Raw genomic sequence first — 165,513 nt, 5'->3', positions numbered from 1 at the left:
CTCCGCTAAACACGGGGGCTGCGCGGCGGACACGCCGACGTCACCGCAATGCCACGCCATTTTGCAGAACTTGACGCACACAACTACAGCAATTGCCGGCTGACGGCCGCAGTGCGACCCGTCGGGGCGAGCTTCTCTCGTTTGGGAGGGCTACGGACCATATGGTGTTGGTAGCACCGTCAATGAAGCCCGACGCCCTGCTTCTGAAGCCAATAGTTTGCGACTTAAGGCCACACCCGCGAACGCATTGGCAATCTACCATCGTGTCCCCGAGGCACCCGCCCGCCGGTGTTTGTCGGCGGCGGGGCACTGGCTTGTGGCCCCCTATGAGACGCGCTCTGCCGACACCCTCGTTCACAGTCCGGACCACCTCATGCCGGGTCGCTCTAGCCGCCAAAACCCAAATCACTCTAAGACGACCGAGTTCCGACCCTTGCAGTCGATCAGTTGCGAGCGTCGCATGACGCGATCTGACCCTGAGCTGCCCTTCGTCAGCCCATTTCACTGCCCGATAGCCGACATTCGCGGCAATCGGCACTGATCCCTTGCTGACCTTCTCCAAGACGATCCCCAAGGGCAAGTCGTGGCCCCAATGGGGACAATCGACAGGCGCGATCACCCTATGTAGCTGCTTGACGATCGAGCCTCGAAGTCAGCCTGATAGACTTTTGAAATGGGCGGCATAAAATTCGCTTTTCTGCTTTCAATGAAAGCAACGCGAAATGGCCGAAGAACGCGCCCAACGCCGCCTTGCCGCCATATTGGCTGCCGACGTGGTGGGCTACAGTCGACTTCTGGACCTGGACGAGCAAGGAACGTTGGCCGCTTTAAGGAGGAGGAGGAAGGAAATCCTCGAACCACTCGTCCGCGACCGTCATGGCCGTATTGTGAAAGTGATGGGTGATGGCGTTCTGGTCGAGTTCGGAAGCGCGGTGAACGCCGTGTCATGCGCCGTGGACCTTCAGAAGCGGATGGCGGCCGCAAACGAGGGTGTGACCGCCGACCGGAGAATCTACCTGCATATCGGCATCAATCTGGGCGATGTCGTTGTCGAGGACGGCGATCTGTTCGGCGACGGCGTCATTGTCGCAGTGCGGCTCCAGGCAATGGCCGGGGCAGGAGATGTCTGTGTGTCCGGCAGCGTCTACGACCAAGTCAAGCGGAAGCTCGATTGCGGCTTCGACGAACTTGGTCCGCAAGCGATCAAGAACGTCACCGAACCAGTGTCTGTCTACCGGATCCGGCTGTCGACCGCATCGGACGATGGCGGGCTCGCGGAGAAAGCGCCTCTGCAGCTCCCCGCCAAGCCCTCCATTGCCGTCCTCCCCTTTATGAACATGAGCAATGATCCGGAGCAGGAGGCATTTGTCGATGGCCTCACCGAAGACTTGATCACGGATCTGTCGAGGACAAGCGAGTTGTTCGTCATCGCCAGCAACTCGGCATTTGCATACAAAGGCAGGCACGTGGATGTGCGTCGCATCGCGCGAGAACTGGGAGTTCGCCATCTTCTTGAAGGTAGTGCACGGCGGGCCGCTGGACGGGTGCGTATCAACGCCCAACTGATCGACGCGATCGCGGGTGACCACCTTTGGGCCGAAAGATTCGACCGGAGTCTAGAAGATATCTTCGCCGTTCAGGACGAGGTGACCGGCAAGATTGTCGAGGCTCTGGTTGGCCGCCTGACCACCGCGCCGGCGCGCAACAGACCGAGCAACCTGGAGGCCTATGATCTCTGTGTGCGTGCCCGGGCCCTTGGCCTGCAAACGGCGCTCACCGCGAAAGAGGCCATTTTGCTGCTAGACCGGGCAATCGCGCTCGACCCGGAATACGCGGAGGCGCACCGTTGGCTGGCACTCAACCTCTGGCTGGGCTGGGAGTTCTGGGACGAACCGATGGACCCCAACCGCGCAAGAGCGCTCGCCGAAGCACAGCTGGCGGTCGAACTCGACCCGAACGACGCCGGGAACAGATGGGTATTGGGCGTCATACTGGGACATGAGAGTCGCTGGGTGGAATCGGATGCCGAATTCGATGCTGCCCACGAGCTGGACCCCAACCACGCCGACGCTTGGGCAATGCAGGCCGAGTTGACGACGGAAAAGGGGCGACCTGCCGAAGCCATAGAGCAGGTCCGCAGGGCACTGCGACTCAACCCTCACCCGCCCGGTTGGTATTACTGGATGTTGGGCCAGGCCCAATATGCCATGGGCGACTACGAATCCGCGATCCAAACGCTGAGCAGGCCCGAAACCTATCGCACGACTTCACGACGCCTGCTTGCAGCAAGCCTTGCGCAACTTGGCCGTTTGGAGGAAGCGCGCTGGGAGGCGAAAATGTTCATGATAAGCAATCCGCACTTCACCATCCGGCACTGGTCGGATTCGCAGCCATTCCCAGCCGAAGACGTGCGACGGCATATCGTGGAGGGCTATCGCATGGCGGGGCTGCCAGAATGACTGTCATTGGCTATACCTTCGGCCTGCTGTCGACAGGCGTCCCAAGGGCTGCCGCAGCAGCGAACATTTGGTCTTCTGACGGAACGAAATTCGCCATATCGTGCGTTTGTTTCGCCTCACGGTGTGCTTGAACATGGCCAGTGAAGACTTTCGGCACCGGATAGCGCGACGCGAGGACCTCGCTTCCATGATTGCGCTCATGGATGCAGCGATCTCCGAACTCCAGAAACCGTTTCTCGACGATGACCAGATCCGATCCAGCCGCGCAATCATGGGGCTGGACACGCAGCTTGTCGATGATGGCACCTATTTCGTCGTGGAGCACGACGGCGTCCTGGCAGGGTGCGGTGGCTGGAGCCGGCGCCCGACCATGTATGGTGGTGATCAGTCACCGGGACGCAACGCGGCACTGCTTGATCCAGCCACGGACGCGGCGCGTATCAGAGCCATGTATACGCATCCGGACTTTGTCCGGCGAGGCGTCGGCCGCCTTATCCTTTCGCTGTGTGAACGTGCCGCTAAGGCTGAGGGCTTCCGCCGTGCCGATCTGGCAGCCACGATGGCAGGAGAGCCGCTCTATCGAGCCTGCGGCTACCAACCCGCCGAGAAATTCGTCGATGACCATGGCGGCGCTCCGGTTCCGATCCTGATGATGAGCAAGACGCTCTGAGCTACGCTCAAAGGCCACTCGCTCGCGGCCGGCACTCGCTCCGGCCAGTATGGCAGGAGGAGGATGCTGGAGATTGAACCAGGCCATCTCGAACGAAACAGTACTTCGCCTGTACTTCCGCTCCATGGTCGAGTCGCGACCGACGTGGAGGTTTTCGCGAACGTCTCGAGATGGCGCACGTGGTAGGGTGGCGCGTTGAGTTTAACCGGATCAAACGACCATCCGCTTCGGGTCCGCATCAGGTCGTAGCGAGAACGACCGCAATGGTGAAGCGCCATGATTGTCAGCAAATGGCGCTCTGTGCTCATTCCCGCCGACTAATTCAAACGGCAAGTTCCGCCCATCTGGGCCATTGGCGGCAGCCAGTCTGATTGAGTTTTGACCCTAATCCTCAAACGCGGCCCTCAGCGTTTCGAACGTCGCAAACACGCCCAATGCAGCGCCCTCGGGATTCTTGGTCGGTGGCAGAGCTTCAGCTATCCGGCGCACCAAGGTCGTCTCAGAACCGGCTGGAGCGTTCTTTCGGCTGAGGCGACTTCAAGCCGTGACAGGAGCATTCCGGATCAGCGGGAAGTCGCGCGGCGGTCTCCAGCGCGACCCGCGAGGCTGTCATGGAGAGACTGGGCAGCACGTCCTCCTGCAGCAATTTCTGGCGATTGCGATCCATATAGTCGTTGAAGCCCGCCGTCACGAACGCGCAAGGCACGAAACACGCGCCGATCTCGCGCGACAAGGTCGCCTCAGGGGCGATGGAATGGTTGAGTACATCCGCCCCCATGCCCCGATATGCCAAGGCTTCGGCAGGCGTTGTCAGCCGGGGCCCATAACAATGGGCAGCCACCAACTGCTGTTCGATGCCATAAACGCGGCATTCGGCTGGCCAATGACGGCGGGCCGTTTCGACCAGAACCGCCGCACATCTTGGACACACGATTTGCTTGCCCGAACAGTCGAAGCTCTGGCGGTCAGGAAGCAGTGAAAACGGGGTCTGCGTCAGTTCAATGATATCGGCGGTCACCACCATGTCGCCCGGCTGGATCGCCTTGTTGACGGCGCCTACAGTCGAGCAGGCGAGAACTTGCCGTACACCCGCCCGCATCAATACCCAGAACGCGCGGCGATGGCAGGAATGGTCGATACGGTCGCGGGGATTGCCGTGCGAATACATGCACAGCGCGCGTTTTGCTCTCCCTTCCGCTGTGATCGACGCATCGAACTCGAGCAGCTTCCAGTTGTCGGTGCGACCGAAAGGTGTTTCAAAACTCATGTCGCGCCGCAAGGTGCGCACACCATCGAATTCGACATCTTCCGGGAAGGCAAGCCCCCAGTTTGCCGACCCGGTGATGATGGCCAACCCTACCTGAGGGATGTCCGTCGAATGATCCGTCAGATCGTCGGCTGCATGGTAATTGGTGGGCATGTTTCCAGTCTCGGTCAGGATTTTTGGCGAAGGGTCACAATCAGGACCACGGCCACGACGATGACGGTCCACAATGTCGAGATCGCCGCAATGGTCGGATCGATCTGATCGCGCAGCGACAGGAACATAAGCTTCGGCATCGTGCTATTGCGACCACTTGCGATGAAGATCGAAATCACGGACTCGTCGAGCGAAGTCAGGAACGCCATTAATGTCGCCGACAGCAAGCTGATCCGAAGTTGCGGAACGATGATTCCGCCAATGGACCTGGCCCAGTTTGCACCGAGGCTGCGCGCCGCCTGAACCTGGTTCCAGTCAAAGCGGGCGAGAGCGGGTAGCAACACAATGCAGGCGACCGGAACGGCCAGCACCACATGTCCGACCAGCACACCGAATAGCGTTCCGATCAGATGTTGTGCGGCCAACACAAAGAAGAGACCGATCGCAAGCAGGATACCTGGGGTGATCGAGGGGGTCAGCAGGACGCTCTGGATGGCCGCAGCGGTCTTTCCGCCCAGCCGATTCATTGAAATGCAGGCGAGCAGCGCGAAAGGCACCGCGATCAACGCCGTCAACGTCCCAAGGATCAAACTCGTTCTGAGCGCGGCCATCCACGTTGCCGAGCCGAAGAAGTTCTCGTACCAGCGCAACGAGTAGGCGTGCGGCGGAAACTCGAGGAGATTCGACGCCGAAAAGGAAAGCGGCACCACCACGAGCGTCGGCAGCATCAGAAATGCCATGATAAGAGCGGCAAAGCTCCAGAGCAAAATGCGGGCGAGCCTGTTTTGCGGATAGGCTTCAAGCATGGGAGGCTTCCACGGTGTTCTGGGCCACCAGACGGCGTGCCGCCAGCAACATCACACCGATCAGCGCCATAAGTACGAGGAGCAGAATGCCCAGGACGCTTGCCGATCCCCAGTCCTGAAAGGTCGATAGTGTACGCTCGATCCGGGTAGAGAGCGGATTTACCTTGCCGCCGCCAAGCACCGCCGGCGTGATGAAAAAACCTATGGCGTAGATGAGGACGATGATCGAACCCGAGAAGATGCCGCCCGCCGAAAGCGGCATAATGACTGTGCGGATGACCTGCCTGAGAGTGGCTCCCATGCTCGCAGCCGCGCGAATGAGATTTGGGTCGATATCGCGCATCGCAGCATAAACAGGCAGCAGAAAAAGTGGCAGCATGTAGTGCACCATGCCGATGAGCGTTCCCGTGAAGTTGTAGACCAGCGGCAATGGCTCCGCCGTCAGGCCTGAACCGGTCAAAGCCGCGTTGATCAGGCCGTCGCGCCGCAAGAGCACGAGCCAACCATAGGTACGCACCAGAATAGAGGTCCACAGCGGCAGCATGACGAACGCCATGAGCACGTTGGCCAGCCTTGGTCTGATGCTGGCCAGAGCCAGCGCCAGAGGGGTACCGAGAACAATGCAGGCCGCCAGCGTACCCAAGGACAGTTCGAGGGTCGTGACGAGCGCCGACCATGTCAGTCCGCTCGAAAGGACCTTCTCGTAATTGCCGACGGTGTACTCACCCCCGGTGGTCAGGAAGGATTGCCGGATGATCCAAAGGATGGGCAGTATCGCCGCCAGTCCAACGATGAACAGCGCCGGGAGCGAAAGTGAAAGAAAAAACCGCCGCTCGCGCCGCGCATCCGCAGCGAGCGCCGGGTCCCGGACGACGATCACGCCATCGCTCCCGGTATCGCGTGAACCTTCGCTGCTGGTGCATATGCGGTCATCCGCTGACCGGCGGCAAGCTCGGCGCAGCCGCCGGCCAGCGCTGCCGGAATGCAGACAAGAACCTCTTGCCCGCCGTCAAGCGCCAGCGTCAAAAGCCAGTTCTCGCCGCGGAACGCTTTGGCGCGCAGTATTCCTTCGAGAGCCACTCCGTCTCCCCCGACGAGCTTCGCATCAAGATGGAAGCTTTCGGCGCGGATCATCAGAGTTTCGCGTGATGCTTCGGCGCCGTCGATTCTGCGCGCTGAGCCCGGGGCCACAATGTTGGCCTCGCCCATGAACTCCGCGACGAAGCGGGTCGATGGACGATCATAAATCCGCTGCGGCGTATCTATCTGCTGGATGCGGCCAGAATTCATCACCGCAATCCGGTCAGACATAATCAGCGCTTCGCGCTGGTCGTGGGTTACATAGATTGTGGTGATCCGTAGATGATCATGCAGACGCCGGATCTCATACTGCATGCTCTCGCGCAGGTTCTTGTCGAGCGCCGACAGCGGCTCGTCCATCAACATCACGCGCGGTTCGAAGACGATAGCCCGCGCCAATGCCACCCGTTGACGTTGGCCGCCGGATAGTGCGGCAATATTGCGCTCCGCCAGACCATCCAGCTTCACGCGGGCCAAGGTATCAAGCGCCCGCTGACGCGCCTCCGCTCTCGGTACCTTGCGCAGCACCAGCGGATACGCGACGTTCGCCATGACATTCATGTGGGGAAACAAGGCGTAATTCTGGAATACTATGCCGATGTCTCGTTTGTTGGGCGGCAGGCGGGTGATGTCTCGATCGCCCAAGAAAAGTTTACCGGAATCCGGCCGGACAAAACCGGCCAGAGCCATGAGTAACGTGGTCTTGCCCGATCCCGATGGCCCTAGCAGCGTGAGGAATTCGCCAGCCTGGATGTCGAGCGAAACATCATCCAGTGCGACGTAGGACCCATAAGCCTTGTGCACGCTTTCGATGGTGATCGCGAGCGACTTCATCATGTGCTCCAGCCTTGAAGCGCGTCGCGTTCGACTGGCTTCACGCGACGCGCTTTAGGTTCTTGTTTTCATGCATGTCGTTGTCGCGCGCTGCACATTTTTGCGCGACATGCGTTAGAGCTGAGAGTCAGCGGGCCATCATTTCATCGAAGGCTCTTTGGGCAGCCTCGCCATTCTTGACCCACCATTCTGAATTGGAAAACACCGAAGTGCCAGCATTTTCAGGCGCGGTCGCAAGGGTCTTCAGACGGTCCTCGGGAATAAGGCCACCCTCATATGCCGCAGGATTGACGGGGCCGTAGGCAATGAAATCGGTCAGCTTGGCAACCCGCGCGGGCTGCGTCATCGCTGCGATGAGTTTCATGGCGGCCTCCTTGTTCGGCGCTCCCTTCGGCACCCCAAGGCAGTCCGTGCCGATGACCGAACCCTTGAACGTGTAGTCAGCCGCGCCGCCATCGGCTTTCACGGTTTGGGCCCGTCCGTTCCAGGTAATGACCAAATCCGCCTCACCATCTTTCAGCAACTGCGCGGACTGAGCCCCCGAGGTCCACCACACGGCGACGTTTGGTTTGATCGCTTCAAGCCGCTTGATGGCGCGCTCTAGCCCTTCCGGCGTGCTGAGCACGGAATAGACGTCCGCCGGTGCCACGCCATCGGAGAGAAGCGCGATCTCGATCGAGTCTTGCGCATTGGCGCGCAACGCGCGACGGCCAGAAAATTTGGCAACATCCCAGAATTCCGCCCACGTCTTCGGCGGGTTCTCGCCATAGGTCTTGGTGTTCCACGACATGACGGTGCCATAGGAGTCAAACGGATAGCAGTAGTCGGACTTTGCACCTACCGGCACGGATTTCGGATCGATGATCTTGTAGTCGAGCGGCTCCAGCAGCGATTGTGCGGCCGCCTGGGCACCTTCCGGTGAGCCCAGGTGAATGACGTCGGTCGTGACCGCACCCGAGGTGACCTGCATCTTCAAGGCGGCCAGGCCGTCGCTTAGGGTCTCCTCGCGGACATCATAGCCAAGCTCTTTTGCAGCAGGGCCCCACATGGCTTCCTTCATGGCGTTACCATAATCCCCACCTGCGGTCGTGATGGTGACTGTTTGCGCATGAACGGGCAGGGCAGCCGAGATTGCGAATGCTGTTAAGGAAATGCGTAGCCAAGACATAGGTTCTCCTCCCCAACTTTATCAAACATCGCTCAAAAGAGCCATTATTTTGTAATCGTAACGTTACGATTGCATCTCAATGCGCTGGAGTCAAGCTGCTTCCTACGGGAGTTTCGATTGACCGGGATGTCGAATTCGGTAACGTTATGGCGGTCAGCAAATCAGCCGGCGCTTTCGCAAATGAAGTCGGGCGAACAATGGCCAATCTAAAGCAGATCGCCGCGGAACTTTCCCTCTCGGTGACCACGGTGTCCCGCGCTCTGAAGGATGGGCCGGAGGTGCAGCCCTCGACCATAGCCCGCGTCAAGGAGGCGGCTAAGCGGGTCGGCTATTTACCAAATCATCATGGTCGCGCGCTCAAAACCGGTCGAACGCAGACGCTGACGGCAGTACTCCCGATGGAAACACGAGACCATCTGTCCGATTTGTTGAAGCTTCCTTTGATCGAAGGCATGACGCTGGCGGCGCGGCAAGCCGGTTATAGTCTGTCCATCTATTCCACCACTCCCGACGACGATCCCGTTGAGAGTGTGCAGCGGCAGCTTCAGGCGCACAGCGCAGACGGCCTGGTCATCACGCGCCTGGTGTCGGCTGATCCGCGCGTCAAGCTGCTGCTGGATAAACGCATGCCGTTCGTCGCGTTTGGAAGAACCGACCTGGATATCGCGTATCCTTATGTCGATGTCGACAATGAACAGATTGCCTACGAGGCGACCCGGCGGCTCATGGATAAGGGCTGTCGACGCATTGCGCTGCAACTTCTCGTTCCGGAGGACCAGGCGAGTGCCATGCGTCTTTCCGGGTATGGAAGGGCAATGGCCGAGGCCGGTATTCCGATCGACCAATCGTTGATCGGTCATGGCATGTTCACCATGGAATCGAGCGCAGGCTGGTTCGATCGCTTGCTGGCGTCATCATATCCGCCAACGGGCCTGGCGTGCGCCAACGAACTGGGCCTTCTGGGAGCGTTGCACGCTCTCGGCAAGCGGGGTCTTACACCAGGCCGCGACGTCCACATCGTCACCCGTGACAGCACGCGGCTGGCACGCTTCCTGCCGGCAAAGATCGGAGTTCATTCCGTGGATATGGCGGGTGTTGGACGCAAACTTATCGAAGTCCTGGAGAGCCGGATCATCAATCCGCTTGGGCCGGTGGAGACAGTCTTGGTGCAAGGTAGATTCGAGCCGGCCGAATAATCCGGGCTGCCCTCAGGGGGCCACCTCGTCTTGAACCGGCCGGATCAGCGCCTTTGCGGCAACTGCTCCCGCCGCAAGGATACGATCCGACAATTCCGTCCCTTCCACGGCGCGCGCGAGTTGAAGCGCGCCGATGAGCGTTGCAAACATGCCCAACGCAGCGCCCTCGGGATCGTTCGTCTGCGGCAGAGCTTCAGCTATCTGGCGCACCAGGGATTGAGCGCGCTCGGCATAGAGGGCTCGCGTTTCAGGCGGCTGCCGCGCGATTTCCGGCAACAACGCGGCCGAAGCACAGCCCTTTCCAGGATTGTCCCGGTGCTCGGCCGACAGATATGCCTCTATGGCCATTTCCGGGCCGCCGGCGTCCAACGCTTCCTGCACTTGATGCGACTGCGCGTCCAAGGCCGCCGCCACGCTTTCACGGACGAGCTCCGCCTTCGACTGGAAGTGCGGATAGAAGGCGCCGTTCGTCAGCCCGGCGTCGCTCATGATGGTTGCCAGCCCGGACGCCGCGATGCCGTCAGATCGAAAACGTTCGGCGGCGACCTCCATGATCCGGCTGCGTGACGCGTCTTTTCGGCCCTTTTCGTAGCGCATGGTCTTTCTTTCCTGTCCTGCTATTGCATTATGCTCATAATCTGATATTACGACCATAATTCAATTCGTGGAAATAAGCTAGACCTCTCGAACCTGGAACATCAAAAATGAATGGGAATTCTGAAAAGACCGCAATCGTGACCGGAGCCTCCTCGGGCATCGGCCGCGCCAGCGCCGAGGCCTTGGCGCGGGCGGGTTTCACTGTCTTCGGGACAAGTCGCCGCAAGACCAGTAATGGTCCGGGCGGAGTGACCATGCTGGCATGCGACGTGACCGATGATGCGGCCGTCAATGCGCTCGTTGCCAACGTGCTCGCGCAGACCGGCCGGATCGATCTCCTGGTCAACAATGCCGGTGTCGGTCTGCTAGGAGGCGCCGAGGAATCCTCGGTCGCACAGGTACAAGCCCTATTCGACGTCAATCTGTTCGGCGTCATGCGGATGACCAATGCGGTGTTGCCGTCGATGCGGCGGCGCGGCGACGGGCGCATCATCAATATCGGCTCGATTCTGGGACTGGTACCCGCGCCATACTCAGCTCATTACTCGGCGGTCAAGCACGCGCTCGAAGGCTATTCGGAATCGCTCGACCACGAGGTGCGCGCCTTCAACGTCCGCGTTTCCGTCATCGAGCCGGCATTCGTCCGCACCGTCTTCGACCAGAACGGCATCGAGCCGGATTCGCTGTTGAAGGAATACGATCGGGCTCGAGCCGGGCTCAAGGCGCTGCTGGGCGATGTGATGCCCAAGGCCGATCGGCCGGAAGTGGTGGCGGATGTGGTTGTCAAGGCAGCGACCGATGCCCGTCCGCGGCGGCGCTATACCGCTGGCAAGGCAGCGCGCCAGGTCAGCCTGCTGCGCCGCTTTGCCCCCGCGGGGATTTTCGACAAGAGCCTGCGCAAGCAGTTCCGACTGCCGGTCTGAATAACGGCGAGGCAGAGGATTTCACGCACATGCGACTAGCAACTACGACACATTTGGCCAGGCCCTACGAAACGGAGGCGCCAAGCATGACACATAGATCCAATCGGTCGCCGCGTTCACCGGCGTTGTTCCAGGACGCACCAACGCGCTCGGTCGATGTCGGCGGCACAGCCTTTGCTTACAGGGAACTCGGGCCCAGGACGCGCGTGCCGGTGATCCTGCTCAACCATCCGGCTGCTCAGCTGGACAATTTTGATCCGCGCATCGTCGATGGCCTCGCTGCGACCCGGCGGGTAATTGCCTTCGACAATCGCGGCATCGGTGCTTCGGGTGGCAAAACTCCGTCGACCATTTTCGGCATGGCGCGGGATGCGGTCGCCTTTGTCCGGGCGCTGGGGTTCGAAGAAGTCGATCTCTTCGGCTTTTCACTCGGCGGCTTCGTGGCGCAAGAGATTGTGCTGACCGAGCCCAAGCTTGTGCGCAAACTCATCCTGGCTGGCACGGGGCCGGCCGGTGGGCAAGGCATCGACAAGGTGACGCCGCTGACGATCGTGGACATGATCAAGGGCGCGCTGACTTTTCGGGATCCGAAGTACTATCTCTTCTTCACAAGAACGCCGAATGGCCGCCGTGCCGCAAACGCATTTCTGCAACGGTTGAAAGAGCGCCGGAATAACCGGGACAAAGCGGTATCGCTGAGCGCGTTCGGCGCGCAACTCAAGGCGATCAAGGCCTATGGACTCCAGGCGCCTCAAGACCTGAGCACCATCCGCATTCCCACTTTGGTTGCGAATGGCGACCAGGACAGGATGGTGCCGAGCAGCAATACCTACGATCTCGCCGGGCGTATCCCTGGGGCGCATCTGGTCATCTATCCGGATGCCGGGCATGGCGGGGTATTTCAGAACTACGCCGATTTTGTCCCGAAGGCCCTGTCCTTCCTCGAGGCTGAGGCCTTGCCGCAGGGCGGCTATGCAGCTGAAAACGTTCGGCTTGTTTCGTCCTGAACAGCAACAGACATTCTTAGAAAGTAACTGCCATGAAGGCATTCGTTGTCGATAAGTATAATAAAAAGGGCACCCTGCGGCTGGCCGAAATGCCGGAGCCGGAGCTCCACGACAGCGATGTCTTGGTCGAGGTCCATGCCGCAGGGGTGAACCTGCTCGATTCCAAGGTCAGAACCGGGGAATTCAAGCTCATCCTGCCCTACCGCCGGCCCTTCATCCTGGGCCACGACGTGGCTGGGAAGGTTATCCGCGTGGGATCGAAAGTCAGCAAGTTCAAGGCAGGCGACGAGGTCTATGCGCGGCCGCGCGATGGCCGGATTGGGACATTCGCCGAATTCATTGCCGTGAATGAGGCCGACGTAGCCTTGAAGCCCGAGAATCTCAGTATGGAAGAGGCGGCGTCGATTCCCCTGGTCGGTCTCACCGCCTGGCAGACGCTCATCGAACGGGCAAACCTGAAGAAGGGACAGAAGGTCTTCATTCAGGCTGGTTCCGGCGGCGTCGGGACATTTGCTATTCAGTTAGCCAAGCACCTCGGCGCGACCGTTGCGACAACCGCGAGCGCGGCGAGTGCCGATCTGGTCAAAAGTCTCGGCGCCGATGTCGTCGTCGATTACAGGAAAGACGACTTCGAGAAAGTTCTGTCGGGCTACGATGTCGTCTTGAACAGCCAGGACGCCAAGACACTGGAAGAATCCCTGAGCGTGCTGAAACCGGGTGGCAAGCTCATCTCCATCTCCGGTCCACCGGATCCCGAATTTGCCAGGGAAAAGGGACTGAACTTGATGCTGAGGCTGGTGCTGCGCTTCCTGAGTCGCGGAATTCGGGCCAAAGCCAAGCGCCGTGGCGTGCAGTTTTCGTTCCTTTTCATGTGGGCGCAGGGCGATCAGCTGAGCAAAATCACCGCTCTCATCGAAGCCGGCGCGATCCGCCCGGTTGTGGATCGGGTCTTTCCATTCGAAGCGACCAATGACGCTCTGGCCTATGTCGAAACAGGACGCGCCAAGGGCAAGGTCGTCATCAAGGTCAGATAGCAGTTGCCTCGAACGCAGCCTTGAGCGTCTCGAACGGCGCCAGGGCGCCGCGCACCTGCACGACGGCGGCGGCGACGCGATGGGCGCGCAGCACCGCCTCTGCCGGGGCATGGCTGGCAAGGCGAGCGGCGAGATAGGCGCCGTTGAAGGAGTCGCCGGCCCCGGTGGTGTCGACCGGGGTGGCGACGTGTACCGCCGGCACCGATTGCAAGGTTCCGTTTTGCGCGATCAGCGCCGGTTCCTCGCCGTTCTTGACGACGACTTCGCCGACCAGCTTTCGCAGCCGTTCAGCTGTTTTCTGCGGTGTCGTATCACCAAACAGCATCTGCTCGTCGGGAAAGGTCGGGAGCGCGATGTCGGCGACGGCGAGCGCCTCGAGGATCGCGGCCTGCGCTTCCTCGCTTTGGCGCCATAGCCGCGGCCGGTAATTGGGGTCGAAGGCAATCAGCGAGCCGGCCGCGCGCGCCTTGGCCACGGCCGTCAGCAGCACCTCGCGGGCGTCGTCGTCGAGGATTGCCAAAGTGATTCCGGAAAAATAGACAAGCGCCTGGTTTTCAAGGCTTTTCTGCAAAGCGGCTGGGTCCGAAGCCAACTGCCTTGCGGCCGCATCGGCCCGCCAATAGGTGAAAGAACGTTCGGCGCCGGTCAGCGTGATCGCATAGAGGCCGGGGCGGGCGCCCGCTATCACCGGGCTGGCGCCGATGCCGATGCCGCTCTCGGCCAGGAACTTGATCTGGTCGCGTGAGAACGGGTCGTCGCCGAAGGCCGACACATAGGTCGCCGGCCGCTCGCCGCTCAAGGCATGCAGAGCCCACAAAGTGTTGAACGTGTCGCCGGCAAAGCCCATGCGCCAGTTCGGCCCGGCCTGGTCTGAAAGCTCTAGCATGCACTCGCCGATCGAGGCGATGCCGTTTCCTGCCATGAAGTACTCCTCCATCCTGCAATTGCGGTGCTGTAGCTTTTTGCAGCCGGCAGCGCCATGCTTGGCGACGGCGGATTCTTGCACTGGGCGCGATTTCCCACAGGGGCGTGGGACGCGATCTGCCCAGCGAAACGTTATCCGCAGAACAGGAATGGGTTTGGCATCGTTATGGCGTTATCTTCTTGGAGGCCTCGGCCTGGCTGCCTTGCTCGCCGGCGTGCTGGCAATCGTCTATCTGACGGCGCCGCGTGCGCCGCAACCAAGCTCGGATGTAGGCCGTTCCAAGACGACGGCGAACAAGCTGTTCGCGGCGACTTTCGAGCCCGAGAAGGGCGTCATTCGGCAGGGCGAAATGGAATCCTGGCTGCTGACGCTGAAAACCGTCGAGGGTGCGCCGGTGGAAGGTGCTGCGATAACGATTTCCGGCGGCATGCCGCAGCACAAGCACGGTCTGCCGACCAGCCCGCAGGCGACCGATTACCTCGGCGAGGGACGCTATCGCATCGACGGCGTGAAATTCACGATGAGCGGGTGGTGGCAATTGCATTTTGCCATTTCCGCTGCGGCCGGTTCGGACACTGTCGTCTTCAATGTGGTGCTGTGAGCCACTGATGAGCCGGTTTCCCAGTCTTCTCGCGTTGGTGGTGGTGGCCGTGCTTGCCGGCTGCGGCAGACCGGAGTTTTCCGATGCCGAAAAGCAGACCATCGCCTCACTGGCCCTGTCCAAGCTGCCGCCGCTGAAGCCCGATACCACCAATCGCTTCGCCGATGTGCCGGCCGCCGCGGCACTCGGCTCGACGCTGTTTTTCGACACCGGGATGAGCGGCGACGGCACGGTATCGTGCTCGACCTGCCACAAGATCGACCGGCAGTTCCAGGACGACCTGCCGCAAGCGGTCGGCGTCGGCCGCACCAACCGTCGTACCATGCCGTTGGCCGGCGTCGCGCATGATCCCTGGTTCTTCTGGGACGGGCGGCGCGACAGCCTGTGGGCGCAAGCGCTGACACCGCTCGAAAATCCGCTGGAGCAGGCCGGCAACCGCGCCGCCTTCGTGCATTACATCAAGGCCCGCTTCGGCGAGCGCTACGAGCGCATCTTCGGGCCGCTGCCTGACCTTTCGGGCGTGCCGGCCAATGCCGGCCCGTTCGGCACCGATGCCGAGAAGGCGGCCTGGAACGCCATGCCCGCCAGCCAAGCCGAGGAGGTCAACCGCGTCTTTGCCAATATCGGCAAGGCGATCGCCGCCTTCGAGCGCTCGATCGCGCCGCCGCAGACACGCTTCGACCGCTTTGCCCTCGACCTGGCTGCGGGCGCCGAGCCGAAAGGCGACGCCGCCTTTTCGTCGGAGGAAATCCTCGGCCTGAAATTGTTCATCGGCAAGGCCAATTGCGTGACCTGCCACAACGGCCCGCGTTTTACCGACGGCAGCTTCCACAATACCGGCGTGCCGCCGGTCGCGGGCCTGCCGCCGGATCGCGGCCGCGTCGAGGCGGTGGCGCAGGTCGAGGCCGATCCGTTCAACTGTTTCGGCGCCTTTCGCGACGGCGATGCCAGCGCCTGCCGCGAGTTGCGCTTCATGGTCAAGACCGGGCCGGAACTCGTCCGCGCCTACAAGACGCCGTCGCTGCGCGGTGCCGCCACCCGTCCGCCCTACATGCATGCCGGGCAGTTTTCCTCGCTGGACGAGGTGGTGGCGCATTATTCGAAGGCGCCGGCAAGTGTCGAGGGTGTGTCAGAGGTCCACCCGCTGCAGCTTTCGGATCGCGAACGCGCGGCGCTGGTGGCGTTCCTGAAGACGCTGGCGGAGTGAGGGTGGCGGGGTAGCGATCCTTCGCGCCCCCCTCTGTCCTGCCGGACATCTCCCCCTCTAGTGGGGAGATTGGCAGCTTCGGTGCGCCGTTCACTCCTGCGACGTTTAGAGATTGGCGAAAGCGGCAGTGACAACCGATCTCCCCCCTGGAGGGGGAGATGTCCGGCAGGACAGAGGGGGGGCGCTGTCCCGCCGGCGTTTCCTACCGATCCTTCACCGTCTCCATCGCGACAAACGTCGAGGTCTGGGCTACGTGCGGCAGGGCGGAGATGCGCTCGCCAAGCACGCGGCGGTAGGCGGCGATGTCGGTGGTGCGGACCTTCAGCAGATAGTCGAAGCTCGATGCCATCATGTGGCACTGCTCGATCTCCGGCACCGCCTGCACGGCGCGGTTGAAGGCGTCGAGCGCGGCCGAGCGGGTGTCGGACAGTTTCACCTGGACGAAGGCGACATGGCCTTCGCCCATGCGCTCACGGTCGATGATCGCCTGGTAGCCCCTGATGAAGCCGTCCTTCTCCAGCCGTTTGACTCGTGCCTGCACCGGCGTCTTCGACAGGCCGACTTTAGCCGCCAGGTCCGACATGGAAAGCCGGCCATTGCTGCCCAGAGCCGACAGGATGTTCCTGTCGATCCGGTCCAATTGGTCTTCTGTCACTGGATTCCTGGTCGAATTGGAGGTGATCAGTCCTAATGATAGATCGATCGATCTGTTCTGTCGACTTCTTTGGACCGACTGCAATCCCTACTTATGTTAGCTTGCGCCGTTCGGTCCGGTGACCGCCGGCCCGCTCCCTTATGCTCGCTCTACAGGACCGCCATGCCAGCGCTCGACACCATCCGCCAGCAGATCCGTGCTAATTATTTGCCCGACGAAGACCAGGCGGTGAAGCGGCTGGCCGAGGCGGCCGGGCTGTCCGCGCAAGACCGCAAGGCGATTTCGGCCCGTGCCGCCGATCTAGTGCGGGCGGTGCGCGGCTCGTCCGATCCGCGGCTGATGGAGGTCTTCCTGTCCGCCTATGGCCTCTCGACCAAGGAGGGCGTGGCGCTGATGTGCCTGGCCGAGGCGCTGCTGCGCGTGCCCGACACCGAGACGATGGACGACCTCATCGCCGACAAGATCGCGCCGCACGACTGGTCGGCGCATTCGGGCGGCTCGAGCTCGATCTTCATCAATGCATCGACCTGGGCGCTGATGCTGACCGGCCGCGTGCTCGACGAAGGCGAGGGCGGCATCGAAGGCACGCTGCGCGCCATGGTGCGCCGGCTCGGCGAGCCGGTCATCCGCAAGGCGGTCGCGGCGGCCATGCGCGAGATGGGCGAGCAGTTCGTGCTTGGCCGCACGATCGCCGAGGCGGTCAAGCGCGGCCGGCCGATGACGCAGAAGGGCTATCTCTATTCTTTCGACATGCTGGGCGAGGCGGCCCGCACCGAGGCCGATGCGCTGCGCTACCTCAAGGCATATGCCGATGCGATCTCTTCGCTCGATGCCGGCGCCAACGGCCCCGACATCCGCCAGAACCACGGCATTTCGGTAAAACTGTCGGCGCTGCATCCGCGCTATGAAGTGACGCAGAAGGAAAAGATGCTGCCCGTCATGGCCGAGCGGCTTTGGTCGCTGGCGCTGGCGGCGCGCCATTCGCGCATGGGCCTCAACATCGACGCCGAGGAGGCCGACCGGCTCGACCTGTCGCTCGACGTCATCGAACGGGTACTGGCCGAGCCGGAGCTTGCCGGCTGGAACGGCTTTGGCGTCGTCGTCCAGGCCTACGGTCCGCGCGCGGCCTTCACCGTCGACTGGCTCTATGCGCTGGCGAAGAAATACGATCGCACCATCATGGTGCGGCTGGTCAAGGGCGCCTATTGGGACACCGAGATCAAGCGGGCTCAGACGCTCGGGCTCGACGGCTATCCGGTTTTTACCCGCAAAGCCAACACCGACGTCTCCTACCTGGCCTGCGCGAAGAAGCTTTTGTCGATGACCGACCGCATCTATCCGCAATTCGCCACCCACAACGCCCACACCGTCGCCGCCATCCTGTCGATGACGACGGAGCGCGATACATTCGAGTTCCAGCGGCTGCACGGCATGGGCGAAGCACTGCACGAGACGGTGCGCAAGGCCGAAGGCACGCGCTGCCGCATCTATGCGCCAGTCGGCGCTCATTCCGACCTGCTCGCCTATCTGGTCCGCCGGCTGCTCGAGAACGGCGCCAATTCCTCCTTTGTCCACCAGCTCACCGACGAGGAAGTCGAGCCGGAGGATATTGCTCGCGACCCGCTCGACACGGTGGAGAAACAAGGCCCCGCGGCCAATCCGGCGATCGTGCCGCCGTCGGCGATCTTTGGCCCCGGCCGGCGCAATTCCAAGGGCTTCGATATCACCGACACGCCGACGCTGGCGGCGATCGACAAGGCCAGGGCCGAGTTCGCCGGGCCGGACCGCTGGCACGCCAAGCCGGTCAGCCGCGCCGCCGGCTACGGCAAGCAGCGTCCGGTGGTCAATCCTGCGAAACCTTCGGAAGTGGTCGGCACGGTCAGCGAGGCCGGCGCCAAGCAGGTCGAGACCGCCGTGCGCATCGCCGTCGAGGCACAACCGGCATGGGCAAGACGCCCGGTCGCCGAGCGCGCTGCCATCCTCAACCGGGCGGCCGATCTCTACGAGGCGAACGCCGTCGAGTTCTTTGCGCTCGCCGCCCGCGAAGCCGGCAAGTCGCTCGCCGACGGCGTTGCCGAGGTGCGCGAGGCGGTCGATTTCCTGCGCTACTATGCGGCCGAGGCCGCCAATGCCGAGGCGGGCACCGAGGCGCGCGGCGCCATCGCCTGCATCTCGCCGTGGAATTTTCCGCTCGCCATCTTCACCGGCCAGATTGCAGCGGCACTCGTCACCGGCAATTCGGTGATCGCCAAGCCAGCCGAACAGACGCCGCTGATCGCCTTCCGCGCTGTCCAGCTGCTGCGCGAGGCCGGCGTGCCGGAAGACATCATCCAGCTTCTGCCCGGCGACGGCCCCACGGTCGGCGGCCCGCTGACCGCCGATCCGCGCATTGCCGGCGTCTGCTTCACCGGCTCGACCGAGGTCGCCAAGCTAATCGAAAAGCAGCTCGCCGACACCGCCGCGCCTGACGCCATGCTGATTGCCGAGACCGGCGGCCTCAACGCCATGATCGTCGATTCCACCGCACTTCCCGAACAGGCGGTGCGCGACATCCTCGCCTCCGCTTTCCAGAGCGCCGGCCAGCGCTGCTCGGCATTGCGCATTCTCTACGTGCAGAAGGACGTCGAGAAGAAGATGCTTGAGATGCTGAAAGGCGCGATGGAAGCGCTCAGCCTCGGCGACCCGTGGCGGATATCGACCGATGTCGGCCCGGTCATCGATGACGAGGCGCAAGCGTCGATCCGTGACTATTGCACCAAAATGGGCCTGCAGGGCCGGCTGATCGCCAAGCTCGAAGCGCCGAAGGACGGCCGCTTCGTTGCGCCGCACGTCTTTCGGGTCAAGGGCATCGAGGAGTTGGAGCGCGAGGTGTTCGGGCCGGTGCTGCATGTCGCCACCTTCGATGCCGACGAGATCGATGCGGTGATCGCTGCGATCAACCGCAAAGGCTATGGCCTGACCTTTGGCCTGCACACCCGCATCGAAGGCCGCGCCCAGCATTTCGTCGATGGCATCCATGCCGGCAACATCTACGTCAACCGCAACCAGATCGGCGCCGTCGTCGGCGCGCAGCCGTTCGGCGGCGAGGGCCTTTCCGGCACCGGGCCGAAGGCCGGTGGCCCACATTATCTCCGGCGCTTCCGCAAGGGGCCGGAAGCCGGCACCCATCTTGCCGAAGGCCGCAAGGTGACGGCGACCGAGCTCGCCGACAATCTGCCGGACCCGGCCTTTGGCGGCTGGTCGACGCGGCCGGATCGCGTCGCCATCCTGAGGAAACATCTGCGCGGCAAGGGTGCCGCGGCTATCGGCACTGCCGCCGGCATCGATTTCGGCCAGGTCGACCTGCCCGGGCCGACCGGCGAGGCCAACACGCTGTCGCTGTCGCCGCGCGGGCGCGTGCTGTGCCTCGGTCCCGACGCGGATACGCTGCTTGCGCAGACGATCCAGGCGCTGGCCGCCGGCAATGCCGTGCTCGCCGTCGCACCCGGCGCGCCGGCGGCACTTTCATCATTGACCGGCAAGGGCCTGCCGCTGGCGGCGATCGACGGCCGGCCGGACCCGGTCGAAGCGCGCTCGCTGCGGGTCGATGTCGTGGCCTTTTCCGGCACGCCCGAGGCCGCGCGCATCGTGCGCAAGGTCATCGCCGAGCGCGCCGGCCCGATCGTGCCGCTGATCAGCGAAGTCTATTATCCGGCCGCCTACGCCCACGAGCGCGCAGTCTGCGTCGACACCACGGCGGCGGGCGGCAATGCCAGCCTGCTGGCCGCGGCCTGAGGGTTTCGCCAGGGCTCGCGTGTCGCGGGCAGGGCAAATCGCTTGGGGTTGCGCTGTCCCTCACCCTTACCCTCTCGCTGTGAAGAACGGGGAGAGGGGTCGCCAGCGTTGCGTCCACGCCCCTTCTCCCCGGGGCGGCGCCGACTTTGATGCCTGATGAGAGCGATAGCTATCTGATACCGAGCGGCACTTCGAACTGCCAGGCCGAGCGACCGGCTCCGTCTGGAATAGGGGGAAAGGGAGAAGCCCGGCGGACTGCGTCGAGTGCGGCCTTGTCCAGCGCGGCAACACCCGAACTGCCCGTCAGCCTGGCCGACCGGACGCTGCCGTTCGAGCCGACGGTAAAGGCAACCGTAGCTGTGCCGGTGGCGCGCGTGCGTGTCGAATTGAAGGCCCGCACCAGTTTTGACCTGATCTTGCCGGGATAGTTCGTGACGGCTGCATTGCCGATGCCTGATTTGCCGCCCCTGCTGGCGGTCAGGATCTTGCCGTCCTTCCTGGCGTCGGCCATGCCGCGCGCGACATCCGTTTCGTCACGGCCGCCGGAGCCGGCTTTTTTCTTCTTGGTGTCGGCTTTGGCCGCAGCCTTGCCCGCCTTCTTGCGCAGGGCCGGCTTTTCAGGCTCGTTTGGTTCGACCTTCCTGGCCGGCTTGCTCTTTGCGGTTGCCTTCTTCGGCTGCCTGGGCTCAGGCTTGTTCGGCCTCGGTTCTTCCGCCGCGACGACGGTCTCGGCCGTCTCAACCGTTTCGGCCGGCGCCGGGTCGGCTGGTGCCGGTGCGCTTGTCTCGGCAGGCTCGGCCGTTTCGGCCGCGCTGACTGGCGGCGGCACGGCATTGTCGTCGGCAGGCACCAGCCTGTCGGTCGCAAGAACGTCGGGCGATGGGTCCTGGCGCGCCGGCTGGACAGGTTGCGCAGGCTCAGTCCGGTCGGCAACGGCAGCGGTTTCCATGGCGGCCTCGTTGACCGGCTCAACCACTTCTTTGTCCGATGTCTCCGCCGCATCGGTGACCGGCTGGAGCGTCTCCTCTGCCGCGGCCGCCTGCGCCTCGACCGTTTCGACCGGCTTGGCGTCGAGCATGGTCACCATCGTCACGTTGGCCACTTCCGGATCGTCTCCGACATCGCCGGCCGCCTGCTGCGGGTCGGCGCCGAGCAGCATTTCGCCTTGCTGGTCGGCACCTTCGATGCTTGGCCGGTCGTCCGGCAGCGTGAGGAAGGCCAGCGCCACCGCCACGTGGAATGCGCAAGAGCAGGCGATCGCCACCGTCCAGTTGCGGCGCCGCCGCGTCTGTCGTGCCTGCCGCAATGGCTCCATAGGTACCGCAGTCAAGTCGCCGTCGGCATCGGCGATGTAACTGTCTTCCGGCCTGTCGCGCGGCGAAACACGCAGCGCCCCGCGCGGGATGGCGAAATCCGGATCGTCCGGTTCCGGCGGCAGGAAACCGGCCAATGGCCACGCGACGGGGTTTCGTGCGAATGCGGGTTCCGGTCCCAAAATTCAGACCCCGAAGGCGATGCCGGTCCTGGTCTGCGTCTTCAGCCCGCGCATGCAGGCATTCGGCTCGGCGCCGGCGCATTCCGTGGCGCTGTTGATCAACACGCGGCTGACCTTGCCGCAATCCGTGCCGGCAAGATCGAAACGCGTCACCTTGGTCTTGCCTGCCGGCAGCTCCTTGAAATCGAGTACCGTCAGCCGGTCGACAACGCCGGCCCCGTTGAACAGCGCGATCTCGAACGCCGCCTTGGAAAGACCGGCGCCGAGATTGTTGGTGACCACGAAGGTAAGGCGGCAGCCCTTGTCGGAAGGCTGCGCGCCATTGAGCTCGAGGATCAGCGCCGGTGCTTGCTGCTGTGTCCATGCCGGAGCCGCCGCAAGCAATATTGCCAGCACCGCGGCGAACAGACGAAGGGATGCCGTCATGCCTGTCATTGTCGTCAGCCTCCAAACCTCATCGTCGCCGCCAGCTTCAGGGTGACGCCGGGCTCGTAGACGACGCTCGTCGTCGATGCGTTCAGCGGGTTGGCGTATTTGACGTCGAACAGATTGTCGGCGCGGAAATCGACCTTGAAATTGTCGGTCGCCTGGTAGCTGGCGAAGGCATTGACCAGTGTATAGTCCTTGGCCACCGGGTTGCCCTGCGGCTTGCCGTTGTACTGCACCTCGCCGCCGATGGTCAGCCTGTCCTCGAGGAAGCGAAAGCCGAGTTGCCCGGTGATCTGGGAGGAGGGGACGGTGACAAGGTCTGCCCGTTCGCCTTCATAGGAAATCGTGTGGCCATCGGTGAACGACGCCGAAAGCCCGGCAAAGCCCCAGGCGGCATCATAGACGCCCTCCATCTCGAAGCCGTGGATCCTGGCCTTGGCGAAATTCTGATACTGGAAGCAGATCGGTATGCCCGGACCGAACGGGCAGCCGCTGGTCGGGTCGAACGGCGAGAGCGTCACGCCGTCGATGTAATCGTCGACATTGTTGTTGAAATAGGCCGCCTTCAGCCGCAGCGCGTCGTCGGCCTCAATGACGCCGTTGGTACTGTAATTGACGCCGAATTCCACGGTCTTGCCGGTTTCAGGCTTGAGATCGGGATTGGGGAGGAACGGGAAGCTGACGCCGGCCGGATGATTGCCGCTGATCAGGGTCTCCGACAGCGACGGAGAACGGTAGCCTTCCGCATAGGTGCCGTAGAATTGCAGGCCGGAAAGGCTGGCGGTTTCGAAGGGCGAAATGCCCACTGTGATGCGTGGCGACAGCCGGTCGCCAGAGGTTTCGCCGACATCACTGTCGAGCTTATAGCTGTCGTAACGCAGCCCGGCGATGACCTCGAGCCAGTCCCAGGTGAGCTTGTCCTGAACGTAAGCGCCGGAGACGTTCCTGTTGCCCGAGGGCGTATAGAAGCTGTCGCCGCCCGCCGTGCCGCCTGTCTCGACATCGTCGCCAACCCAGTCGCCGCCATAGGTCAGCTCATGCGCGATTCCAACGGTCTCGAATCTCGACGTGTTCCAAATGTCGATGCCGGAGGTGCCGATGTCGAACGTCGATTTCGAACCCGCCGGCAAAACCACGGGCAGACCGGTGACCGGATCAAACCGGTTTTGCGCCACAAGGGTCGTCAGATCGAGCTTGGTCTTGTTGTAGGACGCGTTGATGTGGAGGTCGAGCCAGCTCTTGTCTTCGTCGGTGATGTTGTAGCGGGCCGTGAAGGTATTCGCCTTCAGGTCGGCGTCGTTCACCGGCGCGCTGCCGCTGGTCTCGGTCCATCCGTCGTTCGAGCCGATCCAGCCCAGCTTCAGCTCGCTGTTTTCGCTGGGGCGGATGGTCGTCTTGAGGAGGCCGCTCAAGACGTCGAAGCCGGTGCCCGCTACAGTGTCGCCGCCGCCATGCTTGTAGTCGTCATAGTCGCGGTAGACGATATTGCCGAGCACGTCCCAGTTCTCGTTGATCCGATAGGCGCCGGTGGCGCTGGTGGTCCAGCCTTTGCCGTTGGTTTCGTAGCGCCCAGTTGCGGATACCGCCCAGGTCTCGTCCGGCTTGAGGAAATCCTGCGCATCCTTGGTGTCGAAAAATACGACGCCGCCGATCGCCCCGGAGCCATAGGTGTTGGCGACCGGGCCGCGGATCACATCGACGGATTTGATCAATTCGGGATCGATGTAGAAGGTCGATTGCGTACCGTGATCCGAGCGCTGGAAATTCTGGCGGGCACCGTCGACGATGACGGAGACGCGGCCGAAATCCTGCAGGCCGCGGATGTTGATGCTGGAACTGACACGCCTTGCGTCGGCCTGGACGGCGACACCCGGCACACCGAACAGCATTTCGTTGGGCGTCGTCGCCATGCGGCGCTCGAGCTGTTCCTCGTCGACATGGCTGGCTGAAGCAAGCGACTCGATCGCCGTCTCGCCGGTACGGCTGAGGATCAGGATCTTGTCGAGCAGTGTGGTACCCGCCGGGGCCGGCTTTACCTTTTCGGGCTGTTGAGACGGGTCAGTCTGCTGCTGGTCGGCTGCCGGTTGGGCGGCCTGCTGGGCGCCGGCCGGTGTTGCGAGCAGCGGGATCGCCGCCGCGCCGGCCAGCAACGCGGCCATTTTGCTTGTCATAGAACAATGTGTCAGGCCGCTGCCCGCCAGCCGTCCCCAATTCGCCAACCCCATGCTGCAACTCCAAGAATCCATGTTCGATGCTGGCTGGCTTGGGGCTCGCTGGCATTTTTCATCGCGTCCGGCGTCTTAAATGTTGACTCATTTTCTCCGGTATTGCACTGCTAGATAACATGATTATTCGAGTCAAGAATTGAATCGGCATTTCACGCAGGCGCCGAGCCAGATGCCCGGCACAGGAAAAGGGATCGAACCAATGAACACGCACAATCCCAGCGACTTTCGCTATCGCGTCCGCCGTTCCGACGAAAATTCCGTCCGTTTCGACCGGATCCAATCGGCCGTGAGAACGCTGTCCAGCAACACGCTGTTCCAGGGCGAGCACGAGATCGGCATCGAGCATCATGGTGCGCTGTACCGGCTGAAGATCACCCGGCAGGGCAAGCTCATCCTCAACAAGTAGGTGGTAGAAATGGACCAGCGCGTAAAACCCGCCCCACACGAGATCCGGCGGGCACGGGCAGACAATCCGAAAATGCGCGAGCGCGACCTCGCCGCCCAGCTCGGTATTTCGGAGGCCGAACTGGTCGCCGCGCATTGCGGCGACGGCGTCGTGCGCGTCGAGCCGCGTGTCAACGACCTTTTGACTTGCCTCGAAGCTGTCGGTGAGGTGATGGCGCTGACCCGCAACGAAAGCGCGGTGCACGAGAAGATCGGCGTCTACGACAAGGTCGTCACCGGCAATCACAATGCCATGGTGCTCGGTGAGAATATCGACCTGCGCATTTTCCCAAAAGTCTGGGCGCACGGCTTTGCCGTGGAAAAGCGCGATGGCGCCGACATCCGCCGCAGCCTGCAGTTCTTCGATACCGCAGGCGAGGCGGTACACAAGGTGCATCTCAGGCCAGCCTCCAACCTTTACGCCTATCAGAAACTGGTGGCCGGGCTGGAATCGCCGAACCAGGAGCCGACGGTGGCGATTTCAGCGGGCACGGCCGACGAGACCGAGACTGCGGACAACCCGGCGAGCATCGACGATCTGCGCGACCGCTGGAGCCATCTGACCGACGTGCATCAGTTCTTCGGCATGCTGAAGACACTGAAGATCAGCCGCCGACAGGCGGTGCGCATGGTCGGCCAGGACTACGCCTGGCTGGTCGACAAGGATGCGGTGAACGCCATGCTCAACCACGCCGCTGCTGGCGCCATGCCGATCATGTGCTTTGTCGGCAATCGCGGCTGCATCCAGATCCATTCCGGCCCCGTCGCCTCGATCAAGCCGATGGGACCATGGCTCAACGTGCTCGACGAGACCTTCCATCTGCACCTGCGGACCGACCACATCGATGAGGTCTGGGCCGTGCGCAAGCCGACCAAGGACGGCTATGTCACGTCGCTCGAAGTCTATGGCGCCGACGGCAAGATGATCATCCAGTTCTTCGGTAAGCGGCATGAAGGCGAAAGCGAGCGCGAAGACTGGCGCTTTCTGGCCGAAAACCTGCCGCGTATCCCAAGCCCGACCGCAGCTTGAGGAAAACGACGATGGTTCTTTTCTCCAGGCTGGCATCGGTCTCCAGGTCGGCGCTTGGTCCTGTGGCCGCTGTTTTCCTGGCCTTCGCCGCGCTGATGACGGCTCAAGCCGCCGAGGGCATCGCGACTTTCGCCGATCGCTCGAGGATCGTGGCTATTGGCGGCTCGATCACCGAGATCGTCTACGCGCTCGGTGAACAGGATCGTCTTGTCGCGCGCGATTCGACCAGCCGCTATCCGCAAGCGGCGGCGGAACTGCCTGATGTCGGCTACATGCGCCAGCTGTCGCCGGAGGGTGTGCTGTCGGTCAATCCGTCGGGCATATTGGCCCTGCACGGCAGCGGACCGAAGGAAGCCGTCGACGTCTTGAAGAAATCAAGCATCCCGTTCATCGAGGTGACCGAGCGCTATGATAATCAAGGCATTCTCGAAAAGATCCACATCGTCGGCAAGGCGCTCGGCACCGAGGCCAAGGCCGATGCGCTGGCGGTCCAGATCGATGCCAGGCTGAAGGCAGCCGAAAAGCAGACCGCCTCGATCAAGGATCGCAAGCGCATCCTGTTCGTGCTGTCGATGCAGGGCGGCAAGCTGCTTGCCGCCGGCAGCGACACCGCCGCCGACGGCATCATCAAGCTTTCGGGCGGCATCAACGCCGTCGACGGCATTGCCGGCTACAAGCAATTGTCGGACGAGGCAGTCATCACCGCCAGGCCCGACGTGATCCTGATGATGAACAATGCCGGACCGGCCACCGCGGATGACGAATTGTTTTCGAACCCTGCCGTGGCTTCGACGCCGGCGGGTGCCGCCCGCAAGCTGATCCGCATGGACGGCGGCTATCTGCTCGGCTTCGGCCCGCGCACGGCCGACGCCATCCACGACCTCGCCGTCTCGCTCTATGGCGGCCAGGTCACGGATTGAGCGCGATGGCCGATCATTCGATCGCCGGTGCGGCGGGCATCATGGCGACGGCAGCCGAGGGTGACCGTTCGCGGCGCGCCCGCCTCGTCGTCGTGCTGCTCTGCGTCGGGCTGGCTATCGCCGTGCTGTTGTCGCTGACCTCCGGCGCATCCGATGCCTCGGCCATCGGCGTCATGCATGACTGGCTGTTCGGCGCGTTGCCCGGCGACGCGGCGTTGAGCGCCCGCGACCACCTGATCATCCATGACATCCGTCTGCCGCGCATCATTATGGGCGTGCTGATCGGCGCATCGCTTGCCGTCTCCGGTGCCGTCATGCAGGGGCTGTTCCGCAATCCGCTGGCCGACCCCGGCCTGATCGGCGTTTCGGCCGGATCGAGCCTCGGTGCGGTCGCCGTCATCGTGCTTGGCTCGACCATGCTGGCGCCGCTGACTTCGGCGCTCGGCACGCTGGCTCTGCCGCTGGCTGCGTTCTGCGGCGGGTTGGCGACGACATTGCTGCTCTATCAGGTTGCGACACGGCAAGGCCGAACCTCGGTCGCCACCATGCTGCTCGCCGGCATCGCGCTGGCGGCGCTTGCCATGGCGCTGACCGGCATCCTGATCTTCATGGCCGACGACCGGCAATTGCGCGACCTGACCTTCTGGCAGCTCGGTTCGCTGGGCGGCGCAACCTGGCAGAAGATCGGCTCGGTCGGGCCGGTCATCGTGCTGGCGCTGGCGGCAATGCCGTTCCTGGCGCGCGGCCTCAACGCGCTGGCGCTCGGCGAGGCCACGGCCGGCCATCTCGGCATTCCGGTTCAGCGGCTGAAATACACCGCGATTGTCGGCGTCTCGGCAGCGGTCGGCGCGTCGGTCGCCGTCAGCGGCGGCATCGGTTTCGTCGGCATCGTCGTGCCGCATCTGCTGCGTCTGCTGATCGGCTCCGATAACCGTTACCTGCTGCCGGCATCGGCCCTGCTTGGTGCGGCGCTGCTGCTTTTGGCCGACGCCGTCGCCCGCACCATCGTCGCCCCGGCCGAATTGCCGATCGGCATCGTCACCGCTGTCGCCGGTGCGCCGTTCTTCCTGTGGATCCTGCTGCGCAAGCGCGGCGTCATCGACCTGTGAAAGTTTGCCTATGATCGAAGCGCGCGATGTCTCGGTGGCGATCGGCGGCAAGCGCATCGTCGCCAACGTCGATTTCGAGGCGCGGCCGGGCGAAGTCGCGGCCATCGTCGGCCCCAACGGTTCGGGCAAGACGACCTTCCTCCGAGCACTGTCCGGCGATCTTGGCTATTCGGGAGAGGTCACCGTCAACGGCCGCAATCTATCCGCGATGAAGCCGGTCGAGGCGGCGACGGTCCGTGCGGTGCTGCCGCAGGCGACGACGCTGTCCTTCCCGTTCACCGTGCGTGAGATCGTCAGGCTAGGCCTGGTCGGCGGGCGCTCCGGCGCGTTGCCCGGCGAGGACCAGCGCCTGCCCGAACGGGCGCTGGCTCGCGTCGACCTCGACGGTTTTGCCGGCCGCTTCTACCAGGAGCTGTCCGGCGGCGAGCAGCAGCGCGTGCAGCTTGCCCGCGTTCTGTGCCAGGTCTGGGCGCCGGTGCTTGACGGCAAGCCGCGCTATCTGTTCCTCGACGAGCCGGTGTCCAGCCTCGATATCAAGCACCAGCTGATCATCATGGACATCGCCCGCGATTTCGCCAGACGCGGCGGCGGCGTGGTCGCCATCCTGCACGACCTCAATTTGACGGCGATGTATGCCGACCGGATTTTCGTCATGCATCGCGGCAGGCTCGCCGCTACAGGTTCGCCGCAACAGGTGCTCAGCGACGAGCTGATCGAAAAGGTCTTCGATTGCCGGCTGAAGGTCGGTGTGTTGCCGGCGGCAAACATGCCGTTCGTATTGCCGCAGTCGGTCTGTTGATATTCAGGTGATGCCGGCCTGCAAATGGCGGTTTCCTGCGCTTCCGGTACTCACGTACCCAAACGTACGCTCCGTTCCGGTTCTCGGAACCCACCATTTTCGGCTCGGCCTGACCTGAATCTCAACAGACCTCACCAACTGAGATGCGACCAAAATCAGGCGGCCGGCGCCCTTTGCACCAGCATGTCGATGCCGAGCAGGTGGCGCACATTCGGGCGCGCCGCCACCAGATCGGCGATCGTGTAGCGCGACAGCACGGCGAAGAAGGCGTTGAGCGCTTCGCGCAATGCCGAATTCAAGGCGCAGCTGTCGACCAGCGGACATTCGGCGGCGTCGTTCTCGAAGCACTCGGCCATGGCAAAGCTTTCCTCCGTCACCCGCACGACATCGAACAGGCTGATTGATTCGGCCGCGCGGCCGAGCCTGACGCCGCCATTCCTGCCGCGCACCGTTTCGATCAGGCCGTTTTCGACCAGCGGCTGCAGGATCTTGAACAGGAAAAGTTCCGATACCGAATAGGCGGCGGCGATCTCGGGGATGCGGCTCAACCGCTCGGTGTTGGCGGCGCAATACATCAGAATGCGCATGGCGTAGTTGGTCTGACGGGTAAGCCGCATTGTGTCCTCACATAACAGTGGTTGGCGTCAATATGGCCTATAGTTTGGAACAATTCCAGACTGGCGCTGCATAATAGATGAATTCCGGCGTCAAGTTTGCGTGCACGATTGCGCGCACCGGAACCAGCGGCGCGCTTTCTGGGGCAGGCGACACTAGATAAGTTCGCATACACGATCAGGAGCGGCCCATCATGTCACGACCAGCCCCGGCATTTGCATCCGTCGCGTCCGTCCGGTTCGACGCCGATGCCGACGCCAAGCTTTCGGCGCTCAGGCGCACCAAGTTCGTTGCCGCCGCAGCGCTTGCGTTTTGCGTGCTGGTCTTTGCGGTGGCGAAATCGCTCGAGAGCCGGCATGCGTGGTTGGGCTTCGTCGCCGCTTTCGCCGAGGCGGCGACGATCGGCGGCCTGGCGGACTGGTATGCGGTGGTGGCGCTGTTTCGGCGGCCGCTTGGCCTGCCGATCCCGCATACGGCCATCATCCCGGAAAACCAGAATCGCATCGCCGACAATCTCGGCCGCTTCATCGAGGTGAATTTCCTGGCGCCGGAACCGGTGCGCGAAAAGCTCGCCGAGGTCGACTTTTCCGCGCTGGTCGCGGACTGGCTGGCCGACCCGAACCGCGCCGCCGATTTGTCGCGCTTCGTCGGCCGGCTGGTGCCGCAGACGCTGGCGGCGGTCGAGCAATCCGGACTGCGCGGCTTCGTCACCAGCCGTATGCTGGAGCAGATCGAAAAGGTGCCGCTGGCGCCGCTCGCCGCCGAGCTGCTGTCGGCGCTGACTGACGATCGCCGCCACCAGAAATTATTCGACGAGTTCACCAAGGTGGTCGGCCGCTTCCTGAGCGACGAGCAGGCGCTGGCGACGATGCGCGAGAAGATCCGCGAGGAACTGCCGTCGCTGTTCAACCTGTTTCGCGCCGACGCCTATCTGTTGAAGAAGATCATTGCGTCGGCCGGCTCGCTGCTCGATGAGGTGCGGGCCGATCCGCACCATCCGATGCGAGCCGAATTCGACCTTTTCGTCGAAACCTTCGTCGAGCGGTTGAGGACATCCAAACAATATGCCAGGCGCGCTGAAAAGCTGAAGCGCGATTTCCTTGCCCGGCCAGAGCTCAGCGCGCTGGCCGGCGATATGTGGGACAGCCTGCGGCTGTTCATCGAACAGGACGCCAAGGCGCCGAATTCGATGATCCGCGACCATCTCGCCACCATGTTCGTCGAGGTCGGCCGCCATCTTGCCGACGACGCGCAGATCAGGGCCGACATGAACCAGGGGTTCATCGTGGCGCTGGCGTCCTTCGTCGAAAGCCAGAAGAGCGGCGTGTCGAAGTTCATCGCCGACCAGGTCAAGCGCTGGGACCTCGCGCAACTGACAAGGCTTATCGAAATGAATATCGGCAAGGACCTGCAATATATCCGCTTCAACGGCATGATCATCGGTGGCCTTGCCGGGCTCGTGCTCTACACTGCCGAACGGCTGTTTCTTGTCGGCTGACTCGTCCGAATGGACCGCTGAGCTTCGCTGCACTATCTTCCGTGCAGTGGCGGCGTTCACGGCAACAAGGGGAGAGAACCAGCATGGCAAAACGACCGGAGTCCGAGTCCTTCATCGACATGTTCGGCAAGTTCGGCCGCGACCTGAAGCTGCCGAATGTCGACGTCGAGGCGATCCTCGCCCACCACGCCAAGAACCTGGAAGCGCTGGAGAAGTCGGCACGGGCGAGCGCCGCTGGAGCCTCGGCGCTGTTGTCAAGGCAACGCGAGATGCTGCAGGACACGCTGCGCGAAATCACCGACATGGCACAAAGCTACAGAGCGCCCGGCAATCCGCAGGAAATGATGCAGAAGCAGGCGGCGTTCGCCAGGAAATCCTTCGAGACCGCGCTGAAGAATGCCGGCGAGATGGCCGAACTGGCGAGGGCGTCCGGCACCGAATCGATCGAAATCCTGCGCAGCCGCATCAAGGAGGCGATGGAGGAGATCCGCGCCGGCCACGACAAGAGGTAGCTGTTCCCCGGCAGCACACTTGCCGGCGGCGAAGACTGGCGGTTCGCGGGCCGAAGATTATGCGCTGGAATCGCATTGGCGAATTGACAGGGGCGGCCCGTCGTGGTCCGGAACAGGCAAGCGATCGGGAAAGCAGGAATGACGCAGATACGGCCGAGGACGCCGCCGACCTTCGAGCAACTCAGGGCGATGGCCGGGCAGGAATTAGGCGTCTCGGACTGGACGCTGGTCGATCAGCACCGCATCGACCAGTTTGCCGAATGCACGGGCGATCATCAATGGATCCATGTCGATCCCGAGCGGGCGAAGCGGCAAAGCCCGTTCCGCACCACGATCGCGCATGGCTATCTGACCCTGTCGATCATCGGCGCGCTGGCGCTCGAGATGGGGATCGTACCCGAAAACACGCAGGCCGCGTTCAATTACGGTTTCGACAAAGTGCGCTTCGTGGCGCCGGTCAGGGTCGGCTCGCGAATCAGGCTGCGCACCACGCTGTTGTCGATGGAAGACAAAGGTCCGGGGCAATATCTAATGAAGGCCGCCAATACGGTCGAGATCGAAGGCGAGCAGAGGCCGGCGCTGACCGCCGAGACGCTCGTCATGCTTTACGCACGCCGCAAGCGGGCCGGCACCTGAGAGGTCAGCCTCAGTTTTGCGGCAGCGCAATCAACGCGACATCGCCTCTTCAAGCGCCCTGAAAATCCGGTCATCTCCGGACTGCGCGACGTTGAAGCGCATGAAACGGCTGGCCGACCGAGACAGGCTGAACGCATTGCCGGGCGCAAGCACGACGTTGGCCGACAAAGCGTGACGGGCGACATCCGCGGCATCTATCCCCTCCGGCAGCCTGCACCACAAAAACATGCCGGCGGGCTGATCTATCCATGGCACGATGCCGATCGCCCTGAGGCGGGTGCCGGTTTCTTCCATGGCGCGCGTGAGCCGCGCGCGCAGCAGATCGACGTGCTTGCGATAGAGGCCGTCCTTCAGCAGCGTCAGTACCAGTTCGGATGCAAGCCGACCGCTGCCAAACGACGTGGCGATCTTGAGATCGATCAATCCTTCCATCCAGTTGCGAGGAGCGGCGATGAAGCCGCAGCGCACCGATGCCGACAGCGTCTTGGAAAAGCTTCCGATATGAATGACCCGGCTGAGGCCGTCGAAGGCCGCCAGCCTGGGCGCGGACGTGTGTTCGAAATCGGCGAAGATATCGTCCTCGATGATCGTCAGCCCCGACGGGTCGGCGAGCTTCAGCACCCGATGGGCAACGACCGGGGACAATATGGCGCCGGTCGGATTGTGGAGCGCCGAATTGGTGATGTAGAGGCGCGGCCGATGCTCGTTCAGTGCCTGCGCGAACAGCTCGATGTCCGGACCCGAGCGCGTGTAGGGGACGCTGATCACCTTGGCCCGATGGGCGCGCAACAGGGCATGGAAGTTGAAGTAGCAGGGATCGTCGACCAACACCGTGTCACCCGGTTCGAGCAGGAACCGGCACAGCAGGTCGATCGCCTGGGTGCCCGATTCCGTCAGCATGATCTGGTCCGGAGAGGCTTCGATGCCGTGCTCGGCCATGCGCCGCGCCAGCAGATTGCGTAGCGCCGGCAAGCCGAGCGGCGTGCCGTAGTCGGTCAGCGCGGCGTCGTCGGCGCGGGCCGTCGTCCGCAGTGCCCGGCGCAATCCAGCCTCGGGCATCCATGTTGCCGGCAGCCAGCCGCAACCCGGTTTCAGGACGCCGTCGCCGGCTTCCAGCGATTGGCGCGAGACCCAGAGCGGGTCGACGGCACGGTCAAGCCTGGGGCCGATCTCGGCCAGCGACAACGGAGCCAACGGTCCGGCGGCATAGAAACCCGAGCCGGGCCGCGAGCGGATCATGCCTTCCGCCGCAAGACGCTCATAAGCTTCGACCACGGTGGATTTGGAAACCTGCATGGCCTTGGCGAACGCCCGGATCGAAGGCAGCCGCATTCCCGGTGTCAGGCTGCGCGCGGCGATCCTGTGCCTGATCGTCGCCATGACGCTTTCGACAAGCGTCCGGCTGCCTTCATCAGTTGTCGTCTGCTCGTCCATCCGTACTGCTCGCCCTACCATGACGGTTTTATCAAACTGTACCTGATTGTCTCTGGCGGAGCCATACGCCCGGCCCGATAGAGGGCGAAATCAGCGGGGCATCGATGGACAAGGCGGCGAGTAGTTGGGCGGCGAGTGGCTGGATCAACGGGTTCATAGGCGTGCTGATCTTCAGCGGTTCGCTTCCGGCGACGCGCGTGGCGGTGATGGATTTCGATCCGGTGTTCGTAACGGTCGCCCGTGCGGCTTCGGCGGGCATCCTCGGCCTGGCGCTGCTGCTCGTTTTTCGTCAGAAGCGCCCGGAGCGGCGAGATCTGTTCCCGCTGGCGATCGTGGCGCTTGGCGTCGTGGTCGGTTTTCCCCTGCTGACGGCGCTGGCGCTCAAGCACATCACGTCGGCTCACTCCATCATTTTCGTCGGCCTGTTGCCGTTGGCGACCGCGATCTTCGGTGTGGTTCGAGGCGGCGATCGCCCGAAGCCGGCGTTCTGGCTGTTCTCGTGCCTCGGCAGCGCCCTTGTCGCCGGTTTCGCAGTCACGCAAGGCCTGTCGGTCTCGCCGCTCGGCGACATCTTGATGCTGGCCGCCATCATCGTGTGCGGATTGGGCTATGCCGAAGGAGCGGCGCTGTCGCGCAAACTCGGCGGTTGGCAGGTGATTTCGTGGGCGCTGGTGCTGTCGCTGCCCCTCATGCTGGCGCTGACGTTCATCACCATGCCGCCGTCGCTCGAAAGTGCCGGCAGGGGCGCATGGATTGGTCTGGCCTATGTCTCGCTGTTCAGCATGCTGATCGGTTTCGTGTTCTGGTATCGCGGCCTGGCGCAAGGCGGCATCGCCGCGGTCGGGCAGTTGCAACTGCTGCAGCCCTTCTTCGGCCTGGGGCTGGCGGCAGCGCTGCTGGATGAGCAGGTCAGTCCCGCCATGATCGCCGTCACCGCCGCCGTCGTGCTTTGCGTCGTCGGTGCCAAGAGATATGCGAGATAGGTGCGCCGGCTGCCGGAGTTGCATGCGAACCGGGTGGAATCCTCAAGGATGCTTGGCAACGATATCAGTTCGCCCGGCAGTGGCGCGGGCTGAAAATACCGCAAGGATCAGCGCCATCAGCACCAGGCCCGTCGCCACCTGGAAGGTGACCTGCATCCCTCGTGCCGCTGCCGCAGGTGCCAACACTGCCAAGCCAGTGCCTTCCCCAGCCGATGCGAAGGCAAACACTGCGCCCATCACGGACGCACCGGTGATCAGGCCGAGATTGCGCGACAGATTGAGCAGGCCGGAGACGACGCCGCGCTGGTCGGATGCGACGCCCGTCATCACGGCCGAATTGTTGGAGGTCTGAAACAGGCTGTAGCCGGTGCAGACGATGATGATCGGCACGACATAGCCGGCAATACCGAATTCCGCCCGCGACAGAGCAAAGGTGCCAATAGCGAGATCGAACAGGCCGACGATCATGATCCGGTTCGCCCCGAAACGATCGACCAGGCGTCCGGCCGGCAGCGCCGCCAATGCGGTAACCAGAGGGCCGGTCGACAGAACCAGCCCGACCATGGCTGCGTCCAGCCCGAGCGCGCGCGACAGATAGAATGGTGCGACCACCAGCGTCGCCATCATCACCGTGGCGACGATCAGGTTCATGGCGAGGCTTGCGTTCAACGCCTGGTCGCGGAACCTCGCAGGTTGGATCAAAGGGTTCTGGACCCTTGTCTGCGCAATGACAAACAGCAGGCCAGCCACGGTTGCGGCAATCAGCAAGCCGACATTGAGAGAACCAAAACTGCCACGCCCAAGGGTCATGGCGAGCGCATAGGCGGCTAGCGTCAGCGCGAGCAAAGCCGTGCCGATCCCGTCGAAACCGCGCCGACCTGGCGTCTTTTTTCCGGCCGACAGGAAGCGCCAGGCAAGCGCAAAGGCCAGCACCCCCAACGGCAGATTGATGAGGAAGATCGCGCGCCAGCCGAGGCCGGCAATCAACAGTCCGCCAAGCGAGGGGCCAAGCGTGGTGCCGATCGCCGACATGGCGCCGAGCAGGCCCATGACGCTGCCGGTTTTATCCCGGGGAACCGCGTCGGCGACAAAGGCCAGCGTCAGAGCCATCATAATGGCCGCGCCGAGCCCCTGTGCCGCCCGTGCGGCGATCAGCAGCCAGAGCGTCGGCGCGAGCCCGCAAAGCACCGATGCGAAGGTGAACAGGGCAATGCCGCCGAGCAATAGCGGTCGGCGGCCGAATATGTCGGCGAGCCGCCCGGCGCTGACAATCAAGGTGGTGATGGCGAGCAGATAGGCCAGGACGACCCATTGCACGAGCTGGAACGATGCGCCGAACGCCTGCATCAGCGATGGCAGCCCGACGCTGGCGATGCTGGTGGCGAGCGACGACAGCAGCGTTGAAAGCGACAGGCTTGCCAATGCCCATCGGGCCGAGCGGACGCTCACCGGGGCCACGTCATTCCCGATCTTTTCAGCCCCGGCCTTTTCAGCCCAAGTCTTTTCAACGATCGATGCCACGGTGAACTCCTCTGCCGGCAAGCCCCAAACCGGAGCTGTCGGAAGCTATTCCCTCGCATGATGTGGCGGAAGGCGCAGTATCTGCATCTTATTCGTGCACGAAACGCCACATCACGGCCGAGCTGTGCTATGGTCCTTCCATGTCGTCACCCGATCTCAATCTGCTTGTCGCCCTCGAAGTGCTGCTGAGCGAGGGCAGTGTGGCGCGTGCTGCCGCGCGGCTGCGCCTCAGTCCCTCGGCGATGAGCCGGACGTTGGCGCGGTTGCGCCAGGCGACAGGCGACCCATTGTTGGTCCGGGCCGGCCGTGGCCTGGTTGCGACGCCGCGCGCGCTCGAATTGCAGCAACAGGTAGGCCGAGTCGTCCAGGATGCGGAAACGCTGCTGCGCCCGGCCAAGCTCCTCGACCTCTCTGCTCTCGACAAGGTCTTCACGCTGCGCGCCAACGAAAGTTTCGTCGAGGAGTTCGCACCGCGTCTTCTGACCAGTGTCGAAGCGGATGCACCTGGCGTGCGGCTGCGTTTTGCGCCGAAATCCGACAAGAACGACATGTCGTTGCGTGACGCGGCGGTTGATCTCGAAATCGGGGTTGCCAGTGAAACGAGTCCTGAAATGCGCATTCAGGCGCTGTTTCGCGACCGCTTCATCGGTGCGGTGCGAACGGGTCACAGGCTGGGCGAGGGCCCAATGACGCCGGAACGCTATGCGGCCGGCCGCCACATCAGCGTTTCGCGGCGTGGCCGCGAAAAGGGCCCGATCGACGAGGCCTTGAAACTGCTCGGTCTCCAGCGGACGATCGTGTGCATGGTTTCCAGCTTCTCGGCCACGCTCGCCATGGCGCGCGCCTCCGATCTGATCGCCAGCGTCCCCGAACGGCACACGCTGGGCGCGCGCACGGGCATGTACAGCTTCCCGTTGCCGGTCGATATCGAGGAGGTCACCATTTCGATGCTGTGGCATCCGCGACTCGATGCCGATCCGGCACAACGCTGGCTGCGAGCCTGCGTGCGGGAGGTCTGCGCGTCGTTTCGCTGATCCAGACTCAGGGCGTGATCTAGAATCTGGTCACCACGCCGATGCCTATGCCTTCGAAGCCGCCCATCGCCATCAATGCGGCCGGCGCTTCTTCGAGGCTGATCTTCTTGCCGACCAGCAGTTCGGGTTTCAGCTTGCCGGTGCGGATCATCTCCATCATCGCCTGGTAGCGGAAGGCCTGCATGCCGTGGCTGCCGCGGATTTCGAGCTCGAATGCGATCACCTTGTCCATCGGTATCTGCGGCCTGGCATGGTCGCCGAGCATCAGGCCGACCTGCACGTGGCGGCCGCGGCGGCGCAGGTTTGCGATCGAGTTGAACGAGGTACTGGGGTGGCCGAGCGCGTCCATCGACATGTGCGCGCCGCCATTGGTGATCTGCTTGACCGCCTTGACCACGTTCGGCGTCTTTGCCGCGTTGATCGTCGCCACCGCGCCGATCTTTTTGGCAAAGTCCAGCTTCTCGTCGGTGAGGTCGATGGCGACGACATTGGCGCCCATGGCGCTGGCGATCATGATCGCCGACAGGCCGACGCCGCCGCAGCCGTGCACCGCCACCCATTCGCCGGGCGTCACCCGGCCCTGGTCGACGATGGCGCGGAACGAGGTGACGAACCGGCAGCCGAGGCTGGCGGCGGTGGCGAATTCCATCTCGTCGGGCAAGCGCACGAGATTGGTGTCGGCATGATCGATGGCGACATATTCGGCGAACGAACCCCAGGCGCTGAAGCCGGGCTGGAACTGATGTTCGCACACCTGGTGGTTGCCCGACGTGCATTCGAAGCAGCGGCCGCAGCCGACGGCAAACGGCACGGTGACGCGCTCGCCGCCCTCCAGCGGGTCACCTGGTTGCCTGCGGAGACCACGACGCCGGCCAGTTCGTGGCCCGGCACATGCGGCAGGCGGATGCTGTCGTCGTGGCCCATCCAGCCATGCCAGTCGCTGCGGCAGAGGCCGGTCGCCTCCACCTTGATGACGACGCCTTCCGGTGCCGGCTCCGGATCGGGAACGGTCTGGATCGTTGGCGTTTCGCCGAACTTTTCGAAGACGACGGCTTTCATCGGCAGTTCCTCATCACTTCATGCAATTTGCGGTCTACTCGGCATCGATCTGGTTCTCAGGCGCGGCCTTCTGGAACGCCGGCAGCGCCATGCAGGCGGCATTGATGCGCGAGATCGTCGGGTAGGGCGTCATGTCGACGCCGAAGCGGGCATTGCTGGTGACCTGTGCGACCAGGCAGATGTCGGCCAGCCCCGGCGTGTCGCCATGGCAGAATGTCTTGGTCTCGGGCGAGGAAGCCAGAATCTTTTCAAGCGGCTGGAAGCCTTCATTGACCCAGTGCCGGAACCAGTTGACGACATCCTGGTCGCCGGCGCCGAACAGTGTGCGCAGCGAGGTCAGCACGCGCAGATTGTTCACCGGATGGATGTCGCAGGCGATCATCTGCGCCAGCATCCTGACGCGGGCGCGGCCAGGCGCATCCTTGGGCAGCAGCGGCGGCTCAGGCGTGGTCTCGTCGAAATATTCGATGATCGCCAGCGATTGCGTCAGCAGCGTGCCGTCGTCCAGGACCAGTGCCGGCACCAGCCCTTGCGGATTGACCGCGAGGTAGGCGGGTTCGAGATGCTCGCCGTGGCGCAAATGATGCGGCACGTAGTCGTAGGACAGGCCCTTCATCTCCAGCGCGATCCGCACCCGGTAAGAGGTCGAGGAGCGGTAGTAGTTATGGAGGACGATGTCGCTCATCGGATCGGTTGGCCGATGGTCAGTTCGATTTCGCCGATGCCGTCGACGCCACCGGTGATCTTTTCGCCCGGCCCGACGGCGCCGACGCCAGCCGGTGTTCCGGTGAAGATCAGGTCGCCGGGCTTAAGCTCTAGCGCCTCGCTGCAAATCGAGACGATGTCGGGAACCGGCCAGATCAGTTCGGCAAGGTCGCCGTCCTGCCTGATCTCGCCGTCGACCGCGAGCCAGATGCAGCCCTTTTCGGGATGACCGGATTTTTGCGCCGGGACCAGCGGGCCGCAGGGCGCTGAACGGTCGAAGGCTTTCGACCAGTCCCACGGCCTTGCCGCCTTTTTCGCCTCGTCCTGAAGGTCGCGGCGAGTCAGGTCGACGCCGACGCCGTAGCCCCAGACATGGTCCAGCGCGCGCTCGCGCGGGATGCGAAAGCCGGCTCTGCCGATCGCGACGACCAGCTCGATTTCGTGATGCAGGTTTTGGGTCAGTGGCGGGTAGGGGATCGTGGTGCCCGAACCGACCACCGAGTCGACCACTGCGTCGCCTGGTTTGGTGAAGAAGAAGGGAGGGTCGCGCTCGTCATTGCCGAGCTCGCGGGCATGGGCTGCGTAGTTGCGGCCAACGCAGAAGATCCGGCGCACCGCAAAACGCTCCGGCGAGCCGGCCACGGCCACCGACGGGGTTGCGGGCAAGGGAAGGACGAAGCCGGTCATGCACTGTCTCTGTTTCAGTGGATATGTCGCCGGCACATTCGACCGATTTGGCCGGTCGGGCAAGGCATTGCATCGCGCAAAGGCTAGGCCTGCCGCACGGTGCCGCGGAAATCGCCGGTACATTTTGCTCTGCCGGCCAGATGGCAATGTACCATTTGGGAATAAGCCGGCCACGGCGCGAAGCGCCTGCCGCCAACGCCTGAGACTGTCGACCGTTGGTTTCGGGGAACGGACGTGACAGCCCCTTTCGGTCCGTCCTGTGCTTCGGGCGTGTCGTTATCTCGCACTTGCACAAAGTTCTGGTGCGCTGCAATATAGCTGGAGGAATGCGGCCTCCAGCCCGCCTTTCGCAGGTTCAATGAAGGGACCGGCATGACGGACATTTCCGCGACGCGTCTTGTCGTATCCAGGCCTGTGGCCGACAGCTCGGCAAGAACCAGGCTTGCCTATCTCGACGGCTGGCGCGGCCTGTCGATCGCGCTGGTGCTGATCGGCCATTTCTTCCCCGTTCCCGGCATCAATCTCGGCGTCCTGGGCGTCGAATTCTTCTTCGTGCTCAGCGGCCGGCTGATGGCCGAGATCCTGTTTGTCGAATACTATCCGCTGAAGAAATTCTTCAAGCGCCGGTTCTCCCGCATCTACCCGGCACTACTCATCTTCGTCGTCGCCGCGATGGTTGCCTTGTCCGGCACATTCATCGCCTTCAAATGGAAGGCGGCGCTGACGGCGCTGACGTTCACCTACAACTATGCCGGAATTCTCGTCACCCGCGCCGGCGCGCTCGACCATATCTGGTCGCTCTGCGTCGAAGAGCACGCCTATATCATCCTGGCGCTGATCAGCGTCGTCGTCTCGGGGCGGTCCCGGGTCATCATGTTGCTCGGTGCATTGTCGGTGCTGGCCATGGCAAACGGCGCCATCTCCTACTGGGTGCTCGCAATAGGCTACGAGGGCACCTATTGGCGCACCGACGTGCACATCGCCTCGATCCTGCTGTCGGCGGTGATATGCCTGCTCAAGGCCGACGACAGGCTGCCGGCGCTGCTCAAGGGGCCGCATGTCGCCCCGGCGGCCTCAGTAGTGGCTGTGCTCCTTTTCATGGCTGCCGTGCCAACCCCGATCCACTATCTGGTCGCGGTGCCGCTGTTGGCACTCGCCGTCAATTTGCTCGACTTCAGCAGCCGGTATCTGACCGGGTTTCTATCGTCCCTGCCGATGACGATGCTGGGGCTGTGGTCGTATTCGCTCTATCTTTGGCAGCAGCCCTTTTATCAAATCGTCGACATAAAAGGCAGTTCGCCGTGGTTGATGCTTGCGGCGGCGTTCGCTTGCGCGCTGTGCAGCTACTACATCATCGAAAAGCCGGCCCGCTCCTGGCTGAACCGCAATTGGTAGGGCGAACGGCGCCCGCCGTTCAGCCGGCGATCCGTCTTGCATAATACCGCACGGCTTTCCTGCCGCCGTGGATTACCGCGTCGCCCACTTCCGCAAAGCCGAGTGCGGCATGGAAGGCGTCCGAAGCCGGATTGGGTGGCTCGGCATTGACTTCGCAGGTGACGATCGCCTGGCCCGCGCGTGACGCCTGCTCGAACAGATCCTCATACAGCCGGCGGGCATGGCCGCGGCCGCGCGCTTTGGCGCCGACCACGACGCGGTCGACGTAGACGAACCGCGGATAGCGCTCGCGAAACCACAGGAAGTTGGGGCTGTCGTAGCTCGCGTCCTGGTCGAAGGTCATGATGAAGGCTTCGAGTGCACCGATGCGGCGCGTGTAAAACGCTTCGCCGAGCAGGAAGGACAGGCGCTCAGGTTCGAGCCATGATAATTCCGCAGCGTGCTCGTTGTTGAGCGCGAGGATGGCGGGCTCATCCTGCGGCGAAACCCGTTCGATCGGCAAACGCATTTCGATCATGTTTTTTCTTCGATCTTCCAGGATCATGTCCGGGCAGCGGCGATGGTCGCCGCCACCAGCGCCTCGTCGGTCACGGTGTTGCGGTATTCGCGGTCGAGGTCGGTGCCGCCCATGCCGACTTTCGGGTTGCGGTAGCGCATGGCACTCGGCACGTCCTTGAGCGCGGCGAAGTGCATTTCGCTCAACCCGGTTTTCCTCCGCACCTTGCTGATGTTCTCGGGATCAAGCCCGCCGCAGCCGAGGATGATGATGCGGTCGCCGGCCTGCCTGACAAGCTCGGCGAGCAGGTCCGCGCCTTCCAGTGCCGTGTCGCGCTGGCCGCTGGTCAGCACGCGGCCGACCTTGCAGCGGATCAGCGCTTCCAGCGCCTCGGTCGGGTCGCGGGTCATGTCGAAGGCGCGGTGGCAGGTGACGTTCAAGCGTCCCGCCGCCTTAACCAATTCGCTCATGCGCTGTTCGTCGATAGTGCCGTCGGCAGCGAGGCAACCGACGACGACACCGGCGACGCCGAGCTCGGCAAGCGCGCCGACATCGGCGAGCATCGAACGATATTCGGCTTCGCCATACAGAAAATCGCCGCCGCGCGGCCGCACGATGACGTGGAACGGGATCGTCGCCAGCTCGAGCGCGGCGCGCACCGTGCCGAAGCTCGGCGTGATGCCGCCCTCGATCAGGCTGGCACAGAGCTCGACACGGTCGGCGCCTGCGGCTTGCGCGGCCAGCAGGCCGTCTATGCCTTCGACGCAGATCTCGATCAACGGGAGGCGAGGGCGTTCGGTCTCGGTCATGGGCGATCCGTCGATGATTTCAGCTGGCCAGCGGTAGCATCGGGCATGGTGCGATGAAAGCCGGAAGTGTTGGCTCAATGTGCTTGCGGGCGCGCCTGCCATTCCGCCGCTTGACACATTCATAACTTAAGCGTTATACGTAACTCATAGCTGGTGGGTTATTGGTTCTCATGGAGAGCGCGTTGTTGATAGCCCAGCCAAACCGCAAACAACGGGTCCGAAGTCATGACTGAAGCAACCACAATCGAAACCAAATCCATTGTCGTCGAGCGTCTGATCCCGCATGCGGCTGAAAAGATATGGCGCGCACTGACCGTGCCGCATCTAGTTGCCGAATGGCTGATGGAGAACGACTTTGCGCCTGAGCAAGGCCATCGCTTTACCTTTCGCGCGACGCCGGTGCCTGGCTGGTCCGGCGTGACGAACTGCGAGGTGCTGAAGATCGAGCCGCCACGCCTGCTAGCCTACAGCTGGGGCGACGGCACCGAATCCGACAGCGGTCTGAAGACCGTGGTGACATGGTCGTTGACGCCCGAAGGTACAGCGACGCGGGTGCGCATGGAGCATTCCGGGTTCCGGTCCGAGGACGAGCGCGGCTACATCGGCATGGGAAGCGGTTGGCCGCGCATTCTCGAGCGGCTTGAGCGGGTGACTGCCTCGCAAAGCTGAAGATCCCGGCGCTCGCCTTGCCGCAACGCGGCGGCCGGCGAACTGACAGAACCAAGACATATCGAGACCCCGGATGTTCGTCGTCCGGGCTTGAAAAAACACGCCCGAAGGAGACCACTATGCAAGCACGATTGAAAAACCCGGTGGTGCTCATTCCCGGCGCCTTGCAGGCGCTGCTCGCGCTGGACAAGTCTACGGAAACGGCTGACCTGTCCTATGTGACGCGCAAGCTCGTCCATTTGCGCGCCAGCCAGATCAACGGATGCAGCCTCTGCGTCGATATGCATGCGCGCGAATTGAAGAAGGCCGGCGAAAAGGACGAACGCATCTTTGCCGTGTCCGCATGGCGGGAGACACCCTACTTCACCGACGCCGAACGCGCCGCGCTGGCACTGACCGAGGCGGCAACCCGGTTGGCCGACCGGCCGGATCCGGTGCCGGATGCAGTCTGGGACGAGGCCGCCCGGCACTATGACGAAAAGGCGCTTGCCGCCCTGGTCGTCCAGATTGCCCTGATCAACGCATTCAACCGGCTCAACGCAACCACCAGGCAGATGGTCGGCGCCTGGGGCTGAACGGGGCCGGATTCTCGAAAAGCCACATCAGATCCGCAGCTTGTGCGAATTCGCGCGGACGAAGTCGATGAAGGCCCGCAGCTTCGGTGGCACGAGGCGGCGGCTGGGATAATAGAGGTGGAGCGGCTCGTAAGCGGGACAGAAAGGCTCCAGCACCTTGACCAGCGCGCCTGAGGCGAGAAGCGGCGCGGCGAGGCCCTCGACCGCGAAGGCGAGGCCAAGCCCTTGCGCGGCGGCGGTAATGCACAGCGGAAGCGTGTTCACGACCAGGCATGCGTCCGGCGTGAATGCGACTTCGCGTCCCTCCACAATGAACTCCCAGGGCGAAATCGCGCGCGTGCGGGTCAGGGCGAATGCGATGCAGCGATGGGCGGCGAGGTCGGCCGGCCGCTTCGGTGTGCCGTTGCGCGCCAGATAATCGGGGCTACCCACCGCGACCATCTGCAGTGGCCCGCCCAGACGCGCGCCGATCATGTCTTTCTCGAGAAGTTCGCCGATGCGCAGGCCGGCGTCGAAGCCATCGGCGGCGATATCGACGAAGCTGTCGTCGAAAATCAGACTAAGCCGCACTTCGGGATAAGCATCCATGAACGGCCGCATCAGCGGCTCGATCAGCAGCGGAGCGGCGATCCACGGCAGGCTGAGCCGCAGCGTGCCGGCGGGACGATCGCGGCTGTCGCGCAGAGCCGCACCAGCCGCCCAGATATCTTCGGCTGCCGGACGCACATGGTCGAGGTATTGGGCGCCAGCTTCGGTCAAGCCAACGCTGCGGGTCGTCCGGTTGAGCAGCCGCACCCCCAGGCGCTCCTCGAGCCCCTTGACCGCCTCGCTCAACGAGGCCGGAGCGACGCCGAGCTCGGCGCCGGCGCGGGTGAAGCTTTTGGCCTCCGCAACCTTGACGAAGGCGACGATGCCGCTGAATTGGTCGAGGCGCATTGTAAGGATTTTCCAAATAGCCCTATCGAACTCTACTGGTTTTTCCGGCGAACGAAAGGCGTCATGTTGGGTCCGACGAACGGGCCTCGGTGTTGGGAACGGCTCGAACGGGCAAGGAGACAGGACCGATGACCAGGCTTGCTTTACTCGCCGCCGGCACTCTTCTGGCGGTGTCTGCCGCCCCGGCGCACAGCGGGCCACTGGAAGACCGCAATATCCAGCTCATCAAAGACTACTACGCAGCTTACGCGACCGGCAATCCCGAGGCCGTGCGGCCCTTCCTCGCGCCCGACATCGTGTGGCGCATTCCCGGTCATCATCCGCTCGCCGGCGACAAGCGCGGGCCGGACGAGGTGGTCGCCTTCTTCCGCGGCCTGGCCGATGGCAAGTTCAAGGCCGAGCCGATCTTCTTCCAGGCGCAAGGCGACCTCGTGGTCGACGTCCATCGCGGCTGGTCGAATGTCGGCTCAGGTCCCGAGATCGACCAGTTCTACGCGCTGATGTTCCGCATCACGGACGGCAAGATCGCCGAGGCACAGAATTTTTTGACCGACATGTACCAGTCGGACGCTTTCTACTGGGCGCATTACCCGCTGAAGCCACTGCCCAGCCGACTGGCTGGCGAGCGCTGAGACGGCGGTCTTTCTCGCAACGCGCCGCGCTTCTCATTCCAAGCCAAAGGAGACTTGCGATGCTTAAAACCCTGACACTTGCCGTAGCAACCACCGCCGCGCTCGCCGCCTCCAATGCCTTCGCCGCACCGCGCGTCGAGCGCGTCGCTTTTGCCTCGTACGGTGAGCAGATCATCGGCGAGCTCTATCTCCCGGAGGATCTGGACGCGGCGAAACCTCGGCCGGCGCTGGTCGTGACCGGCGCCTGGATGACGGTGAAGGAACAGATGCCGGCCCGCTACGCCCGCGAGATGGCCGATCGCGGCTTCGTCGCCTTGACCTTCGATTTTCGCGGCTGGGGCGAAAGCGGCGGCGTGCGACGCCAGTACGAGGATCCTTACGCCAAGATCGCCGACATCGAAGCGGCGGTTGCCTATCTCGCGAGCCGGCCCGAAGCCGATCAGGACCGCATCGGCGGGCTCGGCATTTGCGCCAGCTCCGGCTACATGGTCACCGCCGCCGCCGAAAACGCCGCGATCAAATCGGTCGCCCTCGTTGCGCCCTGGTTGCAGGATGCCGAAGTGGTCGAGCAGGCCTATGGCGGCCGGAATGGCGTCTTCAGGCTTGAGGCCGTGGGCGATGCGGCCAAGGCTGAGTATCGCCGCACCGGCAAGCAAGCGTTCTTGCCGGCCGCGAGCCTGACCGACGAGCGCGCGATCATGTTCAAGGTGCCTTACTACACCGAACCCGATCGCGGCATGATCCCGGCGTGGCGCAACGAGGCCGATCCGGCGTTCTGGCGCGGCTGGCTGACGTTCGACGCCATCCAGGCTGCTCCGCGCCTGCACCAGCCTTTTTTGATGGTGCACAGCGAGGCGGCTGCCATTCCGAAGGGGGCGCACAAATTCTACACGCGGCTGACCAGTTCCAAGCGGGAGCTGTGGCTCGACAATGTCACCCAATTCGATTTCTACGATCGTGCCGCGCCGGTGAAGGCGGCGAGCGATGCCGCCGCCGCGCACTTCCGCGCGACGCTCGGCAGTGCGGGGGAGGCGGGACAATGAGCCTCGTCACGCGCCGGCATGTCCTGGTCTCGGCGATTTCCGCTGCGATGATTTCCGCCGTCTCGGCGCCCGCCTCGAGCGCGCCGGGAGATGCGCTGACGGTCAAAGACAGGATCGCAATCACCGAGGCAGTGGCCGGGATCGGCCTCTATGCCGACCTGCGTGAATGGAACCGGGTCAGATCCTATTTCGCGGCCCGTGTCACGACCGACTATACCAGCCTCTTCGGCGGCGAGGTCACGACCAGCGGCCGCGACGCGCTGATCGCCCAATGGCAAGGGCTGCTGCCGGGCTTCGACGCCACCCAGCACCTCATCACCAACATCATTGTCGAAGACGCGGACAACGGTGCGGTTGCACGCAGCCATGTCCGCGCAACCCATTGGATCGGTTCCCGGTTCTGGACGGTTGGCGGCAGCTATCTCCACCGGATGGTGCGGACGCCTGAAGGCTGGCGCGTCAAGGCAATCTCCATCCGCCGCTTATACGAAGAGGGGGATCGCGCGGTGCTGGCCGCCGCCGCCGACCGGGTGAAAGCTGCGGAGTGAATCCGGTGTTCCTTGCTGGAGTGCCCGACGACCGCAGTTACTGGCGCAACACCGTGTTCTTGGTACCTTCTTCGACCTGGTCGATGACAAGCAGCTTGACCGGATCGGCGCCGACATTGGTCGCCTGATGCCATTGCCCGATCATCTCGATGATGAAATCACCTGTTTGATAGGTGTTGCTCTTGCCGGTCTCGACGTTGGTGACCTGAAGCGTGCCGGCCTCGACATAGGCATAGCGCGGAAACGGATGCTTGTGGACCGGCAAGGTCGCGCCCGGCGCGATCTGATAGGCCGAGACCAGGACCTGGACGTTCTTCTGCGGCAGCGTGATCGGCTGGCCGGACGCGGTCTCGGTGTGAGAGGCAAGCGGGGTCACGATGACCGGCGTGCCGCTGGCATCCAGCGCCTGGGCGCTGTTTGCAAACAGTGGAGCCGCGAGCAGCAGCATCGATGCCAAGATTTTTCGCATGATTCCCCCCGAGCTGCGTCAGCATTGCGCAGCAAGCATTGGCGCGCAAGCTTGTCTGTTCAGGAGCGCCTTATCCCGCTCTTCTGAACATGCCCGGCGTCATGCCATGCATAGCCCGGAATGTACGGGAAAGATGGCTCTGGTCGGCGAAACCCGCCGCGATGGCGGCGTCGGCGAGGCCAAATCCCTGTTCGATCAGCGCACTCGCCCGGCGCAATCGCCGGTCGCGGATATAGGCCGCCGGCGTCAGGCCGATCGCCTTGTTGAAGTCGCGGATGACCTGGAATCGGGTCACGCCAGCCGCGCCGGCTAGCCGCTTGAGGTCGAGCTGCGAGCCAAGCTCGCTTTCGACAAGATCGCGGTAGAGCGAGAACCGCCGCTGCGATCCGGAGCTTTCGATCTCTTCGGCCTGTCCGCTCGAGTCGCCATGCCGAACGATCAGCCGTCGCAGCGCCACGAGCAGGGACGTCTCGGCCGTCATTGTGTCCGGGGATGTCGAGCCCTGGTGTGCTGCCATCAATGCTGCGGCGAGACTGCTGTCTTCGATAGTCGCGCGCGAAAATACTGGAGCGCCGTCGCGGCCGAGTTCGCGGGTAAGCGCGGTCATCATCGGCACCGAAGGATAAAACGTCCGGTAGGCCCAGCCTTCATCCGCCCCGCGTTCGCCGTCATGCCACTCCTCGGGATTGACGACGGCAATGGTGCCTGCCGGAGCGAGAACGCTTTTGCGGCCGATGCGAATGCGCTCGCAGCCAGAGGTGATCAGGGCGATCACATAGGTCGGGTGCGTGTGCAAGTCATAGCGGTGCCGGGTGAAGCGCGCCTCGAACAGGCCCAGGTCGGGGAAGCACGGATGGCGCCAGTATTTCCCGGTCTCTGCCGCTTCGTTTGTCCTTGCCATGGTCAATCCGGTTCAAGACGCCTCTCGCCGGGCCTTCTATGGCAGGCAAACCAAGCCGCTTTTTGTCGGCGGAAAGGAGGCATCATGTTGCATAATGACCCCGTCGCCGCGCTGACACCAGAGGTTATAGGCTGGCGGCACCATATCCATGCCAATCCGGAACTCGCATTCAATGAATACGAAACGGCGCGTTTCGTTGCAGAGAAGCTGCGCTCCTTCGGCGTCGACGAGGTGCATGAAGGGATCGGCGGCACCGGCGTCGTCGGTGTCCTGCGCAGCGGCGCTGGAACGTGCGCTATCGGCCTTCGCGCCGAGCTCGACGCGCTTCCGGTGCTGGAGAAAACCGGCCTGTCCTATGCTTCGAGGCAAGAGGGCGTGATGCACGCCTGCGGCCATGACGGCCACGCCGCCATGCTGCTCGGCGCCGCCAAACTGCTCAGTCAATCGCGCGCCTTCGACGGAGCCGTCACTTTCATCTTTCAGCCGGCCGAGGAAAACGAGGGCGGCAGCATGCGCATGATCGAGGACGGCCTGTTCAAGCGCTTTCCGGTCGAAGCGGTCTATGCGGTTCACAACTGGCCGGGCATCAGGCTGGGGACGATCGCCGCCCGCGTCGGGCCGCAAATGGCGGCCGTCGATAATTTCGAACTGACCTTTGAGGGTCTTGGCGCTCATGCCGCCATGCCGCAGCTCGGGGATGACCCGATCCTGGCCGCGGGCGCCTTCGTGCAAGCCGTCCAGCGCATCGTCAGCCGCTCGGTCGACCCTCAGAGCGCGCTTGTCGTCAGCATCACGCAGATTCATGGCGGCAATGTCGGCAATATCGTGCCGGGCAAGGTCTGGCTGCAAGGCACCTGCCGCTTCTTCGAGCACGGCCTTTCCGACCATTGCGAGAGGCTGATCGGCGAGATCGCACAAGGTATTGCCGCCGCGCATTCGCTCAAGGCCAGGCTCGACTACAGGAAGGGCTATCCGCCGCTGATCAATACGGCCGATGCGACGGCCCGCGCCGTCGAGGCCGCCGCCTCCGTCGTCGGCCGGGAGAATGTCTTGACCGAGTTCAGCCCCAGTCTCGGCTGCGAGGATTTCGCTTTCATGATCCGCGCCGCCGGCGGCTGCTATGCGTGGATCGGCGCCGGCGAGGTCGGCCCGGGCGAAGGCCTGCACGGCGACCGCTACGTTTTCAACGACGAGATCGTGCCGACGGTGATGCGCTATTACGTCAACCTCGTCGAGCAGACGCTTCCGCGGGCCGATCCTTCCACAGCAGTTTTTCCGGCGTGATCGGCAACTCCCGGATCCGCTTGCCTGTGGCGTCGAAGACGGCGTTGGCAACAGCAGCGGCAACGCCGGTGGCGCCGAGTTCGCCGATGCCTTTGCCGCCGATCGGGCTGGCATGCTCGTCCACCTCATCGACGAAGTGGATTATGATGTCGCCGGGAATGTCGGCGTTGACCGGAATGGCGACTCCGGAAAGGTTCTTCGACAGGAACCGGCCAAGCACCGGTTCGTGCCTGCTCTGCTCCATTGCCGCCATGCCCCAGCCCCAGATGATGCCGCCCGTCATCTGGCTGCGTGCGGTGCGGGGATTGACGATGCGGCCGGCGCTGTAGCTGCCCACGGCGCGACGAAGCCTGAGCAGGCCGAGCCCCGGATCGACGCCGACCTCCATGAAAATCGCGCCGAAAGTGCGCATCGCGAGGCCTTTGCCATGCTGCGCCGGATCGAACGAGCCGGAGCCGGTGATCTCGCCGATGTCGGTATGGCTCATCACGTCGGCGATCGTCTGACCGCCGGCAGCGCCTCTGCGGCGAATCTTGCCGTCCTGCATCTCGACCTCGTCCGGCAGCAGATTGGCAAGACGGGCAAGCTGCGAACGCGCATCTTCGGCAGCGGCAAGCACCGCCGCGCCCACCCCCATGGTCGATGACGAGCCATAGGTCGGTCCCGCCTCCGGCAGCTGTGTATCGCCCATTTCCATCTCAATCCTCTCCATCGGCAGGCCCAGCACGTCGGCCGCGATCTGCGGAAAGATGGTGAGTGTTCCGGTCCCTATGTCCTGGGTGCCGGTGCGGATGAGCACCGTGCCATCTCGGTGCAACCTGACCTCGGCTGCAGGCGTCGGGTTGCGGAAACAGCCCATGCTGCAGGTCGCCATGCCGTAGCCGATCAGCCAATCGCCGTCGCGTTGCGGCTTGCGCGGGCGCTCGCGCCAGCCGAACAGGCGGGCGCCTTCCTCATAAGCCTCGCGCAGCTTCTTCGACGACCAGGGCTGGCCGGTGGCCGGATCCGTGTCCGCATGGTTGACCAGACGCAGATCGAGCGGATCGATGCCGAGGCGGTGGGCGAGCTCGTCCATCGCGCTTTCGAGCGCCCAGGTGCCCGGACCCTCGACCGGCGCGCGCAGCGGCGTCGGCATGGCGACGTTTGCGCGCTCCACGCGCTGGCTGAGACGCATGGCCGGCGTGGCGTAGAGACCCTTCGAGGCTTCGGTGGCGAACTCGACGAAATCGTCGGTCACGGTGGTCAGGTTGACCACGTCCTGTTGCACGGCGGTCAGCTTGCCCGACCTGTCCGCCGCCAGCACGATCTTCTGTGCCATGCGCGGCTGATAACCGAGGCACGAATAGGCATTGGCTCGGCTTAGCGCCAGCCTGACCGGGCGCTCCATGATGCGCGCGGCGGCGGCGGCCAGCACCTGATGCGGCCAGATCCAGCCCTTGCCGCCGAAGCCGCCGCCGGTATGGCGGGAAATCACGCGGACCTTCTCGGCCGGGACATTCATGCGGGCGGCAACCACCTGGCGGACACCGTAGACGTGCTGCGTGGCGTCGTGCAGCGTCAGCTCTCCGTCATTCCATTCGGCGAGCGTCGCCGAGGGCTCCATGGCGTTGTGATGGCGCGACGGCTGCAAATAGACGGCTTCGACCGTGGCGGCGGCATCAGCAAGCCCGCGGTCGACCTCGCCCTTCGTAAACGTCGGCTCCAGGAACAGGAAGCCGCTCTCCCTCGGCACGACAGCAGCCTTGTCGATGGCGGTCCACTCGGGGGGTGCCGGCAACTCCGGCTCGGCGAACGCGTAGCGCAACGCGACGCGGCGAGCGCCGGCCTCCGCCGCCTCCAGCGTCTCGCCCAGCACAATGGCAAGCGGCTGGCCCTCGTGACGTATTTCGTCGCCCTGCATGGGCATGAAGCTCTGCGCCGCGGGCGGGCCTTCGGCTTGCTGCATCTGCGTATCGGGCTCGGCCCTTGGCGATACGAACCGGCCGAATTTGGGCATGTCCTCATGCGTGAGCACACGCACGACGCCGTTCTCGGCGAGCGCGTCGTCGACCATGATCGACGTCACGCGGCCGGCCGGAACGGGCGCGGTCACGAGTACCGCATAGAGCAGGTCGGGGGCGAAATAGTCGGCCGCATAGCGGGCGCGGCCGGTGACCTTGACGCCGCCGTCAGGGCGGGCAACAGGCTGGCTGATCATCATGACGGCATCCTCGCTGCTCTTTCGATCGCCCGCAAAGCGGCGGTCTTGGCCAGTTCGATCTTGTAGGCGTTCTGCGACAAGGGACGCGCTTCGGCGAAGGATTGCTCGATAGCGGTGCTCAACGCCTCGCGATCGCCGATTTCGGCACCGGCGAGCTGCTGGTCGGCGGCGCTCAGCCGCCACGGCCGCAGCGCGACGGACCCCAGCGCCAGGGCCGCCCGACGGATGGTTTGGCCGTCCATCTCCAGCACAGCGGCGGCAGAGACGATGGCGTACTCGTAGGATTCGCGCTCGCGCACCTTGAGGTAAGCCGATCGCGGCGCCGGCGCCGGCAGCTCGATTGCCGTGATCAGTTCGCCTTGCTGCAACACATTGTCTGCCTCGGGCCGCGTGTCGGGAAGCAGGTGGAATTCCGCTGCCGGAATGCGCCGGCCGCCGCTGCGGTGCGCGGTGACGATGACCGCATCAAGTGCTGCCAGCGCCACCGCCGGGTCGGATGGCTGGGTGGCGACGCAATCCTCAGTCCAGCCGAATATCGCGTGATTGTCGTTGATGCCATGCAATGCCGAGCAGCCGGAGCCGAGCTGACGCTTGTTGCATGGCAACTGCTCTTCGGCACGGAAATAGGCACAGCGCGTCTTCTGCAGAAGATTGCCGCCTATCGTTGCTAGGTTTCTCAGCTGCGGCGATGCGGCGTTGAGGATCGCCTGGCTCAACACCGGATAATCGCGCATCACCAGCGCATGCTGCGCGACATCGTTGAGATGCGTCAGCGCGCCGATCGTCAAGCCGCCGCCGGGCAGTGCCTCGATCTGATCCAGCCCGTCGAGGCGGGAGATATCGATGATCCGCGCCGGCCCGGCAATTCCAAGGCGCAGCCAGTTGAGCAATTCGGTGCCGCCGGCGAGAAAGGCGCTGTCGGGCGCGGCACCGGCTGCGATCGTGTCGCCCAGGCTGTCGGCGCGCGCATAGACGAATGGGGTCATTGGCTCGCCCTCCCGGCCGCTGAGCGCACCGCCTCGACGATTTGCGGATAGGCCGAGCAGCGGCACAGATTACCGCTCATCCATTCGCGGATCTCGGCATCGGAGCCGGTATGTCCCTCCTCGATCAGTGCCGCCGCCGACATCACCTGTCCGGGCGTGCAGAATCCGCACTGGAACCCATCATGATCGATGAACGCCTGCTGCACGGGATGAAGCGCATCGCCGTTTGCCAAGCCTTCGATCGTCGTGACCTCGCGTCCCTCGCAGGACACGGCAAGTATCATGCAGGCATTCACACGCCGTTCGTCGAGATGCACGGTGCAGGCGCCGCACTCGCCGAAATTGCATCCCTTTTTCGTTCCGGTCAGATGAAGCCGCTCGCGCAGCAGGTCGAGCAGCGTGACGCGGGGATCGAGATCGGAAAGGCTGTGATCCTCTCCGTTCACCCGCAACCGCAATAGGTGCCGATCGTGGAAGTCCATTGGGGGTTACCTCGAAGCACATGCCGTACTCGTCGCAGGGACTCGTCCAGCAAGCAGCCACCCACCTGTCGAGGCGAAATAGGGCGGTCGATTCCGGTGAAAAGGCGCTGCCGGTCAGGGAAGGCTAAAAAACGCGCATTTGAGATTTGCGGCGGAGCGGAAAGGCCCTGCATAACTGTGGTTCACGGCCGTCCCAACATGAGCCGAATGCAGACGGTCCCCTTTAGGGACGATTACCATGAGCTGAAGTCACCTGGTGAGGTCTAAGACTATCTTTCCGGGAGCGTGGCCGGTGCGATTGCGCTCGATCGCGGATGCCAGATCGTCGAAGCCGACCACTTCTGCAATCGTGGACCGCAGCGAGCCGTCAGCGATCTCTTGAGCGATTGTGGCTAGGCGCGCGGTGTCAGGTTTGACTGACAACCAGATGCCACGACGGCCTGCCGGGGCGCGCGAAACCACATCAGTTGCAGCGATGCTGGCCAGGACGCCGCCAGGCGATAGGACCGACCAAGATTTGTCCAAGACCTGGCCCCCGACAAGATCGACGATAAGGTCAATGTCGCTCGCAAGAAGCTCGAAGTTCTGTTTCTGGTAATCGATCACTTCGTCAGCGCCCAAGGCTTGGACATGGGCCACGCTCTTGGTTGAGGCTGTAGCATAGACGGTCGCTCCAGCCGTCTTGGCGAACTGGACAGCGAAGCTGCCCACCCCACCAGCCGCGCCGTGGATCAACACCCGCCGCCCCCGAAGGTTGAAATCGGCGACCTGAAGGACTTGCCATGCCGTCATCGCCGCCACCGGTACTGCCGCCGCGTCAATGTCTGACAGGACCGCAGGCGTCTTGACGAGTTTTTCGGCATTTATCAGCAAGTGGTCAGCATAAGCGCCCAGGCCACCCAGCGCGGCCATGACCCGGTCTCCGACCCTCACGCCTTCGACGTTGGAGCCGGTCCGCAGCACGACCCCCGCCATTTCGATGCCAAGCGTCGCGGGCAAAGATAACTTGAACTTGTCGCGGACGTAGCCTTCACGGATTTTCCAGTCGATTCCGTTTACTCCGGCAGCCTTGACCTGGACGAGCACTTGGTCGGGACCAGGCTCGGGGGCAGATAGCCAATCGACTTTCAAGCTCTCAGTGCCGCCATATGCTTGAAGACGTAGGGCCCGGCCGGAGCCAAGCGGTTCAGCCCGGCCGGGGGCGCTTTGGAAGTCATTGTGTTGGTTCATCAGGCTTCTCCTTCCTGTTGGACGATATAGTTTGAAGTCTCTCAAGAAGAACTTCGAATTATGCAGTCCACCTCGGGTGAGAAATGTTATTAGACTGCCGGCGCTTGGGGATTTACTTGCTTGCGCTTTACGCGCTCAAAGCGGGATAGTCGGTGTAGCCCAGGGCGGTGCCACCATAGAAAGTGGCTTGGACTGCCGCATTCAGCGCCGCATTGGTCTTCAACCGTTCCACAAAGTCCGGATTGGCCAGGACCATCTGGCCGTAGGACTCCTGATCGGCCAGCCCCGAAGCTACGTCGGCGCCGATCTGGTCACGCGGACGACTTGGCCGATTGAGGGTCAGCGATTGGTGCCAGAGCTTGCGGATATCGGCCAGCAGCGCCTCGTCGCCCTGGTCCATGATGTGCACGTAAGCGAGCCCGAGCTTGTCGAGTTCGGCGACCAGATAGCGGTAGAGGTCCGGCCCTTCGGCGCCTTCGTCGATCCCCCATATCGTCGTCCCGGGTGACAGGCGGATCGCGGTGCGGTCCGCGCCGATCTCCTCGGCGATCGCCGTGGCGACTTCGATGGCGAAGCGCGCTCGGTTCTCGATCGACCCGCCATATTCGTCCGTGCGCGTGTTGGCGCTGGGCGCGAAGAACTGCTGGACCAGGTAGGCGTTCGCGCCGTGAATCTCGATGCCGTCGGCGCCCGCCTCGATCGCCGAGCGGGCCGCATGGCGGAAATCGGCGACCGTCTGGCGCACCTCTTCGGTCGTAAGCGCGCGTGGCGCAGGAATATCCTGCATCCCGGTCATCGTGAACATACCCGCCGCCGGCGCGATTGCGGAAGGCGCGACGGCTTGGCGGTGATGCAGCGTATTGTCGGGATGCGACATGCGCCCGGCGTGCATCAGCTGGATGAAGATGCGGCCGCCCTTGTCGTGCACGGCGGAAGTGATCTTCCGCCAGCCGGCGACATGGGCAGGCGTGTAGATGCCCGGTGTGGTGAGATAGCCCTGGCCGTCATCCGAGGGCTGGGTGCCTTCGGTGACGATCAGGCCGACGCCGGCGCGCTGGGAATAATATTCGGTGGCCAGCTCGCCCGGCGTACCGTCGAAGCCGGCGCGGCTACGGGTCATCGGGGCCATGACGAGGCGGTTCGGCAGAGTGTAGCGACCGACGCGGACAGAGGTGAATAAGGGACTCATTGGGATCTCCATTCTTTTGCTGGAGCCCTTGTCCACTATTCCAATGTCGGGATAAATCCGGCAAAAGTGAAATCAATATTCCAAATATGGAGCAATAGCGTGAGCCACTTGAACGACATGGCGCTGTTCGTGGAGGTGGCGAGAGCGAGGAGCTTCCGGAAGGCGGCTGAGGCTCTGGGCATGCCCAACTCGACTCTGTCGCGACGTATCAGCGCGCTGGAGAAGGCGATCGGCCTGAGGCTTCTGCATCGAACGACGCGCAAGATCGAGCTCACCGAGGCCGGCCAGCTCTATTACGAACGAAGCAAACGCATCGTCGACGAGGCACGGCTCGCACACGAGCAGCTCGGCGCGATGCTGGAGCAGCCGAGCGGTGTCCTGCGGGTCTCGCTCCCGGTCGACTTCGCCACGCTTTACCTGACGCCGATCATCGTCGATTTCGCGCGGCACTATCCCGGCATCACCTTCGAGTTCGACCTGACCCCGCGCCGCGTCGATTTGGTGGCCGAGCCGTTCGATGTAGCGATCCGCATCGGCGAGCTGGAAGACTCCAGCCTGATCGCTCGCCTGATCGGGCGCCACGCGCGCCACCTCTATGCGTCTCCTGGCTACATCGAAGCGTCCGACGAGCCGGCGACACCGGCGGATCTGGCGGAGCATGAATGCATCTGCATGCCGAAGATCTGGACCCTGCATCAGGGGATGAACAAGGTCGAAGTCGAGGTTGGAGGCCGCTTCACAGTCAACAGCGTCGGGATGATCCGCGCCCTGGCGGTCGACCACCAGGGCATCGCCCTGCTTGCCGAGAAGATCGTCGCCGAAGATTTGGCCTCGGGCAGGCTCCGGCGTGTCCTGCCCGAATGGCAGGGATCGTCGGTCAGCATTCACGCCGTCACCGAAACGCGCCTCATTCCAGCCAAGACCCAGCGCTTCATCGAATTCCTGTCCGCCAGGCTGGTGGAAACTTGAACCAGATCGTTACGCGGAGAAAAGTCGGACGGCGGCGTGCAAAATCGCGACTTGGCGTAGAAAAGGCGATGGCTCGCCGGAGTCGATGAAGCTGAGAAATACGAATTTGCCATACCCCTACACCAGAATGCACCAGAGTCGCCAAAAATGCGCAAACGTGACCGGACGGCGCAGAAGCCCTACGCCTCGCCGGCGGGCCGACACCGACGCTCAGGGAGCGGGCCATCGCTCTACCGCGAGGGCGGGGCGAGGTGCGCACGGCTGAACTCACGGCCATCGGCATCCCCGATGCTATCTATCCAGGATGTGCGACGAGCGACTGCTCGTGAAGGTGGGTTCGGCATCACAAGGCTTCCCTGTGAGGTGAGATGGCGAGGGCCGGCAAACGGATCGATTCCGACCCTCACCGAAATGCTCGCCATCCCGGCCCGAATCAGCCTTCGCTCGGCACAGGCGTCTTGAGGAGTTGTTGCTCCCACAGGAAGGCGATGCCGCTGCCGCCGAAGTGCTGGATGAGAATCTCGGTCAGCTCTTCGACATGCTCGGTGCGCGCCCAGTCGCGCTGCCATTCGCCAGCGAGCGCCATCACGGTCATCATGTTTGCGCCAGCCGCGATCATCCGCTGGATGGCGATCTGGTGGGACTCGGTCGAAACGCCGCCCGACGCATCGGTGATCACGGACACGTCCCAGCCTTCGCCGAGGGCTTGGATGACAGGCATCGCGACGCAGACTTCGGTCCAAAGGCCTGCGATAACCAGTTGTTTGCGGCCGGTCGCCTTGACCACGTCCACCACCTTCTCGTCCTGCCAGGCGTTCACCCAAGTCCGGTCGATCACTTCCTGCCCCGGGAAGACGTCAGTGATCTGCTTGAAGAGGATGCCGCCACGACCCGCGATCACGCTGGTGAGAATGGTCGGAATATTGAAGGCTTTTGCTAGCTTCGCCAGCGCGGTCGCGTTGTTGACCACAGCTTGCGGATCGTGGCTGTTCAGGTTCGCGAGTTGGTAAGGCTGGTGGTCGATCAGAACGAGTACCGAGTCTTCAGGACGAAGAAGCGAATCAAGGCCGTTGCGAGGGGTCATCAAGACTTCCTTTCTCTGCCGCCATGGACGGCAATCTTTCTCTGCCGCTATGGACGGCAATGGGTTTCACGGGAGACATGCGCCAGCGGGCGACGTTGCCTGGACGCAATTTGCCGTTCCTTTTGGTGATGCAGTAGTGCCATAATCAGGCAAGCTGTGTCGCGAAATGAGGAACGCTGAATTGGACATCGAAGATCTACGGACATTCGTCGCAGTGGCCGATGCAGGGGGCGTATCGGCCGCCGCGCGCCGGCTCGGCGTCTCCAAGTCAATCGTCAGTCGGCGGCTCTTTCGGGTTGAAGCGGAACTTGGCGTCCAGCTTCTTGCACGAACGACCCGCGGCGCCGCGCTCACCGAAGCGGGAATCGCGTTCAGAGACCATGCGGCCCGGGCCAGCGCAGAGATCGATACGGCTCGGGAAACGATCCTCCCCACCGGTGAGCTGCGCGGCCGCCTGAGGGTTGCCATGCCGCTTACTTTCGGCGCGACCCACTTCGCCCCCGTGCTCGCGGAAATGGCGCGTCTGCACCCGAAGCTTCACATCCATACTTCCTACAGCGATCGCTTCGTCGATCTCATCGCAGAAGGTTTCGATTGCGCGATCCGGGGCGCCTACCTTCAAGACTCCAACCTGATCGCGAAGCGCGTCGGGCCGATCCATGGAAAGCTTGTCGCAAGCCCGGATTATATCGAGGTGCACGGGTCACCCGAGACTCTGGACGAACTCGTCACCCATCAGGCCCTCATGCAGGGAACGGAAGCCTGGCAGTTCATAAATGGCAGCAAGATTGTTACGGTCCAGCCGCAGGGCAGGTTCAAGGCCGATAGCGCCACGGCGCTTGCCGCCGCGGCGGCGGCAGGTCTCGGCATCGCCTGGCTCCCCGATTGCATCACACATGAATATGTGGCCTCCGGCGCGCTGGTCCCGATCATGACACGCTATCCGGTACCTCCAGGGGCCGCGTATGTCGTCCGACCGCCGGGTCAGCATCCCACGCGGAAAGTGCGGGTGCTCACCGAGATGCTAATTGAGTACTTCAAACGGAACACGGATCTTTGGGGTCTTGACAACTAGGACACGAACGGTGCGAAGCCTCCCCACCGGCAGGAGGCACGGGGGTAAATTCTCCAGGCAACGCCGCAGGCGCGACGTCCACGCGGATCATGTTCAACCGAGTAGGCGTTGAGATCTTGCCTGTGCAGATCTGGCGCGAGGCCTCTCCGCTTTGTCCCAGCGACGCCTCGCGCGCGCAGGCTCAAAGCTATGCAATCCGCCGTCCACGAACACCTCGCGCCCGTCTGTAAGCTGCTGTCGTTGAGGCAGCGACGGCAAGTAATAACGGGCGGCAACGTTCGGACGCCGCCGCGGCGAACTGAACGGCGCACTCGGGCGCGAAGCCGCCGGTCATCAGTATTTCCGCGCGGTAGCCGCCGAATAGGCGTGGGCGGGCGAGCCCTGCTATTCTACGCCTGATTTCATCGGTCCTCGATGCTCTGACACTCTGGAGGCAGGACTATCGAGATCGACGCGTAGGGAGAAATTGCACGCTGGCGCGCAATATCGCGCTATGGCGTAGAAGAGGCGGTGGCTCCCCGGGCCGGATTCGAACCAGCGACCAACCGGTTAACAGCCGGTTGCTCTACCACTGAGCTACCGGGGAACAGAGGCTCTTGCGTGAGTGGGGCAGCCTATAGCAAACCCGTTTCGGCTTTGCAAAGAAGCATTTCGCATTTTTTCGGTGCTTTTTGGCGCAGGGCTTGCTGGCAATGGCCGGCGAGCGCCCTCATATGAGCTGTCTCTCGCCTGTCACGGAACAGAAAAGGCCGTTGCGGCTTTCTCCGGCTGATGGTGCTACTGATGCAAACGGATCGACATTTCACATGACGGCAATGAGCGACGAACAGCCACCGGCCCGGAAAATCTCGGTCTTCGGCCGCCAGTTCACCATGCCGCGCTCGCGCGGCCTCAGGATTGCGATCGGCGTTGTGCTGATCATCGGCGGCATTCTCGGCTTCCTGCCGATCCTGGGTTTCTGGATGGTGCCGATCGGATTGCTGGTGCTCTCCTACGAATTCGCATTGGTGCGCCGTCACCGGCGCCGCTTCGTCGTCTGGTGGGAGCGACGGCGCCGGCCGGATTGAGACTGCCCTGCTGACAGGCCGGTATCCGGCAAAATGTCGGAGAGCGGCGTGGTCCGTCCAGGCCTCACCGAGGCTGGTCGAAACAGCTTTCCAGGCGTTCGCAAAGCTCCTTGAGAACGGCGGTAGCCGATGCCAGCCGCGCCCGGTCGCGCGGCGGCAGGCTGTTTGCGCCTTCTATGCTGAGGCGGTCGATGGCATAGCGCACAAGCTCTGCAGACTGCGACAATCCGCGCGACGTGCCGTCCTTCGTAGCTGCTCGACGCATGGCGGAGCCTCTTCCTTGCCCAACGTGGCCGCCGGTTTCGGGTTCCCGTCGCCCAGAATCATGCTTAACGATAAGCTAATATGTTATTGCTAACATGGGCATTGCGTTGATAAGGCAGGGCATGGAATGTCGAGGAACCGTTGGGAATGCATGGTGGCCGCTTGACGGCATTTTCGCCGCAACCTATTGGAGCCGGGTGGAACGCCGGGAGCAATGAGGCCTCGTGGCGGAGTGGTTACGCAGAGGACTGCAAATCCTTGCACCCCGGTTCGATTCCGGGCGAGGCCTCCAATGCCCGAGCTCCCGCGCGTCAGCGCCAGGGGGCTTCAGTTCCGGTCGAAACAGCCGCGGCCTTTGCGCGGCAAGCGGATGGTTGGAACATGAGCGCTGATTTTGCCGAACGCCGGGTGAAGATGGTCGACGGCCAGATCCGCACCACCGACGTGACCAGCGCACCGCTGCTCGAGGCGATGCTTGTCGTGCCGCGCGAGGCCTTTGTCGGCGCCGGCCAGCGCGATCTTGCCTATATCGACGAGGACATCCGCATTGCCGATACGGCAGATGGTCCGCGCTATCTGATGGAACCGTCGCCATTGGCCAAGCTGATGCAGCTGGCCGATATCGGCCCAAGCGATTCGGCACTAGATGTCGGCTGCGGCACCGGCTATGCGGCGGCGATCCTGTCGCGGCTGGCAAGGTCCGTGGTGGCGCTGGAAAGCGATCCGGCGCTGGCCGAGACCGCCACTTCGACGCTTGCGGCACTTGGTTGCGGCAATGTCACCGTGGTCCACGGGCCGCTGCCGCAAGGCCACGCAGATAAGGCGCCTTACGACGTCATCCTGATCGGCGGCAGCGTCGGGGAGGTGCCGGCGGCGCTGTTCGACCAGCTTGCCGAAGGCGGCCGACTCGTCGCCGTGGAGGGGCAGGGCAATTCGGGCGTAGCCCGGCTTTTTTTTAAGACTGGAGGGGTTGTAACGGGAAGACGCGCATTTAATGCGGCAATTAAGCCACTACCGGGATTCGAACGCATTCCCGCCTTCGAATTCTGAGTGATTTTGCCTTGCAGCGAAGGCGCTGTCATGATCGCTTGCGTTTGAACAATCGTTGCTGATCTGCATAACCGGGCGTTTCTGGGGGCTTTCAGCGGGGGAACGATAAAAAACGCGGCGCCGGCTGATCAGAAGGAGAAGCCAGCGTGGCGCAGTTCCCGTGCAAAACGAATGAGGGAATATAACGTGCCGTCTGTACGCAAGTTGCTTTTTACCGCTGTCCTCGTTTCGGCGACAGCGCTGTCTCCAATGGCCGCCTCGGCCGAAACCATTCTCGGGGCCCTTTCAAAAGCCTATCAGAACAATTCCTCGCTCAATTCGACACGCGCCGGCGTTCGCGTCACCGACGAGGGCGTTGCAATCGCAAAGTCCGGCTGGCGCCCGACCATCACCGGTTCCGCGGACATCGACTACACCAGCACCCATATCAATGGTACTAGTCGAACCGCGCGCATAACTACCGGCAACTTTGGCGTCCAGATCAATCAAACCCTGTTCGACGGCTTTCAGACCAGGAACAACGTCGCGGCCGCCGAAGCGCGGGTCAGCGCCTCGGTCGAGAGCCTGCGCAACACCGAAGAAAACACCCTTTTCAACGCGGCAAGCGCCTATATGGACGTCATCCGCGACCGCCAGATCGCGGTGCTGACCGAACAGAACCTGCAGTTCCTGACCGAGCAGGCGCGTGCGGCGCGTTCGCGCTTCGAGGTCGGCGAAGGTACCCGCACCGACGTCGCGCAAGCCGACGCGCAGCGTGCCTCCGCGGTGGCGCAGTTGAGCGCCGCCCGCGCGACGGCGCTGGCAAGCGCTGCGACCTATCGCCAGATCGTCGGCGACGAGCCGGGCAGGCTCAGGCCGGCTTCGCCGCTGTCGAAGCTGTTGCCGTCGAGCCTCGATGCAGCGATCGCGATCGCATCGGCCGAACATCCGGCCATCCTCGCCACCGAGCACCTGGTCGACGCGGCGGCGTTTTCGGTTAAATCGGCCGAAGGCGCGCTGCTGCCGCAGCTTTCGGCTAGCGCCGGCGTTTCCGGCGACTATCGCAACACGGTTCCGGGCGTCCTTGGGGCATCGCAGGATGGCACAAGGACGTCGGCGAACATCGGCGCGACACTGACCGTGCCGATCTATTCCGGCGGACGGACCTCGGCGACCGTGCGCCAGAACAAGGAATCGCTCAGCCAGGCGCGGATCGAAGTCGACGTGAGTCGCGACCAGGTGCGCCAGGCCGTTACCTCGGCATGGTCGCAATACACCGCCGCGCAGCAAAGCGTCACGGCCAACCGGCAGGTGGTCGCCGCCGCGCAGCTTGCCCTGAACGGCGTCATCGAAGAGCGCAATGTCGGCCAGCGCACCACGCTCGACGTGCTCAATGCGCAGGCGACCCTCATCACTGCCAAGATCAATCTTGTCAGCGCCGAACGCGACGTGGTGGTGGCGAGCTATGCCATCCTCTCGGCGGTTGGCCATTTGTCGGCAGACCGCCTTGCGCTCAATGTGACGAAGTACAGGCCCGAAGAGCATTACAACGCCGTCAAGGACAAGTGGATCGGCCTGCGCACGCCGGACGGCCGCTGATCGCCAAGCCGTGTTTTCAGCCCGCGCTCGAACGACGCGCGGGCTTTCAACTCCCGACCCTAATCTGTTGAAATCCGAGATGTCGCCAGATTGGGGATTCTCGCAAGCCGTTCCGTCGGTTACGCTGTTGCCATGATTCGAATCCGGCATTGCCGGACAGGAAATCTGAGAACGAGTCACAAGGGCGGCGGATGTGACGATGGCGACGGCAAGCAGCGTACAGCGCGAACCTTCCATGGAAGAAATACTGGCTTCCATCAGAAGGATCATCGAGGACAGCGATACCGGCCGCAAGCAGCCGGGCGACGCGGACGAGCTGCGCCAGGATCTGCAACCGGCGCCGGCAGCCGGACGGGCAGCGGAGGCGGATGCGTTCCGCTCCGAACTGCGCGGCGGACTGGAGATCGCCAAGCCGGCCACGCGCGCCGAGGTGCAGCCAACGGCCGCGCCGGTCATTGAGAGCCTGGAAACGCCGTTGCGCGCCGGCCCGGTAAAGGCAGCGGTGACGCTGGCTGAGGTGAACACCGCTCCCGCAAAGCCGGATCGGCCTGCGACAGCCAAGGCTGCCGAGACGACCGACACCATCATCGCCGATTGGCGGCGCGAGATCGCCGCGGTCGGCGACGCGATGGCCAAGCCGGAGCGCGCCGAGCCACTCCGGACGCCGGACGCCGAGCCGAAAGCCGAGGTTTTCGAGAACGAGGCGACTGCTGGACCTGTGCCGGAGCCTTCGGAAATTGGGCCGGAGCCTTCGGAAAGCGGCCCGGAGCCTTCGAAAACCGGCCCGGAATCTTCGAAAATCGGCCCGGAATCTTCGAAAATCGGATTGGCGCGTCCGGCGGCCAGCGAGGCGCCGTCCCTTCGGCCGGCGATCCTTTCGGAGCATACGGGCCGGCAGGTTGCCGCCGCCTTCGGCGAGCTTTCCGACGCGTTTGCCAGCCGCAGCAAGAAGACTTTCGACGAGATGGCCGAGGAGATGCTGCGGCCGATGCTGCAGGACTGGCTGGACAACAACCTTCCGACGCTGGTCGAGCGGCTGGTGCGCGAGGAAATCGAGCGCGTCGCGCGCGGCGCGCAGTAGCAATTCGGAGAGCCGCCAATGGGCGGCGCTCGACCGGCGAATTGTCGAAGTCGGCGCTGTCCCTCATCCGCCTGCCGGCACCTTCTCCCCGTATAGTGACGGGGAGAAGGGGTTGACCGCAATTTAGGCGCCTTTTCCGCAACGTTCGTGACTGGCGAAAGCTTCAGTACAGGCGTCTTTCTCCCCGTCACTATACGGGGAGAAATGCCCGGCAGGGCAATGAGGGGCAGCGCAAACCTGAAGCGATTGCCTCGCAACATTCAGTCCCGCGAGTTGCACCGAACCATCCCGGCGCTATCTATTGGCCATGCCGCCCTTGCGGTTGACTTGGCAACAACCTTCCGATTTACACCGGACCACAAATTCCGGACAGCGCGGACCGTTTTCCCATGCTCGAAAAGACCTACGACGCCAAAGCCGTCGAGCCGAAGATTGCCAGGATCTGGGAAGAGGCCGACGCCTTTCGGGCCGGCGCCGGGGCCGAGGAGGGGGCTGAAGCCTTCACCATCGTCATCCCGCCGCCGAATGTCACCGGCTCGCTGCATATGGGTCATGCGCTCAACAACACGCTGCAGGACATTCTGGTGCGCTTCGAGCGAATGCGCGGCAAGAATGTTCTTTGGCAACCAGGCATGGACCATGCCGGCATCGCCACGCAGATGGTGGTAGAGCGCCAGCTTATGGAAAAGCAGATCCACCGCCGCGACCTGACGCGCGATGAGTTCATCGACAAGGTGTGGGAGTGGAAGGCCGAGTCCGGCGGCGCCATCCTCAACCAGCTGAAGCGGCTCGGGGCCTCGGCCGACTGGAGCCGGGAGCGCTTCACCATGGACGAGGGCCTGTCCAAGGCCGTGCTCGAAGTGTTCGTGACGCTCTACAAGGAAGGGCTGATCTACAAGGACAAGCGCCTTGTGAACTGGGACCCGAAGCTGTTGACCGCCATCTCGGATCTCGAGGTCGAACAGCAGGAAGTCAACGGCAACCTCTGGCACTTCCGCTATCCGGTCGAAGGCATGACCTTCGATCCGGAAAATCCGAAGACCTTCATCACCGTTGCGACGACCCGGCCGGAGACGATGCTGGGCGATACGGCTGTCGCAGTCCACCCCGACGACGAGCGTTTCCGGCATCTTGTCGGCAAGAACCTCATCCTGCCGATCGTCGGCCGCAGGATCCCGGTGGTGGCGGACGAGTATTCCGATCCCGAAAAAGGCAGCGGTGCGGTCAAGATCACGCCGGCGCATGACTTCAACGATTTCGAGGTCGGCAAGCGCCACCGGCTGCCGGCGGTCAACATCCTCACCGTCAATGCGGCGGTGAGCCTCAAGGACAATGAGGACTTTCTCGCCGGACTGGACGTGACGCCGGAGCGCCAGGCCGTATGGGACGGCCTCGACGGCCTGGACCGTTTCGACGCGCGCAAGAAGATCGTCGAGCTGATGCAGGCGGGCGGCTTTCTCGAGAAGGTCGAGCCGCATCGCCACACCGTGCCGCACGGCGACCGCGGCGGCGTGCCGATCGAGCCGTTTCTGACCGACCAGTGGTATGTCAATGCGGCGGAACTGGCCAAGCCGGCGATCGCCTCGGTGCGCGAGAGCCGTACCAATTTCGTGCCCAAAAACTGGGAAAAGACCTATTTCGACTGGATGGAAAACATCCAGCCCTGGTGCATTTCGCGCCAGCTCTGGTGGGGTCACCAGATCCCTGCCTGGTACGGGCCGGACGGGCATGTCTTTGTCGAAAAGACCGAGGAAGAGGCGCTCGGTGCCGCCGTCGAATATTATCTGGCGCTGGAAGGGCCGTGGAAGGCCTGGGTCGAGGACAAGCTTGAGAATTTCCAGCCTGGCGAGATCCTGACCCGCGACGAGGACGTGCTCGATACATGGTTCTCGTCGGCGCTGTGGCCGTTCTCGACGCTTGGCTGGCCGGACCAGACGCCGGAGCTGAAGACCTATTACCCGACCGACGTGCTGGTGACCGGTTTCGACATCATCTTCTTCTGGGTCGCCCGCATGATGATGATGGGCCTGCATTTCATGGATCAGGAGCCGTTTCATACCGTCTATGTCCATGCGCTGGTTCGCGACAAGAACGGGCAGAAGATGTCGAAGTCGAAAGGCAACGTCATCGATCCGCTCGAGCTCATCGACGAATACGGCGCCGATGCGCTGCGCTTCACCTTGACTGTGATGGCAGCGCAAGGGCGCGACGTTAAGCTCGATCCGGCCCGCATTGCCGGTTATCGCAATTTCGGCACCAAGCTGTGGAACGCGACGCGCTTCGCCGAGATGAACGAAGTGGCGCGCGACGACGATTTCTGGCTGCAGGACGCCAAGCTGGCGGTCAACCGCTGGATCTTGACGGAGCTGACGCGAGCCGCGCGGGACATAACGGACGGTATCACCTCATACCGCTTCAACGAGGCGGCGGGTGCCGCCTACCGGTTCGTCTGGAACCAGTTCTGCGACTGGTACCTGGAACTGCTGAAGCCGGTGTTCATGGGCACCGACGAGGCCGCCAAGGCCGAGAGCAGGGCATGCGTCGCCTTCGTACTCGACGAGATCTACAAGCTGCTGCATCCGATGATGCCGTTCATGACCGAGGAACTGTGGGCCGAAACCGCCGGTGAGGGCAGGCAACGGCAATCGCTGCTTTGTCATGCGGCATGGCCGTCGCCCGACTTCGAGGACGAGGCGGCCGCCGCCGATATCAACTGGCTGGTCGACCTTGTCTCCGGCATCCGCTCGGTGCGTTCGGAGATGAACGTGCCGCCGGCGGCTATCGCACCGCTCGTGGTGATCGGCGCCAACGACGCGACACACGAAAGGCTCGAGCGTCAGGGCTCGGCTATCAAGCGTCTGGCGCGGGTCGGCGACATCTCGCTCGCCGAGGCGCCACCAAGGGGATCCGCCCAGATCGTGGTCAACGAGGCGACGATCTGCCTGCCGCTCGGCAGCCTGATCGACCTTGCCGCCGAGGCAGCGCGCCTGCACAAGGAGCTTGCCAAGGTGACCGAGGAAATAGCGCGGCTCTACAAGAAGCTGTCCAACGAGAAATTCGTCGCCAACGCGCCGGAAGAGGTGGTGGAGGCCGAGCGTGAAAAACTCGCCGAATATCGCGAGGCGCAAGAGAAGCTTTCGGTGGCATTGGCGCGGGTGCGTGATGCCGGTTGATCGAACAGATTGGGCCGGTTGATCGAACAGATTGGGCCGGCTGATCAAACAAATTGGGCCGGCTGGCCGCAATAGATTCGCCGGTCACGAATCTGCCTTCCAGACAGGCCGCCTGCCACGAAAACGGGCATTCCGCAGCGTAAATCTTGAGGCAAACTGAATGTTTTTGCCCCATTGTTGCCGTAATGTAACAATGGCTGACTGGGCACGCAAAATGCCCTGTTTTATAGTGATTTAGGGGTTTTTCCCGAGTTTTCTCGTCGATCTGTATTGTGGCGGCCATTTTCCCGCCTCGGTAAGAAGGCCGACACCTTGTCGGAAATGCGTTCAGCCAAGCTGTACATGTACGCACGGCGAATTCGTTGTTGCGCCGTTAACCTGAATTGGTTCTAGCTTGATGCAAGGACATTTCGGGGAGGAGATTCATGTGTTATTCGCGTCTGAAAGTGCTGCTGGGCGCGGGGGCTTTTTCGCTGGCTTTGGCTGGGGCGGTGCAAGCCGGGGGCTTTGACCGGGGCGGCGTCAATATCGACCAGCTGTTCGACGCGGCGCCATATTCGTTCGACGCAGGCGTCACCTATGTTTCGCCACAGCGCAAACTCAAGAATGTGCAGCGTCTCGATGGCTCGGGTTTGTCGACATCGGCGGTGGACGTTGGTGGCGATTATGCGGTGCCGCATGTCGGCATCAAGGCCAACATCTTTGAGCCCGTAGACTGTCTTGCCACCTATACGAGACCGTATGGTGCGGACGCGAATTTCGGCATGAACAACGCCTATTCGCCGACAGCGGTCAAATACGCCGTCGACACAGACGATTTCGGTCTCACCTGCTCCTATAAGGTGAACGTCGGCAAGGGCGCCATACGATTCATCGGCGGTGTCTCCTACCAGCAGGTAGACGCGTTTCTTTCCCGTCAGACACTGCTCGCCTTCGGCAATACCGGCCTCGGCGTCTTCAAGCTATCCGACGAGGCATGGGGTTGGCGTGCGGGCGCAGCCTATGAGATCCCCGAGATCGCCCTGCGCGCCACCCTGATGTACTCTTCGAGCTACAAATATGACGGGCTGTCGGGAACCGTCGACACGACCGGCTTCAGGGGCGCCTTTCCAGCGGATCTGATTCCCGGCTCTACCGGCGTGTACCCAGTCTCGGCGTCGGCTGAGATACCTCAGGCTCTGGAATTCAAGCTGCAGAGCGGTATAGCTCCTGGCTGGCTGGCCTTTGGTTCCATCCGCTGGCAGGAGTGGAGCAAGCTTGGCGTCATTGCCATCAATGGCGTGCGCAGTCCGGTAACCGGTTTGCCCTCGCCCGTTTCATTCGACCTGCTTTATCGCGACGGCTGGACGGTCACGGGCGGTATCGGGCACAAGTTCACCGATCAATTGTCGGGCGTGGTTTCGCTGACCTGGGATCGCGGCACCTCGACGACCTCCGGCTATCAGTCGGATACCTGGGCCGTTGCCAGCGGCGTCTCCTATTCGCCGAACGACCAGATCGAGGTCAGGCTCGGCGGCTCGATCGGTGTGCTGACGAGCGGGTCATCGACTTTCAGCGGTGTCGGCGACGTGGCAAATGCCGTTACCTATACCTACGGCAACGACCTGCTTCTCGCTGGTTCGGCTTCCGTCAAGATCAAGTTCTAACTATTAAATTTTAAACGACAAAACGGCCGGGCGTTGCCCGGCCGTTTTGTTCGGTGCGTCATCCGGCATTCGGCCAATGCAACAAATTGCCCCCATGATGTTCGCTCCGATAATTGTGACGTTTTGGCAACAGTTTCTGAACAACCCTCGCGCCACCCGGCCGCCCGGGAACATTGCCTATTTCCCGCCATAAACCCGGCGCACCTCGAACTTGTCTCGGGACATGCGCCAAAAGGCTAGGCGAAGAGGCAGGCCGCACTGCCCGCGGCAAGGACGAGTATGGACGCCAGAGCGATCTCCAAGGCCAAGCTGCCGAGCCGCCACGTGACCGTTGGTCCCGAGCGGGCGCCGCATCGCTCCTACCTCTATGCGATGGGGCTGTCGGCGGCCGAGATCGCGCAGCCTCTGGTCGGTGTCGCCAGCTGCTGGAACGAGGCCGCGCCCTGCAACATCTCGCTGATGCGCCAGGCACAAGTGGTCAAGAAGGGCGTGGCGGCCGCCAACGGCACGCCACGCGAATTCTGCACCATCACCGTCACCGACGGCATCGCCATGGGTCATCAGGGCATGAAGTCGTCGCTGGTGTCGCGCGAGGTCATCGCCGACTCGGTCGAGCTCACCATGCGCGGCCATTGCTACGATGCGCTGGTTGGATTGGCCGGTTGCGACAAGTCGCTGCCCGGCATGATGATGGCCATGGTGCGCCTCAACGTACCGTCGATCTTCATCTATGGCGGCTCGATCCTGCCCGGCAGCTACCGTGGCCGGCAGATCACCGTGCAGGACGTGTTCGAGGCGGTCGGCCAGCATTCGGTCGGCACGATCGGCGACGCCGAGCTGCTCGAGATCGAGCAAGCCGCCTGTCCGTCGGCCGGCTCCTGCGGCGCCCAGTTCACCGCCAATACCATGGCCACCGTCGCTGAGGCGATCGGCCTGGCGCTGCCCTATTCCTGCGGCGCGCCGGCACCCTACGAGATGCGCGACCGCTTCAATTTCGCTTCCGGCGAAAAGATCATGGAGCTGATCGCAAGGAACATCCGCCCGCGCGACATCGTTACTATAGAAGCGTTGGAAAATGCCGCGACTGTGGTCTCGGCCACCGGCGGCTCGACCAACGCGGCGCTGCATCTGCCGGCGATCGCGCACGAGGCCGGGATAAAGTTCGATCTTTTCGACGTGGCCAAGATATTCGAGAAAACACCCTACATCGCCGACCTCAAGCCGGGCGGCAAATACGTCGCCAAGGACATGTTCGAGGCCGGCGGCATTCCGCTCTTGATGAAGACGCTGCTCGACCATGGCTATCTTCATGGCGATTGCCTGACGGTGACCGGCCGCACTTTGGCCGAAAATATGGAACATGTTTCCTGGAATGACAGCCAGGATGTGGTCCGTCCCGCCAACAGGCCGATTACCCAGACCGGCGGGGTCGTGGGCTTGAAGGGTAACCTTGCCCCCGAAGGCGCGATCGTGAAGGTCGCTGGTATGGCGGAGCTGAAATTCTCGGGTCCGGCGCGCTGCTTCGATTCGGAAGAGGAATGTTTCGAGGCTGTTACGAACCGTAACTATAGCGAAGGCGAGGTTCTCGTCATCCGTTACGAGGGTCCGCGCGGCGGCCCGGGCATGCGCGAAATGCTGTCGACGACGGCGGCTCTCTACGGCCAGGGCATGGGCGGCAAGGTGGCGCTCATCACCGACGGGCGTTTTTCGGGCGCGACGCGCGGTTTCTGCATCGGCCATGTCGGGCCGGAAGCGGCAGTGGGCGGCCCGATCGGGCTGCTTAGGGATGGCGACTTGATCTCGATCGATGCGGTGAACGGCACGATCGAGGTTGCATTGTCCAAAGCCGAACTGGCGGCGAGGGCAAAAGCATGGAAGGCGCGCACGACCGACTATCAGTCGGGCGCGATCTGGAAATACGCACAGACGGTCGGATCTGCCCGCGACGGCGCGGTCACCCATCCCGGCGGTGCCAAAGAAACACACTGCTATGCGGACATCTGAGTTGTTGAGGTCGTCTGTCCTTTCGGCACTGGTTGCGCTCGCCACGTTTGGCGCGACCTTGGGCGCCGTCGGCCAGGCCATGGCCTTCGACGATAAGGTGTTCGACGACAAGACCGGCGTGAAGCCGCAGTCGAGCCCGTGGGCGGTGTTCCAGTTCGGCTTTTCCGCCTACAAGAACGGCCATAAGGAGCAGGCCGCGGAAGCCTATAAATATGCCGCCGAGAACGGCCAGATCGGCGCCACCTGGAAGCTTGCGCGCATGTATGCCGAAGGCGATGGCGTGGCGCGAGACGACTACGCGGCATTCAAGTTCTTCAGCGAGATCGTCGACCAGGATGTCGAGCCCGGTTCGCCCGAGGAAAGCTATGTTTCGGACGCGCTGGTGGCGCTTGGCGACTATCTGAGGAAGGGCATTCCCGGCAGCCCCGTCGAGGAGAACGAAGTGGCGGCCCAGGAATATTACATGCGTGCCGCCGCCAACTACCGCAATCCGAACGCCCAGTTCGAGATGGGCCAGATGTTCCTCAAGGGTGAGGGCGGCGTCAAGGCCAGCGTCAAGCAGGCCGGACGCTGGTTCCAGCTGGCGGCCGAAAAGGGCCATGCGGGCGCGCAGGCGACGCTCGGCAACCTGCTTTTCCAAAGCGGCAAGATCGTGCGGGGGCTGGCGATGATGACCGCGGCGCTCGAACGGGCCTCACCCGCCGACCAGCCATGGATCCGCGGCATGCAGGAAGAAGCGTTTGCAGCCGCCGGCGAAGCCGACCGCCGCACCGCGATCTCGCTGGCCGACGACATCCTCACCAAGGGTGGCGGCGACCAGTAGGCCGGCAGAAATTCCGTTTTGAAATCAATTCTCGGTCGGTTCCGCCGGCATGCCGCTGGGCGCCGGTGTTGAGATCGGCGTGCCCTGCAGATGTGGGGCCAGCGTGTTCTCCGGGCAGCCATCCCGCTGCTTTGTCCAGGACGTGTTGTTGAGCACCATCTCGCAACGGGCGAGGTAGCTTTGGCCGGCAGGCGTCAGGCAAGCCACCCGGCCGATCTCGAATGATTTGCCGTTAGCCAGGCACTCTGCATCGGCAAAGGCCGGCGTCGCCACCGCCATCGCAAGCGCGCAGCCGATCGGGCAAAGTGCAAATCGAGTAGTCATGGGAACCCCAGCCACCATGATGATTTCTCATCAAGCACGCGATTTGTGGCGATAAGAGGTCAACTTATCAATGTGCCGCCGGACAGCAGCTCCGGTCAGGCCGGCTGCAGCGCCAGATCGATCGCCACCGGCACGTGGTCGGAGGGTTTTTCCCAGGCGCGCACCTGTTTTTCGATCGAAGCCGAGGAAAACCAGTTGGCGGCTTCGGGCGACAGAAGCAGGTGGTCGATGCGGATGCCGTTGTTCTTCTGCCAGGCGCCGGCCTGATAGTCCCAGAACGTAAAAATGTCCGGTGCGTCGGTGACGGCACGCACGGCTTCGGTGAAGCCGAGATTCTTCAGCCGCCGGAACGCCTGCCGCGTCGCGGGCTGGAACAGCGCATCGCTTAGCCAGTTTTCCGGATACTTCGCGTCGATCGGCTCGGGAATGACATTGTAGTCGCCGGCCAGAACCAGCGGCTCTTCCAGTGCAAGCCGCTCCTCGGCCCAGCGCTCAAGTCGCGCCATCCAGGAAAGCTTGTAGGAGAACTTCTTCTCGTCGTCGATCGGGTTGCCGTTCGGCAGATAGATCGAGGCAACGCGCAAGGCGCCCTTGTCGGTCGAGAACACGCCCTCGATGAAACGCGCCTGCTCGTCGGCATCGTCGCCCGGCAAGCCGCGATTGACCTCGTCGAAACGCAGCTTCGACAGGATGGCGACGCCGTTGAAGCCTTTTTGGCCGTAAGTCTCGACATTGTAGCCGAGTGCCTCGATCTCGGCGCGGGGAAACTGCTCGTCGACCGTCTTGATCTCCTGCAGGCAGGCGATGTCGGGCGCGCTTTCCGTCAGCCAATGGGTCAAATTGCCGATGCGGGCGCGAACGCCGTTGATGTTCCAGGTGACGATTTTCATGACGGCCTCGATAGGCTGGTGGTCCGGAGACTAGCGATCCGGTGGATGACGTTCGACAAGGCCGATCGTATTGCCTGCCGGGTCCTTTAGGAAGGCCATCCATTCGCTTTCCCCCGCCTGGCCGAACAGGCCTTCGGTGTCGCGATGGACGAGCGCCGGCGGCGCGGTGAAGGGAACACCGGCGACCCTTGCCGAAGCGTGGAACTCGTCGAGGCCCGATATGTCGAGATAGACGGTGCCGGCAGGTAGGCCGTCGGTGAAAAGCAGGCGCACGTCACCGGCCATGATAAAGGCGATGCCTGGCGGATCGAAACGCGCATGCAGGTTCATGCCGAGCACCTCGCGCCAGAACGCCAGCGTCGCATCGAGGTCGCGCCCGGCGGAAAGCGCGACCTGACGGACCGCGCCGACACGGCGCATGCTCATTCACTCCCGAAAGGTTGGGGTTCGGCATTTTCCGCGAGTATTTGCTCTATCATCCATCGCAGGTGCGATGCCTGCTCGCGCGTTGCATTCTCGTCCATCCAATCACAGCCGTTGTAAAGGTCTCCAAGCCAGTGTGGAAAATCGTATTTGTCCTCAATCGGCGACACCATACGGCAGACCTGAAAGGGTTCCAGGTCGCCGTCAAGGTAAGTCCGAATGCGTCGAAGGAACAGCTTACGTGCTATTTCCTTGGCTTCATCGGACTTGTCGTTGAAATCGGGAAAACACCGCGCGATCAGCGACCTCAAATGGCCATGAGCTTTCGCAAGATTAACGGCATTCCGCGGATTGCACCGCACGAGCTGCACATAATCAGCGTCGTCTGCGTAGACCCGAGCTGCCTTGTGACGGTTGGCCCAACCAACGATATCGATATCGGAAATTGCTTCTATCTCGCGGGCGACAAGGACCGTCATCGGATCCTCAAGGCCCTCGAGGAGCGGCTTCATATTTTCAAATACTGAAGCTGGTGCCGCAGCCGCAGGAGGCGACCGCATTGGGGTTTCTGATCTGGAACGACTGGCCCATCAGATCGTCGACGAAATCGATCACCGAGCCGCCCATATAGACCAGCGACAGGTCGTCGATCAGCACGGTGGCGCCGTCCTTCTCGATGGCGACGTCGTCGTCATTGCGCCCATCGACCAGGTCGAACTTGTAGGAGAAGCCGGAACAGCCGCCGCCCTCGACCGAAACGCGCACGGCCGTCTTACCGGCTTCGCTCGCCACAATCTTGGCGATCCGCCTGGCGGCGGCGTCGGTCATCTCGACTTTCATGGCGGTCTTGGCATCAGCGCCCATGGGCGTCACCTTGCATTCGGTTTCGTATGATAGGTATGAAGCGCGACGGGGCAAGTCAACTGCGGCATACGCTATGACCAACGAGTTTGGCGACATCGGATTCGGCTATCGACCGCGCGCGGCCTATGCCAGCGACCCGGCGAAGTCGCGCGGGCGGCTGTTCGACGAGGTGGAAAGCCCGACGCGTACGCCGTTCCAGCGCGACCGCGACCGCATCATCCATTCGACGGCGTTCCGCCGGCTGAAGCACAAGACGCAAGTGTTTGTCGCGCACGAAGGCGACCATTACCGCACGAGGCTGACGCATTCGATCGAGGTAGCGCAAATCGCACGCGCTCTGGCGCGGGCACTGCGCGGCGACGAGGACTTGGCCGAGGCGGTGGCCCTGGTGCACGACTTCGGCCACACGCCCTTCGGCCATACCGGCGAGGACGCGCTGAACGAGAAGATGGCCGCCTGGGGCGGCTTCGACCACAATGCGCAGTCGCTGCGTGTGGTGACGCGGCTGGAGCGGCGCTATGCCGAGTTCGATGGGCTGAACCTCACCTGGGAAACGTTGGAGGGGCTGGTCAAGCACAATGGCCCGCTGACCGATGCCAAGGGCAAAGGGCTGAAGGGGCCGGTGCCGCAGGCTATCCGCGACTATTCCGAACTGCACGACCTCGAACTCGACCGCTTCGCTGGTATCGAGGCGCAGTGTGCGGCGATTGCCGACGACATCGCCTACAACACCCACGACATCGATGACGGCTTGAGGGCAGGGCTGTTGACGCTGGATATGCTGGAGGGCGTCTCGCTGCCGGGGTCGATCCTCAAGGGCGTGCGTCAGCGCTATCCGGCGCTCGATGACGTACGCACCGGCCACGAGCTGATGCGCCGGCAGATCACCATCATGGTCGAGGACGTGATCGTCTCGACGACAGCCAATCTGGCGCGCATCAAGCCCGGCAGCGCCGAAGCGGTAAGGGCGGCCGGCGAGCCGATGGTGAGCTTCTCCGCCGAGACGGCCGTATTGGAAAAGGAGCTGAAGGCCTTTCTCTACAAGCACCTCTACCGGCATGCGGAGGTCATGCGGGTGCGCGCCGATGCCGACCAGATCGTCAGGGACCTGTTCGACGTCTATTTCGCCGATCCGCGCGCTATGCCGGATGGCTGGCGCGAAGGGCTCGACCGGGCAGAGGACCGCGTCAAGGCGCGCAGTGTTGCCGATTTCCTAGCCGGCATGACGGACACTTATGCGCTCAAGGAACACAGGCGTTTGTTTGACCATACGCCGGATTTGAGCTAGGGCGGGCGCGATTTTGCCGGCCAACGAGCCGGATCCCTGCAAAACCGTCAGAGCCACAGCAATGAACATCTTCGCCGATTTCAACGCGCGAATCATAAAGGCCGTCGAAGCGCTTGATTTGAAAGACAAGGATGGCGTGTCGCCGGACCTGTCGCGCATCGCCGTCGAGCCGCCGCGCGATGCCAGCCATGGCGATCTCGCGACCAACGCAGCCATGGTGTTGGCCAAGCCGACCGGCCAGAACCCGCGTGCGCTGGCCGAAAGGCTGGCCGAGGCGCTGCGCGCCGACGAGGATATCGCGGCCGCCGAGATCGCCGGCCCGGGCTTCGTCAATCTCAGGCTCAAGGACGGCTTCTGGCAGGCGCATCTGACGGCGCTGCTCGGCGAAGGCCGCAACTATGGCCGCTCGACTATCGGCGACGGCAAGAAAACCAATGTCGAATATGTCTCGGCCAACCCAACCGGCCCGATGCATGTCGGCCATTGCCGGGGTGCTGTAGTCGGCGACGCGCTGGCCAATCTGATGGCCTTCGCCGGTTACGACGTGACCAAGGAATACGTCATCAACGATGCCGGTTCGCAGATCGACGTGCTCGGACGCTCAGTCATGCTGCGCTACCGCGAAGCGCTCGGCGATGAGATCGGCGACATTCCGGCCGGGCTTTATCCAGGCGACTATCTGATCCCCGTTGGTCAGGCGCTGGCCAGCGAATTCGGCCGCTCCCTGCTGCAGATGCCGGACGAGGAGGCGCTTGCCATCGTCAAGGACAGGACGATCGACGCGATGATGGCGATGATCCGCGAGGATCTGGCGCTGCTCAACGTGCATCACGACGTCTTCTTCTCCGAGCGGACGCTGCATGCGAACAACGCCCGCAAGATACGCTCGGCGATCAGCGACCTGACGCTGAAGGGCCACATCTACAAGGGCAAGCTGCCGCCGCCCAAGGGCGAGAAGCCGGACGACTGGGAGGACCGCGAGCAGACGCTGTTCCGCTCGACCGCGGTCGGCGACGACATGGACCGGGCGCTGGTCAAGTCGGACGGCACCTTCACCTATTTCGCCGCCGATGTCGCCTACCTCAAGGACAAGGTCGATCGCGGCTTCGTCGACCTGATCTATGTGCTTGGCGCCGATCATGGCGGCTACGTGAAGCGGCTGGAAGCGCTTGCCCGGGCGATTGCCGGCGACGAGGTCAAGCTTACCGTGCTGCTTTGCCAGTTGGTGAGGCTGTTTCGCGCCGGCGAGCCGGTGCGTATGTCGAAGCGGTCGGGCGAGTTCGTGACCTTGCGCGAAGTGGTCGAGGAGGTCGGCCGCGACCCGATCCGCTTCATGATGCTCTACCGCAAGAACGACGCGCCGCTCGACTTCGACTTCGCCAAGGTAACCGAGCAGTCGAAGGACAATCCGGTGTTCTACGTGCAGTATGCCTCGGCGCGCTGCCATTCGGTATTCCGGCAGGCGAGCGAGCAATTGGGCGAGGCCATGTTCGACCGCAACCAGCTGGCCGCCGAAGTGGCTTTGCTGACCGATGAGGGGGAGATCGGCCTGATCAGGAAGCTCGCCGAATATCCTCGGCTGATCGAAGCCGCGGCGCTCGCGCTCGAGCCCCACCGGCTGGCATTTTACCTCTACGAACTCGCTTCCAGCTTCCACGGACACTGGAACCGGGGCACCGATAATCCCGACTTACGTTTTGTTAAGGTTAACGACCGACAATTGACGCATGCCAGACTAGGGCTGGTGCAGGCTGTTTCGGACGTTTTGACGTCCGGCCTGACGCTGATCGGAGCCAATGCGCCCACCGAAATGCGTTAGGTTTGAGTAAAAAACCTGTCACCTTTTGCCCACATTGCGCTGGTAAGGGCCAACCCTACGCGACGTCCATGGCGTCCGAATGAGTGCGAGTTCGGGAACAATAATGGCAGACAGAACCCAGCTGAGAGCAGCCGACCACAACGACATCGCCAACGATGATCCGTTCGCGGAACTGACCAGGATCATGGGGTTCGACCCGCGCCAGCCGGTCAAACCGCAAACCCCGGCCCAGCCGAAAACCGCTGCCGCCGAACCGTCGGTGGACGAGGGCGATTTCGAGATCGATCTCGAGAAGGAGTTGATGGGCGAATTCGGCGCCGACGCCAACGACAATGCTTCCCCTGCCAAGCTTCGCGAGCCGACACCCGAACCGGCCGCCGCCGACGAAATGGAGGACGCGCTTGCTGCCTCGTTCGAACAGGATTTCGCGTTCGACGACAGTGCGGCGGATGATGCTGCTCCTGTTGCAGCCACTCCTGTTGCCGCCGACGAAATTGCCTCCGCCCCCGAAAGGGCGTTCGCTCCCGCCGTCGAGCCGGAGCTCGACGACGATTTCGATAACGCCGTCGCCGGCTCGCTCGAAGACGTGTCGCCGTTCGAGGACGACCTTTCGAGTGACGACGAACTTGCCGCCTCGCTCGACCAGGATTTTCGGCACGACGACGGTGTGACGGCCAAGATCGCGGTGACCGGCGAGGATGAACCCAGGGCCGCAGCCGAGGCGATCGAGCCGGTCGACGAGCCCGCCTTCGACGATGAGTTCGACAACGCCGTGGCAAGTTCGCTCGAAGACGAGCTGATGCTCGAAGAGCATGAGCCGATGGAGCAGACCGTCGCCGTTGAAACCGCCGCGCAAGCGGCCGCGTTCGATGACGAGTTCGACGATGCCGTTGCAAGCTCGCTCGAAGACGAGCTGATGTTCGACGAGCATGAGCCGGCGGAAAACGTCGCCGCCACGTCATCGCCGGTTGAGGCGGTTTCGGCCGATGAGGATCTTGCCGGCCAATTCGATGATGCCATGGCCGATGTCGACATGGACTTCGATGTTCGCTCGAACGGGCCTGCCGAAATCGAAGAACCAGAGTTTATCGAAGAGCAGTCGATCGAAGAGCCAGAGGCCGCCCGGCTTTCCGGCGCGGCCGCTGAAGCGGCGTTCGACGACGATTTCGATCTGAGCTTCGACGATGCGCCTGCCGAGGAAGCCGAAGAGCCCGTGGCGCAAGTTGCGGCCGAACCAGTGGCGCCAGCCGCTGTCGTCCCGACGGCCCCAGTGGCTGAGGAACGCAGCCTGGAAGACGAACTGAACGCGCTGCTCGGTGCGATGAGCACACGGCCGGCACAAGCGGTCAACGAACCTCAGACAAGCCAGCAGTCTGCCCAGCAGCCCGTGATGGCTGTTCAGCAGCCTATCGCGCCGGTAATTCAGAAGCCAGCAGTGGCCGCTGAACAGCCAATGGCGGCGGTCAAAGACGTCGCCAACGAACCGGTGCATGCTGTCGACGAGCTGGATTGGGAACTCGACGAGCACGAGCCCGCTGAGCCGCCGCAGTCCAGTGCCGCCGATGACGCCGAACTTGGCAGTGTCCTCCTCGATGAGCTTGAAGGCGAGGATTTCGGTGTTGAAGCCGCTGCCGGACCCGCGGATGATCTCGACAGCGATGCGCTCGATGCCGACTTCGCCAGGAATATCGGCCTGGATCATGACTCGGCCGACAAGAGTGCGGCAGCTGCTGCCGAAGAAGACCCGCTCGATGCGCTGAACTGGCTGACGACACGCGCCACGCCGCCCGAGCCGGCCCGCTCGTGGAGCCGCGTGACACCGGTCGCACAGCCTCAGCCCGCTTTTGCAAGCCAGCCGGTAGCTTCGGCGCGTCCGGCACCACCGCCGCAGCCGGCTGCAACGCCGTCCTATCGGGCCGCACCGGTCGAAGAGAGGCCATCCTATGAAGATCGGCCCGCCTACACGGAAGCTGCACCAAGCTCGCATCAGCAGCCTTCCGCTTATGACGAGATGCCCGATGTCGAGACGGTCGACGTGCCCGAGCGCGTCGTGGCGCTGGCGGACGATCTCGACATTCCGGAGCTCAACTTCGACGATGACGAGCCGGTGGCGCCCGCCTACGACGATCTCGATGCCGATTTTGCCAGCCTTCTCACCGAAATGAATGCCACGGATATAGCGCCTGCCCCGGTGCGCAGTGCTGGCTATGACGATGAATACGATGCCGGCTTCGCGTCTGGCTATAAGCAAGATCGTAGCGAGACGCGCGCCTATGGCGCCAAGCCTGCGGAAGCCCCCGTCAGCGCGGCGGCCGCTTCCTATGCCGATGCAGCGGACGGTTTCGATCTGGGCCCATTGCCTGGCGGCCAGCCGGTTTCGCAAGCCGACGATTTCACCTTCGATGAGCTCGACTACGATCCCGAACTGGACGAGGAGATGTCGGTTCCGGGCCTCGCCGAACGCGAGGCCGAAAGGCAGCCGCGCAGGCGCGGGCTGCTGATAGGAGCGGTGGTCGGCGCCGTGGCGATCGCCGGAGGCCTTGGCGCCTTTGCGTTGACCCTCGGCGGCAAGAGCGGCAGCGATGCGCCGGTTATCGTCAAGGCCGACAACAGGCCGATCAAGATCAAGCCGGAAAATCCAGGCGGCACCGTCGTGCCGAACCAGGACAACAAGGTTTATGACGCTGTGGTCAAGGGCGCCAAGCCCGCCGAGCCGGTTCAGCAGAAGCTGGTCACCAACACCGAAGAGCCTGTGGACCTGAAGGCCGACGAACCGGAGAGCCGCGTCGTCGATCTTTCGCCCAATGACCCCGATGCCGCGGACGATATCGACGCGCCCGGCACCGTGGCGTCCGACACCGACGGGTCTGGCACCAATGCGCCTGGCACTAACGCGTCTGACTCCAGCGCGCTTGGCGCCAGTGCGGCTGGCGCTACCGAAACCGCCGCCGCACCGGCGCCCAAGTCCGAGGATCGCATCGCGCAGGTTCTGCAGGAGGCCGAGAAGGGTGCAACCCCCGAGATCGTCGCTGTTGCGCCGCGCAAGGTACGGACCATGGTCGTGAAACCTGACGGCTCGCTCGTGGCGCGCGAGGATCCGGCGCCCGCCGCCCCGCAGATGGCTGCTGCCGAGCCGGCCGATCCGGCGCCGCAGCACGTGGCTCCGGCCGCCCAGGCCGACGCCGCGGCGCAGACCGGCACCGTGCCCCTGATCGACCAATTGACAAGTGATCTGAAGATTGGCGACCAGGCGAGCGGCGATCAGGCCGAAACCTCCAAGCTGCAGCCGGCGCCCAAGCCCGACATAAAGGCTGAAGCCAAGCCGTCAGCCAGCAAGCAGTCCGCCAGCACCCCGGCCACGGTTCCGGTGGCGCCGCAGCGCCCGTCCGACCAGCCGGTCGACGTGGTCGGCGAGGTCAAGCCCGATCAGGTCGCTTCCATCGATCCGGCCGCGGCCGGCGCTGGTTCGTGGTCGATACAGATCGCTTCGCAGCCGACCGTCGAAAGCGCCCAGGCGACTTATCAGGATCTGCAGCGCCGCTACGGCAGCGTGCTTTCCGGCCGCACCGCCAACATCGTCAAGGCCGAGATTGCCGGCAAGGGCACCTTCTACCGCGTCCGCGTTCCGGCGCAGTCTCGCAACGAGGCGATCAAACTGTGCACCAGCTACAAGGCTGCCGGCGGCAATTGCTTCGTGTCCCACTAGGCACCAAAACCTCTCGAAAAGCCGGCGTCCGCGCCGGCTTTTTTGCGTGAACGGAAACCTCTGAAGGCAATTGCGGGCGATTCCCTTTGTCGGCGCGAAGCTCTAAACTGTTCCGCATGACCGAATCAAAATCCATGATCCTCGGCTGCGCCGGGAAATCACTGACCCGCGACGAGATCCGTTTCTATCGCAACGAATGCCCGTGGGGCTTCATCCTGTTTGCGCGCAATATCGGCGAGACCGAGCAGATCCGCGATCTGGTCGCCGCGATGCGCGACTGCGTCGGGCGTGCGGATGCGCCGGTGTTTATCGACCAGGAGGGCGGCCGGGTGCAGCGCCTACGGCCGCCGCTGGCGCCGAACTATCCGGCTGCCGGTGCACTCGGCGCCTTGTGGCGCGACGACCATGACGCCGGCACCCGTGCCGCATGGCTGATGGCGCGGCTGCATGCCTTCGACCTGCTGCGCTACGGCATCACGGCGGATTGCCTGCCGGTGCTCGACGTGCCCATCGAGGGCGCCAGCGACGTCATCGGCGCGCGCGCCTATGGCAAGGAGCCGCGCGCCGTCATCGAATTGGGTCGCGCCGCGGCGGAAGGCCTGATGGCGGGCGGCGTGCTGCCGGTGATGAAGCATATTCCCGGTCATGGAAGGGCCTTCGCCGATACGCATTTCGAACTGCCGACCGTCGACGCCTCGATCGGCGACTTGCAGCGGCATGATTTTGCCCCGTTCAGGGAGCTCAACCATTTGCCGATGGCGATGACGGCGCATGTCGTCTATAGCGCGATCGACCCGAAGAACCCGGCCACCACATCCGGCAAGGTCATCGAAAAGATCATCCGCGACGAAATCGGCTTCGACGGGCTGTTGATGAGCGACGACACCTCGATGAAGGCACTTTCTGGGGATTTCCCGTCAAAGGCGGCCGCTATCCTTGCGGCGGGCTGCGATCTGGTCCTTCACTGCAACGGCGTGTTCGAGGAGATGGCCGGCATTGCATCGCGCACGACCGGGCTGGAAGGCAAGTCGTTTGAGCGCGCGGAGCGGGCGCTGACCTATATCAGGAACCGTGACGTGGCGGACGAGACCGAGATTCGGGCCGAATTTGCCAGTTACTTCGATGCGGTGGCCTAGCATCAAAGGAAGCGAAGTGGCGGAAACATTGGACCTGAAGGCCGGCAAGGCCGCACCGATGGACCGCTTGTGGGCCGAGAACGACGATTCCCGGCTGACCGGCGATCCGGCGTTGGTCGTCGATGTGGCCGGCTTCGAAGGTCCGCTCGATCTTCTGCTGCATCTTGCCCGCAATCAGAAGGTCGACCTGTCGCGCATCTCGATCCTGGCGCTGGCCGAACAGTATCTGGCCTTCGTCGAGAAGGTGAGGGCGCTGAGGCTGGAGCTTGCCGCCGACTACCTGGTGATGGCGGCATGGCTGGCCTTCCTCAAGTCGAAGCTCCTGATCCCCAAGCAGCCCGGCGACGAAGGCGAAAGCGGCGAGGAACTGGCGGCGGTGCTGCAGTTCCGGCTGAAGCGGCTGGAGGCGATGCGCGACGCGGCGGCACGGCTGGTCAACCGCAACCGGCTCGGACGCGACGTGTTTGCACGTGGCATGCCGGAAATGGTGATCGTCGAGAAGCGCAATGCCTATTCGGCCTCGCTCTACGACCTGTTGACCGCCTATGCCCAGCAGCGCCAGAAGCAGGCAATAACCAATGTGACGATCGCCAGGCGCGGCGTGTGGTCGCTCAAGGATGCGCGCGACGTGCTGACCAGGCTGATCGGGTCGCTGCGCGACTGGACGGCGCTCGACAGTTTCCTGGTCGAATATCTGGCCGGCCCGGAAGAGCGGCGCACCGCGGTTGCTAGCTCGTTTGCCGCGACACTGGAACTGGTGCGCGAAGGCAAGATGGAAATGCGGCAGGACCAGGTGTTCGCGCCGCTTTATCTGCGCGGCCGCGCCCAGGCCATCAAGATAGTCGAGGTAACACCATGAGCGAACGCGCCAACGCTTCGGTCATTCCGTTCAAGGTCGACGACGACGCCGAGCAAGGCGCGGTCGCCGAAAACCCGGCACAAAATCAGGGGCAGAATTTGTCGCGGAATCCTGGCGAGCGGCTGCATATGGCGGAGGCCGTACGGATGGCCGAGGCGATCGTATTCGCCAGCGCCGAGCCGGTCAGCGAAAAACAGCTCACTTCGCGACTGCCCGACGGCATCAACATTGCCGCGGCAATGGCCGAACTGCAGCAGATCTATGCGCGGCGCGGCGTCAATCTGGTGCGCGTCGGCGATGCCTGGGCGTTTCGCACCGCCGGCGACCTCGCCTTCCTGATGAGCCGTGACACGGTGCAGCAGCGCAAACTGTCCCGCGCTGCCCTCGAAGTGCTGGCGATCATCGCCTACCACCAGCCGGTAACGCGCGCCGAGATCGAGGACATCCGCGGCGTCGAGACGTCGAAGGGGACGCTCGACACGCTGATGGAGACCGAATGGGTGAGGATGCGCGGCCGGCGTCGCACGCCCGGCCGTCCCGTCACCTACGGCACGACCGACATTTTCCTCGACCATTTCGCACTGGAGGAGATACGCGATCTCCCCGGCATGGAGGAATTGAAGGGTGCGGGGCTGCTGTCAGGCCGCATGCCGTCGAATTTCTCGGTGCCGCTGCCGCCGGCCGACCCCGATGCGCTCACCGACGACGAGGATCCGCTGACCGACATCGACCTCGAAGAACTCGGCCTTTTGACGCCGCGCGTCACGGAAGATTGAGCCGAGCGCCATCTTAAAGCCACAGGCAGGATGGGACTGCGCCGATTGGTAGCGGGCCGCCGTGCCGAAAGTGCGTGACTTCGGCGACTCATTCATGAACTCTGTCGCAGTTCTGTTTGAATCCGAACCCGAAAGCGCATAGATCAGCGTCTGGGAAACCGTTCGAGAGAGATTTGCTATGGGTTCATTTTCGATTTGGCACTGGATGATCGTTCTGGTGATCGTGCTGCTGGTGTTCGGCCGCGGCAAGATCCCCGAGTTGATGGGCGACATGGCCAAGGGCATCAAGAGCTTCAAGAAGGGCATGGCGGACGACGAGACTGCCGAGGACAAGCGTACCGTTGAACACCGTGCCGACGAAACCGTTTCGGTACCGAAGGAAAAGGCCAGCAAAAGCTGAGCCCAAAACTTTAGTCGGAACGTATAGCCATGTTCGAAGTCGGCTGGACCGAGATGCTGGTGATCGCGATCGTCATGATCGTGGTCGTCGGGCCCAAGGATTTGCCCAACATGCTGCGCACCTTCGGCCGCACGACGGCGAAGCTGCGGAGCATGGCGTCCGATTTCCAGCGGCAGTTCAACGATGCGTTGAAGGAAGCCGAGCTCGACGACGTCAAGAAGTCGGTCGATTCGCTGAGAAGCCTCAATCCGGCAGCCGAGATCAGGAAGCAGCTCAATCCATTCGAGCAGGCCGCCGCCGACGTCCGTTCCGGCGTCGACGCAGTGATGAAACCCAAGCCGGCCGTCGATGCCGCCGCTTCGACAGAGCAGACAGCCGAGCCGCTGAAGAACGGCGCAACGACGATGCCGGGCGTCAGCCCGCCGGAGCCGACGCCGGCCACGCCGATCTTTCCGGCGATGACGGACGAGTCCGTCGTGGCGCCGGCAGTGCAGGCGCAAACGACCGCAGCGGCCGTGCCGCAAAAAGCGCCGGCGGCAAAGAAGAAGCCGGCGCCCGCAAACGCCGCGGCCGCAGTGCCGGCCAGGCCGGCAAAGACTGCTGCGCCAAAGGCTGCCGCAAAAGCTGAGCAAAAAGCGCAGTTGTCAGCAGCGAAGAAGCCGGCGTCAGCAACGAAGAAGCCGGCCGCCAGGAAAACGGCGGGAGCCGCCAAGTGAGCGTTTCGGACAAGGAAAAGGACGAGATAGAAAAATCGTCGGCTCCGCTGATGGAGCACCTGATCGAGTTGCGCCGGCGGCTGATCTGGTCGATTGGCGGTTTTTTTGTTGCCTTCCTGGTCTGCTTCTTTTTCGCCAAGCGGCTGTTCAACCTTCTGGTCATTCCGTTCAGATGGGCGACCCAATGGGCCGGGCTCGACCCGCACAAGGTCGAGCTGATCTATACGGCGCCACAGGAGTTCTTCTTTACCCAGGTCAAGCTCGCCATGTTCGGCGGCATGGTCATCGCCTTTCCGCTGATCGCCACGCAGATCTACAAATTCATCGCGCCCGGCCTCTACAAAAACGAGCGCAACGCCTTCCTGCCGTTCCTGATCGCCTCGCCGATCCTGTTCCTGATGGGCGCATCGCTGGTCTATTTCTTCTTCACGCCGATGGTGATGTGGTTCTTCCTCGCCATGCAGCAGACCGGCACCAACGACCAGGTGCAGATTTCGCTGCTGCCGAAAGTGTCCGAATATCTCAGCCTGATCATGACGCTGATCTTCTCCTTCGGCCTGGTGTTCCAGCTGCCGGTGGTGACAAGCCTGATGACGCGGGTCGGCATGCTGTCGTCCACGGCCCTGGCCGAGAAGCGCAAATGGGCGATCGTCATCGCCTTCGTCGTGGCGGCGGTGCTGACGCCGCCCGACCCGATGAGCCAGATCGGCCTCGCCATTCCGACGATCCTGCTCTACGAGGTCTCGATCTGGTCGGCCCGGCTGATCGAACGCAGCAAGGAGCGCGACCGTGTGGCCCGCGAAAAGCAGGACGCCACCGAAGAGGTGGCCGAAAAGCCGGCGGACGCGTCTTCGACGTAGGTTCGGTTGAAGCGGGCAGCATTTTTTTGCCGGCCATGGCAACTTTGTTCTTGCTTTGTGCCGGCAGCTATGCTACTAATTTAAGTATGGTGCCAATTGGCTCCAAAAACCCGCCCACTCAGGCGGGTTTTTTTGTTTCTTCCTTTGAAGTTCCGGTGTTGCCGCCTGAGGTCGGCGGGACAGCGCCCCCCTCTGTCCTGCCGGACATCTCCCCCACTTGGGGGGAGATTGGCAACTTCGCCGATGGCTTGCTTTTTCAGCGCCGGAGATTGGCGAAAGCAGCAGTGACGGCCGATCTCCCCACCCGTGGGGGAGATGTCCGGCAGGACAGAGGGGGGCGCGAAGGAACTCTGCCTTGACGCCTTGCATCGATGCGGTTTACCCCCTCTGGCCTACTCAAGGACGAACAGACCATGCTTGACATCAAATGGATTCGCGACAACCCGAAGGCCTTTGTCGAGGCGCTCCAGAAGCGCTCGTGGTCGGCTGAGGATGCGCAGTCCACGGTCGACGACCTGATCGCCGCGGATGAGGCGCGGCGCGAGCATCTGACCGAGCTGCAGACCAGGCAGGAACGCCGCAACGCCGCATCGAAGGAGATCGGCAATGCCATGCGCTCGGGCGATGCAGCTCTCGCCGAAAGGCTGAAGGCCGAGGTCGGCGAGATCAAGGCCTTCATCCAGAATGGCGAGGCGCGCGAGCGCGAGCTCGACAAGGCGCTGAACGATGCGCTGGCGGTGCTGCCCAACGTGCCGTTCGACGACGTGCCGGTCGGCAAGGACGAGCACGACAACGTCGTCATGCGCGTCGTCGGCGAGGTGCCGACGCGGCCGAATTGGGTGAAGGAGCATTTCGAGATCGGCGAAGCGCTCGGCATGATGGATTTCGAGCGGGCAGCACGGCTTTCCGGCTCGCGCTTCACGGTGCTGAAGAGCGGCCTGGCGCGGATGGAACGCGCGCTCGGCCAGTTCATGCTGGATCTGCACACCACCGAGCACGGCTATATAGAGATCCAGCCGCCGTTGATGGTGCGCGACGAGGTGCTTTTCGGGACCGGGCAACTGCCGAAATTCGAAGAGGATTTATTCTTCGTTCGGCACGGGGACGGCAGGCTTGGCCTAATCCCAACCGCCGAAGTGCCGCTCACCAATCTCGTTCGCGACGAGATCATGCCGCACGAAAAACTGCCGCTGCGCTATACGGCGCTGACGCCGTGCTTCCGCTCCGAGGCGGGCTCGGCCGGGCGCGACACGCGCGGCATGCTGCGCCAGCACCAGTTCTACAAGGTCGAGCTGGTGTCGATCACCGACCAGGAGACTTCGGTTGCCGAGCATGAGCGCATGACCGAATGCGCCGAGGAGGTGCTGAAGCGGCTCGGCCTGCCGTTCCGCACCATGACGCTGTGCACCGGCGACATGGGCTTTGGCGCGCGCAAGACCTACGACATCGAGGTCTGGCTGCCCGGCCAGAATGCCTATCGCGAGATATCGTCGTGCTCGGTATGCGGCGATTTCCAGGCGCGGCGCATGGACGCCCGCTACAAGGACAAGGACGGCAAGGGCAACCGCTTCGTCCACACGCTGAACGGTTCGGGCACCGCCGTCGGCCGCGCTCTCATTGCCGTCATCGAAAATTACCAAAACGAGGACGGCAGCGTAACCATTCCTGAAGCGCTTCGGGCTTACATGGGCGGTCTCGCAAAGATCGAATCATCGAAGTGACAAGATTGTCGGCCCCGCGTTCCTTCGCGCCCCCCTCTGTCCTGCCGGACATCTCCCCCTCAAGGGGGGAGATTGCGCCGTCATCACAGCTTTCGCCAACTGTTGGCGTAGCAAGGAAGGCGGCGGCTACGGTATTGCCGATCTCCCCCCTTGAGGGGGAGATGTCAAGTGGTGGCAAAGAGGGCAGGACAGAGGGGGGTATCGTAGAGCGCTGCCGTCAATCCAATTCTGCAAAGGCGGTCTCATGCGCATCCTCCTGACCAACGACGACGGCATCCATGCCGAGGGCCTTGCATCACTCGAACGCATCGCGCGCACGCTGTCGGACGACGTCTGGGTGGTGGCACCGGAACAGGATCAGTCCGGCTATGCGCATTCGCTGTCGATCTCGGAGCCGCTGCGGCTCAGGAAAATCGGCGAAAAGCACTTTGCGGTGCGCGGAACGCCGACCGACTGTGTCATCATGGGCGTGAAGAAGATCCTGCCCGAAGCGCCTGACCTGATCCTGTCCGGCGTCAATTCCGGCGCCAACATCGCCGACGACGTCACCTATTCGGGCACGGTCGCCGGCGCCATGGAAGGCGCGCTGCTCGGCGTGCGATCGATCGCCATCAGCCAGGCCTATTCCTATGTCGGCGAGGACCGCGTCGTTCCCTACGAGACCACCGAAGCGCTGGCGCCGGCCCTGCTCGAAAAGCTCGTCGCCATGCCGTTGCCGGACGGCGTGCTGCTCAACGTCAATTTTCCGAACTGTGCGCCGGAAGAGATCGCCGGCACTGTAGTCACTTCGCAGGGCAAGCTGGTCCACAGCCTGTGGGTCGACGAGCGGCGCGACGGGCGCGGCCTGCCTTACTACTGGCTGCGCTTCGGCCGCGAGCCAGTCGAGGGCAAGCAAGGCACCGACCTCCATGCCTTGCGCAATCGGCTGGTGTCGGTGACGCCGCTGCAGCTCGATCTCACCGCGCATGAAATCCGCGATCAACTGGCCAAGGCGCTCGCATGAACTTGAACCACGCTGCAACGGTCGACGAGCGCGAAGGTTTCGCTGCCTTCCTGCTTCGTCTGCGCGGCAGGGGGACGGTGCCGAAGGCGCTGATCGCCGCCTTCGAGGCGACGCCGCGGCGCGGCTTTCTGTCTCCGCATTTCCACCCGATGGCCTGGTCGGACCGTATGCTGCCGATCGAATGCGGCGAGGCCATCGAAGGCGCCGACCTGCAGGCGGCGGTGATCGCGGCATTTGCCATCGAGCCGGGCAACCGGGTGCTCGAGATCGGCACCGGGTCCGGCTACACGGCGGCGGTGATGTCGCGGCTTGCCGCGCGGATCGTCACCATCGACCGTTACAAGACGCTGGCCGAACAGGCCCGGCAGCGCCTCGAGGCACTCGCCATCGGCAATGTGATCGTGCGCCAGGCGGACGGTTCCAACGGGCTGGCCAACGAAGCGCCGTTCGACCGCATCGTCGCCTGGGCGGCCTTCGACAGCCTGCCGCGCTTTCTCCTCGACCAATTGTCGAGCGGCGGCATCGTCATCGCGCCGATCGGACCCGACGAAGGCGAGCAGGTGCTGGCCAAGCTGACCAAGGTCGGCAGCCGCTTCGAACGCGAGGATATCGGCCTGGTGCGCCTGCAGCCGATCCTGCACGGTGTCGCCGCGGTGATCTAGACTGTGTCGATATTCAGGTGAGGCCGGCCTGCAAATGGCGGCTTCCTCCGCTTCCGGCCTTCGCCGGCCGAAGCATTCATAAGAGGTCGCGGCAGTTAAGGCTATGGCCGGCGTAGGCCGGTGCTCACGTACCGAAAAAGTACGCACCGCTCCGGTTCTCGGAACCCACCATTTTCGGCTCGGCCTGACCTGAATCTCGACACACCCGGCGCTCGATCCTCGAATATTTTAAGAAAATTTGCGTCTGATTCTACAGGTTTAACCGACCGGTAACATTAACGCGCTTTAATCACACTCAGTTGTACCGGGTCTGTGCGGGTTAGTGCGATGCAATTCAGTGTTTTGAAGGCAAACGGACGCAATCTGGCGCGTGGCTGCGCCGTCCTCATGATCGCAGGCGCTGCGACGGGGTGTAGTTCCCAGGTGGCGCGGTTCAACAGCGTCGATGACGTGTTCACCGCCTCGACCAACAACCAGCGCGCCATCATCGACAAGCAGGATGCTGCCCAGCCTTATCCGGGCGATGTTGCGGCCGCGCCGATCGACGGCAGCCACACCCAGTCGGTCAGCCGCTCAAGCCTCGAACCGGTTACGGCGCAGCAGTTGCCACCGCCGGCTCCCGCCCTGGCACCCGCCGCCCGCCCGGTGCGTACCGCTGCCGCGCCGGCGATGGCGCCTGCCGCTCCTCGTGTCGACAGGACGGCAACCGGCACCGTCGCTCCGGCGGCAAGGCCGTTCAAGAACGCCGAGCCCGACGCGCCGCGCATGGCGACGGCCGCCGGCGCACCGCATGCAGCCGAGATCGTCGTCAAGGACGGCGAGACCATTTCCGGCCTGTCGCGGCGCTACGGCGTGCCGGCCGATGCCATCATGAAAGTCAACGGGCTGAGCGCGACCAAGGGGCTGAAGACCGGCCAGAAGCTCGTCATCCCGGCCTATGCGTATTCGAGCAACGGCGCCACGCCGAAAGTCGCCGACGCCAAGCCCGCGAACGGCACCAGGCACGACCAGCCGGCCGACGCGCCGGAGAAGGTGGCCGTGCTGCCGCAGCAGCCGAAGCTCAGGGAAGGCAAGTCTGCCGCGCAGGTGGACGCCTCGGCTGCCGCAAGCCAGCCGAAGGATGGAAAGACCGCGCCCAAAGTGGCTTCGGCGACGGCCAAGCCAGCCGGTGCCGGCGGCACCTACACGGTTCAGCAAGGCGATACGCTGTCGGCCATCGCCAGAAAGACCGGCGTCGGCATCGTCGCGTTGAAGCAGGCGAACGGCATGCAGGATGGACTGCTCAAGATCGGCCAGACCCTGAAAGTGCCGGCAGGCGGAACCGCTGTCGTCGCCAGTGCGAAGCCGGTAAAGGTCGATCCGGTGACGACGGCCACCACCCAGCCGCCTGCCAAGGCCACGCCGACGCAGACGCTCGCCTCCTACACGCCGCCAAAGAAGGACGCGAAAGTCATCCAGCAGGCCGAGGACGACGATGCGGTGGCGCCGGACGCAACCGGCATCGGCAAGATGCGCTGGCCGGTGCGCGGCCGCGTGATCTCAAGCTTCGGCGGCGGCAAGGACGGCGTCGACATTGCCGTGCCCGAGGGGACGCCGGTCAAGGCAGCTGAGAACGGCGTCGTCATCTATGCCGGTGACGGCCTCAAGGAATTCGGCAACACGGTGCTGGTGCGGCACGAAAACGGTCTGGTCACCGTCTACGGCCACGCCAGCTCGATCGAGGTGCAGCGCGGCCAGAAGGTCAAGCGCGGCCAGGAAATCGCCCTGTCCGGCATGAGCGGCACCACCGACTCGCCGAAACTGCATTTCGAAGTGCGCAAGAACTCGGCGCCGGTCGATCCTTCGACCTATCTCGAATAGAAGACGGAAGCGATTTGCGGGCCACTTGACCTTCAGCCCGCCGAGGAAGTCCGCTCCGCAAGGTGCGGGCTTCCTCTGCTGTTAGTCCTTGAGCGGCTAATCCTTCAGCGATTTGCCGAGCCGGCCTGCCAGATCCTGGGTGAACTGCCAGGCGACGCGGCCCGAACGGCTGCCGCGCGTCGTCGCCCATTCCAGCGCCTCGGCGCGCAGCGTCTCGGGATCGATGGCGAGATCGTGATGGCGGACATAGCCGTCGATCATGTCGAGATATTCGTCCTGCGAACATTTGTGGAAGCCAAGCCACAGGCCGAAACGGTCCGACAGCGAAACCTTTTCCTCGACCGCTTCGGACGGATTGATCGCCGTCGAGCGCTCATTGTCGATCATGTCGCGCGGCAACAGATGCCGCCGGTTCGAGGTGGCGTAGAAGATGACGTTGGCCGGGCGGCCCTCGACGCCGCCTTCAAGAGCTGCCTTCAGCGATTTATAGGACGTGTCGTCGTGGTCGAATGACAGGTCGTCGCAAAACAGGATGAAGCGGAAGGGTGCCGCCTTCAGCAGTCCCATCAGCTTCGGCAGCGTGTCGATGTCTTCGCGATGGATCTCGATAAGCTTGAGCGGCAGGTCGAGCTTGGCCGAAGCGTTGACCGCGGCGTGCACCGCCTTGACCAGCGACGATTTGCCCATGCCGCGCGCGCCCCACAACAGCACGTTGTTGGCAGCATAGCCTGAGGCGAAGCGCTCGGTGTTGTCGACCAATATGTCGCGGACGCGGTCGACGCCGCGGATCAGGCCGATGTCGACGCGGTTGACCTTGCGCACCGGCTCCAGATAGCCGGGATCGGCCTGCCAGACGAAGCAATCGGCCTCGCCGAGGTCGGTTTGCGGCACCGGCGGCGGGGCGAGGCGGGCGACTGCCTCGATCAGGCGGTCGAGCTTCTGACTCAGGATATCGATGGTACTGTCGGTCATCTCTTGTCTTTTTTGTTTCGCTTTCAGGATGGTGCGGCAGGCCAACCTACCTGATTTCAGCGGTTTCGAAACTCGTCCCAAGCATTTGTTCGGGCATGATCTTTTGCGGAAACCGAGCGTCGCTTTTGGGGATCACCCTCTAACACGGCTCACCAGGCCGGAAAAGCAGCCGATTTGCCCGGCCGCGCAGTTGCATTGGCAACGTTACCGACTATATTCCGGCCAAATTTGGCGGGGCCGTCAAATTCCCAGAACGGTTTGGCGGCTGTTTTTAAAATTCAGGAGTACCTCGATGTTCGTGACACCGGCATACGCCCAAGGCATCGGCGGGGACTCGTCCGCAATGTTTATCCAGATCGTGCCGTTTGCTCTGATTTTCGTGATCATGTATTTTCTGATCATCCGGCCGCAGCGCACGCAGCTAAAGAAGCGCGGCGAGATGCTGGCGGCGGTTCGTCGCGGCGATACCGTTGTCACCGGCGGCGGCTTGGTCGGCAAGGTGACCAAGGTGATCGACGATAACGAGCTCGAGGTCGACCTTGGCGGCGGCACCAAGGTGACGGCGCTGCGCTCGACGATCGCCGACGTGCGCGTCAAGGGCGAGCCGGTGGCGAACCAGAACGCCAAGAAATAAAGCTCAGGAGATAACCGGGTCTTCGGGCGGCACGATCCGCAACGGGCAACGCCATATGTGGTTTTCGCGCCTTACCAAGATTCTTATCTGGCTGGCTGTTGCCGGCATGGTGGTCTTGGGCGTGATGCTTGGCGCGCGCGCTATGAAGCCGGACGGTACGCTCGTCGACCTTCTTGCCTGGCTGCCGAAGCGGCAGGCGAGTTTCGACCGGCAAGGTGGTTGGCAGATTCTGCTTGAGGTGGATAAGGAGGATCTGATCAAGAACCGGCTGGAGACGGTGCGCAATGACGTTCGCTCGCTGCTGCGCGATGCCAGGATCGGCTATACGGGCCTTGCTGGATGGGGTCGCGAGGTCAAGGTCCGCATTTCGGATCCGGCTCAGATCGATGCCGCCAAAACAGCCCTGAAAATATTCACCGATCCGGTTGCCGGGACGAACCCAGTCGAGGAGATCGCGCTTGATGAGCCGGAACCCGGATTGCTCAGCCTCACAATAACGGATGCTGGCGTCAGGCTTCGGACATTGATGGCGCTGGTGCCGTCGATGGAAGTCGTCAAACTCCGGGTTAGCGAGAGTGGCGCTTTCGAACCGATCGTGCAGCAGCAAGGCGATGACCAAATACTGGTTCGGGTGCCCGGCTTGCGGACCCCAGTCCGGTTCAAGGACATTCTCGGACGGACTGGCAAGTTGACATTTCAAATGGTCGATACGTCGTGGCCTGTGCAGGATGCGCTCAACAACCGGGCGCCGCGAGGCTCTTCGGTGCTCTATTCGCAGGACGATCCGCCGATTCCCTATCTGGTCGAAGATCGTGTGATTGTTTCCGGTGACAACATCGTCGATGCCCGGGCGACCTACAATTCGGCCATGAATGAGCCGGTTGTATCGTTCAATTTCGATTCCAAGGGTACAACGCGTTTTGCTCAAGCGACCTCACAGAATGTCGGCAAGCAGTTTGCAATGATCCTCGACAGTCAGGTGCTTTCGGCGCCAGTTATCCGCGAGCCGATCCTTGGCGGCTCCGGCCAGATATCAGGCAACTTCACCAATGAGAGCGCCAAAGAACTTGCCCTGCTTTTGCGTTCTGGTCCGTTGCCGGCAAGACTGAAAATAGTTGAAGAACGCACTATAGCGCCTGGCGGCGGGCAGAATTAGAATAGGGCAGGAGATCAGCCAATTACGTCGGAACCGATCCCGGCGGCGGCGCCAAATTGACTGCACCGCGCTCGACAATTGACGATGTGCAGGTTAAGGGCGAGCCGGTGGCGAACCAGAACGCCAAGAAATAACCGAATTGTCGGCGGAACGATCCGCCAGTACGCCCTGACGGACGACGCCATATGCTCTATTTTTCGCGCTTCAAGATGATCCTGATCTGGCTGGCCGTGGCCGCCACAGTGGTCCTCGCTGCGCCCAACCTTTTTTCCGCCAGCACGCTGGCCAAGCTGCCCGACTGGGTGCCGAAGCGGCAGATGACGCTCGGCCTCGACCTGCAGGGCGGCTCGCACATCCTGCTCAGGATGGATCCGAACGATCTGATCAAGGACCAGCTGGAGACGACGCGCGACGAAATTCGAACGCTGCTGCGCAATGCCAAGGTCGGCTATACCGGCCTTTCCGGATCGGGCCGCAGCGTTCAGGTCCGCATCACCGATGCCAATCAGGTCGATGCCGCCAAGAATGCGTTGAAGACATTAACCGATCCGGTGCAAGCTGGCCTGTTCAGCGGCGGCTCCATCCGGGAGATGACGCTGGATGAATCCCAGCCCGGCCTGCTGAAGTTCACCGTCACCGATGCCGGCATCAAATACCGCACCTCGGCGGCGCTGACGCAGTCGATCGAGGTCGTCGGTCGCCGCGTCAACGAGCTCGGCACCACCGAGCCGATCGTGCAAAGGCAGGGCGACGATCGCGTTCTGGTCCAGGTGCCGGGCCTGCAGGATCCGCAGCGGCTGAAGGAGATCCTCGGCCAGACCGCCAAGCTGACCTTCCAGATGGTCGACCAGTCGATGCCGGTGCAGGATGCGCTCAAGGGCCGCCCGCCGGCGGGGTCCTCGGTGCTCTATTCGCAGGACGATCCGCCCGTTCCCTATCTGATCGAGAACCGCGTCATCGTCTCGGGTGAAGACCTCGACAAAGCGAGTGCGACCTATAACTCCCAGACCAACGAGCCGGTGGTTTCGTTCACCTTCAATTCCAGGGGAGCGACGCGGTTCGGCCAGGCGACATCGCAGAATGTCGGCAAGCTGTTCGCCATCATCCTCGACAATCAGGTGATTTCGGCGCCGCAGATCCGCGAACCGATCCTTGGCGGCAGCGGCCAAATCTCGGGCAATTTTACTGCCGAGAGCGCCAACGACCTCGCCGTGCTGCTGCGTGCCGGCGCTTTGCCGGCGACGCTGACTGTGATCGAGGAGCGCACCGTGGGGCCTGGTCTCGGCCAGGATTCCATCCATGCCGGCAAGGTCGCGGGTATCATCGGGTCAATCCTGGTGGTGGCGTTCATGTTCGTCGCCTACGGTTTCCTCGGCTTCCTCGCCAATATCGCGCTGGCGGTGCATGTTGCGATGATCGTCGGGCTGCTGTCGCTGCTTGGAGCGACGCTGACCCTACCTGGTATCGCCGGTATCGTGCTGACCATCGGCATGGCGGTCGATTCGAACGTCCTCATCTATGAACGCATCCGCGAGGAGCGACGTGCCGGCCGCTCGGTCATTCAGGCGATCGATACCGGTTTCAGCAAGGCGCTGGCGACCATCGTCGATTCCAACGTGACCTCGCTGATCGCAACCGTGGTGCTGTTCTGGCTCGGAACCGGGCCGGTGAAGGGCTTTGCCGTCACCTATGCCATCGGCATCCTGACCACGGTCTTCACCGCCTTCACCTTCACCCGCCTGCTGGTGTCGATCTGGCTTCGCCGGGCCCGTCCGAAGGAGTTGCCGCGCGCGCCGGTGACCTTCATTCCGCCGGGAACGAAAATTCCGTTCATGGGCATCCGCCGCTGGACGTTCACACTGTCCAGCGTGCTTTCGGTGCTGTCGGTCATCGGCTTCATGACCATCGACATCAATTACGGCATCGATTTCAAGGGCGGCTCACTGATCGAGGTGCAGTCCAAGGCCGGCAATGCCGATCTGGCCGACATCCGCGGCAGGCTGACGGAACTTAATATCGGCGAGGTGCAGGTTCAGCAGTTCGGCGAGCCGAACGACGTGTTGATCCGCGTCGGTACGCAGGAGGGCGGCGAGAACGCCGAGCAGACCGTCATCGACAAGGTGCGCGGCGAGCTGCAGGACCAGTATGATTTCCGCCGCGTCGAAGTGGTCGGGCCAACGGTCTCAGGCGAGCTTGCCAAGCAAGGCACCATTGCCATGCTGGTCGCGCTGCTCGGCATCCTGATCTATGTCTGGTTCCGCTTCGAATGGCAGTTCGCGGTCGGCGCCATCGTTGCGACCGTTCACGACGTGGTCATGACGATCGGCTTCTTCGTCATCACCGGCCTCGAATTCAACCAGTCGTCGCTGGCGGCGATTCTCACCATCATCGGTTATTCGCTCAACGATACGATCGTCGTCTATGACCGCGTTCGCGAGGATCTGCGAAAATATAAGCGAATGCCGCTGCCGCAACTGCTGAACAACGCCATCAACGAGACGCTGTCGAGGACGACGCTGACCTCGGTGACGACGATCCTGGCGCTGCTGGCGCTGGTGCTGTTCGGCGGCGAGGTGATCCGCTCGTTCACCATGGCGATGCTGTTCGGCGTCGTGTTCGGCACCTATTCGTCGATCTTTATCGCCGCGCCGCTGCTTATCCTGTTCAAGTTGCGGCCGCAGGCCACAGCGTCGGACGAGGAAAAGCCGGTGGGCGGCGGCAAAGCCATAGCCACCTGACGGCCTGCCGCACGGCTTGCCGCGCCAGTTAGAATCGGACCACTAGTGGCCAAAGGCATCGTCATCCGCGAGGCGCATTTCCCCGGCCGCGCGCCGATCGAAGCTTACGGCAATGGCGGCTTCCGCTTTGCCGATATGTCGCATCGCGGCTCGTTGCTGTGCCTGCCTTCGGGCATCTATGGCTGGGAACCGGCCGATCCGCTGGCGCTGACGGCGGCGGATTTCACCAAGCTGTTTGACGAGGCCGCCAAGGTCGAGATCCTGCTGGTCGGCAGCGGCAAGGATCTGAGGCCGTTGCCGACCGCGCTGCGTGCCGCGCTGAAGGACGCCGGCATTTCCGCCGATCCGATGTCGACCGGGGCGGCTGTGCGGACCTACAATGTGCTGCTGGCGGAAAACCGCGCCGTGGCCGCAGCACTCATCGCCGTCGACTGACGTGGCCGAAAACACCAAAGTCGCCATGGAGACGGTGCGCGCCGCCGATCATGACCGCTATCTGACCGCGCTCTACGCGCCCGAAGACAAGCGGGACGCGCTGTTTTCGCTCTATGCCTTCAACGCCGAAATTGCCGGCATACGCGATCGCATCCGCGAAGCGCTGCCGGGCGAGGTGCGGCTGCAATGGTGGCGAGACGTCATCGCCGCCGAAGAGGATCCGACTAAGGTCGGCCATCCCGTGGCGGACGCGCTGAGGGCGACTATTTCCGCTCACCGCCTGCCCAAGGCCGCTTTCGACAATATGCTCGAAGCGCGCATCTTCGATCTCTATGACGACCCGATGCCGTCGCGCACCGACCTCGAAGGCTATTGCGGCGAGACTGCCGCCGCGCTCATCCAGCTTGCGGCGATCGTGCTCGATCCGGTCGAAGCACCACGCTTTGCCGAACTTGCCGGCAGGGCAGGTTGTGCGCAGGCGATGACCGGTCTCCTGCTTCTGCTGCCGCTGCATCGCAAGCGGGGACAGTGCTTTGTCCCGGCCGATATTTTGGCGGCGGCGGGATCCTCGCCGCAAGAATTCGTTACGGGCAACGGCGGGCCGGGCGCGGAACGCGCCGTTGCCGCGATGATCGCTCTGGCACGGGAGCATCTTTCCGCCTTCGAGTGGGGAGCGTCCGCTTTACCGGTTTCATTGCGCCCGGCCTTTCTGCCGCTGGCTCTGTCGGGCGCCTATCTCGACAAGATGGAGACTGCCCGCCGCCCGCCTCTCAAGGATATGGCTCGGCTCTCCATCCTGCGCCGGCATTGGCTTTTGTTCCGGCGAGCGACGCGAGGCTGGCCGGCCGCATGAATGCTGATGACCAATGAGGAAGTCCGGGGAGGCCGCCAAGCCTGGACTGCAGGCGGCGAGCATTGCCCCGGCCGAGTAGTTTTTCATCACGATGGATTACTCGATCCGCCATCGCGCATCAGCGTCTCATAATCGCGACCGCCGTAGAAGATGTTGACGATGCGAACAAGATCGTCGCTGACAACATAGGCGATAATAGCCGAGTGCTCGAACGGCACCGTTCGCAACCCTGGTGCAATGTCATCGCGCGGCCGGCCGCCACGCGGTGCATTGCCGATGCTTCGGCAGCGATCTTCGATTCGAAGCACGAATTTCAGCGCTATGTCCGGATTTCCGCCGGCCTCGATGATGTGCTTGAAAATGTCAGCCAAATCGTTTCTGGCGGTTTCACGGTAGTCGACCTCAAGCCGCTGAATCATCAGCGCGGCCTGAATACCGAGCAAACAGTCCTCGGAGATGATCGCGCACCTCTTCTCCGGTATAGCCAGGCCTCGTATCCTCGATCGACGCCTTTACACGCGCCCTGATCGAGGCCATGCGCTCGGCATGTTCTTCCTCCTCGCGCTGGAAGGCGCGAAGCGCTGCGCGGATGACTTCGCTGGCCGAACCGAAGGAGCCGTCTTCAACCTTTTCGCGGATCATACGCGCCATGGCGGGCGTTACGGTGATTGACAGTTTCTCAGCGGATTCCATGGAATTTGGCCTCGCGATACAAAGTAGGATGTTATCCTACTTCTGCGCCGCGCAATCCGCAAGCAGGGAGCTACTCCGCCGCTTCGGCCTGGGAAGGCAGCCCCAGCCATTCGCGGCAGTCGGCGAGCGCGCGCGACGTCACGGCGTGCCGCTTGGCGACCGTCTTGTCCTTGCCGCGCAGCCGCTTGCCTTCGATCTTCGGCGCGTCCACCGGCGGGAACAGGCCGAAATTGACGTTCATCGGCTGGAAGGAGTGCTTTCCCGGCTCGTCGTCGGAGACAATATGGCCACCGGTGATATGGTTGAGCAAGGCGCCGAAGGCGGTGGTCAAGGGCGGCAGCGACGGCGCATGGCCAAGCCTTTCGGCGGCCGCGAAACGTCCGGCAAGCAGGCCGATGGCGGCGCTCTCGACATAGCCCTCGCAGCCGGTGATCTGGCCGGCAAAACGCAAGCCGGGCCGCGATTTCAACTGCAGCGACGCATCGAGCAGCGTCGGCGAATTGATGTAGGTGTTGCGGTGCAGGCCGCCTAGGCGGGCAAATTCGGCGTTTTCCAGCCCGGGGATGGTGCGGAATATGCGCACCTGCTCGGCATGCTTCAGCTTGGTCTGGAAGCCGACCATGTTGTAGAGCGTGCCCAGTGCGTTGTCCTGGCGAAGCTGGACGACGGCATAGGCCTTTACAGACGGATTGTGTGCATTGGTCAGCCCCATCGGCTTCATCGGCCCGTAGCGCAATGTCTCGACGCCGCGCTCGGCCATCACCTCGATCGGCAGGCAGCCGTCGAAATAGGGCGTGCCTTCCCACTGCTTGAATTCGGTTTTCTGGCCGTTGACCAGCGCCTGGATGAAGGCAAGGTACTGCTCCTTGTCCATCGGGCAGTTGATGTAGTCCTTGCCGGTGCCGCCGGGACCGACCTTGTCGTAGCGCGACTGGAACCAGCAGATATCCATGTCGATCGTGTCGAAATGGACGATCGGGGCGATGGCATCGAAAAAGGCGAGCGCGTCGGCGCCGGTTGCGTCCGCAATCGACTGGGCGAGCGACGGCGCCGTCAGCGGGCCGGTGGCAACGATCGCCTGGTCCCAGTCCGCCGGCGGCAGGCCGGGCAATTCCTCACGCTGGATGGTGATGAGCGGGTGGGCTTCGAGCTTTCTGGTCACCGCTTCGGAAAATCCGTCGCGGTCGACGGCCAGCGCACCGCCGGCCGGCACCTGATGCGCGTCGCCGGCGCTCATGATCAGCGAACCGGCCAGCCGCATTTCGGCGTGCAGCAGGCCGACGGCATTGGTTTGCGCATCGTCGGAGCGGAAGGAATTGGAACAGACGAGCTCGGCCAGCCCGTCGGTCTTGTGCGCATCGGTGCCGCGGACGGGACGCATTTCATGAAGGACAACGGGAACGCCGGCTTCGGCCGCCTGCCAGGCGGCTTCCGAGCCGGCAAGTCCGCCGCCGATAACGTGAATGGGGTTCTTGTCCATGAGCGCCGAAATAGTCGCTTGGCGCGAGGATTGCAATTGCCAGGGATCGCACCGCAAGTGGGCTGCCTAGGAAAGACCGCCCAAAACAACAACACCCGCCGAGGGAGGAGATCCGGCGGGTGTCGTTTTGTTGGTCGATCCTCGGGAGGAGGTGAAGATCGACCGTATTCGTCATTGCCGGGGAGGAGGTCGGCTTTAACGAAATTCTTTTCGCCATTTGAAGGGCGCGAAACCCTTTTAGAAACAACCTGGAAACAGCGCCCGCCGGGGGAGGAGGTCCGGCGGGCGCCGTTTTTGTGGTCAACCCTCGGGAGGAGGTGAAGGCTGACCGTATCCGTCAGGGTCGGGGAGGAGGTCGACCCTGGCGAAATTCTTGTTGTTAGATCGCCCTGCGAGCGACCATCTTGATCTCGTCGCGGACGATGCCGAGATCGTTGAGCTGGCGATTCGACAGGCGACCCAGCTCGGTAACCGTCTCGCGGTAGACGCGCCAGTTACGATAGTTGCGGATCAGGTTCATTGTCGTTCTCTTTTCAAAACTGGTTCGGACCATTTGCGGCCCGAAGGATTAGACCGCCTTGCGGGCGACGTAGTGAATGTCGCTGCGGCTGATGCCGAGGTCGGTCAGTTCACGGGTGCTCAGGCGGTTCAGCTCGGACACGGTGTCCCTATAGCGGCGCCAGTTGCGATAGTTGCGGATCAGGTTCATGGTAGTCTCGTTTCGTCTTTCTTTCGGATCATTCCGTCTTTGTGTGCACCGTGAAAATAGGTGGGGTTATATCGATTTAAAAGCGCTATTGGTGCATGGCAGCAATGCAAATTGTGCAATGCAGCATTAACGCGCGTCCGGTTTTCCGCCCAGATCGGAAAATGCCGTTAGGTCAAACGCTTGGCCGGACGAGCTAAAAGGACCAAGCAAAGGGGGAGGGGCATGGCGAGCTATTCGTCACGGGTCAGGTCGGATATCGCGCGATGGCAGCAGGCTGGCCTGATCGACGCGCCGACGGCCGATGCGCTGACGCGCGACGTCGAGGCAAACGAACGCAAATCGCTGAGTTTCGGCTCGATCCTGGCGATGATGGCGGCGCTGCTGTTCGGCGCGGCTATCCTGATCTTTATCGCCGCCAACTGGGAAGTCATCCCGCGGCTGGTGCGGGTCGCGGCACTTTTTGCCGTTATCCTTGCCGGCTATGTCGGCGGCGCGGTGCTGAAGATGCGCGACCATGCGGCGATCGGCGAAGCACTGTGGATCGTCGCGGCAGCAGCGTTCGGCGGATCGATCGCGCTGATCGGCCAGATGTATCATTTGTCGGGCGACGAGGCCTCGGCCTTGATCACCTGGGGCGCCGGCACGGCGCTGGCGGCGGTGGCGCTGCGCTCAAACCCGCTGACCGTCGCTGCCGTCGGCATCGCCGATGCCTGGCTGTTCCTGAGAGGGTTCGACTACTTCCGGCGCACGGAATTTCCGCATCTCTTCGTGGTCATGGCGCTAATTCTGTTCGCCGTTTCGTTCTGGACGCGCAGCCAGGCGGCGCGCCACCTGATCATCCTGTCGCTCCTTTTCTACCTCGTGCTGTTGGCCATGGAATACGACACGCTGCAAGTCGCCATCCCGCTCGTTGCCGCATCGGTGCTGCTTTTTACCGCTGCGATCTTTGCTGCCGGGCCGGTCGAGAGGGTTTTGCAACTCGGCGGCAGGTTGCCCTTGCACGCGCTGATCGGCTTTCTCACCGGCCTGGCGATGATCCAATTCGAACTGGCGGATGAAAGCAGCTACAATAGCGGCTTCGCCATTGCCTCGGCTGTTGCGCTGGCCGGCATCGTCGCGGCGATCGTGCTGGGCGGCCGCGAGAGCCGGGGACTGCGCTGGGTTGCCTATGCGGGCTTCGCCTTCGAACTCGCCATCATCTATGTGGTGATGCTGCAATCAATGCTCGACACGGCAGGCTTCTTCCTTGCGGCGGCGGTGCTTCTCGCCGTTCTTGCTTTCATTATCATCCGCATAGAAAAGCGCATGAACGCCTCGAACATGACAGGAGCGGCGGCATGATGACCGGCAAAAGACTGATCATCTCGGCGCTGGTCCTGGCGCTCGTCCAGATCGGCTTTCTGAGCTGGATCATCGCCGGACGCGCGGCGATCCTGCGCGATGGCAAGCAGGTCCTGCTCAGGGTCGAGCCGATCGATCCGCGCGATCTCTTGCGCGGTGACTACATTCTGCTCGGCTACGATATTTCGCGCATACCGGTGAAGCTGATCGGCAACATTCCGGCCGGCAAGCTTTCCAGCGAGGAAACGTCGATCGTGGTCAGGCTGAAGCAGGGCGCCGACGGCTATTGGGGGCCGACCGCGGCTTGGTTCGGGCAAGCGCCGGCGCCGGCAGCATCCGATGAAGCCGATATCGTCGGACACGTCTCCGAGGGCTGGAATATCAGCCAGGGAGCAACGACGATCGCGCCGGATTACGGCATCGAGCGCTTCTATCTGCCGGAAGGCGAGGGGATGGCGATCCAGAACGACATGCGGGTGCGGCCGTTCGGCATCCGGGTGGCGATTGCGGCCAACGGCACCGCGCAGATCAAGGCGCTGGTGGACGGCGACAAGACACTGTTCGAGGAGCCGCTTTACTAGATCGCGCTACGGCCTTGGCAATGATCCTCCTTCGCCAAGGCTTTGGAGGAGCTTCGAGTGGCCTGCCACCCGAAGCTCGAAGAGCGAAGGATGGTGCGGATGAAGGGACTCGAACCCCCACGCCTTTCGGCACTGGAACCTAAATCCAGGGCGTCTACCAATTCCGCCACATCCGCATTGCCCGGCCAATCCCATGTAGCCATCATTCTGTCAATGTCAGAGCCCACATCGGCATCATTGGCCGGAATGCAAAGATGGTTGAAAATCGGCCGCGCCTGTGACAAAAGGCGTGTCGAATGTGACGGGACGCGACGATCCGCTTCTGCAGAATGTGATAAGAAGTAGGAAAAACAAAGACTTATTCACATTTTGGAGCGTATTTCTGGAGGATTTGTGCCGCGTTGAGCGGACAGATCGCCAAGTCCCGCACCAAAAGCCATTCCCGGCAAGATCATACCGGCAGGCTGTAAACGGCAGGGGCCGTTTGACGGCCTCATTGGTGGAAACAAAGGTTTTATGATGCAGGTCACCGAAACGCTCAACTCCGGTCTCAAGCGCGAGATCAAGATCACCGTGCCGGCCGGTGACATGGAAGCCAAGCTGATGGCGCGGCTCTCCGATGCCAGGAACAAGGTCCGCATCAACGGCTTCCGCCCCGGCAAGGTGCCGGTGCAGCATCTGCGCAAGGTCTACGGCAAATCATTCATGGCCGAAGTGGTCAACGAGATTCTCAACGATTCGACCCGTTCGATCATCACCGGGCGCGGCGAAAAGGCCGCCATGCAGCCCGAAGTGATCATGACCGAGGACGAGAAGGAAGCCGAGAAGATCCTGGCAGGCGGTGCCGATTTCGAGTTCCGCCTGAACTATGAGGTCATTCCGCCGATCGAGATCAAGGATTTCTCCGACATCAAGGTGACGCGCCAGGTGTTCGACGTGCCGGATGAAGAGATCGACGAGCAGGTCAAGCGTGTCGCTGAATCCGCCCGCACTTACGAGCCGAAGACAGGCAAGGCCGCCGAGGGCGATCGCGTGACCATCGATTATGTCGGCAAGATCGACGGCGAAGCCTTCGGCGGCGGCGCGGGCACCGATCAGCCGCTGGTGCTCGGCTCGAAGGAATTCATCCCCGGCTTCGAGGACCAGCTGGTCGGCAGCAAGGCCGGCGACGAGAAGCAGGTCACGGTTACCTTCCCGGAAAACTACCAGGCGGCGCATCTGGCCGGCAAGGAAGCCACTTTTGACGTGACGATCAAGGAAGTGTCGAAGCCCGGCGCGCTTGAGATCAACGACGAGATGGCCAAAAATCTCGGCCTTGAATCGCTGGAGCGCCTGCGCGAGGTGGTGCGCGGTCAGATCGAGAACCAGTTCGGCTCGATAACGCGCCAGAAAGTCAAGCGGCAGTTGCTCGACCAGCTCGACGCTGCTTACTCGTTCGAGGCGCCGTCCAAGCTCGTCGAGGCCGAGTTCAACAACATCTGGAACCAGGTCAACCGCGACCTCGAAGCTGCTGGGCGCACCTTTGCCGACGAAGAGACGACGGAAGAAGAAGCGCGTGCAGAATACATGCGGCTTGCCGAGCGCCGCGTGCGTCTCGGCCTGGTTCTCGCCGAAATCGGCGAGAAGGCCGGCGTCACCGTGACGGACGAGGAATTGCAGCGCGGCCTGTTCGAGCAGGTGCGTCGCTATCCGGCCAACCAGCAGCAGGAAGCCTTCGAATTCTATCGCAATAATCCCGAAGCGCTGAACACGTTGCGCGCGCCGATGTTCGAAGAGAAGGTGGTTGACCATCTGCTCGGCCAGATTTCGGTCACCGATGTCAAGGTCAGCAAGGAAGAGCTGCTGGCCGACGACGAGGATACGGAGACAACCAAGGCCAAGCCGGCGAAGAAGGCGGCTGCGAAAAAAGCGGACACCAAGAAGGCCGACGACGACGCTGAAGAGCCGAAGAAAAAGGCCGCGCCGAAGAAGAAGGCCGCCAAGGACGCTGAATAACGTCCCTGCTGAATTCCGAAAGGCCGCCTTCTCGAGGCGGCCTTTTTCGTTGTGGCGCAGACGCAACGGATTTCGCGCATCTGGCGGTCGAGGTAGCGATATGAAGCTTTGATGATTATCTGCGCTGGGTTGCTGACCGCAGCGGTTGTTGGAGGCATCGTTGAGACAGTTCTTCGGTATCGGAAGCGTGGCGGCGGCGTTCCTGCTTGCGTCGGTCTGCGGCATTGCCCAGGCTGATACGGTTCTCGACAACTGGCGGTTCGACAAGAGCAGCGATGGCCTTGTCACCGCCTCGCTTTACGCGACCAACAAGCTCATCACCGGCGGCGGCGCATTGAGCTACAGCCCGGTTTTGACGATCGCCTGCCGGACAGCCGGCGAACCGCGTTGGAGCGAATGGCTGCAGCTGAGCGACACCGTTTCCGCCAGCCGAACCATCGCCATGTCGGTGACTGTTGGCCAATCCGGCAAGCTCAACGAAAGCTGGTCGGTCGGCCCGCGCAGCAGAATGCTGGTCCGCGACGGTGCCGACGGCATCAGGCGACTGATTTCCGCGGACCGGCTGCTGCTGTCCTGGCGGTTCGGGCTGCTGTCGGGGCGCGGCAAAGCCGAGTTTGACCTCACCGGAGTTGAAGAGGCGATCGGCCGGATCGCCGCCAGCTGCAACACCAAATTGCCTTGAGCAGATTGTCCGCATTAAACCTTCGCATGGCCGAACTCTACCTGCCGGCCGGGTTCTGTGGTATGTAGGTGCCGCAACCCCAGGCAGTGGATATCCGTTCTGCCATTCAAGAGCGCATGCCAGCGGACTAAATGTCGGCCTGTGCAGGTCAGCCAGGGCAAATTGGCGATCAGGGAGGAAATGCCATGCGTGCCATTGTGTTTTTTATCACCATGTCCGTCGCCACCGTCATTGCCGGCCCCTCGCGGGCACAGGATGCCGCGGCGGGTGAGAAGGTCTTCGCCAAATGCAAGGTCTGCCATATCGCAGACAAGGACCAGAACAAGGTCGGTCCGTCCTTGAACGGCGTTATCGGCCGAACGGCCGGGACGCATCCGGGGTTCAGCTATTCCAAGGCCATGACCGAGGCCGGCAAGTCCGGCGTCAAATGGGATGAGGCCACGCTGACGACCTACCTTCGCGATCCCAAGGCGATGGTCAAAGGAACCAAGATGGCATTCCCCGGCCTCAAGAAGGACGAGGACGTCGCCAATGTCATTGCTTATCTGAAGCAATTCTCCAAATAGCCCGGCTCTTCCGCCGGATCTTGGTATAGCAAACAGGTCGAGGCAATAGCCTCGGCCGCAATCTGCCGGCAGTGTCGGTGGGGAGGGCGGCTCGTTGCAAAAAAGACGTTGGCCGGCTAGGCTGCCATTCCCATCGGTGGTCGTCTGAATGTCGACTGAAGAAAGCCGTCTCAAGGATACCGGCATCCGCCTCTCGGAGGCGACGGCGGGTGATTTCTTTGCGCTTTTGAAGCCACGCGTCATGGCGCTTGCCGTGTTTACTGCCTTCGTCGGCCTGATGATGGCGCCCGGCGTGATGAATCCAGTTATCGCCGTAATTGCCATCGGCGCAATCGCGGTTGGAGCGGGAGCCGCCGGCGCGCTCAATATGTGGTACGACGCAGACATAGACGCCTTGATGTCTCGCACGTCCAAGCGACCAATTCCGTCCGGTCGCGTCACGCCTGGCGAAGCTCTCAGCTTCGGTCTGGTGCTTTCCGCACTGTCGGTCATGACGCTCGGCGTGCTGGTGGGGTGGCTCGCCGCATCGTTGTTGGCGTTCACCATCTTTTTCTATGTCGTTATCTACACGATGTGGCTGAAGCGCTCGACGCCACAGAATATCGTCATAGGCGGCGCGGCAGGCGCCCTTCCTCCGGTGATCGGGTGGGCTGCTGCAACCGGCGCAATCGGCATTGAAAGTCTCATCCTGTTTCTGATCATTTTCCTCTGGACGCCGCCTCATTTCTGGGCGCTGGCCCTTTTCAAGGTCGGTGACTATGCCGCGGCGGGGGTCCCGATGATGCCGAATGTGGCCGGCCAGCACTCGACCAGAAAACAAATCTTCGCCTATTCGCTGCTCTTGGCGCCAATCGGCGTGCTTCCTTGGGGCTTCGGCTTCGCGAGCGGATATTACGGCACTGCTTCAGCCGCGTTGGGTGCAGGTTTCATTTGGCAGGCCTGGAAGGTTCTCGTCGCCGACAAGGAGATGAAGCCGGCAAAGGCACTGTTTGCGTATTCGATTGTCTATCTTTTCGCAATATTTGCGGCGTTGCTTGCCGACACCATTGTAATGCGAGTGATCGCTTCAGCCGACTATTGACCCCGGCTCAAAACATCACGTTGGCAGAGCACAAAATCCCAGCAACAGCAGAATAATGACGCCAAGGCCGAGTATGAGAACTGTCCTTCCGTCCATGACCTTCACCTTCGACTAGAAGAGCATATCGAAGAACGGCGTCCGTAGCTAGTCAGGCTACCCGGGAGCTCCTACTCCCGGGCCTTCCTACAAAGCGCGACAAGTCCCCCGCATGAGAGTATATTGATCATGGTGCAGGTCGCGGTTTGCGTGGGCCAATCATGCAGAACGGCAGCACCGTAAAACGCGACCTTACCGGACCTGGTCTGGAGGAATGGTCATGGCAAGCTTTCACGTGATAGCAGGCGCCAGCGAGACGCTGGAACACACCAGAATTCGAAAAATCGGTGTCTCCGATCTTTTTGATGCGCTCAGGCGTGGCGTCGATGATTTCATGGTCAAACCGTCGCACATCGTTTTTCTCTGCCTGATCTATCCGATTGCGGGAGTCGTGCTTGCTGTCTGGACATCAGGTAACAACACGCTGCCATTGCTGTTTCCGCTTGTATCCGGCTTTGCACTGATTGGTCCGTTCGCGGCGATCGGCCTCTATGAGATCAGCCGGCGACGGGAAGCCGGGCTCGACGCCTCGTGGAGGCACGCCTTTGAAGTCAGGAGTTCTCCGGCACTGCCGGCTATTGCAGCGGTCGGCGTCATGCTGCTTGCGATCTTTATCGCCTGGCTTTTGACGGCCCAGATATTCTACCAGACCCTGTTCGGCCCGGCGCCGCCGCAATCGCTGTCCAGCTTCATCAGTGAAATATTCGCCACGGGACGCGGCTGGACGCTCATCATCCTGGGTCACGCCATCGGCTTCGTGTTCGCCGCGGTTGTGTTGTGCACCACGGTCGTCGCATTCCCGTTGTTGCTCGACCGCGATGTCGGCGCCTACGAAGCCATCCACACCTCGGTGCGCGTTGTCCTGGCCAACCCGATCGTGATGGCCGTGTGGGGCCTTATCGTCGCCGTCGCCCTGATCGTCGGCTCGCTGCCAGTGTTCGCCGGGTTGGCAGTCGTGCTGCCGATCCTTGGTCATGCGACCTGGCATGTCTATCGGAAAGTTGTGGAATCGCCGCCGGCCACCAGACCGTGAGCTGAAAAAAACCTGCCCTGCGCGCACCGGTGAAAGTGCCGGTGCGGGCAGGGTGGGGCAGAGCTTTCAATAGGCCGGATGGCTGAAACGGGCCTGGCGCGCGTCCTTTGTCAGGTCGCGGAAATCCTTGCCGCTCACATGCACCAGCGTCCTATGGTCACCGCCCTCGAAATAGACTTCGGGAGCGTCGCCGAGGCTTTCATCGAGGACCACTGGCACATCATAGGCAGCGCCGATCGGCGGCACAGCGCCGACATCGCAATCGCCGAACAACGAGACCACCTCGTCTTCGGAGGCAAGTCCAAGAGGCTTGTCCATGACATCCTGCAATGTCGCGAGTTCTATCCTGTGCGTGCTTGGAACCACGGCGAGCGCGTAGCCACGGTCGTGGTGAACGACCACCGATTTGGCCATTATGCTGCCAGGCACATGTGCCGCAATGGCGGATTGTCTGCTTGTCGCCGTGCGGTGATGCTCGACGGTGTCGTAGGAAATTCCTTTTCTGTCGATGAAGTCCTTCAGTCTGTTTGCGATGGTCATCTTGGGCGCCCCTTGCTGGTGTTCGCGACGCATGTGGAAACGCCGGCATTGCCTGTCGTTTCCGATACCAACAGAAATGGACCAGCCGTGGATTGTTTCAAGGCGAAGGCTCCAGGACCGGACCGCCTGGATCCGGATTGCATGTCAGGGCCCGGCCCCGAAAAACGCCATTCGGGTGAGAAGCGTGTAGTCCGCTTCGAAGACCATCATCGTCACGAACACCAGCACCAGCACCGGCGGCAGGATGATTGCATATGTCAGCGCCAGCCGTTCCCAGGCCATGTGCATGAAGATGGCGACGATCAGCCCTGCCTTGAGGATCATGAAGATCAGGATCAGCGACCATCTGAGATAGCCGTGGAGACCGAAATAGTCGACCAGATAGGAGCAGGTGCTGAGGATGAACAACCAGGCCCAGACCACCAGATAGAGCTTGATCGGGTGCTCCTGATGAACCTCCGCCGGGGTAAACCCGGTCGTCGTCGCATCATGGGTACGGGCGCTGTCCAGCGCATGCTGTCCCAGGCCGTTTGCGGTTGCTTCAGCCATGTCCTGCCTCTCACCAAAGATAGAAAAATGCGAAAATGAACACCCAGACCAGGTCGACGAAATGCCAGTAAAGCCCCATGATTTCGACGTTCTCGTAGCGGCCCCTCCGGCTGGTGAAGAAGCCGGGCCGTCCGACGTCGTAGTCTCCGCGCCAGACCTTTCGCGCCACGATGATCAGGAAGATCACCCCGATCGTCACGTGCGTGCCGTGAAAGCCGGTAATCATGAAAAAGGATGCGCCGAACTGGGCAGCGCCCCAGGGATTGCCCCAAGGCCGCACGCCCTCGGTAATCAGCTTGGTCCATTCGAAGGCCTGCATGCCGACGAAGGTCGCGCCGAGTGCTGCGGTCAAGAGCATCAGCACTGCCGTCTTGCGGCGGTCGCGGCGGTAGCCGAAATTGACCGCCATGGCCATCGTTCCGCTGCTCGAGATCAGCACGAAGGTCATGATGGCGATAAGGATCAGTGGAATGTCGGAGCCGCCGATGCGCAGGGCGAAGACCTCGCTCGGATTGGGCCACGGCACGCGTGTTGAGATACGCGCGGTCATGTAGGAGAGCAGGAAGCAGCCGAAGATGAACGTGTCGCTGAGCAGGAAGATCCACATCATGGCCTTGCCCCAGGACACGTTTTTGAACGCCCGCTGATCCGAGGACCAGTCGGCGGCGATGCCTTGCAAGCCTGCGGGCCGCAGCTCTGTTCGGCCGATGTGGGCCAGTGTCGTCTCTGCCATCCGCCCATTCCTCCTAGGTCAGCAACCCTCGGCAAATGTCGATTAAAGTCGAAGCCCAGCCGGCCAGAAGCGCAAAGATGGCGAGCCAGATGAAAAGCAGGAAATGCCAGTACATGGCGCACAGCTCGACACTGAGGCGAAGCCGCTGCGGCTGCGCTCCGTTCCAGGCGCCGACGCTCGTTCTGCCCAGCCCGACCAGTCCTCCCAGTATATGCAGGCCATGCATTCCCGTTAGCAGGTAGAAGAAGCTGTTGGCCGGATTGGATGCCAGAAAATAGCCGTCCGCACTCAGTTCCCGCCATGCCACAAGCTGTCCAATCAGGAAGACGAGCGCCGTGAGTCCAGCGGTGGCGAGGCCAAGCCTGACCATGTCCACTTGACCCTTGCGCGCTGCGAGCGAAGCGCACTGTATCGCAATGCTGCTCAAGACCAGTACGCCGGTGTTAAGCCAGAGCAGGGGCGGGATGGGCAGCGGCCGCCAATCCGACAGCGCCATGCGCATGAAATAAGCACTGGTGAACAGCGCGAACAGGCAGCCGACGACGGCAAGGAAGACGCCGAGACCGATCTTTGCGGTCGGCAGCGCCGATCGGTCCAGAGCGACAAAATCCCCGATCATACCTTGCTCGAGCCACGGCTTCGTCATTAGCCGCTGATGGGAAAGCCACCACCCGGCAATACCGGCGATCACGAGCAGGAAGACCAGGATTACGCTCATGCCGGCTCCCTGGAGGGCGCGAAGGAGCCCGGAACGTTTTGCGGTATGAAGTCCTCCTTGGCTCCCGGTACGCTGTAGTCATAGGCCCAGCGATAGACGATCGGCAGATCCTTGCCGAAATTGCCGTGGGCGGGCGGTGTTTCGGGCGTCTGCCACTCGAGCGTCGTTGCCCGCCACGGATTGCCGCCAGCCTCACGGCCATGGCGGATGCTCCAGATGAGATTGAACAGAAACACAATCTGAGCAAAACCGACTATAAAAGCCATGATGCTGATAAACGAGTTCAGGTGGTGGGCCGATTCCGTCATGATCGTCATGTCGGTCAATTCGTTGTACCGCCGCGGCACGCCCATCAAGCCGAGATAGTGCATGGGAAAGAAGATCAGATAGGCGCCGAGGAAGGTGACCCAGAAATGGAACCGGCCCAGTGTCTCGTTCAGCATCCGGCCGGTGACCTTCGGATACCAGTGATAGATCGCGCCGAAGATTACGATGATCGGGGCAACCCCCATGACCATATGGAAATGGGCGACGACGAACATCGTGTCCGACAGCGGAACGTCGACGACGACATTGCCAAGAAATAGCCCAGTCAACCCGCCATTGACGAAGGTGACGATGAAGGCCAAGGCAAAAAGCATCGGTATGGTGAGGTGGATGTCGCCGCGCCACAGCGTCAGCACCCAATTGTAGACCTTGATGGCTGTTGGGACGGCGATGATCAATGTCGTTGTGGCGAAGAAAAAGCCGAAATAGGGATGCATGCCACTGACATACATGTGGTGCGCCCAGACCACGAAGCTCAGCGCGCCGATGCCGACGATGGCCCAGACCATCATGCGGTAGCCGAAGATGTTCTTGCGCGCGTGGGTGCTGATCAGGTCGGATACGATGCCGAAGGCCGGAAGCGCCACGATGTAGACCTCCGGATGGCCGAAGAACCAGAACAGATGCTGGAACAGGATCGGGCTGCCGCCGCCGTGCTGCAACTGTTCGCCCATCTCGACGATCGCCGGCATGAAGAAGCTGGTGCCGAGCGCCCGGTCGAGCAGCATCATCACGCAGGCGACGAACAGCGCCGGGAAGGCGAGCAGCGCCATGACGGTGGCGGTGAAAATACCCCAGACAGTAAGCGGAAGGCGCATCAGCGTCATGCCGCGCGTGCGCCCCTGCAGCACCGTCACGACATAGTTCAAGCCGCCCATGGTAAAGCCGACGATGAACAGGATCAGCGAGACAAGCATCAGGATGATGCCCCAGTCCTGGCCGCCTGGCGTACCGGTCATGATCGCCTGCGGCGGATAGAGCGTCCAGCCGGCACCCGTCGGTCCGCCGGGCGCAAAGAAGCTCGACACCAGGACCAGCACGGCGAGCAGATAGATCCAGTAGCTCAGCATGTTGACATAAGGAAAGACCATGTCGCGAGCACCAACCATCAACGGGATCAGATAGTTGCCGAAGCCGCCCAGGAAGAGTGCCGTGAGCAGGTAGATCACCATGATCATGCCGTGCATGGTGATGAACTGGTAGTAGGCTTCCGGGGTGATGAAGTCGAATGTGCCGGGGAAGCCGAGTTGCAGCCGCATCAGCCAGGATAGCACCAGCGCGACCATGCCGATCGCTGTCGCCGTCGCCGAATACTGGATGGCGATGACCTTGGCGTCCTGCGAGAAAACGTATTTCGTCCACCAGCTGTGCGGATGGTAGAGTTCCATTTCCGCGACTTCGGCCGGCGGTACCGCATCTGCAGGTGTGATATCGACCATAGGAACACCTCCGTGCCCTTTTCGGCCAGCCCGACAGTTCGGGCTTGCCACACTAATTTCAATCCCGACGGCGCGCCGTCGTTCCGGTTTCCTACTCTGCCGAGCCCATCTGCTGGGGGGCGGACAGCTGCGCAAAAGTCTGCTGCTGGCCAAGCCACGCCAGATAGTCTTCCTGAGTATCGACCATGACCACGCCATGCATCATCGGATGTCCCTGGCCGCAGAGTTCGGCACACAGGACCTGGAAGGTCCCCGTCTTGGTCGGAGTGAACCAGAAATAGGTGACCGAGCCCGGGATCATGTCCATCTTGGCGCGGAATTCCGGCACGTAGAAATCGTGCAGCACATCGATCGAGCGGAGCAGCATCTTGACCGGTTTGCCTACTGGGAGGTGCAGGTCGGCCGCTTCCACTACGACATCGTCCTGGCCGTTGGCATCGGTGGCGATGACGCCGAGTGGATTTTCAGCGTTGACGTCGCGAGTGTCGGATGTGCCGAGCTTGCCGTCCTTGCCGGGGAGGCGGAAACTCCATTGCCACTGCTGGCCGACAACTTCGATCTCGGTTGCGTCGCTTGGAACGTTAACGAACCGGCTCCAGACGAACAGGCCTGGAACGAGCAAAGCGGTGACGCCAACCGCGGTGACGACCGTCAGCCAGGATTCGAGCCGCCTGTTCTCAGGTTCATATGCCGCCTGATTGCCTTCCCGATGACGGAAGCGGAAGACGCAATAGGCCATGAAAAGAACCACGGCGGCGAAGACGACACCGGTGATCCAGAAAGTTATGATGATGGTGTTGTCGATATAGTCCCAGTTCGAGGCAATCGGCGTCCACCACCATGGGCTCAGGAAGTGGAACAACACCGAGCCCACGACTATCAGAACGAGTACAAGCGCAACGGCCATGTCCCGGTTCCTCCCGGTATTCCAAGCGGCGCAAGCCGTCCCGGGAAATACCAAGTGCATCATAACTTGATTTGCGATGAAAATTCTAGAGCCGGCTGTGGGAAGGGCAAAAATACCATTTCGGCGCTGGCGGTCCTTCGGTTCGGCGGTGATCAGCGGCAGCGCGTGGCAAACATCGTCAGCGTCGAGTAACCGGCAAGGGCTGGGCACGCCGAATGTGCCCGGCAGAGTCACCGGAACGGCGATCGTCGGGGATCGTCGCGCGCAGGTTCTGCAGGAACAGCAGCATGACGAAGCACGTCAGCACGATTGCTTCGACCAGTGTCCGTTCACCTGCTCGACGCTCGACGAAGGGAGTGGAGCCACTTTATTGGCCGGCAGATGTCACCCGCCAAACTGTGTTGCCGACGTCGTCGGCGATGAGCAGGGCCCCGGTTTTGTCGACAGCCAGGCCGACAGGCCGGCCGCGCGCCTTGTTGTCCTTGTCCAGGAAGTCAGTCACCACGTCGGTAGCGACGCCGCTCGGACGGCCGCCGCTGAATGGTACGAACACTACCTTGTAGCCATTGAAGCGCGTGCGGTTCCAGCTGCCATGCTCGCCAACGAAGGCGCCGCCGCGATATGCCTCGGGAAGGCTGGTTGCCGTATAGAAGGCCAGTCCCAGAGGGGCGACGTGGGAACTCAGTGCATAATCCGGAACGATCGCTTTTGCGACCAGGTCCGGACGTTGGGGCATGACGCGGGGATCGAGATGCTGGCCGTAATAGCTGTATGGCCATCCGTAGAAGCCGCCATCCTTTACCGAGGTCAGATAATCCGGCACGAGATTGGGGCCGAGCTCGTCGCGCTCATTGATCACTGCCCAGAGCGCCCCGGTCTGCGGCTCCCAGCTCAGGCCGTTTGGATTGCGCAAACCGCTGGCGAAAATGCGCGACCGGCCGGTGGCCCTGTCTACCTGCCAGATGGCGGCGCGGTTCTTCTCCGCCTCGATGCCGTTTTCGGCGACGTTGCTGTTCGAGCCGATGCCGACATAGAGCAGCGAGCCGTCGGGGCTTGCCACCAGACTCTTCGTCCAATGGTGGTCGATCGGGCCGCCGGGCAGGGCGGTTAGCGGCGTTCCGGGCACGGTGATCTTTGTGTCACCGGTGTTGTAGGGATAGCGGACGATGGAGTCGGTATTGGCGACGTAGAGATCGCTTCCCACCAGCGCCACGCCAAAGGGGGAGCTCAGGTGGTCGAGGAATACGCTGGTCAGCTCCGGCTTGCCATCGCCATCGGTGTCGCGCAGCAGCGTAATGCGGTTGCTTGGGCCGCTGTCGCCGCCCGAGGTGACCCAGGATTCGATCCAGCCCATCACCAAATCCTTGGGCCGTTTGATCGGTTCGCCACCCGGCGCCTTGGACTCGACCACCAGGACGTCGCCATTGGGCAGCACGTAAAGCGACCGCGGATGCTGCAAGCCGTGGGCATAAGCCTGGATCTGCAGCCCCTGCGCGACGGTCGCTTTTCGTCGTTCTTCCATCCGACCACGGAAGCGAGATGCATGGGCGGGAAGAAATATTGGATCGGCTCCGGCAGGTTTGGATTCGGCCCTATCTGACTGCTGGGATCCGGGTCGTTGCCGCTGCACGCTGCAAGAGTGATCGCCGCAGTGCAAATGAGGACGGACACCGCGATGCGCCTGGTCTGACCGATGGAGCTTGCTACGCGCATCAATCCGCCACTCCGACATGATGCCGGTACACCATGGACCAGCCCAGCCAACCAGTGAAGATGAGGATGAGCACGACAACCGCCGAGAGGATCAAGCCGGTAGGAACGATGGAGGTCCATGCATCGCGGGTGTGTACGAGCATGTTGATGATGGATAACGCCAGCGCCAGAAGATTGCCGAGCACGTGCGGCCAGGCGGGGGGCTGTGCCCTTATCAGCGGATTGGCCAGGAAATCGATCAGCCCCGCGATCGCTGCTAGGCAGCCCATGATCACGCCGATGGTAACCAGCCAAGCGGAGAAGTCAGCCCACATCATCTCCGCTGTTCGCCAATAGGCTAGATCCGTCAGCAGGGTGCCGACGAAGCAGGCGATCGGAAATGGCACGAGCATCGGATGAATAGGATGTCCTGCAATCCTGGCCGTCGAACGCGGATTGTCACCGACCATAATGCGCCATCCTTCCTATTCTCGTCCAAACAAACGCCGCCTGCCCGGCCTCCGGCGGCTGTTGCCGAGAGACCGGCAGACGACCGATAGATCCGTCAGGCCCAAAAAAGGGCGCTGGCTGGCTGCGCCTGTTAGGCGGCGGACTGGGTCGGCGGGTTCTGATACATCATCCAGAGCTCGATCGCCGCCAGCACGGCGACCAGAATGCCGATCACGACATGCACGGTCATCGCCGTGGTCGCCTGGAATCCAAGCACCCAGGGCGATGCGAGAACCCACAGTCCGACGACCAGGTTCACCCACTCTTCCCACACGGCAAATGCTGCGAGGGCGGCAACCGAAAGCACGACGATCAAGATTCCGCTGCCGAGGGCGTTCTGCGTCTGCGGGCCTGCCGCAAATGCGAAGATCCAGGGAGAGAAGAACAGAATTGCCCCAAGGATCAGGTTGGCTACGTCACAGAGCCTGGCGTTTGTCCACTGGTTCATGGCATCCTCCATAAGGAGCGTTTATGGCTCCCGAGTTCGGCAAGGTGGTGCCTGAGTTCGGCGCGATGCGCCCGAAGCCGCTCACTCCGTGTCACGGCAGTGCCCTTGCCCGGCCGGAGTTGCGCATGTGGCGAACTCCAGTCAAATCCGGCTATCTAACTGAATTCCGGGCTTTATGTTCCATTGGGCACCGGCACGCCTGGATCAATTGATGGTGATCGAACAAATCCGAACCTGCCTGTCAGGGGGCGGCGGGGTGGCGGCGCGTAGCTCATTCTGTCTTTTTATCGAGCCGGTGAAACATTTCTCATGGATCGCAGTTCTTGGATCCAGAGGAGTTGAATAAGGGCAACCTGATTGCACGGGAGGAGCGCGGACGGCACAACTATAAATACGCTCTGCATAGAATACTTCGCAACTGGAAGCTCTCGCTTGTCTTGGTTGCCGCCGAAGCTTGTTTGAAAGACGGCGGTCGCCGCCGAAAAGATTTCTAAATGAAAATAGCCCAGATCGCACCGCTAACCGAATCCGTGCCGCCCCGAACCTACGGTGGAACCGAGCGAATTGTTTCGTATCTGACCGAAGAACTTGTCCGACAGGGCCACGAGGTGACGCTGTTCGCCAGCGCCGATTCTCGTACCTCAGCCGAGCTGGTGCGATGTTGCGACGTCGCGCTGCGCCTGAACCCCAGGGTCCAGGACGGTGGTCCCCACCATGTTATGATGCTTGAACGGGTGCGCCGGCGAGCCGATGAATTCGACGTTTTACATTTCCATGTCGATGTTCTGCACTTCCCCATAATTCGGGATTTTGCCAGACGAACGGTTACCACGCTTCACGGCAGGCTCGACCTGCCCGATCTCGCGCAGCTTTATGCGATGTTCGACGACGTTCCCCTGGTCTCGATCTCCTTCGACCAGCGCCGGCCCATGCCGCCCGTCAATTGGGTTGGAACCGTGCATCACGGCCTGCCCCGCGATCTTCTGCCATTCCACCCGAACACCTCTGGCTATCTTGCGTTTCTCGGTCGCATCTCGCCGGAAAAGGGGCCGGAAACGGCTATAGAAATAGCAGCGCGGGCCGGGTTTCCCCTGAAGATCGCCGCCAAGATCGACAAGGTGGACCAGTCGTTCTGGAAGGAAAGGGTCGAGCCGCAAGTGCTGCGGCATTCGAACGTGGAGTTCATTGGCGAGATCGATGAGCGGCAAAAGGCGGATTTTCTGGGCAATGCGATAGCGCTTTTGTTTCCGATCGACTGGCCGGAACCGTTCGGCCTCGTAACGATCGAAGCAATGGCCTGCGGTACGCCGGTGGTTGCGTTCCGGCGTGGCGCCGTCCCGGAGATCATCGATGACGGTGTGTCCGGATGGATCGTGGATACGGTGGAGGAAGCCGTAGGCGCGCTCCGGCGCATAGACAGCCTCGATCGCGCACGAGTGCGGCAGACGTTCGAGAAGCGGTTCACGGTCGAGCGCATGTGCAGCGATTATGTGGCACTCTACCGAGCACTCACGAGCGGCACGGCAGACGCAGTTGCCCCCACAAACGAGCTCTCCAGAAATATCGCGATGGTGGCTGTGCCGGGCTGAGGAACCGACTAATCCACATACAGACCACGACGGCGGAGTCCGGGAGCGCCTGCGGAGTCTTGTCGCCGGGCGCGGCGATCGCGCCAGAAGCCTTTGATCAGCAGCAAGCCTTCCCGGGGCTAATGCTTTCGCGAGCGGCGGCGCACTGCCGCCCGGTCCGGATTGACGCGCGCTACTTTCGCTGCAAAGGTGCTTTAACGACTTGTTTACCATGCGTCAGTCAGGGGTGGGGGGAATTTGGAACGGTTTCTGGGCGCGAACCGCCTTAATTGGGATGATCGGGCCGAACTGCACTCGACCGACACAACGGGCAGCTACCACATCGAGAATGTGCTGGCCGGCGGATCCAATCTCTATGAGCTGGAAACACGCGAGCTCGGCGATATCGCCGGCAAGGATATCGTCCACCTGCAGTGTCACATCGGTCTTGACACGATCAGCCTGAAGAATCTCGGCGCAGGCAGCGTGACCGGGCTCGACTTTTCACCGACGGCGATCGTGGCGGCGCGGGATTTTGCTGCGAAGGCAGGCACCGACGTGCGCTTCGTGGAAGCGCCACTGTTCGAGGCGGTGGAAGCGCTCGGCCGGACCTTTGACATCGCTTACGTTACTTGGGGTTCGGTAAACTGGCTGGACGACGTGTTCCGTTGGGCGCGGGTGGTTGCCGATCTTCTGCGACCCGGCGGCCGCCTCTACATGGCCGAGGGCCATCCATTGATGTTTCAGTGCGATCGAAAGGCCGCGGCCCTGGAATTGAAGCACGACTGGCGAACGCCGATAGCTCGGCCGCTCGCCTGGAACGAGGAACTGACCTACACCGGCGATGATCGCATCTTGAAGCATCCTCGCTATTATGAGTGGATTCACCCGATCAGTGACGTGGTGAATGCGCTGATTTCAGCTGGTCTGACGCTCGATTTTCTCAATGAGCATGACACGGTTTCGTGGCAGCACTTTTCATTTGCCGTGCGAGCCGGCAAGGATATGCACGGCTTGCCGGAGAACTCTCCCAAGATACCGATGGCCTATTCCATTGGCGCGACGAAGCGCAGCGTCGGCAAGATACCATACCTTGTGTCTCCCAAGCCGATCGAGGGCCACTAGTCCAGGTCAACGCCAGAGTACTCGGGTCGGAGCGTCGACTTGTGCAATCGCGCTCGCGCTCCTCGATCTTCCGAGCAAGCCAGGTCTAGCTGGCGTTTCATGTTGGTCCGCATCGTGCAGCCCGCCTTCAGCATCGCTGTCGGTATCGCAGCCGGCGTCAGCCGTCGGAAAATGAAATTTCTCAGGAGTATGAAGGTCAAATTAAACATTGAAAGCTAATGTTCCTCATCGGGTCGACCCCGAGAACCTGAAAATGGCACTTGAGGAATCGCCTATTGGCTTTTTTCCGCGCTAGGTTCAACGGCATCAAGGAGGCCGTCTTTTCGTCGGCAAATATTCCGGCGGCGATCGCGTTTGTCGTCATCCTTGTCAGCGCAGCGTTCGCGGAGCACCAGAACAAAATCGTCTCGGACCAGGCCGTCCGTGCGGACGTGCTGACCAAGGTCAATCTCATCCGCGCCAAGCTCGAAGGCAATATCAACGGAAACCTTCAACTCGTGCGTGGACTGGTCGCCGCGGTCGTGACCGAGCCCTATATGGGACAGCAACGCTTCGCCTCGCTCGCGAGCAATCTGTTTGGCGCCGACTCGCAATTGAACGATATTGCCGGCGCGCCCGATCTGGTCGTTTCCCTTATGTATCCGATGGAGGGTAACGAGCAGGCGATGGGTCTGGACTACCGCAAGAACGAGCGGCAGCGTGCGGCTGCGCTAAGGGCGCGAGACGAACGCAAGCTGGTGCTTGCCGGTCCCGTCGACCTGAAACAGGGAGGACAAGGCTTCATCGGCCGCTTTCCGGTCTTCGTGCCGAGCGCTGGCAATACGGAAAGGTTCTGGGGTATCATTTCCGCCGTTGTCGACGTGCAGCGCCTTTACAGAGCGAGCGGCTTGCTTGACGACGATCTCGGGATCGACGTAGCGCTGATCGGCAGGGACGCCCTCGGTCACCGAGGTGGTCAATTCTACGGCAATGAGGAGATCAGCAAAAGCGATCCGGTGACGGCTGACGTTTTGCTTCCTTCCGGCTCGTGGCAGCTCGCGGCCATTCCCAAAAATGGCTGGCCTTCGACGCCAAGCAACGCATGGTTGCTGCGCGCGATCATGGCGACGGCCGGAGCCTTGGTTGTGTTCCCTTTCCTGGTCACAGGCCGCCTGATTGGCGAAAGACAGCGCAATTATGCGGAATTGCGCCGATTGTCACGACGCCTTGAACTCGCTCTGGAAGCTTCGGCTATTGGGGTTTGGGAACACGATCTCGCGACCAACGAGCTTACGTGGGATGATCGCGTCAACGAAATATATGGCAAACCAACCGGCGAGCACCGGGGCTACCCAGACTGGGCGGGAGCAATCCACCCAGATGATTTGGCTGGCGCCAACGCGGACTTCGACAGGGCGGTGGCCAGCGGACGACCATATTTGTCGGAGTACCGGATTGTGCGTCAGGATGGCGAGATCCGTCATGTCCGGTCCAAGGCGATCCTTTACCGGGTCGCAAACGACACCCCAAAAATGATCGGCGCGGAATGGGACGTGACTGCCGACGTCCTGCTGAACAAGGATCTGGTTCGTGCAAAACAGCTGTCCGAGTCGAAAAATGCAGAACTCGAGTCGGCCAAAGCGCGCATAGAGCACATCGCGCTTCATGATTCGCTGACCGGCTTGCCCAACCGGCGTTACCTCGACCAGGTACTGGAACATTACGCGGCAAACGCCAGGCGCTCAGGCGGGCACGCGGCACTGCTTCACATAGATCTGGATCGGTTCAAGCACATCAACGATACGCTGGGCCACGCCGCCGGTGACGCGATGTTGGTTCACGCGTCAACCGTGCTCAGGTCGAAGGTCGGCGACGAGGGATTCGTCGCCCGTATCGGGGGAGACGAATTCATCGTTCTGTGCGTGGTGCGCGACGATACCAAGCAACTGGCGCTGCTCGCCGACCGCATCATCAGCCAGATGCGCGAACCCGTCTACTATCAGGGTCATCGATGCCGTTTTGGGGTCAGCGTGGGAATCGCTGTCGATAACGCAAAAGATGTCGAAGCCAAACACCTGCTGGTGAACGCCGATATCGCGCTTTACCGAGCAAAGGGGCGGGGCCGCAATCGATACGAATTCTTCACCGACGCGATGCAAAGCGAAATCGTCGATACTAAGCGGATTGCCGACGAAATTCTCGGCGGCCTCGAGCGCAACGAGTTCATCCCCTTCTACCAGCCCCAATTTGACGCAAAGACGCTCGAAATCGTTGGGGTTGAGGCGCTGGCGAGGTGGAAACATCCAACAAAGGGTATTTTGGCGCCCGACGTCTTCCTGAGAATTGCAGAAGAACTGAACGTCGTCTCGATCATCGACCAAGCCATATTGAAGCAATCGCTTTCGGATTTCGAAGAGTGGTCCGCTGCAAAACTTCACATTCCGCGGGTGTCGGTCAATGTCTCGGCCAGGCGCCTTCAAGACGAGGAGCTCATCAAGAGCCTGCGAGAACAAAATATCAAGAAAGGAACAGTTTCGTTCGAGCTTGTTGAGTCGATTTTCCTGGACGAGAACGACGACCTTGTCACCTGGAATATCGAGCAGATAAAAGAGCTGGGGATTGACGTCGAAATAGACGATTTTGGTACCGGCTACGCTTCGATGGTCAGTTTGCTGAAGTTGCAGCCGCGCCGGCTGAAGATAGATCGGCAGCTGGTCACACCAATCGTCAAATCGCCGCAGAGAAGGCAGGTTGTCTCGTCGATCATTGAAATCGGCAAGTCGCTGGGTATCGAGGTCGTGGCGGAAGGCGTCGAGACGATGCAGCATGCACGGCTACTCGAGGGCCTGGGCTGCGACATATTGCAGGGTTATGCCTTCGGCCACGCATTCGATTCCGAGGGACTTAAGACCTTTGTCCGATCGCGACGCCTGCGCACGGCCAGCTGAGCCTCGGCGCCAGAATTTATCACGTTGCGGTACAGAGGCGCACAGCGGACAAAGCTGAAAACAACGCCAAACCTCAGATCAGCAGCAGGCCCTTCATGCTGGAGTGGCCTTTCCTGCCGATGATGATGTGGTCGTGAACGGCAATGCCAAGCGGTTTGGCCGTCTCTATGATTAGCTTGGTCATCTCGATGTCGGCGCGCGACGGCGTCGGGTCTCCCGACGGATGGTTATGCGCCAGAATGATCGCCGTGGCGGAGAGCTCCAAGGCGCGCCTGACCACCTCGCGCGGATAGACCGGTGTGTGGTCGACTGTGCCGACCTGCTGGACTTCGTCGGCGATCAGCGCGTTTTTCTTGTCGAGGAACAGGATGCGGAACTGCTCGCGCTCCTCGAAGGCCATCACCGACCGGCAGTATTCGAGAACCTGCGTCCAGGTCGACAACAGCTCGCGGCCGACGATCTCGCCGCGCGCCATGCGCTGCGCCGTTGCCGCAACCACCTTGAGGTCGAGCGCCACCGCCGGGCCGATGCCCTTCACCTCCTGCAGGCGCTCGACGGGCGCACCGAGGACCTCGGCCAATGTACCGAAGCGTGCCAGCAATGCCTTGGCGACCGGCTTGGTGTCGGCGCGCGGGATCAGCCGAAACAATAACAGCTCGAGCAGTTCGTAGTCGGGGAGGGTGTTGGTACCGGCGGCGAAGCGCTCGCGCAGGCGGTCGCGATGGCCGAGATAATGCGGCTTGTCTGCGGCCACCGCCTTCGCGGGCGATCGCACTGGCCTTTCGGGAAAGAAGGCCCGCTCGTCGTCGTCACCGTTCATGGCTGCCCCACCCAGCATTTGCCGGGCAAGGTAACGCCCGATCTGCCAGACACTAGGCCCGCAGGCCGGGGCGGTCGAGGTTTTTTGGCGACAGCGTGAAGATCTCGCAGCCGGTCTCGGTGACGCCGATCGTGTGCTCGTACTGCGCCGACAGCGAACGGTCGCGCGTCACCGCGGTCCAGCCGTCCGACAGCACTTTCACATGCGGCCGGCCGAGATTGATCATCGGCTCGACGGTGAAGATCATGCCCGGCCGCATCTCGACGCCTTCGCTGGCGCTGCCGTAATGCAGGATATTCGGCGCGTCGTGAAACAGCCGGCCAACCCCGTGGCCGCAGAAATCGCGCACCACCGAGCAACGCTCGGCTTCGGCATAGGTCTGGATGGCGGCGCCGATGGCGCCGGTTCGGGCGCCCGGCTCGATTGCCGCGATGCCACGCATCAGGCACTCATACGTGACTTCGAGCAGCCGCTCCGCGGCACGCTTGATCGTGCCCACCGGATACATGCGCGAGGAGTCGCCATGCCAGCCGTCGAGGATATAGGTGACGTCGATATTGACGATGTCGCCATCCTTCAACGGCTTGCTGTCGGGTATGCCGTGACAGACGACGTGGTTGATCGAGGTGCAGGATGATTTCGTGTAGCCACGGTAGTTGAGCGTCGCCGGAAGCGCGCCATGGTCCATCCCGAACTCGAAGACGAAGCGATCAATCGCTTCGGTGGTGACGCCGGGCGCCACAATCGGTACCAGTTCGTCGAGGCAGCGCGCGGTGAGATCGCAAGCCTTGCGCATGCCGACAAAACCTTCCTCGTCGTAAAGACGGATCTGGCCGGTGTTTCTGAGCGGTGCCGTGGCTGCGTCGAGATAGGTGACCATTTTTATCCGTCTTGCAGGGATGCGGGGCTGGATGAGCCTCCGCGAGAGAAACCTTCCCAGATTTGGCACTGGAAAGCGCAAGGTTCAAGGACGAACTGCCGGCGACGGCCGAAGACCGGCGATATTCATGCCTGGGAGCATTCTCCTTGCCTGCAGCGGCTCATGCTTCCGCCGGGTTCATCTGGCTACCGCAGTGACGACACATTTCTAGGCGAGAAGTCGGCCCAAGCGTTAGCCGCCACGGCAACTTTTTGCGACGAACGGCGCTGCTGCGGGGGTCGGTTCGGGAGAGATCGAATGGACAGACTGCAATTCGAGGTGCCGGTGCGGATCGCGCCTGTGCCCGGCCAGCCGGTCGAGGAAATCTACAGTGTCGAGCAGGCGCTCGATTTCCTGCAAACGTGGCCGGTTCGCCGGAAGGGACCAACCTACCAGGCCGCGTTCAATGCCTGTTTTGGCGCCACGGTGGACATCGTCGAGACCGAAGACGCATGGCGGGCCTTCATGGCCTTTTGCCGGGTGAGCGGCCTGCTTGCCAGGGACATGATGGTTCCGCGCAAGCGCGGCGGCGAGGCGAGGGGACTGCGGGCGTAGGAAGCCGTCGACACAATCCCCAGTCTGTCTTCGCCGCCTTTGCTGACATCCCCATCAGAGTGGGTAGGGTCCAGCAAAGCTTGCCAGCATCACGCTGGCGATAGACATATGCCAAGTTGAAATTGCTGGTACGCCCAAGGGGAATCGAACCCCTGTTACCGCCGTGAAAGGGCGGTGTCCTGACCGCTAGACGATGGGCGCGCTCAGATGTGAGCGCTTATAGTTGCGTCGCGACAAACCGGCAACCCGTCTGCCGCCGGCTGCGACAACTTTTTTCCTTTGGCTCCAAACCGCGTCTTTCCGACAGCCAAGCTGGTTTTTGCGGCATGATGCAACGCCGCCGAAGGGCCTTCGCGGTGACGGAAGATCCTCGCCCTAGCCGCGCCTGCGGCAACGCCAGTTCCAGTCGCGCTCCGGTCCGACATCGACGTGAACGGATTCGGTGTGGCAGTAGGTGCCGACGCCGCCGCGGCCCGGCATGGTGCGGATGTAGCTCGCCAGTTCCCACTTCGAGACGCCGGGGACCTGGATGTCGGCGGCAGCGCAGTACATGTGCAGCGAATTCTTGGCGCCGTTGGCGCGGCGGTTGCGGGCCGGATCGCGATAGCCGGAGGTGACCGTCATCTTGCGGCCATAGTGGCCTTCGATCGTCTTCAGCACGCGAACCAGCGACGGCTTCAAGCAGGCGACATCGACGCTTTCGTTCTGTTTCAGGAGGCCGTTGGGCGCCAGCCGGGCGAGGCCGGCGGCGGAGGCGACCTGGTAAGCGCCACCCGAACCTTCGTCTTCGTTGAGATCGACGTCACTCTCATCGTCGAGGCCGGATTTGCGCTTGATCTCGAACAGCGCCGTCTGGCGCACGCCGGGCAGCGCATCGGCCGTGAAGTGGCTGGTATCGCCCGTCGACACCAGCTGCACCGGCTTTTCAGCCGGATTGGCCGAGGCCAGGGTAACGGTGGGTTTTGCCGCAGGCGTCGCCTGCACGACCGTTGGCTGCCCGCCCGATCTGCTGTTGGCCGGCGATGCTGCCGAAGCGGGGGTGGCGCTGAACAGCGAGGCCAGGAAGTTTTTCTTCGGTGCGTAGGCCTGTGGCTGCGGCATCTCGCCGGCGGTCACATAGACCGGGTTGTTCATCGCCGGCGCGGCGGCCTTGGCGTCGGGCTTCGATGCATCAGCACTGTTCTGTGCCACGGCCTGTTCAGCCGCCTGCGCGTTCGCTTGCAGCGGCTGCGGCGTGTGTCCCGCGATCGTCTCGGCTGCCGTGGGAACGGCGATCGGGAAGCCGGCATCGGGCTTGGCCCCTGGCTTGGCCACTGGCACATAGGCCACCTGCTCGGGAAGGTTGGCGTCAGCGTCGGCATTCATCGTCATTTGTGCGGTCGTCATCTGCGACGATGATGCGGCCGTGCTGGCCTGGGGCGCACCGGCGGCCGTGCTGATTTCGGTAGCCGAGGTATTATAGCCTGGCATGCCGACCGACATGGTCGGGTCGCCGGCCGAGGTGCAGGACGCCAGGAGCACCGAGAAAAGCGCCGCCACAATGGCGCGGCTTTCTCCCTTCGCGAGGCGCGATCCTGCTGATCTCAAAACAAAATTCCCCCTCGATATCCGACCGGTTCGTCATTGGCGCGGCGTCGAAACGCCTCGTCGAAATGACCCTTGTTCCCCGAACCGGAAACGAGACCTGTGTCAAATCTGCAAGCCTCAAAGTAATTTGGCGGCTAGAGGATGAATCAAGGCTGCTCAGGGTTGACGGCACCATTTCGCCCGCTTTTGGCGGCGCGTCAACTCACCACACATTACAGATGGTTACACGCGCACCTTGACATAGGTGCCGGGGGCTTCGCCTAGAACTTGCATATGCTCGCCCGGTTTGCGGGCCGGTACGCGGGTATTGTCCTTGGCTTCGATCCAGCGTTGCCAGTGCGGCCACCAGGAACCGGGATGGTCGGTGGCCCCGGCGAGCCACTGGTCGAAGTCGCCGGCCGGCTTGCCGCCGGTCCAGTAGTGATATTTCTGCGCTGCCGGCGGATTGACGACCCCGGCGATGTGGCCGGAGCCGGCCATGACGTAATCGACCTCGCCGCCGAAATATTTCGAGCCGAGGAATACCGACAGCGCCGGCGCGATATGGTCCTCCTTAGAGGCGAGGTTGTAGACCGGCATGGTAACGTCCTTCAGCGAAACCGTGCGGCCCGCCAGTTCCATCATGCCTTGCGAAAGCCTGTTCTCGAGATAGCAATTGCGCAAATAGAAAGAATGGTTGGCAGCGCCCATGCGGGTCGAATCGGCATTCCAGTAGAGCAGGTCGAAGGGCAGGGGATCCTTGCCGCGCATGTAGTTGTTGACGACATAGGGCCAGATCAGGTCGCCCGAGCGCAGCATGTTGAATGCAGTCGCCATCTTGGTGCCGTCGAGATAGCCTTTTTCGTTCATCGCCTTTTCGACGGCCGCGACCTGTTCCTCGTCGACGAACACTTTTAGATCGCCGGCATAGGTGAAATCGACCTGGGTGGTGAAGAAGGTCGCCGATTTGATGCGGTGGTCGCCTTCCTGCGCCATCAGCGCCAGGGCCGCCGCCAGAAGCGTGCCGCCGACGCAATAGCCGATGGCGTTGACGTCCTTTTCGCCGGTGGCCTTCTCGATCGTGTCGAGGCCGTATTGCAGGCCCTCCCTGATATAGGCCTCCCAGCTCTTGGCGCCGTGCCGCTCGTCCGGGTTAATCCAGGAGATTACGAACACGGTGTGGCCTTGCTCGACCGCCCAGCGAATGAAGGATTTTTGCGGGTTGAGGTCGAGGATGTAGTATTTGTTGATCCATGGCGGGCAGATCAGCAGCGGCCGCTTGAGCACGGTGTCGGTAGTCGGCTCGTATTGCAGGATTTCGGCGACGTCGCTGCGGCCGACCACCTTACCCGGGGTGGCGGCGAGATTCTTGCCGATCTCGAAGGGCGAATAATCTGCCTGCCGCAGCTTCAGGTCACCCTTGCCCGCGGCGATGTCCTCGGCAAGCATCTTCATGCCGCGCACCAGGTTTTCGCCGTTGGAGGCGACAGTCTCGCGAAACAATTCCGGATTGGTCAGGATGAAATTCGACGGCGAGATGGCATTGGACACCTGCTTGACATAAAAGCCGGCCTTGTGGCGGGTGTGCTCGTCCAGGCCGTCGGCGTGCTCGACCAGTTCGGCCGCCCAGCGCGAGGTGACCAGATACGCCTGTTTGACGAAATCGAAGAAGGCGTTGCGGCCCCATTCCGGGTCCTGGAAACGCTTGTCACCGCGCTCGGGCTTGACCGCGTCCTCGGCGTCCTCGGCGCCGGCGCCGATGCGCTGGACGGCGTTGGCCCAGACGGTCATGTAGCCGGAAAACAGCCGCGTTTGCGCCTCCAGCGCGCGCTGCGGGTCGGAGAGCCAGTACTCGGTGAGCTTGGAGAACGTCTTCACCATGTCGACGACCGGCTCGGCGACGTGATCGCGCACCTCGCCCTTTTCCCGCGGCTCGGCCCATGCCGAGGCGGCCTTTCCGGCCTGCTCGATCATGCGGGCCATGTTCAGAGCGAAGCGCTCCGGGTCCTTCACCAGATATTGCTCGACGGTCGAAGGTTGGTCATCTTCCGCTTTGCCCGAATCGGGTGTTTTGGACATGGTTCGCGGGGTTCCTCCCGAAGCGTTTTGTTGACATATTACCATGGGATATCGAACAGGGTCCAATGTGCTCTAACCCGGCCGCCAGGAAAACAATATGACGATTAATATTGGCAAGAACGTTTTTTCCGGCACTGGTCGTTTTTGCCGCATGGCGCTCGTGCTGTTGGCGATGGCCGGTTGCACGAGCAGCAACATGGAAGGTGCGGCGCCCGCCACCGGCCTTGTCGGCGCGAAGGACACCGGTTCCTATCCGAACCTGAACATCCGGCCGCAGGTGGCGGCCGAGCAATTCACCGACGAGGAAAAGAACGCCAAGCTCGCCCAACTGAAGGCCGAGGAGCAGAGCCAGGCCGCCAAGGGCGGCGGCGTCAAGGTTGCGGACCAGGCAGCGCTGGACCAGCTGGCAAAAAAACACGGCGCCGAGGCGCTGAAGCAGATCGAAGGCAAATGCGACCCCGCTCTCGACCCTAGTTGCAAATAAGCTTATACGCGCGACCGCAACCTCACTGTCTGGAACTGCCATGGAAGAATTTCACAAGGTCCGCCGGCTTCCGCCCTATGTCTTCGAACAGGTCAACCGGCTGAAGGCCAGCGCCCGTTCGCGCGGCGCCGACATCATCGACCTTGGCATGGGCAATCCGGACCTGCCGACGCCCAAGGCCATCGTCGACAAACTCTGCGAGGTGGTACGCGATCCGCGCACGCACCGCTATTCGTCGTCGCGCGGCATTCCGGGCCTGCGTCGTGCCCAGGCCAACTACTATGCCCGCCGCTTCGGTGTGAAGCTCGACCCGGACAGCCAGGTGGTGGCGACGCTCGGCTCGAAGGAGGGCTTTGCCAATATGGCGCAGGCGATCACCGCCCCCGGCGATGTGATCCTGTGCCCCAACCCGACCTATCCGATCCACGCCTTCGGCTTCATTATGTCAGGCGGCGTCATCCGCTCGCTGCAGGTCGAGCCGGACGACGGCTTCATCCCGGCGTTGGAGCGCGGCATCCGCCATTCGATCCCGAAGCCGCTGGCACTGATCCTCAATTATCCATCCAACCCGACGGCACTGGTCGCTTCGCTCGATTTCTACAAGGAGGTGGTGGCCTTCGCCAGGAAGAACGACATCATCATCCTGTCGGATCTTGCCTATTCGGAGATCTATTTCGACGGCAATCCGCCGCCTTCGGTGCTGCAGGTGCCGGGCGCCATAGACGTCGCCGTCGAGTTCACCTCGATGTCGAAGACCTTTTCGATGCCGGGCTGGCGCATGGGTTTTGCGGTCGGCAATGAACGGCTGATCTCGGCGCTGACGCGAGTGAAATCCTATCTCGACTACGGCGCCTTCACGCCAATCCAGGTGGCGGCGGCGCATGCACTCAACGGCGACGGCGCCGACATCGCCGAAGTGCGCGACGTCTACCGCAAACGCCGCGATGTCATGGTCGACGCTTTCAGCCGCGCCGGCTGGATCATTCCCGCACCGGCGGCTTCGATGTTCGCCTGGGCGCCGATCCCGGAGCCGTTCAAGCACCTGGGCTCGCTTGAATTCTCCAAGCTCCTGATCGAGCACGCCGACGTCGCGGTGGCGCCGGGCGTCGGCTTCGGCGAGCATGGCGACGATCACGTGCGCATCGCGCTGGTCGAAAACGAGCACCGGATCCGGCAAGCGGCGCGCAATATCAAGCGCTTCCTCGCATCCAGCGCCAAGCAGCCGAATAACGTCGTGCCGCTCGCCGCGCATCGCTGATTTTCTACACATCAACCGACTGAATGGGGCGTCGCCGGACATGGCTGAAGCGTTGCGTGTTGGAATTGCCGGGCTCGGCACCGTCGGTGCGTCTGTGGCCCGCGTGCTGCGCGACAAGGCGGCCGAACTGACGCGGCAGTGCGGACGCGACATCGTCGTGTCGGCGGTTTCGGCCCGCGATCCCAAACGCGACCGCGGCGTTGATCTTGGCACAGCACAGTGGTTCGACGACGCCGTCAAGATGGCGCAGACCGCCGAGATCGACGTGTTCGTCGAGCTGATCGGCGGCGACGAAGGCCCATCACGCTCGTCCGTCAAGGCGGCGCTCGAGGCCGGCCGCCATGTCGTCACCGCAAACAAGGCGTTGCTTGCCAAACACGGCGTAGCATTGGCCGAGATCGCCGAGAGGAAAGGCGTGCTGCTCAATTACGAGGCGGCGGTGGCCGGCGGCATTCCGGTTATCAAGACAATGCGCGAGGCGATGGCTGGCAATTCGGTGACCCGCGTTTTCGGCATCCTCAACGGTACCTGCAACTACATTCTGACGCGCATGGAAGCCGAGGGCCTGTCTTTCGATGCCTGCCTGAAGGATGCGCAACGGCTGGGCTATGCCGAAGCCGACCCGACCTTCGACATCGAGGGTCACGACACCGCGCACAAGCTGTCGATCCTGACCAGCCTTGCCTTCGGCACGAGGATCGCCGCCAACGATATCTACATGGAAGGCATCTCCAACATCAGCCAGGCCGACATCCGCGCGGCCGGCGATCTCGGCTACCGGATCAAGCTGCTTGGCGTCGCCCAACGCACCGAAAGCGGCATCGAGCAGCGCGTGCACCCGACCATGGTGCCGACGGCCTCGGTCATCGCGCAGGTGCACGGTGTCACCAATGCGGTGGCGATCGAAACCGACATCCTCGGCGAATTGCTGCTTTCCGGCCCTGGCGCCGGCGGCAACGCCACCGCGTCGGCGGTGATCGGCGACATTGCCGATATCGCCAAGAGCCGGCCTGGCTTCCAGCATGGTCCGGTCTTCGGCCGGCCGGCGAAGGAATTGAAGCCTTACAAGAAGGCGCTGATGCGCAGCCATGCCGGCGGTTATTTCATCCGGCTGACCGTGCACGACCGCCTCGGCGTTTTCGCGGCAATAGCCAAGCGCATGGCCGACAACGACATTTCGCTGGAATCGATCGTCCAGCATGCCGCCGGGCCGGAAACCGAGGCACAGAAGACCGTCATCCTAGTGACCCACGAGACGACCGAGGCGGCGGTGCGCAAGGCCGTCGACGGCATCACCAGGGACAGCCTTCTGACCGACAAGCCGCAAGTCATCCGCATCGAGCGGGCCGGATAGCAGTCTCACATTTTGCGTTTAATCGATTGATATTGCTGCGCTTTCAAAAAGGTCCAGCGCAGGTCTTGCTGTTGTCACGGGGCTTTGACACAAGAAGCGCGTCTCTGGCGGGAGGCTAATGCATGTCGCCCAAAAGTGTGCAGCGGTTTTGGGACAACGACATGCATAATAAAAACAAACTGCCAACGAGGATTGTCCATCGATGAATGTGGCCCAGAACATTGTCGCCGGCCTCGACCGGATACTGACCATGGAATTGGTGCGCGTCACCGAACGCGCCGCGGTCGCGGCCGCCAGATTGCGCGGACGTGGCGACGAGAAAGCCGCCGACCAGGTCGCGGTCGATGCCATGCGGCAGGAGCTCAACCGTCTTGCCATCAACGGCGCGGTGGTGATCGGCGAGGGCGAGCGCGACGAGGCGCCGATGCTCTATATCGGCGAGGAGGTCGGCACCGGCAAAGGCCCGGCTGTCGACATAGCGCTCGATCCGCTCGAAGGCACGACGATCTGCGCCAAGAACCTGCCCAACGCATTGGCCGTTATCGCCATTGCCGAAAAAGGCAGCCTTTTGTTCGCGCCGGACGTCTATATGGACAAGATCGCGATCGGCCCGGGCTATGCCGACGGCATCATCGACATCGATGCCTCGCCGGCCGAAAACATCGCCAGCCTCGCCAGGGCCAAGGGCGTGCCGGTGGCGGAGATCACCGCCTGTATTCTCGACCGGCCGCGCCATGGCGCCTTGATCGAAGCCGTGCGGGCGACCGGAGCCGCAATTCGTCTGATCGGCGATGGTGATGTCGCCGGGGTCATCCATACCACCGACCCGGACGAGACCGGCATCGACATCTATCTCGGCACCGGCGGCGCGCCGGAAGGCGTGCTCGCAGCTGCCGCCTTGCGCTGCACCCGTGGCCAGATGCAGGGCAAGTTGATCCTCGATACGCCGGAAAAGCTGGCGCGCGCCGCCAAGATGGGCATCTCCGACCCTAAACGGATCTACCACACGCAAGACATGGCACGCGGCGACGTGCTGTTTGCCGCGACCGGCGTCACCGACGGCAATATGCTGGCCGGCGTCAAGTTCGGCCGCAATTTCATCACCACGCACACGATCGTCCTGCGATCGTCATCGCGGACCGTGCGCGAAATCAAGGCCAGGCACCAGGATCTGGAAAAGTTTTGATTTCGACTCAGTTAGCCGTTGCATACTGTGCGCAATGACAAATTGCAGACGGCGCGTCACGTGACGGGGGAAAGACGCTTTTTCCTCGATGTCAGGCAGTCGGCCACCGGCGTTTCCTGGGAACACCGGCTGACCGAGCGTCAGGACATGGCCGCGCTCGCCATCGCGCAAGGGTATGGCGTGCCCGATATCGTGGCACGCGTGCTGGCCGGGCGTGGCGTCACCGCCGAGCAGACCGAGCAGTTTCTGGATCCGACCATCCGCAACCTGCTGCCCGACCCGGCATCGCTGACCGACATGGACAAGGCCGCCTCTCGCATCGCCCAGGCGGTGATGGCCAGGGAAAAGGTGGCGATCTTTGGCGACTACGATGTCGACGGCGCCGCCTCATCGGCGCTGCTCAAGCGCTTTCTCGCGCATTTCTCGGTGCCGTCGGAGATCTACATACCGGACCGCATCTTCGAGGGCTACGGCCCCAATCCGGAAGCGATGCGCGAACTCGTTTCGCGCGGCGCGACGCTGATCGTCACCGTCGATTGCGGCACCAATAGTGCTGCTTCCATCGACGCGGCGAAGGCCGTCGGCGCCGACGTCGTGGTGCTCGATCACCATCAGGTCGGCGGGCCGTTGCCGGCGGCGACTGCGGTCGTCAACCCCAATCGCGAGGACGACCTTTCCGGCCAAGGTCATCTTTGTGCCGCCGGTGTCGTCTTCCTTTGCCTGGTGCAGACCGCGAAGATTCTGCGCAGCCGCCTGCCGGATGCCGCACCGCCGGACCTGCTTGGCCTGCTCGATCTGGTAGCGCTTGGCACCGTCTGCGACGTGGTGCCGCTCACCGGCATCAACCGCGCCTTCGTTGTCAAGGGGCTGCAGGTTGCGCGGCAGCAGAGGAACGAAGGGCTGGCGGCGTTGGCGCGGGTCTCGCGTATCGGCGAGCCGATCAACACGTTCCATCTGGCCTTTCTGATCGGTCCGCGCATCAACGCCGGCGGGCGCATCGGCGACGCAGCACTTGGCAGCCGCCTGCTTGCAACCGACGACCCGGTCGAAGCCCGCACCATCGCCGAGACGCTGGATCGGCTCAACCAGGAGCGGCAGTCGATGGAGCAGGAGATGCTGGCCGCGGCGCGCTCAGAGGCCGACGCCGAGCTTGCCGGCGGCAATGGTCCGGCCATCGTGGTCACAGCCAGCAGCAACTGGCACCCGGGCATTGTCGGCCTGCTTGCCTCGCGGCTCAAGGACCATGCGCGCCGGCCCGCATTTGCCATCGCCTTCAACGTCAATGGTGTCGGTACCGGTTCAGGCCGTTCAGTGTCTGGCTTCGACCTCGGCCGGCTGGTGCGCGAGGCTGCCGATGCCGGACTTATCGTCAAGGGCGGCGGCCACGGAATGGCGGCCGGCATCACTGTCGAGCGGGCGAAGCTCGGCGAACTCAGGGCTTTCTTCGAAGAGCGCGCGGCGGTGGATGTGTTCCGCCTGCAAGGCGAGGAGAGCCTGGCGATCGACGGCGCGCTTGCCGCCGAGGGCGCCACGCTTGCGCTGCTCGATGCGCTTGAGAGGGCAGGGCCGTTCGGCGCCGGGCATGTTGCGCCGGTGTTCGCGCTGCCGCGCCACCGGCTTGTCGATGCGCGGGCGGTCGGCAGCAACCACATCCGCGCCGACCTGCAGTCGGAAAGCGGCGGCCGCATCCAGGCGATCGCCTTTCGCGCCGTCGATACTGCGCTCGGCGAATTCCTGTTCAAGAACAGGGGCAAACCGGTGCACGTCGCCGGCTCATTGTCGGGCAATCACTGGAACGGCAACCGCACGGTGCAGTTCCGCATCGTCGACGCGGCGCTTGCCTGAGAGCTCGCTGCCGCCCTGCCTAAGCGAGGACGGTCTGCAGCCGGGTCAGGTCGCCGATCTGCGCCATCGTTGCCTGGTAGCCGATACGGATCGCTTCGTCGGCGCGGTGGAATTCGGTCAGGCCGATATGGCTGAGCTTCGGCTGCAGCGATATGTCCGGCGGGTCGCCGGCCAGCCTGGCGCGCGAAATGCGGTCCTGGATGATGTTGAAGGCCTCGACCATGACGCCGGTAATGCCGAGCCGCGTCTCGCGCGACTGGCGTTCGGGATCGGCGTGGCCGGCCCTCGGCGCGTCTTTCTCGATGACCAGCTCGCCGGCATTGTGCTTGATCACCGCGGCGCGGCCGAACAGATCGTAGTGAAGGTTCACCGCAACTACGAGCGGCTGCTCGTAGGCACGGCAGACCGAGACCGGCACCGGATTGACCAGTGCGCCGTCAACCAGCACGCGCCCATTGCAGGCGACCGGCTCGAACACGCCGGGCAGCGCGTAGGAGGCGCGCATTGCGGTGCTCAACGAGCCGCTCGACAGCCAGATCTCATGGCCGGTGCGGATTTCCGAAGCGACGCAGACGAATGGTTTTGGCAGGTCCTCGAAGCGGATGCCGGCTATGTGCTCGCGCAGCCGTGCATCGAGCTTCATGCCACCGAACAGGCCGCTGCCGCGTAGATTGAGGTCGAGAAGGCCAAAAATGCGCCGCCTGGTCAGGCTGCGCGCGAATTCTTCCAGCTCGTCAAGCTTGCCGGCAACATAGCAGCCGCCGACCAGCGCGCCGATCGAGGTGCCGGCGATCATCGACACTTCGATGCCGGCTTCGTCAAGCGCGCGCAGCACGCCGATATGCGCCCAGCCGCGCGCACAGCCGCCGCCCAATGCCAGCGAAATCCCTGTTTTGCCCGGAGATTTGGTTTCGGATGCGCCCGCGGCCGAGGAGAGGCCATTGGCCTCCCGAACGTCAGGTCTGTTGCGCAATGACGCCCAGTCGAGCATCACAATCTCCCTTGTCCCACGGCCATCCTATAGGCGGGCCGTATCGAAATCATGAATATACGTGGCTGAAGTGCTGCGAATGGTTCATATTGATGGTGTATTGCGCTTTCGATACGTTTTTTCCGCATCGAACAGTGGCTTGCTGCCGTCGCTGGCAAGTGTCCCTTTGCCATCGCTCAGCCCCACCGTCCGATAAAAGCATGAACGTCGGCCGGTGTGACAAGTTGCTTGGTGACCCAGCACTTTGACGCGCAACCATATCGCGTCCTGGTCACAATCCGTGAGCATCTCGACAACCTCCTGGACATTGCCCGAGGTTTCGCCCTTCTTCCACAGCGCGTTGCGCGAACGCGACCAGTAGTGCGCGATGCCGGTCTCGAGCGTCAGCGCCAGCGCCTCGGCATTCATGTGCGCGACCATCAGCAGCATGCCGTCTTCGGCATCGGTGACGACGGCGGTGACGAGGCCGCCGGCATCGAAGCGCGGCGAAAGGACCGTGCCTTCCTCAAGCGCCTTCTTGTCTGAGGGAGCTTTCGGGAACTCCAATGCAGACATTCGCCGGTCCTTATTTAACTAAGGTGGGGCGGGTCTGATCAGTTCCGCCGCCGCGCACCATGGTGACGAAGCGGACCTGCTCTTCGGGTGTATCCTTGAAGACGCCGGTGAAGGTCGAGGTCAGTGTGGTGGAGCCCTGTTTGCGGATACCGCGCATGGCCATGCACATATGCTCGGCCTCGAGCATGACGGCGACGCCACGCGGATTGAGCACGTCCTGGATGACCCCGGCAATCTGCGCCGTCATCGCTTCCTGGGTCTGCAGACGATGGGCGAAGATGTCGACGACGCGGGCGATCTTGGACAGGCCGACGACCTTGCCGTCCGGCAGATAGCCGACATGCGCCTTGCCGATGATCGGCACCATATGGTGCTCGCAATGCGAGTGGAACGTGATGTCCTTGACGATCACGAGGTCATCGTAGCCGGCGACTTCCTCGAAGGTGCGGCCGAGTTCCTCGGCCGGACACATGTCGTAGCCGTTGAACATTTCGCGGAACGCCTTAGTGACGCGCTTCGGCGTGTCGATCAGACCCTCGCGGTCAGGGTTGTCGCCGGTCCAGCGCAGCAAGGTGCGCACCGCGGCTTCGACTTCGGCCTCGCTTGGCCGGTCGGTGACCGGCTTTTCCATATAGGCCGACTGCGGCATGAGTTTCTTGATAACGGCGTCCATAAAGGCGTCTCCCGTAGTTCCTCTCTCAGGAGGAACGAGTTGAACGGACCACGACCTTTCGGGTGTCAGAAACTCGCCCGGTTTCCAGCCCGTAAGTGGCGTGAACAGATTTGGGCATGACGAGGTTTGTGGTCGCCTTGTCGATACCCGACTACCGCCATTATATATGTTCGTGCCGAGCGAAAGGAAGACGCCAGAGCGGCAATCGCTGTTCGCTGGGCGGCGACGGATTGGAAAAATATGATCGACGATGTCTACAATGCGAAAATTCTGGGTTTTGCCGGAAACATCGCACGGATCGGCCGGCTCGACCGGCCCGACGCAACCGCACGAGCACATTCCAAGCTGTGCGGCTCGACGGTGACCGTCGATCTGAAGATGGATGATGGCGTCGTCAGCGATTTCGCGCATGACGTGAAGGCCTGCGCGCTTGGCCAGGCGTCGTCGTCGATCATGGCGCAGCATGTCGTCGGCGCCAGCGCCGAAGAATTGCGCAGCGTGCGCGAGACGATGCTGAAGATGCTGAAGGAAAATGGCCCGCCGCCCGAAGGCCGCTTCGCCGACCTGAAATACCTGGAGCCGGTGCGCGACTATAAGGCGCGCCACGCCTCGACCATGCTGACCTTCGACGCAGTGGTCGACGCGATCGGCCAGATCGAAAAGAAGCGGGCGGAAGAGGCGGCTTAAACCTTGGCGAGAAAACGCCGGCTTTCGGCGAATTCCGCCCGGACCCAGTCGGCAAAAGCCCTGGCCGGCTCGGAAAGGTCATTCAGCCTTCTGGCCACTAGCCAATAGGCGCCCGACGCGACGTCGATGTCGAAAGGCTTGATCAGCGCGCCGGACGCAAGTTCTTCGCCGATCTGCAAAAGATCGCCCAGCGCGACACCATGTCCAAGCAAGGCTGCCTGATTCGAAAGCGAAGCATCGGCCAGCATCGGGCCGCGCGCAGGCACGGCATCAGCCGTCACGCCCGCCGCTTCGAACCAGCGCGCCCAAGCCTGACGGTTTTCTTCGTGCAGCAATGTATAGCGACCAAGGTCGATCGGCTTTTCCAGAGCTGGGCCGGATGCAAGAAGTGCCGGCGACAGAACTGGGGAATCGACGACCGCGGCAAGCTGTTCGGCTTCGCTGCGTGGCCATGAGGTGGCGTGTGCACTGAAACGTAGGGCAAGTTCGGGCTGATCGCTGCGAAACTCTATCAACCTCGGGTCGACCTCAAGGGAAACGTCGATGTCGGGTCGCAACTCGCGAAACCGGTTGAGCCGCGGCACCAGCCATACGGATGCGAGCGATGGCTCAACGCTGACACGTACCACGGACTGCGTCGGGGCCGCCGTCAATTCCGAAAGCAGCCTGTCGATGCCCTCGAAACTTCTGACCAACTGGTCGAGCAGCCGCCGGCCGGTGTCGGTCAACTCGACGCGGCGATGATGGCGGAAGAACAAAGGTTGGCGCAGGAAGGTTTCGAGCTCGCGGATCTGTCGGCTGATCGCCGCCTGCGAAACATAAAGCTCCTCGGCCGCACGGCTGAAGCTCAGGTGACGACCGGCTGCTTCGAAGCTTCTGAGAGCCGTCAGGGGGAGGTGTCCGCGCTTCATTCGCATAACTCAGAGTTATCTGACGTGGACGTTATTCTCGTTTGAAGAGCAAGGCCAGCGGCGCTCTAATCGGTGCTCAAGGAGTGCCGCCATGATCCAGTTTCTCAACATTCTGGGCGATGTCGTACGGATCGCGACGTTTCAGTGGTACGACGAGAAACCGCATAGGGATTGGTACGAGGAGAGGCCGCCGACCAGCGTCGCCGTATGTCGAAGGCCGACGCCCGACCGCTACCCGGTTCGCCGTACCAGGCCATGACGGGATTGCCGGAACGGCATTGCGTTCCTGGCCCGATGCGCACATCTATCGCGTAGGGAAACGCGATGTGGAGACTGCGGTGGTCGGCCAACATCGGCAAGCGCACGGCGCCAGACCGATTCGACAAGGACGCAATTGGCCCGGCCCGTGGCGCAAGACGCCGGGCCGCGTCTTCGGCACGTCGCTTGTCCGATTCTACCAGCTGACGCTGTCCGGCTTCGTCGGCAATTCCTGCCGGCATCTGCCGACCTGTTCCGAATACGCGCACGAAGCGATCGCCCGCCACGGGCTATGGGCCGGCGGCTGGATGGGGTTTTTCCGGGTGCTGCGCTGCGGACCGTTCGGCACGCACGGCATCGACCGGGTGCCTGAGGCACTGGCTGATCGCTACCTCTGGTTCATGCCATGGCGGTACTGGCGGATCGGGAAAAAACGTGGCGACCTGGACAGTTGACCGCAACTGTGCGGTGCACAAAGGGATCGCTTTTTACGATCTGGTAGGGTTAACCGCAGCTTGCGCTGACATAGCGCATTTGAGACAAAATCGAGACAAGACACCTCGCTAAGCCGCTCCTGACAGCCTTCAGGAGAGATTACCAAATGCGCCGGATAGATCGTCTTCCCTTCGTTTTCGCCGTGGTTCTCTATGTCCTGGCGTGGCTGATGGGTTTTCCGATCCGTGCGCAATCGGCGCCGCTCGGGGAGGTCGAATGCACGCTGATCGTCGACGCCGCAAGCGGCGAGACGCTGTATCGCCAAGGGACCTGCGATCAGCGCTTCAGCCCCGCCTCGACATTCAAGGTTCCGCTGGCGCTGATCGGCTATGATGCTGGAATCCTGAGCGACGAGCATACGCCAAGCTGGGAGTACAAGGCAGAGTTCAATGCCCCGAAACGGGACCGCAAGACCGTCGACCCGACGATCTGGGAAAGGGATTCGGTCCTTTGGTTCTCACGCGAGATTACGCGCCGGCTCGGCAGCAAACAGTTTGCCGGCTATGTGTCCAGATTGGACTATGGTAACACCGAAGTCTCCGGCACTGCCGGCAAGAATGACGGCCTCACCCATTCCTGGGTGAATTCTTCGCTCAAGATATCGCCGGTCGAGCAGGTCGATTTCCTGCGCAAGCTGCTGGCGCGGAAACTGCCGGTCTCGGACAAGGCCCATGCGATGACCAGCGCGATTGTCCCGACCTTCCGGGCAGGCGGCTGGACGGTGCAGGGCAAGACCGGAACGACCAGGCTCGGCGACAGCGCCGACAAGCGCTCGCTTGGCTGGTTTGTCGGCTGGGCGCAGACCGATGCTCGCAAGATCGTCTTTGCCCGCCTGGTAGTCGATACGAAACGTTCCGACACGCCAAAGGGGCCCAAGACGCGGGCGATGTTCCTGAAAGATCTGCCGAATCTCCTCAGGTGACCTACATCCGGCTTTACGGCGCCGAAAACTGCCCATAAAAGACCGCTCGCCGCCGGACGCATCCGGCTCTTACTGATGCATGTCGTAGCCCCAAAACCGCTAAGCAGTCTTGGGCGACATGCATTTCACCACCCGCGCTCGTTTGCGGGACTGGATAGGAGAATCTTATGCTGAATTCCGTTTCCCTGACATTTCCCGATGGTTCCGTTCGCGATTACGACGCGGCGATGACCGGCGCCGGCCTGGCGGAATCGATCTCGAAGTCGCTGGCCAAGAAGGCCGTTGCCTATTCGATCGACGGCACAGTGCGCGATCTTTCCGACCCGATCGGCAGATCGGCCAAAGTCGAGATCATCACCCGCGAGGACCCGCGTGCGCTGGAGCTCATCCGCCACGATGCAGCCCATGTGCTGGCCGAAGCCGTGCAGGAACTTTGGCCGGGAACGCAGGTGACCATCGGGCCGGTGATCGAAAACGGATTCTACTACGATTTTGCCCGCAACGAGCCGTTCACGCCCGACGATTTCCCGGTGATCGAGAAGAAGATGCGCGAGATCATTGCGCGCAACAAGCCGTTCACCAAAGAGGTCTGGTCGCGCGAAAAGGCGAAAAGGATCTTTGCCGACAAGGGCGAGCGCTACAAGCTCGAGTTGATCGACGCCATCCCCGAGGATCAGGACCTCAAGATCTATGCACAGGGCGACTGGTTCGACCTTTGCCGCGGCCCGCATATGGCCTCGACTGGCCAGATCGGCAACGCCTTCAAGCTGATGAAGGTCGCCGGCGCCTATTGGCGCGGCGACAGCAACAACCCGATGCTGACCCGCATCTACGGCACGGCCTGGGCCGACCAGGCGCAGCTCGAAGCGTATCAGACGATGCTGGAGGAGGCCGAGAAGCGCGACCACAGGAAGCTCGGCCGTGAGATGGACCTGTTCCACTTCCAGGAGGAAGGCCCCGGGGTCGTGTTCTGGCACGCCAAGGGCTGGAGGATGTTCCAGAACCTGGTCAATTACATGCGTCGCCGCCTCGACGAGCAGGGCTATCAGGAGGTCAACGCGCCGCAGGTGCTCGACAAGAGCCTGTGGGAGACGTCAGGCCACTGGGGCTGGTACCGGGACAATATGTTCAAGGTGACGGTTGCTGGCGACGACACCGACGACGACCGGGTGTTTGCGCTGAAGCCGATGAACTGCCCCGGTCACGTCCAAATCTTCAAGCACGGGCTGAAATCCTACCGCGATCTGCCGGTAAAACTTGCGGAATTCGGCAATGTGCATCGCTATGAGCCGTCCGGCGCGCTGCACGGGCTGATGCGCGTGCGCGGCTTTACCCAGGACGATGCGCACATCTTCTGCACCGAGGAACAGCTCGCCGACGAGTGCATCAAGATCAACGATCTGATCCTCTCGACCTATGCCGATTTCGGCTTCGACGAAATCACCGTCAAGCTGGCGACCCGCCCCGAAAAACGGGTCGGCACCGACGCGATGTGGGATCATGCTGAGGGCGTGCTGCAGGACGTGCTCGACAAGATCGCGGCGCGGTCGGGCAACCGGATCAAGACGGGCGTCAATCCGGGTGAGGGCACGTTCTACGGGCCGAAGTTCGAATATGTGCTGAAGGACGCCATCGGCCGCGACTGGCAATGCGGCACCACGCAGGTTGATTTCAACCTGCCGGAACGGTTCGGCGCCTTCTACATCGGCTCGGATTCGGAAAAGAAGCAGCCGGTGATGGTGCATCGCGCCATCTGCGGCTCGATGGAGCGTTTTCTCGGCATCCTGATCGAGAATTATTCCGGCCATTTCCCGCTCTGGTTCGCGCCGCTGCAGGTGGTGGTGGCGACGATCACTTCCGATGCCGACGATTACGCGCGAAAGGTCGTCGCGCAGCTGAAGGCGGCCGGGCTGATCGCCGAGGCCGACCTGCGCAACGAGAAGATCAACTACAAGGTCCGCGAGCATTCGCTGGCCAAGGTCCCGGTCATACTGGTCTGTGGCAAGCGCGAGGCCGAGGAAGAAACGGTCAATATCCGTCGTCTCGGGTCGCGCGACCAGGAATCGCTCGGCCTCGCAGCCGCCGTGAAGCTGCTTGCCGACGAGGCGGTGACACCCGACCGCAAGCGCCGCGCGGCCTGAACCAGTCGACCAGCAACGAATGGCGGTGGAGCGATCCACCGCCATTTTTTATATTTTATATGCCTGTCACGCCGCGCGCCTATCTGGCAAATCGATCGACGTGCGCGTCGGCAACGCGCTGGCGCGACGCATGCGCAAGGCAGCTTAGAGGGGCGCGCCTCAGTCGGCGCCTTCCTCGGAATCGATGGCCGAAGCCTCGGTGGCCAGAACCTCGATGTCCTGGTTGTGCCCAGCCACCACCGTAAAATCCTTCTGGTAGATGCGGTCGCGGTTCTTGGCGATGATGGTGTAGTCGCCCTCGGCCAGCACCATCGAGGCAAAGGCGCCGACGGTTTCCTTGATCGGATCGCCGGATTCATTGAGCAGGGACCAGGAGGTGTCGGCGATCGCCTCGCCGCCTGGTTCGCGCACCAGCTTCATGGTCATCTCGGCGGCACGGTGCTCGACGGTCGCTTCGGTCAGCTTGCCGGCCTCGACGCGGATGTCGGAGCGGATGACCGCGTTCACCGCGCCATAGGTCGACACGACGTGGTAGGTGCCGGCATTGAGCCGCACGACGCTGTTCGGCTCGACATCGGGTATGATCAGGGCGCGATCGCCATCGGCCGCGGCGTGGCTCTCATAGATCGAGAAGCGCAGCTTCTTCGGCGGTATGCGTACCCCGCCGGACAGCACGGCATCGAGCTTGAGGCCGCCGGCATCGAGCACGAGGCTCTCGCGCTTGGCTTCCTTGCCGACGGTGATGCGCTTGGTGGCGCCGGCCCGCCCGTAGGAGGCGTGGACCAGATACGAACCCGGCTCGAGCTGGAATATGGCGGTGCCGCCATGAGCGGAGGCGACCATCGGCAGCTTGCCGTCGCTGGCCGATTCGGGTTTGAAGACGCGCCAGACTATGCCGCGCGTGATGTCGGCGCCCTTGTCGGTCAATTGCGCCGACAGCGTGATCGCCCCGCTGCTGCCCAATGCCAGCGATGTCTCGCTTTTCGGAGGCGCATAGCCCGAAATTCCGGGAAGCTTCAGCTCGCCGAGGCCGTCCACATCCTGGGCGACGGCAAGCGAAACCGGCACCATCAACAGTGCGGCAGCGAGCCCTATCAGGAAAAGACGCAATGTCCCCTCAAACATGCCTTGCGTTGAAGCCCAAGGCGGTGGCAATTTCAAGGCTTAAGAGTCCGGTCGGCTTCTGCTACAGGGCTCTTTGTCCGGCGCGCCGCGCCAATGCCCAAGCCGCCCGATGTCCCGATGGTGCGCTTCAGCTCAAATTCCAGGAGACTTGCGCCCATGGCGTCGCCGATCATCGATCTTCTGCTGACCCGAAATTCCGCGCCGATCCCGGATTTGAAAGAACCGGCACCGGGCGATGCGGAGATCGCGACGATGATCGCCGCCGCCTCGCGGGTGCCGGACCATGGCCGGCTGGAGCCTTGGCGTTTCATCCTTTATCGCGGCGAGGCCCGCATCGAGATCGGCAAGAAGCTGGCAGAACTTGCCGATCAGCGCGAAGGGCCGCTGCCGGAAGGCCGCCGCAACCAGGAACTGGCGCGCTTTTCGCGCGCGCCGCTGGTCATCGGCGTGATTTCTATCCCCAGGGAAAACCCAAAGATCCCGCAATGGGAGATGTTCCTGTCCGGCGGCATGGCGGCGATGAACCTGATGCTTGCCGCCAATGCGCTGGGCTACGGCACCAACATGATCAGCAACTGGTATTCCGACGTGCCCGAGGGCAGGGCGATCCTCGGCCTGGCGCCGCATGAGCGGGTCGTCGGCTTCGTCCATATCGGCTCCTACCAGGGGCCAGCGCCGGAACGACCGCGGCCCGATCCGGCAAAGCTCTATGCCGACTATTCAGGGCCGTGGGTGGGATAATTTCGGCGCGGAACAGACCCCTAAGGATCAAGCTCCGATGCCTTGGCTCGCGCCAGGAGCCGCTCTGCGAGCTTGAGATGCGGCCGGTCGTACATCTTGCCATCCATGCCGACGACGCCGGGATTTCCTGCCGCCTCGAACGCCTCGACGATCGCCAGGGCGCTTTTCACCGCTTGCGCCGAAGGCGTGAAGGCGGCGTTGATGACCGGCACCTGCGCCGGATGGATCGCCATCTTGCCGGTGAAGCCGTCGCGCTCGGCCTCAGCGCATTCGGCCTCGAAGCCGGCCATGTCGCGAAAATCCGGAAAGACGGTGTCGATTGCCGCGACTTCCGCGGCACTTGCGGCAAGCATGGTCATGGAGCGGGCGAGGCGGAACACATCCATGTAGCGGCCATTCGCGTCGCGCGTCGCGCGCGCGCCAATCGCCGCCGACAAATCTTCCGCCCCCCAGGTGACGCCGACAAGCCGCGCGCTTGCACGGGCGTAGGTCGCTGCGGCCAAGACGCCTGCGGCCGTTTCTGTGATGATCGGCAGGATCCTTATCGCTCCATCCGGCAGGCCGCTTTCGGCTTCGTGCACCCTGAGCTTGGCCGAGAGATGCTGGACATCCAGTCCGCTGTTCGACTTAGGCAGCATGATGCCGTCTGGTTTTGCTGGCACGAGCGCCGCCAGATCGTCGTCGGTCAGTCCGGTCGAAAGGTCATTGACGCGCACATAGATCGCGGAGCTGGTCCGGTGCCTGTGCGCGGCGATAAAACGCGCCGCTGTGTCGCGCGCCAACCCCTTGTTCTGCGCAGCAATCGAGTCCTCGAGATCGATGATGACCACGTCGGCGCCCACGCCAAAGCCCTTCTCCAGCTTCTTTTCCGAATCGCCGGGAACGAAGAGCAGAGAACGCATCGGCTATGCCTTTTTCACCATCATGGCTTGCCTCGTGCATTTGGCAACCAGCACATCGTTCTGGTTATAGGCGCGGTGCTCGAACTCGACGATACCGCGGTCCGGTTTCGACCTGGAATCGCGCACCGAAACCACCGTGGTCTCGACGCGAATGGTGTCGCCATGGAAGACGGGATGTGGAAACACCGTCTCCTTCATGCCGAGATTGGCGATGGTGGTGCCGACGGTGATGTCATTGACCGAGATGCCGATCATCAGGCCCAGCGTGAACAGCGAATTGACCAGCGGTTTGCCCCATTCGCTCTTCGCCGCGAAGTCGAAGTCGATGTGCAGCGGCTGCGGGTTCAACGTCATCACCGAAAACAACATGTTGTCGCTTTCGGTCACGGTCTTGCGCAGCGTGTGCGTGAACACTTGGCCGACAGCGAACTCCTCAAGATAAAGCCCGGCCATGGTCGATCTCCTCCGCTGCTTCAGGGTTGATAGGCGTTGCATATCGCGCTCGCAAGCCAGTTAACGAACATGGTGAACCGTTCGTAAACCATTTGTGCCTACGGTCTCCACCAGGGTCAGAAGCGTTCTGGCAAGGGGCGTAAGCAGGCGACATGGTCGTTTCGCATTTCCTGAAATGGATCCATACGGCGAAGGTGTCGGAGCGTGCTGCGGCGGCAAGCGCGCTGGCTCGCGCCTATGTCGACTCGGAGCTGCCTTTCGAGGACCGCTGCGCTGCCGAGGCGGCGCTGACGTTGCTGCTCGACGACGCATCGTCGAAGGTGCGGCTGGCGATCGCCGACGCGCTTTCCATGAGCCATCATGCGCCGCCGCAGATCGTCAGCGCGCTGGCCTCGGACCAGCCGGAAGTCGCAGCCTTGGTGCTGGCGCGCTCGCCGCTGCTCACCGATGCCGACCTGATCGATCGGGTTGCCGGCGGCCAGAAGGCGACGCAGAAGGTGATCGCCGACCGGCCACGCGTCTCGATGTCGGTTGCGGCGGCGATCGCCGAGATCGGCGAGCCGGAAGCCTGCGCCACGCTGCTCGCCAACAGCGGCGCCGATATCGCATCGATCAGCTTTCGGCGCATGGCCGAGCGGCACGGCCACCTGCCTCTGGTGCGCGAAGCGCTGATTGCCGACGCGCGCCTGCCCGCCGATTGCCGGCATTTGCTGCTGGTCAAAGTGGGCGAGACGCTCAAGGGCTCGCCGCTGGTGCTGGCGCTGATGGGCGCCGCCAGGGCCGAGCGCGTCATGCGCGATGCTTGCGTCAAAGCCTCCGTGACACTGATCGAAGGCACGCGTGCAGAGGAACATACCGCACTTGTCGAACATCTGCGCCTGCGCGGCGACCTGACCGCAAGCTTCGTCATCCGCACCATTGCGCACGGCAAGGTCGACTTCTTTGGCTCGGCGCTGGTCGCGCTCAGCCAACAGTCCGAGCAACGGGTGAGGGCACTGCTGGCCGGCGGGCATGACGTGGCTCTGCAGGCACTGTTCCGCAGCGCCGGGCTTACCGCCGCCACCCACGCCATCATTCTGCGCGCGCTGAAGGTCTGGCGCGAGGTCGCCAATGGCAAACGCCTCGCCGGCGTCCAGGAAGTCAGTTGGCTGATGCTGAAGGAATTGGGCGGACAGTCCGCCGAAGGCGATCTCGCCGGGCTGGTCAAATCGATCCATCTCGACGCGCTGCGCGAGAACGCACGCGGGCACGCGCTGGCGATCGCTGCTGCCTAAACCCGGTCTTTCGCGAAAAAATCCGGAAAATCCTCGATCGCGGCGGCGATGATGCGCAGCGAGGCGGCGGTCTGCAGCATTTCGGCTGCGACGCTGCGCTCCGCGATGCCTGCTGCATACTGCCTGGCGACTGCGACGGTCGCCGTCTGCGGCTCGCCGACGCGCCTGAACAGCAGTTCGCGCGCCAGCCCGCGCAGGAAATTGGTGATGGAAAGTGCCGTTTCGGATGGCATCGTGGAACTTTGCTGCGCGTTGCGCAGCCGTAGGATTTCGAGGCCGACGGTAACCGCAGCTATGCCGCCGCCGAGAACCGCGTCGCCTTTCTTGCCGGCGTTCTGCAGCAGTGGCATCAACTGGTTGATCCGGTCGTAGGCAAGGCTTTCGAAGGCCGATCGCCGCGGCAGGCGGTCGTGCAGGCAAAGGCGTGCAAGATCTTCGCGCATGGTTTGCAGGATGCGGTTGACTGTAACCCAGGGGTCGGCGGGCAGCACGACGGCGAAGACGCCGATCGCCAGAAGAATGCCGACAAGGACCGCTGCCGAATTGGCGAGGAACGGCTCCGGATCGTAGGTCATGACCTGATGTGGGCTGAGGAAGGCGAGGAAATTGATGGCAAAGGCCGTTGCCACGCCGACGTAGCGCGGATTGGCCATGCCCAGTGCCGCTGGCACCAGGATCGGGACGACGAAAACCGCGAACCAGCCAAAGCCCGGCAGCGCTGGAAGTGCTATCTGCCCGACCACAAACGCGAACGGCAGGGCGAGCAACGTGCCCTCGAAGAAGTTCCATGCCGACCGGATCGGATCGGCGCGCGCGGCGAACAAGCTGGAGACGACGGCGACCAGAATGACCGTGCCGGTCGCGTCCGACCATTTCGTCGCCAGCCAGAAGCCGGCGACCAGGAGCGTGGCGATTGCTGCGCGCACGGCATTGCGCGATGCCGCACGGTAATCGCGGTGCACCACCAGCGCTGGCTGCCGCCGTTCGCGACTGGCACGAGACGGGGGAGAGCGCAGTGCATCCAGGCCGCGCAGCACTTGCTGCATTGCCTCGGCGAAGTCGGCGGCAATGGTCAGGCGTGTGACAGTGCCAGCCCAGTTAATGTCTTGCCCGGCCGCGATGTCAGGCATCTGCCGCGCCTTGCCGGCGATTGCGTCGAGCCGCGCCACCCAGGGCGCCGTATCGTCCAGCGCGCCCGGCTTGGCTACCAGTTCGCCGACAACGGCCTGCAACTCGGCGCGAACGGGGATGAGGGCTGCATTCTTCGGCGCGGCGTGGGCATGCAGCGCACGCGCCGCTGACAGGGCCGACAGAAGCTGGCCGATGGTACGCCGGACCGGATAGGCGCGGGTGGCGAGGCTCGGCCCCTCCAGCCTTGCGTAAGTGCGCATCTCGCCGAGCGTCTGGACGTCGCCGATCAGCTTGCGGTGCAGCCCGGCAAGCTTTTCCGCATCGCCGCCGGAAAAAGCGCCGTCCGCATAGGCCGCCAGGTCGAGAATGCTGCGTTTCAGTCTTGAGATGATGGCGTCGGCGGCCAGTTTCGGCAGGATCAGCCGGCTGGTCAGCGCAGCGCAGACGATACCAAGCACGATTTCCGCGCAGCGCGCCACGGCGAGATCGATGACGAGGTGCGGCTGGCCGAAAGCCGGCAGGCCTATGATCATCGCGGTGTAGCCGGCAAGCGCCGCGCCATAGGCTTCCGGATTGCGTAGCAGCGACGAGACCAGCGAGCAGATGCCGGTCCAGACGGCAAGAACTGCAACCAGCAACCACGGGTTGGCATCGAAAACAGTGGTAATGCCGATCGCCGCCAGCGCGCCGGCAAGCGTGCCGAGGAGACGATAAAACCCCTTCGCCAGCACCATGCCGGCGACCGGCTGTGCGACGATGAACACCGTCATCATCGCCCATTGCGGGTGGTCGAGCTTCAGCGCATAGGCGGCCAAAATCGCGATGAGGCCGGCCGAAACGGTGCGCAGGGCAAAGATCCAGTCCGAGCGCGTCGGCCGCGTCAGGCCATCGATCCGCGTGCCGATATCGTCCTTCAGCCGCGCCCAGGTCAAGTGCTCGTCTCCAGCTCAGAAGGCCAAGCTAGCGGCGGGAGCTCAGATATCCAGCACTTCCGTCTCGGCGAATTCCGCGCGTTCCTGGATGAACCGGAAACGGGCCTCGGGCTTGGTCCCCATCAATGCGTCGACCGCATCCTTGGTCGCCGCCTCGGCATCGATAACGTCGACCCGCAGCAGCGTGCGCTTTTTCGGGTCCATGGTGGTTTCCTTGAGCTGGGCGGCCATCATTTCGCCCAGCCCCTTGAAGCGGCCGATTTCGACCTTGCCGCGCCCGGTGAATTCGGTGCGCAGGAGTTCGTCCTTGTGCGCGTCGTTGCGAGCATAGGCGACCTTGCCGCCTTGCCGGATCGAATAGAGCGGCGGCACCGCCAGATAGAGATGGCCGCCGCGGACCAGGCTTGGCATCTCCTGGTAGAAAAAGGTGATCAGCAGCGAGGCGATATGGGCGCCGTCGACGTCGGCATCGGTCATGATGATGACCCGGTCGTAGCGCAGGTCTTCGTCGCGGTATCTCGAGCGCGTGCCGCAGCCAAGCGCCTGGATGAGGTCGGATATCTGCTGGTTGGCGGCAAGCTTGTCGTTGCCGGCGCTGGCGACGTTGAGGATCTTGCCGCGCAGGGGCAGCACCGCCTGGCTGGCGCGGTCGCGCGCCTGCTTTGCCGAACCGCCGGCCGAATCGCCCTCGACGATGAACAGCTCGGCACCGGCGGCGGCATTCTGCGTGCAGTCGGCGAGCTTGCCGGGCAGGCGCAGCTTGCGCACCGCACTCTTGCGCGACACTTCCTTTTCCTGGCGGCGGCGCACCCGCTCGTCGGCGCGCGCGATCACCCATTCGAGCAGTTTCGAAGCTTCCTGCGGATTGTCGGCCAGCCAATGGTCGAACGGGTCGCGGATAGCGCTTTCGACGATGCGGATCGCCTCGATCGTCGCCAACCTGTCCTTGGTCTGGCCGACGAATTCCGGTTCGCGGATGAACACCGACAGCATGCCCGCCGCCGAGATCATCACATCCTCGGAAGTGACGATCGAGGCGCGCTTGTTGCCGACCAGGTCGGCATAAGCGCGCAAGCCGCGCGTCAGGACGTTGCGGAAGCCGGCCTCATGCGTGCCGCCCTCCGCGGTCGGGATGGTGTTGCAATAGGAATTGATAAAACCGTCGCCGCCGAACCAGGTCACCGCCCATTCGAGCGAACCGTGACCGCCCTGCTTCTCGCTCTTGCCGGCAAACATTTCACGGGTCACCTGGAATTCGTCGCCGAGCGAGGCTTTCAGATAATCCTTGAGGCCGCCCGGAAAATGGAATTCTGCCTTGGCCGGCGTCGTGTCCTTTTCCTTGATCAGCGAGGGATCGCAGGTCCAGCGGATTTCGACACCGCCGAACAGGTAGGCCTTTGACCGCGCCATGCGGTAGAGCCGCGCCGGCTCGAAAGCAGCACCCTTGCCGAAAATCTGCTCGTCTGGATGGAAGCGGATCTTCGTGCCGCGGCGGTTGTGCACCTCGCCGAGCTGCTCCAGGCCGGTCACCGGAACGCCTCGCGAGAAGCGCTGGCGATAGAGCTTGCGCCCAATCGCGACCTCGACCTCGAGATGGTCGGACAGCGCGTTGACCACGGAAACGCCGACACCGTGCAGGCCGCCGGACGTCTCGTAAACCTTGCTGTCGAACTTGCCGCCTGAATGCAGCGTCGTCATGATGAGTTCGAGCGCCGGCTTCTTGAATTTCGGGTGCGGATCGACCGGAATGCCGCGGCCGTTGTCGGTTACGGACAGGTATCCGTCGGCGGAAAGCTCGACATCGATGAAGGTCGCATGGCCGGCGACCGCCTCGTCCATCGAATTGTCGATGACCTCGGCGAACAGATGGTGCATCGCCTTGTCGTCGGTGCCGCCAATGTACATGCCTGGGCGGCGGCGCACCGGCTCCAGCCCCTCCAGCACTTCGATATCGGCGGCACTGTAGCTCTCGCTGGCGTCGCGGGGCGCCGGCCGCTTCGCCGCCTGCACCAGCGGGTCGGCCGGGCGCGCGGCGGCGCGAGCCGGTTGCGGCTGCTTGTCGAATTTGGCGAAAAGATCGTTATTGTCGTCCATGCCGATCCTGGATTCCGATGCTGCGAATCACCATCCGATACTGCCACGCTTTTCGCGGGCAGGCGACGGAGGTTCCTGTTACGTTCGAGGATAGAGCCTCTTACTGCAAAACCATTCGACAGCCAAGCGGCGGAAATGGGGTCGAAGCCTGGAGCATCGACGCTTTGTAAACCTTGTCCGAAGGTTACGCCGCAAGGTTGGCTGAAAAACGATATCCGCGAACTGTCGCTGACCTAGAATGCAGTGGAACCCTCAAGAGGCTGTCGCTTAAGCATGTTGGATTACAGTTCGCTCTTGCTCGCGGCGGCGCTGTCGGGCACGTGCCTTAGCATCACCATGTTTGCGATCTGGTTCAGCGCGCCACAGGCACGCTTTGTGCTGACGGTGGCCTGCGGCATTCTCGTGCTGGTCGCACATGTCGTGTTGTTCTGGCATTACACCAGGGATCCAAGCGCCTGGCTTTGCCAGATCGTGCTTGTGCTTCTCAGCCTCGGCTTCCTGATTCTCTGCCTGTCGGCCATGCAATATCTCAGCATGCGCGACTACAGGCGGGCCATCTTGCCGACCTTGGCTGCGATGGCTGTTTGCGCGGGTGCGACGTATCTCGGGTTTGATGGTGTCGGCTTCATTGTCACCTACGCGACGGTAACGGCGCTGCTCTCGCTTATCGGGGCGATGTTCTGGATTGAGGGTGGTCACGATCGCCGGATATTGCTGGTCGTCTCGTTCCTGAGCGGCGTCTGTGCGCTGTCGTTCGGACTTTGCGGCGCGGTCCTGCTGGTCACGGGCCAATGGGTGCTGGGTGTTGCGCCCGACAATTGGGCCGAGCGGGTGAATTCCGTCGTGGCCGTCGCCTGCATGACCGGGCTCGGCGCATTGACGCTCTCCCTGCACCATTTGCAGGCGCAGATCGAACTGAAGGCCGAGACGATGACCGATCCATTGACCGGGCTGATGAATCGGCGGGCGTTGACGGCACTCTACGGCGAGCGGGTCTTCGGTCCGTTCATGTCCGTTGCCATGTTCGACCTTGACCATTTCAAGAGGACGAACGACGTATTCGGTCACCCGGTCGGCGACCAGGTTCTGTGCCGCTTTGCCGCCGTCATCAGGAAATACGCCCGGACCGGCGTCGACGCCTTCCGGTTGGGCGGCGAGGAATTCGTGCTCGTCATGTCGCGGATGACGGAAGAGAAGGCCTATGACATTGCGAGCAAGATCAGCGTTGCCTTCGGCACGGAAGTCGTGGCCACCCAACTTGGTCCGTTGCGAAGCACAGTCAGCGGCGGCATCGGCTTTGGTGGAACAAACGGCACCGGTCTCGACGATGTGCTGGCCGAAGCCGACGCAGCACTCTATGCGGCAAAGCGCGCCGGGCGAAATCGCGTCGTCCTTCGGGACCGGGCGAGCAAGGCCGACGGGCCGGCCTTGCGTTCTGCCTGATTGAGGTTTCTATCTTCTTGTTAGACCCATGATCTTGTCCGAAAACCGGATTCCACTTTTCGGGATCATGATCTATTCCGCCGCACCCAGATATTCCGACAGCGGCGGGCAGGAGCAGACAAGGTTGCGGTCGCCGGCGACATTGTCGATGCGTGACACCGGCGGCCAGTATTTTGCCGTCGTGTCGGCATCGCCGGCGGGGTAGGCCGCCTCCAGGCGCGAATAGGGATGGGTCCACTGGCCGGCCAACGCCTCGGCGGCGGTGTGCGGCGCGTTGACCAGAGGATTGTCGCCCAACGGCCATTCGCCCTTCGCCACCTTGGCTGCCTCGCCGGCTATGGCGATCATGGCCTCGCAGAAGCGATCCAGCTCGCGCTTGGGCTCGGACTCGGTCGGCTCCACCATCAGTGTGCCGGCCACCGGGAACGACATGGTCGGTGCATGGAAGCCATAGTCGATCAGCCGCTTGGCGATATCGTCGACGCTGATGCCGGCGCTGTCTTTGAGCACGCGGGTGTCGAGGATGCATTCATGCGCAACGCGTCCGTTGCGCCCTTTGTAAAGCAGGGGGAAATGCTCGCCGAGCCGCGTCGCCACATAGTTGGCGGAGATGATCGCCGTCTCGGTCGCCTGCTTCAGGCCGGAAGCGCCCATCATACGAATATACATCCAGGTGATCGGCAGGATGGAGGCACTGCCGAACGGTGCCGCCGCCACGGCATGGGCCGAGCCTTCGGTGACGTGGCCGGGCAGATATGGCTTCAGGTGCGCCTTGACGCCGATCGGGCCGACACCGGGGCCGCCGCCGCCATGCGGGATGCAGAAGGTCTTGTGCAGGTTCATGTGGCAGACATCGGCGCCGATATCGCCGGGACGGGCGAGGCCGACCAGCGCGTTGAGGTTGGCGCCGTCGAAATAGACCTGGCCGCCATGGCTGTGGACGAGGGCACAAAGGTCGCGCGCGCCTTCCTCGAAGACGCCATGCGTCGAAGGATAGGTGAACATCAGCGCCGCAAGGTTGTTCGCATGCTCGGCTGCCTTGGCCTGCAGGTCGGCCATGTCGATATTGCCGTCCTCGGTGCAGCGCACGACGACGACGCTCATGCCGGCCATGGCCGCACTTGCCGGATTGGTGCCATGCGCCGAGGACGGGATCAGGCAGACGGTGCGATGGCCCTCGCCGCGCGACAGATGATAGCCGCGAATGGCGAGCAGCCCGGCATATTCGCCCTGGCTGCCGGCATTGGGCTGCAGGGTCACCGCGTCGAAGCCGGTGATCTCGGCCAGCCAGCCTTCCAGATCGTCGATCATGGCGCGATAGCCTATCGAATGGTTTGCCGGCGCGAAGGGATGCAGGTTGGCGACATCAGGCCAGCTCACCGGCATCATTTCGGCGGCGGCGTTGAGCTTCATGGTGCAGGAGCCGAGCGGGATCATGGCGCGGTCGAGCGCCAGGTCCTTGTCGGCCAGCCGGCGCAGGAAGCGCATCATGTCGGTTTCCGAGTGGTTTTCGCGGAAGACGGGCTGGGTGAGGAACTCCTTGCCGCGCGGTGTTCCTGGCATGGAACTGCCGGCGGCAACGTCGGCCTTGGCGCCGAAAAGCGCTGCGATTGCCTCCAGATCGGCTTCAGTGGAGGTCTCGTCGAAGCTGATGCCGACATGGTCGGCGTCGATGACGCGCAGCAGCCGGCCGGTCTTTTCTGCGGCGGCGGCAATCGCGCCGGCTCTGCCCTTCACTTCCACGGTCACAGTGTCGAAGCGGCTGTCGCCGAGCACCGAAACGCCCGCTGCCTTGAGGCCGGCAGCCAGGCGGTTGGCCAGCGTGTGGACGCGGCCGGCAATCGCCTGCAGCCCGGCAGGGCCATGCCAGATCGCGTAGGCCGTCGCCATATTGGCGAGCAGCGCCTGTGCGGTGCAGATGTTGGACGTCGCCTTGTCGCGGCGGATATGCTGTTCGCGTGTCTGCAAAGCGAGGCGATAACCGGGACGGCCCTTGCTATCCGTCGACTGGCCAACGAGCCGGCCGGGCATCAGCCGCGTCAGCCTGTCGGAGACGGCGCAATAGGCGGCGTGCGGCCCGCCAAAGCCCATCGGCACGCCAAAACGCTGCATCGGGCCGACGGCGATGTCGGCGCCAAGCCTGGCCGGCGCATCGGTCAGCGTCAGGCCAAGCGGGTCGGCGATGAAGACGACCAGCGCGCCGGCAGCACGGGCCCTGTCGATCGCTGCCTTGTGGTCGCCGTAGACGCCGAATGTATCGGGCCAGGAGACCAGCAGGGCGGCGGTGTTGTCGTCGATCACCTCGCCGTCGACCTCGATGCCGAGCGGCTCGGCGCGGGTGCGCACGACGTCCAGCGTCTGCGGGTGCGGCGTGCCGGCCAGTGCCACCTTGGTGCGCTTGTCGCGATGATGGCGCAGCGCAATGCCGACAGCTTCGGCCACCGCCGTCGCCTCGTCGAGCAGCGAGGCCGACGCCACCGGCAGGCCGGTCAGTTCTGTCACCAGCGTCTGGAAGTTGAACAGCATTTCCAGCCGGCCCTGGCTGATCTCGGCTTGGTAAGGCGTGTAAGCCGTATACCAGGCCGGGTTCTCGAACAGGTTGCGCTGGATCACCGGCGGCACGTGGACGCCATGATACCCGGCACCGATGAAGCTCTTCAGCACCGTGTTCTTTGCCATCGTCGCCGCGAGCTCGGTCAGCGCTTCCGCTTCGCTTGCGGGGGCGGGCAGGGCCAGCGGCCGGTCGAGCCGGATCGACTTCGGCACTGCCTGACTGATCAGGGTCTCGACCGAAGGAACGCCGATCGTCGCCAGCATGGCTCTGACGTCATGGAGGCCCGGGCCGATATGGCGAGCCGAGAAGGGGTAGGGTGCTGCGGTCATCTTCCTCGTCCTGCTATCAACCAATATGGGCTTTGTAAGCGGCTTCATCGAGGAGTCCGTCGAGCTGGCTTTCATTGGCCAGCTTCATCTTCCACAACCACCCGTCGCTGGTTGCCGCCGAATTGACGAGTGAAGGATCCGATGACAGCGAGGTGTTGGCCTCGGTGATCTCGCCGTCGACGGGCGCGTAGACATCCGATGCGGCCTTGACCGATTCGACCACCACGGCGGTGTCGCCCTTGGCCAGTTTTCTGCCCAGTTCCGGCAGCTCGACGAAGACGAGATCGCCGAGCTGCTGCTGTGCGTAGTCGGTGATGCCGACCGTGGCGATGCCGCCCTCGACGCGCAGCCATTCGTGATCTTCGGTGAAATAGGTCTTTGCCATTGAAATCATCCTTTGCGGTAGCGATGGGGCGTGAAGGGCAGGGGGTGGATGTCGACCGGGATTTTCGTCCCGCGGACATCGGCGAACAGTTTTGCGCCGGATTTGGCAAGCGGCGTCTGGACGTAGCCCATGGCGACCGGATGACCGGCCGAGGGGCCGAAGCCGCCTGAGGTGACATGGCCGGCAGGGTTGCCGTCAGCATCGAAAAGGGCAGCACCGGCGCGCACCGGCTGGCGGCCTTCCGGCTTCAGGCCGACGCGTTTTTGCGCCGGACCGCGCTCCAGGATGGCGCGCAGCGCATCGGCGCCGATGAAGGCGCCAGAGGCGCGAACCTCCTTGGGGATGGCCCACATCAGCCCGGCGCTGGCCGGATCGATCTCCGGCGTGATGTCCAGCCCGTGCAGGCACAGTCCGGCTTCGAGCCGCAGGCTGTCGCGGGCGGCAAGGCCGACCCACATCACCCGCTCGTCCTCGAGCAGCCTGGCGACGAGGTTTCTTGCATCCGCTTCCGGCAGGCCGATCTCGAAGCCGTCTTCGCCGGTATAGCCGGACCGGCTCATGAACCATTTTTCGCGCGGCTCGATGCCGTGCATGAACACCAGCGAACCGGTCTCGATGCCAGCGCGGGAAAGGGCAGCCCACGCCTCGGGGCCCTGGATGGCCAGGAAGACGCGGTCGAGCGCATCCACTTTTACATCGAAATCGCCCTCTGCATCGAAATTTTTGGCCAGTGCGCGCAGATGCTTTTCGTCGGCGGCGGCGTTGCCGGCATTGGCGACCATCATGAAGCGCTCGGCGCCGAGCCTGGTGACGATCAGATCGTCCAGAATGCCGGCCGCCTCATTGAGGAAGAACGTGTATTTGGACTGGGAAACCTCAAGCGCGCCGGCATCGAACGGGCAGGCGCGGTTCAGAAGCGCTGCTGGCCCCGTACCGCTGATTTCGAACAGCTTCATGTGCGAGATGTCGAACAGGCCGGCATACTCACGGCTGTGCAGGTGCTCCTTCATCACGCCGGCCGGATAGGTCAGCGGCATCGACCAGCCGGCGAAGGCGCCAAAGCGCGCACCAGCTGCCATGTGCAGATCTTCGAGGGGAAGGTGTTTGGTGTCGTCGCCCGTCATGTCATCTCCAGAGTCGCACGCAAGCGGCCGCGAATGGCGACCAGTCCGTGCCCCTCTGTCTGAAGCCTGAGAGACTCGCGCCCCGTAACTCTGTCGGCAGCGCTTACACCTTCGGCGCGGGGGCAAGCCCCGACTTTCCAGAGTGTCTTTCCCGTCTACGGTTCTTTTGCCTGAGAGATTTCGGGCGATTTCCCCTTCGGCGGCAGCTCTCGCTGCTCTCTCCCGCAAACAGGTAGGACTCGGTCAAGAGCCCTCGACTCGTCATCCATAGCCCGTGGACGACACCTTGTCACCTGCCGGCGACATTTTTACTGCCAAGTCTTCTGCGGGCCTTCTTTACAGGCAAGCCTTCGCTAACCACGCCGCTTGCCGGTTTCTCAAGACCTTGCCGATATACCGCATAAGGGCGGGCAATTACCGGCGGCGGGCGGGGAAGAAAATGGGCGAATTGATCATGAGCGCGCCGGTGGCCGGGCTGACCTCGAAAAATCGGATCACGGCGGAAGACGTGGTCATGCTGCGCGGCGAAGTGTTCGGCGACGGCGTGGTAACGCGCGGCGAGGCCGAGGCGCTGTTTGCGCTGGATGCAACGGCGAGGGACAAATGCACGGAATGGCTCGAGTTTTTCGTCGAGGCCGTCACCGATTTCATCGTCCACCAGGAAAAGCCGGCGGGCTATGTTTCGCAGGACAATGCCGACTGGCTGATCCGGACGATTTCGCGCGACGGCATGGTCGACAGCCAGACCGAACTCGAGCTGCTGGTGCATGTGCTGGAAGTTGCCAAATCATCGCCGAGCACGCTTTCCAGCTATGCGCTGGAGCAGGTCGCTCATGCGGTTGTGGACGGCAAGGGGCCGCTGATGACCGGCGGCAGGCTTATCCCTGGGTCGATTGCCAAGGCTGAGGTCGAGCTGTTGCGCCGCATCCTTTACGCCTACGGCGGCGATGGCAACATCGCCATCAGCCGCGCCGAGGCCGAGGTGCTGTTCGAGATCAACGAGCGGACAGCGGCGGGCGACAACGATCCGTCCTGGAACGATCTATTCGTCAAGGCGATCGCCAATTTCGTCATGTGTTCGGCCGGCTACGAACCGCCGGTGCGCGACGTGGCGCTGCGCCGGGATGCTTTTTTCGAACAGGCCGATCCGGAGATCGGCGGGTTCTTCAGCCGCATGGTATCGGGCGGCCTGTCCGGCATCATGGAAGCCTATCGCTCACCGGGCGATATCGAAGCCGAATGGGAGTCCAAGAACAAGGCAGCCGAGGCACTGGCCCGCCGGGCCGAGACGGTCGATGCCGGCGAAGCGAAGTGGCTTGCTGAACACATCGGCGACCGGCCGCTGCAGGAGAACGAGCGTGCGCTGCTGACGCTGATCAAGCACGCCTCGCCGGAAATCCATCCGGCGCTGAAGCCGCTAATCGACAAGGTTGCATAACAGGTCACGACCCTATTGCTTGGCGGGCTCGGACTTAGCTGTCTGGAAGCGCGACATCCATTTGAAGCTGCCGAACCAGTAGCGGCGCACGCCGCCTATGGTGCCGTCGGCGGTGCGCGCGCCGATCCAGTTGTTGACGTATTGGATGAGGCGGACATCGTCCGGGCGCATCGCAAACGCTTCCGGCGTCCGCAACAGCGGGCCGCCCACCATCGTCAACTTCGCGTCATAGAGCCTGGCGGCCATTTGGGGCGTTGGCGATGTCGCGACCATCGCCTGTGCGTCGCCGCCGATGATCGCGGCGAAAACATCGGAGGTATTGTCGAAAGACAGGATGGTCGCCTTGGGAAAAGCTTCCTTCGCGGCGGCTTCATCGGTGGAATTGGACAGCACGGCAATCTTGTATCCCGGCGCCGCCACTGCCTTTCCCGGCCTTTTCCCAAGACTGGCGATCGTCGCAACCATACGGATATCGGCGGTACCGGTCTGGTTGGAGAACACCACCTCGCGTGCGCGTTCCGGCGTGCTGGCGTAGCCCGCCGCGATCATGTCGAAATCACCCTTGAGCAGTCTTGTCTTGAGGTCGTTCCAGGGCACCTCGACCAGCTTCAGGTCGACGCCGAGATCAGACGCCAGCGCACTGGTCAGGTCGACATCATAGCCGGCGAACTTCCCGTCGGCCTTCTTGAGGATCCATGGCGGGTTGAGCGCCACGCCGATCGTCAGTGTCTTCTGGTCGATGATGCGCTTGAGGCTGTCGTCCGCCCGGGCTGGCAGCAGCGACAAAGCCAACCAGGCAGAAAGGGCAAGTATAGTTGTAGCGATCATCTTAGCGCGCATTAATATAACCTCGCTGAGCCCGTCCGGTTGTCAGATTTACACAGAGGTGCCATTCTGTCGATAGCGGACCCTGATGGAGAGTTGCGATGTCGACACGGATGACGGTTACCGGTTCGATGATGTTCCTGGTTTGCATCCTGGGCAATCCGGCGAAGCTTTCGCTGCTGCCGGCGGCAGCGCAGGCTGCGGGGGCAAAACGCGTGGTCTGCTCCAGCGCCGATTACCGCTATTCCTATTGCGGGGTCGATACGCGCCGCGGCGTGCAGTTGACCTCCAGGCTTTCGAAGGCGCGTTGCGTATACGGTAGAAGCTGGGGCTATGACGGCGGCGGCATCTGGGTCGACAATGGTTGCTCGGCCGAATTCGCAGTCGCCGGCCCCAACCGCAATCCCTCTGCTGGCGACGTCGCCGCAGCCATTATCGTCGGCGGCGTGGTAGGCGCCATTCTCGACAACGGCAATTCGCATCGCCATCATTCCGATAATTACTATCCGAAGCCGCGCCCGCGCCGTTACGACCAATCGATCGATCCGACGCCGCAATTCGACAATCAGGGCAACCCCAACTTCGATACCCACGGCAACTACCAGGGACCGCATGGGCTGGGCAAGCTTGTCACCCCTGACGACAATCCTGACCTGAATCCGGCCCTGCGCAGCGCCGGCGACGACAGCGACGACGACAGTTAGATGAAGCTTAGGTCAGGTTTCGGTCAGATGCCGCCGTACCAGTCGTAGCCATTGTCCTCCCAATAGCCGCCTCTGCCGCCGCCGATATTGGCGAAGCCGTCGACCAGCTCGATCTTGTAGAGGTATTTCGGCATCTTGTAGCCGAGCTGGCGCTCGACGCGGACGCGCAGCGGCGCGCCGTTCTCGACCGGCAACGGCTTGCCGTTGAGGCCATAGGCAAGGATCGTCTGCGGATGACGGGCATCGACCAGGTCGATCGAGCCGTAATATTTGATGTCGCCGGCCAGGCTGCGGTCGATCGTATCGAGGCAGTGGAACATGACGTAGCGCGCCTGCGGCTTGACCACTGCCTGGTCGAGCACCAGCGACAGCGGCGTGCCGGTCCATTTGGCAATGCAGCTCCAGCCTTCGACGCAGTCGTGGCGGGTGATCTGGGTGCGGCTCGGCATGTTCATCAGCTGCTCGCGGCTCAGCGACAGCGGTTTTTCGACGAGGCCTGAAACCTCCAGCCGCCAGTCGGCGAAATCGCTGGCGAGCAGGCCCTTGTAGAAATCGTCGTCCGGTGCGGTGACACCGTTCGGCCGCTGCGGCTGGCGAATGTCGGCCTCGGTGAACTCCGGCGCCAGCGCATCAGCGCCGGCAAGCAGTCGCTGCGCCCGCCAGGTCAGGCCATTGGCGCTTTCGAGGAAGCTGCGCAGGCTGTCGCCGACGCCAAGCTGGCTGTCGAAGGCGTCGCAGCCCGACAGCATGATGCCGGAAAGGCCGAGGCTGGCCGAGGTCAGGAACTTTCTTCGGCTTATCTGTAGCTTGGGGCTGATCTCGAATTTCGCCATGTCAGGCACTCCTCTCTGGCGCATTGTCGCCATGCGCCGGCGGGTCGGTTCGGTACCACCCGGTGATGATGGAGCGCAGCTCGTTAATCGGGCCGGCGGCCAGGATCATCAGGATGTGGATAATGAAGAAGGCGACGAGCAGCAGCATCACCGTGAAATGAATGGTGCGCGCCGTCTGCCGGCCGCCGAGCAGATCATTCAGGAACGGCAGCACCGAATCCATGCTCGGCGACATGGCAAGGCCGGTGATGATCATCAGCGGCAGCAGCACGAACAGCACGCCGCCATAGGCCATCTTCTGCAGCGTGTTGTAGTCGCGCGTGTGATGGAACCTGAGCTTGGCGTGCTCGACAATGTCTCGCGGCAAGCGCCTGAAATCATCGAGGCGCGGGGCAAGATCGCGGCGCAAATGGCCGTTGATCAGGCTGGCGACCAGCCAGACCAGCAGCGTGGTGGTCAGCACCCAGGCAAAGAAGAAATGAACGACGCGCGCGGTGCCGAGATCGTAATAGGAAGGGATCGTCGCCCAGGACGGGAAGGCACGGGAGGTCTCCTGGCCGGCCGGACCCGACCAGCCGAGCACGCCAGTGGTATCGAAGCGCTTGCCGAAGATTTCGGTATAGCCGCGCGGGCCAGTCGCCGTATTCTCGGCGCCAATGGCGAAGACGGTGTTGTTGTAGCCAAAACCCGACTCCTTGCCGATATAGAGCTGCGGGCGGGCGTTGAAGATCTGCAGGCCGGAAAGCAGCATGAAGAACAGCGCGATCGCCCACAGCCAATGCGTCAGCCGCGTCCAGCGCGACTGCCGATAGATCAGCGTCGCATCACTCGGCGCGGCGGTATCTGCTCCGGCGGCTTGGTTTCTGGCAAGCGATTCCATTTGTTGTTCCCTCCGGCCGCGCGTTCGTCGCGGCCTCGTCAGATCTCTTCTCCTCCCAATACGTCGCCAGCCTAAGCGATGTTTCACCCGATCACGGATTTATTACGGACTGCCGAGGCTGACGGCGAGGTTGACCGCGGCTGCCACGATGACCGTGTTGAAGAAGAACGACAGGATCGAGTGCACAAGCACGACACGGCGCATTTGCGAGGTCGTGATGTTGGTGTCGGCGGTTTGCGCCGTCATGCCGATCACCGTGGCGAAATAGAGGAAATCCGAGCCTTCCGGCCGCTTGCCGCCCGGGAAGTCGAGGCCGCCGACCGGAATTTTCTTTTTTGTGTCGCCATCCATCGCATCGCCATCCAACCAGTAGATATGCGCGTAGTGAAGTGCGGCCATCGCATGGATGGTCAACCAGCCAAGCGGGATAGACAGCAGCGCCACCGTAAGCTCGACGGTGTCCGCGCTCTTCTCCCTGTTGATCAATTGAAACAACGAAATGATGGCAATAGCGACGACAATCAGCGTGACCGCGAAGATGGCCAGTACCGGCAGGTCCGTGTCGCCTGCATTCTTGCGCAGATAGCTGCCGGTAAGCCGCGGCATATGGGCGATGACAAGAACGAGATAGGCGGCAAAGAACAGATTGGCGCCGATCGAATAGGCAAGCGGCGCACGCCAGACCAGCGCGGCGCCAAAGGCTGCCACGCCGATGCAGGCCGACACCGCGAACGGCGTGTGGGGTCGCATGGGCATTTTGGTCGGGGTACCAGTCGCCATGGCCTTCAGTCCGCTGACGCGGATTTCAGCGCTCGCCGTAGGATGCGGTCAAGCTCGCCTAGGAACCGCGAGCGATCCTGCGGCGCGAAGCTCGAATTGTAGCCCTTGCTTTCGCCGGTCTCGCGCAGATGCTGCTTGAGATCGCGCATTGCAATCGCCATGCCGATCGTTTCGGGCGTAAACGGGCGTCCGGTCGGACCAAGTACGTGGGCGCCAAGCGCCACAGCGCGGGCGGCAAGCGGGATATCGGCGGTCACCACAATGTCGTTGGACCGGGCATTTTCGACGATCCAGTCGTCGGCGGCATCGGCGCCCTTGGAGACGACGACATTGCGGATCATCGGATCGCGCGACGGACGCAAGCCGCCATTGGAGACGAAGGTGACGACGATACCGTGCCGCTCGGCGACTTTTTCGACCTCGGCCTTCACCGGGCAAGCGTCGGCATCGACGAGAATAGCAGGTGCGGGCATCGTTGTTCCAAATGTGAAAGAGCCGGGCGGCGTCGCCCGGCTCGATCGATGATAGTCGAGCGGCTACTAGGCCGGCAACGCGCCGGATCTCTTGGCCGTCCAGGTGGCGATATAGTCCATCAGTCCTGGATTGAGGCAATCATAAGGTTCGAGCCCGATCGACTTCAGCTGTGACCTTATGCCGTCCATGCGGCTCGGATCGACACCGGACTCGATGATCGAAGAGACAAAGGCGGTGAAGCCCGGCGGCGCCCAGCCGTCTTCCTGGAAGCGTTCGGGATGGATGAAGGACAGCCCCTTGAAAGCGTGGTCGCGCTCGACCGGGCCGTGCATGTGGACGCCGCAGCCGGTGCAGGCATGGCGCAGGATCAGCGCGCCCGGATCGACGATCTTCAGCTTGTCGCCGTTTTCGGTCACCGTCACGTCGTTTGTACCGGCAACCGCCACGACCGAGAACAGTGCGCCTTCCGGCTTCCAGCATTTGGTGCAGCCGCAGGCATGGTTATGGGCGATCTGGCCCTTGACCTTCACCTTGACCGGGTTGCTGGTGCAGGCGCAGACCAGCGTGCCGCCGGCAAAGTCGGCCTTTTCCCGGGGCAGTCCATTGTCGATTTTAGGATGCAGTTTTTCCGGCATTTTTGTTTCCTCCCGTGTTGAACATCTGCATTTTTCGGCCGCTGGCTGGTTAGCCGGCGGCTTTCTCCTCCTCAGTAAACCACCACGCTCCTGATCGACTTGCCTTCATGCATCAGGTCAAAGCCCTTGTTGATGTCCTCGAGCGTCAGCGTGTGGGTGATCATCGGATCGATCTCGATCTTGCCGGCCATGTACCAGTCGACGATCTTCGGCACGTCGGTGCGGCCGCGCGCGCCGCCGAAGGCGGTGCCCATCCAGGTGCGGCCGGTGACCAGCTGGAACGGCCGCGTCGAGATCTCCTGGCCGGCGCCGGCAACGCCGATGATGACCGACTTGCCCCAGCCGCGATGCGACGCTTCTAGCGCCTGCCGCATGACTTTGGTGTTGCCGGTGCAGTCGAACGTGTAGTCGGCGCCGCCGATCTGGTCGGCGCCGCGCTTGGTCATGTTGACGAGATGAGCCACGACGTCGCCGTCGATCTCCTTCGGATTGACGAAATGCGTCATGCCGAATTTCTCGCCCCATTCCTTCTTGTCGTTGTTCAGATCGACGCCGATGATCATGTCGGCGCCGGCAAGGCGCAGGCCCTGGATGACGTTGAGGCCGATGCCGCCGAGGCCGAAGACGACCGCGGTCGCGCCTTGCTCGACCTTGGCCGTGTTGATCACAGCACCGATGCCGGTGGTGACGCCGCAGCCGATGTAGCAGATCTTGTCGAACGGGGCGTCGGCATTGACCTTGGCCACCGCGATCTCGGGCAGCACGGTGAAATTGGAGAAGGTCGAGCAGCCCATATAGTGGAACAGCTTGTCCTTGCCGATCGAGAAGCGCGAGGTGCCGTCGGGCATCAAGCCCTGTCCCTGCGTGGCGCGGATGGCGGTGCACAGATTGGTCTTGCGCGACAGGCAGGACGGGCACTGCCGGCATTCCGGCGTATAGAGCGGGATGACATGGTCGCCCTTCTTGACCGAGGAGACGCCCTTGCCGACGTCGACGACGATGCCGGCGCCCTCATGGCCGAGGATCGCCGGAAACAGGCCTTCCGGGTCGGCGCCCGACAGCGTGAACTCGTCGGTGTGGCAGATGCCGGTTGCCTTGATCTCGACCAGCACCTCGCCATCGCGAGGGCCTTCGAGGTCGACCTCCATGATCTGCAGCGGCTTTCCGGCGGCGACGGCGACAGCGGCGCGCGTTTTCATCAGGCAATCCTCCCAAGGCAGTCTGCAATCCAGGTTAGATTTAACTTACCATTCAGCTCTGCGCTATGCACGAAGCGACGTTCTGACCCCGGATTTTCGTCAGCGCCCGCCGATTTGCATGCGGGATAGGCTCCGACTTTGCCTTGACCGGCCCCCTGAAGCCCATAAAACGGGAAGCCCGTAAAAGAAGGGCAGCCGAGGGACGAGGCCTGCATGTTCACAAAGATCCTGGTCGCCAACCGTGGCGAGATCGCCTGCCGCGTGATCAAGACGGCGCGCAAGATGGGCATCGCCACCGTCGCGGTCTATTCCGACGCCGACCGCGACGCCGTGCATGTCGAAATGGCCGACGAGGCGGTGCATATCGGGCCTTCGCCGGCTGCGCAAAGTTATCTGGTCGCGGAAAAGATCATCGCCGCCTGCAAGGCGACAGGAGCAGAGGCCGTGCATCCCGGCTACGGTTTCCTGTCCGAGCGGGCATCCTTCTGCGAAGCGCTGGAGCAGGAAGGCATCGTCTTCATCGGCCCGAAGCCCAAGGCCATCAAGGCGATGGGCGACAAGATCGAATCGAAGAAGTTCGCCAACGCGGCCAAGGTGTCGACGGTGCCCGGCTGGCTCGGCGTCGTCGAAAGCGCCGCCCATGCCGAAAGAATAGCCGGCGAAATCGGCTATCCCGTGATGATCAAGGCTTCGGCCGGCGGCGGCGGCAAGGGCATGCGCATCGCCTGGAGCAAGGCAGAGGTGCGCGACGGCTTCGACCGGGCGCGGTCGGAGGCCAAAAGCTCGTTCGGCGATGACCGCGTCTTCATCGAAAAATTCATCGTCGATCCGCGCCATATCGAAATCCAGGTGCTCGCCGACGCGCATGGCAACACGCTCTATCTCGGCGAGCGCGAATGCTCGATCCAGCGCCGCAATCAGAAGGTCGTGGAGGAGGCGCCGTCGCCGTTCCTCGACGCCAAGACCCGCAAAGCCATGGGCGAGCAGTCGGTGGCGCTGGCCAAGGCCGTCGACTACCAGAGCGCCGGCACGGTCGAGTTCATCGTCGACAGCGACAAAAACTTCTATTTCCTGGAAATGAACACGCGGCTGCAGGTCGAGCATCCGGTGACGGAGCTCGTCACCGGCATCGACCTGGTCGAGCAGATGATCCGCGTGGCGGCCGGCGAAAAGCTCGCCATCAAGCAGAGCGACGTCAAGCTGAACGGCTGGGCGGTGGAAAGCCGCCTCTATGCCGAAGACCCGTATCGCAACTTTCTGCCGTCGATCGGCCGGCTGACGAAATACCGGCCGCCGGAAGAGGGAAAATTCGGCGAAATCGTCATCCGCAACGATACCGGCGTCACCGAAGGCTCGGAAATCTCGATGTTCTACGACCCGATGGTCGCCAAGCTGTGCACTTGGGCGCCGACACGGCTGGCGGCGATCGACGCGATGTCGGAAGCGCTGGACAGTTTCGTCGTCGACGGCATCGAGCACAACATACCGTTCCTGGCGGCGCTGATGCAGCATCCGCGCTGGCGGGAAGGGCGGCTATCGACGGCGTTCATCGCCGAGGAATATCCCGACGGCTTCGCGCCCATTGTGCCGAACAGCGAAGAAAACGCGGTGCTGGCCGCGATCGTAACCGCGGTCGAACTGCTGCGCCGCGACCGGCTCGACCGGCTGGGCGGGCGGCTGGCGCCGCATTCGGGCGCCTTGAAACGCGATTGGGTGGTGAAGATCGGCCGGGATTATCTTTCGGTTGCCGTCGTCGAAGGCATGATTTCCATTCCGATCGAGCTCGACCTCACAATCGACGGCGGCAAACCGCTGACGGTGGCCTCCGACTGGCGGCCGGGCGATCTCATCTGGCGCGGCGCGGTCGGCGGCCGCAAGGTCGCGGCGCAAGTCAGGCCGGTGCTGAACGGGTTCCGCATCGCCTGGAAAGGCATCTCGGTGACAGCCCGCGCCATGCTGCCGCGCACCGCCGAGCTCGAAAGGCTGATGCCGGAAAAAGTGGCGCCGGATACCTCGAAGATGCTGCTTTGCCCGATGCCCGGCCTCGTCGTATCGATCGCCGTTGCCGAGGGGCAGGAGGTCAAGGCCGGCGAGACGCTTGCCGTGGTCGAGGCGATGAAGATGGAAAACGTGCTGCGCGCCGAGCGCGATCTCATCGTCTCGAAGCTCAACGCCAAGCCCGGCGACAGCCTTGCCGTCGACGCGGTGATCATGGAATTTGCGTGAGTACTGAAATCCGCCCTCGACGCCCGTCAGAAGTTGGCGGGACAGCGCCCCCCTCTGTCCTGCCGGACATCTCCCCCTCCAGGGGGGAGATTGGCAGCCTCGGCGCCACGCTCGCTCCTGCAACGTTGGAAATTGGCGAAAGCCGAGATGATGGCCAATCTCCCCACTAGAGGGGGAGATGTCCGGCAGGACAGAGGGGGGCGCGAAGGAACGCGACTTTGCAATTGGTTGAGCATGCTCGCTTGAGGAGGGACAAGGCGAGGCCGTGAGGAATTCGCACTTTTTTGCCGTCACAGCGTATTTTGTTCTTGCTTTGTGCCGGCGGCTATGCTACTAATTTGGCTAT

General features: G+C 62.8%; 151 protein-coding genes, 4 tRNA genes, 3 pseudogenes and 1 riboswitch. Of the genes and pseudogenes, 82 read left to right on the top strand and 76 right to left on the bottom strand.

Annotated elements, in window-relative coordinates; translation table 11 throughout:
• The first annotated feature begins 722 nt into the window (after nt 1-722).
• A complete protein-coding gene (locus NKI52_RS10340) occupies nt 723-2,459 on the top strand; it encodes an adenylate/guanylate cyclase domain-containing protein (protein WP_352697839.1) in 1,737 nt (578 codons plus the stop codon).
• 187 nt (nt 2,460-2,646) lie between these two features.
• Complete coding sequence (locus NKI52_RS10335; RefSeq protein WP_352697837.1) at nt 2,647-3,129, top strand: GNAT family N-acetyltransferase; 483 nt, start codon at nt 2,647-2,649, stop codon at nt 3,127-3,129.
• Between the two features lie 499 nt (nt 3,130-3,628).
• Here NKI52_RS10335 and NKI52_RS10330 read toward each other — a convergent pair whose 3' ends face one another.
• The 5 genes from NKI52_RS10330 to NKI52_RS10310 all read right to left on the bottom strand — a co-directional run bounded on the left by NKI52_RS10330 (nt 3,629) and on the right by NKI52_RS10310 (nt 8,437).
• The gene (locus tag NKI52_RS10330; protein ID WP_023676454.1) at nt 3,629-4,549 is read right to left on the bottom strand and encodes a phosphorylase family protein; all 921 of its coding nucleotides are present in this window, start codon (nt 4,547-4,549) and stop codon (nt 3,629-3,631) included.
• 14 nt (nt 4,550-4,563) lie between these two features.
• A complete protein-coding gene (locus tag NKI52_RS10325; RefSeq protein ID WP_352568915.1) occupies nt 4,564-5,355 on the bottom strand; it encodes an ABC transporter permease in 792 nt (263 codons plus the stop codon).
• The gene (locus NKI52_RS10320) at nt 5,348-6,235 is read right to left on the bottom strand and encodes an ABC transporter permease (RefSeq protein ID WP_352568914.1); all 888 of its coding nucleotides are present in this window, start codon (nt 6,233-6,235) and stop codon (nt 5,348-5,350) included. The genes NKI52_RS10325 and NKI52_RS10320 overlap by 8 nt, the downstream gene beginning before the upstream one ends.
• Nucleotides 6,232-7,269, bottom strand: a complete 1,038-nt coding sequence (locus tag NKI52_RS10315) for an ABC transporter ATP-binding protein (RefSeq protein ID WP_352568997.1) — start codon at nt 7,267-7,269, stop codon at nt 6,232-6,234. The genes NKI52_RS10320 and NKI52_RS10315 overlap by 4 nt, the downstream gene beginning before the upstream one ends.
• 127 nt (nt 7,270-7,396) lie before the next feature.
• Nucleotides 7,397-8,437, bottom strand: a complete 1,041-nt coding sequence (locus NKI52_RS10310) for an ABC transporter substrate-binding protein (protein ID WP_352568912.1) — start codon at nt 8,435-8,437, stop codon at nt 7,397-7,399.
• A 146-nt stretch (nt 8,438-8,583) separates the two neighbouring features.
• On the opposite strand from NKI52_RS10310, the gene NKI52_RS10305 reads away from it, so the two are divergent.
• Nucleotides 8,584-9,633, top strand: a complete 1,050-nt coding sequence (locus NKI52_RS10305; RefSeq protein ID WP_352697834.1) for a LacI family DNA-binding transcriptional regulator — start codon at nt 8,584-8,586, stop codon at nt 9,631-9,633.
• Nucleotides 9,634-9,645: 12 nt separating this feature from the next.
• Here NKI52_RS10305 and NKI52_RS10300 read toward each other — a convergent pair whose 3' ends face one another.
• The gene (locus NKI52_RS10300; protein WP_352587761.1) at nt 9,646-10,230 is read right to left on the bottom strand and encodes a TetR/AcrR family transcriptional regulator; all 585 of its coding nucleotides are present in this window, start codon (nt 10,228-10,230) and stop codon (nt 9,646-9,648) included.
• A gap of 107 nt (nt 10,231-10,337) precedes the next feature.
• Here NKI52_RS10300 and NKI52_RS10295 point away from each other — a divergent pair, with 107 nt between their 5' ends.
• From NKI52_RS10295 to NKI52_RS10285, 3 genes are all read left to right on the top strand, one after another.
• Complete coding sequence (locus tag NKI52_RS10295; RefSeq protein WP_352587764.1) at nt 10,338-11,153, top strand: oxidoreductase; 816 nt, start codon at nt 10,338-10,340, stop codon at nt 11,151-11,153.
• Between the two features lie 86 nt (nt 11,154-11,239).
• Nucleotides 11,240-12,160: an alpha/beta fold hydrolase gene (locus tag NKI52_RS10290; protein ID WP_352697832.1), complete on the top strand. Its 921-nt coding sequence runs from the start codon at nt 11,240-11,242 to the stop codon at nt 12,158-12,160.
• 32 nt (nt 12,161-12,192) lie between these two features.
• Nucleotides 12,193-13,194 carry an NADP-dependent oxidoreductase gene (locus NKI52_RS10285; RefSeq protein WP_352624594.1) on the top strand — a complete coding sequence of 334 codons (1,002 nt, stop codon included), beginning with the start codon at nt 12,193-12,195 and terminating at the stop codon, nt 13,192-13,194.
• Here the strand turns inward: NKI52_RS10285 and NKI52_RS10280 are convergent.
• Entirely contained in the window at nt 13,187-14,116 is a 930-nt protein-coding gene (locus tag NKI52_RS10280; protein ID WP_352624592.1) for a sugar kinase, read from the bottom strand. The genes NKI52_RS10285 and NKI52_RS10280 overlap by 8 nt on opposite strands.
• A gap of 157 nt (nt 14,117-14,273) precedes the next feature.
• Between NKI52_RS10280 and NKI52_RS10275 the strand changes: the two genes are divergently transcribed.
• A complete protein-coding gene (locus tag NKI52_RS10275; RefSeq protein WP_352624626.1) occupies nt 14,274-14,720 on the top strand; it encodes a FixH family protein in 447 nt (148 codons plus the stop codon).
• Between the two features lie 7 nt (nt 14,721-14,727).
• Nucleotides 14,728-15,927, top strand: a complete 1,200-nt coding sequence (locus NKI52_RS10270) for a cytochrome-c peroxidase (protein WP_352697831.1) — start codon at nt 14,728-14,730, stop codon at nt 15,925-15,927.
• A 202-nt stretch (nt 15,928-16,129) separates the two neighbouring features.
• On the opposite strand, the gene NKI52_RS10265 is transcribed toward NKI52_RS10270, so the two are convergent.
• The gene (locus tag NKI52_RS10265; protein WP_352568904.1) at nt 16,130-16,582 is read right to left on the bottom strand and encodes an Lrp/AsnC family transcriptional regulator; all 453 of its coding nucleotides are present in this window, start codon (nt 16,580-16,582) and stop codon (nt 16,130-16,132) included.
• A 162-nt stretch (nt 16,583-16,744) separates the two neighbouring features.
• Between NKI52_RS10265 and putA the strand changes: the two genes are divergently transcribed.
• Nucleotides 16,745-20,356 carry a bifunctional proline dehydrogenase/L-glutamate gamma-semialdehyde dehydrogenase PutA gene (gene putA / locus NKI52_RS10260; RefSeq protein WP_352568903.1) on the top strand — a complete coding sequence of 1,204 codons (3,612 nt, stop codon included), beginning with the start codon at nt 16,745-16,747 and terminating at the stop codon, nt 20,354-20,356.
• 169 nt (nt 20,357-20,525) lie between these two features.
• On the opposite strand, the gene NKI52_RS10255 is transcribed toward putA, so the two are convergent.
• From NKI52_RS10255 to NKI52_RS10245, 3 genes are read right to left on the bottom strand one after another with little or no spacing between them, the layout of a single operon-like run.
• Entirely contained in the window at nt 20,526-21,806 is a 1,281-nt protein-coding gene (locus NKI52_RS10255) for an energy transducer TonB family protein (RefSeq protein ID WP_352568902.1), read from the bottom strand.
• Between the two features lie 48 nt (nt 21,807-21,854).
• Nucleotides 21,855-22,286, bottom strand: a complete 432-nt coding sequence (locus NKI52_RS10250; protein WP_352568901.1) for a hypothetical protein — start codon at nt 22,284-22,286, stop codon at nt 21,855-21,857.
• Nucleotides 22,287-22,291: 5 nt separating this feature from the next.
• A complete protein-coding gene (locus NKI52_RS10245) occupies nt 22,292-24,505 on the bottom strand; it encodes a TonB-dependent hemoglobin/transferrin/lactoferrin family receptor (RefSeq protein ID WP_502894570.1) in 2,214 nt (737 codons plus the stop codon).
• Nucleotides 24,506-24,707: 202 nt separating this feature from the next.
• On the opposite strand from NKI52_RS10245, the gene hemP reads away from it, so the two are divergent.
• From hemP to NKI52_RS10220, 5 genes are read left to right on the top strand one after another with little or no spacing between them, the layout of a single operon-like run.
• The gene (gene hemP, locus NKI52_RS10240) at nt 24,708-24,914 is read left to right on the top strand and encodes a hemin uptake protein HemP (RefSeq protein ID WP_352587787.1); all 207 of its coding nucleotides are present in this window, start codon (nt 24,708-24,710) and stop codon (nt 24,912-24,914) included.
• Nucleotides 24,915-24,923: 9 nt separating this feature from the next.
• The gene (locus tag NKI52_RS10235) at nt 24,924-25,982 is read left to right on the top strand and encodes a hemin-degrading factor (RefSeq protein ID WP_352697828.1); all 1,059 of its coding nucleotides are present in this window, start codon (nt 24,924-24,926) and stop codon (nt 25,980-25,982) included.
• Between the two features lie 11 nt (nt 25,983-25,993).
• On the top strand, nt 25,994-26,902 hold the full coding sequence (locus NKI52_RS10230; RefSeq protein WP_352587793.1) for a heme/hemin ABC transporter substrate-binding protein: 909 nt from the start codon (nt 25,994-25,996) through the stop codon (nt 26,900-26,902).
• A 5-nt stretch (nt 26,903-26,907) separates the two neighbouring features.
• Entirely contained in the window at nt 26,908-28,011 is a 1,104-nt protein-coding gene (locus NKI52_RS10225) for a FecCD family ABC transporter permease (protein ID WP_352697826.1), read from the top strand.
• A 10-nt stretch (nt 28,012-28,021) separates the two neighbouring features.
• A complete protein-coding gene (locus tag NKI52_RS10220; protein ID WP_352697824.1) occupies nt 28,022-28,810 on the top strand; it encodes a heme ABC transporter ATP-binding protein in 789 nt (262 codons plus the stop codon).
• A gap of 155 nt (nt 28,811-28,965) precedes the next feature.
• Here the strand turns inward: NKI52_RS10220 and rirA are convergent, their stop codons facing one another.
• Complete coding sequence (gene rirA, locus NKI52_RS10215; protein WP_023676431.1) at nt 28,966-29,427, bottom strand: iron-responsive transcriptional regulator RirA; 462 nt, start codon at nt 29,425-29,427, stop codon at nt 28,966-28,968.
• A gap of 191 nt (nt 29,428-29,618) precedes the next feature.
• Here rirA and NKI52_RS10210 point away from each other — a divergent pair, with 191 nt between their 5' ends.
• The 3 genes from NKI52_RS10210 (at nt 29,619) to NKI52_RS10200 (ending at nt 32,071) form a co-directional block, all read left to right on the top strand.
• The gene (locus NKI52_RS10210; RefSeq protein WP_352454554.1) at nt 29,619-30,923 is read left to right on the top strand and encodes a DUF445 domain-containing protein; all 1,305 of its coding nucleotides are present in this window, start codon (nt 29,619-29,621) and stop codon (nt 30,921-30,923) included.
• Between the two features lie 83 nt (nt 30,924-31,006).
• A complete protein-coding gene (locus NKI52_RS10205; protein WP_023676429.1) occupies nt 31,007-31,435 on the top strand; it encodes a phasin family protein in 429 nt (142 codons plus the stop codon).
• 138 nt (nt 31,436-31,573) lie between these two features.
• Entirely contained in the window at nt 31,574-32,071 is a 498-nt protein-coding gene (locus tag NKI52_RS10200) for a MaoC family dehydratase (protein WP_292664992.1), read from the top strand.
• A 30-nt stretch (nt 32,072-32,101) separates the two neighbouring features.
• On the opposite strand, the gene NKI52_RS10195 is transcribed toward NKI52_RS10200, so the two are convergent.
• Entirely contained in the window at nt 32,102-33,505 is a 1,404-nt protein-coding gene (locus tag NKI52_RS10195) for an aminotransferase-like domain-containing protein (RefSeq protein ID WP_352697823.1), read from the bottom strand.
• A 104-nt stretch (nt 33,506-33,609) separates the two neighbouring features.
• On the opposite strand from NKI52_RS10195, the gene NKI52_RS10190 reads away from it, so the two are divergent.
• Complete coding sequence (locus tag NKI52_RS10190) at nt 33,610-34,488, top strand: DMT family transporter (RefSeq protein ID WP_352697821.1); 879 nt, start codon at nt 33,610-33,612, stop codon at nt 34,486-34,488.
• Nucleotides 34,489-34,530: 42 nt separating this feature from the next.
• Here the strand turns inward: NKI52_RS10190 and NKI52_RS10185 are convergent, their stop codons facing one another.
• Complete coding sequence (locus NKI52_RS10185; protein WP_352697851.1) at nt 34,531-35,958, bottom strand: MFS transporter; 1,428 nt, start codon at nt 35,956-35,958, stop codon at nt 34,531-34,533.
• Nucleotides 35,959-36,149: 191 nt separating this feature from the next.
• Between NKI52_RS10185 and NKI52_RS10180 the strand changes: the two genes are divergently transcribed.
• Nucleotides 36,150-37,043, top strand: coding sequence for a LysR family transcriptional regulator (locus NKI52_RS10180; RefSeq protein ID WP_352697819.1), 894 nt, complete (start codon nt 36,150-36,152; stop codon nt 37,041-37,043).
• A 19-nt stretch (nt 37,044-37,062) separates the two neighbouring features.
• Here the strand turns inward: NKI52_RS10180 and NKI52_RS10175 are convergent.
• The 3 genes and pseudogenes from NKI52_RS10175 to NKI52_RS10165 form a co-directional block, all read right to left on the bottom strand.
• Nucleotides 37,063-38,102: pseudogene (locus NKI52_RS10175) on the bottom strand (zinc-dependent alcohol dehydrogenase family protein).
• Between the two features lie 34 nt (nt 38,103-38,136).
• Nucleotides 38,137-38,787: a maleylacetoacetate isomerase gene (gene maiA, locus NKI52_RS10170; RefSeq protein WP_023676422.1), complete on the bottom strand. Its 651-nt coding sequence runs from the start codon at nt 38,785-38,787 to the stop codon at nt 38,137-38,139.
• On the bottom strand, nt 38,784-39,494 hold the full coding sequence (locus tag NKI52_RS10165) for a fumarylacetoacetate hydrolase family protein (protein ID WP_023676421.1): 711 nt from the start codon (nt 39,492-39,494) through the stop codon (nt 38,784-38,786). The genes maiA and NKI52_RS10165 overlap by 4 nt, the downstream gene beginning before the upstream one ends.
• 372 nt (nt 39,495-39,866) lie before the next feature.
• On the opposite strand from NKI52_RS10165, the gene NKI52_RS10160 reads away from it, so the two are divergent.
• Nucleotides 39,867-40,889 (top strand): acyltransferase family protein, encoded by a 1,023-nt coding sequence (locus NKI52_RS10160; protein WP_352644719.1) that lies wholly within the window; start codon nt 39,867-39,869, stop codon nt 40,887-40,889.
• A 19-nt stretch (nt 40,890-40,908) separates the two neighbouring features.
• On the opposite strand, the gene NKI52_RS10155 is transcribed toward NKI52_RS10160, so the two are convergent.
• Nucleotides 40,909-41,397 carry a GNAT family N-acetyltransferase gene (locus tag NKI52_RS10155; protein WP_023676419.1) on the bottom strand — a complete coding sequence of 163 codons (489 nt, stop codon included), beginning with the start codon at nt 41,395-41,397 and terminating at the stop codon, nt 40,909-40,911.
• 32 nt (nt 41,398-41,429) lie between these two features.
• Nucleotides 41,430-42,194, bottom strand: coding sequence for a copper homeostasis protein CutC (locus tag NKI52_RS10150; protein ID WP_023676418.1), 765 nt, complete (start codon nt 42,192-42,194; stop codon nt 41,430-41,432).
• 225 nt (nt 42,195-42,419) lie between these two features.
• Between NKI52_RS10150 and NKI52_RS10145 the strand changes: the two genes are divergently transcribed.
• Both NKI52_RS10145 and NKI52_RS10140 read left to right on the top strand, forming a co-directional pair.
• A complete protein-coding gene (locus NKI52_RS10145) occupies nt 42,420-42,863 on the top strand; it encodes an SRPBCC family protein (RefSeq protein WP_023676417.1) in 444 nt (147 codons plus the stop codon).
• A 119-nt stretch (nt 42,864-42,982) separates the two neighbouring features.
• Nucleotides 42,983-43,438: a carboxymuconolactone decarboxylase family protein gene (locus NKI52_RS10140; RefSeq protein WP_023676416.1), complete on the top strand. Its 456-nt coding sequence runs from the start codon at nt 42,983-42,985 to the stop codon at nt 43,436-43,438.
• Between the two features lie 27 nt (nt 43,439-43,465).
• Here the strand turns inward: NKI52_RS10140 and NKI52_RS10135 are convergent, their stop codons facing one another.
• Nucleotides 43,466-44,374: a LysR family transcriptional regulator gene (locus NKI52_RS10135; RefSeq protein ID WP_023676415.1), complete on the bottom strand. Its 909-nt coding sequence runs from the start codon at nt 44,372-44,374 to the stop codon at nt 43,466-43,468.
• Between the two features lie 128 nt (nt 44,375-44,502).
• On the opposite strand from NKI52_RS10135, the gene NKI52_RS10130 reads away from it, so the two are divergent.
• Genes NKI52_RS10130 through NKI52_RS10120 form a run of 3 tightly spaced genes read left to right on the top strand, consistent with a single transcriptional unit; the run spans nt 44,503 to nt 46,597 of the window.
• Nucleotides 44,503-45,006 carry a nuclear transport factor 2 family protein gene (locus NKI52_RS10130; protein WP_051406120.1) on the top strand — a complete coding sequence of 168 codons (504 nt, stop codon included), beginning with the start codon at nt 44,503-44,505 and terminating at the stop codon, nt 45,004-45,006.
• 59 nt (nt 45,007-45,065) lie between these two features.
• A complete protein-coding gene (locus NKI52_RS10125; protein WP_352697817.1) occupies nt 45,066-46,049 on the top strand; it encodes an alpha/beta hydrolase in 984 nt (327 codons plus the stop codon).
• Nucleotides 46,046-46,597: a nuclear transport factor 2 family protein gene (locus NKI52_RS10120; RefSeq protein ID WP_352697815.1), complete on the top strand. Its 552-nt coding sequence runs from the start codon at nt 46,046-46,048 to the stop codon at nt 46,595-46,597. The genes NKI52_RS10125 and NKI52_RS10120 overlap by 4 nt, the downstream gene beginning before the upstream one ends.
• A 37-nt stretch (nt 46,598-46,634) precedes the next feature.
• Here the strand turns inward: NKI52_RS10120 and NKI52_RS10115 are convergent, their stop codons facing one another.
• Complete coding sequence (locus NKI52_RS10115; protein ID WP_352635535.1) at nt 46,635-47,066, bottom strand: cupin domain-containing protein; 432 nt, start codon at nt 47,064-47,066, stop codon at nt 46,635-46,637.
• A 70-nt stretch (nt 47,067-47,136) separates the two neighbouring features.
• On the bottom strand, nt 47,137-47,967 hold the full coding sequence (locus NKI52_RS10110; RefSeq protein ID WP_352635533.1) for an AraC family transcriptional regulator: 831 nt from the start codon (nt 47,965-47,967) through the stop codon (nt 47,137-47,139).
• An 84-nt stretch (nt 47,968-48,051) separates the two neighbouring features.
• Between NKI52_RS10110 and NKI52_RS10105 the strand changes: the two genes are divergently transcribed.
• Nucleotides 48,052-49,251 carry an amidohydrolase gene (locus tag NKI52_RS10105; RefSeq protein WP_352635531.1) on the top strand — a complete coding sequence of 400 codons (1,200 nt, stop codon included), beginning with the start codon at nt 48,052-48,054 and terminating at the stop codon, nt 49,249-49,251.
• Here NKI52_RS10105 and NKI52_RS10100 read toward each other — a convergent pair.
• The 5 genes from NKI52_RS10100 to NKI52_RS10080 all read right to left on the bottom strand — a co-directional run bounded on the left by NKI52_RS10100 (nt 49,190) and on the right by NKI52_RS10080 (nt 55,350).
• Entirely contained in the window at nt 49,190-51,451 is a 2,262-nt protein-coding gene (locus tag NKI52_RS10100) for a xanthine dehydrogenase family protein molybdopterin-binding subunit (RefSeq protein WP_352451927.1), read from the bottom strand. The genes NKI52_RS10105 and NKI52_RS10100 overlap by 62 nt on opposite strands.
• Nucleotides 51,448-52,437, bottom strand: a complete 990-nt coding sequence (locus tag NKI52_RS10095) for an FAD binding domain-containing protein (protein WP_352451925.1) — start codon at nt 52,435-52,437, stop codon at nt 51,448-51,450. The genes NKI52_RS10100 and NKI52_RS10095 overlap by 4 nt, the downstream gene beginning before the upstream one ends.
• Complete coding sequence (locus NKI52_RS10090) at nt 52,434-52,919, bottom strand: (2Fe-2S)-binding protein (RefSeq protein ID WP_352587828.1); 486 nt, start codon at nt 52,917-52,919, stop codon at nt 52,434-52,436. Before NKI52_RS10090 ends, NKI52_RS10095 begins: the two co-directional genes overlap by 4 nt.
• A 249-nt stretch (nt 52,920-53,168) precedes the next feature.
• Nucleotides 53,169-54,149, bottom strand: a complete 981-nt coding sequence (locus tag NKI52_RS10085) for an NADP-dependent oxidoreductase (protein ID WP_352587831.1) — start codon at nt 54,147-54,149, stop codon at nt 53,169-53,171.
• 127 nt (nt 54,150-54,276) lie between these two features.
• A complete protein-coding gene (locus tag NKI52_RS10080; protein ID WP_352697813.1) occupies nt 54,277-55,350 on the bottom strand; it encodes an alkene reductase in 1,074 nt (357 codons plus the stop codon).
• Between the two features lie 87 nt (nt 55,351-55,437).
• On the opposite strand from NKI52_RS10080, the gene NKI52_RS10075 reads away from it, so the two are divergent.
• The gene (locus NKI52_RS10075) at nt 55,438-56,307 is read left to right on the top strand and encodes a LysR family transcriptional regulator (protein WP_352568870.1); all 870 of its coding nucleotides are present in this window, start codon (nt 55,438-55,440) and stop codon (nt 56,305-56,307) included.
• Between the two features lie 433 nt (nt 56,308-56,740).
• Here NKI52_RS10075 and NKI52_RS10070 read toward each other — a convergent pair whose 3' ends face one another.
• Nucleotides 56,741-57,391 (bottom strand): hydrolase, encoded by a 651-nt coding sequence (locus NKI52_RS10070; RefSeq protein ID WP_352697811.1) that lies wholly within the window; start codon nt 57,389-57,391, stop codon nt 56,741-56,743.
• 181 nt (nt 57,392-57,572) lie between these two features.
• Here NKI52_RS10070 and NKI52_RS10065 point away from each other — a divergent pair, with 181 nt between their 5' ends.
• Nucleotides 57,573-58,466, top strand: coding sequence for a LysR family transcriptional regulator (locus NKI52_RS10065; protein ID WP_352568868.1), 894 nt, complete (start codon nt 57,573-57,575; stop codon nt 58,464-58,466).
• A gap of 511 nt (nt 58,467-58,977) precedes the next feature.
• On the opposite strand, the gene NKI52_RS10060 is transcribed toward NKI52_RS10065, so the two are convergent.
• A tRNA-Asn gene (locus tag NKI52_RS10060) sits at nt 58,978-59,052 on the bottom strand.
• Nucleotides 59,053-59,272: 220 nt separating this feature from the next.
• Between NKI52_RS10060 and NKI52_RS10055 the strand changes: the two genes are divergently transcribed.
• The gene (locus NKI52_RS10055) at nt 59,273-59,533 is read left to right on the top strand and encodes a hypothetical protein (RefSeq protein WP_023676401.1); all 261 of its coding nucleotides are present in this window, start codon (nt 59,273-59,275) and stop codon (nt 59,531-59,533) included.
• Nucleotides 59,534-59,597: 64 nt separating this feature from the next.
• Here the strand turns inward: NKI52_RS10055 and NKI52_RS10050 are convergent, their stop codons facing one another.
• On the bottom strand, nt 59,598-59,798 hold the full coding sequence (locus NKI52_RS10050; protein ID WP_156937330.1) for a hypothetical protein: 201 nt from the start codon (nt 59,796-59,798) through the stop codon (nt 59,598-59,600).
• Between the two features lie 217 nt (nt 59,799-60,015).
• Between NKI52_RS10050 and NKI52_RS10045 the strand changes: the two genes are divergently transcribed.
• From NKI52_RS10045 to NKI52_RS10010, 8 genes are all read left to right on the top strand, one after another.
• Nucleotides 60,016-60,089, top strand: a tRNA-Cys gene (locus tag NKI52_RS10045).
• 89 nt (nt 60,090-60,178) lie between these two features.
• On the top strand, nt 60,179-60,847 hold the full coding sequence (locus tag NKI52_RS10040; RefSeq protein WP_352568867.1) for a protein-L-isoaspartate O-methyltransferase family protein: 669 nt from the start codon (nt 60,179-60,181) through the stop codon (nt 60,845-60,847).
• A 186-nt stretch (nt 60,848-61,033) separates the two neighbouring features.
• Nucleotides 61,034-62,425 carry a TolC family outer membrane protein gene (locus NKI52_RS10035; RefSeq protein ID WP_023676398.1) on the top strand — a complete coding sequence of 464 codons (1,392 nt, stop codon included), beginning with the start codon at nt 61,034-61,036 and terminating at the stop codon, nt 62,423-62,425.
• Nucleotides 62,426-62,624: 199 nt separating this feature from the next.
• Complete coding sequence (locus NKI52_RS10030; protein ID WP_352697809.1) at nt 62,625-63,506, top strand: DUF2497 domain-containing protein; 882 nt, start codon at nt 62,625-62,627, stop codon at nt 63,504-63,506.
• A gap of 389 nt (nt 63,507-63,895) precedes the next feature.
• Nucleotides 63,896-66,679: a valine--tRNA ligase gene (locus tag NKI52_RS10025; protein ID WP_352568865.1), complete on the top strand. Its 2,784-nt coding sequence runs from the start codon at nt 63,896-63,898 to the stop codon at nt 66,677-66,679.
• Nucleotides 66,680-67,104: 425 nt separating this feature from the next.
• Entirely contained in the window at nt 67,105-68,325 is a 1,221-nt protein-coding gene (locus NKI52_RS10020) for an outer membrane protein transport protein (RefSeq protein WP_352568864.1), read from the top strand.
• Between the two features lie 279 nt (nt 68,326-68,604).
• A complete protein-coding gene (ilvD, locus tag NKI52_RS10015; RefSeq protein WP_352568863.1) occupies nt 68,605-70,329 on the top strand; it encodes a dihydroxy-acid dehydratase in 1,725 nt (574 codons plus the stop codon).
• Nucleotides 70,316-71,152 carry a tetratricopeptide repeat protein gene (locus NKI52_RS10010; protein WP_023678939.1) on the top strand — a complete coding sequence of 279 codons (837 nt, stop codon included), beginning with the start codon at nt 70,316-70,318 and terminating at the stop codon, nt 71,150-71,152. The genes ilvD and NKI52_RS10010 overlap by 14 nt, the downstream gene beginning before the upstream one ends.
• Nucleotides 71,153-71,176: 24 nt before the next feature.
• Here NKI52_RS10010 and NKI52_RS10005 read toward each other — a convergent pair whose 3' ends face one another.
• The 5 genes from NKI52_RS10005 to erpA form a co-directional block, all read right to left on the bottom strand.
• On the bottom strand, nt 71,177-71,494 hold the full coding sequence (locus tag NKI52_RS10005; RefSeq protein ID WP_352587859.1) for a hypothetical protein: 318 nt from the start codon (nt 71,492-71,494) through the stop codon (nt 71,177-71,179).
• Between the two features lie 77 nt (nt 71,495-71,571).
• Nucleotides 71,572-72,366 carry an exodeoxyribonuclease III gene (gene xth, locus NKI52_RS10000; RefSeq protein ID WP_023678937.1) on the bottom strand — a complete coding sequence of 265 codons (795 nt, stop codon included), beginning with the start codon at nt 72,364-72,366 and terminating at the stop codon, nt 71,572-71,574.
• 30 nt (nt 72,367-72,396) lie between these two features.
• The gene (locus NKI52_RS09995) at nt 72,397-72,786 is read right to left on the bottom strand and encodes a VOC family protein (protein WP_352568994.1); all 390 of its coding nucleotides are present in this window, start codon (nt 72,784-72,786) and stop codon (nt 72,397-72,399) included.
• 2 nt (nt 72,787-72,788) lie between these two features.
• A complete protein-coding gene (locus tag NKI52_RS09990) occupies nt 72,789-73,268 on the bottom strand; it encodes a hypothetical protein (protein WP_352568862.1) in 480 nt (159 codons plus the stop codon).
• A gap of 37 nt (nt 73,269-73,305) precedes the next feature.
• On the bottom strand, nt 73,306-73,653 hold the full coding sequence (gene erpA / locus NKI52_RS09985) for an iron-sulfur cluster insertion protein ErpA (RefSeq protein ID WP_352568861.1): 348 nt from the start codon (nt 73,651-73,653) through the stop codon (nt 73,306-73,308).
• A 73-nt stretch (nt 73,654-73,726) separates the two neighbouring features.
• On the opposite strand from erpA, the gene NKI52_RS09980 reads away from it, so the two are divergent.
• From NKI52_RS09980 to NKI52_RS09920, 13 genes are all read left to right on the top strand, one after another.
• Complete coding sequence (locus NKI52_RS09980) at nt 73,727-74,941, top strand: deoxyguanosinetriphosphate triphosphohydrolase (protein WP_352568860.1); 1,215 nt, start codon at nt 73,727-73,729, stop codon at nt 74,939-74,941.
• 61 nt (nt 74,942-75,002) lie between these two features.
• Complete coding sequence (gene argS / locus NKI52_RS09975; protein ID WP_352568859.1) at nt 75,003-76,760, top strand: arginine--tRNA ligase; 1,758 nt, start codon at nt 75,003-75,005, stop codon at nt 76,758-76,760.
• Between the two features lie 103 nt (nt 76,761-76,863).
• Nucleotides 76,864-80,466, top strand: a complete 3,603-nt coding sequence (locus tag NKI52_RS09970; RefSeq protein ID WP_352697805.1) for an SPOR domain-containing protein — start codon at nt 76,864-76,866, stop codon at nt 80,464-80,466.
• Between the two features lie 116 nt (nt 80,467-80,582).
• Nucleotides 80,583-81,602, top strand: a complete 1,020-nt coding sequence (gene nagZ, locus NKI52_RS09965; RefSeq protein ID WP_352697803.1) for a beta-N-acetylhexosaminidase — start codon at nt 80,583-80,585, stop codon at nt 81,600-81,602.
• 58 nt (nt 81,603-81,660) lie between these two features.
• Nucleotides 81,661-82,461, top strand: a complete 801-nt coding sequence (locus NKI52_RS09960; RefSeq protein WP_023678931.1) for a segregation and condensation protein A — start codon at nt 81,661-81,663, stop codon at nt 82,459-82,461.
• Complete coding sequence (gene scpB, locus NKI52_RS09955) at nt 82,458-83,237, top strand: SMC-Scp complex subunit ScpB (protein ID WP_352451389.1); 780 nt, start codon at nt 82,458-82,460, stop codon at nt 83,235-83,237. The genes NKI52_RS09960 and scpB overlap by 4 nt, the downstream gene beginning before the upstream one ends.
• 178 nt (nt 83,238-83,415) lie before the next feature.
• A complete protein-coding gene (locus NKI52_RS09950) occupies nt 83,416-83,637 on the top strand; it encodes a twin-arginine translocase TatA/TatE family subunit (RefSeq protein WP_352490594.1) in 222 nt (73 codons plus the stop codon).
• 29 nt (nt 83,638-83,666) lie between these two features.
• A complete protein-coding gene (gene tatB, locus NKI52_RS09945) occupies nt 83,667-84,353 on the top strand; it encodes a Sec-independent protein translocase protein TatB (RefSeq protein ID WP_352568855.1) in 687 nt (228 codons plus the stop codon).
• Nucleotides 84,350-85,213, top strand: coding sequence for a twin-arginine translocase subunit TatC (tatC, locus tag NKI52_RS09940; protein WP_023678927.1), 864 nt, complete (start codon nt 84,350-84,352; stop codon nt 85,211-85,213). Before tatB ends, tatC begins: the two co-directional genes overlap by 4 nt.
• A gap of 413 nt (nt 85,214-85,626) precedes the next feature.
• Entirely contained in the window at nt 85,627-86,934 is a 1,308-nt protein-coding gene (gene serS, locus NKI52_RS09935) for a serine--tRNA ligase (protein WP_352697801.1), read from the top strand.
• A 244-nt stretch (nt 86,935-87,178) separates the two neighbouring features.
• On the top strand, nt 87,179-87,937 hold the full coding sequence (gene surE, locus NKI52_RS09930; RefSeq protein WP_352467008.1) for a 5'/3'-nucleotidase SurE: 759 nt from the start codon (nt 87,179-87,181) through the stop codon (nt 87,935-87,937).
• Nucleotides 87,934-88,599 carry a protein-L-isoaspartate(D-aspartate) O-methyltransferase gene (locus NKI52_RS09925; RefSeq protein ID WP_352568853.1) on the top strand — a complete coding sequence of 222 codons (666 nt, stop codon included), beginning with the start codon at nt 87,934-87,936 and terminating at the stop codon, nt 88,597-88,599. Before surE ends, NKI52_RS09925 begins: the two co-directional genes overlap by 4 nt.
• A 327-nt stretch (nt 88,600-88,926) precedes the next feature.
• A complete protein-coding gene (locus tag NKI52_RS09920; RefSeq protein WP_352697799.1) occupies nt 88,927-90,459 on the top strand; it encodes a peptidoglycan DD-metalloendopeptidase family protein in 1,533 nt (510 codons plus the stop codon).
• A gap of 96 nt (nt 90,460-90,555) precedes the next feature.
• On the opposite strand, the gene NKI52_RS09915 is transcribed toward NKI52_RS09920, so the two are convergent.
• Nucleotides 90,556-91,431 carry an ATP-binding protein gene (locus NKI52_RS09915; RefSeq protein ID WP_352587892.1) on the bottom strand — a complete coding sequence of 292 codons (876 nt, stop codon included), beginning with the start codon at nt 91,429-91,431 and terminating at the stop codon, nt 90,556-90,558.
• A 292-nt stretch (nt 91,432-91,723) separates the two neighbouring features.
• On the opposite strand from NKI52_RS09915, the gene yajC reads away from it, so the two are divergent.
• From yajC to NKI52_RS09885, 5 genes are all read left to right on the top strand, one after another.
• Nucleotides 91,724-92,065 (top strand): preprotein translocase subunit YajC, encoded by a 342-nt coding sequence (gene yajC / locus NKI52_RS09910; protein WP_352588014.1) that lies wholly within the window; start codon nt 91,724-91,726, stop codon nt 92,063-92,065.
• Between the two features lie 55 nt (nt 92,066-92,120).
• Nucleotides 92,121-93,221, top strand: a complete 1,101-nt coding sequence (locus tag NKI52_RS09905) for a SecDF P1 head subdomain-containing protein (RefSeq protein WP_352587894.1) — start codon at nt 92,121-92,123, stop codon at nt 93,219-93,221.
• A gap of 185 nt (nt 93,222-93,406) precedes the next feature.
• Nucleotides 93,407-95,959, top strand: a complete 2,553-nt coding sequence (secDF, locus tag NKI52_RS09895; protein WP_352618273.1) for a protein translocase subunit SecDF — start codon at nt 93,407-93,409, stop codon at nt 95,957-95,959.
• A gap of 45 nt (nt 95,960-96,004) precedes the next feature.
• The gene (locus tag NKI52_RS09890) at nt 96,005-96,394 is read left to right on the top strand and encodes an Mth938-like domain-containing protein (protein WP_352647784.1); all 390 of its coding nucleotides are present in this window, start codon (nt 96,005-96,007) and stop codon (nt 96,392-96,394) included.
• Nucleotides 96,395-96,419: 25 nt separating this feature from the next.
• On the top strand, nt 96,420-97,247 hold the full coding sequence (locus tag NKI52_RS09885) for a phytoene/squalene synthase family protein (RefSeq protein WP_023678918.1): 828 nt from the start codon (nt 96,420-96,422) through the stop codon (nt 97,245-97,247).
• Nucleotides 97,248-97,333: 86 nt separating this feature from the next.
• Here NKI52_RS09885 and NKI52_RS09880 read toward each other — a convergent pair whose 3' ends face one another.
• The 5 genes from NKI52_RS09880 to NKI52_RS09860 all read right to left on the bottom strand — a co-directional run bounded on the left by NKI52_RS09880 (nt 97,334) and on the right by NKI52_RS09860 (nt 100,129).
• Nucleotides 97,334-97,666: a type II toxin-antitoxin system RelE/ParE family toxin gene (locus tag NKI52_RS09880; RefSeq protein WP_198023610.1), complete on the bottom strand. Its 333-nt coding sequence runs from the start codon at nt 97,664-97,666 to the stop codon at nt 97,334-97,336.
• On the bottom strand, nt 97,650-97,940 hold the full coding sequence (locus tag NKI52_RS09875; protein ID WP_352454489.1) for a type II toxin-antitoxin system ParD family antitoxin: 291 nt from the start codon (nt 97,938-97,940) through the stop codon (nt 97,650-97,652). The genes NKI52_RS09880 and NKI52_RS09875 overlap by 17 nt, the downstream gene beginning before the upstream one ends.
• 70 nt (nt 97,941-98,010) lie before the next feature.
• Complete coding sequence (trmFO, locus tag NKI52_RS09870; RefSeq protein ID WP_352697797.1) at nt 98,011-99,420, bottom strand: methylenetetrahydrofolate--tRNA-(uracil(54)-C(5))-methyltransferase (FADH(2)-oxidizing) TrmFO; 1,410 nt, start codon at nt 99,418-99,420, stop codon at nt 98,011-98,013.
• A 379-nt stretch (nt 99,421-99,799) separates the two neighbouring features.
• Nucleotides 99,800-99,940 carry a DUF1127 domain-containing protein gene (locus NKI52_RS09865; RefSeq protein ID WP_023678914.1) on the bottom strand — a complete coding sequence of 47 codons (141 nt, stop codon included), beginning with the start codon at nt 99,938-99,940 and terminating at the stop codon, nt 99,800-99,802.
• 48 nt (nt 99,941-99,988) lie between these two features.
• Nucleotides 99,989-100,129 carry a DUF1127 domain-containing protein gene (locus NKI52_RS09860; protein ID WP_023678913.1) on the bottom strand — a complete coding sequence of 47 codons (141 nt, stop codon included), beginning with the start codon at nt 100,127-100,129 and terminating at the stop codon, nt 99,989-99,991.
• A 222-nt stretch (nt 100,130-100,351) separates the two neighbouring features.
• On the opposite strand from NKI52_RS09860, the gene NKI52_RS09855 reads away from it, so the two are divergent.
• Nucleotides 100,352-101,470: a DUF2157 domain-containing protein gene (locus tag NKI52_RS09855; RefSeq protein WP_023678912.1), complete on the top strand. Its 1,119-nt coding sequence runs from the start codon at nt 100,352-100,354 to the stop codon at nt 101,468-101,470.
• Complete coding sequence (locus NKI52_RS09850) at nt 101,467-102,051, top strand: GDYXXLXY domain-containing protein (RefSeq protein ID WP_352587907.1); 585 nt, start codon at nt 101,467-101,469, stop codon at nt 102,049-102,051. Before NKI52_RS09855 ends, NKI52_RS09850 begins: the two co-directional genes overlap by 4 nt.
• A 91-nt stretch (nt 102,052-102,142) precedes the next feature.
• Here the strand turns inward: NKI52_RS09850 and NKI52_RS09845 are convergent.
• Nucleotides 102,143-102,227: transfer RNA gene (locus NKI52_RS09845), tRNA-Leu, on the bottom strand.
• A 343-nt stretch (nt 102,228-102,570) separates the two neighbouring features.
• On the opposite strand from NKI52_RS09845, the gene tig reads away from it, so the two are divergent.
• From tig to NKI52_RS09820, 5 genes are all read left to right on the top strand, one after another.
• On the top strand, nt 102,571-104,046 hold the full coding sequence (gene tig, locus NKI52_RS09840; protein ID WP_023678910.1) for a trigger factor: 1,476 nt from the start codon (nt 102,571-102,573) through the stop codon (nt 104,044-104,046).
• Between the two features lie 160 nt (nt 104,047-104,206).
• Entirely contained in the window at nt 104,207-104,728 is a 522-nt protein-coding gene (locus NKI52_RS09835) for a hypothetical protein (protein WP_023678909.1), read from the top strand.
• A gap of 212 nt (nt 104,729-104,940) precedes the next feature.
• A complete protein-coding gene (locus NKI52_RS09830; RefSeq protein WP_502897749.1) occupies nt 104,941-105,294 on the top strand; it encodes a c-type cytochrome in 354 nt (117 codons plus the stop codon).
• Between the two features lie 148 nt (nt 105,295-105,442).
• Nucleotides 105,443-106,375, top strand: coding sequence for a heme o synthase (locus NKI52_RS09825; RefSeq protein WP_352697793.1), 933 nt, complete (start codon nt 105,443-105,445; stop codon nt 106,373-106,375).
• 316 nt (nt 106,376-106,691) lie between these two features.
• On the top strand, nt 106,692-107,504 hold the full coding sequence (locus tag NKI52_RS09820; RefSeq protein WP_023678906.1) for a DUF2189 domain-containing protein: 813 nt from the start codon (nt 106,692-106,694) through the stop codon (nt 107,502-107,504).
• A gap of 66 nt (nt 107,505-107,570) precedes the next feature.
• Here the strand turns inward: NKI52_RS09820 and NKI52_RS09815 are convergent, their stop codons facing one another.
• From NKI52_RS09815 to NKI52_RS09770, 10 genes and pseudogenes are all read right to left on the bottom strand, one after another.
• Complete coding sequence (locus NKI52_RS09815) at nt 107,571-108,044, bottom strand: aminoacyl-tRNA deacylase (RefSeq protein WP_023678905.1); 474 nt, start codon at nt 108,042-108,044, stop codon at nt 107,571-107,573.
• A gap of 144 nt (nt 108,045-108,188) precedes the next feature.
• The gene (locus NKI52_RS09810; protein ID WP_023678904.1) at nt 108,189-108,593 is read right to left on the bottom strand and encodes a cytochrome C oxidase subunit IV family protein; all 405 of its coding nucleotides are present in this window, start codon (nt 108,591-108,593) and stop codon (nt 108,189-108,191) included.
• Nucleotides 108,594-108,603: 10 nt separating this feature from the next.
• Entirely contained in the window at nt 108,604-109,326 is a 723-nt protein-coding gene (locus NKI52_RS09805; RefSeq protein WP_352466991.1) for a heme-copper oxidase subunit III family protein, read from the bottom strand.
• Nucleotides 109,327-109,339: 13 nt separating this feature from the next.
• Nucleotides 109,340-110,044 (bottom strand): cytochrome c oxidase subunit 3, encoded by a 705-nt coding sequence (locus NKI52_RS09800; RefSeq protein ID WP_352466990.1) that lies wholly within the window; start codon nt 110,042-110,044, stop codon nt 109,340-109,342.
• Entirely contained in the window at nt 110,041-111,810 is a 1,770-nt protein-coding gene (gene ctaD, locus NKI52_RS09795) for a cytochrome c oxidase subunit I (RefSeq protein WP_352470447.1), read from the bottom strand. Before ctaD ends, NKI52_RS09800 begins: the two co-directional genes overlap by 4 nt.
• 91 nt (nt 111,811-111,901) lie before the next feature.
• Nucleotides 111,902-112,717, bottom strand: coding sequence for a cytochrome c oxidase subunit II (gene coxB, locus NKI52_RS09790; RefSeq protein WP_352620497.1), 816 nt, complete (start codon nt 112,715-112,717; stop codon nt 111,902-111,904).
• 167 nt (nt 112,718-112,884) lie between these two features.
• Nucleotides 112,885-113,078, bottom strand: a pseudogene (locus tag NKI52_RS09785) (efflux RND transporter permease subunit); the annotation flags it as partial.
• 6 nt (nt 113,079-113,084) lie between these two features.
• A pseudogene (locus tag NKI52_RS09780) lies at nt 113,085-114,430 on the bottom strand (PQQ-dependent sugar dehydrogenase).
• Entirely contained in the window at nt 114,430-114,879 is a 450-nt protein-coding gene (locus NKI52_RS09775; RefSeq protein ID WP_023678897.1) for a DUF2231 domain-containing protein, read from the bottom strand. Before NKI52_RS09775 ends, NKI52_RS09780 begins: the two are co-directional and overlap by 1 nt.
• A gap of 131 nt (nt 114,880-115,010) precedes the next feature.
• Nucleotides 115,011-115,367 carry an SPW repeat protein gene (locus NKI52_RS09770; protein WP_023678896.1) on the bottom strand — a complete coding sequence of 119 codons (357 nt, stop codon included), beginning with the start codon at nt 115,365-115,367 and terminating at the stop codon, nt 115,011-115,013.
• Nucleotides 115,368-115,861: 494 nt separating this feature from the next.
• Between NKI52_RS09770 and NKI52_RS09765 the strand changes: the two genes are divergently transcribed.
• The 3 genes from NKI52_RS09765 to NKI52_RS09755 all read left to right on the top strand — a co-directional run bounded on the left by NKI52_RS09765 (nt 115,862) and on the right by NKI52_RS09755 (nt 120,987).
• On the top strand, nt 115,862-116,956 hold the full coding sequence (locus tag NKI52_RS09765; RefSeq protein ID WP_352454464.1) for a glycosyltransferase family 4 protein: 1,095 nt from the start codon (nt 115,862-115,864) through the stop codon (nt 116,954-116,956).
• Nucleotides 116,957-117,193: 237 nt separating this feature from the next.
• A complete protein-coding gene (locus tag NKI52_RS09760) occupies nt 117,194-118,060 on the top strand; it encodes a class I SAM-dependent methyltransferase (RefSeq protein ID WP_352697791.1) in 867 nt (288 codons plus the stop codon).
• A gap of 347 nt (nt 118,061-118,407) precedes the next feature.
• Nucleotides 118,408-120,987, top strand: a complete 2,580-nt coding sequence (locus NKI52_RS09755) for a bifunctional diguanylate cyclase/phosphodiesterase (protein WP_352697849.1) — start codon at nt 118,408-118,410, stop codon at nt 120,985-120,987.
• 73 nt (nt 120,988-121,060) lie between these two features.
• On the opposite strand, the gene radC is transcribed toward NKI52_RS09755, so the two are convergent.
• Nucleotides 121,061-121,807 (bottom strand): RadC family protein, encoded by a 747-nt coding sequence (radC, locus tag NKI52_RS09750; RefSeq protein WP_352568841.1) that lies wholly within the window; start codon nt 121,805-121,807, stop codon nt 121,061-121,063.
• A gap of 52 nt (nt 121,808-121,859) precedes the next feature.
• Nucleotides 121,860-122,687 (bottom strand): type I methionyl aminopeptidase, encoded by an 828-nt coding sequence (map, locus tag NKI52_RS09745; protein ID WP_352697789.1) that lies wholly within the window; start codon nt 122,685-122,687, stop codon nt 121,860-121,862.
• Nucleotides 122,688-122,984: 297 nt separating this feature from the next.
• Here map and NKI52_RS09740 point away from each other — a divergent pair, with 297 nt between their 5' ends.
• A complete protein-coding gene (locus tag NKI52_RS09740; RefSeq protein ID WP_023678889.1) occupies nt 122,985-123,281 on the top strand; it encodes a DUF982 domain-containing protein in 297 nt (98 codons plus the stop codon).
• Between the two features lie 126 nt (nt 123,282-123,407).
• Here the strand turns inward: NKI52_RS09740 and NKI52_RS09735 are convergent.
• From NKI52_RS09735 to phaC, 3 genes are all read right to left on the bottom strand, one after another.
• Nucleotides 123,408-123,482: transfer RNA gene (locus NKI52_RS09735), tRNA-Glu, on the bottom strand.
• Nucleotides 123,483-123,656: 174 nt separating this feature from the next.
• Complete coding sequence (locus NKI52_RS09730) at nt 123,657-124,763, bottom strand: YcbK family protein (protein WP_352697847.1); 1,107 nt, start codon at nt 124,761-124,763, stop codon at nt 123,657-123,659.
• A gap of 327 nt (nt 124,764-125,090) precedes the next feature.
• Nucleotides 125,091-126,926 (bottom strand): class I poly(R)-hydroxyalkanoic acid synthase, encoded by a 1,836-nt coding sequence (gene phaC, locus NKI52_RS09725; RefSeq protein WP_352647803.1) that lies wholly within the window; start codon nt 126,924-126,926, stop codon nt 125,091-125,093.
• Between the two features lie 151 nt (nt 126,927-127,077).
• On the opposite strand from phaC, the gene NKI52_RS09720 reads away from it, so the two are divergent.
• From NKI52_RS09720 to recJ, 5 genes are all read left to right on the top strand, one after another.
• Nucleotides 127,078-127,410, top strand: a complete 333-nt coding sequence (locus NKI52_RS09720) for a hypothetical protein (protein WP_352647805.1) — start codon at nt 127,078-127,080, stop codon at nt 127,408-127,410.
• Between the two features lie 40 nt (nt 127,411-127,450).
• Complete coding sequence (locus tag NKI52_RS09715) at nt 127,451-128,668, top strand: LL-diaminopimelate aminotransferase (RefSeq protein ID WP_352647807.1); 1,218 nt, start codon at nt 127,451-127,453, stop codon at nt 128,666-128,668.
• Nucleotides 128,669-128,708: 40 nt separating this feature from the next.
• On the top strand, nt 128,709-130,022 hold the full coding sequence (locus NKI52_RS09710; RefSeq protein ID WP_352647809.1) for a homoserine dehydrogenase: 1,314 nt from the start codon (nt 128,709-128,711) through the stop codon (nt 130,020-130,022).
• Nucleotides 130,023-130,224: 202 nt separating this feature from the next.
• Nucleotides 130,225-131,208, top strand: coding sequence for a class II fructose-bisphosphatase (glpX, locus tag NKI52_RS09705; protein ID WP_352697787.1), 984 nt, complete (start codon nt 130,225-130,227; stop codon nt 131,206-131,208).
• 60 nt (nt 131,209-131,268) lie between these two features.
• A complete protein-coding gene (recJ, locus tag NKI52_RS09700) occupies nt 131,269-133,053 on the top strand; it encodes a single-stranded-DNA-specific exonuclease RecJ (protein ID WP_352697785.1) in 1,785 nt (594 codons plus the stop codon).
• A 19-nt stretch (nt 133,054-133,072) separates the two neighbouring features.
• Here the strand turns inward: recJ and NKI52_RS09695 are convergent, their stop codons facing one another.
• From NKI52_RS09695 to folE, 3 genes are all read right to left on the bottom strand, one after another.
• Nucleotides 133,073-134,044: a patatin family protein gene (locus tag NKI52_RS09695; RefSeq protein ID WP_023678882.1), complete on the bottom strand. Its 972-nt coding sequence runs from the start codon at nt 134,042-134,044 to the stop codon at nt 133,073-133,075.
• An 84-nt stretch (nt 134,045-134,128) separates the two neighbouring features.
• The gene (gene hisI / locus NKI52_RS09690; protein ID WP_352568834.1) at nt 134,129-134,599 is read right to left on the bottom strand and encodes a phosphoribosyl-AMP cyclohydrolase; all 471 of its coding nucleotides are present in this window, start codon (nt 134,597-134,599) and stop codon (nt 134,129-134,131) included.
• A 10-nt stretch (nt 134,600-134,609) separates the two neighbouring features.
• Entirely contained in the window at nt 134,610-135,272 is a 663-nt protein-coding gene (folE, locus tag NKI52_RS09685) for a GTP cyclohydrolase I FolE (RefSeq protein WP_023678880.1), read from the bottom strand.
• Nucleotides 135,273-135,512: 240 nt separating this feature from the next.
• Here folE and NKI52_RS09680 point away from each other — a divergent pair, with 240 nt between their 5' ends.
• Nucleotides 135,513-135,959, top strand: a complete 447-nt coding sequence (locus NKI52_RS09680) for an iron-sulfur cluster assembly scaffold protein (protein ID WP_023678879.1) — start codon at nt 135,513-135,515, stop codon at nt 135,957-135,959.
• Here the strand turns inward: NKI52_RS09680 and NKI52_RS09675 are convergent.
• On the bottom strand, nt 135,956-136,870 hold the full coding sequence (locus NKI52_RS09675; protein ID WP_352697783.1) for a LysR substrate-binding domain-containing protein: 915 nt from the start codon (nt 136,868-136,870) through the stop codon (nt 135,956-135,958). The two genes, NKI52_RS09680 and NKI52_RS09675, sit on opposite strands and share 4 nt — an antisense overlap.
• Before the next feature lie 91 nt (nt 136,871-136,961).
• Between NKI52_RS09675 and NKI52_RS09670 the strand changes: the two genes are divergently transcribed.
• The 4 genes from NKI52_RS09670 (at nt 136,962) to thrS (ending at nt 140,686) form a co-directional block, all read left to right on the top strand.
• Nucleotides 136,962-137,129 (top strand): hypothetical protein, encoded by a 168-nt coding sequence (locus tag NKI52_RS09670; protein ID WP_352697781.1) that lies wholly within the window; start codon nt 136,962-136,964, stop codon nt 137,127-137,129.
• A 79-nt stretch (nt 137,130-137,208) separates the two neighbouring features.
• Complete coding sequence (gene yidD, locus NKI52_RS09665; RefSeq protein WP_352697845.1) at nt 137,209-137,583, top strand: membrane protein insertion efficiency factor YidD; 375 nt, start codon at nt 137,209-137,211, stop codon at nt 137,581-137,583.
• A 146-nt stretch (nt 137,584-137,729) separates the two neighbouring features.
• Entirely contained in the window at nt 137,730-138,545 is an 816-nt protein-coding gene (blaOXA, locus tag NKI52_RS09660; protein WP_352697779.1) for a class D beta-lactamase, read from the top strand.
• A gap of 167 nt (nt 138,546-138,712) precedes the next feature.
• Nucleotides 138,713-140,686: a threonine--tRNA ligase gene (thrS, locus tag NKI52_RS09655; protein ID WP_352697778.1), complete on the top strand. Its 1,974-nt coding sequence runs from the start codon at nt 138,713-138,715 to the stop codon at nt 140,684-140,686.
• 159 nt (nt 140,687-140,845) lie between these two features.
• Here thrS and NKI52_RS09650 read toward each other — a convergent pair whose 3' ends face one another.
• A complete protein-coding gene (locus NKI52_RS09650) occupies nt 140,846-141,811 on the bottom strand; it encodes an RgsD C-terminal domain-containing protein (protein WP_352697776.1) in 966 nt (321 codons plus the stop codon).
• Nucleotides 141,812-141,967: 156 nt separating this feature from the next.
• Here NKI52_RS09650 and NKI52_RS09645 point away from each other — a divergent pair, with 156 nt between their 5' ends.
• Entirely contained in the window at nt 141,968-142,552 is a 585-nt protein-coding gene (locus tag NKI52_RS09645) for a nitroreductase family protein (RefSeq protein ID WP_352454450.1), read from the top strand.
• Nucleotides 142,553-142,572: 20 nt separating this feature from the next.
• Here the strand turns inward: NKI52_RS09645 and NKI52_RS09640 are convergent, their stop codons facing one another.
• Both NKI52_RS09640 and NKI52_RS09635 read right to left on the bottom strand, forming a co-directional pair.
• A complete protein-coding gene (locus NKI52_RS09640; protein WP_352697774.1) occupies nt 142,573-143,454 on the bottom strand; it encodes an HpcH/HpaI aldolase/citrate lyase family protein in 882 nt (293 codons plus the stop codon).
• Nucleotides 143,455-143,457: 3 nt separating this feature from the next.
• The gene (locus NKI52_RS09635; protein ID WP_502897748.1) at nt 143,458-143,949 is read right to left on the bottom strand and encodes a MaoC family dehydratase; all 492 of its coding nucleotides are present in this window, start codon (nt 143,947-143,949) and stop codon (nt 143,458-143,460) included.
• 110 nt (nt 143,950-144,059) lie between these two features.
• Here NKI52_RS09635 and NKI52_RS09630 point away from each other — a divergent pair, with 110 nt between their 5' ends.
• On the top strand, nt 144,060-145,181 hold the full coding sequence (locus tag NKI52_RS09630) for a DUF2336 domain-containing protein (protein WP_023678870.1): 1,122 nt from the start codon (nt 144,060-144,062) through the stop codon (nt 145,179-145,181).
• Here the strand turns inward: NKI52_RS09630 and NKI52_RS09625 are convergent.
• Both NKI52_RS09625 and parE read right to left on the bottom strand, forming a co-directional pair.
• Entirely contained in the window at nt 145,178-147,244 is a 2,067-nt protein-coding gene (locus NKI52_RS09625; protein ID WP_352697770.1) for an FUSC family protein, read from the bottom strand. The two genes, NKI52_RS09630 and NKI52_RS09625, sit on opposite strands and share 4 nt — an antisense overlap.
• Before the next feature lie 42 nt (nt 147,245-147,286).
• On the bottom strand, nt 147,287-149,338 hold the full coding sequence (parE, locus tag NKI52_RS09620) for a DNA topoisomerase IV subunit B (RefSeq protein WP_352647821.1): 2,052 nt from the start codon (nt 149,336-149,338) through the stop codon (nt 147,287-147,289).
• A 273-nt stretch (nt 149,339-149,611) separates the two neighbouring features.
• Between parE and NKI52_RS09615 the strand changes: the two genes are divergently transcribed.
• Nucleotides 149,612-150,781, top strand: coding sequence for a GGDEF domain-containing protein (locus tag NKI52_RS09615; RefSeq protein WP_352697768.1), 1,170 nt, complete (start codon nt 149,612-149,614; stop codon nt 150,779-150,781).
• A 72-nt stretch (nt 150,782-150,853) separates the two neighbouring features.
• On the opposite strand, the gene gcvP is transcribed toward NKI52_RS09615, so the two are convergent.
• Genes gcvP through gcvT form a run of 3 tightly spaced genes read right to left on the bottom strand, consistent with a single transcriptional unit; the run spans nt 150,854 to nt 155,173 of the window.
• Nucleotides 150,854-153,664 (bottom strand): aminomethyl-transferring glycine dehydrogenase, encoded by a 2,811-nt coding sequence (gene gcvP / locus NKI52_RS09610; RefSeq protein ID WP_352697766.1) that lies wholly within the window; start codon nt 153,662-153,664, stop codon nt 150,854-150,856.
• A 16-nt stretch (nt 153,665-153,680) separates the two neighbouring features.
• Nucleotides 153,681-154,049: a glycine cleavage system protein GcvH gene (gene gcvH, locus NKI52_RS09605; RefSeq protein WP_352587970.1), complete on the bottom strand. Its 369-nt coding sequence runs from the start codon at nt 154,047-154,049 to the stop codon at nt 153,681-153,683.
• Nucleotides 154,050-154,054: 5 nt separating this feature from the next.
• Nucleotides 154,055-155,173 carry a glycine cleavage system aminomethyltransferase GcvT gene (gcvT, locus tag NKI52_RS09600; RefSeq protein WP_352697764.1) on the bottom strand — a complete coding sequence of 373 codons (1,119 nt, stop codon included), beginning with the start codon at nt 155,171-155,173 and terminating at the stop codon, nt 154,055-154,057.
• A 148-nt stretch (nt 155,174-155,321) separates the two neighbouring features.
• Nucleotides 155,322-155,408: riboswitch (glycine riboswitch) on the bottom strand.
• A 204-nt stretch (nt 155,409-155,612) separates the two neighbouring features.
• Between gcvT and NKI52_RS09595 the strand changes: the two genes are divergently transcribed.
• The gene (locus NKI52_RS09595; RefSeq protein ID WP_352647828.1) at nt 155,613-156,611 is read left to right on the top strand and encodes a hypothetical protein; all 999 of its coding nucleotides are present in this window, start codon (nt 155,613-155,615) and stop codon (nt 156,609-156,611) included.
• 12 nt (nt 156,612-156,623) lie between these two features.
• On the opposite strand, the gene NKI52_RS09590 is transcribed toward NKI52_RS09595, so the two are convergent.
• Entirely contained in the window at nt 156,624-157,439 is an 816-nt protein-coding gene (locus tag NKI52_RS09590; RefSeq protein WP_352697762.1) for a transporter substrate-binding domain-containing protein, read from the bottom strand.
• Nucleotides 157,440-157,537: 98 nt separating this feature from the next.
• Between NKI52_RS09590 and NKI52_RS09585 the strand changes: the two genes are divergently transcribed.
• Complete coding sequence (locus NKI52_RS09585; protein ID WP_352697760.1) at nt 157,538-158,140, top strand: DUF3011 domain-containing protein; 603 nt, start codon at nt 157,538-157,540, stop codon at nt 158,138-158,140.
• Between the two features lie 23 nt (nt 158,141-158,163).
• On the opposite strand, the gene NKI52_RS09580 is transcribed toward NKI52_RS09585, so the two are convergent.
• The 6 genes from NKI52_RS09580 to NKI52_RS09555 all read right to left on the bottom strand — a co-directional run bounded on the left by NKI52_RS09580 (nt 158,164) and on the right by NKI52_RS09555 (nt 162,941).
• Nucleotides 158,164-158,973 (bottom strand): molybdopterin-binding protein, encoded by an 810-nt coding sequence (locus tag NKI52_RS09580; RefSeq protein WP_352454438.1) that lies wholly within the window; start codon nt 158,971-158,973, stop codon nt 158,164-158,166.
• 1 nt (nt 158,974) lies between these two features.
• Nucleotides 158,975-159,853 carry a cytochrome b/b6 domain-containing protein gene (locus NKI52_RS09575; RefSeq protein WP_352454437.1) on the bottom strand — a complete coding sequence of 293 codons (879 nt, stop codon included), beginning with the start codon at nt 159,851-159,853 and terminating at the stop codon, nt 158,975-158,977.
• 102 nt (nt 159,854-159,955) lie between these two features.
• Nucleotides 159,956-160,633, bottom strand: a complete 678-nt coding sequence (locus NKI52_RS09570; RefSeq protein WP_352697757.1) for a DUF1345 domain-containing protein — start codon at nt 160,631-160,633, stop codon at nt 159,956-159,958.
• Between the two features lie 5 nt (nt 160,634-160,638).
• Nucleotides 160,639-161,106, bottom strand: coding sequence for a YaiI/YqxD family protein (locus NKI52_RS09565; protein WP_023678856.1), 468 nt, complete (start codon nt 161,104-161,106; stop codon nt 160,639-160,641).
• A gap of 66 nt (nt 161,107-161,172) precedes the next feature.
• Nucleotides 161,173-161,742, bottom strand: coding sequence for an S-(hydroxymethyl)glutathione synthase (gfa, locus tag NKI52_RS09560; RefSeq protein WP_352697755.1), 570 nt, complete (start codon nt 161,740-161,742; stop codon nt 161,173-161,175).
• A 71-nt stretch (nt 161,743-161,813) separates the two neighbouring features.
• Nucleotides 161,814-162,941, bottom strand: coding sequence for an S-(hydroxymethyl)glutathione dehydrogenase/class III alcohol dehydrogenase (locus tag NKI52_RS09555; protein ID WP_352697754.1), 1,128 nt, complete (start codon nt 162,939-162,941; stop codon nt 161,814-161,816).
• A 213-nt stretch (nt 162,942-163,154) separates the two neighbouring features.
• Here NKI52_RS09555 and NKI52_RS09550 point away from each other — a divergent pair, with 213 nt between their 5' ends.
• Nucleotides 163,155-165,167 (top strand): acetyl-CoA carboxylase biotin carboxylase subunit, encoded by a 2,013-nt coding sequence (locus NKI52_RS09550; RefSeq protein ID WP_352568808.1) that lies wholly within the window; start codon nt 163,155-163,157, stop codon nt 165,165-165,167.
• Nucleotides 165,168-165,513 lie beyond the last annotated feature (346 nt).

Source organism: Mesorhizobium sp. M0590, assembly GCF_040320905.1.
Classification (GTDB): Bacteria; Pseudomonadota; Alphaproteobacteria; order Rhizobiales; family Rhizobiaceae; genus Mesorhizobium.
The sequence above is the reverse complement of the archived record's forward strand: the minus strand, read 5'-3'. Positions and strand labels throughout refer to the sequence as shown.

Excerpts from the sequence above, each read along its gene's own strand:
- yajC (WP_352588014.1), top strand. The coding sequence starts at position 91,724 with ATGTTCGTGACACCGGCATACGCCCAAGGCATCGGCGGGGACTCGTCC.
- NKI52_RS09820 (WP_023678906.1), top strand. The coding sequence starts at position 106,692 with ATGGCAAGCTTTCACGTGATAGCAGGCGCCAGCGAGACGCTGGAACAC.
- NKI52_RS09710 (WP_352647809.1), top strand. The coding sequence starts at position 128,709 with ATGGCTGAAGCGTTGCGTGTTGGAATTGCCGGGCTCGGCACCGTCGGT.
- scpB (WP_352451389.1), top strand. The coding sequence starts at position 82,458 with ATGAGCGAACGCGCCAACGCTTCGGTCATTCCGTTCAAGGTCGACGAC.
- NKI52_RS10130 (WP_051406120.1), top strand. The coding sequence starts at position 44,503 with ATGACCAGGCTTGCTTTACTCGCCGCCGGCACTCTTCTGGCGGTGTCT.
- NKI52_RS09885 (WP_023678918.1), top strand. The coding sequence starts at position 96,420 with ATGGAGACGGTGCGCGCCGCCGATCATGACCGCTATCTGACCGCGCTC.
- nagZ (WP_352697803.1), top strand. The coding sequence starts at position 80,583 with ATGACCGAATCAAAATCCATGATCCTCGGCTGCGCCGGGAAATCACTG.
- NKI52_RS09695 (WP_023678882.1), bottom strand. The coding sequence starts at position 134,044 with ATGCTCGACTGGGCGTCATTGCGCAACAGACCTGACGTTCGGGAGGCC.
- NKI52_RS09875 (WP_352454489.1), bottom strand. The coding sequence starts at position 97,940 with ATGGAATCCGCTGAGAAACTGTCAATCACCGTAACGCCCGCCATGGCG.
- NKI52_RS09825 (WP_352697793.1), top strand. The coding sequence starts at position 105,443 with ATGTCGACTGAAGAAAGCCGTCTCAAGGATACCGGCATCCGCCTCTCG.
- coxB (WP_352620497.1), bottom strand. The coding sequence starts at position 112,717 with ATGGCCGTTGCGCTTGTACTCGTTCTGATAGTCGTGGGCTCGGTGTTG.
- NKI52_RS10155 (WP_023676419.1), bottom strand. The coding sequence starts at position 41,397 with ATGCGTTTGCCGATCGAACGGGTTTCGCCGCAGGATGAGCCCGCCATC.
- NKI52_RS10095 (WP_352451925.1), bottom strand. The coding sequence starts at position 52,437 with ATGACCCCATTCGTCTATGCGCGCGCCGACAGCCTGGGCGACACGATC.
- NKI52_RS10165 (WP_023676421.1), bottom strand. The coding sequence starts at position 39,494 with ATGACCGGCTTCGTCCTTCCCTTGCCCGCAACCCCGTCGGTGGCCGTG.
- secDF (WP_352618273.1), top strand. The coding sequence starts at position 93,407 with ATGCTCTATTTTTCGCGCTTCAAGATGATCCTGATCTGGCTGGCCGTG.
- NKI52_RS10330 (WP_023676454.1), bottom strand. The coding sequence starts at position 4,549 with ATGCCCACCAATTACCATGCAGCCGACGATCTGACGGATCATTCGACG.
- NKI52_RS10230 (WP_352587793.1), top strand. The coding sequence starts at position 25,994 with ATGGTTCTTTTCTCCAGGCTGGCATCGGTCTCCAGGTCGGCGCTTGGT.
- NKI52_RS10025 (WP_352568865.1), top strand. The coding sequence starts at position 63,896 with ATGCTCGAAAAGACCTACGACGCCAAAGCCGTCGAGCCGAAGATTGCC.
- NKI52_RS10205 (WP_023676429.1), top strand. The coding sequence starts at position 31,007 with ATGGCAAAACGACCGGAGTCCGAGTCCTTCATCGACATGTTCGGCAAG.
- NKI52_RS10250 (WP_352568901.1), bottom strand. The coding sequence starts at position 22,286 with ATGACAGGCATGACGGCATCCCTTCGTCTGTTCGCCGCGGTGCTGGCA.
- NKI52_RS09815 (WP_023678905.1), bottom strand. The coding sequence starts at position 108,044 with ATGACCATCGCAAACAGACTGAAGGACTTCATCGACAGAAAAGGAATT.
- ilvD (WP_352568863.1), top strand. The coding sequence starts at position 68,605 with ATGGACGCCAGAGCGATCTCCAAGGCCAAGCTGCCGAGCCGCCACGTG.
- NKI52_RS10150 (WP_023676418.1), bottom strand. The coding sequence starts at position 42,194 with ATGACCGAGACCGAACGCCCTCGCCTCCCGTTGATCGAGATCTGCGTC.
- NKI52_RS09670 (WP_352697781.1), top strand. The coding sequence starts at position 136,962 with ATGATCCAGTTTCTCAACATTCTGGGCGATGTCGTACGGATCGCGACG.
- surE (WP_352467008.1), top strand. The coding sequence starts at position 87,179 with ATGCGCATCCTCCTGACCAACGACGACGGCATCCATGCCGAGGGCCTT.
- NKI52_RS09550 (WP_352568808.1), top strand. The coding sequence starts at position 163,155 with ATGTTCACAAAGATCCTGGTCGCCAACCGTGGCGAGATCGCCTGCCGC.
- NKI52_RS10300 (WP_352587761.1), bottom strand. The coding sequence starts at position 10,230 with ATGCGCTACGAAAAGGGCCGAAAAGACGCGTCACGCAGCCGGATCATG.
- tatB (WP_352568855.1), top strand. The coding sequence starts at position 83,667 with ATGTTCGAAGTCGGCTGGACCGAGATGCTGGTGATCGCGATCGTCATG.
- NKI52_RS10315 (WP_352568997.1), bottom strand. The coding sequence starts at position 7,269 with ATGAAGTCGCTCGCGATCACCATCGAAAGCGTGCACAAGGCTTATGGG.
- NKI52_RS10010 (WP_023678939.1), top strand. The coding sequence starts at position 70,316 with ATGCGGACATCTGAGTTGTTGAGGTCGTCTGTCCTTTCGGCACTGGTT.
- NKI52_RS10200 (WP_292664992.1), top strand. The coding sequence starts at position 31,574 with ATGACGCAGATACGGCCGAGGACGCCGCCGACCTTCGAGCAACTCAGG.
- NKI52_RS09650 (WP_352697776.1), bottom strand. The coding sequence starts at position 141,811 with ATGTTTGAGGGGACATTGCGTCTTTTCCTGATAGGGCTCGCTGCCGCA.
- NKI52_RS10325 (WP_352568915.1), bottom strand. The coding sequence starts at position 5,355 with ATGCTTGAAGCCTATCCGCAAAACAGGCTCGCCCGCATTTTGCTCTGG.
- NKI52_RS10245 (WP_502894570.1), bottom strand. The coding sequence starts at position 24,505 with ATGGGGTTGGCGAATTGGGGACGGCTGGCGGGCAGCGGCCTGACACAT.
- NKI52_RS09830 (WP_502897749.1), top strand. The coding sequence starts at position 104,941 with ATGTCCGTCGCCACCGTCATTGCCGGCCCCTCGCGGGCACAGGATGCC.
- NKI52_RS09915 (WP_352587892.1), bottom strand. The coding sequence starts at position 91,431 with ATGACCGACAGTACCATCGATATCCTGAGTCAGAAGCTCGACCGCCTG.
- phaC (WP_352647803.1), bottom strand. The coding sequence starts at position 126,926 with ATGTCCAAAACACCCGATTCGGGCAAAGCGGAAGATGACCAACCTTCG.
- ctaD (WP_352470447.1), bottom strand. The coding sequence starts at position 111,810 with ATGGTCGATATCACACCTGCAGATGCGGTACCGCCGGCCGAAGTCGCG.
- NKI52_RS10110 (WP_352635533.1), bottom strand. The coding sequence starts at position 47,967 with ATGGCAAGGACAAACGAAGCGGCAGAGACCGGGAAATACTGGCGCCAT.
- NKI52_RS09920 (WP_352697799.1), top strand. The coding sequence starts at position 88,927 with ATGCAATTCAGTGTTTTGAAGGCAAACGGACGCAATCTGGCGCGTGGC.
- NKI52_RS09570 (WP_352697757.1), bottom strand. The coding sequence starts at position 160,633 with ATGGCGACTGGTACCCCGACCAAAATGCCCATGCGACCCCACACGCCG.
- NKI52_RS09565 (WP_023678856.1), bottom strand. The coding sequence starts at position 161,106 with ATGCCCGCACCTGCTATTCTCGTCGATGCCGACGCTTGCCCGGTGAAG.
- NKI52_RS09925 (WP_352568853.1), top strand. The coding sequence starts at position 87,934 with ATGAACTTGAACCACGCTGCAACGGTCGACGAGCGCGAAGGTTTCGCT.
- NKI52_RS10050 (WP_156937330.1), bottom strand. The coding sequence starts at position 59,798 with ATGCGTCGAGCAGCTACGAAGGACGGCACGTCGCGCGGATTGTCGCAG.
- folE (WP_023678880.1), bottom strand. The coding sequence starts at position 135,272 with ATGGACGCCGTTATCAAGAAACTCATGCCGCAGTCGGCCTATATGGAA.
- NKI52_RS10070 (WP_352697811.1), bottom strand. The coding sequence starts at position 57,391 with ATGACCCCTCGCAACGGCCTTGATTCGCTTCTTCGTCCTGAAGACTCG.
- NKI52_RS10055 (WP_023676401.1), top strand. The coding sequence starts at position 59,273 with ATGACGGCAATGAGCGACGAACAGCCACCGGCCCGGAAAATCTCGGTC.
- NKI52_RS10140 (WP_023676416.1), top strand. The coding sequence starts at position 42,983 with ATGCAAGCACGATTGAAAAACCCGGTGGTGCTCATTCCCGGCGCCTTG.
- NKI52_RS10145 (WP_023676417.1), top strand. The coding sequence starts at position 42,420 with ATGACTGAAGCAACCACAATCGAAACCAAATCCATTGTCGTCGAGCGT.
- NKI52_RS09990 (WP_352568862.1), bottom strand. The coding sequence starts at position 73,268 with ATGACGGTCCTTGTCGCCCGCGAGATAGAAGCAATTTCCGATATCGAT.
- NKI52_RS09730 (WP_352697847.1), bottom strand. The coding sequence starts at position 124,763 with ATGTCGGTCGGCATGCCAGGCTATAATACCTCGGCTACCGAAATCAGC.
- hemP (WP_352587787.1), top strand. The coding sequence starts at position 24,708 with ATGAACACGCACAATCCCAGCGACTTTCGCTATCGCGTCCGCCGTTCC.
- NKI52_RS10115 (WP_352635535.1), bottom strand. The coding sequence starts at position 47,066 with ATGCGAAAAATCTTGGCATCGATGCTGCTGCTCGCGGCTCCACTGTTT.
- NKI52_RS09980 (WP_352568860.1), top strand. The coding sequence starts at position 73,727 with ATGACCAACGAGTTTGGCGACATCGGATTCGGCTATCGACCGCGCGCG.
- NKI52_RS10040 (WP_352568867.1), top strand. The coding sequence starts at position 60,179 with ATGAGCGCTGATTTTGCCGAACGCCGGGTGAAGATGGTCGACGGCCAG.
- NKI52_RS10270 (WP_352697831.1), top strand. The coding sequence starts at position 14,728 with ATGAGCCGGTTTCCCAGTCTTCTCGCGTTGGTGGTGGTGGCCGTGCTT.
- NKI52_RS09715 (WP_352647807.1), top strand. The coding sequence starts at position 127,451 with ATGGAAGAATTTCACAAGGTCCGCCGGCTTCCGCCCTATGTCTTCGAA.
- NKI52_RS09880 (WP_198023610.1), bottom strand. The coding sequence starts at position 97,666 with ATGATTCAGCGGCTTGAGGTCGACTACCGTGAAACCGCCAGAAACGAT.
- thrS (WP_352697778.1), top strand. The coding sequence starts at position 138,713 with ATGCTGAATTCCGTTTCCCTGACATTTCCCGATGGTTCCGTTCGCGAT.
- NKI52_RS09770 (WP_023678896.1), bottom strand. The coding sequence starts at position 115,367 with ATGAACCAGTGGACAAACGCCAGGCTCTGTGACGTAGCCAACCTGATC.
- erpA (WP_352568861.1), bottom strand. The coding sequence starts at position 73,653 with ATGGGCGCTGATGCCAAGACCGCCATGAAAGTCGAGATGACCGACGCC.
- NKI52_RS10090 (WP_352587828.1), bottom strand. The coding sequence starts at position 52,919 with ATGGACTTCCACGATCGGCACCTATTGCGGTTGCGGGTGAACGGAGAG.
- NKI52_RS09630 (WP_023678870.1), top strand. The coding sequence starts at position 144,060 with ATGGTCGTTTCGCATTTCCTGAAATGGATCCATACGGCGAAGGTGTCG.
- NKI52_RS10005 (WP_352587859.1), bottom strand. The coding sequence starts at position 71,494 with ATGGTGGCTGGGGTTCCCATGACTACTCGATTTGCACTTTGCCCGATC.
- NKI52_RS09740 (WP_023678889.1), top strand. The coding sequence starts at position 122,985 with ATGGACAGACTGCAATTCGAGGTGCCGGTGCGGATCGCGCCTGTGCCC.
- NKI52_RS10020 (WP_352568864.1), top strand. The coding sequence starts at position 67,105 with ATGTGTTATTCGCGTCTGAAAGTGCTGCTGGGCGCGGGGGCTTTTTCG.
- NKI52_RS09580 (WP_352454438.1), bottom strand. The coding sequence starts at position 158,973 with ATGGCGAAATTCGAGATCAGCCCCAAGCTACAGATAAGCCGAAGAAAG.
- blaOXA (WP_352697779.1), top strand. The coding sequence starts at position 137,730 with ATGCGCCGGATAGATCGTCTTCCCTTCGTTTTCGCCGTGGTTCTCTAT.
- gcvH (WP_352587970.1), bottom strand. The coding sequence starts at position 154,049 with ATGGCAAAGACCTATTTCACCGAAGATCACGAATGGCTGCGCGTCGAG.
- NKI52_RS09860 (WP_023678913.1), bottom strand. The coding sequence starts at position 100,129 with ATGAACCTGATCCGCAACTATCGCAACTGGCGCCGCTATAGGGACACC.
- NKI52_RS09810 (WP_023678904.1), bottom strand. The coding sequence starts at position 108,593 with ATGGCTGAAGCAACCGCAAACGGCCTGGGACAGCATGCGCTGGACAGC.
- NKI52_RS10290 (WP_352697832.1), top strand. The coding sequence starts at position 11,240 with ATGACACATAGATCCAATCGGTCGCCGCGTTCACCGGCGTTGTTCCAG.
- NKI52_RS10125 (WP_352697817.1), top strand. The coding sequence starts at position 45,066 with ATGCTTAAAACCCTGACACTTGCCGTAGCAACCACCGCCGCGCTCGCC.
- NKI52_RS09720 (WP_352647805.1), top strand. The coding sequence starts at position 127,078 with ATGGCGCTCGTGCTGTTGGCGATGGCCGGTTGCACGAGCAGCAACATG.
- NKI52_RS09850 (WP_352587907.1), top strand. The coding sequence starts at position 101,467 with ATGATGACCGGCAAAAGACTGATCATCTCGGCGCTGGTCCTGGCGCTC.
- NKI52_RS09640 (WP_352697774.1), bottom strand. The coding sequence starts at position 143,454 with ATGCGTTCTCTGCTCTTCGTTCCCGGCGATTCGGAAAAGAAGCTGGAG.
- gcvP (WP_352697766.1), bottom strand. The coding sequence starts at position 153,664 with ATGACCGCAGCACCCTACCCCTTCTCGGCTCGCCATATCGGCCCGGGC.
- NKI52_RS10280 (WP_352624592.1), bottom strand. The coding sequence starts at position 14,116 with ATGGCAGGAAACGGCATCGCCTCGATCGGCGAGTGCATGCTAGAGCTT.
- NKI52_RS09585 (WP_352697760.1), top strand. The coding sequence starts at position 157,538 with ATGTCGACACGGATGACGGTTACCGGTTCGATGATGTTCCTGGTTTGC.
- NKI52_RS10105 (WP_352635531.1), top strand. The coding sequence starts at position 48,052 with ATGTTGCATAATGACCCCGTCGCCGCGCTGACACCAGAGGTTATAGGC.
- NKI52_RS10120 (WP_352697815.1), top strand. The coding sequence starts at position 46,046 with ATGAGCCTCGTCACGCGCCGGCATGTCCTGGTCTCGGCGATTTCCGCT.
- NKI52_RS10310 (WP_352568912.1), bottom strand. The coding sequence starts at position 8,437 with ATGTCTTGGCTACGCATTTCCTTAACAGCATTCGCAATCTCGGCTGCC.
- NKI52_RS09970 (WP_352697805.1), top strand. The coding sequence starts at position 76,864 with ATGGCAGACAGAACCCAGCTGAGAGCAGCCGACCACAACGACATCGCC.
- NKI52_RS10220 (WP_352697824.1), top strand. The coding sequence starts at position 28,022 with ATGATCGAAGCGCGCGATGTCTCGGTGGCGATCGGCGGCAAGCGCATC.
- NKI52_RS10225 (WP_352697826.1), top strand. The coding sequence starts at position 26,908 with ATGGCCGATCATTCGATCGCCGGTGCGGCGGGCATCATGGCGACGGCA.
- NKI52_RS10335 (WP_352697837.1), top strand. The coding sequence starts at position 2,647 with ATGATTGCGCTCATGGATGCAGCGATCTCCGAACTCCAGAAACCGTTT.
- NKI52_RS10160 (WP_352644719.1), top strand. The coding sequence starts at position 39,867 with ATGACGGACATTTCCGCGACGCGTCTTGTCGTATCCAGGCCTGTGGCC.
- NKI52_RS09765 (WP_352454464.1), top strand. The coding sequence starts at position 115,862 with ATGAAAATAGCCCAGATCGCACCGCTAACCGAATCCGTGCCGCCCCGA.
- NKI52_RS09905 (WP_352587894.1), top strand. The coding sequence starts at position 92,121 with ATGTGGTTTTCGCGCCTTACCAAGATTCTTATCTGGCTGGCTGTTGCC.
- NKI52_RS10195 (WP_352697823.1), bottom strand. The coding sequence starts at position 33,505 with ATGGACGAGCAGACGACAACTGATGAAGGCAGCCGGACGCTTGTCGAA.
- NKI52_RS09680 (WP_023678879.1), top strand. The coding sequence starts at position 135,513 with ATGATCGACGATGTCTACAATGCGAAAATTCTGGGTTTTGCCGGAAAC.
- NKI52_RS10210 (WP_352454554.1), top strand. The coding sequence starts at position 29,619 with ATGTCACGACCAGCCCCGGCATTTGCATCCGTCGCGTCCGTCCGGTTC.
- NKI52_RS09555 (WP_352697754.1), bottom strand. The coding sequence starts at position 162,941 with ATGAAAACGCGCGCCGCTGTCGCCGTCGCCGCCGGAAAGCCGCTGCAG.
- putA (WP_352568903.1), top strand. The coding sequence starts at position 16,745 with ATGCCAGCGCTCGACACCATCCGCCAGCAGATCCGTGCTAATTATTTG.
- NKI52_RS09855 (WP_023678912.1), top strand. The coding sequence starts at position 100,352 with ATGGCGAGCTATTCGTCACGGGTCAGGTCGGATATCGCGCGATGGCAG.
- NKI52_RS10100 (WP_352451927.1), bottom strand. The coding sequence starts at position 51,451 with ATGATGATCAGCCAGCCTGTTGCCCGCCCTGACGGCGGCGTCAAGGTC.
- radC (WP_352568841.1), bottom strand. The coding sequence starts at position 121,807 with ATGAACGGTGACGACGACGAGCGGGCCTTCTTTCCCGAAAGGCCAGTG.
- tig (WP_023678910.1), top strand. The coding sequence starts at position 102,571 with ATGCAGGTCACCGAAACGCTCAACTCCGGTCTCAAGCGCGAGATCAAG.
- glpX (WP_352697787.1), top strand. The coding sequence starts at position 130,225 with ATGAATGTGGCCCAGAACATTGTCGCCGGCCTCGACCGGATACTGACC.
- map (WP_352697789.1), bottom strand. The coding sequence starts at position 122,687 with ATGGTCACCTATCTCGACGCAGCCACGGCACCGCTCAGAAACACCGGC.
- gfa (WP_352697755.1), bottom strand. The coding sequence starts at position 161,742 with ATGCCGGAAAAACTGCATCCTAAAATCGACAATGGACTGCCCCGGGAA.
- NKI52_RS09590 (WP_352697762.1), bottom strand. The coding sequence starts at position 157,439 with ATGATCGCTACAACTATACTTGCCCTTTCTGCCTGGTTGGCTTTGTCG.
- NKI52_RS09800 (WP_352466990.1), bottom strand. The coding sequence starts at position 110,044 with ATGAGCGTAATCCTGGTCTTCCTGCTCGTGATCGCCGGTATTGCCGGG.
- NKI52_RS09615 (WP_352697768.1), top strand. The coding sequence starts at position 149,612 with ATGTTGGATTACAGTTCGCTCTTGCTCGCGGCGGCGCTGTCGGGCACG.
- NKI52_RS09595 (WP_352647828.1), top strand. The coding sequence starts at position 155,613 with ATGGGCGAATTGATCATGAGCGCGCCGGTGGCCGGGCTGACCTCGAAA.
- NKI52_RS10135 (WP_023676415.1), bottom strand. The coding sequence starts at position 44,374 with ATGCGCCTCGACCAATTCAGCGGCATCGTCGCCTTCGTCAAGGTTGCG.
- NKI52_RS10340 (WP_352697839.1), top strand. The coding sequence starts at position 723 with ATGGCCGAAGAACGCGCCCAACGCCGCCTTGCCGCCATATTGGCTGCC.
- NKI52_RS09675 (WP_352697783.1), bottom strand. The coding sequence starts at position 136,870 with ATGAAGCGCGGACACCTCCCCCTGACGGCTCTCAGAAGCTTCGAAGCA.
- NKI52_RS10080 (WP_352697813.1), bottom strand. The coding sequence starts at position 55,350 with ATGGAGATCCCAATGAGTCCCTTATTCACCTCTGTCCGCGTCGGTCGC.
- serS (WP_352697801.1), top strand. The coding sequence starts at position 85,627 with ATGCTTGACATCAAATGGATTCGCGACAACCCGAAGGCCTTTGTCGAG.
- gcvT (WP_352697764.1), bottom strand. The coding sequence starts at position 155,173 with ATGACGGGCGACGACACCAAACACCTTCCCCTCGAAGATCTGCACATG.
- NKI52_RS09960 (WP_023678931.1), top strand. The coding sequence starts at position 81,661 with ATGGACCGCTTGTGGGCCGAGAACGACGATTCCCGGCTGACCGGCGAT.
- xth (WP_023678937.1), bottom strand. The coding sequence starts at position 72,366 with ATGAAAATCGTCACCTGGAACATCAACGGCGTTCGCGCCCGCATCGGC.
- NKI52_RS10190 (WP_352697821.1), top strand. The coding sequence starts at position 33,610 with ATGGACAAGGCGGCGAGTAGTTGGGCGGCGAGTGGCTGGATCAACGGG.
- parE (WP_352647821.1), bottom strand. The coding sequence starts at position 149,338 with ATGGACGACAATAACGATCTTTTCGCCAAATTCGACAAGCAGCCGCAA.
- maiA (WP_023676422.1), bottom strand. The coding sequence starts at position 38,787 with ATGAGCGACATCGTCCTCCATAACTACTACCGCTCCTCGACCTCTTAC.
- trmFO (WP_352697797.1), bottom strand. The coding sequence starts at position 99,420 with ATGGACAAGAACCCCATTCACGTTATCGGCGGCGGACTTGCCGGCTCG.
- NKI52_RS10295 (WP_352587764.1), top strand. The coding sequence starts at position 10,338 with ATGAATGGGAATTCTGAAAAGACCGCAATCGTGACCGGAGCCTCCTCG.
- NKI52_RS10180 (WP_352697819.1), top strand. The coding sequence starts at position 36,150 with ATGTCGTCACCCGATCTCAATCTGCTTGTCGCCCTCGAAGTGCTGCTG.
- NKI52_RS10305 (WP_352697834.1), top strand. The coding sequence starts at position 8,584 with ATGGCGGTCAGCAAATCAGCCGGCGCTTTCGCAAATGAAGTCGGGCGA.
- NKI52_RS09645 (WP_352454450.1), top strand. The coding sequence starts at position 141,968 with ATGGCGTCGCCGATCATCGATCTTCTGCTGACCCGAAATTCCGCGCCG.
- NKI52_RS09950 (WP_352490594.1), top strand. The coding sequence starts at position 83,416 with ATGGGTTCATTTTCGATTTGGCACTGGATGATCGTTCTGGTGATCGTG.
- NKI52_RS10085 (WP_352587831.1), bottom strand. The coding sequence starts at position 54,149 with ATGAACCAACACAATGACTTCCAAAGCGCCCCCGGCCGGGCTGAACCG.
- NKI52_RS09575 (WP_352454437.1), bottom strand. The coding sequence starts at position 159,853 with ATGGAATCGCTTGCCAGAAACCAAGCCGCCGGAGCAGATACCGCCGCG.
- NKI52_RS09775 (WP_023678897.1), bottom strand. The coding sequence starts at position 114,879 with ATGGTCGGTGACAATCCGCGTTCGACGGCCAGGATTGCAGGACATCCT.
- NKI52_RS10285 (WP_352624594.1), top strand. The coding sequence starts at position 12,193 with ATGAAGGCATTCGTTGTCGATAAGTATAATAAAAAGGGCACCCTGCGG.
- hisI (WP_352568834.1), bottom strand. The coding sequence starts at position 134,599 with ATGTCTGCATTGGAGTTCCCGAAAGCTCCCTCAGACAAGAAGGCGCTT.
- NKI52_RS09805 (WP_352466991.1), bottom strand. The coding sequence starts at position 109,326 with ATGGCAGAGACGACACTGGCCCACATCGGCCGAACAGAGCTGCGGCCC.
- NKI52_RS09865 (WP_023678914.1), bottom strand. The coding sequence starts at position 99,940 with ATGAACCTGATCCGCAACTATCGTAACTGGCGCGTCTACCGCGAGACG.
- NKI52_RS10235 (WP_352697828.1), top strand. The coding sequence starts at position 24,924 with ATGGACCAGCGCGTAAAACCCGCCCCACACGAGATCCGGCGGGCACGG.
- NKI52_RS10030 (WP_352697809.1), top strand. The coding sequence starts at position 62,625 with ATGGCGACGGCAAGCAGCGTACAGCGCGAACCTTCCATGGAAGAAATA.
- NKI52_RS09635 (WP_502897748.1), bottom strand. The coding sequence starts at position 143,949 with ATGCAACGCCTATCAACCCTGAAGCAGCGGAGGAGATCGACCATGGCC.
- rirA (WP_023676431.1), bottom strand. The coding sequence starts at position 29,427 with ATGCGGCTTACCCGTCAGACCAACTACGCCATGCGCATTCTGATGTAT.
- NKI52_RS09995 (WP_352568994.1), bottom strand. The coding sequence starts at position 72,786 with ATGCGCCGTGTCGGCGCGGTCCGTCAGGTCGCGCTTTCCGCCGGGCGC.
- argS (WP_352568859.1), top strand. The coding sequence starts at position 75,003 with ATGAACATCTTCGCCGATTTCAACGCGCGAATCATAAAGGCCGTCGAA.